General features: G+C 58.3%; 202 protein-coding genes, 3 tRNA genes, 7 pseudogenes and 1 riboswitch (2 of these 213 running past the window's edge). Of the genes and pseudogenes, 90 read left to right on the top strand and 122 right to left on the bottom strand.

All coding sequences use genetic code 11. The features are described 5' to 3' along the window. Together WBR25_RS08825 and WBR25_RS08820 are read right to left on the bottom strand one after the other, a co-directional pair. On the bottom strand, positions 1-990 hold the beginning of the coding sequence (locus tag WBR25_RS08825; RefSeq protein ID WP_479749693.1) for a glycogen/starch/alpha-glucan phosphorylase. It extends 1,485 nt beyond the left edge of the window; only the first 990 of its 2,475 coding nucleotides appear in the window; it begins with the start codon at positions 988-990; its stop codon lies beyond the left edge, outside the window. A 375-nt stretch (positions 991-1,365) separates the two neighbouring features. Continuing rightward, on the bottom strand, positions 1,366-1,563 hold the full coding sequence (locus WBR25_RS08820) for a DUF4250 domain-containing protein (protein ID WP_005333612.1): 198 nt from the start codon (positions 1,561-1,563) through the stop codon (positions 1,366-1,368). 230 nt (positions 1,564-1,793) lie between these two features. Between WBR25_RS08820 and WBR25_RS08815 the strand changes: the two genes are divergently transcribed. Both WBR25_RS08815 and WBR25_RS08810 read left to right on the top strand, forming a co-directional pair. Further along, positions 1,794-2,279 carry a hypothetical protein gene (locus WBR25_RS08815; RefSeq protein ID WP_064335890.1) on the top strand — a complete coding sequence of 162 codons (486 nt, stop codon included), beginning with the start codon at positions 1,794-1,796 and terminating at the stop codon, positions 2,277-2,279. 412 nt (positions 2,280-2,691) lie between these two features. Next, positions 2,692-3,126 (top strand): YcgN family cysteine cluster protein, encoded by a 435-nt coding sequence (locus WBR25_RS08810; RefSeq protein WP_005352569.1) that lies wholly within the window; start codon positions 2,692-2,694, stop codon positions 3,124-3,126. Between the two features lie 599 nt (positions 3,127-3,725). On the opposite strand, the gene pflB is transcribed toward WBR25_RS08810, so the two are convergent. The 4 genes from pflB to WBR25_RS08790 form a co-directional block, all read right to left on the bottom strand. After that, positions 3,726-6,008 carry a formate C-acetyltransferase gene (gene pflB, locus WBR25_RS08805; RefSeq protein ID WP_005352571.1) on the bottom strand — a complete coding sequence of 761 codons (2,283 nt, stop codon included), beginning with the start codon at positions 6,006-6,008 and terminating at the stop codon, positions 3,726-3,728. Between the two features lie 46 nt (positions 6,009-6,054). Further along, complete coding sequence (gene focA / locus WBR25_RS08800) at positions 6,055-6,903, bottom strand: formate transporter FocA (RefSeq protein ID WP_005333620.1); 849 nt, start codon at positions 6,901-6,903, stop codon at positions 6,055-6,057. A gap of 381 nt (positions 6,904-7,284) precedes the next feature. After that, entirely contained in the window at positions 7,285-9,045 is a 1,761-nt protein-coding gene (gene ycaO / locus WBR25_RS08795) for a 30S ribosomal protein S12 methylthiotransferase accessory factor YcaO (RefSeq protein ID WP_479749692.1), read from the bottom strand. A gap of 193 nt (positions 9,046-9,238) precedes the next feature. Beyond that, a complete protein-coding gene (locus WBR25_RS08790; protein WP_021231363.1) occupies positions 9,239-10,672 on the bottom strand; it encodes a glycoside hydrolase family 1 protein in 1,434 nt (477 codons plus the stop codon). A gap of 166 nt (positions 10,673-10,838) precedes the next feature. On the opposite strand from WBR25_RS08790, the gene WBR25_RS08785 reads away from it, so the two are divergent. Further along, positions 10,839-11,702 carry a LysR family transcriptional regulator gene (locus WBR25_RS08785; protein ID WP_479749691.1) on the top strand — a complete coding sequence of 288 codons (864 nt, stop codon included), beginning with the start codon at positions 10,839-10,841 and terminating at the stop codon, positions 11,700-11,702. 36 nt (positions 11,703-11,738) lie between these two features. Here WBR25_RS08785 and WBR25_RS08780 read toward each other — a convergent pair whose 3' ends face one another. Both WBR25_RS08780 and metE read right to left on the bottom strand, forming a co-directional pair. Then, positions 11,739-12,488: a substrate-binding periplasmic protein gene (locus WBR25_RS08780; protein ID WP_479749690.1), complete on the bottom strand. Its 750-nt coding sequence runs from the start codon at positions 12,486-12,488 to the stop codon at positions 11,739-11,741. 173 nt (positions 12,489-12,661) lie between these two features. Then, on the bottom strand, positions 12,662-14,926 hold the full coding sequence (gene metE, locus WBR25_RS08775) for a 5-methyltetrahydropteroyltriglutamate--homocysteine S-methyltransferase (RefSeq protein WP_479749689.1): 2,265 nt from the start codon (positions 14,924-14,926) through the stop codon (positions 12,662-12,664). A gap of 277 nt (positions 14,927-15,203) precedes the next feature. Between metE and WBR25_RS08770 the strand changes: the two genes are divergently transcribed. Then, the gene (locus WBR25_RS08770) at positions 15,204-16,112 is read left to right on the top strand and encodes a LysR substrate-binding domain-containing protein (RefSeq protein ID WP_429056467.1); all 909 of its coding nucleotides are present in this window, start codon (positions 15,204-15,206) and stop codon (positions 16,110-16,112) included. Positions 16,113-16,118: 6 nt separating this feature from the next. Here WBR25_RS08770 and WBR25_RS08765 read toward each other — a convergent pair whose 3' ends face one another. Next, the gene (locus WBR25_RS08765) at positions 16,119-17,054 is read right to left on the bottom strand and encodes a LysR substrate-binding domain-containing protein (protein ID WP_429056469.1); all 936 of its coding nucleotides are present in this window, start codon (positions 17,052-17,054) and stop codon (positions 16,119-16,121) included. Positions 17,055-17,246: 192 nt separating this feature from the next. On the opposite strand from WBR25_RS08765, the gene WBR25_RS08760 reads away from it, so the two are divergent. The 4 genes from WBR25_RS08760 to WBR25_RS08745 all read left to right on the top strand — a co-directional run bounded on the left by WBR25_RS08760 (position 17,247) and on the right by WBR25_RS08745 (position 21,202). Then, on the top strand, positions 17,247-17,984 hold the full coding sequence (locus tag WBR25_RS08760; protein WP_005333630.1) for an isochorismatase family protein: 738 nt from the start codon (positions 17,247-17,249) through the stop codon (positions 17,982-17,984). Positions 17,985-18,043: 59 nt separating this feature from the next. Beyond that, entirely contained in the window at positions 18,044-18,943 is a 900-nt protein-coding gene (locus WBR25_RS08755; RefSeq protein ID WP_040069371.1) for a pirin family protein, read from the top strand. Beyond that, entirely contained in the window at positions 18,940-20,199 is a 1,260-nt protein-coding gene (locus WBR25_RS08750) for an MFS transporter (protein WP_338454933.1), read from the top strand. Before WBR25_RS08755 ends, WBR25_RS08750 begins: the two co-directional genes overlap by 4 nt. Before the next feature lie 100 nt (positions 20,200-20,299). Then, a complete protein-coding gene (locus WBR25_RS08745) occupies positions 20,300-21,202 on the top strand; it encodes a LysR family transcriptional regulator (protein ID WP_429056471.1) in 903 nt (300 codons plus the stop codon). A gap of 124 nt (positions 21,203-21,326) precedes the next feature. Here the strand turns inward: WBR25_RS08745 and WBR25_RS08740 are convergent, their stop codons facing one another. Next, positions 21,327-22,217 (bottom strand): LysR family transcriptional regulator, encoded by an 891-nt coding sequence (locus WBR25_RS08740; protein WP_043824627.1) that lies wholly within the window; start codon positions 22,215-22,217, stop codon positions 21,327-21,329. 101 nt (positions 22,218-22,318) lie between these two features. On the opposite strand from WBR25_RS08740, the gene WBR25_RS08735 reads away from it, so the two are divergent. The 3 genes from WBR25_RS08735 (at position 22,319) to WBR25_RS08725 (ending at position 25,717) form a co-directional block, all read left to right on the top strand. Further along, a complete protein-coding gene (locus WBR25_RS08735; protein WP_236283016.1) occupies positions 22,319-22,957 on the top strand; it encodes an NAD(P)-dependent oxidoreductase in 639 nt (212 codons plus the stop codon). Positions 22,958-23,370: 413 nt separating this feature from the next. Further along, positions 23,371-24,414: an isopenicillin N synthase family dioxygenase gene (locus WBR25_RS08730; protein ID WP_429056474.1), complete on the top strand. Its 1,044-nt coding sequence runs from the start codon at positions 23,371-23,373 to the stop codon at positions 24,412-24,414. 139 nt (positions 24,415-24,553) lie between these two features. Then, positions 24,554-25,717 (top strand): trans-sulfuration enzyme family protein, encoded by a 1,164-nt coding sequence (locus WBR25_RS08725; RefSeq protein ID WP_429056476.1) that lies wholly within the window; start codon positions 24,554-24,556, stop codon positions 25,715-25,717. A gap of 111 nt (positions 25,718-25,828) precedes the next feature. Here the strand turns inward: WBR25_RS08725 and WBR25_RS08720 are convergent, their stop codons facing one another. The 3 genes from WBR25_RS08720 to WBR25_RS08710 all read right to left on the bottom strand — a co-directional run bounded on the left by WBR25_RS08720 (position 25,829) and on the right by WBR25_RS08710 (position 29,085). After that, positions 25,829-27,493, bottom strand: a complete 1,665-nt coding sequence (locus WBR25_RS08720) for an AMP-binding protein (RefSeq protein WP_164536977.1) — start codon at positions 27,491-27,493, stop codon at positions 25,829-25,831. A gap of 98 nt (positions 27,494-27,591) precedes the next feature. Then, complete coding sequence (locus tag WBR25_RS08715; RefSeq protein ID WP_139740389.1) at positions 27,592-27,870, bottom strand: YfcL family protein; 279 nt, start codon at positions 27,868-27,870, stop codon at positions 27,592-27,594. 99 nt (positions 27,871-27,969) lie between these two features. Beyond that, a complete protein-coding gene (locus WBR25_RS08710) occupies positions 27,970-29,085 on the bottom strand; it encodes an ATP-NAD kinase family protein (protein WP_421289951.1) in 1,116 nt (371 codons plus the stop codon). A 120-nt stretch (positions 29,086-29,205) separates the two neighbouring features. Between WBR25_RS08710 and WBR25_RS08705 the strand changes: the two genes are divergently transcribed. Then, positions 29,206-29,943 carry a TerC family protein gene (locus WBR25_RS08705; protein ID WP_058056946.1) on the top strand — a complete coding sequence of 246 codons (738 nt, stop codon included), beginning with the start codon at positions 29,206-29,208 and terminating at the stop codon, positions 29,941-29,943. Between the two features lie 96 nt (positions 29,944-30,039). Here WBR25_RS08705 and yfiB read toward each other — a convergent pair whose 3' ends face one another. From yfiB to pspA, 18 genes are all read right to left on the bottom strand, one after another. Next, positions 30,040-30,528, bottom strand: coding sequence for an outer membrane lipoprotein YfiB (gene yfiB / locus WBR25_RS08700; protein WP_005333642.1), 489 nt, complete (start codon positions 30,526-30,528; stop codon positions 30,040-30,042). A gap of 35 nt (positions 30,529-30,563) precedes the next feature. Continuing rightward, on the bottom strand, positions 30,564-31,793 hold the full coding sequence (gene dgcN / locus WBR25_RS08695) for a diguanylate cyclase DgcN/YfiN (RefSeq protein ID WP_429056479.1): 1,230 nt from the start codon (positions 31,791-31,793) through the stop codon (positions 30,564-30,566). Then, positions 31,790-32,347 carry a regulatory sequestration protein YfiR gene (gene yfiR, locus WBR25_RS08690; protein ID WP_005333646.1) on the bottom strand — a complete coding sequence of 186 codons (558 nt, stop codon included), beginning with the start codon at positions 32,345-32,347 and terminating at the stop codon, positions 31,790-31,792. Before yfiR ends, dgcN begins: the two co-directional genes overlap by 4 nt. 189 nt (positions 32,348-32,536) lie before the next feature. Continuing rightward, positions 32,537-34,084, bottom strand: a complete 1,548-nt coding sequence (tyrR, locus tag WBR25_RS08685; protein WP_005333656.1) for a transcriptional regulator TyrR — start codon at positions 34,082-34,084, stop codon at positions 32,537-32,539. A gap of 148 nt (positions 34,085-34,232) precedes the next feature. After that, positions 34,233-34,355 (bottom strand): 4a-hydroxytetrahydrobiopterin dehydratase, encoded by a 123-nt coding sequence (locus WBR25_RS08680; protein ID WP_257496256.1) that lies wholly within the window; start codon positions 34,353-34,355, stop codon positions 34,233-34,235. After that, a complete protein-coding gene (locus tag WBR25_RS08675; protein ID WP_019444917.1) occupies positions 34,352-34,690 on the bottom strand; it encodes a 4a-hydroxytetrahydrobiopterin dehydratase in 339 nt (112 codons plus the stop codon). The genes WBR25_RS08680 and WBR25_RS08675 overlap by 4 nt, the downstream gene beginning before the upstream one ends. A 63-nt stretch (positions 34,691-34,753) precedes the next feature. Further along, complete coding sequence (gene phhA / locus WBR25_RS08670) at positions 34,754-35,548, bottom strand: phenylalanine 4-monooxygenase (protein WP_115521826.1); 795 nt, start codon at positions 35,546-35,548, stop codon at positions 34,754-34,756. Positions 35,549-35,701: 153 nt separating this feature from the next. Further along, positions 35,702-37,132: a gamma-aminobutyraldehyde dehydrogenase gene (locus WBR25_RS08665; RefSeq protein ID WP_005361166.1), complete on the bottom strand. Its 1,431-nt coding sequence runs from the start codon at positions 37,130-37,132 to the stop codon at positions 35,702-35,704. Positions 37,133-37,161: 29 nt separating this feature from the next. After that, positions 37,162-37,989: an ABC transporter permease gene (locus tag WBR25_RS08660; protein WP_429056482.1), complete on the bottom strand. Its 828-nt coding sequence runs from the start codon at positions 37,987-37,989 to the stop codon at positions 37,162-37,164. 35 nt (positions 37,990-38,024) lie between these two features. Further along, entirely contained in the window at positions 38,025-38,993 is a 969-nt protein-coding gene (locus WBR25_RS08655; protein WP_005346227.1) for an ABC transporter permease, read from the bottom strand. Beyond that, positions 38,990-40,003 (bottom strand): ABC transporter ATP-binding protein, encoded by a 1,014-nt coding sequence (locus tag WBR25_RS08650; protein ID WP_429056483.1) that lies wholly within the window; start codon positions 40,001-40,003, stop codon positions 38,990-38,992. Before WBR25_RS08650 ends, WBR25_RS08655 begins: the two co-directional genes overlap by 4 nt. A gap of 143 nt (positions 40,004-40,146) precedes the next feature. Continuing rightward, the gene (locus WBR25_RS08645; protein ID WP_019444922.1) at positions 40,147-41,292 is read right to left on the bottom strand and encodes an ABC transporter substrate-binding protein; all 1,146 of its coding nucleotides are present in this window, start codon (positions 41,290-41,292) and stop codon (positions 40,147-40,149) included. Positions 41,293-41,489: 197 nt separating this feature from the next. Beyond that, positions 41,490-42,413, bottom strand: coding sequence for a LysR family transcriptional regulator (locus WBR25_RS08640; RefSeq protein WP_005346246.1), 924 nt, complete (start codon positions 42,411-42,413; stop codon positions 41,490-41,492). 190 nt (positions 42,414-42,603) lie between these two features. Next, complete coding sequence (locus WBR25_RS08635) at positions 42,604-43,635, bottom strand: YcjF family protein (protein WP_429056486.1); 1,032 nt, start codon at positions 43,633-43,635, stop codon at positions 42,604-42,606. A 53-nt stretch (positions 43,636-43,688) separates the two neighbouring features. Continuing rightward, positions 43,689-45,095, bottom strand: a complete 1,407-nt coding sequence (locus tag WBR25_RS08630) for a YcjX family GTP-binding protein (protein ID WP_429056488.1) — start codon at positions 45,093-45,095, stop codon at positions 43,689-43,691. Positions 45,096-45,197: 102 nt separating this feature from the next. After that, the gene (gene pspC / locus WBR25_RS08625) at positions 45,198-45,602 is read right to left on the bottom strand and encodes an envelope stress response membrane protein PspC (RefSeq protein ID WP_005333670.1); all 405 of its coding nucleotides are present in this window, start codon (positions 45,600-45,602) and stop codon (positions 45,198-45,200) included. Beyond that, positions 45,599-45,835 carry an envelope stress response membrane protein PspB gene (gene pspB, locus WBR25_RS08620; protein ID WP_005333672.1) on the bottom strand — a complete coding sequence of 79 codons (237 nt, stop codon included), beginning with the start codon at positions 45,833-45,835 and terminating at the stop codon, positions 45,599-45,601. Before pspB ends, pspC begins: the two co-directional genes overlap by 4 nt. A 3-nt stretch (positions 45,836-45,838) precedes the next feature. Continuing rightward, positions 45,839-46,525 carry a phage shock protein PspA gene (pspA, locus tag WBR25_RS08615; RefSeq protein WP_005361184.1) on the bottom strand — a complete coding sequence of 229 codons (687 nt, stop codon included), beginning with the start codon at positions 46,523-46,525 and terminating at the stop codon, positions 45,839-45,841. Between the two features lie 196 nt (positions 46,526-46,721). Here pspA and pspF point away from each other — a divergent pair, with 196 nt between their 5' ends. The 6 genes from pspF (at position 46,722) to WBR25_RS08585 (ending at position 53,163) form a co-directional block, all read left to right on the top strand. Further along, positions 46,722-47,750 (top strand): phage shock protein operon transcriptional activator, encoded by a 1,029-nt coding sequence (gene pspF, locus WBR25_RS08610; protein WP_005333674.1) that lies wholly within the window; start codon positions 46,722-46,724, stop codon positions 47,748-47,750. A gap of 108 nt (positions 47,751-47,858) precedes the next feature. Beyond that, entirely contained in the window at positions 47,859-49,454 is a 1,596-nt protein-coding gene (gene sapA, locus WBR25_RS08605; protein WP_236380562.1) for an ABC transporter substrate-binding protein SapA, read from the top strand. Positions 49,455-49,456: 2 nt separating this feature from the next. Next, complete coding sequence (locus WBR25_RS08600) at positions 49,457-50,416, top strand: ABC transporter permease (RefSeq protein ID WP_005333676.1); 960 nt, start codon at positions 49,457-49,459, stop codon at positions 50,414-50,416. 35 nt (positions 50,417-50,451) lie between these two features. Continuing rightward, complete coding sequence (locus WBR25_RS08595; RefSeq protein ID WP_005333677.1) at positions 50,452-51,345, top strand: ABC transporter permease subunit; 894 nt, start codon at positions 50,452-50,454, stop codon at positions 51,343-51,345. Beyond that, on the top strand, positions 51,345-52,343 hold the full coding sequence (locus WBR25_RS08590) for a peptide ABC transporter ATP-binding protein (RefSeq protein WP_005333679.1): 999 nt from the start codon (positions 51,345-51,347) through the stop codon (positions 52,341-52,343). Before WBR25_RS08595 ends, WBR25_RS08590 begins: the two co-directional genes overlap by 1 nt. Positions 52,344-52,377: 34 nt before the next feature. Then, the gene (locus tag WBR25_RS08585) at positions 52,378-53,163 is read left to right on the top strand and encodes a peptide ABC transporter ATP-binding protein (RefSeq protein WP_005333681.1); all 786 of its coding nucleotides are present in this window, start codon (positions 52,378-52,380) and stop codon (positions 53,161-53,163) included. A 105-nt stretch (positions 53,164-53,268) separates the two neighbouring features. Here WBR25_RS08585 and htpG read toward each other — a convergent pair whose 3' ends face one another. The 9 genes from htpG to WBR25_RS08540 form a co-directional block, all read right to left on the bottom strand. Further along, positions 53,269-55,182, bottom strand: coding sequence for a molecular chaperone HtpG (gene htpG, locus WBR25_RS08580; protein ID WP_479749688.1), 1,914 nt, complete (start codon positions 55,180-55,182; stop codon positions 53,269-53,271). Positions 55,183-55,358: 176 nt separating this feature from the next. Next, on the bottom strand, positions 55,359-55,961 hold the full coding sequence (gene recR / locus WBR25_RS08575; RefSeq protein ID WP_005352677.1) for a recombination mediator RecR: 603 nt from the start codon (positions 55,959-55,961) through the stop codon (positions 55,359-55,361). Between the two features lie 185 nt (positions 55,962-56,146). Beyond that, positions 56,147-56,212: transfer RNA gene (locus WBR25_RS08570), tRNA-OTHER, on the bottom strand. A gap of 304 nt (positions 56,213-56,516) precedes the next feature. Continuing rightward, entirely contained in the window at positions 56,517-57,491 is a 975-nt protein-coding gene (locus WBR25_RS08565; RefSeq protein WP_323915642.1) for a hypothetical protein, read from the bottom strand. A 146-nt stretch (positions 57,492-57,637) separates the two neighbouring features. After that, complete coding sequence (locus tag WBR25_RS08560) at positions 57,638-58,789, bottom strand: SIR2 family protein (protein WP_323915640.1); 1,152 nt, start codon at positions 58,787-58,789, stop codon at positions 57,638-57,640. Between the two features lie 33 nt (positions 58,790-58,822). Continuing rightward, entirely contained in the window at positions 58,823-59,947 is a 1,125-nt protein-coding gene (locus WBR25_RS08555) for a hypothetical protein (protein WP_323915638.1), read from the bottom strand. Positions 59,948-60,087: 140 nt separating this feature from the next. Further along, entirely contained in the window at positions 60,088-60,486 is a 399-nt protein-coding gene (locus WBR25_RS08550) for a hypothetical protein (RefSeq protein ID WP_479749687.1), read from the bottom strand. 133 nt (positions 60,487-60,619) lie between these two features. Next, entirely contained in the window at positions 60,620-61,405 is a 786-nt protein-coding gene (locus WBR25_RS08545) for a hypothetical protein (protein ID WP_323915768.1), read from the bottom strand. Positions 61,406-61,562: 157 nt separating this feature from the next. Beyond that, positions 61,563-61,724 carry a hypothetical protein gene (locus tag WBR25_RS08540; RefSeq protein WP_323915766.1) on the bottom strand — a complete coding sequence of 54 codons (162 nt, stop codon included), beginning with the start codon at positions 61,722-61,724 and terminating at the stop codon, positions 61,563-61,565. 419 nt (positions 61,725-62,143) lie between these two features. Between WBR25_RS08540 and WBR25_RS08535 the strand changes: the two genes are divergently transcribed. Continuing rightward, on the top strand, positions 62,144-62,308 hold the full coding sequence (locus WBR25_RS08535) for a phage integrase N-terminal SAM-like domain-containing protein (RefSeq protein WP_372587218.1): 165 nt from the start codon (positions 62,144-62,146) through the stop codon (positions 62,306-62,308). A gap of 876 nt (positions 62,309-63,184) precedes the next feature. Here WBR25_RS08535 and WBR25_RS08530 read toward each other — a convergent pair. The 6 genes from WBR25_RS08530 to WBR25_RS08505 form a co-directional block, all read right to left on the bottom strand. Further along, positions 63,185-64,537, bottom strand: a complete 1,353-nt coding sequence (locus WBR25_RS08530; RefSeq protein WP_479749686.1) for a VapE domain-containing protein — start codon at positions 64,535-64,537, stop codon at positions 63,185-63,187. A 569-nt stretch (positions 64,538-65,106) separates the two neighbouring features. After that, the gene (locus tag WBR25_RS08525) at positions 65,107-66,075 is read right to left on the bottom strand and encodes a site-specific integrase (RefSeq protein WP_181497388.1); all 969 of its coding nucleotides are present in this window, start codon (positions 66,073-66,075) and stop codon (positions 65,107-65,109) included. Between the two features lie 83 nt (positions 66,076-66,158). Beyond that, the gene (locus WBR25_RS08520; protein WP_181497387.1) at positions 66,159-67,310 is read right to left on the bottom strand and encodes a tyrosine-type recombinase/integrase; all 1,152 of its coding nucleotides are present in this window, start codon (positions 67,308-67,310) and stop codon (positions 66,159-66,161) included. A 260-nt stretch (positions 67,311-67,570) separates the two neighbouring features. Then, positions 67,571-68,854 (bottom strand): tyrosine-type recombinase/integrase, encoded by a 1,284-nt coding sequence (locus tag WBR25_RS08515; protein WP_224969890.1) that lies wholly within the window; start codon positions 68,852-68,854, stop codon positions 67,571-67,573. An 83-nt stretch (positions 68,855-68,937) separates the two neighbouring features. After that, positions 68,938-69,025: transfer RNA gene (locus tag WBR25_RS08510), tRNA-Ser, on the bottom strand. Between the two features lie 134 nt (positions 69,026-69,159). Continuing rightward, positions 69,160-69,615 (bottom strand): type III secretion system chaperone family protein, encoded by a 456-nt coding sequence (locus WBR25_RS08505; RefSeq protein WP_005337119.1) that lies wholly within the window; start codon positions 69,613-69,615, stop codon positions 69,160-69,162. A gap of 158 nt (positions 69,616-69,773) precedes the next feature. Between WBR25_RS08505 and WBR25_RS08500 the strand changes: the two genes are divergently transcribed. Beyond that, complete coding sequence (locus tag WBR25_RS08500) at positions 69,774-71,111, top strand: flavohemoglobin expression-modulating QEGLA motif protein (RefSeq protein ID WP_257697446.1); 1,338 nt, start codon at positions 69,774-69,776, stop codon at positions 71,109-71,111. Between the two features lie 80 nt (positions 71,112-71,191). On the opposite strand, the gene WBR25_RS08495 is transcribed toward WBR25_RS08500, so the two are convergent. Together WBR25_RS08495 and WBR25_RS08490 are read right to left on the bottom strand one after the other, a co-directional pair. Continuing rightward, a complete protein-coding gene (locus tag WBR25_RS08495; RefSeq protein ID WP_005351181.1) occupies positions 71,192-71,773 on the bottom strand; it encodes a thymidine kinase in 582 nt (193 codons plus the stop codon). A 91-nt stretch (positions 71,774-71,864) separates the two neighbouring features. Then, the gene (locus WBR25_RS08490; RefSeq protein WP_167556645.1) at positions 71,865-73,445 is read right to left on the bottom strand and encodes a Na+/H+ antiporter NhaC family protein; all 1,581 of its coding nucleotides are present in this window, start codon (positions 73,443-73,445) and stop codon (positions 71,865-71,867) included. An 88-nt stretch (positions 73,446-73,533) separates the two neighbouring features. Next, positions 73,534-73,705, bottom strand: a riboswitch (Lysine riboswitch). A gap of 302 nt (positions 73,706-74,007) precedes the next feature. On the opposite strand from WBR25_RS08490, the gene WBR25_RS08485 reads away from it, so the two are divergent. Next, positions 74,008-74,412: an H-NS family histone-like protein gene (locus WBR25_RS08485; protein ID WP_005337123.1), complete on the top strand. Its 405-nt coding sequence runs from the start codon at positions 74,008-74,010 to the stop codon at positions 74,410-74,412. A gap of 69 nt (positions 74,413-74,481) precedes the next feature. Here the strand turns inward: WBR25_RS08485 and WBR25_RS08480 are convergent, their stop codons facing one another. From WBR25_RS08480 to WBR25_RS08460, 5 genes are all read right to left on the bottom strand, one after another. Further along, on the bottom strand, positions 74,482-75,057 hold the full coding sequence (locus tag WBR25_RS08480; protein ID WP_026034843.1) for a cob(I)yrinic acid a,c-diamide adenosyltransferase: 576 nt from the start codon (positions 75,055-75,057) through the stop codon (positions 74,482-74,484). Further along, entirely contained in the window at positions 75,054-75,284 is a 231-nt protein-coding gene (locus WBR25_RS08475) for a DUF3820 family protein (protein WP_005337126.1), read from the bottom strand. Before WBR25_RS08475 ends, WBR25_RS08480 begins: the two co-directional genes overlap by 4 nt. Position 75,285: 1 nt before the next feature. Next, positions 75,286-75,957, bottom strand: a complete 672-nt coding sequence (queE, locus tag WBR25_RS08470; RefSeq protein WP_201298737.1) for a 7-carboxy-7-deazaguanine synthase QueE — start codon at positions 75,955-75,957, stop codon at positions 75,286-75,288. A 61-nt stretch (positions 75,958-76,018) separates the two neighbouring features. Further along, positions 76,019-76,726: a 7-cyano-7-deazaguanine synthase QueC gene (gene queC / locus WBR25_RS08465; RefSeq protein WP_005337128.1), complete on the bottom strand. Its 708-nt coding sequence runs from the start codon at positions 76,724-76,726 to the stop codon at positions 76,019-76,021. Positions 76,727-76,746: 20 nt separating this feature from the next. Further along, positions 76,747-77,370 carry a tRNA-uridine aminocarboxypropyltransferase gene (locus WBR25_RS08460; protein ID WP_279486987.1) on the bottom strand — a complete coding sequence of 208 codons (624 nt, stop codon included), beginning with the start codon at positions 77,368-77,370 and terminating at the stop codon, positions 76,747-76,749. Between WBR25_RS08460 and rrtA the strand changes: the two genes are divergently transcribed. Further along, positions 77,369-77,962 carry a rhombosortase gene (rrtA, locus tag WBR25_RS08455; RefSeq protein ID WP_164537041.1) on the top strand — a complete coding sequence of 198 codons (594 nt, stop codon included), beginning with the start codon at positions 77,369-77,371 and terminating at the stop codon, positions 77,960-77,962. The genes WBR25_RS08460 and rrtA overlap by 2 nt on opposite strands. Here rrtA and pyrF read toward each other — a convergent pair. The 6 genes from pyrF to cmk form a co-directional block, all read right to left on the bottom strand. Further along, positions 77,937-78,638: an orotidine-5'-phosphate decarboxylase gene (pyrF, locus tag WBR25_RS08450; protein WP_042083286.1), complete on the bottom strand. Its 702-nt coding sequence runs from the start codon at positions 78,636-78,638 to the stop codon at positions 77,937-77,939. The two genes, rrtA and pyrF, sit on opposite strands and share 26 nt — an antisense overlap. Before the next feature lie 18 nt (positions 78,639-78,656). Beyond that, a complete protein-coding gene (lapB, locus tag WBR25_RS08445; RefSeq protein ID WP_204379920.1) occupies positions 78,657-79,823 on the bottom strand; it encodes a lipopolysaccharide assembly protein LapB in 1,167 nt (388 codons plus the stop codon). A gap of 9 nt (positions 79,824-79,832) precedes the next feature. Then, positions 79,833-80,117, bottom strand: a complete 285-nt coding sequence (locus tag WBR25_RS08440; protein ID WP_005337143.1) for a LapA family protein — start codon at positions 80,115-80,117, stop codon at positions 79,833-79,835. A gap of 158 nt (positions 80,118-80,275) precedes the next feature. Beyond that, complete coding sequence (gene ihfB / locus WBR25_RS08435; RefSeq protein WP_005299934.1) at positions 80,276-80,560, bottom strand: integration host factor subunit beta; 285 nt, start codon at positions 80,558-80,560, stop codon at positions 80,276-80,278. A gap of 92 nt (positions 80,561-80,652) precedes the next feature. Beyond that, on the bottom strand, positions 80,653-82,323 hold the full coding sequence (gene rpsA / locus WBR25_RS08430) for a 30S ribosomal protein S1 (protein ID WP_005337148.1): 1,671 nt from the start codon (positions 82,321-82,323) through the stop codon (positions 80,653-80,655). A 94-nt stretch (positions 82,324-82,417) separates the two neighbouring features. Further along, entirely contained in the window at positions 82,418-83,110 is a 693-nt protein-coding gene (gene cmk / locus WBR25_RS08425; protein WP_120414083.1) for a (d)CMP kinase, read from the bottom strand. A 248-nt stretch (positions 83,111-83,358) separates the two neighbouring features. On the opposite strand from cmk, the gene ribA reads away from it, so the two are divergent. Beyond that, positions 83,359-83,952: a GTP cyclohydrolase II gene (gene ribA, locus WBR25_RS08420; protein WP_005337152.1), complete on the top strand. Its 594-nt coding sequence runs from the start codon at positions 83,359-83,361 to the stop codon at positions 83,950-83,952. A gap of 81 nt (positions 83,953-84,033) precedes the next feature. Here the strand turns inward: ribA and WBR25_RS08415 are convergent, their stop codons facing one another. Together WBR25_RS08415 and WBR25_RS08410 are read right to left on the bottom strand one after the other, a co-directional pair. After that, complete coding sequence (locus tag WBR25_RS08415; RefSeq protein ID WP_279486986.1) at positions 84,034-84,990, bottom strand: LysR substrate-binding domain-containing protein; 957 nt, start codon at positions 84,988-84,990, stop codon at positions 84,034-84,036. Positions 84,991-85,053: 63 nt separating this feature from the next. Further along, positions 85,054-85,926 (bottom strand): annotated as a pseudogene (locus WBR25_RS08410) (LysR family transcriptional regulator). A 95-nt stretch (positions 85,927-86,021) separates the two neighbouring features. Here WBR25_RS08410 and WBR25_RS08405 point away from each other — a divergent pair. Beyond that, the gene (locus WBR25_RS08405; RefSeq protein WP_479749685.1) at positions 86,022-87,245 is read left to right on the top strand and encodes an MFS transporter; all 1,224 of its coding nucleotides are present in this window, start codon (positions 86,022-86,024) and stop codon (positions 87,243-87,245) included. Between the two features lie 145 nt (positions 87,246-87,390). Here WBR25_RS08405 and WBR25_RS08400 read toward each other — a convergent pair whose 3' ends face one another. From WBR25_RS08400 to WBR25_RS08380, 5 genes are all read right to left on the bottom strand, one after another. Then, positions 87,391-87,945 carry a VOC family protein gene (locus WBR25_RS08400; protein WP_479749684.1) on the bottom strand — a complete coding sequence of 185 codons (555 nt, stop codon included), beginning with the start codon at positions 87,943-87,945 and terminating at the stop codon, positions 87,391-87,393. Continuing rightward, positions 87,939-88,703, bottom strand: a complete 765-nt coding sequence (locus WBR25_RS08395; protein WP_005337161.1) for a hypothetical protein — start codon at positions 88,701-88,703, stop codon at positions 87,939-87,941. The genes WBR25_RS08400 and WBR25_RS08395 overlap by 7 nt, the downstream gene beginning before the upstream one ends. Positions 88,704-88,894: 191 nt before the next feature. Then, positions 88,895-89,620 (bottom strand): oxygen-insensitive NADPH nitroreductase, encoded by a 726-nt coding sequence (nfsA, locus tag WBR25_RS08390; protein WP_236290000.1) that lies wholly within the window; start codon positions 89,618-89,620, stop codon positions 88,895-88,897. Positions 89,621-89,691: 71 nt separating this feature from the next. Continuing rightward, a complete protein-coding gene (locus WBR25_RS08385; protein ID WP_042055621.1) occupies positions 89,692-91,257 on the bottom strand; it encodes an AbgT family transporter in 1,566 nt (521 codons plus the stop codon). Positions 91,258-91,400: 143 nt separating this feature from the next. Continuing rightward, positions 91,401-93,353 (bottom strand): putative bifunctional diguanylate cyclase/phosphodiesterase, encoded by a 1,953-nt coding sequence (locus tag WBR25_RS08380; protein ID WP_013723827.1) that lies wholly within the window; start codon positions 93,351-93,353, stop codon positions 91,401-91,403. 861 nt (positions 93,354-94,214) lie between these two features. On the opposite strand from WBR25_RS08380, the gene WBR25_RS08375 reads away from it, so the two are divergent. From WBR25_RS08375 to WBR25_RS08365, 3 genes are read left to right on the top strand one after another with little or no spacing between them, the layout of a single operon-like run. Then, positions 94,215-95,153: a LysR family transcriptional regulator gene (locus WBR25_RS08375; RefSeq protein ID WP_005337171.1), complete on the top strand. Its 939-nt coding sequence runs from the start codon at positions 94,215-94,217 to the stop codon at positions 95,151-95,153. Between the two features lie 54 nt (positions 95,154-95,207). Continuing rightward, entirely contained in the window at positions 95,208-96,230 is a 1,023-nt protein-coding gene (locus tag WBR25_RS08370) for a response regulator (RefSeq protein WP_157160969.1), read from the top strand. Between the two features lie 8 nt (positions 96,231-96,238). Continuing rightward, entirely contained in the window at positions 96,239-96,670 is a 432-nt protein-coding gene (locus tag WBR25_RS08365) for a PAS domain-containing protein (RefSeq protein WP_005337175.1), read from the top strand. 89 nt (positions 96,671-96,759) lie between these two features. Here the strand turns inward: WBR25_RS08365 and ltaE are convergent, their stop codons facing one another. The 3 genes and pseudogenes from ltaE to WBR25_RS08350 all read right to left on the bottom strand — a co-directional run bounded on the left by ltaE (position 96,760) and on the right by WBR25_RS08350 (position 99,087). Next, on the bottom strand, positions 96,760-97,779 hold the full coding sequence (gene ltaE, locus WBR25_RS08360) for a low-specificity L-threonine aldolase (RefSeq protein ID WP_005351141.1): 1,020 nt from the start codon (positions 97,777-97,779) through the stop codon (positions 96,760-96,762). A 112-nt stretch (positions 97,780-97,891) separates the two neighbouring features. Next, positions 97,892-98,592: pseudogene (locus WBR25_RS08355) on the bottom strand (SDR family oxidoreductase). 87 nt (positions 98,593-98,679) lie between these two features. Beyond that, a complete protein-coding gene (locus WBR25_RS08350) occupies positions 98,680-99,087 on the bottom strand; it encodes a helix-turn-helix domain-containing protein (RefSeq protein ID WP_005351138.1) in 408 nt (135 codons plus the stop codon). Between the two features lie 147 nt (positions 99,088-99,234). Between WBR25_RS08350 and WBR25_RS08345 the strand changes: the two genes are divergently transcribed. Further along, positions 99,235-100,134 (top strand): aldo/keto reductase, encoded by a 900-nt coding sequence (locus WBR25_RS08345; RefSeq protein WP_279486983.1) that lies wholly within the window; start codon positions 99,235-99,237, stop codon positions 100,132-100,134. Between the two features lie 79 nt (positions 100,135-100,213). On the opposite strand, the gene WBR25_RS08340 is transcribed toward WBR25_RS08345, so the two are convergent. Beyond that, positions 100,214-100,495 carry an RNA recognition motif domain-containing protein gene (locus WBR25_RS08340; protein ID WP_005337180.1) on the bottom strand — a complete coding sequence of 94 codons (282 nt, stop codon included), beginning with the start codon at positions 100,493-100,495 and terminating at the stop codon, positions 100,214-100,216. A 216-nt stretch (positions 100,496-100,711) separates the two neighbouring features. Beyond that, complete coding sequence (locus WBR25_RS08335; protein ID WP_058057416.1) at positions 100,712-101,254, bottom strand: hypothetical protein; 543 nt, start codon at positions 101,252-101,254, stop codon at positions 100,712-100,714. Positions 101,255-101,360: 106 nt separating this feature from the next. On the opposite strand from WBR25_RS08335, the gene WBR25_RS08330 reads away from it, so the two are divergent. The 33 genes and pseudogenes from WBR25_RS08330 to WBR25_RS08170 all read left to right on the top strand — a co-directional run bounded on the left by WBR25_RS08330 (position 101,361) and on the right by WBR25_RS08170 (position 138,285). Further along, on the top strand, positions 101,361-102,131 hold the full coding sequence (locus WBR25_RS08330) for an amino acid ABC transporter ATP-binding protein (RefSeq protein ID WP_075115892.1): 771 nt from the start codon (positions 101,361-101,363) through the stop codon (positions 102,129-102,131). Beyond that, complete coding sequence (locus WBR25_RS08325) at positions 102,124-102,921, top strand: amino acid ABC transporter permease (protein ID WP_279486982.1); 798 nt, start codon at positions 102,124-102,126, stop codon at positions 102,919-102,921. The genes WBR25_RS08330 and WBR25_RS08325 overlap by 8 nt, the downstream gene beginning before the upstream one ends. A 2-nt stretch (positions 102,922-102,923) precedes the next feature. Next, positions 102,924-103,745 (top strand): transporter substrate-binding domain-containing protein, encoded by an 822-nt coding sequence (locus WBR25_RS08320; RefSeq protein ID WP_279486981.1) that lies wholly within the window; start codon positions 102,924-102,926, stop codon positions 103,743-103,745. Further along, entirely contained in the window at positions 103,745-104,650 is a 906-nt protein-coding gene (locus tag WBR25_RS08315) for an amino acid ABC transporter permease (RefSeq protein WP_279486980.1), read from the top strand. Before WBR25_RS08320 ends, WBR25_RS08315 begins: the two co-directional genes overlap by 1 nt. Beyond that, positions 104,644-105,381: a penicillin-insensitive murein endopeptidase gene (gene mepA / locus WBR25_RS08310; protein ID WP_323875675.1), complete on the top strand. Its 738-nt coding sequence runs from the start codon at positions 104,644-104,646 to the stop codon at positions 105,379-105,381. The genes WBR25_RS08315 and mepA overlap by 7 nt, the downstream gene beginning before the upstream one ends. Positions 105,382-105,466: 85 nt before the next feature. Next, positions 105,467-106,057 (top strand): LemA family protein, encoded by a 591-nt coding sequence (locus tag WBR25_RS08305; RefSeq protein WP_167572572.1) that lies wholly within the window; start codon positions 105,467-105,469, stop codon positions 106,055-106,057. Then, positions 106,054-106,779, top strand: a complete 726-nt coding sequence (locus tag WBR25_RS08300) for a TPM domain-containing protein (RefSeq protein WP_479749683.1) — start codon at positions 106,054-106,056, stop codon at positions 106,777-106,779. The genes WBR25_RS08305 and WBR25_RS08300 overlap by 4 nt, the downstream gene beginning before the upstream one ends. Before the next feature lie 20 nt (positions 106,780-106,799). Beyond that, a complete protein-coding gene (locus WBR25_RS08295) occupies positions 106,800-107,417 on the top strand; it encodes a TPM domain-containing protein (protein WP_005337196.1) in 618 nt (205 codons plus the stop codon). 145 nt (positions 107,418-107,562) lie between these two features. Further along, positions 107,563-107,650 (top strand) — tRNA-Ser (locus WBR25_RS08290). A gap of 388 nt (positions 107,651-108,038) precedes the next feature. Next, a complete protein-coding gene (locus tag WBR25_RS08285) occupies positions 108,039-108,797 on the top strand; it encodes a flagellar motor protein (protein WP_005351127.1) in 759 nt (252 codons plus the stop codon). After that, entirely contained in the window at positions 108,775-109,650 is an 876-nt protein-coding gene (locus WBR25_RS08280) for a flagellar motor protein MotB (protein ID WP_120414068.1), read from the top strand. The genes WBR25_RS08285 and WBR25_RS08280 overlap by 23 nt, the downstream gene beginning before the upstream one ends. Before the next feature lie 162 nt (positions 109,651-109,812). Further along, complete coding sequence (locus WBR25_RS08275) at positions 109,813-111,951, top strand: TonB-dependent hemoglobin/transferrin/lactoferrin family receptor (RefSeq protein WP_479749682.1); 2,139 nt, start codon at positions 109,813-109,815, stop codon at positions 111,949-111,951. Beyond that, positions 111,951-113,957, top strand: a complete 2,007-nt coding sequence (locus WBR25_RS08270) for a prolyl oligopeptidase family serine peptidase (protein ID WP_479749897.1) — start codon at positions 111,951-111,953, stop codon at positions 113,955-113,957. The genes WBR25_RS08275 and WBR25_RS08270 overlap by 1 nt, the downstream gene beginning before the upstream one ends. Positions 113,958-116,067: 2,110 nt before the next feature. After that, complete coding sequence (locus WBR25_RS08265; protein ID WP_479749895.1) at positions 116,068-116,430, top strand: proprotein convertase P-domain-containing protein; 363 nt, start codon at positions 116,068-116,070, stop codon at positions 116,428-116,430. Positions 116,431-116,457: 27 nt separating this feature from the next. Beyond that, positions 116,458-117,903, top strand: coding sequence for an Lcl C-terminal domain-containing protein (locus tag WBR25_RS08260; protein WP_479749681.1), 1,446 nt, complete (start codon positions 116,458-116,460; stop codon positions 117,901-117,903). A gap of 13 nt (positions 117,904-117,916) precedes the next feature. Then, positions 117,917-118,486, top strand: a complete 570-nt coding sequence (locus WBR25_RS08255; RefSeq protein WP_005351118.1) for an Lcl C-terminal domain-containing protein — start codon at positions 117,917-117,919, stop codon at positions 118,484-118,486. Between the two features lie 41 nt (positions 118,487-118,527). Continuing rightward, on the top strand, positions 118,528-118,764 hold the full coding sequence (locus WBR25_RS08250) for a hypothetical protein (protein WP_139739936.1): 237 nt from the start codon (positions 118,528-118,530) through the stop codon (positions 118,762-118,764). Between the two features lie 100 nt (positions 118,765-118,864). Then, positions 118,865-119,269 carry an NADH-quinone oxidoreductase subunit A gene (locus WBR25_RS08245; protein WP_005344919.1) on the top strand — a complete coding sequence of 135 codons (405 nt, stop codon included), beginning with the start codon at positions 118,865-118,867 and terminating at the stop codon, positions 119,267-119,269. A 29-nt stretch (positions 119,270-119,298) separates the two neighbouring features. Then, entirely contained in the window at positions 119,299-119,973 is a 675-nt protein-coding gene (locus WBR25_RS08240; RefSeq protein WP_005344917.1) for a NuoB/complex I 20 kDa subunit family protein, read from the top strand. 2 nt (positions 119,974-119,975) lie between these two features. Next, entirely contained in the window at positions 119,976-121,781 is a 1,806-nt protein-coding gene (nuoC, locus tag WBR25_RS08235; protein ID WP_479749680.1) for an NADH-quinone oxidoreductase subunit C/D, read from the top strand. Between the two features lie 80 nt (positions 121,782-121,861). Further along, complete coding sequence (nuoE, locus tag WBR25_RS08230) at positions 121,862-122,404, top strand: NADH-quinone oxidoreductase subunit NuoE (RefSeq protein WP_005337236.1); 543 nt, start codon at positions 121,862-121,864, stop codon at positions 122,402-122,404. Continuing rightward, positions 122,401-123,786, top strand: a complete 1,386-nt coding sequence (gene nuoF / locus WBR25_RS08225) for an NADH-quinone oxidoreductase subunit NuoF (RefSeq protein ID WP_479749679.1) — start codon at positions 122,401-122,403, stop codon at positions 123,784-123,786. The genes nuoE and nuoF overlap by 4 nt, the downstream gene beginning before the upstream one ends. A gap of 41 nt (positions 123,787-123,827) precedes the next feature. Further along, entirely contained in the window at positions 123,828-126,584 is a 2,757-nt protein-coding gene (gene nuoG / locus WBR25_RS08220) for an NADH-quinone oxidoreductase subunit NuoG (protein WP_479749678.1), read from the top strand. Then, positions 126,581-127,549 (top strand): NADH-quinone oxidoreductase subunit NuoH, encoded by a 969-nt coding sequence (nuoH, locus tag WBR25_RS08215; protein ID WP_005337244.1) that lies wholly within the window; start codon positions 126,581-126,583, stop codon positions 127,547-127,549. The genes nuoG and nuoH overlap by 4 nt, the downstream gene beginning before the upstream one ends. Before the next feature lie 10 nt (positions 127,550-127,559). Next, on the top strand, positions 127,560-128,102 hold the full coding sequence (gene nuoI / locus WBR25_RS08210; protein ID WP_005351100.1) for an NADH-quinone oxidoreductase subunit NuoI: 543 nt from the start codon (positions 127,560-127,562) through the stop codon (positions 128,100-128,102). 10 nt (positions 128,103-128,112) lie between these two features. Next, positions 128,113-128,664 carry an NADH-quinone oxidoreductase subunit J gene (gene nuoJ, locus WBR25_RS08205; protein ID WP_005337246.1) on the top strand — a complete coding sequence of 184 codons (552 nt, stop codon included), beginning with the start codon at positions 128,113-128,115 and terminating at the stop codon, positions 128,662-128,664. Next, on the top strand, positions 128,661-128,969 hold the full coding sequence (nuoK, locus tag WBR25_RS08200; protein ID WP_005337247.1) for an NADH-quinone oxidoreductase subunit NuoK: 309 nt from the start codon (positions 128,661-128,663) through the stop codon (positions 128,967-128,969). The genes nuoJ and nuoK overlap by 4 nt, the downstream gene beginning before the upstream one ends. Next, positions 128,966-130,813 carry an NADH-quinone oxidoreductase subunit L gene (gene nuoL, locus WBR25_RS08195; protein WP_100646129.1) on the top strand — a complete coding sequence of 616 codons (1,848 nt, stop codon included), beginning with the start codon at positions 128,966-128,968 and terminating at the stop codon, positions 130,811-130,813. Before nuoK ends, nuoL begins: the two co-directional genes overlap by 4 nt. Positions 130,814-130,911: 98 nt before the next feature. Continuing rightward, positions 130,912-132,456 carry an NADH-quinone oxidoreductase subunit M gene (gene nuoM, locus WBR25_RS08190; protein WP_157160980.1) on the top strand — a complete coding sequence of 515 codons (1,545 nt, stop codon included), beginning with the start codon at positions 130,912-130,914 and terminating at the stop codon, positions 132,454-132,456. Then, on the top strand, positions 132,453-133,916 hold the full coding sequence (gene nuoN / locus WBR25_RS08185) for an NADH-quinone oxidoreductase subunit NuoN (RefSeq protein ID WP_005351071.1): 1,464 nt from the start codon (positions 132,453-132,455) through the stop codon (positions 133,914-133,916). Before nuoM ends, nuoN begins: the two co-directional genes overlap by 4 nt. 232 nt (positions 133,917-134,148) lie before the next feature. After that, the gene (locus tag WBR25_RS08180) at positions 134,149-135,285 is read left to right on the top strand and encodes an FIST signal transduction protein (protein ID WP_479749677.1); all 1,137 of its coding nucleotides are present in this window, start codon (positions 134,149-134,151) and stop codon (positions 135,283-135,285) included. Beyond that, on the top strand, positions 135,282-136,739 hold the full coding sequence (locus WBR25_RS08175) for an HD-GYP domain-containing protein (RefSeq protein WP_111899609.1): 1,458 nt from the start codon (positions 135,282-135,284) through the stop codon (positions 136,737-136,739). The genes WBR25_RS08180 and WBR25_RS08175 overlap by 4 nt, the downstream gene beginning before the upstream one ends. Before the next feature lies 1 nt (position 136,740). After that, a pseudogene (locus WBR25_RS08170) lies at positions 136,741-138,285 on the top strand (HD domain-containing phosphohydrolase). A 64-nt stretch (positions 138,286-138,349) separates the two neighbouring features. Here the strand turns inward: WBR25_RS08170 and purL are convergent. After that, positions 138,350-142,030, bottom strand: a pseudogene (gene purL, locus WBR25_RS08165) (phosphoribosylformylglycinamidine synthase); the annotation flags it as partial. A gap of 390 nt (positions 142,031-142,420) precedes the next feature. On the opposite strand from purL, the gene mltF reads away from it, so the two are divergent. Beyond that, on the top strand, positions 142,421-143,905 hold the full coding sequence (mltF, locus tag WBR25_RS08160) for a membrane-bound lytic murein transglycosylase MltF (RefSeq protein ID WP_005344877.1): 1,485 nt from the start codon (positions 142,421-142,423) through the stop codon (positions 143,903-143,905). A gap of 373 nt (positions 143,906-144,278) precedes the next feature. Here mltF and WBR25_RS08155 read toward each other — a convergent pair whose 3' ends face one another. The 20 genes from WBR25_RS08155 to trmJ form a co-directional block, all read right to left on the bottom strand. Beyond that, positions 144,279-144,503: a zinc ribbon domain-containing protein gene (locus tag WBR25_RS08155; RefSeq protein ID WP_043824004.1), complete on the bottom strand. Its 225-nt coding sequence runs from the start codon at positions 144,501-144,503 to the stop codon at positions 144,279-144,281. A gap of 124 nt (positions 144,504-144,627) precedes the next feature. Beyond that, positions 144,628-146,124 carry a ribosome biogenesis GTPase Der gene (gene der, locus WBR25_RS08150; protein ID WP_005333794.1) on the bottom strand — a complete coding sequence of 499 codons (1,497 nt, stop codon included), beginning with the start codon at positions 146,122-146,124 and terminating at the stop codon, positions 144,628-144,630. Between the two features lie 74 nt (positions 146,125-146,198). Next, entirely contained in the window at positions 146,199-147,383 is a 1,185-nt protein-coding gene (gene bamB, locus WBR25_RS08145) for an outer membrane protein assembly factor BamB (RefSeq protein ID WP_005333796.1), read from the bottom strand. Further along, the gene (locus WBR25_RS08140; protein WP_236341807.1) at positions 147,376-148,026 is read right to left on the bottom strand and encodes a YfgM family protein; all 651 of its coding nucleotides are present in this window, start codon (positions 148,024-148,026) and stop codon (positions 147,376-147,378) included. Before WBR25_RS08140 ends, bamB begins: the two co-directional genes overlap by 8 nt. A gap of 3 nt (positions 148,027-148,029) precedes the next feature. Continuing rightward, a complete protein-coding gene (gene hisS / locus WBR25_RS08135) occupies positions 148,030-149,307 on the bottom strand; it encodes a histidine--tRNA ligase (RefSeq protein WP_005351051.1) in 1,278 nt (425 codons plus the stop codon). 138 nt (positions 149,308-149,445) lie between these two features. Next, positions 149,446-150,561 carry a flavodoxin-dependent (E)-4-hydroxy-3-methylbut-2-enyl-diphosphate synthase gene (gene ispG, locus WBR25_RS08130; RefSeq protein ID WP_005333801.1) on the bottom strand — a complete coding sequence of 372 codons (1,116 nt, stop codon included), beginning with the start codon at positions 150,559-150,561 and terminating at the stop codon, positions 149,446-149,448. Between the two features lie 10 nt (positions 150,562-150,571). Continuing rightward, on the bottom strand, positions 150,572-151,540 hold the full coding sequence (rodZ, locus tag WBR25_RS08125) for a cytoskeleton protein RodZ (protein WP_128815429.1): 969 nt from the start codon (positions 151,538-151,540) through the stop codon (positions 150,572-150,574). After that, entirely contained in the window at positions 151,530-152,321 is a 792-nt protein-coding gene (tapF, locus tag WBR25_RS08120) for a PilW family type IVa pilus biogenesis/stability lipoprotein TapF (RefSeq protein WP_085943024.1), read from the bottom strand. The genes rodZ and tapF overlap by 11 nt, the downstream gene beginning before the upstream one ends. An 11-nt stretch (positions 152,322-152,332) precedes the next feature. Beyond that, a complete protein-coding gene (rlmN, locus tag WBR25_RS08115) occupies positions 152,333-153,436 on the bottom strand; it encodes a dual-specificity RNA methyltransferase RlmN (RefSeq protein ID WP_005344856.1) in 1,104 nt (367 codons plus the stop codon). Positions 153,437-153,603: 167 nt separating this feature from the next. Next, positions 153,604-154,032: a nucleoside-diphosphate kinase gene (gene ndk, locus WBR25_RS08110; RefSeq protein ID WP_005333805.1), complete on the bottom strand. Its 429-nt coding sequence runs from the start codon at positions 154,030-154,032 to the stop codon at positions 153,604-153,606. Between the two features lie 267 nt (positions 154,033-154,299). After that, positions 154,300-155,583, bottom strand: a complete 1,284-nt coding sequence (pepB, locus tag WBR25_RS08105) for an aminopeptidase PepB (protein WP_005359802.1) — start codon at positions 155,581-155,583, stop codon at positions 154,300-154,302. Then, complete coding sequence (gene pepB / locus WBR25_RS08100; RefSeq protein ID WP_330124517.1) at positions 155,580-156,884, bottom strand: aminopeptidase PepB; 1,305 nt, start codon at positions 156,882-156,884, stop codon at positions 155,580-155,582. Before pepB (WBR25_RS08100) ends, pepB (WBR25_RS08105) begins: the two co-directional genes overlap by 4 nt. 173 nt (positions 156,885-157,057) lie before the next feature. After that, on the bottom strand, positions 157,058-157,396 hold the full coding sequence (gene fdx, locus WBR25_RS08095) for an ISC system 2Fe-2S type ferredoxin (RefSeq protein ID WP_005333808.1): 339 nt from the start codon (positions 157,394-157,396) through the stop codon (positions 157,058-157,060). A 1-nt stretch (position 157,397) separates the two neighbouring features. Continuing rightward, positions 157,398-159,245 carry a Fe-S protein assembly chaperone HscA gene (gene hscA / locus WBR25_RS08090; protein WP_159163813.1) on the bottom strand — a complete coding sequence of 616 codons (1,848 nt, stop codon included), beginning with the start codon at positions 159,243-159,245 and terminating at the stop codon, positions 157,398-157,400. Between the two features lie 28 nt (positions 159,246-159,273). After that, positions 159,274-159,792 (bottom strand): co-chaperone HscB, encoded by a 519-nt coding sequence (hscB, locus tag WBR25_RS08085; RefSeq protein ID WP_113740608.1) that lies wholly within the window; start codon positions 159,790-159,792, stop codon positions 159,274-159,276. Between the two features lie 118 nt (positions 159,793-159,910). Then, on the bottom strand, positions 159,911-160,234 hold the full coding sequence (iscA, locus tag WBR25_RS08080) for an iron-sulfur cluster assembly protein IscA (RefSeq protein WP_005333812.1): 324 nt from the start codon (positions 160,232-160,234) through the stop codon (positions 159,911-159,913). Between the two features lie 15 nt (positions 160,235-160,249). Beyond that, positions 160,250-160,633 carry a Fe-S cluster assembly scaffold IscU gene (gene iscU / locus WBR25_RS08075; RefSeq protein ID WP_005333813.1) on the bottom strand — a complete coding sequence of 128 codons (384 nt, stop codon included), beginning with the start codon at positions 160,631-160,633 and terminating at the stop codon, positions 160,250-160,252. A 41-nt stretch (positions 160,634-160,674) separates the two neighbouring features. Continuing rightward, positions 160,675-161,889 (bottom strand): IscS subfamily cysteine desulfurase, encoded by a 1,215-nt coding sequence (locus tag WBR25_RS08070; RefSeq protein ID WP_021229687.1) that lies wholly within the window; start codon positions 161,887-161,889, stop codon positions 160,675-160,677. Between the two features lie 53 nt (positions 161,890-161,942). After that, positions 161,943-162,446 (bottom strand): Fe-S cluster assembly transcriptional regulator IscR, encoded by a 504-nt coding sequence (gene iscR, locus WBR25_RS08065; RefSeq protein WP_026035025.1) that lies wholly within the window; start codon positions 162,444-162,446, stop codon positions 161,943-161,945. Positions 162,447-162,538: 92 nt separating this feature from the next. Further along, positions 162,539-163,261 carry a tRNA (cytosine(32)/uridine(32)-2'-O)-methyltransferase TrmJ gene (gene trmJ, locus WBR25_RS08060; RefSeq protein WP_005359790.1) on the bottom strand — a complete coding sequence of 241 codons (723 nt, stop codon included), beginning with the start codon at positions 163,259-163,261 and terminating at the stop codon, positions 162,539-162,541. Between the two features lie 187 nt (positions 163,262-163,448). Between trmJ and WBR25_RS08055 the strand changes: the two genes are divergently transcribed. Further along, a complete protein-coding gene (locus tag WBR25_RS08055) occupies positions 163,449-163,865 on the top strand; it encodes a hypothetical protein (protein WP_279486962.1) in 417 nt (138 codons plus the stop codon). Here the strand turns inward: WBR25_RS08055 and ubiT are convergent. After that, positions 163,818-164,351, bottom strand: coding sequence for a ubiquinone anaerobic biosynthesis accessory factor UbiT (gene ubiT / locus WBR25_RS08050; RefSeq protein ID WP_042080117.1), 534 nt, complete (start codon positions 164,349-164,351; stop codon positions 163,818-163,820). The two genes, WBR25_RS08055 and ubiT, sit on opposite strands and share 48 nt — an antisense overlap. A gap of 189 nt (positions 164,352-164,540) precedes the next feature. Between ubiT and ubiU the strand changes: the two genes are divergently transcribed. Together ubiU and WBR25_RS08040 are read left to right on the top strand one after the other, a co-directional pair. After that, positions 164,541-165,536, top strand: a complete 996-nt coding sequence (gene ubiU, locus WBR25_RS08045) for a ubiquinone anaerobic biosynthesis protein UbiU (protein WP_042080116.1) — start codon at positions 164,541-164,543, stop codon at positions 165,534-165,536. A gap of 11 nt (positions 165,537-165,547) precedes the next feature. Then, positions 165,548-166,418: pseudogene (locus tag WBR25_RS08040) on the top strand (U32 family peptidase). Between the two features lie 65 nt (positions 166,419-166,483). On the opposite strand, the gene nlpI reads toward WBR25_RS08040, so the two are convergent. The 7 genes from nlpI to queA all read right to left on the bottom strand — a co-directional run bounded on the left by nlpI (position 166,484) and on the right by queA (position 173,453). Beyond that, positions 166,484-167,428, bottom strand: a complete 945-nt coding sequence (gene nlpI, locus WBR25_RS08035; RefSeq protein WP_005351017.1) for a lipoprotein NlpI — start codon at positions 167,426-167,428, stop codon at positions 166,484-166,486. A gap of 90 nt (positions 167,429-167,518) precedes the next feature. Further along, a complete protein-coding gene (locus WBR25_RS08030) occupies positions 167,519-167,887 on the bottom strand; it encodes a rhodanese-like domain-containing protein (RefSeq protein WP_019446086.1) in 369 nt (122 codons plus the stop codon). Positions 167,888-167,971: 84 nt separating this feature from the next. Next, positions 167,972-168,919 carry a protein translocase subunit SecF gene (gene secF, locus WBR25_RS08025; RefSeq protein ID WP_005337322.1) on the bottom strand — a complete coding sequence of 316 codons (948 nt, stop codon included), beginning with the start codon at positions 168,917-168,919 and terminating at the stop codon, positions 167,972-167,974. 10 nt (positions 168,920-168,929) lie between these two features. After that, on the bottom strand, positions 168,930-170,783 hold the full coding sequence (secD, locus tag WBR25_RS08020) for a protein translocase subunit SecD (protein ID WP_005337324.1): 1,854 nt from the start codon (positions 170,781-170,783) through the stop codon (positions 168,930-168,932). An 18-nt stretch (positions 170,784-170,801) separates the two neighbouring features. Beyond that, positions 170,802-171,137, bottom strand: a complete 336-nt coding sequence (gene yajC / locus WBR25_RS08015) for a preprotein translocase subunit YajC (RefSeq protein WP_005337327.1) — start codon at positions 171,135-171,137, stop codon at positions 170,802-170,804. 52 nt (positions 171,138-171,189) lie between these two features. Then, positions 171,190-172,326, bottom strand: coding sequence for a tRNA guanosine(34) transglycosylase Tgt (gene tgt, locus WBR25_RS08010; RefSeq protein ID WP_106843941.1), 1,137 nt, complete (start codon positions 172,324-172,326; stop codon positions 171,190-171,192). Between the two features lie 74 nt (positions 172,327-172,400). Beyond that, a complete protein-coding gene (gene queA, locus WBR25_RS08005) occupies positions 172,401-173,453 on the bottom strand; it encodes a tRNA preQ1(34) S-adenosylmethionine ribosyltransferase-isomerase QueA (protein WP_021229691.1) in 1,053 nt (350 codons plus the stop codon). A gap of 212 nt (positions 173,454-173,665) precedes the next feature. Between queA and WBR25_RS08000 the strand changes: the two genes are divergently transcribed. The 4 genes and pseudogenes from WBR25_RS08000 (at position 173,666) to WBR25_RS07985 (ending at position 178,415) form a co-directional block, all read left to right on the top strand. Continuing rightward, the gene (locus WBR25_RS08000; protein ID WP_005337333.1) at positions 173,666-174,112 is read left to right on the top strand and encodes a CBS domain-containing protein; all 447 of its coding nucleotides are present in this window, start codon (positions 173,666-173,668) and stop codon (positions 174,110-174,112) included. Between the two features lie 691 nt (positions 174,113-174,803). Continuing rightward, positions 174,804-175,370: an alkyl hydroperoxide reductase subunit C gene (ahpC, locus tag WBR25_RS07995; protein WP_005337335.1), complete on the top strand. Its 567-nt coding sequence runs from the start codon at positions 174,804-174,806 to the stop codon at positions 175,368-175,370. A 124-nt stretch (positions 175,371-175,494) separates the two neighbouring features. Then, positions 175,495-177,075, top strand: a complete 1,581-nt coding sequence (gene ahpF, locus WBR25_RS07990) for an alkyl hydroperoxide reductase subunit F (protein WP_103251715.1) — start codon at positions 175,495-175,497, stop codon at positions 177,073-177,075. A 121-nt stretch (positions 177,076-177,196) separates the two neighbouring features. After that, positions 177,197-178,415: pseudogene (locus tag WBR25_RS07985) on the top strand (IS3 family transposase). Between the two features lie 119 nt (positions 178,416-178,534). On the opposite strand, the gene WBR25_RS07980 reads toward WBR25_RS07985, so the two are convergent. The 14 genes from WBR25_RS07980 to mnmL form a co-directional block, all read right to left on the bottom strand. Further along, positions 178,535-179,251: an SIMPL domain-containing protein gene (locus tag WBR25_RS07980; RefSeq protein WP_181281650.1), complete on the bottom strand. Its 717-nt coding sequence runs from the start codon at positions 179,249-179,251 to the stop codon at positions 178,535-178,537. 55 nt (positions 179,252-179,306) lie between these two features. After that, positions 179,307-179,867, bottom strand: coding sequence for a hypothetical protein (locus WBR25_RS07975; protein WP_103251717.1), 561 nt, complete (start codon positions 179,865-179,867; stop codon positions 179,307-179,309). 86 nt (positions 179,868-179,953) lie between these two features. Further along, the gene (locus WBR25_RS07970) at positions 179,954-183,346 is read right to left on the bottom strand and encodes a VWA domain-containing protein (RefSeq protein ID WP_479749676.1); all 3,393 of its coding nucleotides are present in this window, start codon (positions 183,344-183,346) and stop codon (positions 179,954-179,956) included. Positions 183,347-183,356: 10 nt separating this feature from the next. Further along, the gene (locus WBR25_RS07965) at positions 183,357-184,106 is read right to left on the bottom strand and encodes a hypothetical protein (protein ID WP_479749675.1); all 750 of its coding nucleotides are present in this window, start codon (positions 184,104-184,106) and stop codon (positions 183,357-183,359) included. Then, a complete protein-coding gene (locus WBR25_RS07960) occupies positions 184,084-184,836 on the bottom strand; it encodes a hypothetical protein (protein ID WP_479749674.1) in 753 nt (250 codons plus the stop codon). Before WBR25_RS07960 ends, WBR25_RS07965 begins: the two co-directional genes overlap by 23 nt. Then, positions 184,814-185,566, bottom strand: a complete 753-nt coding sequence (locus WBR25_RS07955; protein WP_479749674.1) for a hypothetical protein — start codon at positions 185,564-185,566, stop codon at positions 184,814-184,816. The genes WBR25_RS07960 and WBR25_RS07955 overlap by 23 nt, the downstream gene beginning before the upstream one ends. Beyond that, entirely contained in the window at positions 185,544-186,296 is a 753-nt protein-coding gene (locus WBR25_RS07950) for a hypothetical protein (RefSeq protein ID WP_479749673.1), read from the bottom strand. The genes WBR25_RS07955 and WBR25_RS07950 overlap by 23 nt, the downstream gene beginning before the upstream one ends. Further along, on the bottom strand, positions 186,274-187,860 hold the full coding sequence (locus WBR25_RS07945; RefSeq protein ID WP_479749672.1) for a retention module-containing protein: 1,587 nt from the start codon (positions 187,858-187,860) through the stop codon (positions 186,274-186,276). The genes WBR25_RS07950 and WBR25_RS07945 overlap by 23 nt, the downstream gene beginning before the upstream one ends. Before the next feature lie 263 nt (positions 187,861-188,123). Continuing rightward, entirely contained in the window at positions 188,124-190,049 is a 1,926-nt protein-coding gene (locus WBR25_RS07940; RefSeq protein WP_479749671.1) for an EAL domain-containing protein, read from the bottom strand. 3 nt (positions 190,050-190,052) lie between these two features. Continuing rightward, complete coding sequence (locus WBR25_RS07935) at positions 190,053-190,805, bottom strand: transglutaminase-like cysteine peptidase (protein WP_235671900.1); 753 nt, start codon at positions 190,803-190,805, stop codon at positions 190,053-190,055. Between the two features lie 135 nt (positions 190,806-190,940). Then, positions 190,941-192,266, bottom strand: coding sequence for a TolC family outer membrane protein (locus WBR25_RS07930; protein ID WP_005359768.1), 1,326 nt, complete (start codon positions 192,264-192,266; stop codon positions 190,941-190,943). A gap of 37 nt (positions 192,267-192,303) precedes the next feature. Continuing rightward, on the bottom strand, positions 192,304-193,737 hold the full coding sequence (locus WBR25_RS07925) for an HlyD family type I secretion periplasmic adaptor subunit (RefSeq protein ID WP_005350982.1): 1,434 nt from the start codon (positions 193,735-193,737) through the stop codon (positions 192,304-192,306). Then, positions 193,730-195,874, bottom strand: a complete 2,145-nt coding sequence (locus WBR25_RS07920) for a type I secretion system permease/ATPase (RefSeq protein WP_005350980.1) — start codon at positions 195,872-195,874, stop codon at positions 193,730-193,732. Before WBR25_RS07920 ends, WBR25_RS07925 begins: the two co-directional genes overlap by 8 nt. 377 nt (positions 195,875-196,251) lie before the next feature. Further along, complete coding sequence (gene mnmL / locus WBR25_RS07915; protein WP_479749670.1) at positions 196,252-197,181, bottom strand: tRNA modification radical SAM protein MnmL/YtqA; 930 nt, start codon at positions 197,179-197,181, stop codon at positions 196,252-196,254. A gap of 611 nt (positions 197,182-197,792) precedes the next feature. Between mnmL and gltB the strand changes: the two genes are divergently transcribed. Next, positions 197,793-202,250, top strand: coding sequence for a glutamate synthase large subunit (gltB, locus tag WBR25_RS07910; RefSeq protein WP_479749669.1), 4,458 nt, complete (start codon positions 197,793-197,795; stop codon positions 202,248-202,250). Between the two features lie 12 nt (positions 202,251-202,262). Continuing rightward, entirely contained in the window at positions 202,263-203,678 is a 1,416-nt protein-coding gene (locus WBR25_RS07905) for an FAD-dependent oxidoreductase (protein ID WP_201946056.1), read from the top strand. Positions 203,679-203,753: 75 nt separating this feature from the next. On the opposite strand, the gene WBR25_RS07900 is transcribed toward WBR25_RS07905, so the two are convergent. After that, complete coding sequence (locus WBR25_RS07900; RefSeq protein ID WP_158110686.1) at positions 203,754-204,332, bottom strand: O-methyltransferase; 579 nt, start codon at positions 204,330-204,332, stop codon at positions 203,754-203,756. 287 nt (positions 204,333-204,619) lie between these two features. On the opposite strand from WBR25_RS07900, the gene WBR25_RS07895 reads away from it, so the two are divergent. Continuing rightward, positions 204,620-205,915 (top strand): DEAD/DEAH box helicase, encoded by a 1,296-nt coding sequence (locus WBR25_RS07895; protein ID WP_005337380.1) that lies wholly within the window; start codon positions 204,620-204,622, stop codon positions 205,913-205,915. Positions 205,916-206,013: 98 nt separating this feature from the next. Next, the gene (locus tag WBR25_RS07890; protein WP_127006442.1) at positions 206,014-206,664 is read left to right on the top strand and encodes a DUF2913 family protein; all 651 of its coding nucleotides are present in this window, start codon (positions 206,014-206,016) and stop codon (positions 206,662-206,664) included. 94 nt (positions 206,665-206,758) lie between these two features. On the opposite strand, the gene WBR25_RS07885 is transcribed toward WBR25_RS07890, so the two are convergent. The 3 genes from WBR25_RS07885 to WBR25_RS07875 all read right to left on the bottom strand — a co-directional run bounded on the left by WBR25_RS07885 (position 206,759) and on the right by WBR25_RS07875 (position 209,620). Further along, on the bottom strand, positions 206,759-206,998 hold the full coding sequence (locus tag WBR25_RS07885; protein WP_005350974.1) for a FeoC-like transcriptional regulator: 240 nt from the start codon (positions 206,996-206,998) through the stop codon (positions 206,759-206,761). Beyond that, complete coding sequence (gene feoB / locus WBR25_RS07880; RefSeq protein ID WP_479749668.1) at positions 206,995-209,265, bottom strand: Fe(2+) transporter permease subunit FeoB; 2,271 nt, start codon at positions 209,263-209,265, stop codon at positions 206,995-206,997. Before feoB ends, WBR25_RS07885 begins: the two co-directional genes overlap by 4 nt. 127 nt (positions 209,266-209,392) lie before the next feature. Next, the gene (locus WBR25_RS07875) at positions 209,393-209,620 is read right to left on the bottom strand and encodes a FeoA family protein (protein ID WP_005337384.1); all 228 of its coding nucleotides are present in this window, start codon (positions 209,618-209,620) and stop codon (positions 209,393-209,395) included. A gap of 119 nt (positions 209,621-209,739) precedes the next feature. Here WBR25_RS07875 and WBR25_RS07870 point away from each other — a divergent pair, with 119 nt between their 5' ends. From WBR25_RS07870 to WBR25_RS07820, 11 genes and pseudogenes are all read left to right on the top strand, one after another. Next, on the top strand, positions 209,740-210,069 hold the full coding sequence (locus WBR25_RS07870; protein ID WP_447734677.1) for a translation initiation factor: 330 nt from the start codon (positions 209,740-209,742) through the stop codon (positions 210,067-210,069). Positions 210,070-210,328: 259 nt separating this feature from the next. After that, positions 210,329-210,886, top strand: a complete 558-nt coding sequence (locus WBR25_RS07865; RefSeq protein WP_005337386.1) for a TMEM165/GDT1 family protein — start codon at positions 210,329-210,331, stop codon at positions 210,884-210,886. A 164-nt stretch (positions 210,887-211,050) separates the two neighbouring features. Further along, positions 211,051-211,988, top strand: a pseudogene (locus WBR25_RS07860) (DUF2157 domain-containing protein). Then, on the top strand, positions 211,981-212,985 hold the full coding sequence (locus tag WBR25_RS07855; protein ID WP_479749667.1) for a DUF4401 domain-containing protein: 1,005 nt from the start codon (positions 211,981-211,983) through the stop codon (positions 212,983-212,985). Before WBR25_RS07860 ends, WBR25_RS07855 begins: the two are co-directional and overlap by 8 nt. Next, positions 212,982-213,500 (top strand): GDYXXLXY domain-containing protein, encoded by a 519-nt coding sequence (locus WBR25_RS07850; protein WP_346197230.1) that lies wholly within the window; start codon positions 212,982-212,984, stop codon positions 213,498-213,500. Before WBR25_RS07855 ends, WBR25_RS07850 begins: the two co-directional genes overlap by 4 nt. A 71-nt stretch (positions 213,501-213,571) precedes the next feature. Beyond that, complete coding sequence (locus WBR25_RS07845; protein ID WP_064336340.1) at positions 213,572-214,318, top strand: substrate-binding periplasmic protein; 747 nt, start codon at positions 213,572-213,574, stop codon at positions 214,316-214,318. A gap of 130 nt (positions 214,319-214,448) precedes the next feature. Continuing rightward, positions 214,449-215,195 (top strand): substrate-binding periplasmic protein, encoded by a 747-nt coding sequence (locus tag WBR25_RS07840; protein WP_279464879.1) that lies wholly within the window; start codon positions 214,449-214,451, stop codon positions 215,193-215,195. Between the two features lie 139 nt (positions 215,196-215,334). Next, on the top strand, positions 215,335-216,090 hold the full coding sequence (locus tag WBR25_RS07835; protein ID WP_042083703.1) for a substrate-binding periplasmic protein: 756 nt from the start codon (positions 215,335-215,337) through the stop codon (positions 216,088-216,090). A gap of 1,006 nt (positions 216,091-217,096) precedes the next feature. Next, positions 217,097-217,753 carry a hypothetical protein gene (locus WBR25_RS07830; RefSeq protein WP_479749666.1) on the top strand — a complete coding sequence of 219 codons (657 nt, stop codon included), beginning with the start codon at positions 217,097-217,099 and terminating at the stop codon, positions 217,751-217,753. Positions 217,754-218,077: 324 nt separating this feature from the next. Continuing rightward, positions 218,078-218,809 (top strand): AAA family ATPase, encoded by a 732-nt coding sequence (locus WBR25_RS07825; RefSeq protein WP_479749665.1) that lies wholly within the window; start codon positions 218,078-218,080, stop codon positions 218,807-218,809. After that, positions 218,793-220,088: an ATP-dependent nuclease gene (locus tag WBR25_RS07820; RefSeq protein ID WP_479749664.1), complete on the top strand. Its 1,296-nt coding sequence runs from the start codon at positions 218,793-218,795 to the stop codon at positions 220,086-220,088. Before WBR25_RS07825 ends, WBR25_RS07820 begins: the two co-directional genes overlap by 17 nt. A 657-nt stretch (positions 220,089-220,745) precedes the next feature. On the opposite strand, the gene cysS is transcribed toward WBR25_RS07820, so the two are convergent. After that, positions 220,746-222,122 carry a cysteine--tRNA ligase gene (gene cysS / locus WBR25_RS07815; RefSeq protein ID WP_139494042.1) on the bottom strand — a complete coding sequence of 459 codons (1,377 nt, stop codon included), beginning with the start codon at positions 222,120-222,122 and terminating at the stop codon, positions 220,746-220,748. Positions 222,123-222,334: 212 nt separating this feature from the next. Between cysS and WBR25_RS07810 the strand changes: the two genes are divergently transcribed. From WBR25_RS07810 to WBR25_RS07785, 6 genes are all read left to right on the top strand, one after another. After that, on the top strand, positions 222,335-222,832 hold the full coding sequence (locus WBR25_RS07810; protein WP_005337417.1) for a peptidylprolyl isomerase: 498 nt from the start codon (positions 222,335-222,337) through the stop codon (positions 222,830-222,832). Further along, positions 222,822-223,619 carry a DUF4269 domain-containing protein gene (locus WBR25_RS07805; RefSeq protein WP_342400900.1) on the top strand — a complete coding sequence of 266 codons (798 nt, stop codon included), beginning with the start codon at positions 222,822-222,824 and terminating at the stop codon, positions 223,617-223,619. The genes WBR25_RS07810 and WBR25_RS07805 overlap by 11 nt, the downstream gene beginning before the upstream one ends. Further along, on the top strand, positions 223,616-224,371 hold the full coding sequence (lpxH, locus tag WBR25_RS07800; protein ID WP_479749663.1) for a UDP-2,3-diacylglucosamine diphosphatase: 756 nt from the start codon (positions 223,616-223,618) through the stop codon (positions 224,369-224,371). The genes WBR25_RS07805 and lpxH overlap by 4 nt, the downstream gene beginning before the upstream one ends. Positions 224,372-224,669: 298 nt before the next feature. Further along, positions 224,670-228,104: an ImpA family metalloprotease gene (locus WBR25_RS07795; protein WP_479749662.1), complete on the top strand. Its 3,435-nt coding sequence runs from the start codon at positions 224,670-224,672 to the stop codon at positions 228,102-228,104. Positions 228,105-228,362: 258 nt separating this feature from the next. Beyond that, positions 228,363-228,539, top strand: a complete 177-nt coding sequence (locus WBR25_RS07790; RefSeq protein WP_021229425.1) for a DUF3606 domain-containing protein — start codon at positions 228,363-228,365, stop codon at positions 228,537-228,539. Positions 228,540-228,786: 247 nt separating this feature from the next. Beyond that, positions 228,787-229,035 (top strand): GlsB/YeaQ/YmgE family stress response membrane protein, encoded by a 249-nt coding sequence (locus WBR25_RS07785; RefSeq protein WP_005359720.1) that lies wholly within the window; start codon positions 228,787-228,789, stop codon positions 229,033-229,035. A gap of 65 nt (positions 229,036-229,100) precedes the next feature. On the opposite strand, the gene WBR25_RS07780 is transcribed toward WBR25_RS07785, so the two are convergent. The 3 genes in view from WBR25_RS07780 to tctD are tightly spaced (at most 43 nt apart) and all read right to left on the bottom strand, a layout consistent with a single transcriptional unit that may run on beyond the window. Then, complete coding sequence (locus WBR25_RS07780; RefSeq protein ID WP_479749661.1) at positions 229,101-230,069, bottom strand: sensor histidine kinase; 969 nt, start codon at positions 230,067-230,069, stop codon at positions 229,101-229,103. Beyond that, positions 229,991-230,455: a sensor histidine kinase N-terminal domain-containing protein gene (locus WBR25_RS07775; RefSeq protein WP_479749660.1), complete on the bottom strand. Its 465-nt coding sequence runs from the start codon at positions 230,453-230,455 to the stop codon at positions 229,991-229,993. The genes WBR25_RS07780 and WBR25_RS07775 overlap by 79 nt, the downstream gene beginning before the upstream one ends. A 43-nt stretch (positions 230,456-230,498) precedes the next feature. After that, a protein-coding gene (gene tctD / locus WBR25_RS07770; RefSeq protein ID WP_234898302.1) for a transcriptional regulator TctD crosses the window boundary here: on the bottom strand, positions 230,499-230,686 show its 3' portion. 544 nt of this gene lie beyond the right edge of the window; the window shows 188 of its 732 coding nt (coding positions 545-732); the start codon falls outside the window, past its right edge; its stop codon occupies positions 230,499-230,501.

Raw genomic sequence — 230,686 nt, 5'->3', positions numbered from 1 at the left:
GTGAGTATCGTTGAGCTGAATGGCAATTTGCGCGGCAAAGTTGCTGAAGTCACTGCCATGGACCCTCTTGTAGCGGCGCATGATGTCCTTGATGGAGCAAGCACAGAAGAAGTACTGCTGGATCAGACGCAGCTCTTTACCTGCATCGGTCTCATCGTTCGGATACAGCACCTTGGAGATGGTCTCGGCCTGGGCTTTCTCAGCCTGGGAGTCGATGTAACCACCGGCGTTGAACACGTCCCAGTCGAAAAACTCGGAGGCGCGGGATTCCCACAAACGCAGGATGTTGACGGTGTGACCGCCAAAACCGACCACCGGAATATCCCAAGGCACCCCTTTAATCTTGCGACCGGCGTGCCATACCTTCTTCAGGCCACCATTGTCACCAAACACGGTCTCGACGTAGCCATAGAGCGGCACTTCTTGCACCGACTCGGGGCGGCAGATCTCCCAGGGGTTGCCATATTCACGCCAGGAGTCCGGACGCTCGATCTGGCGGCCATCCTGGATTTCCTGACGGAACAGACCGTGTTCGTAGTGGATACCGTAACCAACCGCCGGATAGTTCAGAGTGGCCAGCGAGTCGATAAAGCAGGCAGCCAGACGACCCAGGCCGCCGTTGCCAAGTGCCATGTCCGGCTCTTGTTCGCACAGGTCGGTCAGTTCCAGACCGAGTTCGCCCAGCGCCTCTTCGCAAGTCTTGTAGAGGGAGAGGTTGTGCAGGTTGTTGGAAGTCAATCGTCCCATCAGGAATTCAGCAGAGAGATAGTGAATCGCACGAGTATCTTTCTTGAAATGAGTCTGCTGAGTGCGGGTCAGGCGCTCGTACACCTGTTCATTGACAGCCGCAGCAGTGGCTTTCCACCACGCTTCGGGAGAGGCTTTCTGTTCGCTTGTTCCCAAGGTAGAACGCAGGTGACGCACGATACTCGCCTTGAGCTGATCTTTATCCAGTTGGAGATCCTGGTCTGTCTTCTTCTTGGTAGCCATAAACCATATTCCTTCGTTACAAATAAAATTGTTATCCCGCTTGCGGGACCGGCGCTGTTGTTATCTCAAAATATGTACCGGCGTGAGAATACTAACTAAAGCGGCAGAATTAAAAGTTAACGCAAGTCACACTTTAACCGATAAAAACAGCCTGAAAAGCTTGAAAACCCTTTCCTTTAATTGATCGCATAAAAACAAACATTCCCTTTATTATCATAAACTTAATGAAACAATAAAAATATTCTGGCATGAATAGGTTTTCAGAGATTGCCAAGCCTTGAAAATCCCTGAAAATAGGCAGCAAGACGGCACATTGAAACCGGTTTCAATGTGCCTGAAAAATTACCGTATAAATATGAAGCAATCATTGCTCCCTTAAAGATGTGCTTTGAACTGATTGCTCAATGGATCGTAATGGTACCCAATCTGATCCAGACGTCCTGCCAACTGCTCTTCACTCATATCGTAATAGGCCAGCAGCTCCTCCAACCCGTCACACTCAAGCCTTAGCTTCTCATTGATGATGCCCAGCAAGATGTTGGCATCAAGACGTTGCAAGGTACTGATATCCATGGCGGCACCTCCTGTAAATGACCTGTATAACCATGGGCGGTTACGCAAGGTTTGTCCATAGTACGAAAAACACCCAACCAGCTTTATATTAAATAGTGTTTAAAAACATAACCTTACTAACGACACATGCCAACACCATCACATTTTTCAGCAAAAACACCTTGTCACTGCCACAGGATAGAACTACTGTATGCGCATACAGCTTGGATATTCATACAGGAACCCCATATATGAACCAGCCCCTGCACTCACTGCCCTTTGCGATGAATCGTGTCATGAGCAAGCCCTGGCCAACCAGAACCGCCTGCAAAGCGGAGTTGGCTCATTATGGTGTGACTATCCAGTCTGATGATCAGTTTCTGAGCGAGCTGACAAAGCTTGGGGAGGCTCATACCGGCTGGATCTTGTTGATCGCCCCGCCGGGACGCCCCACAGTCAGCCGTCTGGAAGAGCGAGGTATCGATCCCAAGAGAGTGCTGGTGGTACATAGCCCCAAAATCAAGAACTGGCAGCAAACCCTGGAGCGCAGTCTGGGCAATGGTCACTGCGCCGCCGTATTTACCTGGCTACCCGAGCAGATCGAGCTGGATCACGTCAAGCTGCAGCGACTGGGACAGCAATCTGGCGTACTCACCCGCTTCTTTGGCGCGAAACGGACTAACCTCGGCACACCTCTGCTGGCCTATTCAGAGCAAGATATCTATCTCAATCATTAAGACAAAAAACGAACGCCTACGCAGGCTCTCCCGCGGGTCGCAGTGACAGAAGGGCGCAAACAATATGTGACCAGCGGCTTTATTTGAAAGACAAGCTTGCAACAGCCTGACGGTAGGCATCGGAGATCATTTGACCCTGCTTGCTGCAAGCAGACAAACATCAAAAGATGTAACGGATAAAGAAGCAGAAAATAAAACCTGAACTGGACAATCATGCAGCCCAAGTATTCAAACCTGCGGAACTTCCTGCCCACCAGCGAACCCGTTTGAGCAATATGATGAGGCTGAAAGTCATTGCATTCATTTGAGCTGATCACGACAATTTGCCCACCGGAGTGACCCTCTCCTTGAAATACCGGGTAACAAGGGGTATAACCACGCGTTTTATCAGGTGTAATAAGTGAGCGGTATGATGCAAGCCCCCTTTTGGCAGACCAAGAGTCTGCAGCAGATGACTGAATCCGAATGGGAATCCCTCTGCGATGGTTGCGGAAAATGCTGCCTCAACAAGCTGATCGATGAAGATACCGACGAACTGGTTTTCACCAATGTCGCCTGCAATTTGCTTAACACCAAGACCTGTCAGTGCTCTGATTACGCCAATCGTTTCAAAAAAGAGCCTGACTGTCTGCAGATCACCCATGACAAGATCGCCGAATATGACTGGCTCCCCTCAACCTGCGCATATCGCCTGCTGTCTGAAGGTGACGCTCTTCCAGAGTGGCATCCTCTGCTGACCGGCAGTCGTTCCGCGATGCATCAGGCTGGTCAATCCGTCCGTGGCAAAGTCATTCACGAGGATCAGGCGGGTGAATGGATCGATCACATCATCACCTGGGCCAGCTGACACGCTCAACCCGCTACTCTCCAGAGGCAAGGGCTGCACAATGTGCAGCCCTTGTTGTTTCTGCAAGCAGGGTTTGTAGCTTCACACATATCTGGCTGGCTAAACCAGACCCCCTCCCAACTGCACATTGAGAGAGGCAGAGGCAGAGGCAGAGGCAGAGGCAGAGGCAGAGGCAGAGGCAGAGGCAGAGGCAGAGGCAGAGGCAGAGGCAGAGGCAGAGGCAGAGGCAGAGGCAGAGGCAGAGGCAGAGAATGATTCCATAGTCACAGGCTTATGGGTATTGCTTGATACCCGCGATAGCGCCTCTGTTCACCCCTTAAACCTGATCAGCTGTTCCACGAGCCATAGCAACACTGATGCAATGGCAGGCAAATCAACCGCCTATCCCCTTAGAGCGCGAATAAAGCATAATCGCATTACAAACGGGGCCTAGGTCAATCCTGGTGAGCCCCTCCCCTTAATCCTCTTCAAATACCCAGTAACAACTGTTGTGGTTGCGATGGAACTGGGGGCGATTCACAGGGGATGATTACTCCCCCTGAATCGCACGCATAAAAAAACCGGCGCCTTGGCGCCGGTTTTTGCTCACTATGTCTCGATTACAGAGAAGCAGTGAAGGTACGGGTGATGACGTCTTGCTGTTGCTCTTTGGTCAAAGAGTTGAAGCGAACGGCATAACCGGATACGCGGATGGTCAACTGCGGATATTTCTCCGGGTTTTCCATGGCGTCCAGCAGCATTTCACGGTTCATCACGTTAACGTTCAGGTGCTGACCACCCTCTACGTTGGATTCGTGGTGGAAGTAACCGTCCATCAGGCCAGCCAAGTTGGCTTTCTGGGCTTCCATATCTTTACCCAGTGCGTTCGGAACGATGGAGAAGGTATAGGAGATACCATCTTTAGCGTAAGCGAACGGCAGCTTGGCTACGGAAGTCAGGGAAGCAACAGCACCTTTCTGGTCACGACCGTGCATCGGGTTTGCACCCGGGCCGAACGGAGCACCAGCACGACGGCCATCCGGGGTGTTACCGGTCTTCTTGCCATATACCACGTTGGAAGTGATGGTCAGAACAGACTGGGTAGCAACAGCACCACGGTAGGTGTTCAGCTTCTGAATCTTCTTCATGAAGCGCTCAACCAGGTCACAGGCGATATCATCGACGCGAGCGTCGTTGTTACCGAACTGCGGGTATTCGCCTTCGATTTCGAAGTCGATGGCAACGCCATCTTCGTCACGAATCGGCTTGACCTTGGCGTACTTGATGGCAGACAGAGAGTCAGCGGCTACGGACAGACCAGCGATACCACACGCCATGGTGCGATATACGTCACGGTCGTGCAGCGCCATCAGAGAGGCTTCGTAGCTGTACTTGTCGTGCATGTAGTGGATGATGTTCAGCGCAGCAACGTATTGCTTGGCCAGCCAATCCATGAAGTGGTCCAGACGATCCATTACGTCGTTGTAGTCGAGGTACTCGGACTTGACCATCTCGGTTTTCGGACCGACCTGGATCTTGAGCTTCTCGTCCATACCACCGTTGATTGCATACAGCATGGTTTTGGCCAGGTTGGCACGAGCACCGAAGAACTGCATCTGCTTACCAACGATCATCGGGGATACACAGCAAGCGATGGCGTAGTCATCGTTGTTGAAATCCGGACGCATCAGATCGTCGTTCTCGTACTGAACGGAAGAGGTCTCGATGGATACCTTGGCACAGTACTTCTTGAAACCGACCGGCAGCTTCTCGGACCACAGGATGGTCAGGTTCGGCTCAGGGGACGGGCCCATGGTGTACAGGGTGTTCAGCATACGGAAGCTGTTCTTGGTGACCAGAGTACGGCCGTCAACGCCCATACCAGCCAGGGTCTCGGTCGCCCACATCGGGTCGCCGGAGAACAGTGAATCGTATTCCGGAGTACGCAGGAAGCGAACCATACGCAGCTTCATGACCATGTGGTCCATCAGCTCCTGTGCTTCTTGCTCGGTGATCAGGCCTTTCTGCAGGTCACGCTCGATGTAGATATCCAGGAAGCTGGAGGTACGACCGAAGGACATGGCTGCACCGTTCTGGGACTTGACTGCCGCCAGGTAGGCGAAGTAGGTCCACTGTACGGCTTCTTTAGCGTTCTTGGCCGGTACGGAGATATCGCAACCGTACTTAGCAGCCATCACCTTCATCTGTGCCAGGGCACGGTGCTGCTCGGAGATCTCTTCGCGCAGACGGATGGTGGCTTCCAGGTTGACGCCGTTTTCCAGGTCAGCTTGCAGGGACTTGAACTGGGCCAGTTTGTCGGCCATCAGGAAGTCAACACCGTACAGGGCAACACGACGGTAGTCACCGATGATACGGCCACGGCCGTAGGCATCCGGCAGACCGGTGATAACACCAGACTTGCGGCAGTTCAGGATGTCTTTGGTGTAAACGTCAAACACGCCCTGGTTGTGAGTCTTGCGGTATTCGGTGAAGATCTTCTCGACCATCGGGTCCAGTTGACGACCGTACACTTCGCAAGAAGTTTTAACCATCTTGATACCGCCGTTGGCGATGATGGCGCGCTTCAGCGGCTTGTCAGTCTGCAGACCAACGATCTGCTCCAGGCTCTGATCGATATAACCGGCATCGTGTGCGGTAATGGTGGAGGGCAGGTCAGTATCAAAATCAACCGGCGCATGAGTGCGGTTCTCGATTTTGATCCCTTCCATGACCTTGTCCCACAGCTTGGTGGTCGCTTCGGTCGCGCCAGCCAGGAAGGACTCGTCACCTTCATACGGGGTGTAGTTCTTCTGGATGAAGTCACGGGTGTTGACAGAGGTCTGCCATTCACCGGCCGCGAAGCCTTCCCATGCTTTTTGGAACTGTTCGTTAAGTTCTGCCATTTTTCATTACCTCACACGGTATTGATGTAGTATCCCGCAATCATCCTTAATGATGACGACGGAAGATAAACCAGTAAGTCAGACCAACCATCACGCCACCACCGATGATATTGCCGATGGTCACGGGGATGAGGTTGTGTAGGACGAAGTTGGATACGGTCAGGTCAGCAAAGGTTGCCGGATCCTGGCCGATGGCCTGCCAAAATTCCGGACTAGCCACGCTGTGGATAGCGATACCAACCGGAATCATAAACATGTTTGCGATGCTGTGCTCGAAACCTGAGGCAACGAACATAGCAACCGGCAGCAGCATAACCACTACCTTGTCAGTCGCGCTGCGGGCTCCAAAAGCCATCCAGGCAGCAAGACATACCATCAGGTTACAGAGGATACCCAGCGCCACCGCTTCAAAGAAGGTGTGGTGAATTTTGTGTTGGGCCACTTTGAGGGCATTGAGACCCCACTGACCGTCTGCGGCCGTGTACTCGGCAGAAACGATGATCAGCGCCACCATCAGCAGACCGCCAATCAGGTTGCCGAAGTAGACCAGACCCCAGTTCTTGAGCAGCTGAGCCCAGCTGATGCGATTGGCAGCCTTGGCCACCAGCGTCAGGGTGGTGGAGGTGAACAACTCGGCACCGAGCAGCACACAGAGAATAAGTCCGAGAGAGAAGCAGAGACCGCCAACCAACTTGGCCATACCCCAAGGCATGGAGCCGGTTCCGGTCGTCACTGTGATGTAGAAGATAAATGCGATGGCGATGAAAGCGCCTGCGGTAATGGCCAGTGGAATGACCTTGTATGCCGGCTTGGTAGCCTTGGCATAGGTGATGTCTTCAGCCAGTGCAGCGATGGCTTCGGGCTTGAGACAATCGAATGGAGATTCAGCTTTCAATTATTTTCTACCTGAATGTTTTGCCTGTTGAAATCATAACAAAGGGCCAAATAGCCAAAATTGACATTGATCAAGTTTATCAGAGTGCGAATGTAATTTTACTACAAATATTTTAGTGCGATGGCTACGCCACTTTACACCAGGTATCAGCTGAAACAGAAATATCACATTTTTAATGCAATGATTTTAAAGAATTTATTCCAGAGCATGGAAATGTGGCATTGGCAAGATATCTTTGCAGATCGACAGCACATCCCCTGCCCTGCCATTAACCCCCTTAGGGGTATTTTTTGTTTTTTATTTCATCTTTGAATAACTATCCCGTGCCTTGCCGCACGATAAACAGAAGGGGCCACTCGGCCCCTTCCTTTACAGCAACGATCACGCCCAGTGATGGGCTCGCTTGGCCTTCTGCAGCTTCTCGTAGGCCGCCAGCAGCTTCTGGTGCAGCGGGAACTGGGAGAGGGACAGGTCGGCCGCTTCCAGACCGTGGAAGCGTGCTTCGCCAGTGGCGTTGGCCCATGCCTGTGCCAGCGTCTCTTCACCATACATGCGGGTGAAGACGGCGCGATACTGCTGCGGATCCCGCTCCTCGTCGAGGAACAACTCGACGCAGGCACGCAGGGCGCGGTAGTAGCTGGCACGCTCGGCAGTAAACACCGACTGGTTGAACTCCATGGTCCAGTCGATGAGATCCAGTGCGGTCTCCAGCTCACCGGCGGCCAGCGCCAGCATGGCTTTCAGCTCGCCAACGCGCAGAGTGTGCAGCGCGGTCCCCTTGGCAGCGGCGATGCCCAGCAGCTCGCGTACACGGGTACGCTCGTCGTGCCCCTCTTCATCCAGTTGATCAAACAACGCCATGTACTGCTCGGCATCCCAATCAAGTGATGGCAGTGCCAGGATCACTTCGCGCAGGTTGGCGCCCATATTGTTGTTGGCCAGCAGCAGATCTTCGGCCGGATAGATGTCGGACATGCCGGGCACCAGAATGCGGCAGGCGTAGACACCCAGATGCTCGTAGTCGGCGATATAGACCGGCTGCTCCAGCTCGTGGAAGATGCCGATCAGGTGATCAAACTCCTCCTGCGAGGTGCCGCGAAAATCCCAGTCGGCAAACTCGAAGTCCGCATCCTGCTTGAACAGATCCCAGCTGATAAGGCCCGAGGAGTCGATGAAGTGGGTCTCGAGGTTGTGGTGATCCGCCACCTGCTCGTTGTCGAATGACGGTGGCACAAACACGTCGAGATCTTTGAGACCGCGGCCCTGCAGCAGCTCGGTGACGGTCCGCTCGAAGGCCACTTCGAAGCGCGGGTGGGCGCCGAAGGAGGCAAAGCAGGTACCGTTGCTCGGGTTGAGCAGCACCACACAGATGACCGGATAGCGGCCACCCAGGGAAGCATCGAAGCTGTAAATGGGGAAGCCTTCCGCTTCGAGGGCGGCGATGGAGGCGGCAATCCCCGGATAACGGGCAATCACCTCGTCCGGGATCAGCGGCAAGCTGATGGCCTCGGCGATGATCTTGTTCTTCACGTGGCGCTCGAACACTTCGGAGAGCGCCTGGGTGCGCGCTTCGGTCTTGGTGTTGCCAGCGCTCATGCCGTTGGAGACATAGAGGTTGCCGATGATGTTCATCGGGATGTAGACGGTCTCGTGATCGGACTGACGCTCGAACGGCAGGGCGACGATACCGCGCTCTTCGTTGTTTGACTGCAGATCCACCAGCATGTCGGCGGTCACTTCACCGTCCGGGTTGTAAAACTTGCGAGTGAAGCTGTCGAGCAGACCGGCCGGGAACTGGTCACCCTCGATGGGGAACCACTTTTCGTTCGGGTAGTGAACGAAATCGCCGTTGGCGACCTGCTCGCCCAGATAGAAGTCGGCGAAGAAGTAGTTGGTGGAGAGACGCTCGAAATATTCGCCAAGGGCAGACGCGAGGGCCGCCTTCTTGCTGGCACCCTTGCCGTTGGTGAAGCAGAGGGCGCACTCTTTGTCGCGAATATGCACCGACCAGACGTTCGGCACGGGGTTGAGCCAGGAGGCCTCTTCAATATCAAAGCCCAAGGCTTGCAGCTTGGTCTGGAAGCGTTCGATGGAGTCTTCCAGCGCCGCGTCCTTGCCGGGAATAAAAGTGTGGTCAGTCATCACGATATCCTGATTTTTATTGGCTCATGTTCGGCCGCAGATAATAGCAGGGGTCGGCGGCTTTGGCAGGACAAAAATCAGCAAACAGGGATGAGTCGCACGTTGAGAAACCGGCTTATCCCCGCTCCCCCGCCACAAACAGCACGGGCCCGGGGATTGCCCGGGCCCGCTGGTTACGCGACGCGATACATCGTCAGAGCTGCTTGCCCTGGCTCGCAATCACCTGGCTGTACCAGTGGAAGCTCGCTTTCTTGATCCGGCGAAGGGAGCCCCCCTGCTCGTCACGCTCCACATAGACGAAGCCGTAGCGCTTCTGATAGCCGTTGAGCCAGCTCAGGATGTCGGTGAACGACCAGGCGCAGTAGCCGAGCAATTCCACCCCATCCTGCATAGCCTCCTGGCACGCCTTGACGTGGCTGCGCAGGTAATCGATGCGGTACTCATCGTTCACCTTGTCGCCCGCCTCCAGCTTGTCGAACTCGCCAAGACCGTTCTCGGTGATCATCAGCGGCAGGCCATAACGGGAAGAGAGGCGACGCAGGGCGATACGCATCCCGGTCGGATCGATGGCCCAGTCCCAGTTACTGGTCTCAAGGTGCGGATTGGGCGCTGTCTTGTAGAGGCCGGGGATGCCGCTCGATGGCGTAGTACCCTTCTTGCCGGTGGTGTTGATCCGCTGCAGGGTCTGACCGCCCAAGGGGTTATCTGTGTAGGTCAGGGTGTAGTAGTAGTTGACGCCGATGTAGTCGGGCGTCCCCTCGCGCAGCAGCTCCATATCGCCCGGCAGGATCTCCGGCGCCTCGCCGTTTTCCCGCAAGTAAGCGAGCGCCGCCTGGGGATAGCGGCCAAAGCAGTAGGCATCCAGCCACCAGAGGTTGTTGAACTCCTCGGCGTTCTCGTAGGCCAGCATATCTTTCGGGTCGCACGACGCCGGATAGGCAGGGGAGTAGGCAAAGCTCGGGCCGATGAGGCCATTTGGCACATGCTGGCGAAAGGCCTTGATCACCCGGGCGTTGGCCAGAAACGCGATATGGTTGGCGGCAAAGAAGCGCTTGCGATCCTGCACAGCGGGCGGATGGGTGCCGAGCTGATAGGCGTTAGTCAGGTTGTAGTTCTGCTCGTTGAGAGAGACCCAGTACTTCACCTTGCCGGCAAAGCGCTGATAGAGGGTCACGCAGTAGCGCTCGAAATCCTCGATAATGCGTCGGTCTTCCCAACCGCCGTACTCATCCTGCAGCGCCTGCGGCAGATCCCAGTGATAAAGGGTCAGTACCGGCTCGATCTGGTGGGCCAAGAGGGTATCGATCAGCTTCTCGTAGAAGGCCAGACCCGCCTCGTTCACCTCCCCCCGACCGGTGGGATAGATGCGCGGCCAGCTCACCGAGAAGCGGTAAGCCTTGAGCCCCATCTCGGCCATCAGCGCCACGTCCTCTTCCATGCGGTGGTAGTGATCCACCGCCACATCGCCGTTGCTCCCCTCAAAGGTCTTGCCCGGCAGCTTGGTGAAGAGATCCCACACCGAGGGCCCCTTGCCATCGGCATTCCAGCCCCCCTCCACCTGATAGGCGGCGGATGCGGCGCCCCACAGAAAATCGCTCGGGAAGTCGTTGAACTTGTGGTGATGCATCTGGTGTTGCTCCTTCTGCGCTGATGGTGTCAGCCATCTCTGATAACTCGGCGCCCCCTGTCTGGGCACCCGAAATGAATTGGCATAAGCATCCATCACTTCTAAAATTCCGTCCAATGACAAATTTGACCACTCAACATTCCCAACAGGAATGAAAGGAGCCCTGATGGAGCTACGGGATCTGAAAGCCTTCGTCACTCTGGGGGAGGTGCTGCACTTCGGCCAGGCGGCGGTGCGCCAGCATGTTACCCAGTCGGCCCTGAGCAAACAGATCAGACGGCTGGAAGAGGAGCTGGGCGGCGAGCTGTTCGAGCGCAACGCCAGTACCACTCGCCTCACCGGACTGGGCAGGGCGCTGTATGAGGATGCCCGCAACCTGGTCATCCAGAGCGAGCAGCTCTCGCGCTCCGCCCGCGACGTGCTGGCGGGCAATGTCGGCACCCTGCGCATCGGCTTTGGCGTGGCCACCAAAATCCTGGTGCCCGCCGCCATCGCCCGTTTTCGCGCCGAGCGGCCGCAGGTGACCATCGAGCTCAACGATCTCTCCACCCACCACCAGCTACTGGCGCTCAGTGAAGGCAAGCTGGATCTCGGTTTTTGCCGCCTGCCCGCCCCCAAGGGGTGGCACGCCCTGCCGGTGTTCGAAGCCCACTTTGTCGCCGTGCTGCCCGCCAGCTACCGCGATGTGAGGGGGTTGGCGGATCTGGTGGACAAGCCGCTGGCGATCCTGCGTAGGGACAAGGCTCCATCGTTTTACGATCACCTGATGAACTATCTGGCCCAGAGCGGGCTGCGTTTTCGCGATATCCAGTACGTCAACGACTTCGCCGCCGGTGTTGCCACCGCGGCGGCAGAGATCGCCTGGACCCTGGTTCCCTCCTCCACCACCATAGAGCACCCGGATGTGCTCACCCTGCCCCTGAGAGACGGGGAAGCCTGCTGGACCATTGGCCTTATCCGTCCGCCCCACAGTAAGGGGCCCTTGATCGATGCCTTCTGGGCAACCATCGCCGATATGACGCCAAGATAGACACGCCGTTGGCAAACCGCAGATGGCGGCCGCGCATCAACGATAGCGTTCGACGATACGCGCCAACTCGCCGCTTTGTCGCAGCTGTTGCAGGGCACGGTTGAACTCGGTTATCCGGGTATTGAAGCGGGAGTGCTTGCCGATGCAGAGATTGAACGGGGTAGAGACAAGCTGCAGCGGCACCTCGACCACCTGCCCGGATAATCCCAGCTGGTTGAGTTTGAAACGAGCCACCAGTGGGTCGGTCACCATCAGATCCCCCCGCCCCGCCGCCAGCATTTTGAAGACATTATCGACATTGATGGTGTGATGAACGGTGAAGCCCGCCAGGTTCTCCTTGCCCCAGCCGTTACCGAAATAGTCGAGAAAGGTAAGCGATTTGAAGTCGCTCAAGCGGCTGGCACGCTGAAACTCCGCCATGCGGGGATGGGCTCGCTGGGTAAAAATGGTTAGCACAGTGGTGGTGACCGGCTCTTCCACAATCAGGGTATAGCTGCGCCGCTCCCGGGTGGCGATGGTGACAAAACCATCGGCCTGCGCCATCCGCACCAGTTTTTGCGCCCGTTGCCACGGATAGCCTTCGTGGTGCACCCGCAGCCCCATCTGCGCAGCCACCCGATCCATCACGTCGATCATCAGCCCGCGCATCTTGCCCTGTTCGTCACGCCACGAATATGGGGCAAAGTCGTCAAAGTAGACCAGCTTCAACTCGGCCGCTGGCGCCGCCCATGCATTCTGCCACATCAGCAATCCCCACAGGATTGCGCTCCCCAGACTGACTCTCATGGCCGCGACTCCATCCACTTCTGCCAACTCTGAGCCTAGTGCAAAGCGGCTGCGGCAAGGATCAGAAGCCAGTGAAACAAGTGGCCAGCAAAAAGAGAGGGGAAGCAGTGGCTTCCCCTCTCTTGTTCGTTTGTCAGCACGCCACCTTATCGATGGCGGTCACGGCTTGCCGGTTACGCCAGCTCGGCGCGCAGCGCCCTGGTGGCATCAACCATCACCTTGAGGGCGGCTTCTGTCTCTTCCCAGCCGCGGGTCTTGAGGCCGCAATCCGGGTTGACCCAGAGCCGCTCGGCCGGGATCTGTTTGGCGGCCTTGCGCAGCAACCCCTCAATCCAGCTCTGGCTCGGCACGTTCGGCGAGTGGATGTCGTAGACGCCCGGGCCAATCTCGTTGGGGTAGTTGAAGCGTTCGAACGCTTCGAGCAGCTGCATCTGGCTGCGGCTGGTCTCGATGGTGATCACATCCGCATCCAGCGCTGCCACCGCCTCAATGATGAGGTTGAAGTCGCTGTAACACATGTGGGTGTGGATCTGGGTGCTGTCCGCCACCGGGCTGGCACTCAGACGGAAGGCCCGCACTGCCCAGTCGAGATAGGCCTGATGATCCTGTTTGCGCAGGGGCAAGCCTTCGCGGATCGCCGGTTCGTCGATCTGGATGATCTTGATGCCGGCGGATTCCAGATCTGCCACCTCGTCGCGAATGGCCAGCCCGATTTGCAGAGCGGACTGTTCGCGGCTCACGTCTTCCCGCGGAAAGGACCAGCAGAGGATGGTCACGGGGCCAGTCAGCATCCCCTTCACCGGCTTGTCGGTCAGGCTCTGGGCAAATCGGGTCCATTCGAGCGTCATGGGGGTCGGGCGGTCGATGTCACGGGTGATCACCGGCGGCTTGACGCAGCGGGAGCCATAGCTCTGTACCCAGCCGAAACGGGTGATGGCAAAGCCATCCAGCAGCTCACCGAAATACTCCACCATGTCATTGCGCTCGGCCTCGCCGTGCACCAGCACGTCCAGCCCGATGGCCTCCTGACGCGCGATGGCATCGCGGATCTCTGCCTTAATACCCGCCTCGTAGGCGCTGTCATCGATGCGACCGGCGCGCCAATCCTGCCGCAATACCCGGATCTGCGAGGTCTGCGGGAAGGAGCCGATGGTGGTGGTGGGGAGCAGCGGCAGCTTGAGATCCGAGCGCTGCAGCTCGGCCCTAACCGGATAGGGGCTGTGGCGATCAAAATCGCCGTTGGTGAGGCTGGCGAGCCGTGACTGCACCGCTTTTTTGTGCACCCGGCTGTCGGACTCCCGATCGACAATGGGCTGGCTGTAGGCGGTGATTTTGTCGAGCTCGCCCCCATCCAGATACTCTCTGAGCAGTCCCAGCTCGAAACATTTTTGCAAGGCGAAGGCGAACCAGCTGCGGGTCTGGGGATCCAGCTCCTGCTCCAGGGTCAAATCCACCGGGCTATGCAGCAATGAGCAGGATGAGGCCACCCAGAGCCGCTCGCCGAGTTTGGCTTTCAGTGCCTTCAGAGTCGGCGCCAGCTTGGCCAGATTGGCACGCCAGACGTTGCGGCCGTTGATCACCCCGGCGGAGATGACCCACTGGGCGGGCAGATGCGGCACCAGGGTCTCCAGCTGTTCGGGGGCGGCCACCAGATCCAGATGCAGGCCATCCACTTTCAGGCTGGTGATGATGTCGCGCTGATGGGCCACCGAACCGAAATAGGTGGTGAGCAGCAGCTTGCAGGGGCCGCTCAGGCGCTCGTAGGCGTTGAGGTAGGCCAGCCGCCACTCGTCCGGCAAGTCCAGCGTTAGCGCCGGTTCGTCGATCTGCACCCACTCCACTCCCTGGGCGGCCAGTTTGGCCAGGATCTCCTGATAGACGATGAGCAGGCGATCGAGCAGTTCAAGGCGGGAGAAGCCGCTCTCTTTCTCCTTGCCGAGCCACAGATAAGAGACCGGTCCCAGCAGCACCGCCTTGACCGGCAGCCCCAGAGCCTTGGCCTCTTCCACCTCGTCAAACAGCTGGCTCCAGCCCAGCTTGAAGCGCTGGTCACGGCTGAATTCCGGCACCAGATAGTGATAGTTGGTGTTGAACCATTTGGTCATCTCGGCGGCGGCCGCCGCCGGGCCGGTCGGCGCACGGCCACGGGCGACCCGGAACAGGGTGTCGAGATCGGTCTCGCCATGACGGTGGCGGGCAGGCACCGCATCCACCAGCAGGCTGGTACCGAGCACCTGATCGTACCAGGCAAAGTCGCCCACCGGCAGTAGATTGACCCCGGCGCCGTGCTGGGCCTGCCAGTGGCGCTCACGCAGCGTCTTGCCCACGGCAACAAGTTCGGCCTGAGTGGTCTCGCCACGCCAGTAGGATTCGAGGGCAAATTTCAGCTCGCGCTTGGCGCCGATACGGGGGAAGCCCAGGGTGTGTGCTCGTGTCATAGGTTCATTTCCTTATGCTCATTCATCTGATGGGAAATTGGATGGTTTAGCCATCCAGATGTTTACACATCCAAAATGACAAGATAAGGTGACGCTGGCTATTGAATCCTCTTCAAGTGGCTCTCAAATAATCCTCAACTGACCGCCGGTAGGGTTCACCGCGAGGATACCGAGGCCGATTTTTACAGGTGCAAGAGGTGCCGGAGTCAAGAAGCGCAGCAGGGTAATCGCCGGCCGCAACCTCAGCGCCATACGCAATCTCACAAGGAGCCATCTTATGGCAGTGCCAAACAATTCAGGGATAGAGATCAAACACTTGAAAACATTGACCGCGCTGGCCGAGCAGGGCTCGCTGGCCGGTGCGGCGCTGACCCTCAACCTCACCCAGTCCGCCCTCTCCCACCAGCTCAAAGAGCTGGAGACCCGCCTCAATCTGGAGCTCTACCTGCGCAAAAGCCGCCCGCTGGTGCTGACCGCGGCAGGCGGCCAGCTGCTCGCCCTCGCCCGTCAGGTACTGCCCGCTCTGGCCCAGACTGAGAAACAGTTGCAGGCCCTGCAGAGCGGCGATGCGGGCAGGCTGCATCTGGCGCTCGATTGCCACAGTTGCATCCAGTGGCTGTTGCCGCTGTTGCCCGATTTTCGCCGCCAGTGGCCCGGGGTGGATCTGGAGGTGGAGTCGGTGCCGGGCTTTGATGCCATCAATGCCCTGCTCGGCGGCCAGCTCGACCTGCTGCTCACCTCGGACGTGCAGGCCCGCGGCGATCTCCACTTCGAGCCGCTGTTTGCCTTCGATCTGACTCTGGTGATGGCGCCGGATCATCCCCTCTGCCACCAGAGCCGCATCGAGCCGGGCGATCTGGGGCCGGAGGTGCTGCTGGTCTACCCGGTGGAGCGCAGCCGCATGGATATCTTCAGCCGCTTTTTGCAACCCGCCGGGGTGGAGCCCGCCCGCTGCAAGCCGGTGGACAACACCTCGGTGATGCTGCAGATGGCCGCCGCCGGCCTCGGCGTCGCCGCCTTGCCACGCTGGGCCAGCGACGAGTTTGTCAGACAGGGGATGCTCTGCGCCCGCCCCCTCGGCAGCGGTATCCGTCGCCATATGTACGGCGCGGTGCGGGCCGCCGATCGGGATCAAGCCTGCCTGCAGAGCCTGTTCGAGCGCATTCGCCGCAAGATGGAGGGATAGCCCTCCTCAGCGTGGCCGACCGACCTCTGCCAGCAGTGCAGGCAACTGCACCTTGATAAAGTCGATGAGGGCCCTGACCGCCGGTGACAGACCGCGCCGCGCGGGATAGAGCATCACCAGCTTGCCATCTTTGGGACGCCACTCGGGCAGCAGTTGTTGCAGCCGCCCATCCGCCAACTCACTCACGCAGGCGTAAAGTGGCAAGCCCACCATCCCGAGCCCCGCCAGCGCCGCCTGTTTGAGGGTTTGCACATTGTCGCTGCGCAGCAGCACATTGACCGCCACCTCCTCACTCTCCCCGCTATCGTGCCGCAGCCGCAACAGATCGGCCTGACGCTCCAGCGAGCTGAAGAGCAGGGCATCCTCTCCCTCCAGCTGGCTAGGGTGCGCCAGCGCATTGTGGCGCGAGAGCCACGCCGGGGTCGCCAGCACACCCCACTGCACCGTGCAGAGCGGCACCTGCACCAGGCTGGAGGGGGGCAGCTCGAAGGCCACCCCGCGGATCACCACATCCAGTCCCTCCTCCAGCAGATCCACCTGCCGATTGCTGGCTTGCACGGCGAGCCTCACCTTGGGGTATTGCGCCATAAAAGCGGGCAGCAAACGGGCAAGCAGCGCATCTGCAATGGTAATGGGCACGCTGATGCGCACCAGACCGCTCGGCTCTTGCTGCCGTTGCCGCACTGCCGCCTCTCCGGCCTGCGCTTCGGCCAGCATCGCCTGACAGTGGCGATAGAGCACCTCACCGGCATCGGTCAGGCTGAGCTGGCGCGAGGTACGTTGCAGCAGCCGGGTATCCAGCCGCTCCTCCAGCAGCCGGATCCGGCGCGAGATCCGCGACTTGGGCACGCCAAGCGCCCGCGCGGCGGCAGTGAATCCCTGTCGCTGCACCACATGGGTGAAGAGATAGAGATCATTCAAATCAAGTTCCAGTGGTGTCATCGGGCTGCCTTGGTCAGGGTGAGGTGCATTCACATCGTTCCACCAATAGAACGATAAGAACCTATTTCACCAGATTGTCGCCATTTTTGCAGCCATCATAATGGCCCTGTCCCCATCAGACGGTTGCTGCACGGGCAATCCGCCCCACCAGCAAGGGCCGTTTGACTGTTCCGATATCACAAGGAGTTCACCATGAAACTGCGACAAATCTGCTCTGCCACCCTGCTCGGTCTGGCGACCCTGACCACCACGCTGGCCACCACAGCGACACCGGCCATGGCCGCCGAGGCTGCCAGCCATCCGACCGTATCACCCAACCGCTATCTGGAGATGCTCTCCCGAGACAATGCGGTACTGCTGCTGGTCGACCATCAGGTCGGCTTGCTGAGCGGCGTGCGCGACACCACGGTGGGCGAACTCAAGCACAACGTGGTGGCGCTGGCCAACGCCGCCCGCGCCCTCGGCGTGCCGGTGATCGTGACCGCGACCATGCCCGATGGCATGTGGGGCCCCACCATGCCCGAACTGACCAGCGCCCTGCCGGATGTGAAGGTGATCAACCGCACTGTCATCAACGCCTGGGACGATCCTGCCGTGCGCGCCGCCATTGAGAAGACCGGCCGCAAACAGCTGATCATCGCCGGGGTATCCCTCGAGATCTGCGCCAGCTTCCCGGCCCTCTCAGCCAAGGCTGCCGGCTATGATGCCCGGGTGGTGCTCGATGCCTCCGGCACCTTCAACGAAGCCAAGCGCACCACTGGGCTGCAACGCTTGCTGGGGGCCGGTATCCCGGTCACCGACTACGCCTCTGCCGCGGTCGAGATGCTGCGCAGCAACGTCGACCCCAAGGCGCACGATGTCTACAGCGCCCTCGACATGCCTTTCGCCACCCTGGTGTGGCAGATGCAAGAAGGTGCCAAGAAGTCGTAACTCGCTTCGCCTTCGGTCAGATGACCGAAGGCTTCTTTTGTCTTCAAGAGGTTATATCGATGACCAGACGCCTGACTCTCTCCGCCCCCGTCAAGGGCCAACCGCTGCGCATTGGCAGCGGCTTTGAAGCCAGCCATTTTGGCGAACACTTTTTCAACGGTCTGATAGACCCCGTGGTGATGGTGGATCACTTCCAGATGACCGCTCCCACCTTCGAGCCCCATCCCCATGCCGGGATCTCTGCCGTCACCTATCTGTTCGAGGATTCGACGAGCCCCCACGTCAACTACGACTCCCTCGGCAATCAGGGCCCCATCGAACCGGGGGCGCTCCACTGGCTGGCGGCCGGGCGCGGGGCCGTACATACCGAGCAGCCGGAGGGGGCATCGCCCTATGTCCACGCCCTGCAGATCTTCGTCAACCTGCCTGCCCGTCAAAAGATGATGTCGCCTTTTGCCGTCCACGCAGCCGCTGCCACCATCCCCGAATTTCATGGCGAAGGGGTGCGAGTACGGGTGGTCGCAGGCCACAGCAACGGGATAACGGCACCACACTCGGCAGAGCTGCCCCAACCCTTTACCCTGCTCGATGGCCATTGCGCGCCCGGCAGCCGCTTCACCCATCTGCTGGCGGCAGGCTGGAATGCGATGATCTATCCCCTGACCGGATCGCTGACCCTGCAGGCGGAGGGAGAGCGGCACCTCATCCCGGCAGGTCACGGGATGGGTGTCAGCCTCTCTGCCGATGGCGGCGAGGCGGTGGCTCTGCAGCTTGAGGCCACCGAGCCCTGCCACTTCGTGCTGCTCTCAGGCCAGGCGCTTAATGAACCCTTGGTCAAACATGGCCCCTTTGTCATGAACAGCCACGACGCCATTGCGGATCGGCTGCATGCCTATCAGCGCGGCGAATTTGGTCAGCTCAACGATGAGTGGCTGCACAACGGCCAATATCGGCCATGAGCACGCTCGCTGGCCACCAGCCACAAAGCACGCGCTGGCCTCTGGTCTTCCTCGCCATTTTTGCCGGTGCCAGCGGCGCCCTCTGCCTTGGCAAAGTGCCCGCCGTACTCGGCATACTGCGCAGCGAGCTGGGGCTGACACTGGTCGAAGCCAGCTATCTCGCCTCGGCTTTCAATACGCTGGCTATCCTCTTCAGCCTCTTTCTCGGCCTGTTGCTGATCCGCTGGAGTGGGCGGCAAACCGGGGTTGTCGGGCTTTTGGTTATCGTCACAGGCGGTTCGTTGGCGCTGCCCGCCACCGGGCTGGCCATGATGCTGCTGTCGCGCATTGTCGAGGGGATTGGCTTTTTGCTGGTCTCGGTGGCCATGCCCGCCTTTATCGTGGCGGTGACCCGGGAGGAGGATAAACGGCTGGCCATAAGCCTGTGGGCAGTCAACCTGCCCCTCGGGGCGGCGGCGGGTATGCTGCTCACCCCCTGGCTCACGGCGCAAGGTGGCTGGCGACTGGCCTGGCTGATCCTGATGATCCCGCAACTCTCTGCCCTGCTGCTTCTGCTCGCCAGTCGTTCGGCAGATAAACTGCGGGTCTGGGCACCCCAAAACTCGATCAACTCGGGCCACCCGCTGCGCCAACTCACGGTGCTCCGGCAGAAGGCACTCTGGCGCTACGGGTTGGCGTTCACGCTCTACAGCCTGATGCTCTGGGCGCTCTTTGTCTGGCTGCCAACCATGTTGCAAGGCAGCCCCGGGATTGGCCAAAGCCAGATCGCCCTGCTTTCGGCGCTGGCGGTGGTCGCCAATATTCCCGGCAACCTGATGGGGGCATGGCTGCTGCGCAGGGGCGTAGCGCGAGATCGGCTCATCAGCTGGGCACTGGGCCTGATGGCACTGTGCGGCATGCTCGCCTTCTGGCCCGGCCTGTCGCCGTGGTGGGCCTATGGATTGTGCCTCGTCCTCTCCCTTTCGGGTGGCATGGCGCCGCCGGCGATCCTCTCGTCTGCGCAGGTAGTGAGTCAGGGGCCGGTGCAACTGGCCATCGTGCAGGGCTTTTTTGTCCAGCTCGCCAACTTCGGTCAGCTGCTTGGCCCCCTGTTGCTGGCGGCCCTGATGACGGACAGCGGCCATTGGGGAAGCGCTCGCTGGCTCTTTCTGGGCGGCTTGCTGCTGGTCGCGCTACTCTATGCCGCGGGCCACCTGCCGGGCTCAAGCATGGCTGCAAAACAGGCTCGATCGCATTCGCTGCAAGATGGAAGATGACGAATAGAGAGGGAAACATCACAGTTATCGCAGGGAATGCTGGCCGGACAAGAGGCTGTTCAGTATGTTAACTGTTTAATATTGCTTAACGGTATCCACCATGTCTCAAGTCGATCTCAATCTCTTTCGCGTCCTCGATGCGGTGATCCGCTATGGTGGTGTCACCACGGCCGCCGAGATGATGGAGATGACCCCCTCGGCCATCAGCCAGGCCATCAGCCGCCTGACCAGCCTGGTGGGCGAGCCGCTGTTTGTCCGCCAGGGACGCGGCATCACCCCCACGGCGCGAGCGCTCAGTCTGCACCACGAGATCATGATGCCGCTGCACGACATGGAGCGCAGCCTGCAGCGCACCGATCTCTTTGATCCCCAGACCAGTCGGCGCACCTTTCGCATAGCGGGGGTGCCCGATATCGATATCTTCTTCCTGCCGGAGCTCAACAACCTGCTGCAGACCCAAGCCCCCAACTGTCAGCTGGAGTGGAACACCCAGGTGCAGGACGAAGCCCTGCGCCAGAACAGCCTCTATCTGCACAGCGTTGATCTGGTGCTGGCCACCAAGCCGATGGCGGAGCAGGGGATCGAAAACGAGCAGATCATGTCCCAGGCCCTGCGCATCGCCTGCCGCAAGGATCACCCCAGGATCCGCCAGGCCCCCGACATGGCCACCTTCTTCAACGAAAAGCACGTGGTATTGCAAACCAGGCGGCTCGACAGCTTGCTGCTCAACACCCTGACCAAGGCGCCGCTGCCGCCGCGCCAGATTGCCTACGAGAGCGACTCCCTGCTCACCGCCCTTCATCTGGTGAGTCGTACCGACTGGCTTTGCGTCGCCAGCCAGTGGCACATGGAGAAGCTGGGGCAGGCACTGGATCTGGCCAGCTATCCCCTCCCCTGGCTCTCGGAGGATTGCCCCGTCTACATGAGTTGGCACAAGAGCTCCGGTCAGGATACCGGGCTTAATTGGCTCAAAGATCAGGTGCGGGCCGTCAGTTCGTTTTAAGTATGCTTAACAGTCAAGCATGCCCATCTCCTCATCCGGGCTATCGCTCTTCTCGACAAACCGCCTTATGGATAATCCCCCTTCAGGATAATCGGGCGCCTTTTCTCAACCATTAAGGCGCAGCTCATGACGACATCGTCGTGCCGAAATAGCTGCGCAGCGCCTCCACCACCCGCCGCACTTTCTCCGGGATCTCCCGCTGCGGCGTGATGGCGTGGATCTCCATCGGTGCCACCCGAAAACCGGGCAACAGTTCGAGCAGACGCCCCTGCGCCAGATCCTCGCCAATTTCTCCCTCCGGTTGTAGCGAGATCCCCTGCCCCGCCAGCGCAAACTGGCGCAGGGGCAACACGTTATTGCAGAGCACCTTGGCCTTGAACCTCACCCTGTGCTCGCCCCCCTTCTCATCGAGCAGCAGCAAACCGTTGCCCAGCATGTCGCCACAGAGCCAGTCGTGAGTGGCCAGATCGGCGGGCGTGCGCGGCGTCCCCTTGCGCGCCAGATAGGCGGGGGCGGCGCAGAGCAGCATCCGGGTCTGCCCCAGTTTGCGGGCCACCAGAGTCGAATCGGGCAAGGTGCCGACCCGCAGTGCCACATCGATCCGCTCGGCAATCAGATCCCGTTTCTCGTCGTCGGCGATGATCTGGATGGTGAGGCCGGGGTGGGCCTGCAGCAGCGGTGAGAGGGCCAGAGCCAGCGGCTGGCCCGCCATCCCCACCGGGGCAGTGATCCGCACTTCCCCGAGCAGGGCGTCGCGCACCTCCGAGAGGCGCAGCTCGGTCTCGCTCAGAGTCTGCTGCAACGCCCGACACCCTTGCCACACCACCTCTCCCGCCTCGGTCAGACTGAGACGACGGGTGGAGCGATGGAGCAGGGGCAGTCCGAGCAGGCTCTCCAGCTGACTGATATGCTGACTGACGGCGGAGGGGGTCATGCCAAGGGATTTGGCCGCCCCTGTCATGCTGCCCGCTTCCACCACGGCGGCGAAGATGGCGTAACGTCTGAGCTGTTCCATTATTAAATCCAGCTTATAAGTGAATGCATTTTTTAGGTGATTATTAAATCATAAATGGCGGCGTAGGATAGCCCCATTCCAACAGTGAAGGAGAGTTCCCCATGAAGATTGCCCTGATCGGTGCCAGCGGTTTTGTCGGTTCAGCCATCCTGAACGAGGCCATCAGCCGCGGCCATCACGTCACCGCCATCGTCCGCGATGTCAGCAAGGTGGCCGCCCATCCGCAGGTCACCGCCGTGGCGGTGGATGCCCAAAACCCGCAGGCATTGGCCGAGGTGCTCAAGGGGCACGATCGGGTGATCAGCGCCTACAACCCGGGCTGGACCACACCGGATATCTACGACCAGTACCTCAAGGGCGCCAACGCGATCGTCGCATCAGCCAAAGCGGCCAACAGCTGGCTGCTGGTAGTAGGTGGCGCCGGCAGTCTGGAGGTTGCCCCCGGCGTGCAACTGGTGGATACCCCTGAGTTCCCGGCTGAGTGGAAACAGGGGGCACTGGCGGCCCGCGACGGTCTCACCGCCCTGCGTCGTGAAACCACCCTCGACTGGCGCTTTGTCTCTCCCCCGGTGTTCCTCGAACCGGGCGAGAAGCGCGGCGGCTATCGGATTGGTGGCGATCAGGTGCTGTTTAGCGGCGAACAACCTGCCGGGATCACCGCTGGTGATCTGGCCGATGGCGTGCTGAACGAGGTGGAAAAACCGGCTCACCAGCGCCAGCGCTTTACCCTGGGTTACTGAGAGCCAGCAATCGGTTAAGGCCAGAATGCACGGTCACTCACCTACGCACCCGGTCAGGTGAACACCCGCTCAACCAGAAGGGAGGCATCCGCCTCCCTTCTGTTTTGGCCATTTTCTGTTTTGGTCATTTTTGCCACTGGCAGCTTGCCTCTGGTTATCACTCTCCCCCTCATCATTGCCCCTTTACCTCACAATAGCTGCGCAAAAAACCTTCAGCCCATCAGGCGCCGAATTCCATTTCGAATTTTGTATATAACTAAGAATAATTTGTTGTTTCCGTCTTATAAGACCGAACAGTAGCATCCCCTTTATCCCAGATGGCGCCACACTGTCGCGCCATCCCGTTTGCCGCTTATCAGGTCTGCCAACAGCGGAGGCAGCGCCAGAGATAACGAAAGAGTGAGGAGGTGCACATGGAACATTCACCACTGCCGATCATCGATCTGGCTGCCCTCAACGGGGCGCCCGAGGTGCGTCGCCCTATGCTGGCCAGGCTGGCCGCGGCCGCCCGCGATGTGGGCTTTTTCTATCTGGTCGGCCACGGCTTGAGCAAGGTTGAGATGCTAGAGACTCTGGCGCTGGCAGAGCGCTTCTTTGCTCTGCCGGAGCAGGAGAAACTGGCGGTGCAGATGGTCAACAGCCCCCACTTTCGCGGCTACAACCGGGTCGGTGCCGAGCTGACCCGCCAGCGGCCGGATCTGCGGGAGCAGTTCGATATCATGAATGAGGCGCAAGCCCTGCCTGCAGCCCTGATCCGTGAACCCTGGCAGCGGCTGATCGGCCCCAACCAGTGGCCGACTACTCTGCCAGAGATGAAAGCCCATCTGCTGGCGTGGCAAGATCGGCTGAGCGATATCACCCTCACCCTGCTGGCCGCTTTTGCCGAGGTGCTGGAGCAACCGGCCAACGTGTTTGACGACAGCATCCGCGGCGCCCCCTACCAGCACATGAAGCTGATTCACTACCCGGGGCAAGAGGCGGGCGGCAGCAGTCAGGGGGTCGGCGCCCACAAGGATCCCGGCTACCTGACGCTGGTGATGCAGGACAATCATTCGGGGCTTGAGGTCGAGACGGCCAACGGCTGGATCTCCGCGCCCCCCCTGCCGGGTGCGCTGGTGGTCAATATCGGCGAGCTGCTTGAGCTGGCCTCCAACGGCTATCTCAAGGCGACCCTGCATCGGGTGGTGAGCCCGCCGCCCGGCGTATCGCGCCTCTCCTGCGCCTTCTTTATGGCGGCGCGGCTCGATGCCACCGTGCCACTGCTCAGCCTCTCCCCCGAGCTGGCAGCACAGGCGCAAGGGCCGGAGAGTGACCCGACCAATCCGCTCTTCTATCAGGTGGGGGAGAACGTGCTGAAAGGGCGGCTGCGCTCCCACCCGGATGTGGCGGCGCGGCACTATGGGCCGGTGGAACCCGCTCGCCTCCCGTGCACAGAGAGCGAAGCGATACCGGCCTAAGCAGCGCAGAGATCCACAGGTGGGTATATGCATAAGCCACAAGCAGCATGGATATACCCGCCCAGACAAAACACAACATGTAACGAACAACAAAACACAACCAGTCATGGCCAGAGCCTGGCCATCACGGAGCAACACGATGAAATTCAAGACCATGAGCGTACACAGCGGCCAGCGGATCGACCCACAGACCGGCGCCCTCACCACCCCGCTCTACCAGAGCAGCACCTTCAGCTACTTCAACGCCCAGGCAGGCAAGGAGCGCTTTGCAGGTCAGGCCCCCGGCTTTATCTACAGCCGCTTTGGCAACCCCACCACCGCCGAGCTGGAGCAGAAACTGGCGGCGCTTGAAGGTGCCGATGAAGCGCTGGTGGTGTCGAGCGGCATGGCGGCGGTGAGCGCCATCATGTATGCCCTGGCCGACAGCGGCGATGAGGTGGCCTATATCGGCCCGCTCTACGGCGGCACCGATGCCTTCCTCAAGCAGACCTTCAGCCGCGCCGGTATCAAGGTCACCGCCTACGAGAGCGATCGCGATCTGCTGGCCAACATCCGCCCTGCTACCAAGGTGGTACTGTTCGAAACCCTGACCAACCCCACCCTCAAGGTGGTGGATCCGCGGCTGGTGGTGGAAGCGGCCCGCAAGGTGGGCGCCATTACGGTATGTGACAACACCTTCCTCACCCCCTACCTGCTGCGTCCGCTGGAACTCGGGGTCGATGTAGTGATGCACAGCGGCACCAAATATCTGGGCGGCCACGGCGACATCATCGCCGGGGTGGTGGCGGGCTCCCACGCCCTGATGAAGTCCATCCGCACCGTGGCCCTCAAGCATATCGGCTCCCCCATCGGCCCGCAGGAGGCCTACCTGCTGCAGCGCGGGGTCAAGACCCTGCCGCTGCGGATGGATGCCCACCTGCACAATGCCCAGAAAGTGGCCGAGTTTCTGGCGGCACATCCGGCGGTGAAGAAGGTGATCTACCCGGGGCTTGCCAACCATCCAGGCCACGATGCTCTCAGCGCCTTCGCCAGCGGCTTTGGCGGCATGGTGAGTATTGAACTTGAAGGCGGGTTTGAGCGCTGCGCCACCCTGCTCGATAACCTGCAGCTATTCGTGCAGGCGGTGAGTCTGGGGGATCTCGAGAGTCTGGCCTGCCATCCGGCCAGTACCACCCACGCCGCCATGGACGAGGCGAGCCGCCTCGCCGCCGGGGTCAACGACGACCTCATCCGCTTCAGCATCGGGGTGGAAGATGCGGACGACCTGATCGCCGATCTGGATGCCGCGCTGGCGCAGATCTAACCGGGCGCGCTTTTACTCGCCGACAAAACAGCGGCGAGTGATATGCCCCAAACACAACAACGGCCCATCAAGGGCCGTTGTTGTTTGGTGCGCGATGGAAAAACGGGGGATTTACTCCTCCCACACCACCACTTGGGATGAGGGCCAGCGATCCCCGACCTGGGCGTACTTTTGTTCCAGCAGGTGACGCTTGATCTTCATGGTGGGGGTCAGCACGCCGTTTTCGATATTCCAGGGGGTCTTCACCACCAGAATGCCGCGAATTTTGGCATGAGATTCCAGCTGATCGTTGACCCGTACCCGCGCCGCTTCCAGTCTGGCGTTGACCTCCTCCCGATTGCCCTTCATGGCGCTCTCGGCCAGCTGCACCAGTGCAATGGGCTGGGGCATGCCGTAACCAATCACGCAGAGCTGTTCGATGATGGGCTCCTGCCCCAGCAGCCCCTCGATGGGCACCGGCGCCACATACTTGCCCTTGGCGGTCTTGAACACATCCTTCATCCGGCCGGTGATGGTGAGATAACCCTCCTTGTCCAGCTTGCCCATGTCGCCGGTGTGGAGCCACCCCTCGGCATCGATGGCCTCTGCGCTGTGCTCGGGATCCTTGTAGTAACCCAGCATCATCCCTTCGCAGCGGCAAAGGATCTCCCCCTCATCGGAGATCTTGATGGTCACTCCGATCCCCGCCTTGCCGACGGTGCCGATCTTGTCGGCGCGGAACGGGTAGTTGATGGTGGAGTAGGCGTGGTTCTCGGTCATGCCCCAGGCTTCCGTCACCTTGAGGCCAATGCTCAGATACCACTCAAGCAGCGCAGGGGAGACAGGCGCGGAGCCGCAGCCGAGTACCCGGGCCTGATCCAGTCCCAACCCCTTTTGCAGCTTGCGTTTGATAAGGCCGGAGATAAGCGGGATCTTGAGCAGCAACGCCAGTTTGTTCTGGGGCAGCTTCTCGTGGATCTTGATGCGGAACATGGCCCACAGCCGTGGCACCGAGATAAAGACGGTGGGACGGCAGCGTTTGACATCTTCGATAAAGGTGTCGAGGGATTCAGGGAACGCGATGGTAGCGCCGCCATAGAGACTTCCGCCGTAGATGTAGACCCGCTCGGTAATGTGGGCCAGCGGAAGATAGGAGAAACCCCGATCGGCCTGGCTCAGGCTCACCGTCTCCACCAGCTTCTCGCACGACCAGGCGTAACGCTCGACGCTCAACATGGCCCCTTTCGGCTTGCCGGTACTGCCGGAGGTGTAGACCAGACTCAGCAGGGAGTCAGGGGCCTGCACCGGGCTGTCAGGGATCGGCTCGTGCGCCTCCAGCAGATCGTCCCACTGGTGGCTGGCCGGCATGGTGTCATAGGGGAAGGCGATACGCAGCAGATCGGCGGGTACGCCAGCCTCCTGACTCTTCCAGTCATCCAGCTTGCCGACGAAGATCGCCTTGGCTTCGCTGTGGCGCAGCACATATTCGATGGTGTCGACGTTGGCTGTCGGGTAGATGGGCACGCTCACATACTGCCCCATCTGCATCGCCAGATCGGCGATAAACCACTGGGCGCAGTTCTTGGAGAGCAGCGCCACCTTGTCACCGGCCATCAGACCGAGGTGACGCAAGGCCGTCACCATCCGCCGCGCTTCATCGGCCACTTCACCCCAGGTGAAATCGACATATTCGCGGTTGATCGTTTGACGCAGGTAGGTTCGATCAGGACACTGCCGCTCCCAGTGATAGAGCATCTCGAGCGGCAGTTTATTGGCAATGCGTGAGGAGGAGGCCATAGTTTAATCCCTGAAACAAAAGGCGAAACTTATTATTAACCTTTCACTAACTTCAGGGGAAGGATAAACTCAAACTTCAGTTTGAATTGTGTATCCGATCAAGCTTCTGCGTCTTGTTGCAAACGAATCCACATCGCCTGCACCAGTTTTTCATCCTCTTCAGATAGCTCACCTTGCAAGATCGCCTCGTTGAGGCTGCGCAGCACATAGCTCTTGACGTCCCGCACCAGGGTCTTGCCTTCCAGCTCGGCCCGGGCAACGGCCAATGAGATATGACCTCGCAGGTAACCCCCCGCAAACAGCTCATCGTCGGTCGCGGTAGCAACCATGCTGTCGATCAGTCCCAACAACTTGTGCTCAAAATCGTGAATCGTCATGTAACGCAGCCTCATTTGCGGCAAAAAATTCGGGGGTATGGAACCGCAATCCGGTTGATTGCAGCTCTCTGGCGCCAGGCCAGCAGCGTCCTTGGCGTCCTATTCCGGGTTGGCCACCGGGTAGATGACCTGATCCTTGTATCCCGTGGTTATTCGCAGATAACCACGCAACGCCCGGTTTAATTCGGGATCATCGGTGTCCACCAGCAGCGGCCTGCCCGCAAGGGCGGCAAGCTTGGCTTTGGTTGCCAGCACCTGGATATTGTCCAGCCCGACACACCGAATCACCTCAGGACTCAATTGCTGATTTCCGCGCCCGAACAGATGTCCCTGTCCGCCTATCAGGGTAATGATCAGTCGGCAGCGACGGCCGCGGATCCGGGTCAGGATCTCGGCGGCGCTGAGATCCTGCCCGATAAGTCGGCCATTTTCCACCAGATCCACACCGAGCAAAGTATTTTCCAGACCGAGCTCTGCCATACAGGCTGCCACCGTGCTGCCGGAGCCCATCAGATAGAGGGTATCGGGCTCCATCTGCTCCACCACACCGGCGGCGAGATCCGCCAGCACCAGCTCTTCGGACTCCTTGCCCCCCTGTTTTACCGCCTGTACGTAACGCAGATCGCCGGGCACCTTCAGCTGGCCGTAGTGGCGGGCCCGCACCTTGCCCGCGCGAAACGCCTCCTCGTCGATGTCGCGCACCTCGGCATCGATCAGGCTGAGCAGTTCCCCTGCGATCATCCGCGCCACCACCCGCCCGCTGGCGGCGGGGGTCACCCCGTAGACGCCGGAGTGGATCTTGCACCCCGCCGGAATGCCGAGCACATGGCAGGACTCCCCCACCGCGGCGCAGATATCCCGCGCCGTGCCATCGCCACCGGCAAACAGCAGCAGATCGACCCCGGCTTCGCGCATCAGCCCGGCGGCGTGGCGGGTATCATCGGCCGAGGAGCTCTCCCCAGCCGGTTGATAGATGACCCGACAGGGCAACCCCAGCTCGCGGGCCACCGCCTCCCCCATCTCTCCCGCTACCGTCAGCAGTTCAAACGGGACGCTCAGCTCGCACAGTGGCAACAAGGCTTGCCGCGCCCGCTCCTGCGCCTTGGGCACAGCGCCACGGGCCAGCGCCTCGGCAACCACACCGTCACTGCCCTTGAGCCCCACTGCGCCGCCAATCCCGGCGACCGGATTAATGATGAACCCTAATCGAAACATGCCTGCCTCCCTTGCGATGGCCACCATTTTTATCTTTTCCCCCCTCTGGGACAAGCAGTGGCGCCCCTGCTAGAATGCGCTGCTTCAATTTTCCAACCAATTTTCAACCAAGGTTCAATCATGCTGGAATGGGTTCTTGATCCCTCTGCCTGGGTCGCACTCGCCACCCTTACCCTGCTCGAGATCGTGCTGGGCATCGACAACATCATCTTTATCTCCATCCTGGTCGGTCGCCTGCCGGAGGCGCAGCGTCAAAAAGCGCGCATTCTGGGTCTGGGGCTCGCCATGGGTACCCGGATCCTGCTGCTGCTCTCGCTGGCCTGGGTGATGCGCCTCACCGATCCGCTCTTCACCGTGCTGGGTGAAGCCATCTCCGGCCGCGATCTGATCCTGCTGCTGGGGGGCCTGTTCCTCATCGGCAAGAGTGCCCACGAGATCCACGTCACCCTAGAAGGGGCGGCCGAGCCGGAAAGCGTCAGCAAAGCGGCCTCGGGCTTCATCAGCACCCTGATCCAGATCGCCATCCTCGATATCGTGTTCAGCCTCGACTCGGTGATCACCGCGGTCGGCATGGCCGATCACGTGCCGGTGATGGTGCTGGCCATCATGATTGCCGTCTTGATCATGATGTTTGCCGCCAAATCCATCGGTGATTTCGTCGATGCCCACCCCACCATCAAGATGCTGGCCCTCTCCTTCCTCACCCTGGTGGGGTTTGCCCTGATGGCCGAGGGGATGGACCTGCATATTCCGAAGGGCTACATCTACTTCGCCATGGCCTTCTCGCTGGTGGTGGAGATGATCAACATCCGCCTGCGCAGCCATCACGACAATAACGGGCAAAATAGCGCGCAGTAACCCTGCCCGCGCATGCCCTCGCGACCCCAGCTGTCACGATCAAAAAGAGCGCCGATCGGGCGCTCTTTTTTTATGGGTAACGAAACGATGAAAGGGTTATTGATCGCTGATGACGATGGCGACCCGGCGGTTGGCGGCCCGGCCCTCTCTGGTCTTGTTATCTGCCAGCGGCATGGTCTCGCCACGGCCATGGATCTCCAGATTGGCTGGCTTCATGCCGACCGAGACCAGCACATCGGCCACCGACTGGGCCCGCTTCAGGGAGAGCTGCTGGTTGTAGCTGCTCTCGCCGGTATTATCGGTGTGGCCATCCACCCGCGCCTTGTCCAACCCTACGCCAAGCAGTGTTTTACCCAGTTTTTCAACGGATTGGCGAGTCTGGGGATTGAGCGCCCCCACGTTGTTGGCAAACAGCACCCGGTTGGCCAGATCCAGCGTCCACCCCTCATCGGTCAGATAAAAGCCCTGCTCCTTGAGCACGGCGATCTGCTCCGGGGTCAACCCTTTGGGCGCGCTCTGGCAACCGGCCAGCAGCGACAACATCAACCCCAGCAGGGTCACTTTCAACAGGTGGGTGATCTTCATGGTTTGCTCCTTGTTTATGTTGTTATTCTTGCCAGTCAGGCGATGGTTTGCTGTTCGCTGCGGCGCGCCCGTTTCGCCAGATACATGGCTGCATCTGCCTGATCACACAGCACGCTGGCACTCATGCCCGCCTGATAGACGGCAAAGCCGACACTCACCCCGGCTACCAGCTGACGACCGTCACGCAGTGCCACAGGTTCGCTCATCGCCTGCTGGATGCGGCCAATCACCTCTTCCACCTCATGCTGTCGCAGGAGTGGACCAACCAGCACCGCAAACTCGTCACCACCGAGGCGAAACACCAGATCATCCGGACGCAGCTGATGCTGCACCCGTCTTGAGAGCGCGATCAGCACATCGTCACCGGCGTTGTGCCCCAGCGTGTCATTAATTTGCTTGAAACGATCGCAGTCGAGATAGAGCAGCGCAAACCCCTCTTGCTCGCCGAGGGAGATGGCCTGCGCGAGCCGCGCTTCAAACAGGGCGCGATTGGGCAGTCCGGTGAGGGCATCGTGAGTCGCCTGATGGAGCAGGCTGGCATTTTCGCGGGCCTGCTGGGCCTGCCAGGCTTGCAGCTCGTCCAGCAGGGAGTTGAAGTCATCCCCCAGCTCGTTAATCTCGACGATATCGGCCGGTGGCGCCCGCATCCCCAGGGTGCGCTGTCGGCGTACCGAGTGGGCGACAAGTGCCAGTTTGCGCAGCGGTGCGGTGATGGAGACCTGCATCCGGTCAGCCACATAGAGAGCCACCATGGCGCTCAGCATCAGGCAAACAACCATCACCAGCAGCGCCGAGAGCAAAAACAGCAACAGATATTCACCATGGCCGCGCAGCTCGATGGTGGCGATCTGCTCGCCACCCCGCAGCATGGGGAGTTTGACAGGCCCCGGCATCAGCAGTTGGGCCAGATAGTCTTCGAGCGTCACCAGCGGGTTGCTTCTGGGGCGCTCCCAACTGGCGAGCAGCTGGCCATTGGTCAGCACGATAGTGGCTTCGGCCACCTCTTCCTTGGCAACGATGCCGCTAAGTGCCTCGCTCGCCGCCTCCTCATCGTGGAACACCACCGCCGCCTCGGCGCTGTAGCTGATGGCGCGGGCTACTAGCTCCAGATTGTGGTCGGCGTAAAAACGCACTACCAGCAGGGCCACCAGAGTAAAAAAGAGTCCTGCCACGCTGACGGCTGTGATGGCGGCCACCAGATGGGTTCGCCCCAGGCTCTGACGCAGGGTCAGACGGCGGGGAGCCGCGCTCACCTGTCGTCTCATGGAACCCCCTTGTCGGCATGGGCCAGCTTGAGCACGGCGGGATGCACCCGCACGCCGCTCAGGGCCAGGGCATCGAGGTTCACTTTAAACCGCACTCGCACGCTGTCCGGCGAGGTCTGCAGGCAGAACACCGAGCTGGTGGAACAGTCGTGGTTGTATTCGCTGATGCTGAGCACTGGGTGTCCCTGCAGGCGGGCAAACAGCGCAATCCGGGTCGGCTCGTCGAGCACTCCCAGATAGAGCACATCGCAGTGATCGCTGATGGCCGGATCGCTCGCCTCGTAACGATGGACCTGCACGGTGCGCCCATTGGCCTGACGATCGATGGTAAAGAGAGCGCCGGCATATTCGGTCGGCGCCGCCACGCACATGCGCAGCACCGCAGGCTCGGTGGGCCAGCGGGTGTAACTCATGATATCGAGCACCAGCTCCCTGACCGCCGTCGCCCGGCTCTCTGCGGCCGTTTCCGCCAGCGCGCGGGGCAACAGCAGGCCAAACGCAACCAACAGGAGAGCCAGACGGGCAGTTAAACGGGGGGAAAAGAGTAACAGCATGATCGGGAGGTAGTCGCCTTGACAATACCGCTGCTATGGCATTGCGGTTCGGGTACATGAACCCAGATAGTAAGTTGGCTGACACTGGCCTGACAAGTCTCACCCCGCCATCAACTACGGAGTTCGTGTAAAGAAAACGGAGAGCCCGTCTGGTAACGGGCTCTCTGGTGGCAGGCAACAAGACGGAAATCACTTCTTGCTGATGCCGTATTCCCGCAGCTTGTTGGCGATGGCGGTATGCGACACGCCCAGGCGTTTGGCCAGCTGGCGCGTTGACGGGAAGGCGGGATAGAGCCGGGCCAGCAGCTGGCTCTCGAAGCGCTTCACCGCATCGTCGAGATTCCCCTCAAACCACTCGTCGATCAGCGGCATGGTATCGGCCGCCACCGGCAGGTCGATCTGCTCGGGCCCCAGCTCATCCCCTTCCAGCAGGGTCATGGCACGGTAGAGACAGTTGCGCAGCTGACGCACGTTGCCCGGCCAGCGATAGGCGGTCAGGTAGTCGGCCATGTTGCGGGTAAAGCGCGGACGGGGTCGCTGCAACTCGCTGGCAAAGCGGGAGACAAACTGCTGGGCCAGCACCATGATGTCTGCCTTGCGCTCGCGCAGGGGGGGCAGCGCCAGACTGAGCACGTTGAGGCGATAATAGAGATCCTCGCGGAAGGTTCCTTCGTGCACCAGATCCAGCAACTGTTTTTGGGTGGTGCAGATGAAACGCACGTTGACCTTCACCTCCTGCTCGTCACCAACCCGGCGGAACACCCCATCCTGCAGCACCCGCAAAAACTTGGTCTGCAGATGGGGAGACATGTCGCCAATCTCGTCCAGCATCAGGGTGCCGCCGCTTGCCAGCTCCAGTACGCCGCGCTTGCCCTCGGTGTTGTTGCCAAAGGCGCCGGGGGCATAACCAAACAGCTCGCTCTCGGCCACGTTATCGGGCATGGCGGCGCAGTTGAGGGCCATAAAGGGGTGGCTGGAGCGCAGGCTGGCCCCGTGACAGGCGCGGGCCAGCAGCTCCTTGCCGGTGCCGGTCTCGCCGACGATCAGCAGCGGCGCGTCCTGCATCGCCAGTTTGCGCGCTTGCGACAGCACCTCTTTCATCTTGGGACTCTCGGCCTGCAGATGCTCGAAGCCCCCCACTTCCACCGCATGAAGCGCGCTGAAATGCAGGCCGACCCGACGGGCAGATTTGAGCACCACCACGGCACCGGCCAGCGCCTGCTTGCCGCGGGCTTCTGCCACGAACAGCGGCATCAGATCCGCCAGATACTCTTCGCCATTGAAACTGAGCTTGCAGGTCTGCGGCTTGATCTCGCTCGCCTCCAGCCAGCGGGTGAAGGAGAAACCCTTGACCAGCGAACCGAGCGCCACGCCGCGCACCTCCTCCACTGGCAAGCCGAGGGTGGTGAGGGCCGACTGGTTGGCCTGGGTCACCTTACCCTTGCTGTCGAGGGAGAAGACCAGATCCGGCAGCGCCTTGAGCAGCGCCTCGATCTCGTGGTGCTCTCGCTCGGAAGGCATGTAGGGGATGGTCTTGACGTCGTAGACGCCGGGAATACGGCGGATCTCCGGCATCAGGTGCTGAAAATCACTGAACTCCAGCTCGGGAAAGTTGAGATAGATGATGCCTGAGGTATCGATTTCGATGCCGCGCAGATCGATATTGTGCTCCACCAAGCGGTCGAGCAGTTCCCGGGTCAGGCCCAGGCGGTCTTCACAGCTGACTTCAAGACGCATTCGGGACACACTTCCTAGCTAACTCTATGAATGAGCGGATAATACAGTCTCGATCCCCCCAGTGCGAGCGCCAGCCCATAAAAATGCGGGCCCGCCCCGCTTTCGCAGGCAGGCCCGGGTCAACCGATGACGCTGGTGTGGGGTGCGATTACCGGAGCAACTGATCGGTGCGCGCCGCCATGATGAAGTCGTTGCGATGCAAACCGCCGATCTTATGCATCCACCAGCTGACGATCACCATATCGCTCACTCGATGAGTGGTGGCGTTCACTTCAGCAGCTCATCCGTGCGTGCAGCCATGATGAAGTCGTTGCGGTGTAATCCGCCGATCTTGTGGGTCCACCAGCTGACGGTCACCTTGCCCCACTCGGTCAGGATCGCGGGATGGTGGAACTCCGCCTCCGCCAGCTCCCCCAGGCGGTTGGTAAAAGCCAGCGCCTCCTTGAAGTTACGAAACGTAAATTCCCGCCGCAGTTGCAGCGCCCCCTCCTCCACCAGCGGCTGCCAGTCGGGAATAAGCTGCATCAGCTCGCGCAGCTCCTCATCGCTCACCTTGGGGGCATCGGCGCGGCACGCTTCACACTGCTGGCTGGCCAGTTCGGACATGGGTTACTCCTGCTTGAATTAATGAAAAATTAATGAAAATGAAATAGGGTTGTTTGCTTTTGGTCAGCTCGCCTGTTTGCCAGCGGGAACCTCAAAGCGCGGCGGATAGAGGCCAAGCCGACTGGCCTCGGCCAGAGCAGCCATGATCTCCTCCCCGGTCAGCTGGTAGAGATGATCGAGACTCGGCAGCACAAAATAGGTGGGCTGCATGATGTCGATGCGATAGGGGGTGCGCAGCACAGTCAGTAGATCGAAGGGTTGCAGCAGCGGCTTGCCGGAAAGGGCATAGGCGGTCTCGCCGATGGAGGAGAGAATGCCGCCACCGTAGATACGCAGCCCGTCAGGTGTCGCCAAGAGGCCAAACTCCACGGTGAACCAGTAGAGCCGCGCCAGAAAGACCCGCTGCTCCTTGCTCGCCTGCTGCCCCAACTGACCGTATAGGTGGGTGAAGTGGGCAAAGGCCGGATTGGTCAGCATGGCGCAGTGGCCGAAGATCTCGTGAAAGATATCCGGCTCTTGCAGGTAGTCGAGCTCGTCCCGGCGCCGGATAAAGGTCGCTACCGGAAACTGGCGGTTGGCCAGCAGGGCAAAGAAGCGATCGAACGAAATCAGCGCTGGCACCGCCGCCACCGACCAGCCGGTAGCGGGCTGCAAGACAGCGTTGATCTCGGCCAGCTGGGGGATGCGATCACGGGGCAGCCCAAGCCTGTCGAGACCGGCCAGATACTCATCACACCCCTTGCCATCGAGAGCGGCGAACTGACGTTCGATCAGGATCTGCCAGGTGCCGTGCTCTTCGTTGCTGTAGTGGATCACCCCGTCAGCATCCGGCTGGTGGGCGGTGTAGAAGGTTGCCATAGCGGTTCCATCCTCTGGCGCCACATCAAGGCGCCTTGCCGTTTCATCACGATTTCACTGTAACGAAATGGCAACAAAAAAAGCAGCCGACCCATGAGCCGGCTGCCTGAAACAGTTGTAAATAAATTGTGACAGCCCGTTCACCAATCCCCACTACAGCTTGACCATGATATGGCGCGGCACCGTGTAATCCTCCAGCGCATAGAGGGAGAGATCCTTGCCGTAGCCCGACATCTTCATGCCGCCGTGGGGCATCTCGGAGGTAAGCATGAAGTGGGTGTTGATCCAGGTGCAGCCATATTGCAGGTGGCTGGCCACCTTGCTGGCGAGGCTCAGATCCTTGGTCCAGACCGACGAGGCGAGGCCATAGTCCGAGTCGTTGGCCCACTGCACCACCTGCTCGGCGTCGTTGAAACGGGTCACCGACACCACGGGGCCAAACACCTCGCGGCGTACGATCTCATCCTCCTGGCGGGCCCCGACAATCAGGGTCGGCTCGAAGAAGAAGCCGTTGCCGGGGCGGATCTTGCCCCCCGCCGTCACCTCCACATGGCCGCTGCTCTGGGCCCGCTCGACAAAGCTGGCGACCCGGTTGCGCTGTCTGTCCGAAATAAGCGGCCCCATCTCGACCCCCTCCTCGTACTGGCTTCCCACCTTGATGGAGGCCACCGCCTCGGTCATGGCGGCGACAAACTTGTCGTAGATCTTGCCCTGGGCATAGATACGGCAGGCGGCGGTGCAATCTTGCCCTGCATTGTAAAAACCGAAGGTGCGAATGCCCGCCACTACGGCCTCCAGATCCGCATCGTCGAAGATGATGACCGGCGCCTTGCCTCCTAGCTCAAGGTGGGTGCGCTTCATGGTGCGGGCGGCGCTCTGCAGGATCTTCTGGCCGGTGGCGATATCGCCGGTGAGCGACACCATCCGCACCAGCGGGTGCTCCACCAGCGGCGCCCCTACACTCTCGCCCCGCCCGCAGATGACGTTGATAACGCCGCGGGGGAAGATCTCGCTGGCCAGTTCGGCAAGGCGTAAAGCAGTGAGCGGGGTCTGCTCGGAGGGTTTGAGCACCACCGTATTGCCCGCCGCCAGCACCGGCGCCATCTTCCAGGCCGCCATCATCAGCGGATAATTCCAGGGGGCGATACTGCCCACGACACCTATGGGGTCGCGGCGGATCATGCTGGTGTGCCCCTCGAGATACTCCCCCGCCAGCGGCCCTTGCAGGCAGCGGGCCGCCCCGGCAAAGAAGCGGAAGCAGTCCACTACCGCGGGCAGCTCGTCGTTGAGCACTGCCAGATAGGGTTTGCCGCAGTTGAGGGATTCGAGCGCCGCAAACTCCTCGGCGTGGCGCTCGACGAGATCCGCCAGACGCAGCAGCAGGTTGCTGCGGCTTGCCGGGGTGGTGCGGCTCCACTGGGCGAAGGCGCGCTGGGCACCGTTCACCGCCCGGTTCACCTGTTCGAACGAGGCTTCGGGTACGGCGGCGATCTGCTCGCCATTGGCCGGGTTGAGAATGGGTTCGGCCTGCCCCTCGCCGGTCACAAACTGGCCATCAATCAAGAGTTGGGTAGAGAGTTTCATGGTTGCATCCTTGCGCACGCGTTGAGTCATCATTTGCCACTGCCAGCGACATCGTGGGTGTCGCGAGTGAGGTAGTAGGCAAGCAAAATAGGGATAGTGGTGAAGGCCACTATGATGAGGGCCACCACGTTGGTGACCGGCCTGTCACGGGGACGGATCAGCTCCTGATACATCCAGATGGGCAGCGTGGTCTGCTGACCCGCCGTGAAGGTAGTGACGATCACTTCGTCAAAGCTCAGGGCAAAGGCCAGCATGCCCCCCGCCAGCAGCGCCGTGGCCAGATTGGGCAGGATCACGTAGCGCAGGGTCTGGAAGCCGTCGGCCCCGAGATCCATCGACGCCTCGATGAGGCTCTGGTTGGTGCGGCGAAAACGGGCCAGCGCATTGTTGTAGACCACCACCACACAGAAGGTGGCGTGGCCGATAACGATGGTCCAGAAGCTGAACGGGATCTCCATCAAGCCGTAGGCCGAGCGCAGCGCGATACCGGTGACGATACCGGGCAGCGCGATGGGCAGCACCAGCAACAGCGACACCACCTCCTGACCGAAGAAGCGGCTGCGGGCAATGGCCGCGGCCGCCAAGGTGCCGAGGATCATGGCCGCCAGCGTCGCCAGCCCAGCTACCTCCAGCGACAGCTGGATGGCACGCCACACATCGGGGCGATTGAGGGTCACCTCGAACCACTTGAGGGTGAGCCCGGGGGGCGGAAACTGGTAACTCTTGCTCTCGCTGGTGAAGGCGTAGAGGAAGATAAACAGAATGGGAAAGTGCAGGAACAAGAGCCCGCCGATGGCGGCGTACCTGAGCAGGCCAGAAGGGCGCTCTCCCTGACGGATCACTGAGCTAGCTGACATGACGGCCTCCTTGCTGCCGGTTCAAAGCGATAGGGTCAAAGCGCATCAAAGGCTCCTAACCGTTTCGCAATCGCCAGATAGATGGCGATGATAAGGATCGGCACCAGCGAGAAGGCGGCGGCAAAGGGCAAGTTGCCCGCCGTTCCCTGCTGCATGTAGACCACCTGACCGATATACATGGTCGAGTTGCCGATAATGCCGGGGATGATGTAATCACCGAGGGTCAACGAGAAGGTGAAAATGGAGCCCGCCACCACACCGGGCAATGCCAGCGGCAGGATCAGGTTGCGAAAGGTCTGGGCGGGTGTCGCCCCCAGATCGCTGCTCGCCTCCAGCAGGGATCGCGGTATACGCTCCACCGCCGCCTGAATGGGCAGGATCATGAAGGGCAGCCAGACATAGACGAACACGATAAAGGTGCCGAGCCGCGAGAAGGAGAGCGACGGGCCACCTATCACCGGCAGGGAGAGGATGGCATCGAGCAGCCACTCCAGCCCCATGCTGTCCGCCAGCCAGCTTACTACCCCCTCCTTGGCCAAAATCAGCTTCCAGGCGTAGACCCGCACCAGATAGCTGGACCAGAGCGGCAGCATGATCCCCACATAGAACAGCGCCCGGGTCTTGCCACTGGTGTAGCGTGCCATGTAGTAGGCAACCGGAAAACCGAGCAGGGCGCAGGCCAGGGTCACCAGCAGCGACATGCCGACGGTGCGGCCGATCACATCCAGATTCTCCGGTCGCAGCAGGGCGACGAAGTTTTGCAGCCCCAGCTCGTGGCGCACCTGACCGCTGAACTCGTCCAGCCCGAACAGGGAGTTGGAAAGCAGCATCAGCAAAGAGCCGACATAGATGATGCCGAGCCACAGCAGCGGCGGCCCCAGCAGGATCGCCAGCAGCAGGCCGGGCCGACCATAGAGCAGGGTCGAGAGGCGCCGCAGCGGCCTGAAACGGGCAGGTTCGGGCTGATGGTTCATGGCAAGACTCGCACTGTGAGGGGCACTCATGGCTGCGCCCCCTGATGGGCGCCGCTCAGGCGATGGATGGCCTGCTCCGGCCAGCTGAGGCTGACCCTGCTGCCACGGGCCAGACGGGCCTGCCCCTCATTGGGGTGGTTGACGATGATCTCGAGCTGCTCCCCGAGATCAACCCGATAACGGACGAAGGGACCCAGATACTCCACCTCGCGGATCTCCCCCGACCAGCCCGGCGTGCCCGCCTCAGCGAGCCGGATCCGCTCCGGGCGCACCATCATCTGGCTGCCGTCGCCGCACAGCCGTCTGGCCTGCTCCCCTTCGAACAGATTGACGGTGCCAACGAAGCGGGCCACAAACGGCGTCGCCGGAGCGTCGTAGATGGTATCGGGGGCGGCAATCTGCTCGATCTTGCCCTGACTGAAGATGCAGATCCGGTCGCTCATTGAGAGCGCCTCCTGCTGATCGTGGGTGACGAAGATAAAGGTGATGCCCAACTGGCGTTGCAACGCCTTGAGCTCAAGCTGCATCTGCTCGCGCAACTTGAGATCGAGGGCCCCCAGCGGCTCGTCCAGCAGCAGGATGCGTGGCTGGTTGATAAGCGCCCGGGCGATGGCGATGCGCTGGCGCTGGCCGCCGGAGAGCTGGCTTGGGCGGCGCTTGCCGACCCCAGGCAGTCGCACCAGCTCCAGCATCTCGTCCACCTTGCGGTAACGCTGTGCCTTGGCGACCCCCTTGAGCATCAGGCCATAGCCGATGTTGTCGCGCACATCCATGTTGGGAAACAGGGCATAGTCCTGAAACACGGTATTGAGGTTGCGATCGTAGGGCGGCACGGTGGAGCAGGGTTCGCCAAACAGGCGGATCTCCCCGTCGCTCGGGTACTCAAAGCCCGCGATCATCCGCAGGCAGGTGGTCTTGCCGGAACCGCTCGGCCCCAGCAGGGTAAAGAATTCCCCGGAGGGGATCTGGAAAGAGATGTCGTCGACCGCCTTCACCTCGCCATAGTGGCGACTGACCCGGTCAAATTGTACGGCGTGCATGGGGCGTCCTTGTCTGTACTGGGATGGGCCGGACTCCTGTCCGGCCCGCTTGATTATCCGCTCTCGGCAGTCGTGCAGAGGAGGCGCAGCTCCCCTGCCGTTGGCAAGGTGGCAGCGGTTCCGACCACCTTGCTCACCCCACCTTAGCGGCCGCCCAGAATGGCGATATAGTCGGAAACCCAGCGGTAATAGGGCACGCAAGTTCCCTGGCTCTTGCACTGGGAGACCGGAGTGCGCCAGAAGCGAACCCGATCGAAGTTGTCGATACCGTTGGTTTTGCACCCGGTCGGGCCCAGCAGGGCATTGCCCTCACAGGCGGCAGGCACCACAGGCACCGAGCCAAACCAGGCGGCGAGATCCCCCTGCAGCTTGTTGCTCAGGGAGTGTTCCAGCCACTTGTAAGCGCAGGTGAGGTTCTTGGCATCGCTGTGCACCATGCTGGTATCGGCCCAACCGGTCACTCCCTCTTTCGGCACAGTGGTGGCGATGGGCTGCTTGTCGGCGATCAGGGCATTGGCCTGGAACGGCCAGGAGCCTGACGCAACCACCCCTTCGTTCTTGAAGTCATCGATCTGGACGAAGGCATCATGCCAGTAGCGTCCCACCAGCTGGCGCTGCTTGCGCAGCAGATCGAGGGAGGCCTTGTACTGATCCTCGTTCAGCTCGTAAGGATCCTTGATGCCCAGGGCGGGCTGATGGGTCATCAGATAGAGGGCGGCATCGGCGATGTGGATCGGGCCGTCAAAGGCCTGCACCCGCCCCTTGTTGGACTTGCCATCCGCCAAGGTCTGCTCCTCGAACACCACGTTCCAGGAGTCCGGTGCCTTGGGGAACACCTTGGTGTTGTACATCAGGATATTGCCGCCCCACTGGTAGGGCACGCCGTAGTGCTTGCCATCCACAGTGTGCCAAGGGGCATTTTGCAGCCGGGGATCAATCTTGCTGTAGCTCGGGATGAGCGCCAGATTGAGCGCCTGCACCTTGCCACCGGCAATCAGACGCAGACTGGCATCGCCGGAGGCGGTCACCAGATCGAAGCCCCCCTCGTTCATCAACGCCACCATCTCGTCCGAGGTGGCCGCCGTCTTGACGCTCACCTTGCAACCGGTCTCTTTCTCGAATCCGGTCACCCAGTCGTAGTTCTTGTCGGTCTCGCCACGCTCAACGTAGCCAGCCCAGGCCACGATATTGAGCTGGCCTTCACCCTTGCCGAGCTCGGTCGGGGCAGCCTGGGTCTGGCCTGCCAGCAGCGCCGGCACAAGAGCCAGCATCAGAGGGGTCAATTTCATCATGCACTCCTTGCATTGTGTTGACTTGCATCAGGTGAAGGAACGCCACCATGGACGTTAACATCCCGTTAACCAGCAATGAGCTTAGGGGAGTGGCAATACGATGAATATTTCAATTTTTGGTGGCTCAGGTATCAGCTAAATCGATATCGAGTGCAGATGAATCTGATTTTTGGTGGCTACCCCGCAAGAGATGGCTAACGAGGGAGCGCCTGACGAGCTCTCAATCGGCTCTGATCCCGTGCGATATCGATAAATTCCCGCGCCGTCCAATCCAGCCGAGAACCACGGCGCCACACCAGCCCGATATCGATGGCGGGAATGGGCTCCTTGATGGGGCGCGCCTCGACCCGCTCCTGCTCCAGCGACCAGGGGCGATAGGCAAAGTCGGGCAACAGGGCGACCCCGAGCTGGCTGGCGACCAGACTGCGCACCGCCTCCACCGATGCGGTGCGCAGTACGATACGGGGGGAGATGCCGTAGCGGCGCAGGCCGCCACCGATGATCTGATCGAGCTGATCGGCGGTCAGCGAGATCATCGGCTCCTCCCCCAGCGCGGTGAGCGAGAGGGTCGACTCGGCGCAGAGCGGGTGGTTGGCGGCCAGCCAGAGCCGCAGCGGCGAACGGGTCAGCAATTCGGTATCAAACGCCTCTTGCCGGATGGTGCGGTTGGTCATCAGGATCCCCACATCCACCTCGCCGTTGACGATCTGGTGCTCCAGAAAAGGCTGTTCATCCTCCTTCACCTCGATCTGTACCGCCGGAAAGGCGCGGCGAAAGCGGCCAAGCGCCTCTGAGAGGTAGTAACCCGCCACCAGGGTGGTCACGCCGATGGTGAGTCGCCCCTGATCCTGTTGGGCCACCGCTTTGAGGGAGTGGCTCGCCTCGGTCATGGCGCCGAGAATACGGCGGGCGTGGAGCAAAAACTGGTGGCCCTGAGTGGTGAGGGTGACGCCACGCGGGTTGCGCTCGAATAGCGGGGCGCCGAGCTCGGTCTCCAGCTCGCGAATGGCGCTGGTGACCGCCGACTGGGAGATATGCAGCTCGGCGGCGGCGCGGCTCACTGAAAAACTGTCGGCTACGGCCACGAAATAGCGGATCTGGCGAAAGGTAAAGTTCATCGGGCATCCTTGCCGATTGGTTCGATGAGTGTGATTGGTAAGATTGACTGCCAGCTTAACCGTAAACGGGCGTCTCGCCAAAACCGGGCACTGCTGCCAACTCAATGATCTGCCGATTAAAACCATGCCCCTGCGGCTTGGCGAGCACGACAGGGGCATGGGTCATCGCAGCAAGGTGCAGACAGGGCTATCAGGATTTGTTGAGATACCCCGCCAGCTGGCCGATCAGCCGCTTGCGCAGCTCGCCGAGTTTGGGTTTCTCGTCCGCACACCAGGGCAGCGGGCGGCACGCCTCTATAGTACGCAGGCCAAGGCGAGCGGTGAGCAGCCCGGCCCCCACCCCTTGCGCCGCGCGGGCAGAGAGCTTGGCGGCAAACTCGGCGCCCAGCAAGTCCATCCCCACCTCGGTCACCAGCTCGGTGGCACCGGCGTAGAGCATGTTGCGAAACACCTGACGGATGAGGCGTATGCGGCTCCAGTAGCCAAGTTCGATGGCGTAGACATCGGCGATATCTTCGATCATCCGCAGGTTGCGCCACAACATCAGCATCATGTCGACGGTGGCGAGCGGGCTGAGCGCCACCAAAACAGCGGCCTCCCCCGACCATTTGGCCACCCGCGCCTGTGCCAGCTTGTCGCGCTCGGCGAGCACCAGCTGGCTATAGAGGGTCAGCACTTCACGATCGCTGTGGCTCTCGTCGAGCTGAGCCAGCCAGGTTTGATACCCTTCGCGCCCCTTGTCGCCATTTTTGACCGCCAACCCTTCGCAAAAGGCCTGCCCCTGCCCGACTCCCTGATGAGCAAGCAGATCTTCTGCGCGCGAGCGCACATCCTGACGCCGCTTGAGGGTGCGCAACCGCAGCCACTCGCGCCCCACCACGCTGGCAGTTCCCGCCGCCACCAGCGCCGAGGCTGCCAGCCAGGCGCTCCCCCAGAGCGGGGTGGTGAGGAATTGATCGTAAAGGAAGGCGCCATATTGGCCCAACGAGAGCAGACCGACCGCCCCCAGCCCCCAGGCCAAGAGCCGATGACGGCGGCGCGGCTTGATGACGAGGGCGCTCTCCACCTCGGTGAACTCGTCCAGCTCGTCGAGGCGCTCGAAACTCGCCTCCTCCAGCCGCTGGGCCGGTGCGGGCGGTCGCTCGTCACTGGCCACCGTCAAGGCTGGCTCAAGGATCACCTTGCCCTGCAGCGGTGGCCGCTCTTTTATCTGATCGTTCATCGCATTGTTCTCCTGTGCGCAGCCTTCGGCTCAGGTGCCAAGACCGCACACCGTTATTCGAGGTGATCCCCGAGCAGAAACTCCAGCGCCGCATCGAGCCGGATATGGGGCAGCGCCTGATGGGGGCTCATGGGCATGGGGCGAAACGCCTGAAAATCAAAGCCTTGACTGTTCCACCACTGCGCAGGCGGAATATGGGGCGGCACCTCCCCGGGGAAGAGCAGCAGCGGCTCACCGCTCAGACTGGTGCCACGGATGGCGGGGAACTCGCGACCATTGGCCACTCCCTTGCCCACCTCGGTCGCCTTGATGGCGGCGAGCGCCAGACACTCGGTGGAGATCCCCTCAAAACGGGCCTGCCCGCGGCCACTGCGCACCAGATGCTGGAGCAGGGAGACCATGGGCGCATGCTGTTCGGGGGTGACGTGATCGGCCTTACTCGCCACAAACAGCAGCTTGTCGATACGGGGCGAGAAGAGTCGCCGCCACCAGTTGCTCTTGCCGTAGGCAAAGCTCTCCATGATGCGGGCAATGGCCTGCTGCATATCGCCAAAGCTGGCTGCCCCGGCGTTGAGGGGCTGCAGGCAATCCACCAGCACGATCTGGCGATCAAAGCCGGCAAAGTGCTGCTCATAAAAACCCTGCACCAGATGCTGTTTGTACTGCTCGAAGCGCTGCTTGAAAGTGGCGTAAAGAGTGCCATCGGCGGGCTCGCTGGCAGGCATCTCCCACACCCAGGGGACAAATTGCAGCATGGGGGCACCGGCATACTCTCCCGGCAAGACGAAGCGGCCAGGCTGGATCAGGTGCAGCCCCAGCTCCTGTTTGCAAGCATGCAAGTAGGCGGTGTAACGCTCGGCCAGCTCAGCTACCGGCCGCTCGGCAAAAGGCTGCGCCGCTTGCCACTCGGGAGTCAGCCAGCTGGTGGCGAGAGCTTGCAGCTCGGGACGATGCAGCTGCTCACGTACCTGTTCGCTCCACTGCTCGTAGCTCATCTCAAGGAGCGGCAAGTCGAGCAGCCACTCCCCGGGGTAGTCCACCAGATCCACGTAGAGGGTGGAGATCTCCCCCAGATGTTTGCGCAGGGGGTGACGGGTGCGATAACGGATTTCGAGGCGCACTTCCGCCACGCCGCGGGTGGGCTCGGGCCAGGCCGGCGGATCACCAAACAGGGAGTCGAGGCCACGCTCGTAGGCAAAGGTGGGGATGTGGGCATTGAGCTGCGGCACCCGGCGGGCACCGAGGATGCGCCCCTGACGCAGGGCATCCCACAACGGCAAACGGCCATCGATGGCCGCGTGTTCCAGCTGGTTGACCAGCGCCGTGATAAAGGCGGTTTTGCCGCTGCGAGAGAGGCCGGTCACCGCCAGCCGAATATGGCGATCCCGCACCCGGTTCACCACGTCGTTCGCCTTGTGTTGCAGGCGAGTCAACTTCTGTTCCAGTTTATTGAGTATCAAGGCTTGACCCGTTCTCCCTTGGTGGTTGCATCTGGATAGCTGGTGTCGATGGTGGCGCATCACGGGAGGCGCCGCCATCGACATTGAGTGCTTGAGCAAGAACTACAGCTTCCGAAATTCCCGCTGCAGGGTGAACTCCCTGGAGGTCACCAGCTTCTCGATCCGCTGAACTCTGGGCTCCAGCGCGTCAAGTTCCTGCGCGATGCGGCCCAGCGCCTGATGAGGGGTGATCCCCGCCTGCCAGCTGCGCGCTTTCATCCGCACCTCGGCAAAGTCGGCATCCTCTTGCGAATAGAGGGTGACCGGCTTTTTGTCGAGCAAGAACCAGGCAGCGATATAGGCGGTGAAAGTAATGAAACCGGCGAAGATAAGGCCACTGATGGCGAGCAGCCGCACGATCCAGGTCTCCACCCCGAAATACTCAGCCAAACCGGCACAGATCCCGGCTATCTTGCCACGCTGGGGATCGCGATAGAGGTTACGCCCTTCACGACTGACACTGCTCATACCTTGTTCCTCCAACCGGGTACTTCCGCATCCAGAATCGATTCCAGCGCGCCCACTCGCTCCTGCATCTTCTCGGTGCGAGCCAGCAGCCCTTGCAGCTGTTCCCGCTCGCTATCGGCAAGACCGGCGCCAATCCGCCCCTTGGCACGATAGTGCAGCACCAGCCAGATGGGGGCTACCACCACCATGAAGACCACCATGGGAACCATCAATACGCCCAGCAGATCTTCCATCTGTTACTCCCCCTGTTTGCCTTCGCTTTTGCTGTCGCCCTGGCCCAGCTTCTGACGCATGGCTTCCAGCTCACGGCTTATCTGATCGTCCACTTCCAGCTCGGCAAACTGCTGCGCCAGCGCCTTGTCGGACTGACCCAGATCGGCGCGCGCTTCCATTTCGTCGATGCGACGCTCCATCCGCTCGAACTTGCTCACCACCGCCTGGCTCTCGCCACGGGCTACCTGGCTCTGCACATTGAGACGGCTGCTGGCCGCTTCGGTGCGAATGGCCATCGCCTTTTGACGGGCGCGGGCATCTTCCAGCTTGGCTTCGAGCTGACGGATCTCTTCACCCAGCTTCTCGATGCCGCTGTCGACCGCCTGCTGCTCGCGGTAGAGGGTCTCTGACAACTCGGTCTGTTTCTTCTTCTCGATAAGGGCGGCGCGGGCCAGATCTTCACGTCCCTTGGTCAGGGCCAGCTCGGCCTTGGCTTGCCACTCGTCGACCCGCTCCTGATGACGGGCGACCTGACGACCAATCTCTTTCTGGCTGGCGAGGAAGCGAGCCAGATTGGAACGTTCCTTGACCAGCTCGTCCTCCATCTCCTGGATGATCAGGCGCACCATCTTCTGGGGATCTTCTGCCTTGTCGAGCAGGGCCGTCAGGTTGGAATTGATGATGTCGGCCAGACGGGAAAAAATACTCATGATTGCACTCCTGTTATTGGCATGGCGTTGTTTCTCCATTGACAATGGCAACTTGTGTGCCAATCTGGAACAAAATTTAACTTGTTGATTTATATGGGGCAGAATAGCCGGATTACAAGATGCCTCGCGCAAGTGATGATTAAAATCACCAACTTTTGGTAAGATTGACCAGCTTTTACAACTGACAGGGATCACTATGACCACGGCCACGGAAAGCCTGCTGGGGGAATCCAACGCATTTCTCGAGATCATTGAGCAGGCCTCACGGCTCGCCCCGCTGCGCAAACCCGTGCTGATCATCGGTGAGCGGGGGACGGGCAAGGAGCTGATCGCCCACCGCCTACATTATCTCTCGGCGCGCTGGGATCAAAGCTTTGTCACCATCAACTGCGCCACCCTGAGCGAGAGCCTGCTGGAGACCGAGCTGTTCGGTCACGAAGCGGGATCGTTTACCGGCGCAGCCAAGCGCCACCAAGGCCGCTTCGAGCGGGCCGATGGCGGCACCCTCTTCCTCGACGAGCTGGCCACCACCAGCGCCCGGGTGCAGGAGAAGTTGCTGCGGGTCATCGAGTATGGCGAGTTCGAGCGGGTGGGCGGGGCCAAGCCCCTCAAGGTGGATGTGCGGCTGGTCTGCGCCACCAACGAAGATCTCCCTGCGCTGGCCGACAAGGGGCAGTTTCGCCACGATCTGCTCGACCGGCTCGCGTTTGATGTTATCACCCTCCCCCCTTTGCGGGAGCGGCGGGAAGATATCCTGATGCTGGCGGAGCACTTCGCCCACAGCATGACCCGGGAGCTGGGCTATCCGCTGTTTGCCGGTTTCTCGCGCAAGGCGACCCAGTTGCTGCTGGATTACCACTGGCCGGGCAATGTGAGAGAGCTGAAGAACGTGGTGGAGCGCAGTATCTATCGTCAGGGCAATCCCCAGCTGCCGCTCTCGACCCTGGTGCTCAACCCGTTTGATTCCCCCTGGCGACCACAGGTCACGCAACCTGCGCAAGAGGCCCGAAGCGAGGTACAATCTGCATCCCCCCTCGCCTTGCCGCTCGATCTCAAGCAGGCTGTGGCGGAGTACGAGATTAATTTACTCAAGCAAGCGATGCAGCAATCCCAGTATAATCAGCGCAAAGCCGCTCAACTGCTGGCCTTAAGCTATCACCAGTTCCGTGGCATGCTACGCAAATATCAGCTGCTGGATGGCGATAACGATGCAGAACAAGAGTGAAGGAGTGCGGTTGATGCCGACTCCAGCAACACGCCAGCCTTCGCGCTGGCACATTTGTATCAAAACGTGCGTACAAAACCCCTATAAGAACATGGTTCAACAATGAGAATGCTCACACCCTTGCTGCTGGGTCTGCTGGTGCTGGTCACCGGCTGCCAGAAGCAACCCGAGGCCTCCAAAACCGGACTCATCTATTGTGCTGAGGGATCCCCCCTCTCCTTCAATCCCCATGTTTCCAACTCCGGGGTGACACTGGATGCCAGTGCCCGTCCGCTCTACGACCGCCTGCTGGAGGTGAACCCCAACACCCTGGCGCTGGAGCCGGCGCTCGCCACCAACTGGCATGTCAGCGAGGATGGCCTCACCTATACCCTGACCCTGCGCAAGGGGGTGACGTTTCACCATACCCCCTGGTTCAAGCCCACCCGCACCTTCAATGCCGATGATGTGGTCTTTACCTATGCCCGTCAGCTTGACGAGCAGCACCCCTATCACAATGTGTCCGGCGGCGATTACCCCTACTTCTACAGCCTGGGGCAAGATCTGCTGATCAAACGGGTGAGCAAGAAGGGGCCGCAGACGGTGGTATTCGAGCTGAATCAGCCGAACGCCTCCTTCCTCGCCACTCTGGCCAGCGACTATGCGGTGATCCTCTCCGCCGAATACGCCGAGCAGATGTTGCAGGCGGGCACCCCAGCCCTGCTGGATAGCCGCCCCATCGGCACCGGACCGTTCAGCTTCAAGGAGTATCGCCACAACGAGTTCATTCGCTATCTGCGCCATCCCGGCTACTGGGGCGGTGATGCCAAGATTGAACAGCTGGTCTACGACATCACCCCCAAATCCGCCAAACGGCTGGCCAAGCTGCTGACCGGCGAGTGCGACGTGATGAGCACCCCTTCCGCCAGCCAGCTCTCGGTGATCAAGCAAAATCCGGCGCTGAGCCTCTCGGTCCAGTCGGGGATGAACGTCGCCTTTTTGGCCCTCAATACCCGCAAGCCGCCGTTCAACAACGTCAAGGTGCGGCAGGCCATTGCCAGCGCCATCAATATCGACAACCTGCTTCAGGCGGTCTATTTCGATACCGGCCTGCCCGCCAACAGCCTGCTGCCGACCCTCTCATGGGGTTACAACCCGAGCCTGCCCGAGCGCAAACCCGATCTGAAACGGGCGCGCCAGCTGCTCAAGGAGGCGGGTATGGAGAAAGGGTTCGAGATGCAGGTGCTGGTGCAACCGGACGCCCGCCCCTACAACCCGGATGCGGTCAAGACCGCCCAGCTGATCCGCAGCGATCTGGCCAAGGTCGGGATCAAGCTCAAGATCGTGCAACGGGAGTGGCCGGTGATCGAAGGCCGCCTCACCAAGGGGCAGTACGACAGTCTGCTCTCCGGCTGGATTGCCGACAACGCCGATCCGGACAACTTCTTCCGCCAGTTGCTGAGCTGCTCGGCAGTGGAGCGGGGCAACAACTACAGCCGCTGGTGTAGCCCGGCCTTCGATCAGTTGCTGGATGATGCGGTCACCACGCCCCAGCTCTCGTTCCGGCTGCGCAACTACTACTATGCCCAGACCCTGCTTAACGAACAGCTGCCGCTGATCCCGCTGGCACACGCCTTGCGTACCCAGGTCAGCCGCAGCGACATCGAGGGGCTGACGCTGATGCCCTTTGGCGGCACCTCCTTCAACCAGGCTCACAGGGAGTAAGCATGCTTCTATACACCTTGCGCCGCATCAACCTGCTGCTTATCACTCTGCTGGCGCTGACCTTTGTCGCCTACCTGCTGGACTATCGGCTGATCGGCCATCAGCTCAGCTTCTGGAGCGGCTATCCCGACTTCCTGCGTCGCATTTTCGCAGGTGACCTGGGGCTCTCCAGCGTCTCCGGGCTGCCGGTGCTGGACGAGATCCGCCACTACTTCCCGGCGACCCTGATCCTCTGTCTGGCGGCGTTCGCCATCTCGCTGCTGGTGGGGATTCCTCTCGGAACCCTGGCGGCCCTGTCCCAGGGAAAGACGCTGGATCTCTCCATCATGACTGCCGGTCTTATCGGCTATGCGGTGCCGGTGTTCTGGCTGGCGCTGCTGGTGGTAATGCTCTTTTCGCTGGATCTCGGCTGGTTGCCAGCCTCCGGGCAGATCAGCCTGCTCTACGACGTCCCCCCCATTACCGGCATCGCGGTGATCGATGTGCTGCTCAGCAACGAGCCCTGGCGGCAAGCGGCGCTGCACGATGCCCTGCGCCACCTGATCCTTCCGTCACTGGTGCTGGCGGTAGTGCCTACCACCGAGGTGATCCGCCATGTGCGCAGCTCCCTCATCGACGTGATGAAGCAGAACTACATCAAGGCGGCGGCGAGCAGGGGCCTTTCCAAGGCGCAGATCGTCTGGCGCCATGGTCTGAAGAACGCCCTGCCGCCGGTACTGCCGCTGCTGGGTCTGCAGCTAGGCAGCGTACTCACCTCCGCCATGATCACCGAGGTGGTGTTCGAGTGGCACGGGATCGGCCGCTGGCTCATCAGCAGCATCGCCCTGCAGGATTATGCCGCTATTCGCGGCGCGACCCTGGTGGTCGCCAGTTTCGTGATCCTGACCAGCGTCAGTACCGAGTTGCTGACCACCCTTATCTATCCGGCACGGCGCAAAGAGTTGTATGCCAAACAAGATTGAACGCGCTCATGGCGTGACCAGGAGCCAGGTATCCTATGCAAGATAAATCGAACATCTATCCCGAGCTCAAGATCCTCTCGCCCCTTGAGCAGACGTGGGCCTCCTACAGCCGCAATCCGCTGGCGATGGCAGGGCTTTGGTGCTTTTTGCTGTTGCTGCTCATCACGCTGGTGGGGCCGCTGGTCGTCCCCTACGGCATCGATGAACAGCACACCGACAAGCTGCTGCTCGCCCCCTCCTGGGCGGCAACCGGCAACATCGACTACTTCCTCGGCACCGACGATCTGGGGCGCGACATGCTCTCCCGGCTGGTGGTGGGGGCGCGCCTCACCTTCGGCTATGCGCTGGTCGTGGTGGTGATCGCCATGGTGGTGGGCTCCGCCATCGGTATCCTCGGCGGGATGAGCAAGGGGCTTAAATCGAGCGTGCTGCACCACCTGCTCGATACCCTGCTCTCCATCCCCTCCCTACTGATGGCCATCATCATGGTCGCCATCATGGGGCCGGGTTTTGGCAATACCCTGATTGCCATTACGCTCGCCTTGATCCCGCCCTTTATCCGGGCCACCTACAACGCAGTGCATGCCGAGATGCAGAAGGAGTACATCACCGCCAGCCGCCTCGATGGCTCGCCCCCCTTCCGGATCATGCGTCTAGCTATTTTGCCCAACATTGTCGAGACCCTGGTGGCCCAGACCACCCGCACCTTGTCGGCAGCCATTCTCGATATCTCGGCGGTCGGTTTTCTCGGCCTCGGCGCCCAATCTCCCCAACCTGAGTGGGGCACCATGCTGGCCGATTCGAGCGACCTTATCTATCTCGCCCCCTGGACCGTCACCCTGCCCGGCATCGCCATCCTGTTCAGCGTGCTGGTCACCAATTTAGTGGGTGAAGGCATTCGTGAAGCACTCAAAGAGGGGAATGACTGATGCCGCTGCTCGACATTCGCAATCTCACCATCGAGATCGACACCCCGCAAGGCAAGGTCAAGGCGGTGGACAAGGTGAGCCTGACCCTGACCGAGGGGGAGATCCGCGGTCTGGTGGGTGAATCCGGCTCCGGCAAGAGTCTGATCGCCAAAGTGATCGTCGGCATCGAGAAGGACAACTGGACGGTACGTGCCGACCGGATGCGCTTCAACGACATGGATCTGCTGACCATGGCCCCCAAGGAGCGCCGGCGCATCATGGGCCGCGAGATCGCCATGATCTTCCAGGACCCCATCAGCTGTCTCGACCCCTCCGAGGAGATCGGCACCCAGCTGGAAGAGGCGATCCCGACCGATTCGTTCGAGGGACAATTCTGGCAGCGCTTCCAGTGGCGCAAGAAGAAGGCCATCGCCCTGCTGCACCGGGTAGGCGTCAAGGATCACCGCAAGGTGATGCGCGCCTATCCCCATGAGCTGTCGGATGGCATGTGCCAGAAGGTGATGATCGCTATGGCCATTGCCAACCAGCCGCGTCTGCTGGTAGCCGACGAGCCCACCAGCGCCATGGAGTCCACTACCCACTCCCAGATCCTGCGACTGCTGGACAAGATGAACAAGCTGGGCAATACCACCATCCTGATCATCAGTAACGACATCGCCGCCATCGCCAACCTGACCGATACCATCAACGTGATGTACTGCGGCCAGATGGTGGAAGTGGGCACCCGGGAGCAGATCCTCGAGACCCCGCATCACCCCTATACCGATGCCCTGCTCAAATCGATCCCCGACTTTGACAAGCTGGTGCGCCACAAGTCGCGCCTCGAGACCCTGCCCGGCGTCATCCCGCCACTACAACACCTGCCCATCGGCTGCCGTCTGGGGCCGCGCTGCCCCTACGCCCAGAAGCAGTGCGTGCAGACCCCCCTGATGAACAAGATCAAGGGCCATCAGTTCAGCTGTCACTTCCCGCTGAACATGGAGGAGCCAAAAAAATGATGACCGTTAATGCCCCCATGAAGGAGCCCCGCTTGTGATCGAGCCATCCCTGTTGCAGGTCAGAGGCCTTAGCAAAACCTACCAGAACCGCACCGGTCTGTTCCGTCGTCAGGCGGTGGAGGCGATCAAGCCCCTCTCCTTCGATCTCGAAGTGGGTCAGACCCTCGCCATCGTGGGTGAAGCGGGCTCCGGCAAGAGTACCCTCGCCCGCATTCTGGCCGGGATGATCGAACCCACCAGCGGCGACATCGCCATCGACGGCCAGCTGATGGTGCATGGCGATTACCAGACTCGCTGCAAACTGCTGCGGATGATTTTTCAGGATCCCAACACCTCGCTGAACCGCAAGATCCGGGTCGGCCAGATCCTGGAAACCCCGCTGCGCCTCAATACCGAGATGACCGAGGAGGAGCGCCGCGAGAAGGTGGTGCAGACCCTGCGTATGGTGGGGATGCTGCCGGATCACGCCCTCTTCTATCCGCAGATGCTCTCCTCCGGTCAGCAGCAGCGGGTTGCGCTCGCTCGGGCGCTGATCCTCAACCCCAAGATAGTGGTGGCCGATGAGGCGCTCTCCACGCTGGATATCTCGGTACGCTCCCAGATCATCAATCTGCTGCTGGAGATGCAGGAGACCATGGGACTGAGTTATGTGCTGGTAGCCAACGATTTGGGTATCGTCAGCCATATCAGCGACGAGGTGCTGGTAATGCACGAAGGTCGGGTGGTGGAGCGCGGCAAGACTCTCAAGGTGTTTGCCGATCCCCAGCATGAGGTGACTCGCCGTCTCATCCAGAACTACAACAACGAATACCGCAAATAGAGAGGCGCTGGCCACCTCCCTCACCGCTGTGTTTCGCCGAGCTCACACGGCGGGATCAAAAAAGCCCACTGCATGCAGTGGGCTTTCTGTTACCGGCGTTGCTGCTTAGGCTTGCAGCAGCAGACGGTTGATACGGGAGACGAAGCTCGCCGGATCGTTCAGCCCGCCCTGCTCGGCCAGCTGGGCCTGTTCGTGCAGCAGGGTGACCCACTCACCGAACAGTGCCTCGTCTTCAATGGTGTCGAGTTTCTTCACCAGCGCATGGTCAGGGTTGAGCTCCAGAATGTACTTCTGCTCCGGTACCGGCTGGCCGGCCGCGCGCATCAGCTTGATCATCTGGGTGCTCATGCCATAAGCGTCAGTGACGATGCAGGAGGGGGAGTCGGTCAGACGGTGAGTGACACGCACCTCTTTCACTGCATCACCCAGGCTCTTCTTGACCCGCTCAACCAGACCGGCGTTGGCCTTCTCGGCCTCTTCCTGGGCCTGCTTGGAGGCTTCGTCTTCCAGATCGCCGAGATCCAGTTCGCCACGGGTGACGGAGATAAGCTGCTTGCCGTCGAACTCGGTCAGGTGGCTCATCAGCCACTCGTCCACGCGCTCCCACATCAGCAGCACTTCGACGCCCTTCTTGCGGAAGATCTCGAGGTGCGGGCTGTTCTTGGCAGCGGCATAGGAGTCAGCAGTGATGTAGTAGATCTTCTGCTGGCCTTCCTTCATGCGACCAACGTAATCCTCGAGAGAGACAGTCTGGGCTTCGCCCTCGCCAGCGGTGCTGGCAAAGCGCAGCAGCTTGGCGATCTCTTCGCGGTTGGCGTAATCTTCGGCCGGGCCCTCTTTGAGCACGTTACCGAACTCTTTCCAGAACTTGGCGTACTGCTCGGCATCGTCTTTCGCCAGCTTGGAGAGCATGGTCAGCACGCGCTTGGAGCAAGCCTTGCGCAGGGAGGCGGTCACCTTGTTGTCCTGCAGGATTTCACGGCTAACGTTGAGCGGCAGATCGTTGGAGTCCAGCACCCCTTTGACGAAGCGCAGGTAGGTCGGCATAAACTGCTCGGCGTCATCCATGATGAAGACGCGCTGCACGTAGAGCTTCAGGCCGTGCTTCTGCTCGCGGTTGTAGAGGTCGAACGGAGCGCGGGCCGGCACGTAGAGCAGGCTGGTGTACTCCTGCGCGCCTTCCACCCGGTTGTGACCCCACAGCAACGGATCTTCAAAGTCGTGGGCGACGTGCTTGTAGAACTCCTGATACTCCTCGTCCTTGATATCTTTCGGGTTGCGGGTCCACAGTGCCGTGGCGCGGTTGACCTGCTCCCACTCGCCCGGGGTGCCGACGATGGTCTCACCATCCTCTTCGCGATCCGGGGTGCCTTCTTTGTACATCTCTACTGGCACGCTGATGTGATCGGAATATTTGCCCACCACGGAGCGCAGACGCCAGTCGTCGAGGAACTCGTCCTCTTCGGCACGCAGGTGCAGGATAACGTCGGTACCGCGACCGGCTTTGGTCACATCAGCGACGGTGAAGGAGCCTTCCCCTTCCGATTCCCACTGTACGCCCTGCTCCGGAGCAGTACCGGCGGCACGGGAGACCACGGTCACCTTGTCGGCCACGATAAAGGCGGAGTAGAAACCGACCCCGAACTGACCGATCAGTTGGGAATCCTTACCCTGATCGCCGGAGAGGTTTTTGAAGAATTCTGCGGTGCCGGACTTGGCGATGGTACCCAAGTGCTCAATCACCTGATCGCGGGTCATACCGATCCCGTTATCGGAGATGGTCAGGGTACGCTTCTCTTTGTCCACCACCAGACGCACACGCAACTGGCCGTCGTTTTCGAACAAAGAGGCATCGGAAAGCGCCTTGAAGCGCAGCTTGTCCGCCGCATCGGATGCGTTGGAGATCAGCTCGCGCAGGAATACTTCTTTGTTGGAGTAGAGGCTGTGAGCCATCAGGCTCAGCAGTTGTTTGACTTCAGTCTGAAAGCCGTGGGTTTCGGCATGAACACTTTGGGTCATGGACCAATCCTCAGAAACATCGGGTTGAACATATGCCCAACCTAGATGGGGACGGCCAATCAAATATCAAGGGGCGAGTGTGCAATCCCGCTCACTCGCCCCTTTAAATCAGCTCAAACGGCTATTTCTTACCCAGCTCGACCGCTATTAATGCGGGGAAACTGGCTGGCACCTTGCTATTTCAAGCGTTGGCGCCCCATCAGGGAGTGGGAGAGCGTGGTGCCATCCACCAGCTCCAGCTCGCCCCCTACCGGCACCCCGTGGGCGATGCGGCTCACCTCTACCCCGGCGGTGCGGGCCATATCGGCGATATACCAGGCGGTGGCATCCCCTTCAATGGTAGGGTTGGTGGCGAGGATCAGTTCGCTGATGTGCTCTTCCTTTAGACGGCGCTCCAGAATATCGAGTCCCAGCTCCTCCGGGCCGATACCGTCCAGCGGCGACAAATGGCCCATCAGCACAAAGTAGCGGCCGGAAAACTGACCGGTCTGTTCGATGGCGGCCACGTCCGCCGGGCTCTCCACCACGCAGAGCAGGCCATTCTCTTCCCGCTTGGGATTGGCGCAGATATCGCAGCGATCGTTCTCGGTAAAGGTGCGGCAGTGGCTGCAATGACCGATCTCGGTCAGGGCGCGAGAGAGCAACTGGGCCAACCGCAAACCGCCGCTGCGCTCGCGCTCGAGCAGGGTAAAGGCCATCCGCTGGGCAGACTTGGGCCCCACCCCCGGCAACACCTGCAGGGCTTTCATCATCTCATCGAGCAGGGGACTGAACTTCATAACACTCCTTACACGGGCCTGCCCCTCGCCACCACCAGGGCCACGACGGGTCAGCAAAACAGGATAACGCCATTGGCGCAGGACTATACCCGAGCCCGCTGCCCATCGCCATCGGCTTGCCCACAGAGCCCGCTAAAAACGCGGATAGCAAAAAGCCCCGATGTTTCCATCAGGGCTTTGCAAGTTGGCGGTGAGGGAGGGATTCGAACCCTCACTTTTGTATATCACAGCACAAATATAACCTTTGCATTCAATGACTTACGAAGTTATCGTCGACCATAAAAACAGTCAAATTGACTCAAGATATTGTCATGAGTTTTCTACATCTTTTATAAAGAGAAATTCTAAAATGTCAAGAACATGAACATGAACATGAACATGAACATGAACATGCTTTCTGACTATCGGAATCATGTTGTCGTTTCTTCTGAATGACAAATCGATTCACGTCCGAGAACTCCTGCTTTGCGGTAACGCTCGGCTAACGCGCCGGTTTGGAGCCGCGAAGCGGCGGAAAATCGGTCTCTGTGCAGCCGATTGTTAACACCAGTCCGATCAGATGCGTGGTGGTAAAATTTCGCTATAGCCCCGCATATCCTCTTGGAGAGGAAACACCATTCTCTTGGTATACCGCTTGGTTGCATGCTCAATTGATAGCCCAAGAATAGTCATTCTCGATGTGCCTACACCGAGAGAGAGTCCCGTTCCTTCAAGGGTTAAACCTTCCCCACCAACCATGCGGACAGCTTTTAAGATTGGCTCCTGTACTCCAATGGAGTCCACTTTCACACCGACATCTGCACCGTCACATTCAAATTGTTCCAGCCCGACTGAATATTCAGCATCAGCTTCCAACCTTCCAACTTCAAGCGACCCTTTTCTTAACCTTAAAAAAGCGCTCCTCATCCTCATATCGAGGCGTTCAACCACTATTCTATTTGGTGGCTCAATAATTAATTTAAGAGCAACTTTTCCTGGCGCAGACCGGATAACTATTTCCTTTCCTTCAACTGTCATATCCCAAACATCTGGGCGCCCCGACCAGACGTTCCGTTCGATACGGAAAAGCTCTGCGCCATTTTCGTCTGAGAATTCGCCCGAGACTGTTGGAAACGACATTCCATCTTCTGGCGGCTCAATGGCGAGAACCGCATTGCCATCTATTTCGATTAAAGTTCTTGCACCGTGAAAAATGCTAGAACCAAGAACTACTGTCAGGCTTTGGCTGTCCAGAATAAGGTCATCAAACGGCCGTTTGATATTCGCATCGGTCTGAACATTCTCGTACTGTCGTCGGACACTATCTTTGGATATTTGACCTTTTGTAACCTTATCGTGGCAACGTCCACACAAAAGGCACATGTGATCACTGTTATGCTCTGTAGCATCGTTGAACTCGGGGATGATGTGTTCATATTGGTAGACCGCAGATCGGCAAAAAACACAACCGAACTTTGAGCGCACTCGAACATCCCTTTCTATATCGGCGGGGATATAGCGGGAAAGTCCATGCTTGTTGATATTGCTCAAATTTGACTCCCTAGTGTTAACGTCCGGCTAAGTGGTTGACAACGCACCGCAGAACTCAAAAAACACACCTTAAACACTGAACTTCAATTCAGCATTAAAGCCACCAAGTGTTGGCAATGCCTCTTGAGCCGTTTGTTATACCATTTTTACTCGAACAAGAACCTTACTGCATCACAGGAAAATCCATCAAGGTAGTAAGATAATTTACTTTCATCTACAAAGTTATAAGTTTGCTTTAGCTGAGAGGTACTCTCTTCGGTAGCTCGAAAATCAACTATTTTCACATTATCTTTCGTAACCCCATCAAGTGTAAAATCCCATTGAAAGCACTGGTAATTTTTAATAATTTTATATAGACAAACTCGGAGATAATCGTCATGCTCAGGTAATGAAAAACCTATGATATTGATTCCAAAATTGAAACCGCCAGATTTTCCTAGCCCATGCCAAAAGCTTATAAATGGGTTTGCATATACGATTTTCATATGTGACGGCGACAAAATCATCGGCACACCCGGCGGATTAGAATTTGAATAAAATAAATTCAAATTAGTAACGCGATGAACAAACGCAAGTGGATCACTGCCAACTCTAGGACCATCCACTAGAGGAACTGGTGCATACTTATTATTGTTATTAAAGATAGGGTCTGTCGGTAATTGATGGAAATTTTGTTTTTTGAATGAGGTTATAGTTTTTAGGTAGTCCTCATTAGTAAACCAATCTAGGGAGCCGTGAAGTTTCAATATAATAACTTCGTCATTGTCATTATCGATCGTTCCTCTGTACTCGCTCGTCGAGCTGAAACGATGCGGGAAGAGCCTATATGACTTTCCAACATATTCAAGTGCTCGCTCCAATATGACATCATAGTTTAGTGTAATGACTACATCGGTAGATTTTAGATTTTGAGCAAATTCAATGTATTCTGAAGGTAGGTCTTGCCCATCAGGAGTTCGCTCATGAATAATTTGCCCAATAAACTTCTTGATTAGCAACTGAGCTCCATTCCCTTGCGAACTGAATGTGTCACTCCCTTCTAGCCATAAGTAATGCTCTATATCCAAGAATGACATGAATTCTTCTAAATCCACCTCATCGTGAGTTACATTAACATTACAAGTTGATTGTTTATAATCAATGAACTCATCAAGTGAACGGTGAAATTTAGTGTCAGTGCCATGCACAGACTCAATACGAGATTTTACTAAACCATATAACTCTGCTGCCGTAGGCAAACCCGCAGGTACAGAAAAGCCTGCACCAATTACAAAAATTCTATACCCAATATTATTCATACCTGACCAACTTTCTTTAAATGGTATAACGCTTCAAGCAGGGGAGCAGCTTTGCAGCATCCCTTGGCTTGACTTGTTATAGCTTTCCAAGTCATCCTCGATAATATCAGTTTGTATGAGAAACTTTATCAATGAATACCTTATTATCCGTTCCATCCCGATGAATGTAGGTGAACGTTTGATTGACTTCTGCATGTCTTTATCTTCGATTACAGGGTTACCGTGTATGACTTCCTCGTTATCATGCAAATAGTTAACCGCCATCCAAGAAGACGGTAATTTCCCTGCATGAACATACTTACTGCGCAAATTATAAGCGGCCTTTAATCTCTGCTTAATATCTGACTCTGAAAGCTTTTGGTATTCATGTTTTGCTTCAGTTCTATTGAAAAAATCACTATCTAGGCAATCAATAATAAATTTACAGAACGCTTCTGAAACCCCCATTAATTTAGAGCTTACTTTTTTATGCAGTGTCTCTCCATCTTCACCAAGACTCTTAAGTCGCTCTAGTAACTGCTTTGTATTATCGTCAAGTAGCTCTTCTATTGGGTATTTGAAGTGAGATGCCAATATTTCACCAGCAGTTATAAGACTAAGGAATGCTAGCTCTGGGCTTTCTTCAGCTATTCGAATCGCCTGTATATAGAACCTACCAGCATACCAAAATGTTGATTGTGCATTAGCTGCATCGCCATCATGCTCATACAAAACATGTTCGATGTATTTAATGTTTTCTAGGCTTAATTCTATCTGATAATCGGCTCTTTTATTAACACTATTGAAGCACAGGTTCTTGTTATATATTTGGTGATTGGATTCAACTGATGGAACATAAGGCCATCCGTGTTGTTGTATTAAGCCGTGAGAATCGAACCGTTTTCCAAACAGCACTGAGAGAGCTATACAAAAATTCTCACCAATTTGGCTATAGTCAGGTATTATTATGGTGTCATTTTTGTATTCAGGCGTTACGACGGTAATTTCAATGTATTCCCGATAAATTCTTTCATCTGTTTTTGGTGTGTATGCGTTTACTCGAGCATTCTCGTTTGCATTGACGATTCGAAACACGTCACTTTCATATTGACCTACGAAGTGAGATGGCGTCGATATTAGCAATTTTGTGATATCCGTTCTTGGCTTAGGTAATGCCATGGTTCTCCCTTTTGCTATAACGCCGTGCTCAACGGCAGTTTGTAAGTCGTGGTTTTGTGGGTTACTTTTGCGCAGCAAAACCACAAAACTGCGACTTACAAACTGTCCAGCTCACGCAGTGCGCGGGTTGCAGCACCTTGTTATGCAAAGGATTCATCAAGAAGTTTTTCTGCTTGTTTTGAGGCCATTGATTTTGCAATGTCAATGACAACAGATAGACCTTCTGTTTTAAATTTTTCTTTTATAGTAGTGAGCACTCCAGGTTTAGTTAGTGAAGATGCGAAGTCATGTCCGTTGGCCGTAAGGCGCCACGGAATAATGCAAACGCCATATGCATCATGTTCTCGCTCTATACCCATAGAACCGTTTTTCGAGCAACTTTCAATAAGCTTCCTGTCTACCATTATTTCCAGATGGAAAACGAACTTATGCTCATTTTTAGAGGTAAGAGCAGAGAAACTATCCCAATCTACCGTGGGTAATTCACTATCTAAACAAATATCCAATATTTGCTTTAAATAATCGTAGTCAACTCTCATGTTGTATTTCCATTTTGTGCATAACGCCCACAACAGGGGCAAAACGGAGTGGAACCAATTTTTGGTATAATGAGCGTAGCGAACCAAAAATTGGTAGGGCGTAGTTTTGTCCCTTGCTTGTGATTGTTATGAATCATATGCTCGGCAAATGACTTTTTGGCCCCTTCCACGCAAAGGCATTTAATAAAGACTGAAATATTGACGTAAGCGATTCCATTGAATTTGGTGATACATCAACTTCACCGTAGTGCCCATCAGCCATAGTATTTCCATATCTTGAACCATTCAAACAGTTCAGGACTAAAGCCCCGCCCGGCGCACTGATCATGCCGTTTTCAATTGGCTTCAATTCGAGAGGCTTAGGGTTTTTCCCAGCGCCCAAACCTCTAGAACGGTCTTCCATATGCTGCGCACTATTTCTTACGCCTCTAAGCTGAGGAAAAGCGGAACCGAATTGATCATGTAACTCAGCAACGATCTGTGGGACTTGTGCCTGAAGCTTCAGAACATTAAGAAATTTATCAAAAGAATCTAGCGCATAAAGAAATGCTCTAGCATGCATAAATGCCTGATTATGCTGAAACTCACGAGGCAATCTTCCAGATTGCCATTGCTCCCTTTTAAATCGTATTTCTGTCTGGAGATGAAGCTCGTCCCAGTTTTGGTGATCATATGGATTCTCAAGCTGGGACTCTAGTTCTTTTCGTATAGCAGACCTGCGATTTGAATCAGCCTCCCAACGCTCTCTTGACATATCTTCTCTATCACGAGAAATCGCATGAAGGAACATATTTAAAGCTAAGTTTGCTTCGTAGAATTGACCCTCAAGGCTTCTTAATATTCCTTCAATTTCCCATGACCAGTCTCGGTCATCACTGACAAGCCAAGTACCGGGTTTTATTATCTCAAATATGTACATGGACTATCCTTGATTCATCACGCCCTGTTAAGGTGTGAGCAACGCAATAGCGAAGCCACCGCATGCCACCTCAAACACTAAACGCAACGCATAGCAAAAAATGCCACACGTTGCGAATCACTCTTAAACAGTTTGTTATGCAAGCTTTGACATGTGGCTATTTATACAATTCCTTCAATCTATCCTCAGCATCCTTATCTGTACAGTGATCTCCACTTACATGCCCCATAGGTTCTTTAACCGGTTGACCATTTACCTCACCTACTGCAAACCAATTATTACCTTCTTTTACACACTTTGCATTTTTAACTTCTGACATTTCATGCTCCTATCTTACATAGTTTCACTAGCCTTATTGCCTTGCCACTAATCACAATAATCCAGTTCACGTTGAATATAAAAGGTCGATCTCACAAATTGAAATAATTAAATATAGTAACGTTTACTTCGGTTGCATAACAGTGATTAGATGGAAGGCCGTGCTAATCCAATAACAGAGTCTTCCGTATAACTCCGCTCTGCCCTGACAGTTGCCACGAAAAAATAGAATTAAATCAATACATTACCAGTATTATTCTGATGCTTGAACGTATTCGCTTGACCTCCTCTTTTTGCTCTACCATTACCGCTGTATATAAAAACAGTATAGGAGTCAGCTATGGAAGGCGCCAGCAAGCCACGCCTGCGTGAACAGGTCAGGACAGTGTTGCGTACAGCATCCGTACTGAAAAGTCCTACTTGTACTGGATCCGCAATTTCATATGCTTTCATCAACTGCAATACTCGCAGGAATTCGGTTCTGCTGAGGTCAATGCCTTTCTCACCCAGCTTGCCGCCGAACGAAATGTGTTACCGATTGACAACCAAAAAATTAGTACAGCCACCATGTTGAGTAACGGGTAGCCACTCGCTTACCTATCTCATCAGGCAAGGCTACCGCCCCTGAGTTACAGCCCTCAGCTCGCTGCTGTTAACCAACCTGGTGTCACGAATCGCTCCCATGACGCTTCCCTGAGAGATGGATTTTCGTTTGGCTATCTTAAGGGAGTAGATCGAGACATGGAAAGAGGATATTGATAAAAACATGAGCAGGCTCAATCAATTAGTGAGCGACTGCCGTGTTAAACTGGCAGTTTGGTCAGCAGAGGATACGGATATTTCCCTCACCCAGCCCCTTTGCTACATGGAGAGGGAAATAGAGAATGTTCTCCGATCCAAAGATCGGATAGTTGCAAACACTCTGGGGTGGTCAAAATTGGGCGCTAAAAACCCCGGAAACCTGGTTATTTTTGTGCGCTGATCAACAGTGATGGGTTGATATGGCTAATCTGCCGTTGAGCGCTCAACGGCAATAAGAAAACCTGAGTCTCCCTGCGCTTTACAGCCTCATGCCCTAATTACCTGTCGAGTGGTGGTGATCGATAATCTTTATTGGATGTCATGGGTTACTTTGGTTAGATGCGGTTAAGCGAGTGAATCCCCTCTTAATCAGCCTCAAACCCTTACCATGACTACGTTTGAGGTAATGATGGTTAAGCTGAGTAAGGGAAGTTGCCATGAAGCGTGGTGAGTGCTGGATGGGCTCATATCAAGGTTTACTCAGTGTTTATATATAAATCACCTTAATCAATTAACCAAAAACCACTGTAGGTCAGTAATGGCGAGGGTTTGAGGCTGGTTAAGAAGCTAGAAAAACCACTTAACATGTACTTAACCAATTAATCATCTACCCAATAGATGAGCAGAAAAAAGCCCCGCCTTATCGACAGGGCTTAAGAGTCACTTGTCGGCTTTGCCCTTCTCTTTGGGGCTATCGACGGGCAGCAGGTACTCGGTCCTATTAGAACGCGCCCTGCGGCTCTGGAGCTTGCCCTCGCTCGCGAGCAACCGGAGTGCCTTACCCCAACTACTCGCCATGCTCAGCCTCTCACCGTGGCGGGCGCACAGCCCGCTCGCCGTGAGCCATTCAGATGAGGCCAGTGGACGCGATAGATGGTGGTGGTAAATAACCTCATAATATGGACCCTTGTCTGTGTGAGCATCGTTTTCCGATGCAGCTAGTGCAGCTGTTGCATCATCCAGAAACCACGTTGCTCCTGACTCATAGCGCTCCCTTACCTCCAGCCAAAACTGGCGCAGTTGCTCAGGGTCTGTCTGGGACAAACGGCCTGCACTCCAGCTCCAGCCCAGGACCGTATTGAGGCGCTCAACATCAGCTGCCGCAGCCAACTCGATAACCGCAAATCTCGTGTTACCGGTTGTATCCTTGAGAAAATCCGTCCCGTTGACCGTGGCAATAAATGAAGTCTGGCGCTTTTTGGTGGTCATGCTGCGGGCATAGGGTAGGCGATAGCTGTCGTTCTCTCGGGTCAAAAAAGCCTTGAGGCTACCCGCCTCATGTCGGGTCGTACTCTCAAGCTCAGCCAGCTCCACAACCCATGCAGACACTGCGCGACGAACATCATCAGGCTTGTCTGGATTGATGGCACAATCAAGGGTCGAACCTTGCACCACAGTAGCCAGACGGCTCACCCAGGCGCTTTTTCGATAGGACTGTGCCCCCACCAACACAGGCACCAATTTCGAGTACCAGCGCGGTTGATAGAGTGCAGCGACACACCCAACCAGCCATGCATGTAACACCGCACTCGCATAGACGGGATTAGCAGGATTGAGGGTAGCAATCACCGCATCGATGCGCGGTTTCCCATCCCACGGTGCCCCACGTTCGAGCCACTGACGCACAGGGTGATAACTGTGGCGCTCACAAATTGCGATCAGGTGCTCCTCAATCACGGCATCCGGCACACCTGCCAACTGGCAGGCATCAACCAGCGCGGATCGCTGACCCGCCTCAGAGCCTCCCAGACGCTCACCATCCGCATCAGCCAGTTCTGCCTCACCCGTCATCAGGTTGTAGCGTGGCTCCCAACCGTTGAATGTGATAAGAGCAAACAAATTCGAGCTGGTTTTGATGGGGCGGCCAGTAGGGCTCATATCCGGCAGAGTCAGCAGTTTACCCTGCATCACCGACCTGACAGCCTGCTGCACCTGTTGTGTGGCAGCACCGTCCTTCTGACCGTCATATGACGGAATATCATACCCCGCTGTTTTGTTTTTATTATTTTTCATTTTTATTATCCTCGGTGTTATCACCTGATTGTTGTTATATATAACCTCTGCCATTTTCTACTTTTTAATTGAGTGGGGTAGTTAAAACATACATGGCTCCACTCAATTAAATTCAAACCGTTTTTATGAATGGTATTGCGCCATCAATATGGGATGACCGTCACCGAGATATAGGCGTCAAGGTTGTTCCTCCTCGTCCCGAGTCAGACTCCACCTTGACCCCTATACCCGCCTCCTTCGTCATCCCATATTGACCGCTTCATACCATCCATAAAAAAGGGTTCTCCACCCCACTCCGGTCGCTGCGCAACCTACGGGGGTTCCGGTCTCGTAACCTCGACACACCCCCATACTTACGTGCGTAAGTATGGTTTTCAACAGCCGTGCTTACGGTGTGTTTTAAATCATACTTACGGTTGTATTCTTTGCGTACTTTCGACTCTTTTCATGGCGCACTTACGTGCGCATCCGTAAGCGCTACATGTTATATTTTTCACGCCAATGAAGACCATCATTAGGTGTTTATATGTCCGGGCATGACTATTTTTGATGAGTGAAGATTGAGAATATTACCGCGAGAAACCATCATCTTTTGATTTGTCTCTATTTATAAATGCAGCCATTCCTTTCCGCTTAACATTTGATTCCTCACTTGGCTCGACCACCATTATTGGTGTATTTGGCTGGATATAGCTTTTATTATCCGCAGACGGCACGCTGTGAGTCACTCTAATGTGGCTCAGGTCAGCATCAGCAGGACAACTCGGTAAACGTCCTCCTCTTGCTGATTTTCGATTTCCGTAACGATTAACTGAGGCTGTGGCCTGATGTCCCATCAAATAGGCAATTTGTACACGGTCCATTCCGGAGGCTTTGAGCTCTGAACCCAATTGATGACGCCAACTATAAAATGTAGGGAGATGATTGCGCTTCGGCCATAAATTTTTTCCTGCAATGCGAAGTTTATCTTGCAACGATTTAATATTGGCGAACTGTGCTTCTCTGACTATTGAGCTTAACCAGCGAGGGTCAACGCCTTCAAATTGCAGAGTCCTGTCTGCACCACGAATACCATCATGGCTCTTTTTTGCCCCAACAATACGTACTTTATCGCCATTTACTGTAATGTCAGCAAGTTCAGCGGGCCTGATGCCCATGTAGGAAAATAGTATTATCGCAGCAACCATTCTTATATCATCCCGCGCTTTGAAATAATCGATCAGCGCGGTTTGGTCAGCAGGATTGATGCTCTTAACCCTGTTCTGCTTTTTCTTAACTGGAGTATTGCTACCTTGAGCCGTGACTGGATTACGTAATCCCATAATGCGCTCAGCGGCCTCGACATAACCCAGATTTTTTTGATGATAGACAAGTGCTCCACGCAGGCGACGCCAGTAGTCAGGACGATATTCAGGCGCGCAGGCCAACAGCTCATCTGAAATGTTTTTAGCTGTAACCTTGATGTTTTTTCTTTCAAGGCGAAGATAGAAATGTTTTGCCAACCTTTCGTATTCTAGTTTTGTTTTTTCTGTAGCCATTTTTATTCCTTAGGCTCTTAACGGCCCTTATTTAACGTATTATCGAATCAATAATATATCGATATGAATCACAGTAGTTATCGCTAATCTGATTGAGAATGCGGTTCACCAACATGTATGTTTTTCATTGATTGAGCAACCAGTCCTAATAAATATTGCTGAATTTGTGGGTCGGCAATTAATTTAGTCATGTCCAGTTCTGAGTTGTTGGCCGGAACCAAAGCCTGCATCTCATTAAGGCGGAAACAACGAGCAAGAGCGTTTTCGGCTAATGTTTTGAAATCCGCAGCATCCTCAACTAACCATTTTCCATAATGACGCCTGATCATTGCGGTACTTGTATGCCCCATCTGTTTGGCAATCCATTCGATATTAACACCTGCGGACAACAGTTGACTGGCATAGGTATGTCTAAATTGTGATGGCCCTCGGTAGGCAACCCCCGCTGTGGCACAAAACGGCTCAAAAAAATCCTCTCTGAATTCATCGACGCTGGTGTATTGACGTCGCTTATCCGGATAATAGGCTAATAAAGTCCGGCGCAGTTTGATCCGTGTACGATTGTCAGCACACATGACCGAAATCGCTTTCTCTTTGCGATGCCTAGCATGCTCCAGAAGAGTGCGTAGTGCCTGCACTGCGGGGACAGTCAACTCGACTGTTCGGCAGGAGCTTTTGGTTTTAGGCGTTTTATAGCAACCATCTACCAAGGCCAGATCAACACGCAGTGTGCGTTTATCCAGGTCGATAGCCTCACGGCTAATTGCCAACAATTCGCTGATCCGCAGTCCAGTGGAAATACCAACCTGGATTATTGCTGCACCAATAGGGTTGATATGTTGATGTGCAATAAATAACTGGATCTCTGATTGCAAGAATGGCTGAGGCTCGACCACCTCAAATCGACAATTTTTAACATGACACATCGGATTGATTTTTATAATGCCATCTCGATAGGCCCTGTTAAATACCTGTCGCATAATGTCAATATACTGATTGACCGTGTTGCCTTTGAGGCGTTTTAGCAGTTTGGCAATATACATTTCGATGTCAGTTGCATTAATGTCAATCAGCTTCTTTTTTCCCCATTTACGGATAAGCTGCATGGACTTTCTACACAAAATATCATGGGTTGCGTCTGATACCTGTCGGTATTTTATGTTCAGGTGTTCCTCTACTGCGGTTTTGAACGTTTTTTCACGAGGATCTGATTTTAGATTTTTGTTGTTTTTCATGTGCGCCCTGTTTTTATTATTATAATTTCGCGCAGGATTACACTCAGTAAAAACCAAGTCAAATAAAAAGTGAAACCTAACAAAAACTAATTTAATGTCAACCTTCAATATATTTGAAATAAATAAATTGTCAAATTAATGACCAGTAACATCAGAAGCCAGTCACGCTATTTTAATGATGAAAATCAACATGTTACCTTGCCAGGCAAGCACGTGAGTGGGTATACCTCACCCACTCAAATGCCTATTTCGCCTGATATTCAAAAATCGACTAAATCGCTGGGGATTGACTCGATTTTTTCTCGCAGCAACGCGATACCTAGTCGCTTGCCGTAGCGCCCAAACGTGAGCCCCTTTTTGCTATGACCCACCAATTCCGCCACGATGTGCTCAGCCACATCGGCCTGTTGCAACTCATCGATAAAGGTATGCCGCAGCCCGTAAATGGTGGGGCGGCCTTTGCCGATGATACCTGCATCATTGAGATGACGCTGAAAGCGACACACAAGGTTATGTGACCAATCGTCATCCTTGCCTGACGGTTTGTCATCGAACAGGAACGTCTGCCCTTGGTGGCGACGATGGGACACATAGTCCAGGAATTGGTGCGCAATCAGCGCATGGTGCAGTGGAATTGTGCGATAGGCGTTGCTGGTCTTGAGGGCTTGACCGACTTCACCGGCCTCCACCACCAGACACCAGATGCCGTCTACCTGTTTGATGTTTTGGGTTTTTAGCTGACAAGCCTCGGAGGGCCGCAGTCCGCCATACAGACACAGCAGCGGCACCCACCAATCCTGGATTTTCAGTCTTTTGCCCTTTTGAGCTTGTTTGCTGCGCAGGCTCGCAAACAGTTGGGCCAGTTGAGGGCGCTGCCAGCGGATGCGCTCCTCATCGGTTCGTCGCGTGACGGGTTTCTTACCGGCGGTGAGTCCGTCGAACGGGTTGCGCGCGCAATATTCCAAGGCCACACACCAGCGGAAGAACTGTTTGAGTGCGGCTAAGTAATCCCCTTTGGTTTTGAAACTGAGCTCAGATTTGCGCAATAGGGCATTACGGTACGTCTGTGCCAATGCGGGCGTCACCTCATCGATTTTGACGCCTTTGGCCCAGGTGACGAAGGCGTTGATCCGAAGTTGGAGCTGGCCCATCGTCTTGTGCTGGATCCCCTCACTGGCTTTAGTCTCGATGAATCTCGCCAGTGCATGGCTGAGCGTGATCCCACTGCTAGGGCAAGCTGAGGCATTAACAGAAGGTTCACGAGGTGTGGAAGGTGTTTGAGGAGGGATGAACCCCGCTGCCTTGAACGCGTCTAGATCGGCGCGGATCCAGCGATAGAAACTGCGGGGAGCCGTATCGGCAGGGGTAGCCGCGATAAGTGCGCGAGTACGAGCTGCCACAGCCAGGTTTCGGTCTACTGCGAGCTGACGATCTTTGGTACACAGGGAGGTGCGAATGGCAAATGGAAGGCCTCTGTCACGCAAAACCTTGGGGAGTGGGAGGCGAGTGTAGTAGGTGCCGGAGGCATTTTTACTCAGATACATGATTGTTCCACCTAGTTGATCCAGGAAAAAAATCACGTAAGTCTAGAAATGAAAAAACCCGTTGAAATTCAACGGGTTATATTTGGCGGTGAGGGAGGGATTCGAACCCTCGATACGTTGCCGTATACACACTTTCCAGGCGTGCTCCTTCAGCCACTCGGACACCTCACCAAATTTTGGTCTGTGGTTTAACGTGTTCAGCCAACACGGTGTTCGCTACGCTGTTGCGCTGGAACGGGGCGTAATTTAGGGGAAAGCCCCGCCCGCGTCAACGGCTTTTTTCACCTGGCGAACCGTTCGAACACTTAATGCACAGATTCCGGTGCGACCTGGATTTCCGGCAGATTGAGGAAGCCAGAACGTTCGCATTCGGCAACCAGTTCGTGGGTGGCAGCGATGGTGCTTTGCACGAACAGCAGGAACTGCTCGACGCTGAGTCCGGCCTTGGTAAAGACGGTGTGGCCGACCACCAGCCGCGGCAGGTTGTCATCGATGATATCGAGGAACACCTTGAGGGAGGGGTACTGCATATTGAGCCGGCCCAGTTCGGCAACCAGCGGCAGCATTGCGGAGGGGCGCACTTCCAGCTCGGAGGAGAACAGCAGGCCTTCCTCTTCCACGAAGATCCGGCTCTCCTGAATACCATCGACCGACTGCAAAGAGACAATGTGGATACCGTGACACTGGTCGCAGACATAGTGCTCGATACGAGCCTGTTGCAACCAACGCATTATCATTTCGGAGCTGGGGATATTCATCATTTCCACGACAAGATTGGGATCAAGGGGCGCAGTCTAAACCAATTTGCTATCAACAAAAAGCACGCCAACCCGATAACCCTGCGGCTCGCTTCTTTTTGGCAAGCGCTATGCATATACTCAGCCAAATCCACGATGACGCTTGCCCCACAGGGGGCCCCATGACTATCCAAGAAAAGTATCGCCTTCATCTGAAATCACTCTCGGATGAGCTGCTCACCCTGCAAAAACCCATCCGCATTCTGGATGCCATCAAATGGCCACGCCATCTGCAGGATCGCTTTCTGGCAAGCGGTGGCAGGGAGCTGCCCGCTATCGACAGGCACTTCTATGATGCCCTCCCCCTCGGCTTCGATCCGCGCAACAAGTATCTGGAGCTCAAGGAGCTGCGGGACAGGATCCGCAGAAAGTTGGGGCCACAGGACGATCTTGGCCGGATCCTGCAAGAGACGGTCGATCAGTACATGGTGGTGATCGAGATGCTGCGCCAGCGCGGCCAACCCGATTTTCAGCGTTACAGCCAGTTGCTTTATGGCTCTGCCAGCGATCACCTGCGCGGGGATCGCAAGACTCTCAAGGAGCTGGGCGCCCGCCTGTGCGATATCTTCTCCCTGCCCGGCGCCCGCCATCTGGTGCGCCCCTACCCCAAGGAGTTCGAAGGAGAAGCCGCGGTCGCCAAACTGCAGGGCAAGCTGTCGAGCTACTTCAGTGACGGCACTGTGCAGGTGAAGCTGAGCGATGGAATTGTCTCCGATGCCGCGGCCGGTGGCGACTACATCAAGCTCAACTCCCACGCCCGTTTCTCCGAGCTGGACTTGCAGGTGCTGGAGGTACACGAGGGGTGGGTCCATGTCGGCACCACCCTCAACGGTCGCCAGCAGCCCTATGCCACTTGGCTGAGCGCCGGTTCACCGCGGATCACCGCGTGTCAGGAGGGGCTGGCTGTCCTGATAGAGACCCTCACCTTCAGCTCCTTTCCGGATCGGGCCAAGCGTATCTCCGATCGGGTGATGGCCATCGACATGGCCGAGCGCGGCGCCGATTTTATCGAGGTGTTTCAGCACTTCGTGCGGCAGGGCACCAGCGAGCACGACGCCTACAAGATCACCCAGCGGGTCTTTCGTGGCGGCATGGTGGAAGGTGGTGCCTGCTTTACCAAGGATCTCTCCTACGTGCGTGGCTATGTGGAGACGGTCAACTTTATCCGCAGCGCCGTGCTGGAAGGCGTGCCCGAGATCCTGCCGATGCTGTTTGTCGGCAAGGTGACGCTGGATGACATTCCGGTCCTCTATCAGCACTATCTGGAGGGGCTGATTGCCGCTCCCCGCTATTTGCCACCGATGTTTCGCGATCTCACCGGCCTCTATGTCTGGTTCGGTTTTGCCTCCGGCATGTCACTGGTCGATATCGGCCGGGTACAGCACCATTTCCGCCAGCTATTTCAACGCCTGCCGGTGGCCGACCCCATCATTGCGCCGGTGGATATCGAGATCGACTGAACCACAGCGATACAAGTTGGGGAAAATAAAAAGGGCGCCAGATTGGCGCCCTGCTCGACGATTCAAATATCGCAGCCGAATTACTTGTAGGCCCGACCTTCGAGATAGTGTTTGCGACAGAGCGATACATAGCGATCGTTGCCGCCGATCTCCACCTGTTCGCCATCACGCATCACCTGCCCCGCTTCGTTGACCCGGGAGTTCATGTGAGCCTTGTTGCCACACCAGCAGATGCTCTTCAGCTCTTCAAACTTGTCGGCCAGACAGAGCAGATGGTAGGAACCGGGGAACAGCTCACCGCGAAAATCGGTCTTGAGGCCATAGGCCATCACCGGAATATCCTGCTCATCGACGATGCGGGCTAACTGGTAGACCTGCTCACGGGTCAGGAACTGGGCCTCGTCCACGATGAAAACATCGATATGTTTCTTCGCATGGCGCGCTTTCACCATTTCAAACAGATCGCAGCTGTCGCTGAACACGTCCACCTTCAGTTCAAGGCCAACCCGGGCACTGATCACCCCGACCCCGAAACGGTCATCGATGGCTGGCGTCATCGCCAGAGGATGCATGCCCCGCTCCAGATAGTTGAAGTGCGCCTGAATGAGCTGGGTGGATTTGCCTGAATTCATGGTGGCAAATTTGTAGTGCAGTGAAGCCATGATACTGTTCCGAAACTGAATTTATGGGGCGCATGCTAACCAAAGCCCCTGACAAAACCAAGGGGCCCGCGGGCCCCTTGCTCTATAAATGTTACGCGGTGGCCAACACTGGCCGCGCTTTGGCCTTTTTCAGGTGATAGCAGGTAAAGAGCACAAACCAGAGGGCGCTGACGCTGAAACCGGCCAGGCTGGAGTGCATCAAGCCCATTGCCAGGTAACCGATGGCCGCACCGAAGGCGATGGCCAGTGCATAGGGCAGCTGGGTCATCACGTGATCGATGTGATGGCAACCGGCACCGGTGGCAGAGAGGATGCTGGTGCTGGAGATGGGTGAGCTGTGATCCCCGAACACCGAGCCAGCCAGTACTGCAGCCAGCATCGGCAGCATCAGGCTGATGTCGCTGGCGGCGGCCATGTCACCGGCCAGCGGCAGCATGATGCCGAAGGTACCCCAGCTGGTACCAGTAGCAAACGCCATGGCACAGGAGAGGATAAAGACCACGGCAGGTAGCACTTCGATCGGCAGGTTGCCGTTAGCCAGCGAAGCCAGGTACTTGCCGGTCTCCACGTCGCGTACCACGGCACCTATGGTCCAGGCAAACAGCAGGATGTTGATGGCTGGCAGCATGGCCATGACGCCTTGCGGCGCGGCCTTGATCCAGTTCTTGGCACCCAGCTTCAGGCGCATAGCCAGACCGATGGAGACCACCAGACTGCACAGGGCACCGTAAACCAGCGAAGAGCCGACGTTGGTGTTTTCGAACGAGCCAAGCACGCTGAAGGGCAGCCCTTTCTCGCTCAGCACCGCAGCACCGGAATCAATCATGAAATAGATGGTGGCGGCGGTCAGGGTCAGGATCGGCAGTACCATGTCGATCATGCCGCCGTTGCTCTCTTCCGGGCTCTCCATATCCAGACCGATGGGGCGGCCCTTGGACTCATCCCACAGCTTGCCTTCCAGCGCCCACGCTTCGTGTTGACGCATCGGGCCGATGTCGAGTTGGAATGCAATCACCACCAGCACCATGATCAGGGTGAAGACGGCGTAGAGGTTCATCGGGATCATCTCGACAAACGCAGCGATGGGGCTCTGTTCAGTCAGACCGTGTGCCGCCATGATGCCGCCAACCAGAGCGATGATATAGGCGCCCCAAGAGGAGATGGGCATCAGCACGCAGACCGGCGCCGCGGTGGAGTCCAGCAGATAGGCCAATTTGGCACGGGAGATCTGGAAGCGGTCGGTGACCGGACGGCAGATGGCACCCACCGACAGGCTGTGGAAGAAATCATCGATAAAGAAGGCAAACACCATCATGCCGGTCAGCGCTTTGGCGCCCTTGCGGGTCTTGGCACGACGCTCGGCCCACTCGGCAAAGGCACGGGTCGCCCCGGAGACGCTCATCAGGCTGATGAGGCCACCCAGCAGCAGCATAAACAGGATCATGTTGACGTTGTCACGATTGAGCGCGCCATCGACCCAGAAGATCTTGAGCACGGTATTCAACATGTAATGCAGGGATTCGAGGGGTGAAAACTGATTGAGCAGCAAACTGCCGGTGACGATGCCCACACCAAGGGACAGCAGCACGCGGCGGGTCATGATCGCCAGCGCGACAGCCAACAGGGGGGGAAGAACGGACCAACCGGAGTCGGCGAAATGACTAATGTCCATGATCTCTTTGCACCTAAAGATTACAGGTGGAGATCTACCGAGAGGATCTAAAGAAACAAAACCTATGGGGAGGTCATACTCCTCAGCCCCTTCAGGTAGCGCTCCATAGTGGATGACTATGGCAGTCCTGCACCTATTAGATGCAGAACCAGCAGCCCGGTATGATGGCCTGGCCACTTCGGCGCTGACTCCTTTCCTTGTGCATCACAGGCATCACCCTCCGCACAAATACTCATAGGCAGCGCGCCTCTACTTAAAGGTATTCGCCGCACATTTTATCGAGATGGCAGCTTATAGCAAGTTTTTTGATTAAATAATCATAATAAACATATCAAGGTCGAAAAATGGTAGTCAAATGATGCAACAACGCCTGTTTTGACGCTATTTTCACCTACTGCGGTTTCATTGGCATCCAATCACCAAGCCTATTGCTGGCCATATTAAATATCTGTATTGATGTTCCCCACGGATATTATATTTAACCCAGCTTGACTTATTTAAATCGCCAAGCAAGAATCAGCTGGAACATAATATTTTTCTCTGACTCGACGTGGTAACTCCTATGAATGAATTTTTAAAGGTACTGCTTAATATCCGCAGTCTGCGTGCGACCTGCCGCGAGCTTTCTCTGGAACAACTGGAAGAGGCACTGGAAAAGCTCTCTGCGATCGTTGCTGAGCGTCAGCAGGATGAAGCTGCCGAGCGTCAGGCCCGTGAAGAGCATCTGCGGAAAATTAACGAATATAGCGAAATGCTGAAAGCCGCCGGTATTGACCCGGCAGAATTGGTAAGCGCTGTCGCTACCAACCCCGGCAAATCAGAAAAAGCCAAGCGGGCGCCACGTCCTGCCAAATATCGCTATCAGGATAATGGCGTAGAGAAAACCTGGACCGGCCAGGGCCGTATGCCTTCGGCTATTGCCAGCGCAGTGGCAGCAGGCAAATCACTGGAAGACTTTGCTATCTGATCTCAATCTCGTTGCTAATAAAAAACCTCGCCTTGGCGAGGTTTTTTATTGCCGCTTAAATGTGACATATCAGATAGCCGATTGCGGGCGATCTGCTGCCTTGACCCACAGCACTTCACGATCCCCTGCCACGCAGATGAGATAGCGGGCAACGGTAAAGAACCAGTCACTCATCCGGTTCAGATAGGGCAGCACCTCGGGATTGACCCGCTCTTCCCGGCTCAATGTCAGCAGCAAGCGCTCGCAATGACGCACCAGAGTACGCACCACATGCGCTTGCGCCGCGGCACGGGAACCACCGGGCAATATAAATTGGCGCAGCGGCGGCAATGGCTCACTATAACGATCTATCTGCTGTTCAAGGCGAGTTGTCCAAGCGGCATTAACCTGCCAAATCGATTCATTCTGGGCGTCACTGGAGAATGCCAACTCCCCCCCCAGATCAAACAACTCCTGTTGCAACAGCTGTAAATCAGCCAATAAGCAGAGCTCTTGCGACGGCACATCACAAATCAGCAAGCCAATATGGGAGTTGAGCTCATCGATATAACCGTAGGTCTCGACCCGCAAATGATCCTTTGGCAACTGGATACCATCGGCCAGCCGGGTCATGCCCTTGTCACCCTGCCTCGTATATATTCTCATACCGACATCCTGTTAATAATGGGAATAATCATGGATTCGAGTCCATTGAGTTTGATTTCATAAGCCAACGCCAGCGTCTGGCCCAATTTACCCGCCGGAAAACCGCTGCGCGCCATCCACACCAGATAGGGCTCTGGAATATCGATGATACGCCGCCCCTGATATTTACCGTAAGGCATCTTGTTGGTCAGGGTCAGCAGTACCTGTTCGTCGGATAGCCAATCCATATTAATCGATATCCAGATATTTATGAGTCTGGATTGAGAGTCGCCAGTTACGCGCGATACAGGTATCCATCGCCAATTGGGTGGCCCTTGGCTTCTGGCTGATCGGCTGCAAGGCAATGACCACATCAGGGCGCAGGGTAGCAGTAGCGAGCAGCATATCCAGCTCTTCAATATGGTGCTCGGTGGCCACCGGATGCTTGATCTCGTTGGCCCGCTCCAGCGCCGAGACCAGCACAGGCAGCCCCCCTTTCATACCGATCTTGGGGGAGACTGTTACCCAGGTCTGCTCATGAGTCTTGATCTCGCTGGTGCCACTGGTTTCAATCTGCACCTGATAACCCGCCGCCAGCAGGGCTGACGAGAGTTCGTGCAGATCGTAGAGGCAGGGCTCGCCACCGGTGATCACCACATGGCGCGCCTGATAACCCAGGTCGGTAAAGCTCTTGATAATCTGCGCGGTGCTAAGTTGGCTCCAACAATCGGATTCGTTGGAGCGATCCAGCACCGCCGCCTTGCCCACTTCACGAGCCGGATCAACAACCCAGGTATGACGGGTATCGCACCAGGGGCAGCCCACCGGGCAACCCTGCAGGCGAACAAAGATGGCGGGCAGGCCGGTAAAGATGCCCTCCCCCTGGATGGTCTGGAAAATCTCGTTGATTGGGTAGTGCATCTCGATCACGGCTTGTTGCAAAAGTCGCGGATTATACCCCAAGCCACGGCAAGACGCAGGCTCACTCTGCGCTTTTCTCGCCCAGCCCGGTTTTCTCAAACAGTCTGGCCATGATGCCCGCCTTGTCGGCCAGATAGTTGTTCAAGCCGCGACGGCGCAGTTCACACGCAGGACACGTGCCGCAACCGTCACCGGCAATGCCGTTGTAGCAGGTCAGGGTCTGCTGGCGCACCGTGTCGAGGTGACCATAGTGATCCGCCAGTGCCCAAGTCTCGGCCTTGTCGAGCCACATCAAGGGAGTTTCAAAACGGATGCCGCGATCCAACCCCAGCGACACCGCCTGATTGAGGGCCTTGACGAACTCGTCACGGCAATCGGGATAGCCGGAGAAGTCAGTCTCGCAGACACCGGTGATCACCGCTTCGGCGCCCACCTGATAGGCATAGATGGAAGCTAGGGTCAGGAACAGGATATTGCGGCCTGGCACGAAGGTGTTGGGCAGCCCGTTATCCTGCAGCTCGCAGCTGACAGGAATGTCGTCACGGGTCAGGGCAGAGACCGCCAGCTCATTGAGCAGCGTCACATCCATCACCTTGTGGGCAGCAATCCCCAGTGCACTGCCCAGACGGCGCGCGGTGTCGATCTCTTCCCGATGGCGCTGGCCATAGTCGAAGGTGATGGCGTGCACTTCATCATACCGGGCCAATGCCTGCACCAGACAAGTAGTGCTGTCCTGACCGCCGCTGAAAACCACGACTGCTTTTTTCATCTTGATAACTCCTTGAATTGTCACGCGCGGCGGCCTTCGGCAAAGTCCTGCCACTGGGTATTCAACCGATTGAACAGGGTCAGCAAGGGCGCATAGTGCTCCGGCCTCCCCTCCCACCGGGACAAGAGGTGATAGCCCGCTTCTATGGTAGAGAGGGCATCGGGAAAGGGCTTCTTGCGAATGGCATATTGACCGGCAATGGCACCAATACCGATGCGGGGCAAGCAGGCCAGTGCCGGGTTGCTCTGCAACATGCGATAGGCTTTGCGCCAGGTGCCGTCAAGCAAGATAAAGGCGACTGATGCGGAGCCAGAGGATTCACTCTCCCACTGTTGGCGAAGATCGGTCAGCGAAATGGCATCCTCATCCGGCCAGAGCAAATAATAACGACGGGATTGGTCAGCCAGCAGCACATTGAGCCACTCATCGCGGAAAAAGTCCTCCCCCACATGGATCTCGCACTGTTGCAAAGAGGCCGTCAGCAGTGCCGCGGTCCCCTTGGGATGTGCCACCTCGTTGGGGTGCTGCAAGATGTAGAGGGGCGTGTGATTGTCAACCGGCACAATATAATCGCACAGGCAGGCTTTGAGGGCTCGGGTGCAACGTGTACAGTATCGACTGTTCTTGTCGTTGGACTGTTTCATGTTGTCAGACAAATCTGGATTGCTCTGGGTTATCACGCTCTCTCTCACCAGCTTGCTACTCTTCTTTACCGTTCCCAATCTTCAGCTCTCCTTCGATCGGCCCTTGATCGCCGGGGGCGAAGGGTGGCGGATCATAACAGGCAATCTGGCTCATACCAATCTGTGGCACCTGCTGCTCAATCTGGGCGGCCTCGCCATCCTCTATAGCCTGTTTCGCGACTATCTGGGTGGGGCTCGCCTGCCGCTGCTGATGTTGCTGCTCTGGTTGGCAGTGGGCTTGGGGATCTGGTGGTGGTGCCCGCAGACCCAGTGGTACATGGGGCTATCCGGCTCGCTGCATGGTCTGTTTGTCTGGGGGGCAATGCAGGATATCCGCCACGGACGCCGCACGTCGGGCTGGCTACTGTTGGCAGGGATGGGGCTCAAGCTGGCGATGGACTTCTACAACGCAGGAGAGAGCCCGATATCCACCCTGATCAATGCCAAGGTACACATCGGCTCTCATCTTATCGGGGCCGGTGCAGGCCTGTTGCTCGGCCTGCACCGCGTATCACTGAGTGAGCCTGTTACGCACCAGCCAGCTCGGCATTGATGCTGGCCAGCATGGCGGCCGGATCGGCAGCCTGCGTAATGGGGCGACCGATAACCAGATAATCGGACCCCGCCTCGACCGCCGCTTTCGGTGTCATCACCCGGCGCTGATCCCCGGCCGCTGAACCGGTCGGGCGAATACCCGGGGTCACCAGCTTGAAATCTTCGCCCAGCAAGGCTTTCAACTCATGGGCCTCGTTGGCAGAGCAGACCACCCCATCCAGACCGGATGTTTTGGTCAAGGTAGCCAGCCGGATCACCTGCTCGGCGGGGCTTACATCCAGACCAAGAGGGATCATGTCGGACTGCTCCATGCTGGTCAGCACGGTCACGCCGATAAGCAGGGGGGCCTTGTCGCCATAAGGCAGCAGCGCCTCTTTGGCGGCACGCATCATCCGCTCACCACCACTGGCATGCACGTTGACCATCCAGACACCGAGCTCGGCACTGGCTGCCACGGCTTTGGCAACGGTATTGGGAATATCGTGAAACTTCAGATCCAGAAAGACATCGAATCCCTTGGCCACCAGCTGGCGTACAAACTGCGGGCCAAACAGGGTAAACATCTCCTTGCCTACCTTGAGACGGCACTGGGCCGGAGAGATACGTTCAACGAACGCTAAGGCATCTGCCTCGTGCTGATAATCCAGCGCTACCAGTACTTTGGGATCTTGCATCTCACATCCTATTGCTTGTTATTCACCGTCCAGACCGCGGATCGGCTTGATGGAACCCCACTGGCGACAAGACGGGCACTGCCAGAACAACGAGTGAGTGGCAAAGCCGCACTGCCGACACTTGTGGGTTGACTTGATTTTTATCTGCTCGCCGACCAGCTGTTGCAGAAGCTCGAGGCTCTCCTTGGCAGGCCCCTCCTCCGCACTGGCCAGTTGAAAACCCACCAACTGGTAAAAACCTTTCATCGAGGGATGACGACGCAGCTGACGCAGCACCAGCGAACGGGCCTGACTCAGGCCATCACGCTCTTCAACCAGCTTGGCAAGGGCCAGGGTCACGCTGACACCGGCGTGATCTTCCACTGCCTTCTCAAGCAGCGGGATCAACGCAGGCGTGCGCCCCAACTGCTGATAGCACTCGAGCAATTTGGGCATCGCCTCGGAGGCAAAGTCGATATCCTGCTCGAACACCCGCAGCAGCTCCTTGCTGGCCTGCTCATACTCTCCATCTGTCATGGCGAGCTCAGCGAGGCGCAAACTGGCCCGGGCACATGCCGGATTGATACTGAGCGCCCGTTTGAGCTTGGCCAGCCCCTCCCCTTTATTGCCCTCACGCAGCGCGATCTCGGCTTGCTCGCAATAGAAATGGGAGATGGGGTCGGCCAGCTTCTTGCCCTGGAATTTTTGCAGACGAACCGCCACATCGATGGCCTTATCCCAGTCCCGCAACTGCTGATGGATGATCAACAGCTGTGCCAGCGCCGTCTCTTCATAGTCGCTGTCATCACACAGCTCATTCCAGAGCGCTTCCGCTCGGTCCAGCAGACCAGCAGCCAAAAAGTCGCGCGCAAGCTCCTGCAGGGCAAGCTGTCGCTGCTCCCGGGTCAGTTGGCGGGTTACTAGGTTCTGGTGGATCTTGATGGCACGATCGACCTCCCCACGCTGGCGAAACAGGTTGCCGAGGGAGAGGTGTGTTTCGATGGTTTCACTGTCCACCTCAAGCAGCTGGATAAAGAGATCCACCGCCTTGTCGGATTCATCGGACAGCAAATAGTTGAGGCCCGCCACATACTGGCGGGAAAACTGGTTACTCTGTTTTTGGGTGTCCTGGCGAACACTCCTGCGACCCATGTACCAACCATAACCGGCGGCGATGGGCAACAGCAGGAAAAGCAGTTCAAGCATTGAGGAACATTATTCCTTACCCGGTGACCGGGCCAGCTCCAACTCGCGGGATTGACGACGCATGGTGCGGTTGAGGGTGCGGTTTTGCATTTTCAGGCGCAGGAACAGCAGGCCGAATACCAGCCAGCCCAGCAAAAAACCGCCAGCGAAGAAGAAGCCCAACAGCATGGCAAGCGAAAACTCACCCTGAGCGATCAGGTAATTGAACTGAACCAGCTGGCCATTTTGTGAGCCCAGCGCCAGGGTCAGAACAAACACCAGCACCAGCGGAATGAGGGCCAAAATACGCTTCATAAGAGCTCCCTGTCAGTATCTAATGAGAGGCTGATTATCCTTAAAATCGCAGGCAGACTCTAGAGTGAATGGGAAAAGAGTTTAAGAAACAAGACGATTGGCACAGGAATCGGTGCCAAAAAGAAAAAAGGCATACCCGAGGTATGCCCATTTCTGCATTATTCAATGATGTTGACGCGCTCGCGCAACTCTTTGCCAGGTTTGAAGTGCGGGACATATTTCCCGGTCAGTTCAACCTTGTCCCCAGTCTTGGGGTTGCGGCCCACACGGGGCGCACGATAGTGCAGTGAAAAACTGCCAAATCCGCGGATTTCAATCCGGTCGCCGTTTTGCAAGGTCGACGCCATCTGCTCAAGGATCTCCTTGATGGCGGCTTCGACATCCTTGGCCGGCATATGCATGCGGCTGGCTGCCAGTTGTTCGATGAGATCTGATTTGGTCATAACGTTAAATCTCCTTCCCCGATCACATGCAATATTCATTTTGCCAGGATAAAAAAGGGCGGCGCAATGCCGCCCTTTTCTTGCATCAAGGATTACTCACCCTTGGCGGCTTTGAACGCTTCCATCATAGCATTGCTGAACACAACTTCTTCTTGTTGGTTCAGGTTATCGATAGCAACACGCTCATCAGCCTCGTCCTTAGCACGGACAGACAGGCTTACGGTGCGGTTCTTACGATCAACGCCCATGAATTTAGCTTCAACTTCGTCACCAACAGACAGCACCAGAGTGGCGTCTTCTACACGGTCACGAGCAGCGTCGGAGGCACGCAGGTAGCCTTCTACGCCATCAGCCAGTTCGATAACGGCACCTTTGGCATCAACCTCGGTAACCTTACCCTTCACGATAGCACCTTTCTTGTTGTCAGCCAGGTACTTGTTGAACGGGTCTTCTTCGATCTGCTTGACACCCAGGGAGATGCGCTCACGCTCCGGATCCACTTGCAGAACAACGGCTTCGATCTCGTCGCCTTTCTTGAATTCACGCACGGCTTCTTCGCCCTGGTTGTTCCAGGAGATGTCAGACAGGTGAACCAGGCCGTCGATGCCGCCATCCAGACCGATGAAGATACCGAAGTCAGTGATGGACTTGATCTTGCCGGAAACACGGTCGCCTTTGGCGTGAGTTTCGGCAAACAGCTGCCACGGGTTGGATTTGCACTGCTTCAGACCCAGGGAGATACGACGACGCTCTTCGTCGATGTCCAGAACCATCACGTCAACCACGTCGCCAACGTTAACAACTTTGGACGGGTGGATGTTCTTGTTGGTCCAATCCATCTCGGATACGTGTACCAGGCCTTCAACGCCTTCTTCGATTTCAACGAAGCAGCCGTAGTCGGTCAGGTTGGTCACGCGGCCAGACAGACGGGTGGTCTCCGGGTAACGCTTGGCGATAGCAACCCAGGGATCTTCGCCCAGCTGCTTCAGACCCAGGGATACACGGGTACGCTCGCGGTCGAACTTCAGAACCTTGACAGCGATCTCGTCGCCAACGTTGACGATTTCGGAAGGATGCTTAACGCGCTTCCACGCCATGTCGGTGATGTGCAGCAGGCCGTCAACACCGCCCAGATCTACGAATGCACCGTAGTCGGTCAGGTTCTTGACGATACCCTTAACTTCTTGACCTTCTTGCAGGTTAGCCAGCAGGCTTTCGCGCTCGGAGGTGTTCTCGGTCTCGATCACGGCACGACGGGAAACAACAACGTTGTTGCGCTTCTGGTCCAGCTTGATGACTTTGAACTCGAGTTCTTTGTTTTCCAGGTGAGCGGTGTCACGGATCGGACGCACGTCAACCAGAGAACCCGGCAGGAAGGCACGGATGCCGTTCAGTTCAACGGTGAAACCACCCTTGACCTTGCCGTTGATGATACCGATAACGGTAGCTTGCTCTTCGTAAGCCTTCTCAAGCTGCAGCCAGGCTTCGTGGCGCTTGGCTTTTTCGCGGGACAGCTTGGTTTCGCCGAAACCATCTTCGATAGAGTCCAGAGCCACGTCAACGGTGTCGCCAACGTTGATTTCCAGCTCGCCCATGGCGTTCTTGAATTCTTCAGCCGGGATAGCGGACTCGGATTTCAGACCGGCGTCAACCAGTACGAAACCGTTCTCGATAGCAACGACAGTACCCTTGACGATGGAACCTTGACGGGTTTCAACGGCGTTCAGGGACTCTTCAAAGAGTTGAGCAAAAGATTCGATCATTGTTTATGTCACAAATGAAACATCCACTTGCAATCCGGCACAAGCGGGGCTGTTTTAAATAATCTGCGCCATCCTTGGTGCAGACGACCGGATGTCAGCTTGCGCTGGCATCACCAAGTTGTTGCTCTGCATAGGCGAGTACTGTTGCCAGCACTTCATCTATGGTCATAGCGGTAGAGTCTACCACCAGAGCATCTTCTGCCGGTTTCAGGGGTGCAGTAGCGCGATTTCTGTCGCGATCGTCACGTTCCCGAATCTCGGTTAAAAGACGCTCAAAGTTAACATCAAAGCCCTTATCTTGCAACTGCTTATAGCGACGCTGGGCCCGTTCTTCGGCACTGGCGTCGAGGAAAATCTTCACCTCGGCCTCGGGGAAAACCACTGTGCCCATGTCACGACCATCGGCAATCAGACCCGGGGCCTGACGAAATGCACGCTGACGGCGCAGCAAGGCTTCGCGCACCCGGGGGAAGGCAGCGATTTTACTGGCAGCATTACCCACTTCTTCGGTGCGGATGGTGCGGGAGACATCTTCCCCTTCCAAGATCACCTTGACCAAATCGCCTTCTACCTGAAATTGCACATCCAGATTGGCAGCCAGAGGCACCAGTGAGGCTTCATTGTCCAGCTCTACATCGTGATGCAGGGCGGCCAGGGACAACACCCGATAGATGGCGCCCGAGTCCAGCAAGTGCCAACCCAGCTTCTCAGCAAGCAGTTGACACAAGGTGCCTTTACCTGCACCACTGGGGCCATCAATTGTCATTACGGGGGCCATCTGAGGCATAACTTCTCTCCTGCACTGTGTTGCTCCCATCCCGAAGGGGTGGGTTAATGGGCGCCGATTATACCCGAATGTGGTGAGCCTGGCAGTCATCAATCCGCACAAAGAGCCAAAACCTCGACGGGCAGCAGTGCTTGTATCTCATTTGGAGATTTCATTAAGCAATGCAGGGACTTGTTCTTATGGTCGTTCCTGACAAGGCGCGCTAAACTGGCCCCCTTTTTTGAGCCGTTAGTAGTAAGGAGCAACCTATGAGCAGCGTTACCCTCGTGGCCAAATCCAAATTGCCAACCCCCTGGGGCACCTTCACGCTGGTAGGTTTTCAGGAAACCGGCACAGGCAAAGATCACGCCGCACTGGTGATGGGCGACATTACCGGTGAAGAGCCCGTGCTGGGCCGGATCCACTCAGAGTGCCTGACCGGCGACGCCCTGTTCAGCCTGCGTTGTGACTGCGGTTTCCAGTTGCAGGCGGCCATGGAGAATATCGCCAAAGCCGGTCGTGGCGTGTTGCTGTATGTGCGTCAAGAGGGCCGTGGCATCGGCTTGCTCAACAAGATCCGCGCCTATCACCTGCAGGATCAGGGGGCCGATACCGTGGAGGCCAACGTAGCCCTTGGTTTCGCCGCCGATATGCGCGACTACACCATCTGCGCCGATATGCTCAAGCAGCTTGAGGTCAAGTCTCTCAAACTGATGACCAACAACCCGCGCAAGATGAAAGCGATGGAATCCTTCGGTATTCCGGTGGCCGAACGGGTTCCGTTGCAGGAAGGACGCAATCCCCACAACGAGTTCTATCTGTCGACCAAGGCCAACAAGCTGGATCATATGCTCAAAAAATGATCCTGCATTGACGAATGCCAGATAGTCAAACGCCTCCCATTGGGAGGCGTTTTTCTTGGGATGACCACACATCAACCCAAGCTATCTAAGTGGCACGGTCAGATTGGCCAACAGTTCTTCAAGCTCTTCGCCAGTGCGGGCAGCACAGTATTGTTCGACCCGCTCGCGGGTCAATTGCGGCGCGAGACGTTCAATCAGATCGTAGAGATAGCCGCATAAAAATGCCCCTCTGCGCAACCCGATAGTGGCCACACCGCCTGGTAGCCAGGGCGCCGTTTTGAGCACCAGATCCCCATCGCGCTGGGGCTCCCAAGCAAAAGTTGCCATCACCCCGATGCCCATCCCTTGTCTGACATAGGTCTTGAGCACATCGCTGTCGCTCGCACAGCAGGCGATCCGGCTCTCGGCATGAGCGCAATCAGTGCCATGAGCTGTGGAGAGAGCCCTTCCGTCAGTCACCAGCGCAAACTCCACCAGCTCAGCCGAGGTCAGCGAGGTTGCTTTGGCCAACGGATGATCCTTGGGCAGCACCAAGCCCCGTTGCCACAGAAAAGAGGGGAGCATGAGCAGATCGCTCCCCTCCTCCGGTTCATCCGCCAGCAGCAGATCGGCAGCGCCATCATGCACGGCTACGCGGCACTGCGCCGCACTCCCCTGCATCACAGTTACGGCAACTTTGGGGAAGCGGGCCATAAAACCCTTGAGGATGGTGGGCAGAATATAGCGAGCTTGCAGATGAGTGGCGGCAATGGTGAGGGTTCCCTGCTCCGGATGCACATGCTGCCTGGCCATTACCTTGATGGTGGCGACCTTGTCCAGCACCTCCGCGGCCACTTTGATCACATCCCGACCTATGGGGGTGATTTGGGTCAAGTGTTTGCCGCTGCGCTCGAAGATCTGGATCCCCAGCTCATCCTCCAGCATCCGCACCTGTTTGCTGATCCCGGGCTGGGAGGTAAAGAGGCTCTCGGCGGTGGCCGACAGATTCAGCCTGTGGTTGGCCACCTCGACGATATAGCGCAATTGCTGCAATTTCATGGTGTAGCCCTCAAGCGAACCCACCGTTAATAGTAACAAACTTTCAGCAATGGCCCGCCACCATCAGGCCGGGCGATCCTTAAGTAGAAAATCGCGCAAGGCACGGTTGGCCATGGAGAGCGGATCGCCACGCCGCCACGCCACGCAGAGATCGAGATAGATGGGCGGGTCGAAGGGCACGCCACTCAGATCTGGCTCCTCTTCCAGCACCATCCGCAAGAAGGTGGTCACCGCAAAGCCTTGCCGCACCACCGCCTTGAGCAGAGGGATAAGATTGCTCTCGAAGGCGATATCGGGTTCAACGCCCAGGCTCTGGGCCAGCGCCTCCATATGCTCCCGGTGATAAAAGCCACGGCGAAACAGCGCCAGCTCCTGAGCGAAAAACTGCGAGAGGGTGACGGCCGATGCGCCACGCAAGGGGTGATCGTCCCCCACCACCATCAACATCTCTTCGCTCAGCAGATGTGCCCCCTCAATGGCGGGGGAGATCACTGGTGATGAGAATGGCCAGATCGAGGGAGCCATCCACCATCCGGCTGAGCAGCTCACGGGTGCCGGCCTCTTCGACCCGGATCTTGAGGCCGGGATAGCGATGCTTGAAGGCCATCAGACGAGGGGGGAAATAGTAGGAGCCCATCATGTAGGGGATCCCGATCCGCACTTCCCCCGCTCCAGCCCCTTGAGCTCGGCCATCTCGGCCTCGGCCTGATGCATCTGCAACAACAAGCGCTCGGCATGGCGACAGAGCACCTCTCCCTCCGGGGTGAGCCGTACCGCCCGATCCTGTCGATCAAACAGGCGCAATTCGAGCTGCTGCTCCAGCTTGGCGATGGCCATGCTGATGGCCGGTTGTGCCACATGCAGACTGTTGGCTGCCTTGGTAAATGAGCCGGCATCCCTGACCGCCAGCAGATAGGTGAGCTGTTTCAGATCCATGTATCAATTCATCTTATGAGATAGATAACTTAAATATATTATATTTATAACCGCAAGGGCTCTACCCTGACCAAAAGTAGTCAGGACAATACGCAATGATTGAAGTTGGAAGTCGCGAGTGGATACGTGCAACCCTGGCCCTCAGCCTGGGCTCTTTTCTGGTGTTTCTGAATCTCTACCAGACCCATCCCCTGTTACCCCTGATCGCCGAGGTCTTCTCGGTCAACTCCCTCTCGGCCAGCTGGACCCTGGCAGGATGCACTGCTGGCCTCGCCGCCTCCCTGCTGATCTGCGCCAGACTGGCGGATCGCCATGGCCGTCGGCAAGTCATGCTGGGTACCCTCACCCTGGCGATCCTGCTCTCACTGTTAATCCCGCTGGTTGAGCAGTTTGGCACCCTGCTGTTGCTGCGCATCCTGCAGGGCGCGCTGCTGGCAGGACTGCCCGCGACCGCGATTGCCTATATGGGGGAAGAGTTCAGCAAACGGGCGCTCCTCTCGGCGGTGGGGGTCTATATTGCCGCCAACTCCCTCGGTGGCATTGCCGGTCGGGTGGTCGGCGGTCTGTTGGCGGGCTGGTTTGGCGACTGGCAGCATACCTTTCTGGGGATCGGTGTAATCAGCCTGTTACTGCTGCCGCTGGTCTTCTGGCTGCTGCCCCATCAGACCCGCTTTGTGGCGAGCGCCCCCGTTCGCGGCCAATTTGCTCGCGCCTTGCAACAACACCTGACCAATCCCTTGCTGGTAGGGGCCTATCTGATTGGCGGCCTCAACTTTATGGTGTTTCTGAACCAGTTCAGCTACCTCACCTTCTTGCTGGCCAAGCCCCCCTTCTCCTTGCCCACCCAATGGCTCGGCATGCTGTTTCTCACCTATCTCTCGGGGACTGTAGCCTCCTCACTGAGCGGCCGCTTTGCCAACCGCTGGGGGGCACAACGCATGCTGCTAGTGGGGATCGCGCTGATGGCTATCGGCAGTCTGTGGCTGCTGCAAGCTAGCCTGCTCGGTATCCTGAGTGGCTTGCTGATCTCCAGCTTCGGCTTTTTCCTGGCACACGCCTGCGCCAGCGCCTGGGTCGGTCATCATGTCGAACACAACCGCGCCCTCGCCTCCTCCCTCTATCTGGTGGCCTACTATCTGGGGGCGAGTCTGGGTGGGCTTTACCTGCACCCCTTCTGGGAGCAAGGCGAGCTGGGCGGTCTGGTCATGGGAATTGAACTGGTCCTCATCCTGACGGCAGGCTTGAGCCTCTGGCTCGGCCGTCTCAAGCAGCGAAGCCAATCGCCACTGCCCGCCCAGCAACCCCACCGACACGGGTAACAGGCTCAGCGCAAACAGGGTCACCCACGAGCAGATAGCGCTCTCGCAACCAAGCACCGCCAGATAACAAAAGGGGTCACACCGGTGACCCCTTTTGCTGCGTTATTCAAGAGCCTGTCAGGCTCGCACCGCATTTAGAGCAGGATCACTCCTGATCGAAATAATCCGCAGGCACCGCGACCACAGCACCAGTCGCCACCTCTTCGGCGATCACCTCAGCCAGCGAGCGCAGATGAAACTTGATCTGGCCGGAAGGCAACATCAGGCCAATATCGGGGTTGCGGGTATCCTGCATGTTGCCGGTTTTGAATGGCAGCTCGGGATAGCGCGCTACCAGATCTTGCAGTGAAGTGACCACCAGCTCGATATGTTCCAGCCCAGCCTGATGGACGCGACCCGGTTTCGGTGCAGCCAGCTCGATACAGGGTACCTGTACCTCATCAGCCAACAGCGGCTGATGCAACTGATAGGTGGCGATGGGACGTCCGCCAATCATACCCTCCACAAGCAAGGTACCTGCCTCAGTCAGCACAGCACATAGCGCGCAGTACTCCTGCAGGGTAGCCGCCCGATAACAGAGGTGATCGACCGTTGGCCGGGAAATGGTGACGCCACTGGCGGCCAGCTCGGCCAACAGCTGAGAAACAAATGGGGCCATTGGCCCCAGTGTGTAATCGAGTGGGTGGGACATGCTTACCATTTCTTCTTGGGTTGAAACAGGACATCGAGCTCGTCAGCTTCCTTGTCCTTGATGTTTTGCAGATCCTGCGCGCTATTTTGCTGCTGCAGCTCTTCAAGCTCCTTGAGCCCCTGACGCATATCTTCTTCACGGGCCAGCAGATAGGGATCCTTGTCGCCCACGCTCGCCATGGCCGACAGACCCTTGGTATAGAGCTGGCGGCATGTACCATATTGGCCCTGAATGCGGGCATCCATCGCCCGCTTGACCAGATTGGAGATGTTGATCTTGAGCTGCATCAGCTCGAGGCGGCGCTCTTCCTGGGCAAACCCCTGAGGGTCAATCTTGCCCTTGTTGTGCTCTACCCGCAGCACGGCCCGCATCTTCTTGACCAACTGCAGCATCTGGATCGCCTGACGATCGGACTCCGGGGTCTTGAACTGACCCTCATCCTGCACGCTGTAGTTCTCCTGCACATTCTTGATCTGGGTCTGCACATCAACGATACGCTGCTTGATCTGATTGTTCGGCATCACCTGGGCGATAGCGCGATAGGCATCGAGGATCCGGTGCTGCAACAGCAACACCATGTTCTTGGAGAAAGGCACCAGATTGACGTTCAGCAACACCTCTTCGGTCTCGTCAGCCACCGTCTTGTGTCTGGCAACGGCGTGACGCTTGTCCGCCTCTGCCTTCTGCTTATATTGCTGCACCACGTTATAGGCGATAACCAAAAACAGGAGTGCGCCAATAGACAGCAATACCAAAGTTAAAATCATAGGATGTCCAAACCCCTGTTCCTATCCAATTGCGTGATCCTACAACAGCTTACCCACTTAAGGTAGCCTGCAGATCCCCCCTTGCCCACGATTTGTCACCAAGCTGTGCCCCCGGTCTCAAGGAGAGATTGCAGGATCAGGGGATGATGACCATGACGGTCACCTCCCCATAGTATCGCCCATCAGCGCCATTACTTGAGGTTAAAGCCCCGCGATTGCAGGAATCCCAGCATGAAAGGTCGGGACTCCTTGCCCAGAATGGCGCGGATCTGGCCGCTCCAGGTCTGCTGCTTGTTGTTGCTGCTACGGGCCTGATAGTAGTCCGCGATTTGCTGATCGTACCGGGCCAGCAGGTCGCGATCCAGCTCGTGCTGGTAGCGCTCCTGATGCACCACCAATCCCCTGGGCAGACGGGGTTTCTGTTCCGGCTGCTGGACAGGATGACCAAGGCAGAGGCCAAACAGCGGGATCACCTGATGGGGCAAGCCGAGCAGTTCGCTCACCTCGGCCGGATGGTTGCGAATGCCGCCGATATAGACCCCGCCCAGCCCCAGCGACTGCGCCGCCAGCAAGGCGTTTTGCGCCATCAGGGCGCCGTCGATGGCTCCGATCAGCAACTGCTCCGCATAGCCGGTCTGGGCCTCGGGCACGATCTGGGTGTGGCGGTGATAATCGGCGCAGAACACCAGAAACTCGGCCGCCTGCACCACATAGGGTTGATTGCCCGCCAGCATGGCCAACTGCTGACGCGCCTCGGGCTCGCAGACTCGCACAATACTGGTCACCTGCAAAAAGCTCGAGGTTGAGGCGGACTGGGCGGCGGCGAGAATGGCATCCAGCTGTTGCGGGGCGATCGGCTCGGCAGTGAACTGACGAATGGAGCGATGGGAAAGGATAAGATCGATGGTCTGATTCATGGCACCTCCAAAATGAGGTAACACCATAGCGAAAAAAACGAGGGAGCCCAAGGCTCCCTCGCACACCCAGCTTAAGGGGCCGGATAGACGTAAGGGGCTTGCAACCCGAGCGGGAAGCCGAGCGCCCAGTAGAGCAGCAGGAAAATCGTCCAGCTCACCAGGAAGGCAAGCGAGTACGGCAGCATCATGGAGACCAGAGTACCGATCCCGGTGCTCTTAACATACTGCTGGCAATAGACCACCACCAGCGGGAAGAAGACCATCAGCGGGGTGATGATGTTGGAGGCGGAATCCCCTACCCGATAGGCCGCCTGGGTCAGCTCGGGGGAGATCCCCACCGCCATCAACATGGGTACCAGGATCGGGCTGATCAGCGCCCACTTGGCGGAGGCCGAGCCGACTACCAGATTGACGCTGGCGGTGAGCAGGATCATCCCGACGATGGTCACTTCACCGGGCAGCGCCAGCGCATGAAGCACTTCGGCACCGGAGAGGGCCAGCAGGGTGCCCAGATTGGAGTCGCCAAACGCCTTGATAAAGAGCGCGCAGAAGAAGGCCATCACCATGTAGGAGCCCATCTTGTTCATGGTGGCCGACATGGCATCGATCACATCCTTGCCACTCTTGAAGCTGCCTGCGACAAAGCCGTAGACAATCCCGGGCAGGATAAAGAGCAGGAAGATGAGCGGCACTATGGACTTCATCACCGGTGCGGCGAAGGTGGTCAGGGAGCCATCGGCAGCACGCAGCGGTGAATCGCTCGGGGAGAGCGCCAGCGCCAGCAGCACGATAGCCGCCAGCATGGCAAACCCGGCCCAGTTGAAGGCCCGGCTCTCTTGCGCGCTGTAGCGCCCCATCTCGTCGGCACTCTCCAGATCCTCGTTGAGCGCCACGTGCTTGAGGCGCGGCTCCACCACCTTTTCGGTGACAAACCAGCCGACGCAGATGATCAGCAACGAAGAGGCACCGGTAAAGATGATGTTGCACAGGGTGTTGACCATGTAGTCAGGATCGAGCAACTGAGCGGCGGACTGGGTAAAACCCTGCAGCAGCGCATCCCCGCCGGAGGGCAGGAAGTTGGCGGCAAAACCGCCGGAAACGCCGGCAAAGGCAGCGGCGATCCCCGCCAGCGGATGGCGTCCGGCAGCGTGGAAGATGATGCCACCGATGGGGATCACCAGCACATAGCCCGCATCTGCGGCGGTGTGGCTGACGATCGCCACCAGGATCAGCATGGGAGTGAGAAAACGGGCAGGCGTCACTTTCAGCAACTTTTTCAGACCGGTATTGATAAAACCGGACTGCTCGGCCACCCCGACCCCGAGCATGGCTACCAGCACGATCCCCAGCGGGGCAAAGCCGGTAAAGGTGGTCACCATGGTGGAGAGAAACTCGGCCAGACCGGCACCGGTCAGCAGGTTGTTGACCACTACCGCCTCCCCGGTACGGGGGTTGACCAGATCAAACTGGAATTGTGACAACACCCAGGAGCCGACCCAGACGATCAGCAAGGCGTAGAGGAACAGCATGGCGGGGTCGGGTAATTTGTTCCCGGCTTTCTCGACGCCATTGAGGAAACGGTTCAGCCAACCTTTGGGAGGGCTGGCCGGACGGTCATTGACAGCAGCATGACTCATTATTGCGATACTCCTTTCCCTAGAAACGAGGTCGCATGCTAGCAACTCCAGCCAATCCGTCTCATGACCGATCGCAAAAGAATGATTAATTTTGATTAATTATTGCGGAATAAAATTCCAAGTTGTGGCCTAACGCACACTTGTTACTCTGCCATTACGGCATCTAGCAGTGGATAACGCCCGACCTGGCACTCCACCACGAAACCGCTCGCCTCGACTTGCGCCACAGTCAGCGGCTTGCTGAACAGATATCCCTGGAACACATGGCACCCCTGGGTCTGCAGTGCGGCCAGCTCGTGAGGCTCCTCCACCCCTTCCGCCATGATCCCCAACCCCAGATTGGTGGCCATGGCCGCAGTCGCCCGGATCACCGGCAAGTTGAGACCGACCACGAAGGAGCGATCCAGCTTGATGTTGTTGATCGGCAACCGGTTGAGATAGGCCAGCGAGGAGTAGCCGGTACCGAAATCATCGATGGCAATCTTGATCCCCTGTTCGCTCAAATCGTCGAGAATGCCGAGGCACCCCTTCATATCGAGCATCAGCACGGTTTCGGTCAGCTCCAGCGTCAACAGGGAGGCATCCACCCCGTGCAGCTCCAGCTGCTGGCGAACTTGCCCGGGCAGCGCCGACGAGAGCTGGAAACCGGAGAGGTTGACGGAGACCGGCACCCGCTGATGGAAGCGCTTCTGCCAGCTGGCGACCTGTGCCAGCGCGGTGGAGAGCACCCAGCTACCGATCTCGCGGATCAGCCCCATCTCTTCGGCCAGCGGGATAAATTCCACCGGCGACACATGGCCGAGCACCGGGTTGTACCAGCGCAGCAGTGCCTCGTAACCGATCAGACGCCGTTTGGCGGCATCGACCTGCGGCTGGTAACAGAGGCTCAGCTCCTGACGGCCGATGGCCTTGGCCAGAAACTGTTTGAGATTGAGCTTGCGCTGCAGGGTCTGTTGCATGCTGGGGGTGAAACGCTGCCAGCGCAGCCGCCCCATCTGCTTGGCCTGATACATGGCCATGTCGGCACGGGTGATAAGGTTGTCCCCGTCATCCGCATCATCGGGATAGATGGCAATACCGATGCTGCCGCCGATGGTCACCTCCGGCAGCCCGCTCAGTTGCAGCGGCTTGGTCATCTGGGAGAGCATCTGATCGGCCACCTCTTGCGCCCGATCCCCCTGATTGCCCAGCGGCACCAGTGCTGTGAATTCATCGCCACCGAGGCGAGCCAGCTCCACATCCCGCGGGCAAATCTGTTTGAGGCGACCGGCGACCCGCTCCAGTAGGCGATCTCCCGCCTTGTGGCCGTAGTTGTCGTTGACCAGCTTGAAGTTGTCCAGATCCATGAACACCAGCGCAAAACGCTCCCCCAGCCCGCAATAGGCCTCAAGGGATTTCATCAAGCCATACCGATTGAGCAGGCCGGTCAGGGAGTCGTGCCAGGCGAGGTGGCGATGCTCCAGCTCTTCGAGTTTGCGATCGGTAATATCCCGCATGGTGAGCAGAATACGGGCCCCCTGCTGGATATAGCGGAACTGATACTGGAACCAGCGCATCCCCTTGAGGGTACGGCACTCGCCCTCGGTCACCACTTCATCGAGACGGGAGAGCTTCTGGTAGAAGCTATCATCATTGCCGGAGAAAACTTGGGAGAGCTTGGCGATCTGGTGGCCGAAACACATTTCGAAGTGATAGTTGCCACTCTCGAACACACCATGGCTATCGAACAGGCAGGCAAGGGTATCGCCGGTTGCCAGCGAGGACTCCTGATAGAGGGTATCGGAGTCGAGCACCGCTTCGGTCATCATCATCAGCCGGCCAGCCAGTTGAATACCGGAGAGGCGCAGATAGATCTGCTTCTTGACCCCCTTTGGGGAGAGGGTCCACCACTCGTTGTAACTGCGCCCCTGCTGAAAATCACCCAGATAGCGCTGCAGCAGCAGATCGATGGCGGTTGCCATATCGGCAGAGAAGTCGCGGGAGCAGAGTTCGTCGAGAGACGTCGCCTCCCACACGGAGAGCGCGGCGCTGTTTGCCCAGAAAATATGGTGATGCTCGATGTCATAAACCCAGATCGGGGTATGCAGAACATCCATCGTCTTCAGTAACCGTTCGTCAAGCGTATTCATCTGGTCAAGGTCATTCATGCTGGATGGTCACTGGTTAACCGGAAAACAGATCTGGCAAACCGCTAGCTGCAGAATGCAAGGTGCAAATACCTCTCGGCCATTATCCCTTTTCACATAGCCAAGAGCGGACAAAACTATTTCAGATATCAACAACAGGGCAGCCTGTACGGCAATACTACAAAGGACTCAGCCAAGGACCCTGTTAATCCAGGCAAATCATATAGTCGATTTTTAACTTTTTTCCCCAGTAAAAACAAGCACTAAGAGCTATCCACTCGAGACCTTGAAAGAGCAATTGCATATTTGCTGCGATAAATTTGTTATTAACATTTAAATCAATGGTGGAAATAGTCATCACTCTCTGTCACAAAGCTTCCATTAATTAACCAAGCGGATGGATAAACAGCCAAAAAAACGCCAAAACGGACAAAAATAGTTCACTAAGGCGGAATTGATATACCCCAAATTCATTTTTCAACAGGCAATGAGCAAAACCCGAATATATGATCTGCATCACATTGGCAGTGGATGGCAAACCACCCCGGCTGAGTACGCAGAGCAACCCTGCGCCCTTCCATCAGGTTGCAATATCGGCCTTCGCCTGCGGTTATAGCGGAACAAATCAGGGAATATGGCAAACATCACTGCCGCAGTACCATTTGGCATCGTGCCGGAATAATCACCAGCTCGGGGAAACTGAGATGACGGGCGGGTGGAGAACTGGTATCAACAGAAATCGAATCCAGATCAATTAAACGCTGAATTAACCTTGCCAACCCGGAACGCTCTTTTTATGGTTGCCCCCTTGTTACACCCAGAACAGCGTTTATGAAGCACATCGAAGAGTTCTACCTGTTCGTCAAGGTGGTGCAAGAGGGAGGATTCTCCCACGCTGCAGCCGCACTGGGCATGCCAACAGGCACCATCAGTCGACGCATTTCCCAGCTGGAAGAGCAACTGGGTTGCTCCCTGCTACATCGCTCTACCCGCAAGCTCCGCCTTACCGATGATGGCCTCAGATACTACGAACGTCTCTGCACGCCACTCGCGCAAATCGAGCAGGCCACCAGCGAGATCCAGGGTCAAGAGGCCGATATCACCGGGCTTATCCGGATAGCGGCGCCGATCGCACTCTCCAACACCATCCTCATCGATATGCTGGCCGAATTCGGGCTGCACTATCCCGAGGTACAGTTCGATATCACCCAGACTAATGATCACCAGCACCTGTTCGACAATGATCGGGATCTGGTGTTCTTCAACGGTGAGCTGCCCCAGTCGCTGCCCAATGCGATCTGTCTCGGTCATATCGAGTACGGCCTGTTTGCCTCACCACTCTATTTGACCAAGAAGGGCACCCCCTCCCACCCCAACCAGCTGGAAGAGCACGATCTCATCTACTGCTGGCCTCACCAGCACTGGCAGCTGACCGACAAGGATGGCCAGAGCGTCTGCATCAAACGCAGCGCCAAACTGACCGTCAACCAGACCCAGGCCGCGGTACGCGCAGCCCGGCGTCATCTGGGGATCGTCAACGCCCCGCTGCACTATCTGAGCAGCTTCCTCCATGACGAGCAGCTGGTGCCGGTACTGACCGACTGGCAAACCGGCAATCGCCCCTTCTACATGTTGTGTTGCCAGCACCAGTTCGCTCCGTTGCGTGTTAAGATGTTCGTTGAATTTGTTGAAAAATACTCAGCACGCTATCGCAATCGGCAGTGGGACAACCAATTTTCACAAGGTGATAGCCTCACCCATTGCATCTGACCGTTAGCGGGCCACACTTATAGCATCCCTTGCCAACAGAGCCTGCCTAACGCCATGAATGTATTGATATGTGATGACTCCGGGTTCGCCCGCAAACAGCTGGCGCGGGCGCTCCCGGCCGACTGGAAAGTCGATTTGCACTACGCAGCCAATGGTCTCGAAGGGATCGAACAGGTGCTGATGGGTCATGGCGATCTCATCTTCCTCGATCTGACCATGCCGGAAATGGACGGTTACGGCGTGCTGGAGACCCTCCAACGGGAGGGTCTACGCAGTAAGGTGATCGTGGTCTCCGGGGATATCCAACCAGAGGCCTATCAACGGGTCATGGGGCTGGGGGCGCTCGATTTCATCAAGAAACCCGCCGCCCCAGAAACCCTGCTCGCCCTGCTCAAAAAGCATGATTTCTGGAGTGCCGCCCCGAGCGGTCAAGCAAGCGTCCCCGAACTGCAGCCAAACGGCGTTGTAGCCGATGCAGGCGTCAAGATCACCCCCGAAATCCGCGATGTCTATCAGGAGCTGGCCAACGTCTCCATGGGTCAGGCCGCCGACTTGCTGGCTCGTCTACTCAACGCCTTCGTGGTACTGCCTATCCCCAACGTCAACGTGCTGGAGGTCTCCGAGCTGCACATGGCCCTTTCGGCCGCTGCGGATTCAGATACCCTCTCCGCCGTCTGTCAGGGGTTTATCGGAGCGGGGATCGCCGGTGAAGCGCTGATCCTGTTCCATGACTCCAGCTTCAAAGATTTGGCCAAGCTGATGAACCATCAGGGGACGCTGGATCGCACCGCCGAACTGGAGCTGTTGATGGATACCGCCAACGTGCTGATCGGCGCCTTCCTGCGCGGCTACGCCAACCAGCTCGACACCCCCTTCAGTCAGGGGCACCCTGTGGTGCTCGGCCAGCACAGACCCATCAACGAGCTGATCAACACCAACAAGAGTCGCTGGCGCCGCACGCTCGCCATCGAGATCAACTACCGGATCCAGGATTACGCGGTGCAGTGTGATCTGCTGCTGCTGTTTACCGAAGATTCCATCGCCACCATGAACAACAAAATCATGCACATGCTCTAGGAGTGACTATGGAAATCCGTGAATTTCATTGGCTGATGAACATAGTCCAGAACCTGGACGTAGGCTTGGTTGTGCTCGACAAGGAGTACAAGGTACAGGTGTGGAACGGCTTTATGGAGAGCCACAGCGGCCGACTGGCCAGTGACGTGCGCGATGGCGTACTGTTCGAGCTCTTCCCCGATGTGGACAGAGCCTGGTTCGAACGCAAGGCCAACATGGTCTTCAAACTCAACAACCGCGCCTTCAGCACCTGGGAGCAGAAGCCCTATCTGCTGCGTTTCTCCAACTACCGCCCCATTACCGGCTCGGCCCCCCATATGTTCCAGAACCTGACCCTGGTGCCACTGGCCGATTTCGGCGGTCAAGTAACCCATATCGCGGTGATGATCTACGACGCCACCGATGAGGCCATGCTGATGAGCGGCCAGCGGCAGGCTTGAGCTTGCAGCAAATAACAGAGGGCGCCGCGGCGCCCTCTGTTATTTCGGTATGAACAGGTCTTGGTATAACCTCTACCTCACCAGCCGTCTCAACGCGCTCCGAGATACTCGGTGAAGGCGTCGATCACCTCTTCAATATCGTCATCGTTGATTTGCAGATGGGTCACCAGCCGCAGCTCGCCGTAACCGGAGAAGAGGATCCCCCTCTCCTTCATAAAGGCCAGCAAAGGGGCAGACTCCCCCTCACGCAGCCGCAGGAACACCATGTTGCTCTGCACCAGCGAGAGGTCGAGCTCGATGCCCGGCAGTGCAGCTAACCCTTCGGCCAGCCGTTTGGCACGGCGGTGATCATCGGCCAGGCGGGTCACATGCTGCTCGAGGGCAAACAGACCGGCTTGCGCCAGAATCCCCGCCTGACGCATGCCACCTCCCAGCATCTTGCGTAGGCGGCGCGCACGGGCGATGAAATCGTGGCTGCCCACCAGCAGCGAGCCCACCGGTGCGCCCAACCCCTTGGAGAGACAAATCGAGATGCTATCAAATGGAGCGGCGATCACCTCGACCGGGGTCTCGCTGGCCACGGCGGCGTTAAAAAGCCGTGCGCCATCGAGATGGAGCTTCAAGCCACGTTCAGCAACAAATGCCCCCATCTCCTGCAGATAGGAGAGCGGCAGCACTTTGCCGTTGTGGGTGTTCTCAAGGCAGATCAGGCGAGTCTGGACGAAGTGGGCATCATCAGGGGCCAGCGCAGCCTTGATATCATCGAATGCCAGCGTGCCATCGCGCTGCATCGGCAAGGGTTGCAGGGCTACGGAGCCCAGCACGGCACTCCCCTGCGCTTCATAGCGATAGATGTGAGCGGCGTTGCCGAGGATGGCCCCCTCACCGCGCTGACAGTGGCTCATCACCGCCAACAGATTGGACATGGTGCCGGACGGCACAAACAGCGCCGCCTGTTTGCCCAGCAATCTGGCCCCAAAGGCCTCCAGCGCGTTGACGCCCGGATCTTCACCATAGACATCGTCACCGACTTCGGCGTGGAGCATGGCTTGACGCATGGCGTCAGTAGGCTGGGTGACGGTGTCACTTCGTAAATCGATATAGCGCATGAGATCCCTCCTGAAACAGGAGAGTGACGTTAGCCATGCGCCCCTCGCTTGGCAAGGGGCGCATGAGCAGAATGTGAAGCCAATAGACGTCCATAGAACCCGCAGGCGGGATTTACCAAGGCAGCGGCTGACCGTTGAGATCCAGTAGCTGACCCGATTGGGTCAACGATAACCCCTTGATGAGATTGAGCAGTTTCACCGCCACCTCGGCAGGCTCCTGCAATTGCTCCGCAGGCAACTCGCTCAGAAAGGGGGTGTTCATCGGGGAGTCCATCAAGCCAGGCGCCACCGCCACCACCCCCGCTTGCGAGAAACGTTGCGCCCACTCGAGGGCCAGAGTTTTCACCCCCATGTCGAGGGCCGCCTTGCTCATCCGGTAGCTGTAACGTCCCCCTCCAGATTGGAGGTGATGGAGCCCGCCAGATCGGAGATGGCACAGAGCCACAGCGGATGGTCATTGCCCATCAACCGACTGAAACGGGCAGCCAGCGCCAGTGTTGGCCAGGCATTGGCCAGCAGGCTGTCGCACAGCCACTTGGGGTGCACCTCTTCGACCCGCCGCTCTGGCATAAAGCTGACATCGTGCAACAGGCCGATGGTGTTGATTACCACAGTGGGAAGCGGATCGGTGTCGTAGAGGGTAAACAGGGCGTCGAACGAGATGGCGTCCACCTCTTGCAGCGGGAAGAAAGCCCCCATCTCGATCCCTTTTGGATAGGTGCGCCCGGCCAGCAGGAAGGACTCCCCCCTTGCCATCAGCTCTCTTGCCAGCGCCGAGCCCAGCGCACCGCTTCCGAGGATCAAGTAGCTCATCGCCCATTCCATGGAGAGTTATCTTGCTTAGAGCGTATCAGAATAATCAACCAGCCGTGACACGACCAAAGGGTAATATACCCCTCATCACGCTTCCCCCAGATGGCGACCAAACTCCCGCGCCAGCGCCAAGTCGAGAAAACCGTCCGCTTTCTTGTGGGTGCGCAAAAACTGGTAATAGGCGAGCAGGGTGACCAGTGCCTCCTCATCGGGCAGCCCCACCCCGGGTTGCTGCTCGCCGAGCAGTAGCTGCGCCGCTGCCAGCGCCTCCCTGTCTACCACTTCCGCCTGACGGTAGAGATAACCGCAGCCGGTTGCCAGCCACTCCAGCGAGCAGTTGGCCCCCATGGCGATCTGGTTGGCCCGCGCCAGGCCAGGCTCGGCTCCCTTCAAATATTTGCGGATCAGCGCTTCACTGAGCCCAACCTTGCGGGCAAACGCGCTCACGCTCATCTCCCCGATCAGGCTCTGCAAGCGCTCGGCAAATCCTTCCATCCAACTCTCTCTCCTACTCTGCGATCAGAACCAAAGTTCGAATCATGCCATTGCCCATTATTGCTTTGCCAGCCACATGAGGCCAAGATGCCCGCAGTCATCTATGTTGCACATCGTTTTGGCATCGTGTTTTTCAAGGAGTCAACCATGTCTGTATCCCGTGTCGCCCTGCATCCGCAAGGCCCCACCTTCTCTCGCCTCATCATGGGTTACTGGCGCCTGATGGAGTGGCAGCTCTCTCCGGCCGCTCTGCTCGATCTGATGAAATATCATCTGGATCTGGGGGTCACCACCATCGATCACGCCGATATCTATGGTGGCTACCAGTGCGAAGAGGCCTTTGGTCACGCCCTGCGCCTCGAGCCTTCCCTGCGCAGCCGGATGGAGATTGTCACCAAGTGCGGTATCGCCCTCACCGCCAAGCCAGAACATGCTCTCAACCACTACAACACCGGCAAGGACCATATCATCGCCAGCGCCGAGGCCTCGCTGGGCAAGCTCGGCACCGACCATCTGGACCTGCTGCTGATCCACCGCCCGGATCCTCTGATGAACGCAGATGAAGTGGCCGACGCCTTTATCACTCTGAAACAGGCGGGCAAGATCAAGCACGCCGGGGTATCCAACTTCACCGCCCGTCAGTTCGAGCTACTGCAATCGCGCCTCCCCTTCCCGCTGGTCACCAACCAGCTGGAGATCTCGCCGCTTCATCAGGAAGGGACCCTCGATGGTACCCTGGATCAGTGCCAGCAGCTTGGCATCAAGCCGATGGCCTGGTCATGTCTCGGCGGCGGCCGACTGTTCAGCGATGACGCCTATGCCCCGCTGCGTGCCGAACTGGAGCAGATCCGTCAGGAAGTGAGCGCCCAGACTATCGAGCAGGTGGTCTACGCCTGGGTAATGATGCTGCCAAGCCAGCCGCTGCCATTGATTGGCTCCGGCAAGCGGGAGCGGATTGCTGCCGCCGTGGCCGCCGAATCTGTCGAGCTTAACCGCCAGCAGTGGTTCCGCATCCGCAAGGCGGCGCTCGGTTACGACGTCCCCTGATAACAGCAAAACATTCAGAAACAAAAACGGCATGGGGGAAACCCATGCCGTTTTTCATTGCCGAGATTGCCGAGGTACCTTAGCGGTGGCGCTGTTGCGGGCGACCACGGGGAGCATCTGTCTTCGGTTTGGCCTGGTTGACGGTGATGGTACGGCCACCGACTTCAGTGCCATGCAGACCAGCGATGGCCTTCTCGGCATCACCATTGACCGGCATTTCAATAAAACCAAACCCCTTTGACTGGCCGGTATCGCGGTCGATGATGATATCAACCTTGTCGACCTGTCCAAACTGGCTGAACAGGGTTTTCAGTTCGTCGGCCGTCATCCGGTACGACAGATTTCCTACGTAAATCTTCATGCCATCCACTCTCGATTCAAGGTGCCTTCTCTATGCAATTCCCAGCATAACGGTAAGGGCACAACCCCTATGCCGGACCTGCCATGGCTTCATGCCGTGGCCTTCTCCACACTGTCGTCAAGTGATTGATCTCTTGGGTTAACAGTGCAGACAAGATCAATTCGAGTCACTGGCAGTATCTGAGCTTTGCCGGGAATTGTCGAGAAAATAGTCGACTCAGGCCGATTGCAGATCTGACAACCGTTGCGCCAGCATCCGGCGACCGTGCCAGGCCCGTTTAAAGCCGAAGCGATAGACAGACGGGCTCACCAGATGGAGCTCCCCCGCCTTGAGATCCAGCAAGGCCATGGCCGCCGCCAGCTCCTCTTCACTCAGTTGCAGATCGAGGCTGAAGTCGAGCCACTGGCCGTCGTGGCCCACTCGCCGCTCCCGCTCGAGCGCCACCAGCTGGTTGCGGGGCAGCGCCAGCGCCTCATCCTTGTTGCCATTGAGCAGATAGATATGCTGTTCGTCCCACCCCAGCTCCGCCAGGCGCCAAGGCTGCCAGCTGCGGGGCAGCGACACCATGATCCCGGTGATGCCACCAAAGACCACGCCCACCCAGTTGAGCAGCGCCATGGCGCCCCAGCCATCCCACAAGGAGGCCGCCACCACGCCCCAACTCACCAGCAACAGCAGAAAAATGACGCAGCGATAGCGAACCGCTGGCGGCATCAACAGCTGCACCTGCGAACCGGCAAGCAAGGATGTAATACGCATGAAAAGCTCCTGTCATCACGAAATGGCGCCATTGTGAATAGCCATCAGGATGCTGACAAGGGGGTTTTCTTTGTCATCCCCCTATAAAATCAATACCATGGCGTAAATGATTCTCAGTGGAACCCGCTTCTTGACCAGCTCGCAACCCTGTGTGCGCTTTTGTGGCGTCGACAAATTCTATGGCGACTTTCAGGCTCTTCATCACATCGATCTCACCATTGAACGGGGAGAGAAGTGGGTCATCTGTGGCCCGTCAGGCTCGGGAAAATCGACCCTGATCCGCACCATCAACGGGCTGGAGGGGATCGACGACGGCCAGCTGTTCCTGTTTGGCGAGCCGGTGACCCCTTCCTACCTGCGCCGCCTGCAAGGCCGGGTTGGCATGGTGTTTCAGCAGTTCAACCTCTTCCCCCATATGACGGTGCTGGAAAACCTGATGGTGGCGCCGGTGCATACCCTGGGGTTGCGCCCCCAGGAGGCCAAAGCCCGGGCGCTCGGTCTGCTCGAGCGGGTGCGCATTCAGGCTCAGGCCGACAAGTACCCTCACCAGCTCTCCGGCGGCCAGCAGCAGCGGGTCGCCATCGCCCGCTCCCTCTGCATGCAACCGGAGCTGATGCTGTTTGACGAGCCCACCTCCGCCCTCGACCCCGAGATGATCCGCGAAGTGCTCGATGTGATCCGCGAGCTGGCTGACGAGGGGATGACCCTGATCTGCGTCACCCACGAGATGGGCTTTGCCCGTCAGGTGGCGGATCGGGTGCTCTTTATGGACGAGGGCAAGATCATCGAGTCGGCCCCGCCCGCCCAATTGTTCAACGCCCCTCGGCACCCGCGCACCCGGGCCTTCCTCGAACAGGTGCTCAGCTATCATGGCTAGGCTCAATCGCCCCCGCCTGCTCGGCTGGCTGTCAGGCACTGTGATGCTCTCTGCGCTACTCGGCTGGGCGCTCTATAGCGGCGCTCGCCAGATGGGCTATGAGTGGCAGTGGCCGCGGGTGTTGCCCTTTCTCGGCGAGTGGGATGAGGGAACCTTTTATGCCGGCCCCTTGCTAAACGGCCTGCTGGTCACTTTGCAGGTGGCGCTGCTCAGCCTGTTGGGCACGATGGCAGTCGGGGTGTGCGTGGTCAGCCTGCGGCTGCTCTCCTCCCGGCTCGGCCCCTGGCTAGCCATCGCCTATCTGGCGCTGGTGCGCACCACGCCCCAGCTGGTGCAGCTCTATATTCTCTATTTCTTGCTGGGCCCCATGCTGGGATTGGCCCCCCTTGCCTGCGCCGTGTTGAGCCTCTCCCTCTATCAGGGGGCCTTCACCGCCGAGGTGTTGCGTGCAGGTGTACAGGCCATTCCCAAAGGACAGTGGGAGGCGGCCCACTCTCTTGGCTTGTCGCGAACCATCACCCTGCGCAAGGTGATCCTGCCCCAGCTGGTGCGCATCACCTTGCCGCCGCTGACCAACGAGCTGGTCTCCCTTATCAAACATTCGGCGCTGGTGAGTGTGATCGCCATCTTCGATCTGACCAACGAAGGGCGTACTCTGGTTGCCGATACGTTTCTGACCTTTGAGGTGTGGTTTACCGTGGCTGCCCTCTATTTGCTGTTAACCCTGACGCTGTCAGCCTGTTCGCGGGCGCTGGCCCGTCACCTGAATCCGGATCAACAAGGACGCTAACCATGAATCTGTCATTCAAGACCACCCTGTCGGGCGCTGCCCTGCTACTGACAAGCCTGCTCACTCCGGCACAGGCACAAACTGCCCCCTCCGACACCCAGGCACAGATCGAGCAGAGCGGTACCCTGCGGGTCGGCATGTCCACCTTCGCCCCCTGGGCGATGCGCGACAAGCAGGGGGCCCTGATCGGTTTCGAGATTGACGTGGCCCGTCGCCTCGCCACAGATAACGGCTGGCAGGTAGAGTTCGTGCCTACCGCCTGGGATGGCATCATCCCCTCCCTGCTGGCGAAAAAATATGACGTCATCATCGGCGGCCTCACCATCACCCCCGAGCGTGAGAAGAGCGTGCGCTTCACCCAGGCCTACTCCCATTCGGGGGTGCAGCTGGCCGCCTCCAGCACCCTGGCCAAAGAGAAGAAAACCGTGGCGGACTTCAACCAGCGCGGGGTGATCCTGGCGGTACGTCGTGGCGCCTCACCGGTACAGGTGGCAAAAGAACACTTCCCCAAGGCCACCCTGCGCCAGTTTGATGACGAGTCACAGGTATTTCAGGAGGTGCTGAACGGCCGCGCCCACGGCGCCCTCTCCTCTTCCCCGAAACCCGAGCAAGAGGCGCTGCGCCACCCGGATGCCCTCTTTATGCCGTTTGCCGAGCCGTTGGCACAAGGCGATGAAGGCTTTGCCCTGCGCAAGGGGGATGATGCCCTGGCTGAACAGTTCAACGAGTGGATCGCCGCCCGTCAGGCCGATGGCTGGCTCAAGGCGCGCCATGACTACTGGTTCAAGTCGCTGGCGTGGGAAGCGCAGGTCGCCAATCCCTGATGCTGATTGCTCTAAAAGAGACCATCCGACGCATCATCCGTGGGGCATGTCGGAACATCAACTGGCTGGATGGGGCGATCGCCCTGATCCTGCTGCTGGCTGGCCTCTGGCTGGCCAGCCGCCTGCACATTGGAGTGGCCTATCAGTGGCGCTGGCATGAGGCCTTCGATCTGCTGTTCACCCCTGGCCCTCACGGCGAGTCGCCCTACTTTTTCAGCGGTCTGCTCACCACCTTGCGCATCGCCCTGCTCGGCATGGTGCTGGCGCTGCTGCTCGGCACTGCGCTGGGGGTAGCCGCCTTCAGCCGCAGCCCCTGGCTGGTGATGCCCGCGACCCTGTTTATCCAGCTGATCCGCAATCTGCCGCCGCTGGTCTTTATCTTCATCTTCTACTTCTTTATCGCCAACCAGCTGCTGCCTTCGAGCGGCCTCTCCCGCTGGCTCGGCACCGTATCACTCTCCCCGTGGCAAGAGGCGCTGTTTGGCCCACCCGCCCGCTGGGAGAACCTCATCTCAGGCACCCTCTGCGTTGGCATGATCAGCGCAGCCTTCGTCGCCGAGATTGTCCGCGCCGGGCTGGCCGCCATCCCCCGTGGCCAGTGGGAGGCGGCGCAGAGCCTCGGGCTCTCTCCCTGGGTGCGGCTGCGCCATGTGATCCTGCCGCAGGCCATGCTGCTGATGCTCCCCCCCCTCACCGGCCAGCTCATTGCGTTGGTGAAGGATACCGCCATCGTTTCCCTTATCTCGGTGCAGGAGCTCACCTTCGTCGGCACCGAGATGGCCAACTCCAGCGGACTGGTCTACGAGATCTGGCTGCTGGTGGCCGCGGCCTATTTATTTATATGTTTGAGTCTGTTCGTATTGCTGAGCCGACTCGAAGCAAAACAAGGAGCACGCACATGCTGACGTCCCTGTTGCTGGCGACCGTATTGCAAGCGGAAGCCATCGGCGGTTATGCCGCCGGTTGCCTGAAAAACGGCGTATCCCTGCCCCTCGAAGGGCCGGGTTATCAGGTGATCCGCACCAAGCGGCTGCGCTACTACGGCCACCCCGACCTCATCCACTACCTGCAAGCGCTGGCCAACCAGACCCGCATGGCCGGGCTGCCGGATCTCTACATCGCTGATCTGGCGATGGCCCGGGGCGGCCCCTTTACCTCCGGCCATCGCAGCCACCAGACCGGACTTGATGCCGATATCTGGTTTCGCATGGCCAACCGTCCCATCAGCAAGTGGGAGCAGGATGCCCCCAAGGAGTGGGCGCTGATCGACGAACCCAGCTACAAGATGTTGCCAGGCCGCTTTGGCCCCCAGCAGCTCACCCTGCTGCGGCTTGCGGCCAGCAAACCCGAGGTGGCCCGCATCTTCGTCAATCCGGTGATCAAATCCGCGGTCTGCCAACAGGCTGGTAACGAACCCTGGGTCGCCAAGCTACGCCCCTGGGTGGGCCACTTCAGCCACTTCCACGTGCGGCTGCGCTGCCCGGTGGGCAGCCCCGATTGTGAACCCCAGGCTCCCATTCCGCCCGGCAATGGCTGTGGGGAAGAGCTGGCATCCTGGCTAAAAGACAAGCCCCAGCTGCCCAAGGTCTCCGGTATCAACAAGCGACCTGAGCTACCTGTGCGTTGTGGCAACTGACCCCAAGCTGGTATGGTGGTGCACTCTTGGTCGTACACCATCCATGGCGCACTATCGACTCGAAATACCAAAGGAGAACAACGAGATGGCCACATCACTCTGGCGCAGAACCACGCAGAGCCTGTTGACCCTGACCCTGCTGCTCGGCATGACCGGCTGCGGCATGAACAACATTCCGACCCTGGATGAGCAGGTCAAGGCGAGCTGGGGGCAGGTGGAGAACCAGTATCAGCGCCGCGCCGACCTCATTCCCAATCTGGTCGCCACCGTCAAGGGCTACGCCAGCCATGAGCAGGAGACCCTCAAGGCGGTCACCGATGCCCGCGCCCGGGTCGGCAGCGTGCAGGTGAGCGATCCTGCCCAGCTCAAGGAGTTTGAAGCGGCGCAGAACCAGCTCTCCAGCGCCCTCTCCCGCCTGATGGTAGTGGTAGAACGCTACCCCGAGCTGAAAGCGGATCAGCAGTTCCTTGCCCTGCAGGCCCAGCTGGAAGGAACCGAGAATCGCATCTCGGTGGCACGCCGCGACTATATCGAGGCGGTGCGCCAGTTCAATACCGAGATCCGCACTTTCCCCGGCGTTATCTGGTCCAAGCTGCTCTACTCGGATCTGGAAGCCAAACCCAGTTTCAGTGCCAAACCCGGTGCCGATGAGGCGCCCAAGGTCAGCTTCCAATGAAGATGATGCTGCGCTGGTTTCTTCCCTGTCTGCTGCTCTGGGCCACTGCCCTGCAAGCGGCGCCGGACTTCCCGACGCTGAGCGGACGGGTGGTGGATGAAGCCAGTCTGATGTCCCGCAAACAGGCCCATCAACTGACCCAGCAACTGGCGGCCTTTGAAAAACGCAGCGGCATCCAGCTGGTGGTGGTCTCTGTCGACAGCCTCGATGGGGAGACTATCGAGGAGTACGGCTACCAGCTCGGTCGCCACTGGGGGATCGGCCAGAAAGGCAAAAACAATGGCGTGCTGTTGCTGATCGCCCAGGATGAGCGCAAGGTGCGGATCGAGGTAGGCTATGGATTGGAAGGCGCCCTGCCCGACGCCATCGCAGCCAACATCATCCATGGCCGCATCCTGCCCGCCTTCAAGCGCGGCGATATGGTGGCCGGGATCATGGCGGGCAGCCAGAGCATCATGAAGGCACTCGCCGGAGAATATCAGCCGGTCGAGCAGCCAAAGAGCGACAACGGTGGCGGCCCCTGGCTGTTTATTCTGGTGGTGATTGCGATGATCGTACTCCACAACCTGCGCGGGGGGGGTGGCGGTGGGCCGGGAGGACGACGTCGGTCGTCCTACATGGCCGGTGGATTGGGTGCCGGCTCCTTTGGTGGTCGCTCCGGCGGCGGATTCAGCGGTGGCGGCGGCAGTTTTGGCGGCGGCGGAGCCTCCGGTGGCTGGTAACAGGAGTAAAGAGACAAATCATGATTTCTAAACAGTTCTTCCACACGCTTCAGGCAAAGGTGCGCGAAGCGGAGCTAGAGACTGATGCTGAACTGGTCACCGTGCTGGCCCCGGCCAGCGATGGCTATCGCTACATTCCCACCCTCTGGGCGGCGCTGCTGGCGATGCTCACCCCGCTGCTGGTGTTCCAGCTCGGCTTCTGGCTAGGCTGGTACGAAATCCTGCTGGTGCAGTGGTCGGTCTGGCTGCTGCTGAGCCTGCTGTTCCACTGGACCCCCATCAAGATGCGGCTCATCCCGAAGAAGGTTCGCCAGCACCGGGCGGCCCTGATGGCTCGCCTGCAATTTGTCGAGCAGGGGCTGCACCGCACCCGCGACCGGCTCGGGGTGCTGATCTTCGTCTCGGCCGCCGAGCACTATGTAGAAATACTGGTGGATGACGGCATCGCCCAGCATATCGACAACGGCCAGTGGCAGGAGATCATCGACGACTTCGTGGCGCGAGTGCGCAACAAGGAGATCGAACAGGGTTTTCTGGAGTGCGTGGAGCGCGTTAGCGCCATTCTGACCGATGCCTTCCCGGCCACCCGAGATCAAAACGAGCTGCCGGACAGTCTGATCATCCTCGACAAGCCCTGATCCGGTTTAAAAAACCGGCATTCTGCGCAAGGGTTAGGCATTCGGAAAAGATTATGAAAAATAAGGGGAAAAGAGGTTGACCCACACAGCCCTTTCCCCTAAATTACGCCCCGTTCCAGCGCAACAGCGCAGCGAACGAAAATTTGGTGAGGTGTCCGAGTGGCTGAAGGAGCACGCCTGGAAAGTGTGTATACGGCAACGTATCGAGGGTTCGAATCCCTCCCTCACCGCCAAATTTAAAAAAACCGACCTCAGGGTCGGTTTTTTGCTTTCCGGCAAACGCAAACACCTATGCCGACAAGTGAGCCAGAGCCACGCAGTGGCAGATCATCCACGCACTCATCCCCCAGTTTGCAAAGCTCTGATGGAACATCACCGCTTTTCGTATTGCCAGCTCCCGCCCCCTACCTTGCTTTTGTGATTGCCCCACCCGACAAGCGTTCCTTCCTGTCACAACAGGAACAACAAGATGATTGCAATGCCATCTTATGGCCGCAACACGCCTTCTTTTATGGACGTTACCCAGCGCCCATTAATTGCTCAGCGATTGGATTTCATTTTGAAAAACTGATACTTAAGTAGCTACACTAGCCATTATCAACATGCAGGGACGTGTAAAAAATGAGCTTGATTGGCTTGGTACTGGCGTTGATCGCCATCCTTGGCGGCAACATGATCGAGGGTGGTCATCCCAGTGCACTGCTCGATCTGCCCGCATTTCTTATCGTGATCGGCGGTACCATAGGTGCTGCGCTGACCCAGTTCCCGTTCTCCGTTGTCGGCAGCACCATGAGGCGTTTCAAATGGCTGCTCTCCCCCCTCAAACTCGACCTGCTGGAACAGGCACAGTTGCTGGAGACCCTGGCAGGCAACGCCCGCCGCAGCGGTATGCTGGCGCTGGAAGGGATGATCGAGGAGATCAAGGATCCCTTCCTGAAGAAAGGGGTGCAGATGATGGTCGATGGCTACGAGAAGGCCAAAATCCACGAGGTGCTGGAGAACGAGATCGAATTTGAACAGGAAGATCTCGAACAGACGGTCAAATTCTATGAAGCCATGGGCGGCTACTGCCCGACCATGGGGATCGTCGGGGCGGTATTTGGCCTGATCCACGCCATGGGTCTGCTGGATGCCCCCGACAAGCTGGGCGGCGCCATCGCGGTGGCCTTTATCGCCACCATCTACGGGGTATCCGCCGCCAACCTGATCTTCTTGCCGTTCGGCAACCGCTACAAAGGGTTTGCCCACCAGATCCGCCACTACAAGGAGATGACCCTGACCGGCATTCTCTGCATCGTGGATGGCGAATCCCAAGCGCGCCTGCAAGTTACCCTCGAACCTTATCTGGGAGGTCACGGTGGCCAAAAAGAAAAAGGCTGAAGCACCGGAGAACCACGAACGCTGGCTGGTCTCCTATGCCGACTTCATGACCCTGCTGTTCGCCCTGTTTGTGGTGCTCTACTCCTTTGCCATGGCAAAGCAGTCCGAAACCCGGGTGCTTATCCAGGGCTTTATCGAGTCGCTGGGTAAAATCGGCCTCATCTCCCCGCCTGCCGGCTCACCTTTGATGCAGGGAGGCACAGGGATTCTCGAGCCAGAATCAAAAACTACGCCGAGCAGCCCGAAAGAGGAGACTGTGCTGGAGAAAGATGCCCCCATGGCGGCATCGGACCCCTTCAACGAGACCATAGGTGCCTCGGAAAAACCGAGCGCCACCGAAGCCTGGCCCCACAAGACCCAGGAGCAGGAGTGGGTGCAGGTGACCAAGCAGAAGCTGGAGCAGCAGCTAAAGGCCCAGATTGAATCGAAGGATCTGGAGGTCGAGCAGCTTGGCAGTCAGCTGGTGATCCGCATCGGCGAGAAGGCGCTGTTTCCCGCCGATTCGGCGTTCCTGCAGCCCCAGTTCATCCCGCTGGTCAACAAGATCGCCGGAATTTTGGCCAACATCCCGGGGCAGGTAGTGGTCACCGGTCATACCGACAACTCCCAAGCGCCGGTGGAGCTCTATCGCAACAACTGGGAGCTCTCTGTGCTGCGGGCCTCCTCCATCGTGCAGACCATGCTGACCAATCCCCAGCTGGATGCCAGACGAATCATCGCTCAGGGTGTTGCCGACACTCAACCCCGCTTTGCCAATGACACCCCCGAACATCGCCAGGCGAACCGCCGGGTCGATATCACCCTCTCCCAGGGCAAGGCCGCAGAAGAGTCGCTGCAACTGCTCAAGCCCTGATCCCCCCGCTCCCGCTTCACGCGGGAGCCTCTTTTTAAAAACAAATAACTCAATAATATCAATACCATAAGATCTTAATGATAATGATTGCCATTTATTGTCAAGTGGTCAGGCCTCTGCAATAATGCCGCCCCTCAGGCTTAAATAAAAACAATTATCATTATGAACAAACTGCTTCAGGCATGGCCGGCACTCCTGTGTGCCTCCGCTGGCGCGGCCGATCTTCCCCCTGTGGAGAAGGCTCGCAGCGACGACACCATCATTGTCACCGGGCAACGGGTACAACAGAAACTCTCCGATGTTTCCGGCTCCATCACCGTCATCACCCAGGAAGAGCTGGACCGTCAGGTCGCCAGCGAGCTGACTCATGTGTTTCGCAAGATCCCCGGTGTCTCGGTCACCGGCTCTGCCGGGCGACCGCAAAACATCAGCGTGCGCGGCATCGGGGGCAACCGTATCCTGCTGATCAAGGATGGGGTGCGCGTCAGCGACGGCTTTGGCGCCGACAACATCAATGACAAGGTGGGTCGCTTCAACTTCGATCTCGATGACATCAAGCAGATTGAGGTGGCCAAGGGGGCCGGCTCCTCTCTGCATGGCTCCGATGCCATCGGCGGCACCGTGGTGATGAATACCAAGCAGCCGGAAGATTATCTGCAACAGCAAGATAGCTATCTGGCGGCCAAAACCCTCTACGGTGGCGACAGCAACAAGAAGAAGCTCAGCATGACCGGCGCGGTGCGGGCACTGGAGAGCGAACATCTGTTGCGCCTCTCCGGCTGGCGTGGCAACGAAACCGCCAACTTTGAAGAGAACCGCATTCCGGCGGATCTGGATGGCATGAGCGCCTCCACCAGCAGCCGCCTCCCCCTCAATGCCCATCACGCTCTGCGGCTGGAGCTGGACTACTACGAGGATCACGCCAAACGCCAGATGGGGCCCAAAGCGGTACCCCAACCCGATGGCAGCTGGGACGTGGTCGGTTTTCAGGAAGATGGCGATCAGCGCACCCAGGGCGGCAAGTTCAGCTGGGAAGCCAGCGATCTGGGCATGGTCGATACCTTCAACTGGAGCCTGTTTGGCAATCAGTCCCGCAACGAGGCCAACCAGCGCCAGTTGCTGCGCAACGATGCCCTGAGCGGCTATCCCAGATATCGCAGCCAGCGCACCCTCTCCACGTTCGAGGAGCTGCGCCTTGGCAGCGAGCTGGAGTTGCAGAGCAAGCTGAGCAACGGCTCGCTGGATCACACCTTCAGCTACGGTGTGGAGCTGGAGCAGGCCAACCACGAGCGGCCGGTCAGCAATCTGACCCTGGAAGATGGCATCACCACCCAGGGACAGAAAGCCCCCTTCAGCAAGGCCGAGACCCGCCGCGATGGCATCTGGCTGAGCGATGTGATCGATCTGGGCAACTGGCAGTTTACCCCGACCCTGCGCTTTGACCGCCAGCGCCTGCGCGCACCGGACAGCAATCTGGCCGAGAACCACAGCGACCACATCTCCCCCAGTGTGGCGGCCAGTTACCGCTTCAACGAGACATGGCGCAGCTGGCTCAGCTATGCCAACGGCTTCCGCGCCCCCGCTTACGATCAGGTTTACGGCAACATTCCTCACTACTTTGCCATGCCGCCGTTCGAGATCATTGCCAACCCCAACCTCAAGGAGGAGACCAGCCACAGTCTGGAGTGGGGAGTGAATGGCCAAAGCGACAACTGGAGCGTCAAACCGGCCGTTTTCTACAACCGCTACTACAACTTCATCGACTGGCGCCAGACCGGTTTTCGCCTCGATGACGGTGTCTTCCTGCGCCAATATCGCAACGTTGCCAAAGCAGAAACCTGGGGCGCCGAGCTGGCCGCCAGCCTCTGGCTGAGCGACGAGTGGGAGCTTTCGACCAATCTGGCCTGGATGGATGGCAAGGATCACCGCGGTGAGCCGCTGCGCACCCAGACACCGCTGGAAGGCAACACCACCCTGCGCTGGCAACAGCTCGACTGGGGGGTTGAGCTCAGTGGCAACTATGCCGCCGCCATGACCAAGGTGCCCCAGTGCGCCAATGCGCAGACTGGCTACAACGGTGCCTGCCAGAGCAGCGCAGGCTGGTTCAGCCTGGATCTCACCGGCGACTGGCAGATCACCGAGGCGCTCAAGGTCAATGCCACCATCGGCAACCTGCTCGATACCCGCTACGTCCGCTATCAGGATGTGGCCGGACTCCCGGCTGGCAGCGACACCTCCCTCTACAGCCAGAGCGGCCGCTACCTGTCAGCCAGCCTCAGCTACCGTTTCGTGGGGATATGATGAAACATCATGCAATCATGGCTGCCCTGTTGGCCGCCCCGTTGGCGTGGGCGCAAGAGGCCCTGCCACCGCCGATCCCGTCCCAGCCACACCTGATTTCAGGCAATCCCGTACGCCAGGATCCCTACTTCTGGTTGCGGGACGAGAGCCGCAGCAACCCGGCCATACTCGCCCTGTTCAAGCAGCAAAATCGCTGGAGCGAGCAGCAACTCGCCGCGCAGCAGCCGCTGGAAGCAACCTTGCGCGCCGAGTTTGCCAGCCATCCGGCGGGGGAACCCGTGCCAGACAACTGGCTTGTGCGCGGCGATCAGGCATGGCAGCTGCGCCCGGATGGCTCACTCTGGCAACGCCACGGGGGCAAGGTGCAGCAGCGGCTTCCCGCCAGAGCGGGTGAGGGCTATTACGAAGCGGGCGGCTGGGCACTGAGCCCGGATAACCTCACACTGGCCATCGCCGAAGACAGGCGCGGCGATCTCGACTATCAGGTCACCCTGCTCGATCTCCAAAGCGGCAAGGTGCTGGCCAGTTTGGCACAGCGCAGCGCTGATCTCGCCTGGTCACAAGATGGTCGCACCCTCTACACCATCGCCAACGAGCGCTACACCCTGCGCCCCTGGCAGCTGCGCGGCTGGCAGGATGGCCAAGAGCAGACTCTCTATGAGGAGCAGGATCCCGCCTGGCTGCTCAGCCTCTATCGCACCACGGATGGCCAACATCTGGTGTTGCAGGGCAACAACCACGACAGCTCGGAGCAGTACCTGCTCGACTCGGGCAAGCCGCAGCAGGTCAAACCCCGCCAGCGCGGGGTGGAATACTATCTGGACAGTCAATCCGGCTGGGTGATCAAGAGCAACCGGGAGGGGGCGTTTGCCCTCTACTCAGCCAGCACGCCGCTCGGTGAGTGGCAGCGCCTGTGGCCCGCCAAAGGGGAGGATCTCGGCGATCCCGAGAAGTGGCGACTGTTTGATCGCCATCTGGTGGTGCAGTTTCGCCAGCAGGGGGAGGATTGGCTCGCCCTGCTCGATCGCAACGGCCATGAACGCCAGCGCCTGCCGCTGGCCAGTGGCGCCGGTACCGGCTGGCTGCAAGGAGAACATGACCCGGCCAGCGACCGCATTCTGGTGCGCAATCAGGGCTTGAGCCAGCCCCCCGGCCAGCGCTGGCTGGATTTGAACAGCGGCCAGTGGATCAACGACCAGCACACCGCTGACGACAAAGCATTGCCCTATCAGAGCGAGCGGCGCTGGATCACCTCTGCCGATGGCACCCGGGTGCCTGTCTCGCTGGTGTGGCGCAAGGATCTGGCCCCTCGCGCCGTACTGCTCTACGGCTATGGCGCCTATGGCACGCCGATGCGCCCCTACTACCAGAAAGAGCTGTTAAGCCTGCTGGATCGGGGCTTTGTCTACGCCATCGCCCATGTGCGCGGCGGCGGCATGCTGGGGGAGCAGTGGACCCGCGACGGACGGGGCATCCACAAGCAGAACGGCATCAGCGACTTTATCGCAGCCGGTCACGCCCTGCGCCACTGGTCGCCCGACGCCGCCCCTCTGCCCCTGTTTGCCATGGGGGGCAGCGCGGGGGGCGCGCTGGTTGCTGCGGCCCTCAACCAGCAACCGACACTCTTTAGCGGCGCCGTGTTGCAGGTTCCCTTCGTCGATATGCTCGGCACCATGAGTGATCCCGCCCTCCCCTTGACCCGTCAGGAGTACCAGGAGTGGGGCAACCCGGCCAAGCCCGCAGAGTATCAGGCGATGCGCCGCATCAGCCCCTACGACAACCTGCACCGCGCACCCTACCCGCCCCTGCTGGTCACTACCGCCCTGCACGACAGCCAGGTGCCCTACTGGGAGCCGGTCAAGTGGCTGGCCCGCCTGCGGGAGCACAGCACGGGTTCCGGCCCCTACCTGCTGCTGACCGAACTGGAGGGAGGCCACCGCGCCGGTAGTGGCGATCGGGCTCGTGAATTTGCCTTCTTGTTGCATCTGGCGGGGATCAATCAATGACCCTGCCGCTGATTGGGAGTACCACTATGAAACCCCTGTTGCCCGCCCTCTTGCTGGGGCTGGCTGGCTTTTCCACTCAGGCCGCCGAACTGCGTTTTGTCGAACAGGACGCCCCGGCCGATACCCGCCTCTGGCTCGAACAGCAGCTCGGCGTCACCCTGAGTGATGCCCCGGCCTATCAGCGCCAAGGCAAGCTGGGCCACTATCTGCATTATCGCCAGCAGCTCAATGGCGCACCGATCGCCGGCCTGATGGCTGCCGTCAGTCTCGATGAGCAGGGTCGCCCGTGGCGCCTTTATCACAATACCCGGCTGATGCAGGCACAGGCGACGCCATGTGATGAAGCAAGCCGCGCCGGGGTGGATGCCTATACCGCCACGCTGGATGGTACGGTGTGGAAATTCGCTGGCAGTGACGAAGCCCAGCCGTGGTACTGGCAGGATGGCGACACACTGACTGCGGCCTGGCGTCTGCTGGCGGTGGAAAGCCAGCCGGGCAACAGCAAGAGCAGCCACTGGCAACTGTTTGTCACCTGCGATGGCAGCGCCCTGCTGGGGCGCACGCTGCAAGAGGCCAGCACCCGTGCCGAAGCGGCCCCGCTGGCAGGGGAAGCGGCCACGGTGCAGGCCCGCATCTTTGCCCTCGACCCACGCACTCAGCTGCAAGATGGCAATTTGCTGTGGCGCCACGATCTGGTGCTGGACAACGGGGCCTATCGCACCGTGCCGCTCACGGTACAAAAGGTGGATGACACCTACCAGCTAAGCGGCCCTCGCGCTCGGGTTGTGGATGGCACGGCGCCAGAAACTGCACCCTTTAGCAGCCCTGATGCCGATGGCTTCCAGCTGGATCACCAGCAGCCCGCCTTCCTCGATATCAATGGCTACTACCATCTGGATCTGGCCCAGCGCCATGTGGAATCCCTGGGCTACCCGACGCTGATGGGCGGCCCCCTGGCCATCGATACCGATGCCGGGGAGCAGGACAACTCCCTCTATGACCCCTTCCTGCGCCGGTTGGAAATTGGCCGGATAGGGGTGCCCGATGCGGAAGATCCCATGGTGATCTGGCACGAGTTTGGCCATGCGGTGCAGCACCATATCCTGCCCGACATGGGAGAAGAGGGGGACTGGGGCGCCATCGGCGAGGGCTTTAGCGACTATCTGGCCGCCAGCTGGCGCCAGCGCAGTCCAGAGGCTCGCCAGTTCGAGCCTTTCATGGTCTTCAACTGGGATGCCAGGATCAGCGGCCGGACACCCCGTCAGCTCGATGATCTGCGGGCGCGCTATCATCCGGGCTTCCTCTATCCGGCTCACCTCACCATCAACGGCAGCAACGGCGACCAGCTGTGGGGCACCCCGCTCTTCACCGCGCTGCGCCAGGCCGTTGAACAGTATGGCGAGGTAGCCCGTGACGAGTTCGATACCCTGCTGATTGAATCCCACTTCGGCCTCGGCCCGCAGGTGCGGATGCCCCAGCTGGCGCGAGTCACCGTGGATACCGCCAACCGCCTCTATCCGGATCGCAGTTATGGCAAGCTGCTGGAGCAGGCCTTCCGCCACCACGCCCTGCTGCCCACCCCTATCGCGGCCCGCCTTGCCGATGACAGCTACCTGCTGCCCGGGGAGAAAAAGAGCATCGCCATCGAATTGACCAACCAGAGCGGCCGCCCCCTGACCGTGGCTGACGCCAGCCTGCTCCCGATCAAGGGACTCATGGGTGACGGTCACTGGCAGGGAGAGCTCAACGCCGATGGCACCGCCCACTGGACCCTGCCGCTGGAAGCGGCGAGCAACCTGACCTGTGGCGAGGCAGTCACCTTGCCGCTGCAGTTCCAGCTCACCCTGCCCAGCCCCACCGAGCGCCAGACCCGCCTTGACCTGCAACTGCCGATCGGTGAACCGCTCTGGCAGCGGGCCATAGGCCAGGGTGGCCAGATAAAGGATGCGGTGAGCGATGAACGGCACGGCCTGTCCCGCTTCACTCTCACCCTGCCCGAGAGCAAGGCCCGCATCGACAGCGGATTCGTGGTCGCCCTCGATCTGGAGCACAGCAAACTGGAGCAGCTGGAGATCTGGCTCACCTCCCCTTACGGCACCCGGATCAGCCTGTGGAACAAGGGTTACGCCAGCCATACCCGGCTCAAGGGGAGTTTCCCCGTGAACTGGTACCGTTCGAATCGCTGGACAAGCTGCACGGCGAACCGCTCGCTGGCCGCTGGCTGCTGGAGATCAACGACACCAGCGCCGGTGACACCGGTCAGTTGCGCAACTGGCGGGTCGCCCAGCAAGTCGGCGCCCGCTGCGACAAGGATGAAGCCCTGCCCAACACCGGCATCATTCCCCTTGAGCAGGATGAAGGGGTGGCGGCACGACTTCCCCCTGCTGCTGTTGCTGGCCCTCTGGCCCCGCCTCTGGCGCCGGAACACCCCGCGCCGTTGAATCCTGTACCACGGGGGTTACCGCCCCCGTGAACCTGTGACCGAATCAAGGAATGTGAAGTGAAACCATCCGTACTGGTTATTGCAACCCTCTCAGCCCTGCTCAGCGCCTGCGGCGGCGGGGAAGATAACGCACCACTGGCGATCCCGGACTACCGGGTCGATGTCGCCCTGCCGACTGCCGGTACCCTGTGCGCCGATCTGGATCAGAACTGGCAATGTGATCCTGCCGATCCTGCCGTCAGCGGCGAAGGAGCGGTGGCCCTGGTCAGCCGTTCGGCCAACATCGTCAACTCGCCCCTGCTGTTCGTACCGAGGAGCGGAGGCCTGCTGCTGGCACATCCGCATCCGGCCGCCAAAGGGGATCCACAACGGCTGGAACCGACCCTGCTCAGTACCCTGTGGCAGAGCCGCATTGCCGAAGGGGTGGCCACCGATCGCGCACTGTCACTGCTGCTGGCCGATCTCGCCCCGCTGCAACCGGGCAGCGACCGCGCGGCCCTCGCAGGTCTCGGCCAGTTTGATCAGGCCCTGCAGCAGGTGGCGATCAGCTTGCAGCAACAGGCCCGCACACGCCTTGCCACCGCCAAGGAGACCCAGTTGCTCACCACCAGCTATCGCGCCATCAGCCTGATGCTGGAGCAATTGGCTCAGGAGTGGCAGCGCAACGGCCAGTTTGCCGAAGAGACCCAAAGCGAGCTGCTGACCCTGCTGGTGCAGCAGCAGCCACGCAACCTGCTGACCGTCACCGGCGTCACCACCTTCAGCGATGGCAACGATCCGCTGCTGGAACAGGAGCCCGACGACTATCCGGGACAAGATGCCAGCTGGAATCGCACTCGTCCCCAGCTTGCCTATCGCAAACTCGATGATCGCGGTCAGGTGCTCCCCGACAACGCGCCGAGCTGGCAGTGCGTCAAGGATCTCAATACCGGTCTGGTGTGGGAGGTCAAATCGGATGATCCCTTGAGTCCTGACTGGAAAAGCAGACCCTTTGCCTATGAGGATGAGCAGTTCAAGGCGACCGTAGGCGAGCAGCAAGCGGCCTACCAGCATATTCATAAGAGGATCGAACAGCTCACCGCCGAAGGAGATCTGGCGGCCCTCACCCGGGCACAGGCGCTGACCACCATGCTGACCACCCGCGCGTATCAGCAGTGGCTCAATGGCGAGCAGCGCTGCGGCATCAGCCAGTGGCGGCTGCCCACCATGGGTGAGCTGATGTCACTGATGCACTACGGCAGCCTGGCCAAGGACCCGCTGGGTCAACGCATCATCGTGGATACCCGTTACTTCCCGGATATCGCCCCATCGGAAGATGACACCTACCATGGCTACTACTGGAGCGCCACCAGCAACACCGCCCAGCGCTTCTCCGGTGGCCCCATCAGCAAACGCACAGTCCTGCTCCTGGGAGAAGATGCGGGCACCACCTATCCCGCGCTGGTGCAGCAAGATACCTATATCGAGCTGATGCAGGTACGACTGGTCGCCACTCCCCAATAATCCGAGGAATATCATGAGCCTTTATCGCTTTTCGTTCGCCATGCTGGCACTGCTGGCCCCCCTGGCCCACGGTGCTGCCATTTGTGATGACACCATGGATCGCACCGCCCCCTCTGCCCGTTTTCTTGACCATGGCAACGGCACCGTCACGGATCAACACACCGGCCTCACCTGGATGCGCTGCAAACTGGGGCAGACATGGAGTGGCAGCAGTTGCCTGGGGGAACCGACCGTTTACTACTGGCAGCAGGGGCTGCAAGTGGCGGAGCGGATCCGCAGTGACAGCAGCCATGCTCTCTATCACTTCGGCGGTATCAGCCAGTGGCGCCTGCCCGACATCAAGGAGCTGGCAACCCTGGTCGAGCATGCCTGCTACAAGCCCTCTCTCAATGAAGCCATTTTCCCGCGCGCCATGGCGGGGGGCGGTAAAGAGGTCAATGAGGGCTATGTCTATCTGATGAGCAGCACGGTAACCTCCGCCAATGGTCAGCGGGCGTATCTGGATATCACCTCGGGAGATATCGGTCTTCGCTCCATTGGCGCCTACCCGGATCAGGTCTTGTTGGTCGCCAATAAACCCTGACCGCCCCACGCTCGAAACCGGAACGCGATGACAGGAGAGGCTTGAAAGCCTCTCTTTTTATTGCTCTTGCCGCCCCCTATCTCACCCGTCATCACGCTCTTCTCCCACCTGTGCCCCCTACCCGCGATACCGACCTGATCCGGCTTCGCCCGCGGCATTTACCCCTTTCAGGTGATGACGAGGAGCAGCTCTCTGCGCTTTCCAGGCCTTTCTCGCCCGCCATAACCAACAAAAAAGTGCGCTTCTTAACAAAATTTAATTACCGGTTAACCGATTAATAATTAACCCGTAAAAATGACATGTAAATCAGTGCGAAAGTGTCATAATGCGTAACATTATTGTTAAGTCGCTTGATTAATTTGGTTAGGAAAAACCTCTATGTTTGCTGATATTTCTGCTCAACATTGGGCTTTTGCCATTTATGTCATCGGTGCCATCACCATCTGTCTGGTGATGATAGGCCTCGCCGCCCTGCTGGGAGGTCGTGCCTACGGCCGCACCAAGAACAAGCCATTTGAATCTGGTGTCGACTCGGTCGGCAGTGCCCGCCTGCGTTTTTCCGCCAAGTTCTATCTGGTCGCCATGTTCTTCGTCATCTTCGACGTCGAGGCGCTCTACCTGTTTGCCTGGTCTGTCTCCGTGCGGGAGAGCGGCTGGGTCGGCTTTATTGAAGCCACCATTTTCATCGGACTGCTGCTTATCGGCCTGATCTACCTCTGGCGCATCGGCGCACTGGACTGGTCACCGCGCAAACCGCAGCTGAACAACAAAAACAGTGATTGAACCACAGACCCTTTCCTTGAGGTTGCACCATGAAGTACACCCTGACCCGGATTGACCCGGATGCACCCGTTGAGCGCTACCCCCAGGAGCAGCGCCAGACCGTCGATGACCCACTGGCGCAAGAAGCGACGCGCGGCATCATGATGGGCCGTCTCGAGGAGGTGCTGCAAGACACAGTCAACTGGGGCCGCAAAAACTCCCTCTGGCCTTACAACTTCGGCATCTCCTGCTGCTATGTGGAGATGTGTACCGCCTTCACCTCCCCCCACGATGTGGCCCGCTTCGGCGCCGAAGTTATCCGTGCCTCGCCCCGTCAGGCCGATTTCATGGTGATTGCAGGGACCCCCTTCATCAAGATGGCGCCAGTCATCCAGCGCCTGTATGAGCAGCTGCTCGAACCCAAGTGGGTGATCTCCATGGGGGCCTGTGCCAACTCAGGGGGCATGTATGACATCTATTCCGTGGTGCAGGGGGTGGACAAGTTCCTGCCGGTCGACGTCTACATTCCGGGTTGCCCGCCCCGTCCCGAAGCCTTTTTACAAGCCCTGATGCTGCTGCAGGACTCCATCGGCAAAGAGCGCCGCCCCCTCTCCTGGGTAGTGGGCGATCAGGGGATCTACCGTCCCCAGATGCAGGCCGAAAAAGAGCGCAAGCGCGGCGAACGGATCAATGTGACCAACCTGCGCACGCCGGATGAGATCTGACCATGAAACTGACTCGTGATTTTCCCAGCAATTACGCCATGGCCCAGTGGCAGCCCAGCGACCACAAGGATGCCAAAGTCATTGGCGAACTGTTTGCCCACTTCGGGGCCGAGCACTTCACCATACAGACCACTCGCACCGGCGTGCCGGTGGTCTGGCTCCCCCGCGAACTGCTGCAGGATGTGATGGGCTTTTTGCGCAAGGTGCCCTCCCCGTTCGTGATGCTCTTCGATCTGAGTGCGACTGACGAGCGGCTGCGCAGCCATCGCGACGGTCTGCCCCAGAGCGATTTCACCGTCTTCTATCACCTCATCTCCATCGACCGTAACGCCGATGTGATGTTGAAAGTGGCGTTGGCCGAAAGTGACCTGCATCTGCCCACCATCACCAACCACTTCCCCAATGCCAACTGGTACGAGCGGGAAGTGTGGGATCTGATGGGCATCACCTTCGATGGCCACCCCCATCTGACCCGCATCATGATGCCCAAGAGCTGGCAGGGTCACCCGCTGCGCAAGGATTACCCGGCGCGCGCTACCGAATTCGATCCCTTCATGCTCGATGCCGCCAAACAGGACATGGAGCAGGAGAACCTGCTGTTCAAACCGGAAGAGTGGGGGCTGGCCCGCGGCAACGAGAATGAGGACTACATGTTCCTCAACCTCGGCCCCAACCACCCCTCTGCTCACGGCGCCTTCCGGTTGGTGTTGCAGCTCGATGGCGAGGAGATCCGCAACTGCGTGCCCGATATCGGCTATCACCATCGTGGTGCCGAGAAGATGGGCGAGCGCCAGTCCTGGCACAGCTACATCCCCTATACCGACCGGGTCGAGTATCTGGGCGGGGTGATGAACAACCTCCCCTATGTGCTGGCGGTCGAGAAGCTGGCCGGCATCAAGGTGCCGCAGCGAGTCGACATGATCCGGGTGATGATGGCGGAGCTGTTCCGCATCCAGAGCCACCTCTTGTTCCTCGGGACCTATATTCAGGACGTGGGGGCCATGACCCCGGTCTTCTTCACCTTCACCGATCGGCAGAAGATCTACACCATCATCGAAGCGATCACCGGTGCCCGCATGCATCCGGCCTGGTTCCGTATCGGCGGTGTGGCCCACGACCTGCCGAAGGGATGGCAACGGCTGGTGCAGGACAACCTGCTGAGCTGGCTGCCCAAACGTCTGATGGATTACGAAAAAGCGGCGATGCGCAACAGCATTCTGCGCGGTCGAACCATAGGCGTCTCTGCCTACACCACCGAGCAGGCGTTGTCCTGGGGCACCACGGGGGCCGGATTGCGCGCCACCGGCCTCAACTTCGACATACGCAAGTGGCGCCCCTACTCCGGTTACGATCAGTTCGACTTTGAAGTGCCGGTCGGCAGCAATGGCGATGCCTACGACAGAGCCACCGTGCGGATCGAGGAGATCCGCCAGAGCATGTCGATCATCGAGCAGTGCATGAAGAACATGCCGGAGGGCCCCTTCAAGGCGGATCACCCCCTCACCACCCCGCCGCCCAAAGAGCGCACCCTGCAGCACATCGAGACCCTGATCAACCACTTCTTGCAAGTGTCTTGGGGCCCGGTGATGCCCGCTGCCGAGTCGTTCCAGATGATTGAGGCGACCAAGGGGGTCAACAGTTACTACCTGACCAGTGACGGCTCCACCATGAGCTACCGGACCCGGATCCGCACCCCGAGCTTTGCTCACCTGCAACAGATCCCCTCGGTGATCAAGGGCAGCATGGTGTCGGACCTCATCGTCTATCTGGGCAGTATCGATTTTGTTATGTCGGATGTGGACCGTTAAGTGATCCGCCCTCCCGGCCATGGCCGGGAATTGGGATCGCCGGACGAGCAGTAAAAGGACAAGCCACCAAAGGTCAAGTCATGAGCCAGCAATGTCAGTGTCACAATAATCAGACCCCACAGGGGCAAGGGGCATGCAGCAGCAAACAGGACGACTTCGTTCTGAGCCAGGCTGAACGCGATGCCATCGAACACGAGAAACACCACTACGAAGATCCCCGCGCCGCCAGCATCGAAGCGCTCAAGATCGTGCAGCAGGCCAGAGGCTGGGTCCCCGACGGCGCCATTCACGCCATCGCGGCCGAGCTCGGCATTCCCGCCAGCGACGTGGAGGGGGTTGCCACCTTCTATAGCCAGATCTTCCGCCAGCCGGTGGGGCGCCACATCATTCGCGTCTGCGACAGCATGGTCTGCTACATCAATGGCCATGAAGATCTGCTGGCCGGTCTCAAGGAGGTGATGAACCTCGGCCCCGGTCAAACCACCCCGGATGGCCGCTTCACCCTGCTGCCGGTCTGCTGCCTTGGCAACTGCGACAAGGGGCCAGCGATCATGATCGATGACGACACCTATGGCGGCCTCGATCCGGTGACCTTGCTGAAAACGCTGGAGGCTTACCCATGAGCCTGCCGCAGAACAAGATCCTCGCCTCTCTTGGCACCGCCAACCGCACGGCCCGCACCGCCGAGACCCACCCGCTCACCTGGCGGCTGCGGGATGACGGCCAGCCGGTGTGGCTGGAGGAGTATCAGGCCAAACAGGGCTATGAAGCGGTGCGCAAGGCGCTCGGCCAGATGAGCCCGGACGAGATTGTCAGCACCGTCAAGGATGCCGGTCTCAAGGGGCGCGGCGGTGCGGGCTTCCCCACTGGCGTGAAGTGGGGGCTGATGCCCAAAGATGAGAGCATGAACATCCGCTACCTGCTCTGCAACGCCGACGAGATGGAGCCCAACACCTGGAAAGATCGCCTGCTGATGGAGCAACTGCCCCATCTGCTGATCGAGGGGATGATCATCAGTGCTCGGGCGCTCAAGGCCTATCGCGGCTATATCTTCCTGCGCGGCGAATACGTTGATGCCGCCATCCACCTGCGCCGCGCGGTGGAAGAGGCCAATGCCGCCGGTCTGCTGGGCAAGAACATTCTGGGCTCCGGTTTTGACTTCGAGCTGTTCGTCCACACCGGCGCCGGCCGCTACATCTGTGGTGAAGAGACGGCGTTGATCAATTCGCTGGAAGGGCGCCGCGCCAACCCGCGTGCCAAACCCCCCTTCCCCGCTGTTTCCGGCGTCTGGGGCAAACCCACCTGTGTCAACAACGTCGAAACCCTCTGCAACGTCCCCGCCATTATCGGCAACGGAGTCGCCTGGTATCACGGGCTGGCGCTGCCGGACTCGGAAGATCACGGCACCAAGCTGATGGGCTTCTCCGGCAAGGTGAACAACCCCGGGGTCTGGGAGCTGCCGTTTGGCATCACCGCCCGCGAGCTGTTTGAAGATTACGCCGGCGGGATGAAGAGCGGCTATCGCCTGAAAGCCTGGCAACCGGGCGGCGCGGGCACCGGCTTCCTGCTGCCGGAGCACCTCGATGCCCAGATGTATACCGCCGGTATCGGCAAGGTCGGCACCCGGATGGGGACTGGCCTCGCCATGGCGGTGGATGACTCCATCAGCATGGTCTCCCTGCTGCGCAACATGGAGGAGTTCTTCGCCCGCGAGTCGTGTGGCTGGTGCACGCCCTGCCGCGACGGCCTGCCCTGGAGCGTCAAGCTGCTGCGAGCACTGGAGCGTGGCGAAGGGCAATCCGGCGATCTGGCAACCCTGGAGCAACTCTGCGGTTTCCTTGGCCCGGGCAAGACATTCTGCGCCCATGCACCGGGCGCCGTCGAGCCGCTCGCCAGCGCCATCAAATATTTCCGCTCCGAATTCGAGGCCGGGATCAAAGGCAGCGGTGATAACCGCAAGCCGGTCAAAGGGATCCAGCCCAATCTGCTGGGCGAGCGCTGGTAACGACACCACAGATTTCACAAAACAGGTTTCAGGGAAGTTGTATGGCAACCATTTATGTAGACGGCAAAGAGTACGAGGTAGACGGAGCAGATAACCTGCTGCAAGCCTGTCTGTCGCTGGGTCTGGACGTCCCCTATTTCTGCTGGCATCCGGCGCTGGGTAGCGTTGGCGCCTGCCGCCAGTGTGCGGTCAAACAGTATCAGAATGCCGATGACAAGCGCGGCCGTCTGGTCATGTCCTGCATGACCCCGGCCACCGATGGCAGCTACATCGCCATCGAGGATGAAGAGGCTAAAGAATTTCGCAAGAGCGTGGTGGAGTGGCTGATGACCAACCACCCCCACGACTGCCCGGTGTGTGAAGAGGGCGGCGCCTGCCACCTGCAGGATATGACGGTGATGACAGGCCACAACAGCCGTCGCTACCGCTTCACTAAACGCACCCACCAGAATCAGGAGTTGGGCCCCTTCATCGGTCACGAGATGAACCGCTGCATCGCCTGCTACCGCTGCGTCCGTTACTACAAGGATTATGCCGGTGGCGAGGATCTCGGGGTCTATGGTGCCCACGACAACGTCTATTTCGGGCGGGTCGAGGATGGCACCCTGGAGAGTGAATTTTCCGGCAACCTGGTGGAGGTCTGCCCCACCGGCGTCTTCACCGACAAGACCCACTCCGAACGTTACAACCGCAAGTGGGACATGCAGTTTGCCCCCAGCATCTGCCAGCAATGTTCCGTAGGTTGCAACATCAGCCCGGGTGAGCGTTATGGCGAGCTGCGCCGCATCGAAAACCGCTTCCACGGCAGCGTCAACCACTACTTCCTCTGTGACCGTGGCCGCTTTGGCTATGGCTACGTCAATCTGGCGGACCGCCCGCGCCAACCGCTGCTCAAAGATGGCAACGACCAGCTGACCATCACGGTCGATGGCGCCCTCAACCGCGCCGCCGATGCCCTGCGCAGCGCTAGCAGCCTCATCGGCATCGGCTCGCCCCGCGCCTCGCTGGAGAGCAACTTTGCCCTGCGCGAGCTGGTGGGTGAAGCCAACTTCTACGCAGGCGTCGAGCAGGCCGAGTGGGCCTGTCAGCTGAAGATGCTGCAGATCCTGCAACAGGGCGGCGTGCCAACCCCGAGCCTGCGGGACATGGAAGAGGCCGACGCCATTCTGCTGCTCGGCGAGGATGTCACCATGAGCGCAGCCCGTATCGCGTTGGCGCTGCGCCAAGCCGTCAAGGGCAAGGCTCGCGAGCTGGCTCGCAAGATGAAGGTCGATCTGTGGCAAGTCGCCGCCGTTCAAACCCTGGGTCAGAACGAGCGCTACCCGCTGCTCATCACCAGCCTCGACACCACCCGTCTGGACGATGTGGCAGCCGACAAGTTGCACGCCCCCTATGCCGATCAGGCGCGCCTTGGCTTTGCCATCGCCAATCTGCTCGACCCGAGTGCACCGGCCGTGACCGATCTCGGCCCCGAGCTGCAGGCACAAGCGGCTCGCTGGGCCGAGCTGCTCGGCAACGCCAAGAAGCCGCTCATCATTGCAGGCTCCACTGCCCGCGATGTGGCGCTGCTTGAGGCGGCCAGCAACATTGCCCGCGCCCTGAAAGGCCGTGGACAGGAAGCCAACATCGCGCTGGTTGGCCAGGAGGCCAATTCGCTGGGGCTGGCCATGCTAGGCGCTCAAACCTTGTCAGACAAGCCACTCGAAGCCGCCCTTGCACGTATCGAGGCCGAAGAGGGGTTGGCGCTGGTCACCCTGGAGAACGATCTCTACCGCCGCGCGCCGCGCAACCGGGTGGATGCTGCGCTGGCACGGCTGCAGCACCTGCTGGTCATCGACCATCAGGCGACCCCGACCGCCAACAAGGCTGATCTGGTGCTGCCAGCGGCCAGTTTTGCCGAAGCCGATGGCACGCTGGTGAACATGGAAGGGCGCGCCCAGCGCTTCTTCCAGGTCTATGCACCCGCCTTTTACAACGCCGATATTCAGGTGCGTGAAGGGTGGCGCTGGCTGGCGGCGCTGCAAGGGGCGATCGAACGCAAGCCGCTGCGCTGGCAGAACTTCGACCAGGTCAACCATGACTGTGCCACCAGCAATCCGCTGCTGGCTACCATGCTGGAAGCGGCGCCCAACGCAGGCTTGCGGATCCGTGGCATGCGGCTAGCCCGTGAGCCACACCGCTACAGTGGTCGCACCTCCATGCTGGCGGATCAGAACGTCAGCGAGCCACGGGTAGCGCAAGATCCCGACTCCCCCTTCAACTTCTCCATGGAAGGGTATGCCGGAGCCCGTCAGCCGCTGCCGCAAGTACCGTTCGCCTGGGCGCCGGGCTGGAACTCTCCCTCCGCCTGGAACAAGTTCCAGGATGAAGTGGGTGGCAAACTGCGTGCTGGCGATCCGGGTCGCCGTCTACTGGAAGCAACAGACCCGCAGGCAGAAGGCAAGGAGCTGCTCGGCTGGTTCACCACCATCCCCGCCCCCTTCAAGGCCGCAGAGGCGCTGCAAGTGGTCAATTATGCCCAGCTGTTTGGCGGCGAGGAGCTCTCCGCTCGCAGCCCGGTAATTCAGGCCCGGATGAACGAACCCGAGCTGGTATTGAATCCAGCAGATGCGCAGCGTCTGGCCCTCCATGCAGGCAATCAGGTCTCCTTCTCCTGGGGCGGTAGCCACTGGCAACTGCGCCTGCGGCTTAGCGAGCAGCTGAGCGCCGGTCTGGTGGGGCTCCCCCTTGGGGTGAACGGCCTGCCGACGGCCCTGCAACAAGCCTCAATCACTAACCTGCAGGAGGTGATCGCATGAGCGAGTCGCTGATCGATCTGTTGCTGGAGGTGGGCAAGGCACTGATCGTGCTGGTGGGGATCGTGGGGGCTGGCGCCTTCATGAGCTTCATCGAGCGCCGTCTGCTGGCCCTGTGGCAGGATCGCTACGGCCCCAACCGGGTGGGGCCGTTTGGTCTGCTCCAGCTGGCCGCCGACATGATCAAGATGTTCTTCAAGGAGGACTGGATCCCGCCGTTCGCTGATCGGCGGATCTTTATCCTGGCCCCCATCATCGCCTTCACCGCCTTTATTCTGGCGTTTGCGGTGGTGCCCATCACCCCCACCTGGGGCGTGGCGGATCTCAACGTGGGGCTGCTCTACATCCTGGCCATCGCGGGGCTGGCGGTCTATGCGGTGCTGTTCGCCGGCTGGTCGAGCAACAACAAATACTCATTGCTCGGCAGCTTGCGCGCCTCGGCCCAGACCCTCTCCTACGAGGTGTTTCTCGGGCTCTCCCTGATGGGGATTGTGATCCAGACCGGCAGTTTCAACCTGCGGGATATCGTCGAGGCACAGGCAGACTTGTGGAACGTGGTGCCCCAGATCCTGGGCTTTGTCACCTTCCTGTTTGCCGGTGTCGCCGTCACCCACCGTCACCCGTTCGATCAGCCAGAAGCCGAGCAGGAGCTCGCCGACGGCTATCACATCGAGTATGCGGGGATGAAGTGGGGTCTCTTCTTCGTGGGCGAATATATCGGCATCGTGCTGATCTCCTCGCTCATCGTGACCCTCTTCTTCGGTGGCTGGCACGGCCCCTGGCTGCCCCCCTTCATCTGGTTTGCCCTGAAGACCGCCTGTTTCATGGTGTTCTTCATCCTGCTGCGGGCCTCCCTGCCTCGCCCGCGCTTTGACCAGGTGATGTCGTTTGGCTGGAAAGTCTGCTTGCCGCTGACCCTGATCAATATGCTGGTCACCGCGGCAGTTGTACTGATAAGTACGCAGTGAGGCACTCAATATGAAAATTGTGAGCATTATTCAGGGTGTCGGCACCCAGTTACGCAGTCTGGCCATGGTCTTCTCCCATGCCTGGCGGCCCCGTGAAACCCTCAACTATCCGGAGCAGGCAGTCTATGCGGCCCCCCGCTACCGCGGTCGCATCGTGCTGACCCGTGACCCCGACGGGGACGAGCGTTGCGTGGCCTGCAACCTCTGCGCAGTTGCCTGCCCGGTCGGCTGCATCTCGCTGCAAAAATCTGAGCGGGATGATGGCCGCTGGTATCCGGAGTTCTTTCGCATCAACTTCTCTCGCTGCATCTTCTGCGGCCTGTGTGAAGAGGCCTGCCCCACCACCGCCATCCAGCTGACACCGGATTTCGAGATGGGTGAGTATCGCCGCCAGGATCTGGTGTACGAGAAGGAAGATCTGCTGATCAGCGGGCCCGGCAAATACCCGGACTACAACTTCTATCGCATGAGCGGGATGGCCATCGACGGCAAGCCGAAAGGGGATGCCGAAAACGAAGCCAAGCCCATCGATGTCAAGAGCCTGCTGCCCTGAGGAGTCAATCATGGAACTGGCATTTTATGCCTCGGCCCTGGTGGCCATTTACAGCACGCTGCGGGTGATCAGCACCAGCAATCCCATGCATGCGCTGCTCAATCTCATCATCTCCCTCATCGCCGTGGCCATGATCTTCTTCTGCCTGGGTGCCGCCTTTGCGGGCGCCCTGCAGGTGATCGTCTACGCCGGCGCCATCATGGTGCTGTTCGTGTTCGTGGTGATGATGCTGAACCTGGGGAGTGCCCAGGCACAGGAGAAAAAGTGGCTCACCCCCATGACCTGGGGGGGCCCAGCCCTGCTCTCGCTGATCCTGCTGGGCTTTCTGGCCCACGGCATTCTCGGGGTGACCGGGGGCCTGATCGGAGTGACCGAGGTGACCGCCAAGCAGGTGGGTGTCGAGCTCTTTGGCCCCTATGTGCTGGCGGTGGAGCTTGCCTCCATCCTGCTGCTGGCGGGTCTGGTAACCGCCTATCACCTGGGTCGGGAAGAGAAGAGCGGTGAAGTGCTCTCCGTCCCGCGCTCTGCTTCCCGCTCTGCACAAGAAGGAGGTCAGCAATGAATGGAATCCCTATGGAGCACGGCCTCCTGCTGGCCGCGGTGCTCTTCTGCATCGGCTTGTGCGGTCTGCTGATCCGCCGCAATCTGCTCTATATCCTGATGAGTATCGAAATCATGATGAATGCCTCGGCACTGGCGTTTGTGGTGGCGGGTAGCCGCTGGGCCCAGGCCGATGGCCAGATCATGTATATCTTGGTGATTTCTCTGGCGGCAGCGGAGGCCAGTATCGGCCTTGCCCTGTTACTGCTGCTCTATCGTCGTTACCACACCCTGAACGTGGACACTGTGAGCGAGATGCGCGGATGAGCCTCTTATATCTGACTTTTCTATTTCCGCTGCTGGGATGGCTGGTGCTGGCCTTCTCCCTCGGCCGGTTTGGCGAGCGTACCTCGGCGCTGATCGGGGTGGGCTCCATTGGCCTGTCGGCCCTCACTACCCTGTGGGTGGGCATCGACTTTCTGGGCAACCCGCCCGAGGGGGGCGTCTATGTCCAGCGCCTGTGGCAATGGATGGCGGTAGGCAACTTTACCCCGAGCTTCTCGCTGGCATTGGATGGCCTGTCGCTGACCATGCTGGGGGTGGTGACCGGGGTGGGTTTCTTTATCCACCTGTTCGCCTCCTGGTATATGCGCGGTGAAGAGGGCTACTCCCGCTTCTTTACCTACACCAACCTCTTTATCGCCAGCATGCTGTTTCTGGTGCTGGCCGATGACCTGCTGTTTGTCTACCTCGGCTGGGAAGGGGTGGGGCTGTGCAGCTACCTGCTAATCGGCTTCTACTACAAGGATCGCAACAACGGTGCGGCGGCCCTCAAGGCCTTTATCGTGACCCGGGTGGGTGATGTCTTCCTCGCCATCGGCCTGTTTATCCTCTATCGGGAACTGGGCACCCTGAATATCCACGAGCTGCTGGTGCGCGCACCGACCCTGTTTGCCGAGGGCTCCCCTGCCCTGTCGCTGGCCTGCCTGATGCTCCTGGGCGGCGCGGTCGGCAAATCGGCACAGCTGCCGCTGCAAACCTGGCTGGCGGATGCGATGGCAGGCCCGACCCCTGTCTCAGCGCTGATCCACGCTGCCACCATGGTGACCGCCGGTGTCTACCTGATTGCCCGTACCCACGGCCTGTTCCTGCTGGCGCCAGAGATCCTCCATCTGGTCGGGCTGGTTGGCGCCATCACGCTAGTGCTGGCAGGCTTTGCCGCGCTGGTTCAGACCGATATCAAGCGGATCCTCGCCTACTCCACCATGAGCCAGATTGGCTACATGTTTCTGGCACTGGGTGTCGGCGCATGGGAAGGGGCCATCTTCCACCTGATGACCCACGCCTTCTTCAAGGCGCTGCTGTTCCTCTCCGCCGGTGCCGTGATCAACGCCTGCCACCATGAGCAGAACATCTTCAAGATGGGTGGCCTGCGCAAGAGTTTGCCGCTGGTCTATGCCTGCTTCCTGGTGGGGGGCTCGGCGCTGGCGGCGTTGCCGCTGGTCACTTCCGGTTTCTACAGTAAGGACGCCATCCTGTGGCAAGTAGAAGCCTCTGGCCAAAGCGCGCTGCTGTGGGCAGGTCTGGTAGGGGCATTCCTCACCTCGCTCTATACCTTCCGGCTGATATTTATCGCCTTCCATGGCAAAGAGCAGACCAAAGCCCATGCGGGCCACGGTCTGGCTCACCATCTGCCGCTGCTGGTGCTGCTGGTGCTTTCTACCGGCATCGGCGCGCTGATCACCCCGCCACTGGCAGGTGTACTACCCGCAGGCCCTGGTGATCATATCGAAGAGGGGCGCCATGCACTGGAGGTAGCCTCCGGCATCATTGCCATTGCTGGCATCGCGCTGGCCGCATTTCTGTTCCTTGGTGAGCGCCGTCTGACCACCTCCATTGCCAACAGCGCGCCGGGCCGCCTGCTCAGCACCCTCTGGTTCAACGCCTGGGGCTTTGACTGGCTCTACGACCAGCTGTGGGTCAAACCCTATCTGCTGGCGACCCGGCTGCTGGCCCGAGACCCGCTGGACTGGATGATGGGCCTGCCCGCCTGGTTTGCCCTGCGTGGCAACCAGCTGCTGGCCTGGACCGTGACCGGCAAGTTGCGCTGGTATGCCGCCTCCATGGGGATCGGCGCCGTGCTGGTGCTGGCGCTGTTGCTGCTGGGATAACGCGATGAACAACACGAAGATCGTACAGCCGGGCTGTTTGCCCTCCCTGATGGAACAGGGAGCGCAATCTCATATGAACTTGAACGAGAGCTGATACCGTGACCTTACTCTGGATCTTGCTAATTCCTTTTATCGGCGGCTTGCTCTGCTGGCAGATGGAGCGTCTCGGCGGGCAGTTTGTCCGCTGGGTAGCCCTCATCTCCATGAGCGCCAGCCTGCTGCTCTCCTGTGCCATCTGGCTAAGTGGTGACTTCTCCCTTGCCACCACTGGCCTCGACAGCGCGGGCGTCTCCGGTGCTGCCTCCGCCTGGGCCGCCGAGTGGCGCCTGCCGTGGATCCCTCGCTTCGGCATCTCTTTGCATCTGGCGGTGGATGGCCTGTCGCTCTTGATGGTTATCCTCACCTGCTTTATCGGGGTACTGGCCATTCTCTGTTCGTGGAAAGAGATCGTGCAGCGCATCGGCTTCTTCCACCTCAACCTGCTCTGGATCCTGGGCGGCGTGCTCGGGGTCTTTATGGCGCTGGACCTGTTCCTCTTCTTCTTCTTCTGGGAGATGATGCTGGTCCCCATGTACTTCCTGATTGCGCTCTGGGGCCACTCGGTCACTGACGGCAAATCACGGATCAACGCCGCGACCAAGTTCTTCATCTACACCCAGGTGAGCGGCCTTATCATGCTAGTGGCCATCATCGGGCTGGTGCTGACCCACCAGCATGCCACCGGAGTCTTCACCTTCAACTATCTGGAGCTGCTCAATACCCCGATGAGCAAGGGCGTTCAGTGGCTGCTGATGCTGGGCTTCTTTATCGCCTTCGCGGTCAAGATGCCGCTGGTGCCGCTGCACGGCTGGCTGCCGGATGCCCACAGTCAGGCGCCGACTGCAGGTTCGGTGGATCTCGCCGGTATTTTGCTCAAAACCGCCGCCTACGGTCTGCTGCGTTTTGCCTTGCCGCTCTTCCCCGAGGCGTCCGCCGAATTTGCTCCCTACGCCATGGTGCTGGGTCTTGTCGGCATCGTGTATGGCGCCATCGTGGCCTTTGCCCAGACCGACATCAAACGGCTGGTGGCCTACACCAGCATCTCCCACATGGGTTTTGTGATGATCGCCATCTACTCGGGTAGCGAAGTGGCCCTGCAGGGTGCGGTGGTGCAGATGATCGCCCACGGTCTCTCCGCCGCCGGCCTCTTCATCCTCTGCGGTCAGCTCTACGAGCGGCTGCATACCCGCGATCTGCGCCAGATGGGCGGTCTGTGGGGACGCTTGCGCTATCTGCCGGGCGTGATGCTCTTCTTCTCGGTCGCCTCTCTGGGCATGCCCGGCACCGGCAACTTCGTCGGCGAGTTCCTGATCCTGATCGGTAGCTTCCAGGTCGCCCCGGTGATCACTGCGGTCGCTACCTTCGGCCTGGTGCTGGCCTCGGTCTACTCCCTCATCATGCTGCAGCGCGCCTGCTTTGGCCCGGCCAAGGACGAGAGCATCCTGAAAGGACTGGATCGCCGCGAGCTGACCATGATGATGGTAATTGCGGGCCTGCTGGTTCTGCTGGGCCTCTATCCCCAACCCGTGATTGATACCGCCAGCAGCAGCCTTATCAACGTGCTGCACTGGTATCTGCTGCCAACTGCTGGAGCTCTGCAATGACTTTCTCCGCTTCCCAACTGCTGGCACTGCTTCCCCTGCTGCTGACCACCGGGGCCATGGCGGCCCTGATGCTGGCCATCGCGTGGCGCCGCTGTGTCACTACCGCCTTTACCGTGACCATTGTTGGCCTCAACCTTGCTCTGTTCTCGCTGCCCATCGTGATGGCGCAAGGGGATCAGGGGGTCACCCCGCTGCTGCAAGTGGACAGTTACGCCGTCTTCTACATGGGTCTCGTACTGATCGGCGCCCTGGCCACCTGCACCTTCGGTCAATCGTGGCTGAAAGCCTACCCGGACAACCGGGAGGAGTTCTTCCTGCTGCTGCTGATCGCCACCGCTGGTGGTCTGGTGCTGGCATGCTCCCGTCACCTCGCCTCTCTCTTTATCGGGATCGAGATGCTGACCCTGCCAATGTTTGGTCTGGTGGGTTACGCCTACCGCGAGCGCCACTCGCTGGAAGCCGCGGTGAAATACATGGTGCTCTCTGCCGCCGCCACCGCCTTCCTGCTGTTTGGCATGGCGCTGCTCTATGCACAGGCTGGCAGCCTGAGCTTTGCAGCCCTGGGGCAGACCCTGGCCGAGAGCCCGGCTCACCATCCGCTGCTGATGGGCGGTTTGGGGTTAATGCTGGTCGGCTTTGCCTTTAAACTCTCCTTGGCCCCCTTCCACCTCTGGACCCCGGATGTCTACGAAGGTGCCCCGGCACCGGTCGCCACCTTCCTCGCCACCGTCAGCAAGGTGGCGGTCTTTGCCGTGCTGCTGCGCTTCTATCTGGCGGTACCGGCGGCGAGCGACCCCATGATCCACTGGCTGCTGGCAGCCATGGCGGTCATATCCATTCTGGTCGGCAACCTGCTGGCCCTGGTGCAGACCAACGTCAAACGGATGCTGGGTTACTCCTCCATCTCCCACTTCGGTTACCTGCTGGCGGTGATCGTGGCGAGCCGATTCGGCCAGATGCCGGTGGAAGCAGCCGGGGTCTACCTGCTGATGTATCTCTTCACCAGCCTGGGTGCCTTTGGGGTGGTGAGCATGATGTCGAGCCCCTATCGCGGCAAGGATGCCGACTCCCTGCACAGCTATCGTGGTCTGTTCTGGAAGCGCCCCTATCTGACTGCCGTACTGACGGTGATGATGTTGTCACTCGCGGGCATCCCGATGACCCTCGGCTTTATCGGCAAGTTCTACCTCATCGGCGTCACCGTCGAGGCGCAGCTCTGGTGGCTCTCCGGTGCCATCGTGCTCGGCAGCGCACTGGGTCTCTACTACTACCTCAAGGTGATGGTGACCCTCTATCTGCGCGAACCGGGCATGCAGCAGCGCGATGCCAGCGCCGACTGGGCGCTCTCCTCCGGTGGTGTGGTGGTACTGCTCTCTGCCGCTCTGGTGGTGTTGCTGGGGCTCTATCCCCAGCCGGTCATCAGCCTGGTACAAGGGTTCCAGCACGTGGTATTGCAGTAACCGTTACCGTCGCTACCCCTCATTACCCGCAAAACCGGCAGCCTTGGCTGCCGGTTTTCTATTTCCGGCCCGACAGCATCGCGCACTCCACAGGCCAGCAAATGACAGATCAGTCAGCGAGGGTGATACCCATCATGGTTTTTGCCATACAACCAGAACCGGGCGAGATCCTCATACCCTCTTGAATTCCTTATTGATATATTGGTTATATTCTGGAATGGAGTTCAGATTGATGAAGCAACACTACGTTTGCCAATTTAACCCGACAGAACTGGCCGCCACGCTGGAACCCTTGCAAGGAGGCAAGCTGACCATACTGCTGGCCGAACAGGATTGCGCGCAGGTTCCCCTGTTGCAGCAGTTGTGCCGCGACTTCAACATCACCCTGAATGGCGCCATCTTCCCCCAGCTGATCGGTGCGCAAGGATTGTTGCCACAGGGTGCCTGGCTACTGCCCAGAGCCAACCCCTATCACGCCACACTGCTGCCCCTGACACCGCAGGCCAGCGCAGTATCCCTTGCCCACCGGATTGCGGAACAGGTGGAGAACATGCTGGCCACCTGGCCAACCCCTTCGCCGCCACCAACCCTGTTTCTGACCTTCGACAACCTCATTCCCAATATCGCCTCCATTCTGGATGCGCTTTATCTGCAACTGGCCAATCGCGTCAACTATGCCGGCGCCAACGCAGGCAGCGGCAGCTTCACCCCCCTTGCCTGCCTGTTCGACAATCAACGGCAACTTGCCTACGGGGTCACCTGCACGCTGCTGCCCAGCAACAGCTTTCCCTTTCTGGAACATGGTTACCAACTCTCGGCCCAACCAATGCTGGCCACCAGCAGTGAAGCGAACAAGATTGCCTACATCGACTGGCAACCGGCCTTTCAAAAATATCAGGGGCTGATCAGCCAGCAATTCCAGCACACTATGGTGCGCGAGGAGCTCTACCGTTTCGTGGTGCACATGCCACTGGGCCTGCTGCGGGCCAACGGGGATGTAATTGTCAGGATCCCCGTCGAGGCAAACGATGACGGCGCCCTGCTCTGCGCCGGCGAGGTCGCAGAGCACAGCATCCTCACCCTGCTGAAGGCGCCAGAGAGTGCCACCGAACATGCCTGCTCACTGGCCAGGCGCCTCAACCAGCAACAAACCCTCACCCGGGCACACTTGTTGGAGGTCTACTACTGCGCAGGACGCCAGCTGCACTTCGACCAGCAGACGGTGACCGAACTGCACACCCTGCTGACCCACTCGGGGGCCGGCGATCTGGCAGGAGCCCTCTCCCTTGGCGAAATTGGCAGCGTGCGCCACGGGGATTACCCCCAATTTCATAACGGCGCCATTCTCTGTAACGGGGCATTGATATGAACAACGACCACGCCATGGCCATCGTCTGCGATCTGGCGCTCTGCATCGGGCGTGAAGTCACGCTGGATGCGCTGCTCACCAAGGTACTACAACGTTTTATGCATCACTGCGCCACGCCGGTTGGCGCGGTATTGCAGCAGCAACAGGAGGGATACAAGCTGCTCAAGGTGATCGGCGACGAGCAGCTGCGCCAGCACACCGGCACCACCCTGCCACTGCCTGGGTGGGTCAGCGAGGAGGAGCACTGCCTGCTGCAACAGACGCTCCCCCTGCCGGGCAGCCGCCCCTACCACTTTGCCTATCGGCTCAAGGTTGAAGGGGGTTATCTCATCTTGCTGCTCACCCCCCAGCCACATCAGCAGATCGTACCGGTCTGCCATCTGTTCAGCCCGGTGCTCGGCAACCTGGCCCGCGCCATTTCCCTCTGCAAGGACAGCGAGCTGCTCGCCCTGCGTCAGCAGGCCGAACTGAAGGATCTGAAACACTTCAACGAATCCCTGCTCAAGGCTATCCCGATCCCGGTGTTCTACAAAGATATCGAAGGGCGGTTTCTGGGCTGCAACCAGGCCTTCAATCAGGTGATCGGCATCGGCAAGGAGGCGCTGCTGGGTCGACGGGTCGAGGAGCTGCTGCCAGTCGGGCTTGCCGAGGCCTACAGCATGCGGGAAGCCGAGTTGCTGCGAAGTCGCCAGCCCCAGTGCATCGAACAGCAGTTGCATGACCGCAATGGCATGCGCTATCAGGTCATCTGTTTCAAGGATCTCTTCTATGACCATCAGGGGATGGTTGCCGGCATCATCGGCACCCTGGTCGACATCACCCGCCTCAAGGAGAGCGAGCGCCACCAGCGTGACCTGCTGTTCCAGACCATCAGAGCCCTCGCCAGCGCCATCAGCCACAAGGATCGCAACAGTGCGGGCCATGAGCTGAGGGTGCGCGATTTGGCACTGGCCATCGGGCAGGCCATGCAACTGCGGCAAGAGCGGCTGGATGCGCTGGGACTGGCGGCCATGGTGCACAATATCGGCCTGCTGCAGATCCCCACCGAGATCATCACCCGCCCACGTGAATTGCGCCCGGTGGAGTTCGAACTGATCAAGCAGCACCCCCAGGCCGGCCACGATATTCTCAAACAGATCGACTTCCCCTGGCCCATCGCCACCATAGTGCTGCAGCACCACGAAAACCTCGATGGCAGCGGCTATCCACAGGGGCTGGCGGGCAACGCCATTACCCTGGAGGCGCGCATTATCCGGGTGGCCGACTCGCTGATCGCCATGACCTCCCATCGCCCGTTCCGCCGGGCCATGCCCCTGAGTGACGCCTTTGCCGAACTGACCCGCTATGCCGGGATCCATTACGATGAAAAAGTGGTCAACAGCTGTATCGTGCTCTGGCAGACCGGCTACCACTTCGGTCCTCCCATCAGTCAACTTGCAGACAAGGCGGGATAAGATGTCCGAACTCCTCACCTCCTGTGCACTCCCCCACCCACTGACCGATGCACTCCCCTCCTCGGCGCTGTTGCTGATCCAGGTGATGGATCAGCTTCCCTATCGGGTGCTGCTCAAAGACACCCGATTCAGCTACATCGCGGGCAACCGCCTGCTGGCGGCGGATCTCGCCCTCTCACCAGAGGCACTGGTGGGCAAGAATGACTGCGACTTCTTTCCCCCCGAACTGGTACAACGCTATCGGGAGGATGACGCCAGAGTCATGCGCGAGGGAATACACCAGCACATCGAAGAGCCCTATCTGAAGGGGGGAGAAGCCCGCTGGCTCAGCACCACCAAGTTTCCCCTGCGTGATGAGGCGGGGAGTATCGTGGGGGTCGGCGTCTTCTTCGAAGACATTACCGAGCAGAAGTGGCAGCAGGAGAAACTGCAACAGTACAGCTGGACCCAGCAGGCGATCAGCCGCGCCCACCACGCCCTGCTCAAACCGGGCGATGAGCCGCAACTGCTGCAGGATATCTGCGATGCCATCGCCGTCGATGACCGTTTTCCGCTGGTGGCAGTGCTGCAAGGCCAGCCCGAACTCGCCCAACCGCCGAGGATCGTGGCGCAGGCAGGCAGTGCCGATGCCTCGGAACAAACGCTGTGGTTGAACGATGAGGCCCTCACCCAGGCCATCCTCCACCAGCGGCGCCTCAATCAGGTGATCTTCCACGAGCGGCCCCATACCGGCCGCCACCCGTTGCGCTCCCGCCTACTGATCCCCTTGCCACTGCAGGAGGATCAGGCCGGTACGCTGATCATTCACAGCGACCAGCCACGGTTGTTCAGCCAGGAGGAGGAGCAGCTCTTCATCCAGCTGACCGACTACCTCACCTATGGCCTGCAGGCACGCCATACCCAGCAGGCTTATCTGCGCTCGCAACAGGAGAAGATCTTCCATGCCCGCCAGCTGGAGCTGGCACTGGAAGATGCGCTGGGTGCCATCGCCGCCGTGCTGGAGCAGCGCGATCCCTATACCGCTGGCCATCAGAAACATGTGGCCAAGCTGGCCCAAGCCATCGGCCGGGAGCTCAGGCTGGAAGAGAAGCGGCTGCGGGGGATCTATCTGGGCGCCATGGTGCACGATATCGGCAAGATCCAGGTACCGGCCGAAATTCTCACCAAACCGGAACGCCTCACGCCACTGGAGTTTGAGCTGGTCAAGGAGCACCCCGCCATCGGCTATCTGGTGCTCAAGGATATCGACTTCCCCTGGCCCATCGCCCGGATGATCCACCAGCACCACGAGTATCTCGATGGCTCCGGCTATCCGCAGGGGCTCAAGGGAGATGAGATCCTGCTGGAGGCCCGCATCCTCACCGTCGCCGATATCGTCGAATCCATGTCCTCGGATCGCCCCTATCGCGCCGCCCTCGGCATTCCCTAGGCCCGTGAGCAGATCATCCAGATGCGCGGCCATCAGCTCGATGCGGATGTGGTGGATGCCTGTCTGCGGATCCTCGACCGGGGAGACTTTATCCCCCAACCGCTCGGCAAGCCGTAACGACACGGATAAAAAAACCGGCCAATTGGCCGGTTTCTGTTTTTATGCGCTGGCGCTGTCTCTATTAACCCAGACGAACCCGGGCGTTGCGGAACATCCGCATCCAGGCGCCGTCCTCGCCCCAGTTGTCGGGGTGCCAGGAGTTGGCCACGGTGCGGAACACCCGCTCCGGGTGCGGCATCATGATGGTGGCGCGACCGTCGGTGGTGGTCACGGCGGTGATACCATCCGGCGAGCCATTCGGGTTGGCCGGGTACTGTTCGGTCACGCTGCCGCGGTTGTCGACAAAACGCAGCCCTACCAGACCGCTCTGCTGCAGTGCGTTCAGGTGAGCGGCATCGCGCACTTCCACCCGCCCTTCCCCGTGGGAAACGGCAATGGGCATCACCGAGCCTGCCATGCCGGCGAAGAAGGCCGACGGGGACTCCTGTACCTGCACCAGACTGAAGCGAGCTTCGAAGCGCTCGGAGCGGTTGCGTACAAAGCGCGGCCAGAGATCGGCACCTGGGATGAGTTCTCGCAGGTTGGACATCATCTGGCAACCGTTGCAGACACCCAGAGAGAGGGTATCGCCACGCTCGAAGAAGCGCTGGAACTGCTCGCGGGCGTTGTCATTGAACAGGATGGACTTGGCCCAGCCTTCCCCCGCCCCCAGCACGTCACCGTAGGAGAAACCGCCACAGGCCACCAGGGTCTGGAACTCCTCCAGCTTGATGCGACCGGAGAGAATGTCGCTCATGTGCACGTCCACCGCCGCGAAACCGGCACGATCGAACGCCGCCGCCATCTCCACATGGGAGTTGACCCCCTGCTCGCGCAACACGGCCAGACGGGGAGAGACACCACGGGCGATATAGGGCGCGGCCACATCCTCGGACGGGTTGTAAGTCAGCTTGGCATGCAGACCCGGATCGGTGGCGTCCTGACGAGCGGCATGCTCACTGTCGGCGCACTCAGGGTTGTCACGCAGACGCTGCATCTGCCAGCTGGTTTCGCCCCAAATGGTGCGCAGCGCAGTGCGGCTGGCACGATAGACCTCCTGACCAGCGCGCTGCAGGGTGATGAGATCCCCTTCGCGCACAGTGCCGAGCACATGAGAGCAGGCAGCCAGACCGTGACCGGCCAGCAGGGTCATCACCGCCTCTTTATCTTCACGGCGCACCTGAATGACGGCGCCCAGCTCTTCGTTGAACAGCGCAGGCAGCAGCTCGCCGCCGATGCGATCGAGCTGGATGTCGAGGCCGCAGTGACCGGCAAACGCCATCTCGGTCAGGGTGACGAACAGGCCGCCGTCGGAGCGGTCGTGGTAGGCGATCAGTTTGCGATCGGCCACCAGCGCCTGAATGGCGTTGAAGAAGCCCTTGAGCTGGACCGGATTGTCGAGATCCGGCGCCTTGTCACCCAGCTGGCGATAGACCTGCGCCAACGCCGAGGCGCCGAGGCGCTGCTTGCCATTGCCAAGGTCGATGAGGATAAGGTCGGTTTCACCGAGATCGGTACGCAGTTGCGGAGTAACCGTGTTGCGCACATCCTCGACCCGGGCAAAAGCGGAGATGAGCAGGGAGAGCGGCGAGGTGACGCTGTGCTCCTTGCCATCCTGCTGCCAGCGGGTCTTCATGGACATGGAGTCCTTGCCCACCGGAATGGTGATGCCAAGGGCCGGGCAGAGCTCCTCGCCCACCGCTTTGACCGCCTCATAGAGACCGGCATCTTCACCCGGATGACCGGCAGCGGCCATCCAGTTGGCGGAGAGCTTGACCCGCTTGAGGGAACCGATGTGGGCCGGTGCCAGGTTGGTAAGCGCTTCCGCCACCGCCATGCGAGCGGAGGCGGCGTGGGAGAGCAGCGCCACCGGGGTACGCTCGCCCATGGACATGGCTTCGCCGTGATAGCTGTCATAGGTGGCAGCGGTGACGGCGCAATCGGCCACCGGGATCTGCCAGGGGCCAACCATCTGGTCGCGGTTGACGAGGCCCGTCACGCTGCGATCGCCGATGGTGATAAGGAAGGACTTCTCCGCCACGGTCGGCAGACGCAGAACCCGCTCGGCCGCGTCACTCAAAGTGATGCCATCGAGCTGGAGCGCTTTGCCCTGTGCTGGCAGGGTCACCACGTCACGGTGCATCTTGGGCGCCTTGCCCAGCAGCACGTCCAGCGGCAGATCGATGGGCTGATTTTCAAAGTGGCTGTCAGAGAGGGTCAGATGCTTCTCTTCGGTCGCGGTACCGATGACGGCATAGGGGGCGCGCTCACGCTCGCACAGGGCCTTGAACAGCGGCAGCTTGTCCTGTGCTACCGCCAGCACGTAACGCTCCTGGGATTCGTTGCACCAGATCTCCAGCGGGCTCATGCCCGGCTCATCGCTCTGGATGGCGCGCAGATCGAAACGACCACCGCGCTCACCGTCGTTGACCAGCTCCGGCATGGCGTTGGAGAGACCGCCCGCCCCCACATCGTGAATAAAGACGATAGGGTTGTCGTCACCCAGCTGCCAGCAGCGATCGATCACCTCCTGGCAACGGCGCTCCATCTCGGGGTTGTCACGCTGCACCGAGGCAAAGTCGAGATCTTCGGCTGACTGGCCGGAGGCCATGGAGGATGCGGCACCACCACCCAGACCGATGTTCATCGCCGGGCCGCCCAGCACGATCAGCGCCGCACCGACCGGAATATCCCCTTTCTGGACATGTTCGGTACGGATGTTGCCGATGCCGCCTGCCAACATGATGGGTTTGTGGTAGCCACGCACCTCGACGCCGTTGTGGCTCGGCACCTCCTCTTCGAAGGTACGGAAGTAGCCGAGAATGGCCGGACGGCCGAACTCGTTGTTAAACGCGGCGCCGCCGAGCGGCCCCTCTTGCATGATGTCAAAGGCGCTGACAATGCGGCTCGGCTTGCCGAAATCCTGCTCCCAGGGCTGCTCGAAGCCGGGAATGCGCAGGTTGGAGACGGAGAAACCGACCAGACCCGCCTTGGGCTTGGCACCGCGACCGGTGGCTCCCTCGTCGCGGATTTCGCCGCCGGAGCCGGTGGCTGCCCCCGGGAACGGGGAGATGGCGGTCGGGTGGTTGTGGGTCTCCACCTTCATCAGGATGTCGACCTGTTCCTGATGATACTGGTATTCGCCGTTGGCCGGGCTCGGGAAGAAGCGGCCACCCTGGCTCCCTTCCATCACGGCGGCGTTGTCTTTATAGGCAGAGAGGACATGATCCGGCGTCTGCTCGAAGGTGTTCTTGATCATCTTGAACAGCGACTTGGGCTGCTGCTCACCATCGATGGTCCAGTCGGCATTGAAGATCTTGTGACGGCAGTGTTCGGAGTTCGCCTGGGCGAACATGTAGAGCTCGATGTCGTTGGGGTTGCGACCCAACTTGGTGAAGTTCTCCACCAGATAGTCGATTTCGTCGTCGGCCAGCGCCAGACCCAGCGCCACGTTGGCTTCGGCCAGGGCTGCGCGACCACCGCCCAGCACATCCACCTGGGTGAAGGGGCGCGGCTCGTGGTGAGCAAACAGGGCGGCAGCTTCGCTCATCTCGGCAAACACCACTTCCATCATCCGATCATGGAGCACGGCGGCAATGGCGCTGCGCTGGGCGGCACTCAGCTCACCCTGCCCCTTGATGGTCAGGTAATAGGCAATACCACGCTCCAGCCGCTTGACCTGTTTCAGGCCGCAGTTGTGGGCGATGTCGGTTGCTTTGGAAGACCAGGGGGAGATAGTGCCGGGGCGGGGGTAACAAGAAACAGCTGACCGCTGGGGGTGTGTTCGGGGATGGTCGGGCCGTAGCGCAAGAGCTGGCCCAAGGTCGCTCGCTCGGGGGGAGAGAGGGGCTTGTCAGCTCGGCAAAGTGCACATACTCGGCATAGACATCCTCTATCTCTACTCCGCTCTCTACTCCACTCTCGTTTCTCATCTGTGCGAAGCGTTGCAGCAGTTTTTGGACACGAAAATCAGACAGTGCTGGGGCACCACGCAAGATATCCATATGACCTTTCTCACCAAGTTTTAAAGTGGGGGGGAATTGAGACGCGCGTATTATAGGGATCTGGCTCACAGCGGACAAACGTTTTTCTCACTTCGTGCAGTGTGACTCTGCGCACACTCTCTGGTATAAAGGTGCCTCTTTTTTGACAAATGCCGATTTTTTCAACAAAGGTACTCACCTACTTGCGCTGCATTTTTCGACTGTTTATCGGGCTGTTGTTGACGCTGACACTGGTTGGCTGCGACTTCTATAGCCCCTCCAGCCAGCTGGAGCAGATCCGCCAGCGAGGCGAGATCCGGGTTGGCACCATCTATGGTCCCACCTCCTATTACCAGCGTGACGACCTCGCCCAGGGGTTCGATTACGAGCTGGCGCAAAATTATGCCGACTGGTTGGGGGTGAAACTCACCATCATCCCGGTCGACACCACTGACCAACTGGTCACCCTGCTGAAAAAGGGCAAACTCGATCTGGCGGCTGCCGCCATCATGGTCACCCCCGAGCGACGCGAGCTGTTTCGCTTCGGCCCGGGCTTCTACCAGGTCTCCCCCAAACTGGTCTACCGCAACGGCAAACCCAAGCCGGCCTCATTGAACGATATCAAAGGCAAGCTGGTGGTGGCCGCCGGCTCCACCGGTGAAGATCTGCTCAAAGAGATGAGCAAAGAGAATCCGAAACTAGCTTGGAGCACCAGCGACAACGCCGATGTGGAGGAGCTGCTCAAACAGGTGGTGGATGGCAAGATTGACTACACGGTGGTGCAGGATACCGTGCTGGCCCGTACCCAGCGCTACTACCCGGAGCTCACCGAGGGGCTGACCCTGGCCCAGAAGCAGACCGTTGCCTGGGCCATGAGCAAGCTGCCCGATGACAGCCTCTATGCCAGCGTGATCGACTTCTTCGGTCAGCGCTTTATGGATGGTGCCATCGCCAAGCTGGACGAGAAGTACTTCGGCCACGTGCAGAACTTCGACTTTGTCGATACCCGCACCTTCCTCAAGCGCGCCAAGAGCCTGCTGCCCAAGTACCAGCCGCTGTTCCAGACTCACGCCAAGAATATCGACTGGCGTCTGCTCGCCGCCATCAGCTATCAGGAGTCCCACTGGGACCCGCAGGCCCGCTCCTACACTGGCGTGCGCGGCATGATGATGCTGACCGAGCCCACAGCCAAGGCGATGGGAGTCAACGACCGGCTTCATCCGGAAGAGAGCATCAAGGGTGGCTCCCTCTATCTGCAACAGATGATGGAGAAGGTGCCGGATTCGGTGCCCGATGACGAGAAGGTGTGGTTTGCCCTCACCGCCTACAACATCGGTTACGGCCATATGATGGACGCCCGCCGCCTGACCAAAGAGCTCGGCAAGAATCCTGACGCCTGGAGCGATGTGAAAGAGGTGCTGCCGCTGCTGCAGCAAGCGCGCTGGCACCGCAAGGTGCGTTATGGCTATGCCCGTGGCAGCGAGGCGCGTAACTATGTCAACAACGTGCGCCAGTATTACCAGAGTCTGCTCTGGCTCGACAACGAGCAGCAGAAGGCACATCAGCGGGAGAGTCTCGACAACGACAGCGAGCCCGAGCTGGCCGAGCGCCCCACCGCCATCGCCGAAGTGGTCAATCAGATCACCATGCGCTAACCAGCCATTATTCGGCTGTTTTCACGCAAACTTCTCTGTTACCATCGATTCACATCGGAGCCTATCCGAAATCGCATTGTTTTCATTATGTTGAGAGATTAAATAACAGCAATTTCGGATGGGCTCCATCAATGACCCAAGGCCGGGATGGCCAACTTAGTTGGGAGGAGACCAAGATGCAAAAACGTAGAAAAATCAGTCTGGTCAGAAAAGCGAAGTGCAGCTGGAGCCCCAGACGCAAACTCAAGCTTAATGACATCAAGCGCAACCTGTGGCGCAGAAATCGATCCTATACCCTGCTTATTGCAGAGCACACAGCATAAACCCGGCATTCGCCGGTTTTTTTTATCTTCTTTCTCACCTGATTATCGTCTTACACCAGCGCCGCCTTGAACTGTACCGTCCGCTTGGAGATCAGCGAGTTGCAGTGGTTGCAGAAGTAATCCACCGCGCCGCACGCCTTGAGACGCTCCAGCTCCTGCTGGCAGGTGGGGCAGATGGCCGTGACGCGAACAGGGGCCTGGCACTGGCCACAGGTTTGCTCCTTGCTGCGGGTATCCAGTTCAGCCTGGCATGATGGACAAAGCAGGACTTCCATAATCAACTCCTCGAAAAGTAGATCTGCCATGGTCTTGTTCCATGGCAGATCCCCCTCCCCTTATTCCTCACCTTAACATGGCGAGGATAACAAAGCGGCTGCCGGTGAGGGCAGCCGCAAGGACTTATTTCTTCTTCATTTTCAGCAGGCGTTTGCGCTGACGTTCCTGACTCAGGGTCATGGTGTTCTTCTTCCCTTCAAACGGGTTGACCGACTCCTGGAACTCGACCCGGATCGGCGAGCCCATGATCTTGAGGGACTTGCGGAAATAGTTGATCAGATACCGCTTGTAGGAGTCCGGCAAGTCGTTCAGCTGGTTGCCGTGGATCACGATGCGCGGCGGGTTGTAGCCACCGGCGTGGGCATACTTGAGCTTGACGCGGCGACCATTGACCATCGGCGGCTGGTGATCTTCCTGCGCCATCTGCATGATGCGGGTCAGCATGGCCGTGCTGGTACGACGGGTGGCGGACTGGTAAGCCTCCTGAATGGATTCAAACAGATGGCCGACACCGCTGCCGTGCAGGGCGGAGATGAAGTGGACGCGAGCGAAGTCGATGAAGCCCAAGCGACGATCCAGCTCGTTCTTCACATCCTCTTTCACCTTCTGATCCAGACCATCCCACTTGTTCACCACCAGCACCACGGAGCGACCGGCGTGGAGCACATAGCCAAGGATGCTCAAGTCCTGATCGGTGATGGTCTCCTGGGCGTCGATCACCAGCAGGCAAACGTTGGCATCTTCGATAGCTTTCAGGGTCTTGATAACGGAGAACTTCTCCACCGTCTCGTGCACCTTGCCACGACGACGCACACCGGCTGTGTCGATAACCACATACTTCTGCTCATCACGCTCCATCGGAATGTAAACGGAGTCACGGGTGGTGCCGGGCATGTCATAGACGATGACCCGATCTTCACCCAGCATGCGGTTGGTCAGGGTAGATTTACCGACGTTGGGACGGCCAACGATGGCGAACTTGATGGGCAGGTCGGCGAACGGGGTCTCCTTGGTGTCCTCTTTGGTATCGAGTTCACCGGCAGCCACCATGCGCAGCAGGGCTTCTTCGTCGAAGTCCTCCTCTTCCTCATCCTGCGCATCTTCATCGGTAGCGGAGTCGACCAGGGTCTCCAGATGGGGAGCCAGGGCCAGTTCCAGCAGGCTCAGCACGCCACGACCGTGTGCGGCCGCGATCTGGTAGACCTCACCCAGCGCCAGACCGTAGAACTCGGAGACCGCGGAATCACCGTCGATACCGTCGGTCTTGTTGGCCACCAGAAATACCTTTTTGTGGGCCTTGCGCAAGTGCTCGGCGATGGCTTGATCCGCCGCGGTCAGACCGGCACGGGCATCCACCATGAACAGCACGACGTCCGCTTCTTCGATGGCCAGCAGGGATTGCTCGGCCATCTTCAGCTCGATCCCCTCTTCGGTGCCATCGATACCACCGGTATCGACCACGATAAATTCCAGCTCGCCCAACTTCGCCTGACCGTATTTACGGTCCCGGGTCAGACCGGGAAAATCGGCAACCAGGGCATCCCGAGTACGGGTCAAGCGGTTAAACAGGGTGGATTTCCCCACGTTGGGGCGGCCCACCAGGGCTACTACAGGAGTCATAAAAGCCTCATTCTCAAGACGACAAAGGCTCCGGGTCCGAAGACCAGGAGCCGGATATTCACATTATCGGACGATCAAGGACGCTTGAGGGCGTACAACTTGCCGTCACGGCTCTGCACATACAGGGTCTCGCCATCCACCAGCGGGGCGGCATAGAGACCACTGCTATCGAGCTGCTGCATCGCCTTGATGGTACCGTCGGTACGATCAAGCCAATACAGGTATCCTTCCACATCACCCACCACCACATAGTCACCGAAGATGACAGGTGCAGTGACGGTACGATTTTCCAGCTGGGTGTTGGACCACAGCTCCAGACCGTTGCGACGGTCGATGGCAAACAGGTGGCTGCGACTATCGGTCAGCACGATGGCATTGCCGGTCATCGCCAGATCGCGATAGCCGGAATACTTGCGCTTCCACACTTCATCGCCGGTCATCAGCTTGCGCGCCATCAGCTGACCGTTGTAGGCGATGGCGTAGAGCTCATCACCGGCAATCAGCGGGCTGGCATCGACGTCAACCATGCGGTCCAGCTCGGTGGCACCGCGCGGATCAGCCACCTTGGACTGACGCACAGGCTGGCCGTTGCTCAGCAGGGCGATGCCCACCTTGCCATCGGCACGACCGTAAATCACGGCGCCGTTGGTGATCACCGGTGCACCGGCACTGCGCAGGGTCAGCGGCGGCTGCTCTTCGGAGAGCGACCACTGCATCTTGCCTTCATCAGTGTCGAGGGCGATCAGGCGACCGGAGGTGGTCAACACCACCACGCGGCCATCTTCCACCGCGGGGCTTGCCACCACTTCGCCGGGCACATTGGTCTGCCACAGCACTTCACCGTTCTCTTCGTTCAGGGCATAGACCACCCCGTTCTCGGAGCCGAGGAACAGCTTGCCGTAACGGGAAACCAGGCCGCCGGAGAGACGAGCGCTACGCTTGTCGGCGTTGACCGGCAGGTCGGCCAGATCGACGGTCCAGAGGCGATCGCCACTGGCACGGTCAAAGGCGCTGACATCGCCGTCGCGGGCCGCCGCGTAGATACGATCCTCTTCCACCACCGGCTTGAGCTGGGAGTAGAAGTCACCGATGCCATCACCCACAGTAGATGACCATGCGGTGTCGGCAGTGAAGGCAGATTCAACCTTGGGCAGCGGCGCCATCGGGTTGAGATCCTCTTCGGAACTGAACAGGGAGCACCCCTGCAGAGCGAAGGAGACCGCAGCCCCCAGCGCCACCATCTTGAATAGATTACGCATCCGGTGCCTCACCAGTCGCAACGGCCGGCAGGGCCAGATCGTCCATTTTCAGCTTGAGCTCGGCGCTACCCTGCAGGCCGCCAGCATCGGCCGCTGCCTGATAGGCATCACGAGCCTCTTCGGTCTTGCCCTGCTTTTGCAGCACATCACCACGGGCTTCGGCTACCTGCGCCTTGAAGGCATCATTCTGGATGGTTGCCAGCTTGGCCAGCGCTTCATCTGCCTTGCCCTGATCATTCAGCACACGAGCCAGACGCAGCGCCGCGATGGGACGAATGCTCTCGTCACCCGTGGTCGCCACCAGCTCCAGCTGCTCGGCAGCCAGATCCAGCTTGCCCGCCTTGACGGCAGCGGCAGCCAGTTGCAAAGCGGCCAGTTCACCGTAGGAGTCACCCTTGTTGGCGGTAACAAACTGCTGTGCCTGCTCGAAACCGGCGGCATCGCCCTTGGCCAGCTGCTCAATCACCTGGTTGTAAGAGTGAGAGGAGGCCTCCATGGTCTCTTGCTGGTGCTGGTTGTAATAGCGCCAGCCGAACAGACCGACCAGACCGATCACGGTCCCGGCAATCACCGAGGTTCCGTTCTCTTTCCACCACTCCTTGATAACCTCAACCTGTTGTTCTTCGGTGGTATAGACTTCCACAGCTTACTCTCCTTTGGCTGCCAGCAGGGCAATGGCGGCGTCAACCTTGACGGTCTGTTGCTCGGCCTGACCACGCAGATATTTGATAGTGATCTCCCCGTTTTGCACCTCGGTCTCACCAAGGATCAGGGCGATTGCCGCGCCGCTCTTGTCGGCACGTTTGAGTTGTTTCTTGAAGTTGCCACCACCGCAGTGGCTCATCAGGCGCAGGTCCGGCAGGGCATCGCGCAGACGCTCGGCCAGCTGGAAGCCAGCCTGTTCGGTCCCCTCGCCCACCATCGCCAGATAGACATCCACCGCCGGGCGGATATCGGCGTTGAGCTCGAGAGTCTCCAGCATCAGCACCAAACGCTCCATGCCCATGGCAAAGCCCACAGCCGGAGTCGGTTGACCGCCCAACTGCTCTACCAGACCATCGTAGCGGCCACCGGCACAGACGGTGCCCTGGGCACCCAGACTGCTGGTGACCCACTCGAACACGGTCAGGTTGTAGTAGTCAAGACCACGCACCAGACGCTCGTTCACTTCGTATTTGATACCGGCAGACTCGAGCAGGCGCTTGAGCCCCTCGAAGTGGGCCAGGCTCTCTTCGCCCAGATGGTCGAACAGACGCGGGGCACCCGCCAAAATGGCCTGCACCTTTTCATCCTTGGAGTCGAGCACCCGCAGCGGGTTACTGTACATGCGGCGCTGGCTCTCTTCGTCCAGCTGCTCCTTGTACTGCTCCAGATAGGCCACCAGCGCATCGCGGTAAGCGGCACGCTCGGCGCTCTGACCCAGGGTGTTGAGCTGCAGGGTGACATGCTCGCTGATGCCAAACAGACGCCACAGACGGTGGGTCAGCATGATCAGCTCAGCGTCAATGTCCGGCCCGTTGATGCCAAACAGCTCGACACCGAACTGGTGGAACTGGCGATAACGGCCCTTCTGGGGACGCTCGTGACGGAACATGGGGCCCATGTACCACATCCGGCGTTCCTGGTTGTAGAGCAGACCGTGTTCGATACCGGCACGGACGCAGCTGGCGGTCCCTTCCGGACGCAGGCTCAGGCTGTCGCCGTTGCGATCTTCAAAGGTGTACATCTCTTTTTCGACCACGTCGGTCACTTCACCGATGGCGCGCTTGAACAGATGAGTCTGCTCGACAATCGGCATGCGCACTTCGCTGTAGCCATAGCTGGCAACGACCTGGCGCAGGATCTGTTCAACCTTCTGCCATACCGGGCTCTGCTCCGGCAGGCAATCATTCATACCGCGAATAGCTTGGATCTGTTTTGCCACGTTGATACTCGAGAAAAAGAGGTAAAATTTGGCCGCATTATAGGGATTTTCCCCCCCAAGGTAAAATCAGGGAATCCGGATGCGGGATTTAAAATCAGTCACCTGGAAAAAGGGCCACCCAATGTGGCCCTGTTTCGCTCACTCCTTGTCCATCGGGATCCGGTTAGCGGGATCCAGCATGGCGGCGCGGGCGCGAATGCGGCGCTCCAGAGTTGGAATGAGATCCTTGTTGTCGAGCCGATCGACCCGCTGGCCCCCTTCATAGAAGGCACTCTTGTTGGCTGCACCCGCCAGACCAAGATCGGAGACCAGTGCTTCGCCAGGGCCATTCACCACACAGCCGATGATGGAAACATCCATCGGGGTGATGATGTCTTCGAGCCGCTCTTCCAGAGCATTGACGGTGGCGATCACATCGAACTCCTGCCGTGAGCAGGATGGGCAAGCGATAAAGTTGATGCCACGGGAGCGAATGCGCAGAGATTTGAGGATATCGAAACCGACCTTCACCTCCTCCACCGGATCCGCCGCCAGCGAGATACGCAGGGTATCGCCGATGCCGTCGGTAAGCAGCATGCCCAGACCAATGGCAGACTTCACCGCGCCGGCACGGAAACCGCCCGCTTCGGTGATGCCAAGGTGCAGCGGCTGCTCGATCTGCTTGGCCAGCAGGCGATAGGCACCTACAGCCAGGAACACATCGGAGGCCTTGACGCTCACCTTGAAATCCTGGAAATCGAGACGATCGAGATAGTCCACGTGACGCATGGCGGACTCTACCAGCGCCTCTGGGGTCGGCTCGCCGTACTTCTCCTGGATATCTTTCTCCAGCGACCCGCCATTGACCCCGATACGGATCGGGATATTGAGGTCGCGCGCGCAATCGACCACAGATCGCACCCGCTGCTCATTGCCGATGTTGCCCGGGTTGATACGCAGGCAATCGGCACCGTACTCGGCCACTTTCAGGGCGATGCGATAGTCGAAGTGGATATCAGCAACGATGGGGATGCGGGTCTGCTGTTTGATCAGCCGGAAAGCTTCCGCCGCTTCCATGGTAGGCACGGAGACACGGACGATATCGGCACCGACCCGCTCGATCCGCTGGATCTGCTCGATGGTGGCGGCGACATCTGTGGTCTTGGTGTTGGTCATGGTCTGCACGGTAATGGGGGCATCGCCCCCAACCGGTACATTACCAACCATGATCTGTCTGGATTTACGACGAATGATGGGGGATTCGTGAGAAGACATGGGAAACAGATTACTCCTGCGGCAGTGAGAAGCGGGCTGTACGACCGTTGTTGTAACGGCTCATATCAAACGACTGACCCTTGTAGTCAAGCTTGACGGCCATGGGCGCGCCAATGATGAACTTCAGGGGCTCGGCGCCTTCCAGCACCAGCTCGTCGTTGGCCTTCTTCAGACCACTGAACAGGGTCTTGCCGTTGGCATCCTTCACATCCAGCCAGCAATCGGCGGTGAAGCTCATCTTCAGTTGCGGCGCAGTCGCCGGATCAACGACAGCCTCTTCAGATTCAGTGCCATTGGCACCGGATACTGCAGCATCGGTCGCAGTGCCAACAGCCGCACTGACATCGGTCGGGGCAACAGCCGCAGAAGCAGGCGCCAAGGTAGCCGTCGCATCGGAGACCACCGCAGGGGCAGCCACGTCCGTGGCGGCCGGTGCGATGGCAGCACCTTCGGCCGGAGCTGTGTTGATCGCATCGGGCGGCGTGATAGCAGGTTCAGCCGGAGTCGAACCGGTTGCACTCATCTCGGTGGCTGCCAGCGCTTCATCACCGGCGGAGCGGCGTGAAGTACTCTGCCACCACCAGGCGACCGAGAGCGCAATCAACACCAGGATCACCAGCCAGGTCACCACCTTGAGCCGACTGTCGTTGGCTTGCTGGCGGGAGCGACGGGAGAAGCTCTGCATGTCGATATTGTCGGGAGGAGTCAGACCCAGCTTGTCGTAAGCAGCCAGAATGGTCTCGTCGGGGATCCCGACCAGCTTGGCATAGGTACGCAAATAGCCCCGAATAAAGGTATGGGAGGTGTGCTTGTCGTAGGTATCCGATTCGATAGCGGCGATCAGGGTCAGACGAAGGTGAATGCGGGACGCAACCTGTTCTCGTGTCCAGCCAAGCTGTTCACGGGCGTTGCGCAGCAATTGGCCTGGGCCTACTGCCTGGGAGTCGTCTTGGAAATCGTGTTGCTGTTCAATAGTCATTGGCTAAATAACGCTTGGCTTGTTGCGAAGTGGGATATTGCCTTACCAGCTCAGTCCCGAATTGGTGAAGTAATGCCGGCTTGTCCATCGCCTGTGCCAGCCGAAGTCTCAACCAGAGACTCTCCTCGTTCTCGTCTGACACATCGGCAAAACGGGCGAGGTAGGACTGCACATCAGGCAGCTTGCCATCTTTCATGGAAAGCTCGGCCAAGTCCAGCAATAACCCTGGATTGCGGGGATTATACCCCAAGGCCAGGCGATAGTACTCGCCTGCTTTATCATTTCTGCGATTTTGCAGCGCACAAAGTGCCGCATTTTCATAGGTATCGGCAATTTTTACATAGCCTGGCTGAATAACAGCCTGGTTGAACGCCTGATCTGCCTCGGCATACCTGCCGCGATCACAGAGGAAGGCACCATAGTTGTTCATTGCGTCAGCATTGGACGGATCCATGGCAAGGGCGTTCTTGTAATGGGTCTCGGCTGCCTTGAAATCTCCTACCTTCTGGTAAAAGTAGGCAAAACCGATCTGGATCTGGGGGTTGGAGGGGTCATACTGGAGGGCGCGGTCAAGATTGAACTTGGCCTGCTCGGCATTGCCTTGACGCAGGTACTGGATACCAAGGTCGAGGCGGGTTTGGGCAGCCGCCTTGAGGTCAGGACCCACTTCACGCTGGGTCGAGTTCTGGCCAGCGTAAGTGGTCTCGGTCACACAGCCTGGCAGCGCGCAGAGCGCTGCCACTACGATCAATGTACGTGTATCCATTCCCTGTCTATACAATGGCTTAGCATTTAAACCATTTTGACGGAAATCCCATCCTGTTGCATCCGATTTTTGATAGTTCGCTTGGTACGGTCAATCACGTCACCCACCAGCTGACCACAGGCGGCATCGATGTCATCACCACGGGTCTTGCGGACAATCACGGTGAAACCGTACTCCATCAGCACCTTGGAGAAGCGATCGATACGGCTGTTGCTCGGCTTGCCGTAAGGGTTGCCCGGGAAGGGGTTGAACGGGATCAGGTTGATCTTGCTCGGCGTGTCCTTGAGCACCTTGGCCAGCTCGTGGGCATGCTGCATATCGTCATTGATATGATCGAGCAGCACATACTCGACGGTCACCCGACCACCGTTGGCATTGGATTTGGCCAGGTAACGACGGACACCGGCGAGGAACTCCTCGATGTTGTACTTGTCGTTGATCGGCATGATCTCTGAACGCAGCTTGTCGTTCGGGGCGTGCAGGGAGATAGCCAGCGCCACGTCGATCTGGTCGCCCAGCTTGTCCAGCGCAGGTACCACGCCAGAGGTGGAGATGGTCACCCGGCGCTTGGAGATACCAAAGCCGTAGTCATCCATCATCAGACGCATGGCGGGCACCACGTTGGCGAGATTGAGCAGCGGCTCGCCCATCCCCATCATCACCACGTTGGTGATGGGACGCTTGCCACCGACCACGCGGGCCGCACGCCACACCTGACCGATGATCTCGGAGACTTTCAGATTGCGGTTGAAGCCTTGTTGAGCCGTGGAGCAGAACTTGCACTCCAGCGCACAGCCAACTTGAGAGGAGACGCAGAGGGTCGCGCGGTCATCTTCCGGGATGTAGACGGTCTCTACCTCCTGATCGCCCACCTGCAGCGCCCACTTGATGGTGCCATCGGCAGAGCGCTGCTCGCGGCTGATCTCGGGCGCCTTGATCTCGGCGATCGCCTTGAGGCGCTCTTTGAGCACCTTGTTGACGTTGGTCATCTGATCGAAATCATCACACCCAAAGTGATAGATCCACTTCATGACCTGATCTGCCCGGAATGGCTTCTCGCCCAGTTCGACGAAAAAGGCACGCATGGCATCCCGATCAAGATCCAGCAGGTTGATTTTTGTTTCGCTCATCAATGGCCTCAGTTCAAACACTTCATCAATTATTGGCTGACGACGTCAGGGGGCGGCATTGTACAAATAATGGGTCTGGCTTTCCACCTGGAGAATAGAGGGATATTGCGTAAACGGCGAAAACAACAAAGGGAGCCGAGGCTCCCTTGGGTCATCATCAACAAAAATCAGCCGCGCGGGCAAATCTCGTTGTCAGAGAAGAAGTAGGCAATTTCGCGGGCAGCGGATGCCGGTGCATCGGAGCCATGTACTGCGTTGCGATCGATGCTCTCGGCATAACAGGCACGCAAGGTACCAGCCAGCGCCTCTTTCGGGTTGGTAGCACCCATGATCTCACGATTGCGACGGATGGCGTCTTCCCCTTCCAGCACCTGCACCATGACAGGGCCAGAGGTCATGAAGCTGACCAGATTGTCATAAAAAGGCTTGCCCTGATGCTCGGCATAGAAACCGGCAGCCTGTTCACTGCTCATGTGCAGCATTTTGGATGCCACCACTTTCAAGCCTGCGCTTTCGAAACGGCTATAGATGGCACCGATCAGGTTCTTGCTGACAGCATCCGGTTTGACGATAGAGAAGGTACGTTCGATGGCCATTGATATCTTTCCTTAACTACAGAGTTTTATTGTTAGAATCCATGTTCGCTGGCGATTATACGTAAACAAAAACCGGAAAAACACACAAACAAGCAACTTTTTATTAAACATCACTCCCTTGCAATCAACATCCACACTCATCTTGACCGAGCAGAGCCGGAAAATATGTGCGCTTGCGCACGATAGTTACCTTAAGCCGCCAAAACCCCATCTTTTGTTCACAATTCGAACAGCATGAAAAAGGCACCCGAAGGTGCCTTGTCTCGCCTATTTGGCTTCCGCCAGCAAGGCCCGCGCTATGGTGCGCATCCCCAGAGTATTAGCTCCCGGCGCCCAGAGGGCATCGCCGTTGTCACTGAAGCAGGCGGCCAGATCGATATGCAACCAGCCCATCCCTTCGTTGGCAACGAAACGGGAGAGGAAACCCGCAGCGTTGGAGGCGCCACCCGGCCCACCCCCCTTCACCGGACGGCTGTTGGCCGTGTCGGCGTAATGGGAAGGGCACTGCTGGCGGTGCCAGGGCTCCAGCGGCAGCGGCCAGGCAGGCTCATGCTCAGCATCGGCATAGGTCATTGCGCGGCTTACCAACCCTTTGTCGAGGCCGAACAGAGCATTGTAGCGCCCACCCAGCGCCATCACGGCTGCGCCGGTCAGGGTCGCGGCATCGATGATCAGCGGTGCGCCGGACTCGCTCGCCAGTTGCAAGCCATCGGCCAGTACCAGCCGCCCCTCGGCATCGGTATTCACAATCTCGACCGTGGTGCCGTTCTTGTAGGTGAGGATGTCGCCCAGCTTGTAGGCGTGGCCGGAGACCAGGTTCTCGGCGCAGCAGAGGATCAGCTTCACCCGCTTGTCGAGCCCGCGCAGCATAGCCAGCGCCAGCGCACCGGTGACAATCGCCGCGCCCCCCATGTCGCACTTCATGGTGAGCATCCCCTCGGAGCTCTTCATGGAGTAGCCGCCGGAGTCAAAGGTGATCCCCTTGCCCACCAGCGCTGCCGCCACCGGCGCCTTGGGGTCACGCCCCGGGTTGAAGTCGAGCTCCAGCAATACCGGTTCGCGCGCACTGCCGCGGCCCACCTGATAGAGGCCGACCCAGCCCGCCTGTTGCAGCGCTTCGCCTTTCAAAATGCGATGACTCACCTTGTCCGGCGCCAGCTCGGTAATAAAAGAGGCCGCTTCCACCGCCAGCTCCAGCGGGCCCAACTGCTCCGGGGTGGCATTGGTCATCTCGCGCACCCAGCGGCCGCAGAGCCAACGCGCTTCCAGCTCCTCTCTGTCCTCTTCCGAGGACATGGCCCACTGCAGTTGCACCTCCGCCTTGGGGGTTTGCAGCCCTTGGGCAAAAGCCCACTGCTGTTCACGCTCCCAGTGACCAGCCAGGGTCACTTTCTGGATCCCCTGCTGGCAGAGGCGACGGGCCGCCTGCTGGATATCGAGCAGCGGATTGGCCGTCACCAGATGGATCACCATGCCGTCGGCACGGTGAGAGAGCAGCGCCCCCTCCCCCCACTCGGCCGGTGCAAATTCACGACTTAACCAGACATTCATGCGGTCACCTCCTGCAGCCAGCGTGCGATGGTGCGCAGACCGTGGCCCTTGGCGCCGGTTGCCCAGAGATCGTTGCCCGATTTCTGATAAGAGGCCGCCAGATCCAGGTGCACCCAACCCTTGCCCTCATCACGCACGAAGCGGGAAAGGAACGCAGCAGCCGTGGTGGCACCGGCCGTGCCTTCTGCCGAGGCTACGTTGCCCAGATCGGCAAAGGCCGAGGTGAGCTGGCTGGCATGCCAGGGTTCCAGCGGAAGCGCCCACGCCTGTTCGTTTTCCACCTTGGCGGCGGCCAGCGCACGCAGCTGTTCGGTCTCATCGAGGGCAAACACCGCATTATAATCGCGCCCCAGCGCCATCTTGGCGGCGCCGGTCAGGGTGGCTGCGTCAAGGATATAAGCCGCACCGCTGTCAGAGGCCGCCATCAGGCCATCGGCCAGCACCAGACGACCTTCCGCATCGGTGTTCTGGATCTCGACCGAGATGCCGTTCTTGTAGGTAAGGATGTCGCCCAGCTTGAAGGCGTGGCCGGAGACCAGGTTCTCGGCGCAGCAGAGAATGAGCTTCACCCGCTGGTTCAGGCCTCGGCTGATAGCCAGCGCCAGCGCGCCAGTCACCATGGCTGCGCCCCCCATGTCGGACTTCATCGGCAGCATGTTGTCAGAGGACTTCATGGAGTAGCCGCCAGAATCAAAAGTGATCCCCTTGCCCACCAGCGCCGCCACCACGGGCGCATTGCGATCACCGGTCGGGTTGTAGTCGAGCTCCAGCAGCACAGGCTCGCGCTCGCTGCCACGGCCAACCGACCAGATCCCGATATGGCCGGACTCGCGCAGCGCTTCACCGGCGGTGATGCGGGCAGTAACCTGATCCCCGGCCAGACCACGAATGAGCAACAGGGCCGATTCCGCCAGACTCATGGGGTAGATCTCTTCCGGACAGCCATTGGTGATGTCACGTACCCAGCGAGCCGCCTTGAGCAGTGCATCCAGTTCACGGGCGTCCGCATCGCTCTGCTGGCCAAAATCCAGTTCACGCGATCCCTTGGCGGCGTAGAACCCCTGGGCGAACGCGTAGCGACGCTCCAGATCCCAGCCTTCACCGACCAGCGTCACCCGCTTGATCCCGCTCGATTCGAGGCGACGGGCAGCGCGCTGAACGGTGCGCAGAACATCCTTCTCCTGACCGGCGGCACCAAGATGGATCAGTGCCTCGTCGCCATTGAAACTGAGCTGGGCGCCCTCGCCCCAATAGGCGGCCGCAGCCTGGGTGGATAACGCTACCTTCATCATGTCAGCCATCGTGTTTGCTTCCTTTTTACTGGCACTATGTATAAGCACTCTTTATGGGAAAGAGCTTATTGGCAAAGAGAGAATAACGAATACAAAAAAGGCCGTGCCCCCGAGGGTCACGGCCTTCCACCATATCACTGAAGCACCACAGGATGCTGCACGTGCAATTCACTCATGTGTAATTAATGGCGTTCAGAGGCAAGGTTCAGGGTGTACTTGGGCAGTTCCACCACCAGATCCTCGTCCGCCAGTTTTGCCTGGCAGCTGAGACGGGATTCCGGCTCCAACCCCCACGCCTTGTCCAGCATGTCGTCTTCCAGCTCGTCGCTTGGCTCGAGCGAGTCAAAGCCCTCGCGCACCACGCAGTGGCAGGTAGTGCAGGCACAGGATTTCTCGCAGGCATGCTCGATTTCGATACCGTTGCGCAGCGCCACATCCAGAATGGTCTCGCCGCTTTGCCCCTCGAGGGCGGCGCCATCCGGACAGAGTACAGGATGAGGAAGAATGATCAGTTTTGGCATATTACACCTTGTTGACGTTTTGTCCGGTCAGCACCTTGCGGATGGAGGCGTCCATCCGGCGGGCTGCAAACTCGCCACTGACAGCATCGGCTGCCTCAATGGCTTCTTTGATTTGATGGGTTGTGCCGCTGTTGCGCATGGTCAGCAGATGGGCGATGGCGGCATCAATCTCGGCACGCTCGGCAGCATTGAGCAGGGCATCGCCATCGGCGGCCAGCGCGGCATTCAAACTCTCGACCACACGGTCAGCTTCAACCTGCTGCTCGGCCAGCATGCGGGCATCCATATCCTGCTGGGCGTTCTCGATGGAGGCACTCAGCATGTTGAGGATATCCTGCTCCGCCAGCCCGTAAGAGGGCTTGACCTGGATCTCGGCCTGGACGCCGGAGGATTTCTCCATGGCGCTGACCGAGAGCAGACCATCCGCATCCACCTGGAAGGTGACGCGAATATGGGCGGCGCCAGCTGCCATCGGCGGAATGCCGGTCAGGGTAAAGCGGGCCAGGGAGCGGCAATCGGCCACCAACTCGCGTTCACCCTGTACCACGTGAATGGCCATGGCGGTCTGACCATCCTTGAAGGTGGTGAACTCCTGGGCGCGGGCAACCGGGATGGTGGTGTTGCGCGGGATCACCTTCTCGGCGAGGCCACCCATGGTCTCCAGACCCAGCGACAAGGGGATAACGTCCAGCAGCAGCATCTCGGCATCGGGCTTGTTGCCCACCAGAATATCGGCCTGGATGGCGGCGCCGATGGCGACAACCTTGTCCGGATCGATGCTGGTCAGCGGCGTACGCTGGAAGAACTCGCCCACCAGTTCACGCACCAGCGGCACCCGGGTGGAGCCACCTACCATCACCACTTCCAGCACTTCCACCTGCTCGAGACCGGCATCGCGCAGGGCGCGGCGACAAGCCAGCAAGGTCCGTTTCACCAGCGGGGTGATGAGTTCATCAAACTGGCTACGGCTCACTGAACCCTGCCAGCCAGCAAAGGTGCACGCCACCTGCTCGGCATCGGTCAGGCCGTGTTTGACGGCAGCGGCCACATCCAGCAGCTCGCGCTGCAGATGGGCATCCAGCTCGCCGGAGAGGCCCGCTTGCTCCTTGATCCAGTCCGCCAGCAGGTGATCAAAATCATCACCGCCGAGGGCCGAATCGCCGCCGGTCGCCATTACTTCAAACACACCGCGATGCAGACGCAGGATGGAGATATCGAAGGTGCCGCCCCCCAGATCGTAAACCGCGATCACCCCTTCCTGACCGGAGTCAAGGCCATAGGCAATCGCGGCCGCGGTCGGCTCGTTGAGCAGACGCAGTACGTGCAGACCGGCCAGACGGGCCGCATCCTTGGTTCCCTGACGCTGGGCATCATCGAAATAGGCGGGCACGGTAATGACCACGCCATCGAGATCGCCACCCAGGGTCTGGGCGCCACGCTCGGCCAGCTTTTTGAGAATTTCGGCCGATACCTGCACCGGATTGACCAGCCCCTGACGGGTTTGCAGTTGCGGCATGCCATTGTCGGCGGCAACAAACTGGTAAGGCTGCTGGCGGGTATCGATATCGGCCAGCGCCTTGCCCATCATCCGTTTGACCGAGACGATGGTGTTGTGAGGATCGAGCGCCGCTTCGCGCTTGGCATCAATCCCCACTCGAATGGCGTCGCTTTGATAGTGCACCACTGACGGGAGCAGGTCGCGCCCTTGCTCATCGCAAAGGGTATCGGCGTGACCGCTGCGAACCGCAGCGACGAGAGAGTTGGTGGTGCCGAGATCGATGCCGACGGCACGTTTGTGCTGATGAGGAACAGCGCTCTGGCCGGGTTCGGCGATTTGCAGTAATGCCATGGGTAATGAAACTTCCAGCGTTAAAGGATCAAGACTCGAGAAGCGAGTCTTCGAATCGTTCCAGCTCTTCGAGGAGCTTGTCGACAAACTTGAGTTTGCGAACGCAATCAGCGGCAACGAGATCTCTGCCGGCGGCAAGAGACTCGGTCAGCTGCTGCATCAACATCTGGTGATCATGCCTGATCTCGCTGCGAAAATCCTTGATGGCGCGCTCAGGGTCGGTGTCATCTTTCAGATCGGCCAGACGCTCGCGCCACTCCAGCTGCTGCATCAAAAACGCGGTATCTTGCAGAGTCTGCTGTTCACCACGGATATCGGTGCCACGCAGAGAGAGCAGATATTCGGCACGGCGCAGCGGCGCCTTTAGGGTGGTGAATGCTTCGTTGATCTGGGCGGCACGTTGCACCGCAGCCAGCTGCTCCCGTTCGGGGGCGGTGGCAAAACGATCAGGATGGAATTGGGTTTGCAGCTGGCGGTAGGTATCAGCCAACTGACGGGTATCGAGCTCGAAGCCTTCAACCAGCCCAAACAGCTCGAAATGATTCATGCAAACCTCTTGGAAACGTTCGCCACAACCTCACTCGCCCCTGGCAAATGAGATGTGGTTGAACGGGTCATGGGCAACCCACTCAACCACAGACGAAGGATCATTGACGTCAAACAGCTCAGACACTGAAGCTTTCGCCGCAACCACACTCGCCTTTGGCGTTGGGATTGTTGAACTGGAAGCCCTCGTTGAGGCCCTCCTTGACGAAATCCAGCTCGGTGCCATCCAGATGGATCAGGCTCTTGGCATCGACAATAATCTTGACGCCCTGCTGCTCGAACACCTGATCCTCATCGGTCAGTTCATCAACGAACTCAAGCACGTAGGCCAGACCGGAGCAGCCGGTGGTTTTGACGCCGAGGCGCAGGCCAATGCCCTTGCCCCGGTTAGCCAGAAAAGAGGAAACCCGTGCCGCGGCGGCATCTGTCATGGTAATAGCCATACTGCTCTCCGGCGCTTAGAGACCTTTCTTCTGCTTGTAATCGGCGATGGCGGCCTTGATGGCGTCCTCGGCCAGAATGGAGCAGTGGATCTTCACCGGTGGCAGGGCCAGCTCTTCAGCGATATCGGTGTTCTTGATGCCAGCCGCCTCATCCAGTGTCTTGCCCTTGACCCATTCGGTCACCAGGGAGCTGGAGGCGATGGCAGAACCGCAACCGTAGGTCTTGAACTTGGCATCTTCGATGATGCCTTCGTCGCTGATCTTCAATTGCAGCTTCATCACATCGCCACAAGCGGGCGCACCGACCATGCCGGTTGCAACGCTGGGATCATTCTTGTCGAAACCACCGACGTTGCGAGGATTCTCGTAGTGGTCGATTACTTTTTCACTGTAAGCCATATCTCACTCCTGCTAATTCTGTTGCTCACTGACCCAGTGGATCAGTGATGAGCCCATTCGACCGTGTTCAGATCGACGCCGTCTTTGTACATCTCCCACAGGGGGGACATCTCGCGCAGACGACCGATGGAGTCACGAATAAGCTTGACCGCGTAGTCAATCTCTTCCTCGGTGGTGAAGCGACCCATGCTGAAACGGATGGAGCTGTGCGCCAGCTCGTCGTTCAGACCCAGTGCGCGCAGCACATAGGAGGGTTCCAGGCTGGCGGAGGTACAGGCCGAACCGGAAGAGACCGCCAAATCTTTCAGCGCCATGATGAGGGATTCCCCCTCCACATAGGCAAAGCTGACGTTGAGGTTGCCCGGAACACGCTGATCCAGATCGCCATTGATGTAGACGGCTTCAATATCCTTGATGCCATTCCACAGACGCTGGCGCAGTGCCAAGATACGCTCGCCTTCACTCACCATCTCTTCTTTGGCGATGCGGAAAGCTTCGCCCATCCCGACGATCTGGTGGGTCGGCAGAGTACCGGAACGCATGCCGCGCTCGTGGCCGCCACCGTGCATCTGGGCTTCCAGACGAACGCGGGGTTTGCGGCGAACAAACAGTGCACCGATCCCTTTCGGACCATACACCTTGTGCGCTGAGACGGAGAGCAGGTCCACTTTCAGTGCTTCCACATCTACCGGGATCTTGCCCACACTCTGAACGGCATCCACGTGCAGCAGGATCTTGCGGGAACGGCACAACTCGCCGATGGCGGCAATGTTCTGAACCACGCCGATTTCGTTGTTCACATGCATGATGCTGACCAGGATGGTGTCATCACGCATGGCATTCTCGATCATCTCGATAGTGAACAGGCCGTTGGGCATCGGCTCAAGATAGGTCACCTCGAACCCTTCACGCTCCAGCTGGCGACAGGTATCGAGCACCGCCTTGTGTTCGGTCTTGGAGGTGATGATGTGCTTGCCCTTGCTGGCATAGAAGTGGGCAACACCCTTGATGGCCAGGTTATTGGATTCGGTCGCACCGGAAGTGAAGACGATCTCGCGGGGATCGGCACCGATCAGATCTGCCACTTGATTACGGGCCAGATCCACCGCCTCTTCGGCTTGCCAGCCAAAGCGGTGAGAACGGGAAGCCGGATTGCCGAACAGGCCATCCATGGTGAGACACTGCATCATTTTTTCTGCGACACGCGGGTCCACCGGACAGGTTGCCGAATAATCAAGGTAAATAGGCAGTTTCATGTTTTTCTCCGTCACAGTCCGGGTCATACAGAGTCCCGCTGTGGAAAGCACGTTTATAGTTGGACTTTCAAGCTCACATCGCCGTGTTCTGCCCGATCAACCAGGGACAACACGGTCTTCATTTGTTCATCTTGCTTGCCAGCAATCCGGCGCACATCGGCCTGGCGTACCAGCTCGGCCAGCGTGATATCCCCGAGGAAGCTGGAGATCCGCTCACTCAGGTCGCGCCACAGGGAGTGAGTCAGGCACTGGGTACCGCCGTGGCAACCGCCCTTGCCGAGGCACTTGGTTGCATCGACCGACTCATCGACCGCGGTGATCACCTGACCAACCGAAATCTCGCCTGGGGCCAACCCGAGGCGATAACCACCACCCGGGCCACGCACGCTGCTCACCAGACCATGTTTACGCAGGCGGGCAAAGAGCTGCTCGAGATAGGACAACGAGATGCCCTGGCGCTCGGAAATATCGGCAAGGGGGACGGGCCCCTGCTCTGCATGCAGCGCCACGTCGAGCATGGCGGTTACAGCGTAACGTCCTTTTGAAGTCAGTCTCATGTGCCTTACCGTCTTGCGAAGCAATTTAATGGGGCACATGATCACATACCCGACCAAATCAGTCAAGTATATGGTTGAGTAAATCAGTCGGATTAATCCGGTACGCGCGCTTTCTGCACCGAGGTCAGAATACCACGCAGAATGTTGAGCTCAGCAGCTTCCGGCCGAGCCCGATTGAACAAGCGACGCAGCTTGCTCATCACATGACCCGGATGATCATCAGCAATAAAACCGGTCTTCATCAGGGTTTGTTCCAGGTGCTGATAAAACCCTTCCAGCTGGGCGGCACTCGGATAGGCCATCTCATCTTCAGGCTCGGCGGCCTGCCCCTGCAGCCAGCGCATCCGCACTTCGTAACAGAGGGTCTGCACCGCCATGGCCAGATTGAGGGAGCTGTAATCAGGATTGGCCGGAATGGCCACGTGGTAGTGGCACTTTTGCAATTCGTCGTTGGTGAGACCGGTGCGTTCACGGCCAAACACCAGCGCGACCGGGTGCTGCATCCCCTCAACCACCGACTTTTCGCCGGCCTCACGGGGATCGAGCATGGGCCAGCTCAGGGTTCGCGAGCGGGCGCTGGTGCCAATCACCAGACCACAATCGGCGATCGCGTCGTCCAGTGTCGGGACGATACGGGCATTGGCAAGCACATCGCTGGCACCAGCCGCCAGGGCGAAGGCATTGTCATCCGGCAAGGCTTGCGGATCAACCAATACCAGCTGGGTCAACCCCATGGTCTTCATGGCGCGTGCCGCAGACCCCATGTTGCCGGTATGAGAGGTGTTTACCAAAACGATACGAATCTGATCCAACATGCCCAGTCAATCTTCAGTCAAAAATGGCGCGCAATTGTAACATAAGAGAACACGATGTTGGCACCGTAAAAGCCGAGCCATTTCAGAACAAAACCACCCGTTTGTATAACAAACCAGCATGAGGGAAGTGAGAGGGGGGGACTAAACTTGATGGATATCCGATAAACGGCACAGGAGACACCGCGCCATGCTTCCTCCCTTTATCTATGAGAGATTGCCCAGCCTCTACCTGCTGGCAGCCATTGCCATTATTACGTTGAGTGAACAGCCCCTGCTCTGGTTTGCAGGCGCCTTGCTGTTTATCGCCGGAGCGGTGACCTGGATGATGCGCTCCAGCTACCGGCGTACCGATCTGATTATCTTTCCGAGCAAACGCTGGCTGCAGCCGGAGTGGCTGTATGAAGCGCTGCCCTTCATCTGGCTGGCTGCGGGGCTGGCCATGTCACAGCTGCCCGCCCCTGCGGCACTCATCGCCTTGGTGCCCTGTCTGTGGGCCTGTCGTTGCCTCTGGGCACGGCACCATTATCGTCGCCATGCCCATGGGGTGATTGTCCACTTAAGACGGGATCCCGCCCGGCGCCGTCTGCACCGGAACCTGCGCTGACTCGGTACGGGCGCGTTCGATAAACGTCGCCAGATCCATCAGGGGATACTTCATCAGGCTTGGCAAACCATCGAGATCCAGACTGTCCATCAAGTTTTTCACCTCAAGGCCCAGTTCGGTATCCCCTTCTATCTTCAGCTTGCGCTGGAAAAAAAGCGAATCCGGATCCTCTTTGCGACCGGCAATCAGGATCAGGTCGTTGGCGGTACCGCTGAAGCAGACATCGGCCTTGTCACACTCGCGAGCCACCACCAGCTGGCCATTCTGCTCACTGATAAACCAGCACAGCTCCAGATCAGAGACTTCGACTTTCAGCCACTTGTCTGCCAGAAACTCGAAATCACCATCTTCGATAGCCTCTTTGAAAACCCGGGCCAGCAAACTCTCCATCAGCTGCTTTTGCAGATTGAACGGAACCAGCTTGAGGGGATGGCGCAAGAAGCGCGGAGCCTGTTCGACCAGGCGGCGTTGCAGTTGTTGAAACACGATAGACTCCCTTTTTTGCGCATTCAAACACAGGGAGAGTGGCAAGATCCTGTTGGAAATCAAACTTGTGCAGGGTTACCTCAAGAAGGGTAAAGCCACACAAAGCTGCCTCAGGTCAAAAAGCGGGAGTGCATGGCTGCATACAATCAGGGCTCGTTTGCCCTTCATATGCACTCTCGGAGCGTACCAATGGAATTACTCTGTCCGGCAGGCAGTTTGCCGGCACTGAAAACCGCCGTGGATAACGGGGCCGATGCCGTTTATATCGGTTTCAAGGATGACACCAATGCCCGCCACTTTGCCGGTCTCAACTTTACCGACAGCAAACTGGAGAAGGCGGTGGATTATGTGCATCAACATGGTCGCAAGCTGCATATTGCCATCAATACCTTTGCCCATCCCGGGGCCGATACTCGATGGAAACAGGCGGTTGATCGCGGGGTGGCCCTCGGCGCCGATGCGTTAATCATCGCCGATCTCGCAGTGCTGGAATATGCCAGCCGCCACTACCCCGAGATGGAACTCCATGTCTCGGTGCAGGCCAGCGCCACCAATGCCGCCGCCATTCGCTTCTATCAGCAGCAATTCAATGTCACACGGGTGGTGCTGCCCCGGGTGCTCTCCATGCATCAGGTCAAGCAGCTGGCCCGCGAGACCGATGTTGGCCTTGAGGTATTCGCCTTTGGCAGCCTCTGCATTATGGCCGAGGGGCGCTGCTATCTCTCCTCCTACATGACTGGCGAGAGTCCCAACACCGTCGGCGCCTGCTCACCGGCCAAGTTCGTCCGTTGGGAAGAGACCCCGAACGGCCTTGAGTCGCGGCTCAACGAGGTGCTGATCGACCGCTATGGCCCGGGCGAAAATGCTGGCTATCCGACCCTGTGCAAGGGGCGTTTCGACGTGGATGGGCAGACCTACCACGCGCTGGAAGAGCCGACCAGTCTCAACACTCTGGGTCTCCTGCCCGAGCTGTTCAAGACCGGGATCCAGTCGGTCAAGATTGAAGGGCGCCAGCGCAGCCCCGCCTATGTGGAGCAGGTGACCCGGGTCTGGCGTGCAGCCATCGATGCCTATCAGGCCAATCCCGAAGCTTATCAGGTCAAAGCTGAGTGGGATGCCCAGCTCGCCCGCGTCTCCGAAGGTAGCCAGACTACCCTCGGCGCCTACCATCGTCAGTGGCAATAAGGAGTCCACCCATGCAATTTTCTCTCGGCTCTGCTCTTCTACTGGCCCAAAGCCGATACCGAAGCCTTTTACCATGCCGCCGCCGACAGTCAGGCCGACATCATCTATCTGGGGGAGACCGTCTGCAGCAAGCGGCGCGAACTCAAAGTCGATGACTGGATTGCGCTGGCCCGTCAGGTGGCCAGCTCCGGCAGGCAGGTGGTGCTCTCGACCCTCGCCCTTATCTCCGCCCCTTCCGAGCTCAAGGAGGTGAAGCGGCTGGTCGACAATGGCGATCTTATGGTCGAAGCCAACGATCTCGGTACGGTGCAACTCGCCTGGGAGGCTGGGATCCCCTTCGTCTGTGGTCCCGCCATCAACGCCTATAACGCCGATGTGCTGCGCATGTTGCTCAAACAGGGGATGAAACGCTGGGTCATGCCGGTGGAGCTCTCCCGTGACTGGCTGATCCAGCTCAATCAGGATCTGGGCTCCCTGCGCGACCAATTTGAGGTGGAGGTGTTTGCCTACGGCCATCTGCCGCTCGCCTACTCGGCGCGCTGCTTCACCGCCCGCTCCCTCGACAAACCGAAAGACAACTGCGAGCTCGCCTGCATCAACTACCCCACCGGACGACTGGCCAACAGCCGCGAGGGGCAGCGGGTGTTCAATCTCAACGGGATCCAGACCCAGTCCGGCTACTGCTACAACTTGGGTAACGAGCTGGCTGGTATGGAAGGTCTGGTAGATGTGGTCAGGCTTTCGCCGCAAGGGATGGAGACGCTGGAGATGCTGGCCCGCTTCAAAGCCAACCGGCAGGGCCAGGCTCCCCTCCCCTTGCAGCAAGGAAGCGACTGCAACGGCTACTGGCGCCAGATCCCCGGTATGAGCCTGGTGGAGTAAACCCGCCATTCGCCCAACAAAAAGGCCTCATCGCGAGGCCTTTTTTACCACTATCTGGCAGTGGATCAGGAGGGCTGATCCCCCTTGTTACGAGCGCTCTGGGCACCTGGCGGCAAGGGTTTGCGCGCCATCAACTCCAGCTCCAGCAGCGCATAGCGGTGCTCGATAAAGTCATAGACGTTGTTGGATAAGGCCAACTTGAAGTAGCTGATGGCTTCCTTGCGGTTGCCTTTGCCCAACTCGAACTTGCCCAGATAGAAGTAGGTTTCACACAGGCGCTCGGCAAGCTCCCGGTTATCCTTCACCCCTTTCACCACGTTGCCCATCAGCTGGGAAGCGTTGATCTCGCCGGTATAGAGGCGAACCAGATCCCAGTTCCAGGCGTCGTCATCGTACTTGTTGAGACGCTCGCGCATCCGGCTCATGGCGGCCGACGGGTCGAGTTTCTGCTCAGCCAGATAGAGCCAGATCACCCGATAGGGGTCTTCCGGCTGCGCCTCGTAGAAACGCTTCATATCGGCCGCGGCCAGTTCGGGACGGTTGCCGTAATAGAGGGCGATGCCACGGTTGAGATAGGCATAGTCATAGTCCGGCGCCAGTTCGAGGGCGGAATCGAAGGCATCATAGGCTTCGTCGTAATTCTGCTGCTGTACCAGATAGACGCCGATGAAGTTGTAGGCTTCGGCGAAATCCGGTTTCTCCCGCAGGGCACGGTTGAAATCGAGCCGCGCGAGGGAACGCAGACCAACCCGATCAAACACCACGGCACGCTCATAGAACAACTCTGCCCGTTGCTCGGTGGTCAGTTCCATTTCACTGAGCATCTGCCCGAGTCGGGCGAGCGCCAGCTCACTCTGGTAGGAGACCTGCAGGGGGGTCGCCAACACCAGTGAAGCAGGCTGCGGCTTGGGAACCTTGGGGGTGTTAACCTGACTGCTACTGCTGCAACCCCACATGGGAAGCAACAACAGGATACCGAGGAGGTATCCAATCCCTTTCCTGACGTTCAATGAACACTCCGACGCTTACGCTTGACCCCGCATATGGTAAAGGTCAACTGCCGCTTTGTCATGTAGCTGTGCCCCTCTACCTCAAATAAATCAGGATTCGACAGGGTATCCGGCATCACACCAACCGCGAAACCCGCCGTCGACGCTGATCACCTTGCGATAACCCATCTGTTGCAGGTTGTCCGCCGCCAGAATTGAGCGAAAACCACCACCACAATAGAGGTAGAGCTCGGTCTCGAGATCCGGGAACTGGGTCTCGATATCCCGCTCAATCACGCCACGACCCAGATATCGGGCACCGGGCAGATGGCCTTTGGCCCACTCGCTCTCTTCCCGCACGTCGATCAGGTGAAACGTGCGCCCTTCGTCCTGCCAGCGCTTGATCTGGTGAACATCGGTTTCGGTGATGCGGGAGCGGATCCCGTCAACCAGCGCCAAAAAACGGGGATTGTGATGCATGACAAACTCCTGTTGTTTAAATCATGTGCGTCAGCAAACGACACGCAGAGATAAGAAAAGAGCGCCATGAGGCGCTCTTCACTGTTACGGCAGGATTTCCTGTTGGTCCGCACCCTCTTTCTCTACCTGGGTGGGCAGCATGTGCTCGCGCTTGACGCCGAGGAACATGGCAAACGCACTCGCCACATAGATGGAGGAGTAGGTACCGAACGCCACACCGATCACCATGGCCACGGCAAAACCGTGGATCAGCGCACCGCCCTTGAGCAGCAGCGCCAGCACCACGATAAAGGTAAGGCCGGAGGTGATGATGGTACGACTCAGGGTCTCGGTCATGGAGAGATCCAGAATGTACTCGGTATCCCCTTTACGCACCTTGCGGAAGTTCTCCCGCAAGCGGTCGAACACCACGATAGTATCGTTAAGGGAGTAACCCACCAGGGTCATTAGCGCCGCCAGTACTGTCAGGTCGAACTCGTACTGGAAGTAGGCAAAGACACCCAGCGTGATCACCACGTCGTGCACCAGGGAGAGAATGCCCCCCAGCGCCAGACGCCATTCGAAACGCACTGCCACGTAGGCCAGGATACAGAGGATAGAGGCCAGCATCGCCAGCGCACCGTCTGTCGCCAGTTCATCACCCACGGAAGGGCCGACGAACTCGACGCGTTTGAGCACTGCGCCCTCGTCGAGCTGCTTGGCCGCCGCCAGCACTTCGTTACCCTGTTGTTCTACCTTGACCCCCTCTTTCGGGGTCAGGCGGAACAGCACATCACGGCTGGAGCCAAAGTGTTGCAGGGTTGCCCCTTCAATCTTCTGCTCTTCCAGAGCGTCGTGGATCTTGTCCAGGCTCACCGACTGCTGGAACCCCACCTCGATAGTGGTACCACCGGTAAAGTCCAGACCCCAGTTCAGGCCCCGATCAAACAGGAAGAACAGGGCTACCACCATCAGCACGGAAGAGAAAACCACACCCGGCTTGGCATAGCGCATAAACGGGATCGGTTTTTCAAAATGTAGAATCTGAAACATCTCTCTATCCTCAGATGGGCAGCTTGTCGATACGCCGTCCACCCCAAGCCAGGTTGATAATGGCACGGGAAACTGTGATGGCAGTAAACATGGAGGCGGTCAGACCAATGCCCAGCGTCAGGGCAAAGCCCTTGATGGCGCCGGTGCCGATACCGAACAGGATCACGCAGGTGATCAGCGAGGTCACGTTGGAGTCGGCGATGGTGGAGAATGCCCGATCAAAGCCCAGATGGATGGCTTGCTGAACACCCCGACCGTTGCGGATCTCTTCACGAATACGCTCGTAGATCAGCACGTTGGCATCCACCGCCATACCCAGCGTCAAGACGATACCGGCGATACCCGGCAATGTCATGGTGGCCCCCGGAATCATCGACATGATGCCGACAATCAACACCAGGTTCATACAGAGCGCCAAGTTGGCAACCCAGCCGAACGCGCGGTAGTAGATCCCCATGAACAGCACGATCACCAGCATGGCCCAGCCGATGGCTTCCATACCGCTGTCGATGTTCTGTTGACCCAGGCTCGGGCCAATGGTGCGCTCTTCCACGATCTGGATCGGGGCGATCAGGGCACCGGCACGCAGCAGCAGCGCCAGGTTGTGGGCTTCGTTGGCGTTGTCGATACCTGTGATACGGAACTGGCTGCCAAGACGCGACTGGATGGTGGCGACGTTGATCACCTCCTCCTGCTTGCGGAACTTGCGCTTGCCATCCGGACCAGGTTGACCGACCGGCTTGTACTCGATGAAGACGGTCGCCATCCCTTTACCGACGTTGTCCTTGGTAAAGTTGGCCATCTTGTTGCCACCCTGGCCATCCAGCTTGATGTTGACCTGGGGACGGCTGTACTCGTCGAAACCGGACTGGGCACCCACGATGTGGTCACCGGTCAGGATCACCCGCTTTTGCAGCACCACGGGACGACCGTTGCGATCGTTATAGACCTTGGAGCTGGGCGGGACACGGCCGTCGGCCGCAGCCTGGATGTCGGCAGTCTCATCGACCATGTGGAACTCCAGGGTCGCGGTCGCACCGAGGATCTCCTTGGCACGGGCGGTATCCTGAATACCGGGCAGTTCAACGACAATGCGCTCGGCGCCTTGCTGTTGTACCAGCGGCTCGGCCACGCCCAGTTCGTTGACCCGGTTACGGATGATGGTGATGTTCTGCTCGAGGGCGTACTTCTTCACTTCCTTGATCTTGGCTTCGCTCAGACCAGCCAGCAGGATGAACTCATCCCCTTTCTGCTCGGTAGTGAAGGTCAAATCAGGGTTCTGACGACGCAGATGAGAAACGGCGCGTTCCTGATCGGCTTCGTCACGGAAGATCACCTGCACCTGATCTCCGACCCGGCGTACGCCGGAGTAACGGATCTTCTGGGTGCGCAGCTCGGAGCGGAAATCCTGCACCATCTGCTCTTGCTGCTTGGTCAGTGCTTCGGCCATGTCCACTTCCATCAGGAAGTGCACACCACCGCGCAGATCAAGACCCAGCTTCAGAGGCGCCGCACCGATGGCTTCGAGCCAGGCGGGAGTGGAAGGTGCCAGGTTGAGTGCGGTAATGAAGTTGTCGCCCAGCTTGTTGGCAACGATATCGCGCGCCTTCAGCTGGTCTTCGGTGTTCTTGAAACGGATCAGGATAAAACCGTGCTCGAATGCAGCATGTTTGACCGGGATCTTGGCCGCTTCAAGGGTCTCTTTAACCAGATCAAGAGTATCTAGCTTGACTTCGGCACCACGGCTGGCAGAAACCTGCAAAGCCGGATCTTCGCCGTAAAGATTGGGGGCTGCATATAGAAAACCGATGGCGATCACCAGGATCACCATCAGGTATTTCCACAGCGGATAGCGATTCAACACGCTGTGCTCCTTGGGAGATTAAAGGGACTGGATAGAACCCTTGGGCAGAACGGCAGAGACGAAGTCCTTTTTGATGGTGACTTGAGTCTGGTCGTTCAGGGCGATCACCAGGTAATCGCTGTCTGCAGCCACTTTGGCAATTTTGCCAACCAGGCCACCGGAAGTGAGCACTTCATCACCCTTGGACAAGGAGCTCATCAGATTGCGATGATCCTTGGCACGCTTGGCCTGGGGACGATAGATCATGAAGTAGAAGATCAGGCCGAATACGGCCAGCATGATGATCATTTCCATACCACCACCCTGTGCACCCGGTGCTGCGCCTTCTGCATACGCCTTGGAGATAATGCTCATTTAACAACCTCTTATTGATGTAGATTTAAAAAAACAAAATTATATGTTGTTGTTATTTAACGTCATTTTCAGCTAACGGAGGCACAGGCTTCCCTTGCCGACGGTAAAACTCTGTTACAAAGTCGTCTAATTTACCCTGCTCGATCGCGTCCCGCAAACCCTGCATCACACGCTGGTAGTAACGCAGGTTATGAATCGTATTCAGACGGGCACCGAGGATCTCGTTGCACTTGTCCAGATGGTGCAGGTAGCTACGGCTGTAGTTCTTGCAGGTGTAGCAATCGCACTCGGCATCCAGGGTGCTGGTGTCGTTGCGGTGCTGGGCATTGCGGATCTTCACCACGCCATCGGTGGTGAACAGGTGGCCGTTGCGGGCGTTGCGGGTCGGCATGACGCAGTCGAACATGTCGATACCACGGCGCACCCCTTCCACCAGATCTTCCGGCTTGCCGACACCCATCAGGTAGCGCGGCTTGTCAGCCGGAATTTTCGGGCAGACGTGCTCGAGGATGCGGTGCATGTCCTCTTTGGGTTCGCCCACGGCCAGACCACCGACCGCATAACCGTCGAAACCGATCTCCAGCAGCCCCTTGAGGGAGACATCCCGCAGATCTTCGTAGACCGAGCCCTGAATGATGCCGAACAGGGCATTCTTGTTGCCCAGCGCATCAAACTTGTCGCGGGAACGCTTGCCCCAGCGCAGGGACATCTCCATGGACTTGCGCGCTTCTTCATAAGTGGCCGGGTACGGGGTGCACTCGTCGAAGATCATCACGATGTCGGAGCCCAGATCGTACTGGATCTCCATGGACTTCTCGGGGTCGAGGAAGATCTTCTCGCCATTGATGGGGTGACGGAAGTGGACGCCCGCTTCGGTGATCTTGCGAATATGTCCCAGGCTGAACACCTGGAAACCACCGGAGTCGGTCAGGATCGGGCCCTGCCAGTTCATGAAGTCATGCAGATCGCCGTGGGCACGCATCACTTCCTGACCCGGACGTAGCCAGAGGTGGAAGGTGTTACCCAGCAGGATCTCGGCGCCGGTTTCACGCACTTCTTCCGGGGTCATCCCCTTGACGGTGCCGTAAGTCCCGACCGGCATAAAGGCCGGTGTTTGTACCACACCACGTTCGAAGACCAGTTGACCGCGACGGGCACGGCCGTCGGTGGTTTTCAGTTCAAATTTCATTGCTACCTCGGCTGCGTCAGATAAACAGTCTGACAATAGGAGGGCCGCGCACGGCCCGGTAAATAAGCTGAAGCTTATGCTTCAACCTGGCGACGGGTGACGAACATGGCGTCCCCGTAGCTGAAGAAACGGTACTGCCCGGCCACGGCTGCCTGATAGGCCGCCATCACGTTGTCATAACCGGCAAAGGCGCTGACCAGCATGATCAGGGTCGACTCCGGCAGATGGAAGTTGGTGACCATGGCATCGACAATCTGGAACTTGTAACCAGGGAAGATGAAGATATCGGTGTCACTAAAGAAGGGCGCCAGCGGTTTGCCCTGCGCCAGGGTGACCTTGGCCGCGCTCTCCAGCGAACGGACCGAGGTGGTGCCAACGGCAATCACCCGACCACCACGGGCACGGGTGGCCGCGATGGCATCTACCACCTCTTGCGGCACTTCCGCATACTCGGAGTGCATGTGGTGATCTTCAATCTTCTCAACCCGCACCGGCTGGAAGGTCCCCGCCCCTACATGCAGGGTGACGAAGGCCGTTTCAACCCCTTTGGCCCGAATTTTCTCAAGCAGCGGCTCATCAAAGTGCAGGCCGGCGGTCGGCGCGGCGACGGCGCCCGGCTTTTGATTGTAAACGGTCTGGTAGCGCTCCTTGTCGGCATCCTCGTCGGGACGGTCGATATAGGGGGGCAGCGGCATGTGGCCGATGGCCTCCAAAATTTCCAGCACCGGACGCGGGTCGAGGAAGTGGATCTCGAACAGAGCGTCGTGGCGGGCGCGCATCTCGGCTTCAACGCCACCATCCATGATCATCCGGGTGCCGGGCTTGGGCGCCTTGGAGGCACGGACATGGGCCAGCACGCTGTGCTCGTCCAGAATGCGCTCGACCAGTACCTCCAGCTTGCCGCCGCTGGCCTTCTGGCCAAACATGCGCGCCGGAATGACACGGGTGTTATTGAATACCAGCAGGTCACCCGGATTGAGCTGATCCAGCACATCCACAAATTGACCGTGGCGCAGGGCGCCAGTCTGACCATCGAGCTGCAACAGGCGGCTGGCGGTACGCTCTGCCATCGGATAGCGGGCAATCAGCTCGTCTGGCAGATCAAAATGAAAATCGGATACTTGCATCTTTCACCTCGGGGGGAATCGGCGGCTAGTCTAGTTATCCCCATCTTCCAAGGCAACCCAAAAGACCAAAAACCCAAGAGAGACAAGGGGTAGCGAGCAATATTGAGACACACCTCCGGTTAATGATTCTTTAATGTTCTGTATTGACCCTGATCATGTTTTGCCAGTTGGGGCTGGGCTAGGGTGAAAGCAGATACACAAGGAGGCCCACCATGATGACCCTATCCGAAATCATGACCGAACATCCCTTCACTCTGGGTCCGTCAAACAGTGTCAAACAGGCGATGGACCTGATGCAGCAGGAGCGGATCCGCCACATTCCCATCGTCGACGAGCAGCATCACCTGCTGGGGTTGGTAACCCTCACCGATATCCTTGCCACCCGGGAATCCAAGCTGCTGCTCATCAGCCCGGAGCGGGAAGCAGAATTTACCGACAGCGTGCAACTCGACGAGATCATGACACGGCAAGTGGCGAGCGTAGATCCTCACGCCGGCATCAAGGAGGCAGCACTCTACCTGCAGCGCCACAGATATGGCTGCCTGCCGGTACTCAAAGGACGCAAGCTGATCGGCATTGTCACCGAGTCGGACTTTATTTCCGTGGCCATCAACCTGCTGGAATTGATGGAAGAGCAGGAACCACCTACCGACTTTTGACAGATTTAGCTGTAATTAAATTACAATAAAAGCGTTTTCAGCCGTCAAAACAAGCTGAAATGATGAAACACTTTCATTTTGATTGAAAAATTACACCAAATGCTTGCCTTGTGATCTGCGTCACACTATCATCCCTCTCATGCAATAGTTGCCGAGGGGGAGACGAGGGATTGTGCACCCATTATCTTCCTCTCATATGTCTGCAAGTTTGCACACCCCGTAGTTAGTCTTTGCTGTAAAGCATTTGTTTATATAGCCATTCCTTGTTTGATGACCCGGCCCTGTCGTTGCGATAGCGCCGGGATTTTTTTATCCGCGTTTTCTGCTCTCCCCCTTGTCAGCACATCCCCCATCGCTGCGAGGAACGGTCTCAACCTCCTCGCCACCTGTTTGCACCACCGTTTATCTCATCGCGTCATCGTGGCTCTGCACACCCCTTCTTATGCCTTGAAAAGGCGATGTAGCGCACAGATATTGAACCACGACAAGGAGTTATCTCAGTAGGCCAGAGATATTCATGTTAGGTACAGCCATAGTGAGCTATCTAATAAGTAGATTTAAGCGATTCAAAATTGCGGCTTTTATCGATTAGCGGAAGCCCCTATGATGAATCCATCGAAAGTTAAGCGCCTCGTCTGGCAAGACTCTTCAACACCAGACCGGCATATGTACATCACCAAGGAGCAATTACATGTCTACCTACATCAACACTGAAATCAAGCCGTTCAATGCTACCGCCTACCACAATGGCAAATTCGTTCAGGTGTCTGACGCTGACCTGAAAGGCAAGTGGTCCGTGGTCTTCTTCTACCCGGCTGACTTCACCTTCGTTTGCCCGACCGAGCTGGGCGACCTGGCTGACAACTACGCTGAATTCCAGAAGCTGGGCGTCGAGATCTACTCTGTCTCTACCGATACCCACTTCACTCACAAAGCATGGCACGACACTTCTGACACCATTCAGAAGATCCAGTACCCGATGATTGGTGACCCGACTGGTACCATCACCCGCAACTTCGGCGTGATGATCGAAGAAGCTGGTCTGGCTGACCGCGGTACCTTCGTAATTGACCCGCAGGGCATCATCCAGATCGTCGAGATCAATGCTGGCGGCATCGGCCGTGACGCACTGGAACTGCTGCGCAAAGTCAAAGCGGCCCAGTATGTTGCTTCCCACCCGGGTGAAGTGTGCCCGGCTAAATGGAAAGAAGGCGAAGCCACTCTGGCCCCGTCCCTGGACCTGGTAGGCAAGATCTAAGCCTCCCGCTTCCAAGACCGGCCCGTATAAGGGCCGGTTTTGTTTCCGGCCCCAAGCAAAGGCGCCGGTCTGCTTTACGGCTTACATCTCACGCCGACCCGCAATCACAAGAAGGAATTCGAAGATGTTGGATACCAACCTCAAACAACAGCTGAACACCTATCTGCAGTACATCGTCAATCCCATCGAGATCAGCGTGTCCGGCAACGACAGCGACAAATCTGCAGAGCTGCTGGCACTGGCCAGCGAGATCGCCGAGATGTCCCCCAAGATCACCCAGACCTCTGGCACTGCCGCTCGCAAGCCTTCCATGAGTGTCGCGCCGCAGGGCCAAGCCCCGCGCGTTCACTTTGCCGGCATCCCCATGGGTCATGAATTTACCTCTCTGGTGCTCGCCCTGCTGCAAAGCGGCGGCCACCCCTCCAAGGCCGATGCGGCCGTGCAGGAGCAGATCCGCAATCTCAAGGGTGAGTTCCACTTCGAGACCTATATCTCCCTCTCCTGCCACAACTGCCCGGACGTAGTACAGGCCCTCAACCTGATGGCGACCCTGAACCCCGGCATCACTCACACCATGATCGACGGCGCCCTGTTCCAGGAAGAAGTTGCCGAGCGTCAAATCATGGCGGTACCGAATGTTTACCTGAACGGTCAACCGTTCAGCCAGGGCCGGATCTCGCTGGAAGAGATCGTCGCCAAACTCGACACCGGTGCCGCCGAGCGCAAGGCCGCCGAGCTGAATGAGAAAGCGCCCTACGACGTACTGGTGGTAGGCGGTGGCCCGGCTGGCGCCGCAGCGGCCATCTATGCCGCTCGTAAAGGCATTCGCACTGCCATCGTTGCCGAGCGTTTCGGTGGTCAGGTGATGGACACCGTCGGCATCGAGAACTTTATCTCAGTGCCCTATACCGAAGGCCCCAAACTGGCCGCCAGCCTGGAGCAGCACGTCAAAGAATACGGCGTGGAAGTGATCACCGAACAGCGTGCCGCCGCCATCAGCAAAGATGGGTATGTGAACGTGGATCTCGCCTCTGGCGCCACCTTGAAGAGCCGTGCCGTGATCCTGGCGACCGGTGCCCGCTGGCGTGATCTGAACGTACCGGGCGAGCTTGAGTACCGCACCAAGGGCGTGGCCTACTGCCCGCACTGCGATGGTCCCTTTTTCAAGGGCAAGCGAGTAGCGGTGATCGGAGGCGGTAACTCCGGCATCGAGGCTGCGATCGACTTGGCTGGCATCGTCGAGCATGTGACTGTGGTGGAGTTCGCCGACACCCTGCGTGCCGATGAAGTGCTGCAGAAGAAGGCTCGCTCCATGGGCAATATCGACATCATCATGAGCGCTCGCACTACCGAAGTGATCGGTGATGGCAGCAAGGTGGTCGGTATGGATTACGAAGATCGCACCACCGGCGAGATCAAGCACCTGGCGGTGGCGGGTATCTTCGTCCAGATCGGCCTGGTACCGAACACCGAGTTCCTGAAAGGGAGCGAGATTGCCCTGACCCGCTTTGGCGAGATCGAGATCGATACCAAAGGGGCGACCTCCCTGCCCGGCGTCTACGCCGCAGGGGATGCCACCACGGTACCGTTCAAGCAGATCATCATCTCCATGGGTGCTGGCGCCACCGCCGCACTGGGTGCGTTTGATTACCTCATCCGCAACCCGGCGCCGGAAGCGACCAAAGCTGATGCTGTGACCGCCTGATAAACCCAGCTCAACAAAAAGCCGACACTCGATTAAGTAAACACGAGCGTCGGCTTTTTTATATCTGCTGTCCCGTCCTGAATATGGTTTACACCTTTCCCCCCAATAAATGGAGAACCCGATGGGACAAGGTGTGAAACGGACACTGCGCGATTACTCGCTGACTTTTAAACTGGCACTGGTCGAGCAGATTGAAAAAGGCGAGCTCACCTACAAACAGGCTCAGGTGCGTTATGGCATTCAGGGCCGCTCCACCGTTCTGGTATGGTTGCGTAAACATGGTCGACAAGATTGGAGCCAGGGGCTTCTGTGCGTGCCGGCAGGAGCATCACCATGCCTGACCCCGACAACCAGACACCCGAACAGCGCATCAAGGAACTCGCGCAACAGCTGGCGCTGATGAGTCAGAAGGCCCAGTTTTTTGAGGCCGTCGTCGATGTACTGAAGAATGACTACGGCGTCTCCATCATAAAAAAGCGACCCGGCAAGTCCTCTCGCAGCGGCAAGTCGAGAGGCTGACCATTGTCAGGGCTTGCCTGTTTCTGGGGATAAGCCGGCAGGCTTACTACAAGCGCAATCGGGTCGCCGACGAGCGCCATGCACAAGGATTGCAGGTGGTGCGCTTCGTGCGTCAGGTTCGACTGCGACAACCTCGGGTGGGCACGCGCAAGCTGCATTATCTGCTGCAGGGTCAGGATGATGGCGGGCTCAAGGTCGGGCGGGACAGGCTGTTTCGGATATTGACCGAGCACCGCCTGCTGGTGCCACCCAGACGGGCGTATCACAAGACCACCCACAGTTTTCACCGTTTCTACCGTCATCCCAACTTGCTCAAGGCGGGGCCAGAGCAGGTTACGCCGGTGGCCCCGGAGCAGGTCTGGGTCGCAGATATCACCTATCTGCCCGCCAGGAGCGGGCCGCTGTACCTGAGCCTGGTGACGGATACCTACTCACGCAAGATAGTGGGCCATCACGTGCACGAAGGGATGCACGCCGAGTCGGTTGCGATGGCGTTCAAGAAAGCCCTGAAGCAACGGCGTGGCAGCGGGGAGCTAATCCATCACTCGGACCGCGGCGTGCAGTATTGCTCGGGGCTGTATCAGTCATTACATGAACGGTACGGGGTGAAGTGCTCGATGACGGATGGGTATGACTGTTATCAGAATGCGTTGGCGGAGCGGGTGAACGGGATTTTGAAAGGAGAGTTATTGTTGCAAAGCCCGCAGGATTTGACGCAAGCGCGGGAAATGGTGCGTGAAGCAGTGGATATTTACAACGCGGAGCGGCCGCATCATGCGTTGAAATACAGAACCCCCGATGCGGTACATAGGGGATTCTGAGTAGAAAAATGCTAGTTGAAAATGTGTAAACCTATTTCAGGACTAGACATGCTCGATGCGCAATAAAAACCCCGCAGCAAATGGCGGGGTTGTTCATGACTGGACTTAAACGACGGGCATCACTCCAGCAAGAAAACAGCCTCGATATTATCACTTACCGTGATCTGTTGTTGTTGATAGCTGTTGTCCGCCATATCCGGCGCGGGAGCAGCCATCGCCATGGCCTGCACCACCTTCAGGTTGCGGCTGTAGGCGGTAATGGGCGAAGCATTGCGGTACTCCACACTGTAGACCTTGCCAAGCTTCATACCGAACGCCTTGGCCAGAGATTCAGCCTTGGTTTTGGCATCCTCAACTGCTTTCAAACGGGCCTGCTCCTTGATGACCTGCGGCGACTTCAACCCGTACTCAATCTGGGATACAGACTCCAGCCCGGCTTTGAGGGCGGTATCCATCAGGGGGCTCAATTTATCCAGTTGATAGAGTTTGACCGCCAATTGCCGCTGGGCACGGTATCCCAGCAATACCGGCTTCTTGTTCTCGCCATACTGATATTCCGGAGAGACCATCAGGTTGCCAGCCTCAACATCGCTGCGCTTTATTCCCAGCCCTTCCAGTTGGCTGAAAAAGGCTGCGACCTTGGTATCGACCTGCTGCTTGGCCTTGAGGCCCTGCTTATCCAGTGCACTCACCGCCACATTGAGGGTGAGCATATCGGGTTCGGTCTTCTGCTCGGCATAACCGCTCACCACCAGATGGGGCGCTTGCGGCACTTCAATCGCCAGCAGCGGAGCACTGACAACCAGAGCGGAAAGAGTAAGAAGGGGACGCCACATAGAAAAAACCTCAATCGGAAAGATTGAGGCCATTATGCCCGTGCAGCTACGGGATTTATATATCGTGCAAGGGGGGGATCTGATCCAGTATCTGATTGGTCAGATCGAGACTAATGGTGACCATGCTGCCGGGATCCTGGCTCTGGTTTGCCATATCCAGCGCAGGAGCCGCGCCACAGACCAACACCTCATCATCGAAATGGAAAGAGTCCCACGACAGAACGTGTCCTTGCACCGCCTGTCCGATATTGGTGCCACCACTATCCTCCTCCATCGCAGACCAAGGGATGGTATCAGATGGCCCTAGCAAATCTTGCAACAACGGAGAGTGAAAACTGGCCAGCGGATACTCCTGCTGCCCCTGATGATGGCCAACCAGAATCATGTTATGGGCAGACTCGGTATCCATGACCGGCACATAAGTGATAGAGGCCGTAGCGAAGTCAACATAGAGCGAGCCCGCTACATCACCGGCCTCATTCTCAATCTCCATCCCATCCAGCCGATCCCCCGCGATCGAGGCCTGATAGCCAAACTGGCCTGCGCAGGTAATGTTCCCCTGCCCATCCCAGCTATAACGGATGCCATCAATGTCGACCCAGTTGAATGACTGCATGATTACCCCTCTCCTCTACTGCCGCTATCTTATCCATCCCCTTGAGGAAAAAACAGGGGCCAGGCAAGCCCGGCCCCAAGACAGGGTTACGGATCAACCTTCAAGTTACCGTCATCCAGCAAGTGCTTGATGATCTCCTGATTGGAGCCCAGTGAGGCGAGGTCGAGTGAATTCTGGAACTGGATGGTCAGTTCCGGGCTCCCACCGGCCCCGGCAGGATCTATCGTCAACGTCTTGGTCGTCGTGTTGAACTGCAGATAGTTGTCCAGCACGGCTGCCAGATCCTCGTTGTTCCCCACTGCAGGTACGCCGACCAGCAGATCCGAGAGATCCAGTACATCTCCACCATTGTTGGTATCACCTAAAGTGAAATCAGTAATGGTATCGATACTGCCGTCCGCATCCCCCGCCAGCCACTTGAAGCTGTCACTCTCCCCACCACCGGTCATGGTATCGCTGCCAAGGCCGCCGATCAGAATGTCCTTACCAAGGTCGCCCGTGAGTATATCGCTACCAGAACCACCATCCAGATAATCATCACCGACACCTCCAACAAGGGTGTCGTTCCCTTCCTGGCCAAAAAGGATATCGTTGCCACTGCCACCATATAGGGTGTCATTACCACCACTGCGGCTACTCTCCCCACTCAGCTCAGTAATATGGGTCCGGATGTAATCCACCGTCTGTTCACGTGTCCACCCATGACTGGACTCCAGCGTTTCAAATACCAGCCAACCAGAACCTTGGGGCAGATCCAGTCCCAACTCGCTGGCCAGCGTATCGGTATTGAGTACATCGCCAAACAGGATGTCATTGCCAACACCACCATCGGCCACGTCATTGCCGGCCCCCAGCAACACGGTAATCTGATCCCCCTCGGTCAGGGCTGCCGTCAACTGCTCGGCACTGGTCACAATCTGGGCATCGCCGATCGGAGCATTGAAACCCTGCTCGATCCGGATATTGTCTATCCGTACCTCAGCATTCCGGTCATTGGAGCTGTCGAGCAGTTCGAACACAAACCCGTATTGCCCGACAGGCAGTCCATCGGTTGTGATAGTGCTGTAAGCCGTCAAAACAGACGAACTAACGCCAGTAATGGTGCCCGTTTGCACTGGATTGAGCATATCCCAGAAACCACCCTCGAGTTTCACCAACTTCCAGGTGAAGCTGTCGCTGCTATTAACACCATTCAAGGCATACTGGAACTGCAGACTTGCTCCGGCTTGTGCCGCAGAAACCTGGATGGCATTGGCCACGGCGAGCGCCAATATTGTCCTGTCAGAATCAGAACCGGTTCGATCATCCCGGATCCGCAAGCTTCCATTCGTAACAGTATGCGATCCCTGAGCATCACCACTGAGCACCCATCCCGAGGCGGCATTTATGCCGCTACCACTACCAAAGGTGGCCAAGTCAAGGAAGCTGCCTGCCGAGTAAAACTGATCTGCCGTTTCTGTCGTGTTATCAAAGAACTTCAACAAATCCTTGTTAACATCATTGGTCACCCCGATTGCATTGACCTGACTGATGGCACTGAGTGAAACAAAAGCATCCACCGACTCCTTGATCACCTCAAATGTGGTGCTGTTGCCTGGTCCGGCGACCTGATTGCTGTCATTGAGGTAGTAAGTCGGGTTACCATCCGTGACAAAGAATGTCAGGTTCTGGTAACCGGGAGCAGCCTTGCTACCATCATTGAACCACTGCACGGCCTGATTGAACGCGGCTTCATAGTTGGTGCCACCATTGGCAACCAGTGCATCAATGGCATTGGTCAGGTTGCTCACATTACTGGCACCAAGCCCTACTATTGTCACACTCTCGCTGGCATTCGCCGCAAAACCAATCAAGGTGACATTGATCTCACCATCATGATCTTTCAACTGGTTGACCAAATGGGTCAGGGAGGCCTTGAGCATATTCAGTCGTGATCCAGCCATACTGCCAGACACATCGACCACCAGGGCAATATTGTAATTCTTACCCGGGATGAAATTGGTACTGGTGCCTCCGATGTCCCCCACCACAATATCGTGACCAGCACCGCCTGCAACCAGACCATCCAGACTACCGTTGGAGTTGGGCACCTTGTGATCATCATCCGTGCCGGGGGTCCCGGTAGTGTCGGGGGTATCCGAGGTGTTGCTGCCCACAACCAGAATATTGGACGCGACGGGAGGCTCATTGCTCTTGACCGATACAGTAAAGTTGGCGCTGGCTTTATCTCCATCGGCATCAGTCAAGGTAGCACTGAAATCAAGGTCAATATCAGGAGGCGTGATCTTGTCGATCACTCCGAAATTCTCGATCCTCACTGAGTCATTGCCATTCAGCACAAAGCGGACATAAAGCTGGCTGAACTCCCCATCGGGTTCTATGCTGGCCAACTGCATCGACCCTTTGAGTCCTGACAGAACAAGCTCTCCGGAATCGACGACGGTCACGCCATCGGCAGCATAAGCCACCCACTGTATGGTGCTGGTGTTGGTGTTGCCAACCCCGTAGACGTTGAAAGAGAGCCCATCAACGGCTGTCGTCGTGGATACCTTAAACCCTTCGTTATTGTCCAGGTTGCCGTTCTTAATCCCGAAACCATTGTTGTTCGGGTTGAGATTATCTGCATCACTCCCCGGCAGATCCTGAGGATTATTGACGCTGCCATTGAACAGCAGACCATCGAACAGGACACCAATACTGCCAGCAGTAACTCCGATCGTCTCAACAGGCCCGCCAGCACCGAACTGTGCTCCGATCGAGAAAGTCTGGGTTGGCTGGGGAGTAACCAGTTCAAAGCTGTAAGTATTGTCGTCACTGAGTGTCAATGTATAGAACACTTTAGGTGGCTGCCCACTACCATCAATGGTTGCTACCAGAGTCTTGCCATCAGTCGACAATGTTTCGGTGATCCCTGCCAAATCAGGCCATCCAGTCAGTTTCAGTCCACCAGTACCCAGAGGGCCATCAGCACCAAAAGAGACGCCAAACAATCCACCGGTGGTAATGTCGGCAACATTCATCACTTCCAGACTTTCGATGCCTGTGATCACGGGCATATCGTCTTCAATAACAACACTGACCTGCTTGGTATCACTCAAGTCACCATCACTGGCTGACATGTTGAAGGTAAATGTCTTCAGTCCTTCCTTATTGTCTCCAAATTCATGATCGATGGGCCCCAGCAAGGTGACGGTATATTTTCCAACCGGATCTACAGATACTTGTATGACAGGGAGCCCTCCCGCTGACCCCACCAGTGTCGCAGACCCCATACCACTCCACACAACTGGTAAACCTCCAGAGCTCAGGCCAGATGGAGCAGAAAGAGTGAACGTAAAGGTATTGCTGTCTATATCTGTCACATTTGCCGTCGCATTGGTCGAGGTGCTGTCGGTAATATCGCCGGGATTGGGTGAATTGTCTGGATTGGATCTCGGCAATCCCTCCTCGGATATGCGCAGATCCGAGACAGTCAGCATGGGAGCATCGTTAGTTGCAGTGACGGTCACGGTGAAGGGCTTGTTGTCTGCCCCCCTCGTCCGTGGTCCCCGCCACATTGCCATTCACGACCCCGCTCCAGTCCGCCGGCAAGGTGAAACTCGGCACACCAGCCACGCTCGCACCACTCCAGCTCCAGTCCCCTGCTACCTCTTCATCTTGCTCCCACCCTTCGCCCATCACTGCATCTTCCGGCACCCCGCTCAGGGTCACCGTTACGCTCGTCACCTCTTCCGACTTGTCCGCGTCGCTCGCACTCACGCTCAGCTGCGCCGCCAGCGATACCGCCACCGGTGCATCCGTTTCTGCTAGCACCAAGTTGGTGGCGCTGACACTGATATCCCCTTCCACTCCGATAGTGACCGTGCCACTGCTGTTGGCCGTGCCTTCATTGGTGGTCGCCACAACTGTGTAGCTGATGGGAGCGCCACTGTTACTGGTACTGCCCGCCACGCCTGCAGTCGAATAATCCGCCGGGAATACCAGCCCGAACGCCGGCAATACCCCGTTGACAGCCGTTACTGTCAGCTCGTTACCCACCAGATTGCCACCCACCGCCTCGGTCCCCGCCGGCAGGTTGTCGAAGGTGTATACCAGGCTGGTCCAGGTCTCTGAACCATCGCCATCACTGATACTCACGGTGTTGCTCAGCAGCACCTCCAACTGTGCATCGGTCTCGCTGGTCACCACGCTCAGTGCCTTAGCGTTGAAGTCAATGTCATGGCCGGCAGTGACGGTCACGGTGAACGGCTTGCTGTCTGCCCCCCTCGTCCGTGGTCCCCGCCACATTGCCATTCACGACCCCGCTCCAGTCCGCCGGCAAGGTGAAACTCGGCACACCAGCCACGCTCGCACCACTCCAGCTCCAGTCCCCTGCTACCTCTTCATCTTGCTCCCACCCTTCGCCCATCACTGCATCTTCCGGCACCCCGCTCAGGGTCACCGTTACGCTCGTCACCTCTTCCGACTTGTCCGCGTCGCTCGCACTCACGCTCAGCTGCGCCGCCAGCGATACCGCCACCGGTGCATCCGTTTCTGCTAGCACCAAGTTGGTGGCGCTGACACTGATATCCCCTTCCACTCCGATAGTGACCGTGCCACTGCTGTTGGCCGTGCCTTCATTGGTGGTCGCCACAACTGTGTAGCTGATGGGAGCGCCACTGTTGCTGGTACTGCCCGCCACGCCTGCAGTCGAATAATCCGCCGGGAATACCAGCCCGAACGCCGGCAATACCCCGTTGACAGCCGTTACTGTCAGCTCGTTACCCACCAGATTGCCACCCACCGCCTCGGTCCCCGCCGGCAGGTTGTCGAAGGTGTATACCAGGCTGGTCCAGGTCTCTGAACCATCGCCATCACTGATACTCACGGTGTTGCTCAGCAGCACCTCCAACTGTGCATCGGTCTCGCTGGTCACCACGCTCAGTGCCTTAGCGTTGAAGTCAATGTCATGGCCGGCAGTGACGGTCACGGTGAACGGCTTGCTGTCTGCCCCCCTCGTCCGTGGTCCCCGCCACATTGCCATTCACGACCCCGCTCCAGTCCGCCGGCAAGGTGAAACTCGGCACACCAGCCACGCTCGCACCACTCCAGCTCCAGTCCCCTGCTACCTCTTCATCTTGCTCCCACCCTTCGCCCATCACTGCATCTTCCGGCACCCCGCTCAGGGTCACCGTTACGCTCGTCACCTCTTCCGACTTGTCCGCGTCGCTCGCACTCACGCTCAGCTGCGCCGCCAGCGATACCGCCACCGGTGCATCCGTTTCTGCTAGCACCAAGTTGGTGGCGCTGACACTGATATCCCCTTCCACTCCGATAGTGACCGTGCCACTGCTGTTGGCCGTGCCTTCATTGGTGGTCGCCACAACTGTGTAGCTGATGGGAGCGCCACTGTTGCTGGTACTGCCCGCCACGCCTGCAGTCGAATAATCCGCCGGGAATACCAGCCCGAACGCCGGCAATACCCCGTTGACAGCCGTTACTGTCAGCTCGTTACCCACCAGATTGCCACCCACCGCCTCGGTCCCCGCCGGCAGGTTGTCGAAGGTGTATACCAGGCTGGTCCAGGTCTCTGAACCATCGCCATCACTGATACTCACGGTGTTGCTCAGCAGCACCTCCAACTGTGCATCGGTCTCGCTGGTCACCACGCTCAGTGCCTTAGCGTTGAAGTCAATGTCATGGCCGGCAGTGACGGTCACGGTGAACGGCTTGCTGTCTGCCCCCCTCGTCCGTGGTCCCCGCCACATTGCCATTCACGACCCCGCTCCAGTCCGCCGGCAAGGTGAAACTCGGCACACCAGCCACGCTCGCACCACTCCAGCTCCAGTCCCCTGCTACCTCTTCATCTTGCTCCCACCCTTCGCCCATCACTGCATCTTCCGGCACCCCGCTCAGGGTCACCGTTACGCTCGTCACCTCTTCCGACTTGTCCGCGTCGCTCGCACTCACGCTCAGCTGCGCCGCCAGCGATACCGCCACCGGTGCATCCGTTTCTGCTAGCACCAAGTTGGTGGCGCTGACACTGATATCCCCTTCCACTCCGATAGTGACCGTGCCACTGCTGTTGACCGTGCCTTCATTGGTGGTCGCCACAACTGTGTAGCTGATGGGAGCGCCACTGTTGCTGGTACTGCCCGCCACGCCTGCAGTCGAATAATCCGCCGGGAATACCAGCCCGAACGCCGGCAATACCCCGTTGACAGCCGTTACTGTCAGCTCGTTACCCACCAGATTGCCACCCACCGCCTCGGTCCCCGCCGGCAGGTTGTCGAAGGTGTATACCAGGCTGGTCCAGGTCTCTGAACCATCGCCATCACTGATACTCACGGTGTTGCTCAGCAGCACCTCCAACTGTGCATCGGTCTCGCTGGTCACCACGCTCAGTGCCTTAGCGTTGAAGTCAATGTCATGGCCGGCAGTGACGGTCACGGTGAACGGCTTGCTGTCTGCCCCCCTCGTCCGTGGTCCCCGCCACATTGCCATTCACGACCCCGCTCCAGTCCGCCGGCAAGGTGAAACTCGGCACACCAGCCACGCTCGCACCACTCCAGCTCCAGTCCCCTGCTACCTCTTCATCTTGCTCCCACCCTTCGCCCATCACTGCATCTTCCGGCACCCCGCTCAGGGTCACCGTTACGCTCGTCACCTCTTCCGACTTGTCCGCGTCGCTCGCACTCACGCTCAGCTGCGCCGCCAGCGATACCGCCACCGGTGCATCCGTTTCTGCTAGCACCAAGTTGGTGGCGCTGACACTGATATCCCCTTCCACTCCGATAGTGACCGTGCCACTGCTGTTGGCCGTGCCTTCATTGGTGGTCGCCACAACTGTGTAGCTGATGGGAGCGCCACTGTTGCTGGTACTGCCCGCCACGCCTGCAGTCGAATAATCCGCCGGGAATACCAGCCCGAACGCCGGCAATACCCCGTTGACAGCCGTTACTGTCAGCTCGTTACCCACCAGATTGCCACCCACCGCCTCGGTCCCCGCCGGCAGGTTGTCGAAGGTGTATACCAGGCTGGTCCAGGTCTCTGAACCATCGCCATCACTGATACTCACGGTGTTGCTCAGCAGCACCTGTACCGTGCCATCCGTTTCGGTCGCACCCGCATTCAGGGCCTCAGCGTTGAAATCGATGTCACCTTGTGGAGTCACTATCAGCGTCAAGGTTGACGTGACGATATCAGTGCCATCGGTAACCACATAACTCACGGTAGGTACGGCTCCGGAATAATCAGGAGCCGGGGTAAAGGTGAAAGAACCATCACTATTGATGATCAGCGTGCCAATTCCTGTCAGAGTCGACGACACGCCAGCAGGTACGTCTATGTTGCTCCCCCAGCTGTAACTGATGATAGAGGCAGCCTGCGGACCATCGGGGTTGGAACTGTTTGCCAGTAGATTACCGCTTGTAGAGCTATCTTCATCAAGCGAAATGACCTCGCTTTCATCTAGCAGGATATTCTCCAGCGGCTCTGGCTCAAGCAGCGGTTCAGCTGCTTGTTCAGTGTTGATAAACGGCTCGGACTGATAGGTGGTATCAAACCCTGCAGCCGCTATCGTGGCATCGCCTGTTCGATCAATTGTGACGAAACCACCATTACCACTGGCCCCCGCAACCCCACCAATACCGCCACCACCACCGGCCGCTGGTGCCCCACCAGCAGCAGAAGCCTCAAAGTTTTGAGTCGGGTCAACACCCTGCAGAATCGATTCTTGCAATGCGGCAATATCTGAAGGTGCGCCTTCCTGGCTGGCCGCCACTTGCGGTTGAGCAGGTTCAGCGGACTCGGAACCTGCCGGTACATCCGATGCTGGAGTATCGTCATAAGGGGAAAGAGCCAGCTTGGCGTCATCAGCTATGGCCAATTTTGCTCCGGGTTGGAGAATTTCCCCTTTTTGCAGAGGGCGGCTGCTTCCATCAGCCAGCACAATCTCCACATTGCCTTCAATAGCTGAGACAACCACGGACTTGTCGATGATTTGGGTACGCATATCCATTGCTCCAAGGTGACAGATCTTGATGTCTACACCGTAGAAGGAGATAGCGCGCTGTTCCGTTGCAAAAAAGCGTACATTCGAGAGGAATTCAACAAATGGACGGAAAAAAATCGAAGAGTTGGAATTTCTTAATACAAATCAGAACCCTAGACACAGCCCCATTCAAGGCTGACCTTGAGTTGGTTATAGAAAAATGGCGAAAAGAGAAGTGACTGGTATAAAAAAGGCCCCTATCGGGGCCATTTCCAGCATTTAATTCAAGACAATGGGAAGGCAGGATGAACAAATCCCTGGTAACCATCGATATGCAACTTGGAAAGCAGTTCCACTTGATGTTGATCCTCGACACGGGTCGCAATGGTGGTCACACCGGCATTGTGTGCGGCGCGACACACTGCGGCCAGGAATGAGGTGTCAGCCCCCGGCTCCATGACCTGACTGGTATAACCGTGATCAACCTTGACATAAGCCGGCGACAACTCCTCCAGATAGCCCAGAGACTGGAAGTGACGACCATAGTGGTCAACCCCCCACTGGAAACCATGAGCTTGCAAGGTGCCAACCAACGCAGCCACGTTGTCTTTATGTTTCATGATGGCAGCTTCAGGTATTTCAAATAACAACCGCTCTTTGAGCTCTGCATGCTCGGTCAGATAGCTCGTCAGCCAGGTTAAAAACTCATCCGAGCAGAGCGAGCCAGCAGTGATGTTGATCGCCAGTACCAGATCAGACTGTTTTTGCAGTAATGGAACGCAAGCATCAAGCACCGCTTGGTCAAACTCGCCACCCAATTTGAACTGTTCAATCGCGGGCAAGAACTGACCTGCAAAATAATCAGTGCCATCCCGAGAGATAGAAGCAAACAGCTCGGCATGCAACCTTGCTCCATTATCAAACCGGCAAGCTGGTTGGGCTTTGAAGCGCCAAAGTTGTCGTGAAATGGCATCTTGTACCAGATCTCGCCAGGCCAAACGCCCCATCAAACCTTGCTCGGCCCCCCCTTCCATCACCACAGCACCACGGCGTTCATTGCGCGCCTTGCCAAGCGCATTATCGGCTTTGGTCAACAAGGCAGAGAGATCATCATTACCATCACGACCGGCAATACCGATGACGGAGAGCGCATCCCCTTCGCCCATTGGATTCACCACCAGATCGGCAATGCGGCTATTAATCACTTCAGCCAGCTCTTTTAGCTGCGTCAGATCGTCAGTTGGACAGAGCAGCGCATATTCCGTCGCGGAGATCCGTGCCAAGGCTGCGCCATCCCACCCTTTTAATTGCTCTTTCAAAGCCTGAGCTATCGATTTGACCATGTTGTCACGGGCAGCAAAGCCTTCATCGCGATAGATATCATCCAGCATGTCGACCGCAACCAGCATGACGCCACCTTGGCCAGCCTCCGCTATCCATGCGTTTACCTGACCCACAAAATAGGCTCGGTTGCCAAGCCCCGACACGGCATCGACATAAACCCGCTCACGCAATTTCTCGGCCTCATCGGCTTGCTCTTTGAACTGCAACGCCAACTTGCTTGAAAGGGTGTTGATCGCCTGAACGACCTGCTTCAATTCATGGGTTTTAGGCTCCGGGATCGTATGGCCGAAATGGTGCAGCTCAATCTCGACGGCTTGATCACAGATCTGTTTGAGTGGCTTGAGCAAGTAATTAAGTGCTCTCATCAACAAAATGGTGGTAATCAAGAAACCGACCAGAAACCAGCTCGCCAGTTCGCTCATTCCGCGCCACAACTCGTAATAAGCCTGGCCCGGATGGCCAACCACTTTTAATTTTCCAAGCTGCAGCCAGCCAGACGTCAGAATTGACTCGTTGGATACCTCTGGAAACAGCCCCAAATTGATAAACCACTGCGGCACACCCTGAATGGTGTTGGTATTTTCCTGCTCGATAACATCCTTTGATGCCAGCAGATCCAGGCGAACCAGTCGATAATAGCCACCATCAAAAATGGCCTGGATCACCGACTCGGCACCGACCTTGTCACCGTTTTCCAGATAGGGGGTGAGCGCAAGCCCCAGCGAGGTTGCCGTATTGATGACCGTTGTTTCCTGTTGCTGCGCCAGATAAGTGCGGGTTGAATTGAATTGCACCCAGTATGTGGCCGCAAATAACAATCCAAACAGCAGCAGCATGGTGGCTAATAACTGTCGATAGAGCGTCATAGGTTAATCATCCAAATTCACCACTGGCCGAGCCAATCGCCCCGAGGTCATGCGATTGCGTAAATCATTCCATAATCCCAAGCGGGATGATTGACCAGCCAGTTCCCCTTGGCCCCGTGCCTTCATCAACCACAAGTGACTACCGTTAAAACTGTAAATAGGCACCAGATCACGCCGCTGTGTGGCTGGGCGAATCGAGCCTATCAAATTATCCAAAATAACCGGAACGGAAGAGGGTGTCTCATAATATGCCACCACCATGTGAAACTGGTTGTAATCAAGAGCCTTAACGTACACCATCCGCATTTTATCATCCGGGATCCCAAGCTCGAGCAGCGTAGAGTATTTGGCGATACTGAAATCTTCACAGTCTCCCCCGGCGGCTCCCAAAAATTCTAGCGGGGTTGCCCAATAATCCTTTTTGCGCCACAACTTGATATCGTCAATAAAACGCATCCGATTGAAAAAATTATTTACCCGCTCAAGCTTTTTTTCTTCGCTTAGGGCCCTGCCCTTCGTCTCCATGACCAGCATACGCCAACTGGTTACACGCTTGCCGGCTCTGGCGCCATAGGTCTGCTCCGCTCGCTTGATCAAGTTGAGATCTTCCTGTGGCAGAGGCTGACTGGCACAGAGCAGAAGTGAGAAGGGTAACAGCAGGATCCATAAGGAGTGGCGCAGAGCGCGTAAGGATCGGTATCTCCATTCATTAAGAAGATAACCCCATCTGCCGCCGGTTCCGCGCTGGAGTGTCACGTCATATTCCTGCTGCATTATTGCTGCTGCACTCCTCAAAGCCCTTGCAACCATCTGCTTTAGCCAAACATGGTGACTGCCAGCAGCTGTCACCATGTTGGCGTTCATGATCCCTGCGGGATCATGAACAAACGGTTATTGCCTGGCCTGCCATTCAGCGGGTTGTTTGACGCTAAATGCATTGAGCAGACTGCCTGTCGCGTTGAGAATGCGATAGTCCGCCAGCAGTGCATCATACTCGGCAGTGATATAGCTGCGACGCGCCTCGAACAGTTCGTTCTCGGTGTTCAATACGTCCAGCAATGTCCGTTGACCCAACCCAAACTGCTTCTTGTACGCCTGTACGGTGTCATAGCTGGCGTCAACATGCTCTTTCAGGAAGGTCTTTTGCTTGGCCAGCGACTCTTTCGCGTTCCAGGCCAGACGAGTGCCTTCCTCTACTTGGCGGAACGCATTCAAATGAATGTCTTTCGCCTGAGAGTAGAGCGCCGATGTTGCATTGCTCTCTGCCACATCAGAACCGCCACGGAACAGGTTGTAACGCATCCGCACCATGGCGGTCAGATCATCGTTGCGCCCTTTGACCGCATCGATATCCTCATTCCAGTTCTGATCGACCTCGAATGTCACATTGGGGTAGAAACCGGATTTGGCACCTTCATGTTGATACTTGGCCGCTTCGATATCCTGCAGGGAAGAGAGCAGGGTCGGGTGGACTTCGGTCGCTGTTTTCAGCGCACTATCGAGGCTGGTCGGGATAAGCTCGGTATTGGGAACCGGCTGTACCAGATCTTTGGGCACCTCGTTCACGACACGAATAAATTCACTCTCTGCGTCGCGATAGTTGTTTTCAGCAGCGGCCTGATTTGAATAGGCCCGGGCAACACGACCTTCAATCTGGGTCTGATCCGCAGTAGAACCAAGCCCTGAATCAGTCCGCTTGCTGATGTCGCTGCGGATTTGTTCGTGGGTTTCCAGGTTCTGTTTGGAGAGTTCCAAAATCTCCTGCTGACGCAGCATATTGAGGTAGACCTCAGCTACTCGCAGCGCGGTATTTTCAGCTTCGGAGATCATCGCCAGACGCTGGGCATTGGCTTCAGCTTCGGTTCTGGAGACGTTGTTGCTGACATCAAAGCCATCAAACAACATTTGCCGCAGACTGAGTCCAGCCTCTTTGCGAGTCATGGAATCATCAATATTGCTGTTGGCGCTGGCAGCGCGGGTAGAAGGGCTGTCAGTTTTTTCATAGCCTACGCCGCCACGCAGATCGATCGTAGGATAATAGCCACCCTTGGCTCCATCATGCTGATAGAGTCGTGCCTGATACAGATCAAACGCTTCCTTTATCTTGGGATGCGTAGCAAGTGTCTGTGCCACCGACTCTTCCAGAGTCTGGGCCTGACCCAAACTCGGGATCAGGATGCAGCCACTGACCAGCATGGCAACAATCGTTTTTTTCATGTTATCTCCAGTCATGTTTTGTTTTTAGATTGTTGGCTTATCGTTCTCTCAGTGCCGACTGCTTTGCCCGTAAAATCGGCTTAAGCAAATAGTCTAGGACACTTTTTTTACCAGTAATGATATCAGCACTGGCTAACATACCGGGGATGATGGGAAGTGCGTTAAGCTCATCGCCCAAGTAACTCTTCTCTGTTCGAACCCGAACCAGATAAAAGGAGTTCCCCTCCTCATCCTGGATCGAATCAGCACTTATCTGTTCAACCTTGCCATGCAATCCTCCATAGATTGTAAAGTCGTAGGCAGTGATTTTGACGATGGCATCCAGCCCCGGTCGCAGGAAGGCGATATCTTTCGGTGACACCTTGGCTTCTACCAGCAAGGTATCCTCCAACGGCACAATCTCCATCAAATCCATGCCGGGCTGAACCACGCCGCCCAGGGTGTTGATCTTGAGTTTCTTGATGGTGCCCTTGAGCGGAGCAATCACGCTGGTCCGGTCAACTCTGTCTCGCAAGCCAACCTGCCCTTCTGACAACTGGCCAAGCCGCCCCTGCTTCTCATTCAGTTCAGTCTGGGAGTCTGCTCTGAACTTCAGCGCAATATCATTACGCTTGGAGATGGTCTCACGCAGTACCGAATTGAGTTTTGGAATCAGCAGACGGTTGCTCTCCAGCTCCCCCTGCATCTCGTTGACCTGCCGCTCAAGCTTGATTAGCTCCACTTGAGGCACTATACCCTCTTTCGCCAGCGGACGGCTAATATTCAGTTCCTGTCTGGCCAGATCCACACTGCGATTCACGGTGCGAATTTTGGCATTAAGTTCAATTAGCTCCTGCTCTTTCTGTTCGATTTGCTGACCAAGAATATAAAGCTGGTTCTTCAGGTTATTGAGGCGATCCCGCTGTACAGAGCGCTCACGGTGTGCGTATTCGGCAAAGACAGTTTCATAACCATCGGGAAACTGGATTGGCGCTTCACCTACCACGACCTGTTCACGCCACCCCAGTGCCGGGTCGTTTTTCACCTCGACGCTGGCCATCTCGGCGCGCAGACGGGCCACATCCCCCTTGAGGGTGACCACCTCTTGCTCCCTTTCTCTAAAGTCGGAGCGGAAACGGGTGTCATCAATGCGCAGCAGCGGCTGCCCCTTTTCGACGATATCCCCCTCTTTAACGAAGATCTCTTTGACGATCCCCCCTTCCAGGTTCTGGATCACCTGCAGCTGACGGGACGGAATAACCTTGCCCTGACCCACGGTGACTTCATCCAGTTCGGCCCAGGCCGCCCAGACGATGGCACTCATGAAAAAGAGGAAACAGCACCATAGCAGGATGCGAGCTCCGGTCGGCGTGGTCAGCAGTACAGCTGCCGCGCCGTCATCGACAAACTCCAGATGCTCGGGTGCTGGCAATACCTCGCCGGAAGGCGTCTTTTTGCTGCGCTTGAACCAGTCCATGAGCCCCTTAACCATGGGACACCTCCTGCACGCGTACCTTGCCTTCCTTCAACTGCTGCAACACCACCTCTTTGGGGCCATCAGCAACGATCTGCCCCTGCTCGATAACGATCACTCGCGATGCCACATCCAGCATCGAGGTTTTGTGAGTGATGAGGATCAATGTGGTTTCCGGGCCCAGTCTGGCGAGCTCCTGTTTGACCTGCATCTCGGACTGGTTGTCCATGTTGGAGGTCGGCTCATCCATCACCAGAATGGGGGGATCATTGAGCAGGGCGCGAGCCAGCAGGATCGACTGACGCTGGCCACCGGAGAGCTGACGCCCCCCCTCGCCTATCTGCCGATCCAGCCCGTTAGGATCCCGGTTGGTAAAGTTGGTGACACCCGCCCGCTTGGCTGCGCGCAAGACTCTCACATCATCCACCAGCGGATTACCCAGCATGATGTTGTCCCGCACCGATCCGAAAAAGAGAATGACATCTTGCGGAACACAGCCGATATTGCGACGGATCACCGCAGGTGGCAGTTGATCGAGTTCAAAACCGTCGATACGTACCGAGCCATCGGTCGGTCGATACAACCCCATCAACAGCTTCTCGAGGGTCGTTTTACCCGCCCCAATCCGGCCGATAATCGCCACCTTTTCGCCCGGCTGAATGCGCAAATTGATATTGTGCAGGGTGCTGGTTTCCATTCCCGGATATTTGAAGGAGACATTCTCGAATTCAATTCGACCGGCAATCACCGGATGATGGATATATTGCTTGCCCTCCTCCTGCTCTCCCGGGGTTTGCATGATTTTTTCCAGAATATCCAGTGCTGACTTGGCCTGGTTATAACGGGTCGACAACACGGAGAGTTGCACCATGGGCGCAATGGCGCGGCTGGAGAGCATCACGGCGGCAATCATGCCCCCCATGGTGACCAAACCTTCGGAGATCTGGTAAACACCGACGATCACCAGACCGACCGTCACCACCTGCTGGATATAGCTGGCCAGCGAGGACATGGAGTTGGTAATGCGGCGGGTCTGTACGCCCCAGGTGGAAATATGGGAGACGGCCTGCTCCCAGCGATGCTGGAACATGCTCTCGGCGCCGAAAATCTTGACGGTTTCCAGCCCGGAAATACTTTCAATCAGGTTGGCGTTCTTCTGGGACGCAAGGCGTGAACCCTCTTCGATGGACTGCTTGAGGGGCTCTTGAATATAGAAGCTGTAGGCGATGAGGATCAGCATGGCGACGATGGGAACCACCACCATTACGCCTGCAAACATCCAGATAATAAAAAGGAAGAAGACGGCAAAAGGCAGATCGATAAGAGTAGAAACCGTTGCAGAGGTGAAAAACTCACGCACCGATTCAAATTCCTGCAGATGTTTGGCGAACGCGCCAGTGGAAGCGGGACGAGACTCCATCCGCATGCCCATCACCTTGGCGAAAATCTTGGCGGACAGCAGCACATCAGACTTTTTACCGGCAATGTCGATAAAGTAACTACGCAACTGCCGCATCACAAAATCGAAGGTAAAGACCACCATGGCCCCGACCGCCAGCACCCAGAGTGAATCAAACGCCAGATTGGGCACAATCTTGTCATAGACGTTCATGGTGAAAAGAGGGCTGGCAATGGCAAACAGGTTGATAAGAATGGAGGCGATCAGCACATCGCGATAGATACCGCGGGATTCGAACAAGGTGCTCCAGAACCAGTGTCCATCACGGGTTTCCAGCACCTTGGGAGAGCGCTCGTCAAACTTGAACTGCTTCTTTACATAGAAGAGGCGTCCCAGATACTCATCACCCAACTGGGCTGCGGTCAGCCATTGCGCGGCATCACCGGCCTGCGGGAAAATCACTTTCCCCTGGCTGCGATCTTCGTTCCACTCCAGCAAAATGCAGGCGCCACCACTGCGCATCTGCAATACGCAAGGCAGCAGCAAGGGAGAAATATCGGCCAGTGGCTGGATCACTTCACGGGCGGATAACCCGCCCCGCTCGGCAGCACGGCAAAAGAGTGCGGTTGTCAGGCGTCCGGAGACCAGTGGCAACCCGGTCGTCAGGGCATCCTGACTGTTGGGCACACCATAAAAACGGGTCAAGAAGACCAGACACTCCAATAACTCATCAATACGACTTGTTTCTGCTTGCATAGCATCCTGTCACTGCATAAATGAGGTAGATAAGAGCGTTCATCGCTCATATTTCCCTGCTATAGCCACGCTAAAACCGAGTGGCCTTCCCGCTGATGAGACTGATCAGGGGATAAACCTGTCCAGATAGATCGCGACACTCATCCCCAATTTCCCGGAACAGCAGCAATGGCGGCATGATTCGTTATTGGTAAAAATAATCAGCTCATCACCACCATGCTAACACTGCAATCAGGGTGAATGTCGGAGTTAATTGATAATGACATTTATTATGGCGCACCACTATATCAACCGGCACGTACCAAAACTATAGTTTAGGGTATGAAGTTTTTTATATAACCCTATGTTTTACGTGAAAATAATAATCTGGTGCTCAATTATAGGTCAGGAAGTATGAAGGGTCTGCCCAACGCGTGACCTTGCGGGCCATTCAATGAGAGTGCTTTGGCAATGTCCGCCATGGCCGTCCAGCGATTTTCACACCAGGCTGGCGCCAACAGGGTTGGACGGCGCGCGGAGGCCGAAATCCGGTGATACACCACCTCGGGCGGCGTGTGCTGGATCATGGCAACGGCCGCTTCCACATACTGCTCCAGCGTCAATACCTCAAGCCGACCCGCCTGCCACGCTTTGCCAAGAGTACTACCCTCAACAACATGAAGCGGATGCAGCTTGATCCCCTCAACACCGGTCTCAACGATACGATGCAGGGTATCGAGGCTGTCCATCGGCACCTCCCCCGGCAGGCCGACGATCAGATGAGCACATACCTTGATGCCGCGCTGATGGGCACGTCTTACCGCATCCTCATAGGCGGCATAACCATGGCCGCGGTTGATCCGTTGCAGGGTCTTGTCATTGGCACTTTGCAGCCCGAGCTCCAGCCACACCTCGTAACCCCGGGCCTGATAGCCCGCCAACAGATCCAGCACCGCATCCGGCACGCAATCGGGGCGAGTGCCCACACAGAGCCCCACCATATCGCTCACTGACAGCGCCTCTTCATACATCCGCTGCAGATATTCGACCTCGGCATAGGTGCTGGTATAGGCCTGAAAATAGGCAAGATAGCGCTTGGCACGGGTGACTTCGTCCCGGCGAGCCAGCAGTTGTTGCACCACTGAGAGTTGCTGAGCCGACTCGTCGGCAAAAGAGGATACATTGCAGAAGGTGCAGCCACCGCGGCCCAGGGTACCGTCACGGTTCGGGCAGGTGAAGGCCCCGTGGATGGAGAGTTTGTGGATCATCTGACCATGACGCTGCTTGAGATCCTGACCGAATGTATTGACGAGTTCGTGTAACTGCATGACACCTCCGCTAAAGGAGCGCCATTGTACGAGCTTGCGCAAAACAGGGGCTGAGCTGGATCAAGCTAGCGGAGAGGGTAAAACATATAAATACCCGACCAATTTTGAATAAATATAGAGAAAAAGCGCAAAAAAAGGATTTTTACAGTTCTTTGACGATTCAAACAGTAAACATCCATATGAAAATGAGACCTGATAACCCACTGTTGAACAATGAGAAATTCAAAGAGACCCGACAGCACACAATTGCAAGCATGGGATATTGAAAATGTGATCCCTTCCGCTGTCGGCCACATCGGGTTGGTAAAATTACTACATTCACCCATCGTCGCCGAGCACACCATTGAGCCTGTCAATGGCGATATATTTAACCAACAAAATCAAACAACACAGAATAAATACTTCATAACTGCGAGCGAATCCCCCTAACCCGACATTTTGTTATGCGAATGTAACCATGAAGACAAACCTGACCTGCGATTGACCTCGCCAGAAAATCCCATTAGTTTGGAGATTCGCCACGTCAGGCAGACGGAACCACAAGAGCCAATCGCAATTTATGCAGTCAGGTGATGACTGTGCGATACAAGGCCGAGCAAGGGAGAAATGCAATGTCACTATATGATCCAAAGCTGGAGAGGGATAACTGTGGCTTCGGCCTGTTGGCCCACATGGAAGGGGAAGCCAGCCACAAGCTTGTCCGTCTCGCGATGTCAGCATTGGCTCGCATGCAGCACCGCGGCGGGATCTCCGCCGATGGAAAGACCGGCGATGGTTGCGGTCTGCTGCTGCAAAAACCGGACAGCTTCTTCAGAGCTGTCGCCGAGGAGAAGGGATGGCACCTTGGCCGCAACTATGCGGTCGGCATGCTGTTTCTCAACCCGGACCCCGTATTGGCCCAGGCAACTCGCGACATAATCGACGAGGAGCTGGAAAAAGAGACCCTGAGTCTGGTCGGCTGGCGCAAGGTGCCGGTCGATACCAACGTACTGGGTACTATCGCCAAAGCCTCCCTGCCCAGCATTGAACAGGTCTTTGTCAACGCCCCGCCCGGCTGGGTCGACAAGGATCTCGAGCGCCGCCTCTATATCGTGCGTCGCCGCATCGAAAAGCGCGTCAACGACGACTACTTCTACGTGGTCAGCCTCTCCAACCTGGTCACCGTCTATAAAGGGCTGTGCATGCCGGTGGACTTGCCGCGCTTCTATCTGGATCTCGCCGACATCCGTATGCAGGCAGCCATCTGCGTCTTCCACCAGCGTTTCTCCACCAACACCAGCCCGCGCTGGCCGCTGGCCCAGCCGTTCCGCTATCTGGCCCACAACGGCGAGATCAACACCATCGCCGGCAACCGCCAGTGGGCCAAAGCACGCAGCTACAAATTTGCGACGCCGCTGATCCCCGATTTGCAGGAAGCGGCCCCCTTCGTCAACACCACCGGCTCTGACTCCTCCAGCCTCGACAACATGCTGGATCTCTTCCTCGCCGGTGGTATGGACCTGTTCCGCGCCATGCGCTTGTTGATCCCGCCTGCATGGCAAAAACACCCGAACATGGATGACGACCTGCGCGCCTTCTACGACTTCAACTCCATGCACATGGAGCCGTGGGATGGCCCCGCCGGTATCGTCATGACCGACGGCCGCTACGCCACCTGCGCGCTGGACAGAAACGGCCTGCGTCCGGCCCGCTATGTCATCACCAAGGACAAGTTCATCACGCTCGCGTCCGAGGTCGGCACCTGGGACTACACCCCAGACGAAGTGCTGGAGAAGGGCCGAGTCGGCCCGGGCGAGCTGTTCGTGGTGGATACCAGCAACGGCAAGGTGTGGACCAGCTTCGAGATCGATGACGATCTCAAGACCCGCCACACCTACAAACAGTGGATGGACAAACATTGCCGCCGACTGGTCCCCTTCGAGCAGATGGACGACAGCCAGACCGGTAGCCGCGAGTTCTCCGACGACCAGCTGAAAACCTATCAGAAGTTGTTTGGTTACTCCTTCGAGGAGCTGGATCAGATCATCCGGGTGCTCGGTGAAAATGGTCAGGAGGCGGTGGGCTCCATGGGGGATGATACCCCGATGGCGGTGCTCTCCTCCGGCCCGCGCACCCTCTATGACTACTTCCGCCAGATGTTTGCCCAGGTGACCAACCCGCCCATCGATCCGCTGCGGGAAAACCACGTGATGTCGCTCGCCACCTGTATCGGTCGCGAGCAGAACGTCTTCAACGAGACCTTCGGCCACGCCCACCGGGTGCTGTTCCAGTCACCGATCCTGCTCTACTCCGACTTCCACCAGCTGCTGGCACTGGAAGGTGAGTACTACCGTCATCAGGTGATCAGCCTCAACTTCAAGCCCGAAGAGGGGCTGGAAGCGGCCATCGTGCGCATCTGCGAGGAGGCCAAAACCGCTGCAAAGAGTGGCACCGTGCTGCTGGTGCTGTCGGATCGCGATATCAGCGCCGATACCCTGCCGATCCCGGCCGCCATGGCGGTGGGCGCGGTACAGCGCACCCTGGTGGACAACAACCTGCGCTGCGACGCCAACATTCTGGTCGAGACCGCAAGCTGCCGCGATCCGCACCACTTCTCGGTGCTGCTGGGCTTTGGCGCGACCGCCATCTACCCCTATCTCGCCTACGAAACCCTGGCCAAACAGGTTGAAGAGGGCGTGCTCACCATGTCCCTGCGCCAGGCGATGGTCAACTACCGCAACGGCATCAACAAGGGGCTCTACAAGGTGATGTCCAAGATGGGCATCAGCACGGTCGCCAGCTACCGCTGTTCCCAGCTGTTTGAGGCAGTGGGTCTGGCCAAAGCCGTGGTCGAGACCTGTTTTCGGGGCGTATCGAGCCGTATTCAGGGAGCCGACTTTGCCGACATCCAGCAGGATCAGCTCAAGCTCGCCCGTCAGGCCTGGCTGGCCCGCAAGCCCCTCGCCCACGGCGGCCTGCTCAAGTTTGTTCACGGCGGCGAGTACCACACCTACAACCCGGATGTGGTGCAGACCCTGCAAACCGCGGTGCGCTCCGGCAACTATGCCGATTACAAGGAGTACGCCCGTCTGGTCAACGAGCGCCCGGTCTCTACCTTGCGTGACCTGTTGGCCCTGAAGAAGGTCGACAATCCGGTCGCGCTGGATCAGGTTGAGCCGGCCGACAAGTTGTTCCCCCGCTTCGACTCCGCCGCCATGTCCATCGGCGCCCTCGGCCCTGAGGCCCACGAGGCGCTGGCTGTTGCCATGAACCGCCTCGGCGGTCAAAGCAACTCCGGCGAAGGGGGCGAAGATCCCAAGCGTTTCGGTACCGAAAAGAACTCCCGCATCAAGCAGGTGGCTTCCGGCCGATTCGGTGTCACCCCCCACTACCTGATGAACGCCGATGTTGTGCAGATCAAGGTGGCGCAGGGTGCCAAGCCCGGCGAGGGTGGCCAACTGCCCGGTGACAAGGTCACCGCGCAGATCGCCCAGCTGCGTTATTCCGTGCCCGGCGTGACCCTGATTTCACCGCCGCCGCACCACGACATCTATTCCATCGAGGATCTGGCCCAGCTAATCTTCGACATCAAGCAGATCAACCCGAGCTGTCTGGTGTCGGTGAAACTGGTCTCCGAGCCCGGCGTCGGCACCATCGCCTGCGGCGTGGCCAAGGCCTATGCCGACTTCATCACCATCTCAGGTTATGACGGCGGCACTGGCGCGAGCCCCCTCACCTCGGTCAAATATGCCGGCTCCCCGTGGGAACTGGGTCTGGCTGAAACCCAGCAGGCGCTGGTCGCCAACGGTCTGCGCCACAAGGTGCGGCTGCAGGTGGATGGCGGTCTCAAAACCGGCCTCGACATCATCAAGGCGGCCATCCTCGGCGCCGAGAGCTTCGGCTTTGGCACCGGCCCCATGGTGGCGCTCGGTTGCAAATACCTGCGTATTTGCCACCTGAACAACTGCGCCACCGGCGTTGCCACTCAGGATGAGAAGCTGCGTCGCGAGCACTTCACCGGCCTGCCGGAGATGGTGATGAACTACTTCAAGTTCATCGCCGAAGAGACCCGCGAGCTGATGGCCCAGCTCGGCGTCACCCAGCTGACCGACCTGATTGGCCGCACCGATCTGCTGGAAGCCCTGCCCGGCCTCACCGCTCGTCAGGCCAAGCTGGATCTCTCTGGCATTCTGGCCCGTCCGGTAGCACCTGCAGGCTCCAGCCTGTTCAGCCAGCAGCACAACCCCACCTTCGACAAGGGGCCGCTCAACCTGAAAATGGTGGAAGATCTGCTGGATGCGGTGGAAACCTCAAGCGGTGGCGAGTTCCGCTACGACATTCGCAACACCGACCGCTCGGTGGGTGCGCGCCTCTCGGGCGAGATCGTCAAACGTCACGGCAATCAGGGGATGGCGGCGGATCCGGTCAAGGTGCACTTCAACGGTACCGCGGGCCAGAGCTTCGGCGTCTGGAACGCGGGTGGCCTTGAGATGATCCTCACCGGTGACGCCAACGACTACGTGGGCAAGGGGATGACCGGCGGCAAGCTGGTGATCAAGCCCCATGTCGGTGTGGCGTTCAAATCCCATGAAGCGGCCATCATCGGCAACACCTGCCTCTACGGCGCCACCGGCGGCAAACTCTACGCCGCGGGCACTGCCGGCGAGCGTTTCGCGGTGCGCAACTCAGGCGCCCTGGCGGTGGTCGAGGGAATTGGCGACAACGGTTGTGAATACATGACCGGCGGCATCGTCACCGTGCTCGGTCAGACTGGCGTCAACTTCGCGGCAGGCATGACCGGCGGCTTTGCCTACGTGCTCGACGAGTGCGGCAACTTCGCCAAGCGCACCAACCCCGAGCTGGTAGAACTGCTGGACGTGGCGGATCTCGCCATCCATCAGGAGCACCTGCGCGGCATCATCACGGCGCACCTCAATGAGACCGGCAGCTCGCGCGCCGAGGAGATCCTGGCCAACTTCGACTCCTATGTGCCCAAGTTCAGGCTGATCAAACCCAAGTCCAGCGACGTGAAATCGCTGCTGGGTCACACCAGCCGTTCCAGTGCAGAACTCAGAATCCAGGCGCAATAAGGAGGGAACCCTATGAGCCAGAACGTATTTCAGTTTATCGATGTCCAGCGGGTCGACCCGCCCAAGAAGCCGCTCAAGATCCGCAAAATCCAGTTTGTGGAGATCTACGAGTCCTTCAATCAGCCGCAGGTACAGATGCAGGCGGATCGCTGCCTCGAGTGCGGCAACCCCTACTGCGAGTGGAAGTGCCCGGTCCACAACTACATCCCCAACTGGCTGAAGCTGGCCAAAGAGGGGCGCATTCTGGAGGCGGTGGAGCTCTCCCACCAGACCAACAGCCTGCCGGAGGTGTGTGGCCGGGTCTGCCCGCAGGATCGCCTCTGCGAGGGCTCCTGCACCCTCAACGATCGCTTCGGCGCGGTGACCATCGGAAACATCGAAAAATACATCACCGACAAGGCGTTCGAGATGGGCTGGAAGCCGGATCTCTCGAACGTGGTCAAGACCGGCAAGCGGGTCGCCGTCATCGGCGCCGGCCCTGCGGGTCTTGCCTGTGCCGATGTGCTGGCACGCAATGGCGTTACCCCTGTGGTGTTTGACAAATATCCGGAGATCGGTGGCCTGCTCACCTTCGGCATCCCCTCCTTCAAGCTGGAAAAAGAGGTGATGCAGCGTCGCCGCGAGATCTTCCAGGGGATGGGCGTGGAGTTTCGTCTCGAAACCGAGGTGGGCAAGGACATCACCTTCGCCGATCTGCTCGGCGAGTTCGATGCGGTCTTCCTCGGGGTAGGCACCTACAAGTACATGAAGGGCGGCTTTGCCAACGAAGAGGCGCCGGGCGTCTATGATGCCCTGCCCTACCTCATCGCCAACGCCAACCGGTTGCTGGGCTTTGAGAAGGCGCAAGCCGACTATATCGACTTCGCCGGCAAGCAGGTGGTGGTGCTGGGCGGTGGCGATACCGCCATGGACTGTGTACGTACCGCCATCCGTCAGGGGGCCGCCAAGGTGATCTGTGCCTATCGCCGCGACGAGGAGAACATGCCGGGTTCCAAGCGGGAGGTGAAAAACGCCCGCGAGGAGGGGGTTGAATTCATGTTCAACCTGCAACCGGTAGCTGTCGAGCTGGATGCCCATGGTCGCACCGTCGGCATCAAGGTGGTGAGCACCGAGCTGGGTGAACCCGACGCCAATGGCCGCCGCAATCCGGTGATCATCGAGGGCTCCGAGCAGGTGCTGGCTGCCGATGCGGTGGTGATGGCGTTTGGCTTCCAGCCCAACCCCCAGCCCTGGATGGCGGAGTTCGGCATCGAGCTCGACAACCGGGATCGCATCAAGGCCCGCGAGCAGGCGGAGTATGCCTTCCAGACCAGCAACCCCAAGGTGTTCGCCGGTGGCGACGCGGTACGTGGCTCCGATCTGGTGGTGACCGCCATCTACGAAGGGCGCAAGGCGGCCGAAGGGATCATGGACTATCTGGCGGTCTGATCCGACCGACCAAGACCCTGATGCGCTTTCACAATCAGCCTCGCCAATGCGAGGCTGATTTTTTGTAGCTACCCCCTACAAACGCACCACCAGCCACTCCCCCTTGCCGACCGGCACCAGCGAGGTGGCAAAGGCCGGATCCTGCCCGACCTCGTTCATCCACTCCACCATCTCGCTGCGATGGGAGATAGCGTTATCGACCACCAGCAGGCCACGGGGTGCCAGCAGGCGGCGGATCTGCGGCCACCATGCCCGGTAGTGCTGACGATCCGAATCGAGGAAGATGAGCTGATAGCCGCCTTGCGGCAAGGTCGGTAACAGCTCACTCGCATCCCCTGCCAGCAAGGTTACCCAGGGGGCCAGCCCTGCCCGCTGAAAATTGTCATGGGCCAGCACGCGCTTATCCTCATCCAGCTCAATGGTGGTCACGTGCCCCTCCAACCGACGCACCGCTTCTGCCAGCCAGAGTGTGGAGTAACCATTGGAGGTGCCAATCTCCAGCACCGCCTGCGCCCCACGGGTCTGCACCAGCACTGACAGCAACTCCCCCGTGTCGCGGGTGATATTGAGCAGCTTGCGGTGTCGAGCCTGCTGCATGCTGTCATTGCGCTCGCCAAGCTGCTCCAGCTGGCGTTTTAACTGTTCCAGTTCCATCAATATCCCTTTCGTCCTTGCCCAAAACCGTTAGCCCACACCTCCAAGCTTGGCATTTGGGAGTCAAATGATTGCTTTCAACCACCATTCACACCACAAAGGATGAGAAAAGGACAACCATTTGAGGCAGAATTTGTGACGTCTATCTGTTACACTTCGCGCCCGCCATTTTCCGGCTCACTCTCTGACTTGATGTCAGGCGCAGCCGTCGGTGGTTACAACCTCCGTCTCGCTCATGCCGAGCTAACCAAGCCAAACACAGCCCAGCTGGAACACAGGAACCCATTATGAGATTTGAATCGTTCGATTTTGCCCCCGAGATTTTGCGTGCTGTCTCAGATTGCGGTTATCAGGAGATGACCCCTGTGCAGCAACAGGCGATCCCGGCCATTCGCCGTGGCCGCGATGTGCTGGCCAGCGCCCAGACCGGTACCGGCAAGACCGCCGCCTTCGCCCTGCCCATCTTGCAGCGTCTGGTAGACAATCCGGCTCCGGTCCAGCCTTCCAACGCCCGTGTGCTGATCCTGACCCCGACCCGCGAGCTGGCGGCTCAGGTGGCGAGCAACATCAATGACTTCGCCAAGTATCTCGATATCACCACCATCACCATCGTCGGCGGTGGCAAGCAGGACGTACAGGCCAAGAAGCTCAAAGCGGGCGCTCACATCATTGTGGCCACCCCGGGCCGTCTGCTGGAGCACCTCACCGCCTGCAACCTCAGCCTCTCCGGCGTCGAGTGTCTGGTGATGGATGAAGCGGATCGCATCCTCGACATGGGCTTCAGTGCCGATGTGCAAAAGATCCTGCAAGCGGTCAACAAGACCCGTCAAAACCTGCTCTTCTCCGCCACCTTCTCCGACGCGGTGAAGAAGCTGGCCAACCTGATGCTGGACAGACCGCAGATCGTCAGCGTCAACAAGCAGAACTCCACCGCCGACACCGTCAGCCACACCGTCTATCCGGTCGAGCAGAAGCGCAAGCGCGAGCTGCTCTCAGAGCTGATTGGCAAGCAGAACTGGCAGCAGGTGCTGGTGTTCGCCAGTACCCGCGAGAGCTGTGATGTGCTGGTCGAGGAGCTGAATCTCGACGGCATCAAGTCCGCCGTTGTCCATGGCGAGAAGGCCCAGGGCAACCGTCGCCGCGCCCTGCGCGAATTCATGGAAGGCAAGGTACGGGTACTGGTCGCCACCGAAGTGGCCGCCCGTGGTCTGGACATTCCGGATCTGGAATACGTGGTCAACTATGATCTGCCGTTCCTGGCGGAAGATTACGTGCACCGCATCGGCCGTACCGGTCGTGCCGGCAAGCGCGGCATGGCCATCTCCTTCGTCAGCCGTGAAGAGGAGCGTACCCTGCTGGAGATCGAGGCCCTGATCGGCCAGAAGATCCGTCGCATCATGGTACCGGGCTATGAGGTGAGCAGCCGTGACGAGCTGATCAAGCAGTTGCAGGAGCGTCGCCGCTTCGGCAAGCGCCCGCAGCGTGAAGATAACGCCGTGGCTCAGGTGATGGCCGAAGCCAAGCTGCAGGGTCAGCGCCTCAAGCGTCTGGCCGCCGCCAAGAAGCCCCGTCAGCCGAAATAAGGCGGGCAGTTGCTCTATTGAACCGCAAAGGCGCCACTGGCGCCTTTGCCATCTCTGTCATCGGTGTTGACCCCTGGTGGTCAACTCAAGGATTGCTTATGACCTCTCCTACCTACAATCAGGCCCTGCTCGAGATGGCCACCCAGAGCCTGGCCGAACTGGCCCGCACCGCCGAGCAAAAGGCGGGCAAGCGCACTCCGGCGCAAGAGAGCCACTTTCTCTGCACCTGGATGGCCGACTCCCTCAAGGAGAAGCGCTTCTCCCGTCTGGTGATGGAAGATTTGAAAGCTTGGGTGCAGCTTGGCCGCACTCTGGGTGCGGGCGCCGATCTCAAGGGATTGCTGGAGCGCATCGCCTTCCAATACCAGTGCGCCATGACCAATCCGCAGCAATTGGGAGCCAAGCTGGCTGCCCTGCTGGAGGAGCTCTCAGCGGCAGGCTGGCTGGTGCTGACCGAGAGCGAGGTGAACGCCAAGCTGCGCCTGCAATCGGGCGGTCAGGCGAGTCTGGTGGTAAGCCATAGCGAATATGCAGGCCATATCGAGGACGGTGAGCTTGTCAAACCCCTCACCCTCTATGTGCGCGGTGACGAGAAGGTGCTGGCCGAGGCGGCCTTCAAGCACGGCCTGCTGCTGAGCCAGGGCAACAAGAAGACCACCCTGGTCAAACATCACAAGGCCTACCGGCTGATGCCAGACAACGCCCAACCGGCGCTGGCACTGCTGAGCGAGGCTCGCCAGAGCGCCTGATCCCGCCTGTTTTCAGCAATAAAAACGGCAGACCCTTGAGCAGGATCTGCCGTTTTTTATTGTTCGATCTTTGGTGATGAGGTTGGGTAGTCGTTTAGCGGATCTTGATGCCAATCTGGCCCGCGTCACACCACTCGAACATCACCTCCTCGCTCTTGCCGCAGCAACTGCCACCACAGACCCGACTCTCGCGCTTGATGACCCGCCCCTTGCGCATCCAGACGCCGAGCATGGCCTCCACCGCATCTTCCGAGGTGTGGAAATGGCGAGCCAGATCGCGCCGGCTCACCTTCTGCTGCGCGGCGAGGTAATCCCCCAGCTCGCGCAGGATCATAAGGTCACCACCTTGCGGGCGACGATGTCACCGTGACGGCGACCGGCCCACCAGAGCAGTACCAGAGAGAGGCCGTAGCTGGCGATCCAGAACAGGCTCTTCTCCGGATGAGCGGCAAAGGTCGCGACCTGATAGAAGAGGGTCGCGCACATAAAGGCCATATAGTTGCACCAAGCGGCGGTAAAGAGCGCCCACTGACGACCGGTTTCCCGCACCAGCGCGCCCATGGCGGCGGCGCAAGGCATGTAGAGCAACACGAACAATAGGTAGGCAAAGGCACCGGCCGCCCCGTCGAAGTGGGTCTGCATGTTGCCGTAGGTGGAGACATCCACCTCCTGCGCCTCGGCGGCAGCTTTCTGGTCGTCGAGGTTGCCAACATCAAGCCCCATGGGGTCGCTCGGGTTGATCTCCGCCAGATTGGCCGCCACGGCATCGATCGCCTCGTGGAAACTGGCCACCAGCGAGAACTCGCTCTCCTCCTCTTCACCACCACCACCGGCGTAGAGGCTGTTGAGGGTACCGACCACTGCCTCTTTGGCGAAGATACCGGTGACGATACCGACCGTGGCCTGCCAGTTGTCATCGCGTACACCTATGGGGTGCAGCACCGGGGTCACCGCCTGGCTGATTTTGCTCAGCACCGAACTCTCCTGCTCCTGATGGCCAAAGCTGCCATCGGTACCCAGGGAGTTAAGCACGCTCAGCACGGCGACCACCAGTACGATGGTTTTACCGGCGCCAAAGACGAAGGATTTGAGCTTCTGCCAGGTCTTGATGGCAACGTTGACCGGACGCGGCCACTCGTAATCCGGCATCTCCATCAGCATGGAGTCGCTCTTGCCCGGCAGCAGGGTGCTGCGCAGCAACAGGCCGGTGAGCACCGCCACCAGAATGCCGATGAGGTAGAGACCGAACACCAGGTTCTGACCTGACTCGGGGAAGAAAGCCACCGCAAACAGGGCGTAAACCGGCAGACGGGCACCGCACGACATGAAGGGGGCCATGGCGGAGGTCATCAGCCGCTCCCGCTCGGAGTTGAGTGTGCGGGTCGCCATCACCGAGGGGACGGTACAGCCAAAGCCCATCAGCATCGGCACGAACGCCTTGCCCGGCAGGCCGAGGCGGCGCATCAGGGCATCCACCACGAAGGCGGCGCGGGCCAGATAGCCTGAACTCTCCAGCACCGCGAGGAAGAGATAGAGGCAGCCAATCACCGGAATAAAGGTGGCCACGGTCTGCAAGCCGACACCAAAGCCGTCTGCCAGAATGGCGCCCAGCCACTCGGGGGCATTGACCAGCCCCAGCAGGTGGTGCACCCCATCGACAAACAGGGCGCCGCCCATGATGTCGAAGAAGTCGATAAAGGCGCTGCCGACGTTGATGGCAAACAGGAACATCAGGTACATGACAAACAGAAAGAAGGGGATGCCAATCCAGCGATTGAGCAGCACCCGATCCAGCCACTCGCTCTGGGCCTCGGTGAGCTTGCCCTTCTGCTGACGAGCCTGTTGTACCCACTGGTGGATATGGCCGTAGCGAATATCCGCCAGTTGCAGGTCGATATCCTGTCCCTGATGGGCGCGAGCTACCACATTGGCTGCGGCCGCCTGCTGACCGGGCAGCAGGGTCTCCTGCATCACCGCATCCTCTTCCAGCAGGCGCAGGGCGCGGCCACGGGTAGTGAGGTGATGCGGGGCGAGCAGGGTCTCCAGCTCCGCCAGATCGGTTTCAAGCGCGTGGCCGTAATCGAGCTGCAAGGCGGCTTGCGGCTGACCGATAAACTGCCGGATCTGCTGCTTGAAGGCGGCAACCTGCTTGCTGTTGTGGGCAGAGAGGGCCACCACCGGGCAACCGAGGGATTTGCCGAGCTTGCTCTCGTCGATGACGATGCGGCGCTTTTGCAGGATATCCAGCTTGTTGAGCACCACAACCATGGGCAGGCCCAGTTCGCGCAGTTGCAGCGTGAGGTAGAGGGAGCGCTCCAGATTGGCGGCGTCGATGACGTTGAGCAGCAGGTCGGGCTGTTGGCCCTGGGTAAAGCGGCTGGCGATCTGCTCGTCCAGACTGCCATCCTGACTGGCCAGGCTATAGATGCCGGGCAGATCCATCAGCTTGAAGTGATGCTCACCCGCGCTGAACTCACCCATCTTCTTGTCGACGGTGACGCCACTCCAGTTGCCTACCTGCTGGCGGGCGCCGGTCAGGGCGTTGAACAAGGAGGTCTTGCCGCTATTGGGGTTACCTACCGTTACCAGGGAATAATTCATACCAGCTCTACCTCTATTTTCTTCTGAACCCGCCGCGCGTGTGGCAAGCCGCTTTGCAGGTTCGACTTCTTGTCTCTGAACCGCTCCCGGTGACGTTTCTTGGCCGGAGCGGCAGCCGAGCAGGGGGTTATACCGGCTCGACTTCTATTTGCTGGGCCAGACTCTTTTGCATGGAGAGACAGATCCCCTGGCACTGGATCTGGAGCGGGTCCCCCAGGGGGGCGGAGCGCAGATAGATGACTTCAGTCTGGGGCAACAGGCCCATCACCATCAGTTTGCGGCGCAGCGGCCGGGCGAGCTGATTCATATTCTTGATGCGAGCACTCTGTCCCGGTGACAACTGCGTGAGTACCATGACTGACTCCTGAAGTTAAACAATAATAATTCGCTTTTACTTGGGGCATTATAAGCTGTGTCTTCAACTTTTATTTGAGTAAAATCAAACTCCGCTTAGCTAACCCATAAAGTAATGCCATGAGTCACGACAACAACAGCCGCCTCGTTTACAGCACAGATGGCGGCATGATCAAGGAGCAGATCGCTCCCCAATCCGCCTCCCCCTTCCCCACCGACGGCACCGTGCGCATTCGCCGCGAGACCAAGGGGCGCAAGGGCGCCGGGGTGATCACCATTCATGGCGTACCCGCCGATCAGCAAAAATCCCTGGCCACCCTGCTCAAGAAAAAGTGCGGCACCGGTGGTGGTATCAAGGAGGGAGTGATCGAGATCCAGGGGGATAAACGGGACCTGATCAAAACCGAGCTGGAGAAAGCCGGTTTCAGCGTCAAGCTGGTGGGTGGCTGATCCCCTTGTCACTCATGCGGTTTTTCCCTAGAATGCCCGCTCCCATCGAGGGGGAGTAGTCTCGCACGCCGGTGCCATCCATTGCATGAATACCGGTTTGCGACCCTGATCAACATACTTGGTGCCAAATCACCATGGTCAGGGTGATCCATGCCAGCCATGGATTTGACAAGACCTTTGACGGGCCAGTGCCAATACCGGGGACGGATGGCGCAGGCTTGTCTTTGGTTTATAACAATTCCGTCCCCCGGTCATTTTTATGGAAGCCTTGTTAACCTCAACCCTCAGCGTCGCTATTGCCGAAATCGGCGATAAAACCCAGCTGTTGGCGTTGCTGCTCATCTGCCGTTTTCGCAAGCCCTGGCCCATCATCGCCGGCATGCTGGCGGCTACCCTGCTCAACCATGCGGGCGCGGCCTGGATTGGCGAGTTCATCAGCCGCTGGCTCGATCCCAAGATAATGACTTGGCTGGTCGCCATCGCCTTTATCGCCATGGCTATCTGGATTTTGGTGCCGGACAAGATGGATGACGAGGAGAGCTCGCTGGATAAATACGGCCCCTTTATGGCCACCTTCGTGCTCTTCTTTATTGCCGAGATCGGCGACAAGACCCAGATCGCCACCGTGCTGCTGGCCGCCAAGTATGACTCGCTGGTGCAGGTCATTACCGGTACCACCCTCGGCATGATGCTGGCCAACGTGCCTGTGGTGCTGATCGGCAAGCTGGGGGCAGACAAGCTGCCGCTCAAGGGGATCCGCATCGCCTGCGCCATCCTCTTCGTCGGCCTCGGGGTGAGCACCCTGATCTTTGCCTGATCGCCTTTTCCGCTGACCAAGCCCTCCCCTGTGGAGGGCTTTTTTGTTTACTGCTGTGTCTATTGCGTAACCCGCTGTCGCAACCACCTGCCGCAGAGCCAAGGGGCAGTGCACGGTTGCGGGGACCTCATGCCATAATGGGGCAAACCTCGTGGAGTCCCCCCATGCACAACGTATCAAGAGAGACACTTCTCGAATGGGTCAAACAGGGACGGCTGGCGCCAGAGAAGCTGGCGGACGCCCTGACCCTCGCCGATCTTCCCCCCCATCCGGCGCGCTGGCAGTGGCTGTTTGACCGGCTGCTGCTCTGGCTCGGTGCCCTCTGCATCGGGGCTGGCCTCATCTTCTTCGTCGCCTTCAACTGGCAAGAGCTGGGCCGGGTCTCCCGCCTCGCCCTGCTGGAGGCACCGCTGCTCGCCATGCTGCTTCTGCTGTGGCGAAAACCGCTGGGGGATACCCCCGTCAGGCACTGCTGCTCGCTATCGCCCTCAATATCGGCGCCCTACTGGCGCTGGTGGGTCAAACCTACCAGACCGGCGCCGATCCTTGGCAGCTGTTCGCCACCTGGGCGCTGATGCTGGTTCCACTGGCGCTATTTGGCCAAAGTCCCCTGCTCTGGACCTTGAGCTGGCTGCTCGGCCAGCTGGCGCTGGTGCTCTACTGGCGGCTCGGTTTGTTCACGTTCTTCTTTACCTTCGATGAAGAGGGATTGGGCTGGTGCCTTACCCTGCTCAACGCCGCCCTCTGGGGTCTGCTTCTGCTGGCGCCAAACCGCTGGCGCCTGATGCCAAGCTGGCTGGCGGGCCTTGCCGCCGGTCTGGGAGCCACCCTGCTCACCCTGCTGGCGCTGTTTGATGCCGCTTCCCCGCTGGTGTGGCCGCTCTGGCTTGGCTGGCTCGCTGCGGCCTATGCCCTTTGGCATCATAGATTTATCGCCGGACTCGCCATGGGGTGCCTCAGTCTGATTGCCGTCATCCTCGCGGCGCTGGGCAAGTGGATGGAGCCCGACATCAACGGCTTCTTGCTGCTGAGCCTGATTGCCATCGGCCTTTCGGTCACCGCCGCCCGCTGGCTGCAACAACAACGGAGGTCTCATGAGTGATCTGACCCTTTGGCAAGCACTGCAACAGGCCAATCTGGTGGAAGGGGATCAGCCCCGTGATACCCACCCCCACTGGTCGAGCCGCTTTCTGCTGGGGCTGGTGGGCTGGATTGCCGCCCTGTTCCTGCTCTTTTTCCTGTTTCTCACCTTCGAGCAGCTGACCCGCGAGGCCAACAGTGCCATGCTGCTCGGGGCCGTTCTGCTGGCGGGGGCCTACGCCCTCAATCGCAGCCAAAGCGGCGATCTCTGGGATCAGTTCGTGCTGGCCCTCACCCTGGCGGCCGATGCCTGGCTGCTCTATGGCCTGCTCGATCAGCTGGACCTTCATCACGCCCTGCTCTGGTTTGGGTTGTGCCTGCTGTCGCTCGCCATCGCAGTGCTGTTCGATCACTGGCTGGTGCGGCTGTTTCACAGCGTGGCGGCGGCCCTGCTGCTCACCCTTGGCCTTGCCTGCCTCGGGCTGCAACTGCTGGCCCTGCCGCTGGTGATGGCGGCCATCACCTTCTGCTGGCTGCGGGCAGATAGGGATCCAGAGCGCCACCAGCTCTACCACTCCATCACGCTGGGGCTCGCCCTCTCCCTGCTGGTGCTGGGACGTCTGCACCATCCGCTCTGGGATGGCGGCAGCAGCGTGCTGGACGAGCTGGGGCTGTCCCGCCTGCCGAGCTGGCTCAATCCCCTGATCTGCGCCGCCCTGCTGCTGGCGGTGATGGTGAAGCTGAGGCTCCCGCTGCTGTTTGGCCTGCCACTGGTGCTGATCAGCGCCATCATCCCCGGCATGGGGGCAGGCGCACTGGTGCTGATCCTCGGCTTCTATGCCGGTAGTCTGGGGCTGATGACCCTCTCGGCCCTGCTGCTGCTCGGTTATGGCTCGCTCTATTACTACGATCTCGGGCTCACCCTGATGACCAAATCCTGGCTGCTGCTGGGCTCCGGCATCCTGCTGCTGGGGGCCCGCCAACTGCTCACCACCTTTGCGGCAAGGAGCGACTCATGAAACCAGTCACCCGACAACTCGCCCTGTTGCTGAGCGGCCTCGCCATCCTGGCAGGCATCAATGCCACCGTCTGGCGCTATGAGCACGCCATGAGCAGCGGCGAAGTGGTGCTGCTGCGGCTCGCTCCGGTCGATCCCCGCTCTCTGATGCAGGGGGATTACATGCGGCTCAACTATGAAATTGCCCGCGAGCTGACCAGCCGCGACGCCCAAACTACTCAAAACAAGGGCAGCGACACCCTGGTGATCCGCCTCGATGCCCATCAGGTGGCCACTCTGGTGGCCGATGGCAAACCGGATCGGCTCGCCAGCGATGAGCGGCTATTGCAGGTGCACCAGAGCGAGCGGCAGTGGCAGATCGGCCCCGATGCCTACTTCTTTGAAGAGGGCACGGGGGAGCAGTACGAAGCGGCCCGCTACGGCGAGTTCCGGCTGCAAGCCGATGGCAAGACCCTGCTGGTGGGGCTGCGGGATGAGGCCTACCAGCCCATCGGGCAGACCCGCGCCCGCTGGTAACGGCAGTGAGTGGCTATTTACTCTGTTCATGGTCACACTCAAGGGAAGGTTGATCGCTAAGGATGTTCCCAATGAGGATATGGCTGATCTGTCATCTGTTGCTGCTCTGCTGGGCCTCGACGGCCCGGGCTGATCTGGGCAAGCTCGAGTACCTCACCGAAGAGTACCCCCCCTACAACTTCAGCGATCCGCAAGGCCAGCCCACCGGCCTTGCGGTCGATCTGCTGCAGATGATCTGGCAACACAGCGGCGTGACGCCCCAGCCGGTGCGCATCCTGCCCTGGGCGCGAGGTTATTACTTGCTAACCCAGAAGCCCAACGTGGTGCTCTTCTCCACCGCCCGCACCCAGGCACGGGAAGATCTCTTCAAGTGGGTCTGCCCCATCGGCTACTCGGAGTACATACTGCTGGGCCGCAAAGCGCAGAACATCACCCTGACCGCCTTCGATCAGATGAGCCAATACAAGATCAGCGCGGTGCGCTCGGACGCCGCCGAGCAGCTGCTGCTCAACAACGGCATGGATGACAACAACATCATCCCGGCCAACCGCCTGTCGCAGGGGTTGAAGATGTTGCTCTCCGGCCGCGCCGACCTGCTCGCCACCAGCAAGCTGGCGGGATATGACGCCATTCGCGAACTGAAGCTCAATAGCGATGACTTCAACGTGGCCATGGTGCTGAGCGCCGAGCAGCTCTGCTACGCCTTCAGCCGTCAAGTACCCGACAGCGAGATCACCCTCTTTCAGCAGGGCCTGACCCGCGCCCTCGCTTCGGAGGAGTTTCGCAAATTGCAGGCCAAATACCTGCCGGTGCGCTGAGTACTCACTCACCCGATGGGCAGCGGTTCGCTGCCCATTTTATTGATGAAAGATGCAATAGAGGTGGCTAGCTATTCCCGCCACAAGCAGTCAAACTGGGCTACATAGTTGATTGCGAAGGATCTTTCCCGTGCGGACATGGCACCTACCTCATCTGCTACTGCTCTTGTGGGCCACCTTCGCGCAGGCCGATCCGGGCAAGCTCGAGTATCTGAGCGAAATCTCTCCCCCGTTTAATTTCAGCGACCAGCAAGGGATGCCGACCGGATTGTCGGTAGAGCTGATGCAGCTTATCTGGAAAGCGCGCGGCGTGTCGCCCCAGCCCATCCGCATTATGCCCTGGGCCCGGGGCTACAACCTGCTGCAACAAAAACCCAATGTGGTGCTGTTTGCCACCGCCCGCACCCCGCAGCGGGAAGCGCTCTTCAAGTGGGCCTGCCCCATCGATCACTCGGAGTTTGTGCTGCTGGGGCGCAAGGCGGACAACATCACCCTCGACTCGGAGGCCGAGATCAGCCGCTACAAGGTCGGCGTGGTGCGCTCTACCGTCTCCAAACAGCTGCTGCTCGAGCGCGGTATCGATGAGCGCCAGCTGATGCTGGCCAACCGCCTCACCCAGGCGGCCAAAATGCTCACCTCCGGTCGCGCCGATCTCTTTGCGACCAACAAGCTGGCGGGCTATCAAACCCTGCAGCAGCTCGGCTTCAAGCCGGATGACTTTCATGTCGCCTTCGTGCTGGATGCCAGACCGCTCTGCTACGCCTTCAGCCGTCAGGTGCCCGACAGCGAGGTCGCCCTCTTTCAGCAGGCGCTGACCCAGGTCGTCGCCTCGGCGGATTTCTCGGCCCTGCAAGCCAAATACCTGCCGCTGCGCTAACGCCCTGATCGCCGCCGACATTGGGCGCGGGACGGGACTGTGCACCCGAGCTTTTTTGCCAAACATGCTCCGTCGCCTTGGCGAAATCGGCCAGCTTGGTCACACTTGAGCAGATATTCCCTTGATCAGGATGGCAAAAATGAAACCATGGATTGGATTGGCCGGGGCGCTGCTGGCCACCCTCGCACAGGCGAGTCCTGAGCTCGGCAAACTGCACTACATCACCGAAGAGTACAAACCCTACAACTACGCCGATGCCAGCGGCGCCCCCACCGGCCTCGCAGTCGAGCTGCTGCAACTGGTGTGGAAAAAGACCAATACACCGGCGCAGCCCATCACCATCATGCCGTGGGCCCGCGGCTACTACCTGCTGACCCAAAAGCCCAATGCGGTGCTCTTCTCCACCGCCCGCACCCAGGCGCGGGATCCCCTGTTCAAGTGGGCCTGTCCCGTCGGCTATATCGAAGTCGTGCTGGTAGGGTTGGCCGAGCGCAATATCACCATCACCAAGCTCGACGATGCCAAGGCGTTCAATATCGGCGCGGTGCGGGCCGATGTGGGGGAGCAACTGCTGCTCAACAACGGCTTTGACGAGACCAGGCTGATGACTGCCAATCGGCTATCACAAGCGCTCAAGATGCTCACCTCCGGCCGGGTTGATCTGCTGTCAACTCACAAGACCACCATGGAGATGCTGGTCGCAGAGCAAAAGATCGACCCAGCCAGCTTCAAGGAGCAGTGGGTGCTGAGCTCGGAGCAGCTCTGCTTCGCCTTCAGCCATCCGGTGAGCGACGAGCTGGTCAAGGAGTTCCAGACCGGCTTGACCCAGGTGCTGGCAAGCAGCGAATACCCGCTGCTGCACAGCAAATACTTCCCTACCCCCGCCGCCAAATAGCGGCGTCGAGCGCCAATAACAAGGGGCCCACTGCGGGCCCCTTCGCTTTTTTCCGTTTGCGCTCCACTCTATTTACCGGTTGCGCTCCCCTCGCAGCGTCAACCCACCGCCCCGCCACGACCAAACCCCGGCAACCAACAACTAATCACTAATTAATAAAAGTTTGTGCCAGCGCAAAAAATCACTCTTTTCTGATAGTTAGCTCATCAAAACCATAGATAAGACCACTCTGGCTCCGTAATATGGCGACGGGCGTCTGTTGACCCCTTTTCCGAGATCAATGGTCAACGGCGCAATCTGGTAGCGACAGTCAGGGGCGGTAGCGATTTTAGCGGAGACCAGCCGGTCTCCCGCGCCTGCGCCAAGATGCGAGGGTTGCACCCTCGACGGGCGTTCCCGTCAGCCCCCGGGGCTTGTACCCATACCCCATGTGGGTGCGACGCTTGGGGCAATTTGTAAGGTCGAATGGGTCGAGTAGCGAAGCGTAATCGTCCGCGGTCGCTATTCCCTTGCGGGAGAGGGTTAGGGTGAGGGGTCGGTAACGTCATTGCTTGGCGAAATATCGCCGTCTAATTGGCATGGCTTCGCCATGCAGGACGCGAGGACTCCGTCCTCGACGGGGTTTCGCCGCCGCTGCGCGGCTTGGCGAGTGACTTTTCTTTGCGTGGCCAAAGAAAAGTCACCAAAAGAAAGGCCCCCCCACTTGTTCGCCCTCCTGCGTCGGGTTCCCTCGGTTCACCCGTTTGTCCCACGGCACGCGCCGATGGGCCATCCCTGGCCCAGCGGCGCTCGCTCGGCGTCCTGCCTCGCGGCCTGGACAAACGGTCTCACCTCGGCGAACAACAGGGGGCCACACCCAACCCGTAGCCCCGAGGAAAACATCAAACACAGGATTCATTCCGATCTGAGATAGAGGTGTAATTCACTTCGTTCATTACACCCTACGATATACACCTATTTCCATTGCATTATTTCCTATCAGACAAGATACATTTTCGAGATTTGTATGAGCGATAACCTAATTGATAATTTGAAATCGTTTAACCGCAAAGAGCGGTTTTACCTAATTGGCCAAATGCTGGGAAACCCAGAATTTCGCATGGATGACAACCAGCTTGATAGGATATCAAACCTAATCGGTCTCACCATCCCCAGAAAATACTTTGCTGCAATGGATTACCACCTTGACTGGATCTATGCCAGCTTGTACCTCACTAAAAACAACTATAAGAGCTGCGTAGAACGCAATTTCATAAAGGAAAATGGAATTGAAACTGACTATCAAATATCAGGCACTCAAGAAGATGTCGACTTTCTTCTTGCCTTTGTAGACGAAAATAAAATAACCCACCTTGTGATGATTGAAGCTAAAGGCGATAGCTACTTTAGCAATGGTCAGCTAGATAGCAAAAACAAACGATTTAAGGCTATTTTTGGTAACGAAAACACATGGCCAAATGTAAGGCCTCACTTCATAATTTGCAGTCCTAAAGAGCCACAAAAGATAAACATAGAAGAACCCGCCTACTTTATGTTTAAAGACTTAAAATTACCCTGGATTGAGCTCGATATGGGTGATGAAAAAAACAAAGTTACTCGATGTGACCAAAACGGAAAATCATCTAACAATGGTAAGAATTGGAAGATCGAATATCGCCCTTAGAGATATCTTCTCAACTCAAATCACTCATTATTCCTGTCCTAGCGAGGACAATTTTAGGAAGGGTTGTTATCTCCCCCACCTACCAATGGCGGACCAAACTTTCTCACCAATCCAACAGGTATCATTGATATGTATGCATTGGTGAAAAAATCATTGTGAGTACAACAGCAAGCGCCACATATCCTTATCTGGGACTGGTTTTACATAGATTTTCAGATAGTGAAATTATTCGGCCGCAATAATTCTTTATGACTCAAACATCCGATTACGCTTCGCAAGCCTACTCTAAGCTCCTTATTAATTTTCAGTTAAGAGATGTAATAAATGATTATTGGTGTTTTTCTAAAACATATTAAGGCTTACAAAGGAATTTCATTTATTCCGGTAGGCTCCAAATATGGATTTGTTTCATATGTAGGTGAGAATGGTGTTGGTAAAAGCTCCATATTAGAAGCGCTAAATTCATTTTTCAATGACAAACCATATCCTATAAATAAAGATGGGAAACGAGATGGATTAACCACAATAGGAAACGAACCATTCATATCACCTATTTTTTTAATTAGAAAATCTAAAGTTCCTAGGCAAAAAAAGGAATTTGAAAAAATAAGTAAGTATTTTTGGGAGGTACAAAAAAATACATTACATAGCGGTGTTAGAGGATCAATGAATGACTTCTTTGAAATTAGGAACCAGTTATCAAGCCAGAAAGGAATATCGATTGACTCTCATTATCTAATAGTAGCCGGAGAATCAGAGATACAGTCAAACGTACCACGACTGTACTTTGCTAGCTTTCATGGTGAGGAAAGTTTTCTTTCATATATGTTGGATGATGAAAAAGATAATGGCGATCCTCAAGATAAACGTGAAACAACAAGCAACAGAAAAGAAAGACTATCTAAGTTACTTTCTAGCCCTGATTGGAAAAGATTCCATTCTGAACTAAAAGGACTTTATTCATTTATATATTTCCCTGTAGAAATAGAGGTTGAAAGTTTTACAAAAATCGAAACCGCAGAAATGCAGAAATGCAGAAATGCAGAAAGTTTTTGACAAACAGTTAAAGACTGAAATAGAAAAGTCCCTTAATACAGTTAACTTCAATAATCAAGGAGGAATTAACAAGACGTTAGGTAATTTTGTATCTGAAATTGAAGTGATTCTGGAGAAAGAATATTGTTATCATACAGGACAAGATAGAAATAATTCAGTAACCAAAGCGGACCTAGTAAATAAGATTTTAGAAGTCTATTTTCAGAAAAGAGTTCTGCATAGAAGAAATGGAGACTCATTGACAAAAGTTAATGAGCTAAGTGCTGGTGAAAAAAGACAAGCACTGATCAATTTAGTTTATGCTTTTCTCAAAAGAAATTCTGAAAGAGATAAAATGGTAATAATCGGTATAGATGAGCCAGAAAATTCACTGCATACATCATTATGCTATGAGCAGTTCGAAAAACTAAAAGAAATATCTTCCAGCAATCAAATTTTAGTTACGACTCATTGGTACGGTTTCCTACCAATTATAAGTAAAGGGCATAGTCATTTCCTTACTCAGGTTGAAAGAAAGATTGTTTTTGAAAGCTTTGATTTATATGACTACAGATCTCAATTAAAAAAGGAAATTGAAAATTCTAAAAATGCGCTTCCCAAACATTGCACGCTTAAAAGTACATATGATTTAGTTCAATCCATATTTTATTCACTGAAAATGCCGTCACCATACAACTGGATTGTCTGTGAAGGTGTAAGTGAAAAGATTTACTTTGAATATTTTTTCAAAGAAGAAATTAAAAATAAAAACCTTCGAATATTACCAATGGGTGGGCAGTCAAAAGTAATTCGCCTGTATAAATACTTAGAAACCCCAATGGGGGAGGAAAGTACAAATGGAAAAGTTTATTGTTTGATTGATACAGATCATACTAGATGTGAAGAGATCAATGCTGGGATTAAGAGTTTGCAAATTAGACGTCTTAGCAACAAGGGAGAAGCAAATAAAACTCATTTGTTAACCTTAACACATTCAGATACGCATAAGACGGATATAGAACAGGCACTTAATCCTACGATATTCACGATTACTTTAAAAACAATGCAAAGTTCAGAGCATTTAAAAGATATAACGGCATCTAACATCAATGGCAACACAGACTTTATAAAGAACTTTAAAAATCTTCAACTTGAAGATTTTTTCAATGAAAATGATGGAGAGAATAAAATTCTCTTTGCAGAAAAATATATTGAGGCCTCTACAAACTATGAAGAAGATCACGATGATGTTGATGTGATTCCAGAATGGGTTAAAGAAATAAAAAAATTCTTCCAATAAAAACCCCGCAGCCTTGAGCTGCGGTTTTTATTTCTATTGCCCAAACACGCTTTTATCAAACCCAAACCTATTTCCCCAACCCCTTGCACTGCTCTCCCCTTCGGCGGGATCGGCGCCCGACATGAAAACTAAAGCCACGGGCGGGCACGGTATTTTTTCCCCCTGCAAACCGCCGAGTCGAGTTCAACAGGTCAGGAGCGCCATCAGGGATGATGGCGCAGCCGCAGTCGGCACAGGGATGTGCCGTCTGCGGCGCTCCGTCCGACCCGTTGGACGAGACGAGGGAACCCGCGAAGCGGGCGGGTTGCCGGGGGAGAAGACCTTTGGTGACTTTGGGTCTTTCCAAAGTCACTCGCCCCAGCCCGAAGGGCGGGCGAAACCCCTTCGAGGGGAAGGCCCTCGTGTCCTGCATGGCGAAGCCATGCCATTAAGGCGTAGGACGATATTCAGCCGAGAAATGACGTTAGCCCCCCTCACCCTAACCCTCTCCCGCAAGGGGAGAGGGGATCAGAGCGCAGGTCACCGAGGCTTAAGCAGATCGCAGAGGCTTAAGAGGTGTCGAGGGAAGAGACACAAACAAAAACCGCAGCCCTAGAGCTGCGGTTTTTTTTATTGGGTTAACCTGTTGGCACCAGACGCCAACAAGGCCAACCGCCCTTAGGCACGGCGCCAGCTGGTCTTGCCGGCGCTGTCTTCCAGCACGATCCCCATCTCGGTGAGACGGTTGCGGGCGGCATCCGCCGCAGCCCAGTTCTTGTCGGCACGGGCCTGATTGCGCTCGGCGATCAGGCGCTCGATTTCGGCAACCTCTTCGTCCGCTTCGTCACCCTTCAAGAAAGCCTCGGGGTCTTGCTGCAGGATACCGAGCACGGCGCCCAGCTCGCGCAGACGGGCTCCCAGCGCGGCGGCAACGGCCATGTCTTCACCCTTCTGGCGGTTGATCTCGCGCACCAGATCGAACAGGGCGGAGTAGGCTTCCGGGGTGTTGAAGTCGTCATCCATCGCCTCCTTGAAGCGAGCCACCTGCTCGTCGCCACCGGCAGCAGCGGCTACCGGCAGATCGCGCAGGGCTGTGTACATCCGCTCCAGCGCGGCGCGGGCTTGCTTGAGGTTATCTTCCGAGTAGTTGAGCTGGCTGCGGTAGTGGCCAGACATCAGGAAGTAACGGACGGTTTCGGCATCAAAATGGGCCAAAACGTCGCGGATGGTGAAGAAGTTGCCAAGGGATTTGGACATCTTCTCTTTATCCACCATCACCATGCCGCTGTGCATCCAGGTGTTGACGTAGTCGCCACCGTGGGCGCAGCAGGACTGGGCGATCTCGTTCTCATGGTGCGGGAACTGCAGATCGGAGCCGCCGCCGTGGATATCGAAGTGGTTGCCAAGGTGCTTGGAGTTCATGGCGGAGCATTCGATGTGCCAGCCAGGACGGCCCGGGCCCCAGGGGCTTTCCCAGGTCGGCTCGCCGGGCTTGGACATCTTCCACAGCACGAAGTCGAGCGGGTTGCGCTTGGCATCGACCACGTCAACGCGGGCACCGGCTTGCAGTTGTTCCAGATCCTGGCCGGAGAGCTTGCCGTAGTCGGCGTAGGATTCGACGATAAACATCACATCGCCGTTATCCGCCACATAGGCGTGCTCTTTTTCCAGCAGGGATTGCACCAGCTCGATGATCTCTTCGATGTGCTGGGTGGCGCGCGGTTCGATATCCGGGCGCACCATGCCGAGGGCGTCGAAGTCGGCGTGCATGTCGCCAATCAGACGCTCGGTCAGCTCGTCGCAGGTGACGCGGGTTTCAGCGGCGCGCTTGATGATCTTGTCATCCACGTCGGTGATGTTGCGCACGTAAGTCAGGTCGTAACCGGCGTAACGCAGGTAGCGAGCGACCACATCAAAGGCGACGAAGGTGCGGCCGTGGCCGATATGACAGTGATCGTAGATGGTGACACCACACACATACATGCCCACCTTGCCCGGGTGGATAGGTTTGAATTCTTCTTTTTGACGAGTGAGTGTGTTGTATATCTTCAGCATCTTCTAACCACTGCCTGTGAGTAAAATGGTTGGTCATAATACCCCGTTCAGGGGCAGAAAACGAGGCAGAAAAGCGGGCCAATCCCGCCTGCCAGCACGGTTACGGCGCCAGAGAGACTATGCCGCCAGCCCCTGATGGGCTAGAATTGCCACCACTTTATGCCATACACCTGCGGGCACTTCGTCGTCCGCATCAAATGAAAGGACATATCATGGTCACTCTGCACACCAATCACGGCGACATCACCCTCACCCTGAATGCTGAAAAAGCCCCGGAAACCGTGGCCAACTTCCTGCAATACTGCCGTGACGGTCACTACGACAACACCATTTTCCACCGCGTCATCGACGGCTTCATGATCCAGGGCGGCGGCTATGCCCCGGGCTTTGAAGAGAAAGACACCCGCGCTCCCATCAAGAACGAAGCGGCCAATGGTCTCTCCAACAAGATCGGCACCATCGCCATGGCTCGCACCATGGAGCCGCACTCTGCCAGCGCCCAGTTCTTCATCAACGTGAACAACAACGACTTCCTCGACTTCAAATCCGCCACCACTCAGGGCTTTGGCTACTGCGTATTCGGTGAAGTGACCGCCGGCATGGACGTGGTCAACAAGATCAAGGGCGTCAAGACCGGTAACTACGGCCGCATCCACCAGGACGTGCCGGTAGAAGACGTAGTGATCACCAAGGTGACCCTTGCTGACTGATCTCTGCCGACTCGGCACTGACAAAACTGCGGCCCCGGCCGCAGTTTTTCCATCTGCCTCCCCCACTGCCAGCCCAAACTGGCGCCGCCTTGACTATCTGGCCCACGGCAACCCGCGCCAGCGCTCGGCCCATGCCCTGCTCACCGCCGGTGTGTGGGATGAGCTGGCCACGCAGTGCAGCGATATGGCGCTGGTGAGCACGCTCGCCATCGGCCTCGATCGGCCGGGCAGCGATCTCGATATTCTCTGCCAGCATCCCGATCCTGCGGCGTTTGCCGCTACTTTTGCAGAGCAAGGGTGGCAGGCGAGCGCCAAGGGCGACAATGTCTGGCTGCTGGAGCGCACCTTTGCCAGCCTCGACCAGAGCTGTGCTGTTAGCGGTTGCGATCAAAGCGATGCCAGCTGGCCGCTGGAGCTCTATGTCACCCCAGCCCCCATCGAGACGCTGAACGGCTGGCGCCACCTCACCCTGATGGCAGCTTTGCTCGAGCGGTTTGGCGATGCTTTCTACCGTGAAGTGCTGCGTCTGCGCCTTGAGGAGGGATTGAAAGGGGAAGCGGCCATGTGCCGGTTGCTGGGTCTGGCGGGCGATCCTTACGCCGCCCTGCTGACGCTGGAGGGGCGCCATCTGGCCGAGCTGTCATGGCAGCCGCCATCCCGTGACGATATCCATACCTCAACTGGCGCGATGGTGCCCGCCGCGCACGATTCGTCCCCTGTTGTGTCTACTATCTCTGCCACCCCCGTTTGCCCTGTTTCGACCGAGAGCCCGACCCCCACATCATGAGCACCCTCTTTATCAGTGACATTCACCTCTCTGCCCAGCGGCCCGATATGACCGCGGCACTGGTGCGCTTTCTCGAGCACGACGCCCCCGGCGCCGATGCCCTCTATGTGCTGGGGGATCTCTTCGAATTCTGGATTGGCGACGATGACCCCAATCCGCTCCATCAACAGATGGCCGACGCCTTCTTGGCCCTGAGCCAGCAGAACGTGCCCATCTACTTTATCCACGGCAACCGCGACTTTCTGCTGGGCCAGCAGTTTGCCAAGCGCGCTGGGATGACATTGCTGGGGGACCCTTGCGTGATCGAGCTCTATGGGGAGCGGGTAGTGCTGAGCCACGGCGATCTGCTCTGCACCCTGGATGAGGGGTATCAGAAGTTTCGCCGCATCACCCAGCTCAAGTGGCTGCGCTGGCTCTTTTTGCGGCTGCCGCTCGCCCGCCGTCAGGCCATCGCCTGCAAGATGCGCGGCCAAAGCCAGATGGAGAATGCCCACAAGAGCCAGATCATCATGGATGTGACGCCCGCGGCGGTTGACGACACCCTGCGCGCCCACGACTGCCGGATGATGATCCACGGCCACACCCACAGACCCGCCATCCACGACTTCACCCTTGATGGCCAGCCCGCCCGCCGCATCGTGCTGGGAGACTGGTTCGAGCAAGGCTCGGTGCTGATCTGCCGCCCTGGCGAGCAGCGGCTGGAAATGCGGCCGCTGGCAACGATCGACCCCGCCGCTTACCCATCCGTCTGACATCCCCCCTGTGCGGGTTGCAGGTAAAACCTGCGGCCCGGCGCCCCCCTGTAAACCCGGTGAACCGACGTATCACGATGAGCTCAGGCTGGTATGGCCTGTGCCGATGGGGTGCTCGCCCCATCCCTATCGGTTCTGCTGCGCCAGAAACACTAAATACGGCAAAAGCCGGTCAAAAAAACATCCAAGATGCTGAAAATAAAGCAAAATGACCATTCAATCAGCGTTGAAATAAGCAAGGCGGCTCATTAGACTACCGACTCCCCTACCCGTCCTAACACAAGGAACGTATCAAACAATGAAAAAGACGGTTCTCACCCCCTTACTGGCGCTGTTGATCACAGGCTGTGGCGGCGGTGATGGCGAACAGGAAGAGACCCCTATCCGCCCCCCTGTCACCCCCAACTATTTCGAGGCATCCAGCCAGAGCAGCGCGGGCGGACAGTTGAACCCCACCAGCCTGCGGTTGGCGGCGGGTGAACAGGGGCGTTTCTCGGTACAGGCTGACAGCGGTTACCTCCTGACCGAGATAAGCGGATGTGATGGCACCCTGGACGGCCTCACCTATACCACTGGCCCCATGCGCAGCGATTGCCAGATCTCGGCCAGCTTCACGCAGGAGAGTGCCGCCGTCTATTTCAACGCCACCACCCACGCTTCTCAGGGGGGCGCACTCAGCCCCGACGCACTGCGTCTGAACGCCGGTGAACAGGGCCGTTTCACCGTGCAGCCCGAAAGTGGCTTCGTACTGACACAGATCGCAGGATGTGAGGGCACCCTGACGGGTAATACCTACACCACAGCACCCATGCGCGCCGATTGTCAGGTCTCGGCCCGCTTTATCAGCGATGCCGCCAATGCGATTGCCCGGGAAGATCATACCCTTGCCAGCGAGCAATCCCTGATCGCCCATGTCCGTGCGACGATTGCCGACAGTGAGGCGCACCGCACCGAACTGGTTCGCAGCCTCTATCAGGGAATGGCACAGATCAGCTGGAACCCGAGCCACGACTCCATCACCTTTTCCAGCTTCCAGCCGGAGAGCACGGTGACCCTGCTCCCCTCCAACATCAATGGCAAGGGGGAGAGCGAGATCCGGGGTCTGGTGATGGTCTCCGAGCAAGCCGATTACCGTCAGGCCGCCATGGGGGCGAACCTGTTTTCCGTTGACCGCACCGCGCAGAGCGAGGCGCTGCTCAAGGGCCTGATTGGCTGGCTGACCCGAGGCAAGGATAGCGATGGCCTGCGCATCCTCACCGCCCAGATGCCTAGTCGCGCCGATAGCGTCTATTTTCCCCACAACGAAGGCGTGCGGGACTGGCTCAAGGCGATCTATCCCGACAAGCACAGTATCAACCCGGCCAATACCTGCGATTATCAGGCACTGAGCGACTGTATCGACACCATGGCGCCGGAGCTTATCGTGATCAGCGATATCGACCGCCAGGGGCTGGGGTATCAGGGGATCGCAGAGGCGATCGCCAAGGCCAAAGCGGCCGGGATCCCGCTGCTGCTCTCCAACTATCGGCGCGATGCCAGCCCGCTGCTAAGCCCCCTCTATCTCGATATGGGGCTGGTCACCTGGGGCAACTACTGGTCAAAACTCAGAGCCAGCGATCTGGCAGTAAACACCATCATGGCACCCGACGCCCAGCTGATGGCGGTCGATACCCTGCTTGGCAACCTTCTGAATCGCAACTTCACTACCCAGTGGCTCGATAGCTGCGGCGGCAACTTTATCAATTGCGGTGGCTCGGAGAGCTTCAACCAGCAGTTCAAGCTGGGTGCCGACTGGCTGAGAAATGCGGCCATCACCCTCGACAAGGCCGGGATCAGTCCCTTTGCCCGTGACGGCGTGACACTGTTGCCCGCCACCCTGCTGCTGGCCGACAAATACCGTGCCGCCATCGACTACCCGATTGCCTGGGATGAACATCAATCCTGGCAGCAGGCGATGTTTGCCGACTGGCTGGTGAGCTATACCCGCACCCGTACCCCGGCCCAGCCCGATCTGGGGGAGTACGTCACCGATCGCAACAAGGTGGTGAAGGGACAAGCAGCTCACTACGCCTATCCCGCGACGCTCACCGACAGTCGGCGCATTGCGGTTCCCTACAGCGGGCAGTGGACCACCACCGGCTGGTATGCCCTGCCGGGACAAACCATCACCCTGAGACGCACCGATAACGCCGATGTGTCCGCTACCGTCCGACTCAACTACCACAGGCCCAACACCAATCGCGCCTATGAGCAGAAGATCTATCGAGCCCCGCTGGAGCTGACCACCGGGCGACTGCTCTTGGCCAAGGGGGGCAGCATCACCTTCACCTCTCCTTATGGCGGCCCTATCTACCTCTATCTGGAAGGGGGGGCAGCATCGCTGGCCGTCCAGGTAAGCGCCACGGGCGTCACCCGTCATCCGGCCATCATGGATTTCAGTGATGAGCAGCAGATACGCGAGTTCAACGAGCGGCTGGAACAAACCGAGCTGCCCCATATCGATCTGCGGGCCGATGGCGCCGAACAGCATCTACGCCGGGATCGCTTCACCAAGGCGGTGGGTGGCGTCATCCCCGACACCAATGCCCTGCTCGACAGCATCGCCCGGGATCACATCAATGGCGTCTACACCCTGGCGGGCCTGAAAATTCAGGGCAAGGGGCTCGATGAGTCGCTGCCTGCGGATGTTAAAAACGCCTGCGTGGCACTGCTGGGGGAGGGTTGTCTCGATGAGTCGATTCATACCCGCACCATCATCCAGCATGCCAACTATGACCAGAATGCCCATTGCGGCAGCGGTTGCAGTGGCAACCCGTGGGACTCTTCCGGCAGCATCAGTCCGACCGGCTGGCTCGACAATCACGAACTGGGCCACAACCTGCAGACCAACCGGTTGAACGTGCAGTACGCTGCGGCAGGCGATGCCGACAACTGGAGTGGCTATGGCAGCCGCGCGGGGGAAAACTCCAACAACATCTTCCCTTATGTGGTGAAGTGGCGCGCCCATTATCTGAGGGATGGCAACACGGCTCCCATCAAGGATGGGCACATGAATCACAAGGATCTCTTCTATGTGTTCATGTCTGATGCGGCGCAGGTACGGGACAGGAGTGGCAACCGCGTCGTGCTCGGGGCCAACTGCCAGGTGCTCGATACCGGCGAGAGTCGCTACGAAGCCCCCTGGAAGAGCAATGCCTACGCCGTCCACAACGGCTATCGCATGGCGTTTTATATCCAGATGGCATTACGCGCTCACGGTATGATCCTGACTGATGGCACCCGTCTGAACGATGGCTTCACTATCTTCACCCTGCTCTATCAGCATTCACGGATCTTCGGCGCGGCAGCCGACAGTGAAGCGCAGTGGAATGCCAACAAGGATAGGCTCGGCTTTAGCCTGTTCCCCTACTCGGGGCATGCGGTCTATGGCGGCAAACGGGTGCGCGACATACCGGGCAATGACTTTATGCTGGTTGCACTCAGTCGGCTCACCGGTTGGGACTGGCGCAATCACTTCGATCTGCTTGGCCTGCGTTACTCCAGCCTCGCGGTCGCTCAGGTGCAGGCCAACCAGCGTTATGGCAGCCTGCCGATGGGGATGTATGTGCTGGAGGATGACCTGCCCCCTGCCAACATGAGCGAAGGCGTCACATTCCTGCCGCTCTCCGAAAGCGACGGATCCACCCTCTGGCCCCGCAACAGCGGCTCGCCAAGCACCTGCCCAACACCCTGAATAGGATCATCGCGATAACCACAACAAGCGCCCGGCAGGGCGCTTGTTGTTTATCCGGCCTCTGGCCCCGTTGTTGATGCTGTGAAGAGGGTGGAATAAGTGGTGATCGCTCACAGATCAGCAAAGCAAACCTGCACTCCTCCTTCAGGACACAAGGTTGTGTGAACCCCGTCACCTTGCCCCTTGCCAATTGAGAGGATGATGGCGCTCAGGCAGAAACGTCTTTCTCGCCAGCTATTTCAACAAGTTGAGGTTTATATGCCTGACAGCAATGCGGTCGCTCACCCGTTCGATGCCAAGAAGATCAATGTCAACGATCCCTATGAGATGAAGCAGTGGGTCAAAATGTTCGAGTGCACCGAAGTCCAGCTCAAACGGGCGGTCAAGGCAGTCGGCACCTCAGGCAAGGCGATCCGAAAACACCTCAAAAAGTGAGGGCACAACCCCGTCACAGACCAAGCCTAGCTCGCGGGGCTTTTCTCATCTTGACCTTTACGTGAGCCATCCCCGCCTCTGGTTGGCGGCGCACATACCGCCATTCAACCGCTCATAACCGGACTGTGCAGCCCGACCAGCGCCGGCCGCCGTCCGACAGCTTGTGACCAGCCAGCGCCGTCTGGCCCTTCGCATCCCGGCATCCCTGCCTATAATGCGGGCTCAAACACACAGAGAGGATTAATCCATGGGCTTTATCACCTGGATCGTATTGGGACTGTTGGTGGGTATTCTGGCGAAGTGGATCATGCCGGGCCGCGACGGCGGTGGCTTCTTTATGACTGCCCTGCTGGGGATTGTCGGCGCCATGGTTGGCGGCTATGTGGGTACCCTGCTGGGGCTGGGCTCGGTGACCGGTTTCAATATCCCGAGCATCGCGCTGGCGACCGTGGGCGCCCTTATCGTCCTGTTTGTCTTCAACAAGATCCGCAGCTGACCCCCACCGCCATCTATGTGTAGATAAACAGGGCACCGCGAGGTGCCCTCTCTTTTTTATCGCCCTCACGATGTTGCCAGCGGCAAGATCAGCCTCACCAGCAAGCCCCCCAGCTGGGTGGCCGGCAGCAACACCACTTCGCCGTGGTGGTAGTGGGCGATATCGCGTACCAGCGCCAGACCCAGCCCCGCTCCCGGCTGTTCACTCCCCTGCTCGAGGCGCTGGAACGGCTGCCAGACTCGCTCCGCCAGCTCGGGGGCTATGCCGGGGCCGCTATCCTCTACCTCCAGCCAGATCTGCCCGTTGCTTCGCACCACCCGCGCCGTCACCGTGCCGTGGGGTGGGGTGTATTTGATGGCGTTGTCGAGCAGGTTGGCACAGAGTTCCCCGAGCAGCAGCGGCTCCCCCGCCACCATGATGGCGGACTCCTCCCCCTCGTAACCGAGATCGATCCCCTTGCTGCGGGCCTGCGGCAACCGCGACAGACAGGCCTGCTGCACCAGCGCCGTCAACTCCATGGGCTCCCGCTGGCGCAGCCCGGAGCACTCGTCCGATTTGAGTCGCGCCAGCAGCAGGAGCCGCTCGGTCAGGGCGATGGTGTGATCGAGCCGCACGGCCATGGCATCGAGGCTTTCGCTCATCAGGGCAGGATCGCCACTGCCGCGCGCCACCTCAACTTGGGTTTTCAAAATGGTGAGCGGGGTGCGCAACTGATGGGCGGCATCGGCACTGAAACGCTCCTGCCGGGCCACCAGCTGGCGCAATCGGGCCAGCTGGCGGTTGAACGCCTGCACCAGCGGCCGGGTCTCCTGCCAGGGGAGCAAATCCGGCAAGGGTGCAAGATTGGCGGCATCGCGGCGCAAGATCTCCCGCGACAAACGGCGCATCGGGGTGAGCAGCCGTTTGAGCAACAGATAAGCGAGCAGCAGGGTAAGCACCACCAGCGCCCCCTGGGTCAGCAGGGCCGACCAGAGCAACTGCTCCGCCAACTGCTGGCGGCCGAGCAGGGTTTCCGCCACCGTGATGCGGGCCATGCCGTTGACGCCCCCTCGCCTACTGGTTGCAGCAGCATCACGGCGCGGATCGGCGCCTCCTGATAGAGCCCGTCGTAGAAGTAGGCGAGCGCCGGATAGCGGTCGGTCAGCGGCGTGCCGTCCGGCATGGGGGGCAGGTCATCAAAGCCGGAGATGACCCTATCGTCGATACCGCGCACCTGATAGAAGAGGCGATCGCGCATGTTGCGCTCGAAGCTGTCGAGCACCACGTAGGGCACATCCACCCTGAGGCTGCCCTCGGCTGCCGTCAGCCGCTCGGCAACGGTGCGGGCCGAAGCGAGCAGGGTACGATCATAGGCCGAGGTGGCCGCCGCCAGTGCGCCGTAGTAGCTGTACCAGGCCGAGGCGGCCCAGAGGATCAGCAAGGGGCCCCCCAGAAACAGCAGCAGTTGATGGAGCAGGGAGCGGCTAATGGGAGGCCTCCGGCGCCGCTTCCAGCAGATAGCCGAGACCGCGCAGGGTGGTGATCACCACCCCGCTGCCCACCAGCTTTTTGCGCAAACGGTGGATATAGAGATCGATGCTGTCGAGCCCCACCTCGTCATCGAGGTTGAACACCTGCTCGAACAGCTGCCCCTTGGCGACCGGCCGCCCGT

This window comes from Aeromonas sp. MTB (assembly GCF_056632455.1).
Note: the sequence above shows the minus strand (reverse complement) of the source record. Positions and strands in the feature narration are given on the sequence as shown.

Coding starts and splice junctions, on each gene's coding strand:
- WBR25_RS08820 (WP_005333612.1), bottom strand. CDS start 1,563: ATGGATATCAGTACCTTGCAACGTCTTGATGCCAACATCTTGCTGGGC.
- WBR25_RS08815 (WP_064335890.1), top strand. CDS start 1,794: ATGAACCAGCCCCTGCACTCACTGCCCTTTGCGATGAATCGTGTCATG.
- WBR25_RS08810 (WP_005352569.1), top strand. CDS start 2,692: ATGCAAGCCCCCTTTTGGCAGACCAAGAGTCTGCAGCAGATGACTGAA.
- pflB (WP_005352571.1), bottom strand. CDS start 6,008: ATGGCAGAACTTAACGAACAGTTCCAAAAAGCATGGGAAGGCTTCGCG.
- ycaO (WP_479749692.1), bottom strand. CDS start 9,045: ATGACTGACCACACTTTTATTCCCGGCAAGGACGCGGCGCTGGAAGAC.
- WBR25_RS08790 (WP_021231363.1), bottom strand. CDS start 10,672: ATGCATCACCACAAGTTCAACGACTTCCCGAGCGATTTTCTGTGGGGC.
- WBR25_RS08785 (WP_479749691.1), top strand. CDS start 10,839: ATGGAGCTACGGGATCTGAAAGCCTTCGTCACTCTGGGGGAGGTGCTG.
- WBR25_RS08780 (WP_479749690.1), bottom strand. CDS start 12,488: ATGAGAGTCAGTCTGGGGAGCGCAATCCTGTGGGGATTGCTGATGTGG.
- metE (WP_479749689.1), bottom strand. CDS start 14,926: ATGACACGAGCACACACCCTGGGCTTCCCCCGTATCGGCGCCAAGCGC.
- WBR25_RS08770 (WP_429056467.1), top strand. CDS start 15,204: ATGGCAGTGCCAAACAATTCAGGGATAGAGATCAAACACTTGAAAACA.
- WBR25_RS08765 (WP_429056469.1), bottom strand. CDS start 17,054: ATGACACCACTGGAACTTGATTTGAATGATCTCTATCTCTTCACCCAT.
- WBR25_RS08760 (WP_005333630.1), top strand. CDS start 17,247: ATGAAACTGCGACAAATCTGCTCTGCCACCCTGCTCGGTCTGGCGACC.
- WBR25_RS08755 (WP_040069371.1), top strand. CDS start 18,044: ATGACCAGACGCCTGACTCTCTCCGCCCCCGTCAAGGGCCAACCGCTG.
- WBR25_RS08750 (WP_338454933.1), top strand. CDS start 18,940: ATGAGCACGCTCGCTGGCCACCAGCCACAAAGCACGCGCTGGCCTCTG.
- WBR25_RS08745 (WP_429056471.1), top strand. CDS start 20,300: ATGTCTCAAGTCGATCTCAATCTCTTTCGCGTCCTCGATGCGGTGATC.
- WBR25_RS08740 (WP_043824627.1), bottom strand. CDS start 22,217: ATGGAACAGCTCAGACGTTACGCCATCTTCGCCGCCGTGGTGGAAGCG.
- WBR25_RS08735 (WP_236283016.1), top strand. CDS start 22,319: ATGAAGATTGCCCTGATCGGTGCCAGCGGTTTTGTCGGTTCAGCCATC.
- WBR25_RS08730 (WP_429056474.1), top strand. CDS start 23,371: ATGGAACATTCACCACTGCCGATCATCGATCTGGCTGCCCTCAACGGG.
- WBR25_RS08725 (WP_429056476.1), top strand. CDS start 24,554: ATGAAATTCAAGACCATGAGCGTACACAGCGGCCAGCGGATCGACCCA.
- WBR25_RS08720 (WP_164536977.1), bottom strand. CDS start 27,493: ATGGCCTCCTCCTCACGCATTGCCAATAAACTGCCGCTCGAGATGCTC.
- WBR25_RS08715 (WP_139740389.1), bottom strand. CDS start 27,870: ATGACGATTCACGATTTTGAGCACAAGTTGTTGGGACTGATCGACAGC.
- WBR25_RS08710 (WP_421289951.1), bottom strand. CDS start 29,085: ATGTTTCGATTAGGGTTCATCATTAATCCGGTCGCCGGGATTGGCGGC.
- WBR25_RS08705 (WP_058056946.1), top strand. CDS start 29,206: ATGCTGGAATGGGTTCTTGATCCCTCTGCCTGGGTCGCACTCGCCACC.
- yfiB (WP_005333642.1), bottom strand. CDS start 30,528: ATGAAGATCACCCACCTGTTGAAAGTGACCCTGCTGGGGTTGATGTTG.
- dgcN (WP_429056479.1), bottom strand. CDS start 31,793: ATGAGACGACAGGTGAGCGCGGCTCCCCGCCGTCTGACCCTGCGTCAG.
- yfiR (WP_005333646.1), bottom strand. CDS start 32,347: ATGCTGTTACTCTTTTCCCCCCGTTTAACTGCCCGTCTGGCTCTCCTG.
- tyrR (WP_005333656.1), bottom strand. CDS start 34,084: ATGCGTCTTGAAGTCAGCTGTGAAGACCGCCTGGGCCTGACCCGGGAA.
- WBR25_RS08675 (WP_019444917.1), bottom strand. CDS start 34,690: ATGTCCGAACTGGCCAGCCAGCAGTGTGAAGCGTGCCGCGCCGATGCC.
- phhA (WP_115521826.1), bottom strand. CDS start 35,548: ATGGCAACCTTCTACACCGCCCACCAGCCGGATGCTGACGGGGTGATC.
- WBR25_RS08665 (WP_005361166.1), bottom strand. CDS start 37,132: ATGAAACTCTCTACCCAACTCTTGATTGATGGCCAGTTTGTGACCGGC.
- WBR25_RS08660 (WP_429056482.1), bottom strand. CDS start 37,989: ATGTCAGCTAGCTCAGTGATCCGTCAGGGAGAGCGCCCTTCTGGCCTG.
- WBR25_RS08655 (WP_005346227.1), bottom strand. CDS start 38,993: ATGAGTGCCCCTCACAGTGCGAGTCTTGCCATGAACCATCAGCCCGAA.
- WBR25_RS08650 (WP_429056483.1), bottom strand. CDS start 40,003: ATGCACGCCGTACAATTTGACCGGGTCAGTCGCCACTATGGCGAGGTG.
- WBR25_RS08645 (WP_019444922.1), bottom strand. CDS start 41,292: ATGAAATTGACCCCTCTGATGCTGGCTCTTGTGCCGGCGCTGCTGGCA.
- WBR25_RS08640 (WP_005346246.1), bottom strand. CDS start 42,413: ATGAACTTTACCTTTCGCCAGATCCGCTATTTCGTGGCCGTAGCCGAC.
- WBR25_RS08635 (WP_429056486.1), bottom strand. CDS start 43,635: ATGAACGATCAGATAAAAGAGCGGCCACCGCTGCAGGGCAAGGTGATC.
- pspC (WP_005333670.1), bottom strand. CDS start 45,602: ATGAGCAGTGTCAGTCGTGAAGGGCGTAACCTCTATCGCGATCCCCAG.
- pspB (WP_005333672.1), bottom strand. CDS start 45,835: ATGGAAGATCTGCTGGGCGTATTGATGGTTCCCATGGTGGTCTTCATG.
- pspA (WP_005361184.1), bottom strand. CDS start 46,525: ATGAGTATTTTTTCCCGTCTGGCCGACATCATCAATTCCAACCTGACG.
- pspF (WP_005333674.1), top strand. CDS start 46,722: ATGACCACGGCCACGGAAAGCCTGCTGGGGGAATCCAACGCATTTCTC.
- sapA (WP_236380562.1), top strand. CDS start 47,859: ATGCTCACACCCTTGCTGCTGGGTCTGCTGGTGCTGGTCACCGGCTGC.
- WBR25_RS08600 (WP_005333676.1), top strand. CDS start 49,457: ATGCTTCTATACACCTTGCGCCGCATCAACCTGCTGCTTATCACTCTG.
- WBR25_RS08595 (WP_005333677.1), top strand. CDS start 50,452: ATGCAAGATAAATCGAACATCTATCCCGAGCTCAAGATCCTCTCGCCC.
- WBR25_RS08590 (WP_005333679.1), top strand. CDS start 51,345: ATGCCGCTGCTCGACATTCGCAATCTCACCATCGAGATCGACACCCCG.
- htpG (WP_479749688.1), bottom strand. CDS start 55,182: ATGACCCAAAGTGTTCATGCCGAAACCCACGGCTTTCAGACTGAAGTC.
- recR (WP_005352677.1), bottom strand. CDS start 55,961: ATGAAGTTCAGTCCCCTGCTCGATGAGATGATGAAAGCCCTGCAGGTG.
- WBR25_RS08560 (WP_323915640.1), bottom strand. CDS start 58,789: ATGAATAATATTGGGTATAGAATTTTTGTAATTGGTGCAGGCTTTTCT.
- WBR25_RS08555 (WP_323915638.1), bottom strand. CDS start 59,947: ATGGCATTACCTAAGCCAAGAACGGATATCACAAAATTGCTAATATCG.
- WBR25_RS08550 (WP_479749687.1), bottom strand. CDS start 60,486: ATGAGAGTTGACTACGATTATTTAAAGCAAATATTGGATATTTGTTTA.
- WBR25_RS08545 (WP_323915768.1), bottom strand. CDS start 61,405: ATGTACATATTTGAGATAATAAAACCCGGTACTTGGCTTGTCAGTGAT.
- WBR25_RS08540 (WP_323915766.1), bottom strand. CDS start 61,724: ATGTCAGAAGTTAAAAATGCAAAGTGTGTAAAAGAAGGTAATAATTGG.
- WBR25_RS08530 (WP_479749686.1), bottom strand. CDS start 64,537: ATGAAAAATAATAAAAACAAAACAGCGGGGTATGATATTCCGTCATAT.
- WBR25_RS08525 (WP_181497388.1), bottom strand. CDS start 66,075: ATGGCTACAGAAAAAACAAAACTAGAATACGAAAGGTTGGCAAAACAT.
- WBR25_RS08520 (WP_181497387.1), bottom strand. CDS start 67,310: ATGAAAAACAACAAAAATCTAAAATCAGATCCTCGTGAAAAAACGTTC.
- WBR25_RS08515 (WP_224969890.1), bottom strand. CDS start 68,854: ATGTATCTGAGTAAAAATGCCTCCGGCACCTACTACACTCGCCTCCCA.
- WBR25_RS08505 (WP_005337119.1), bottom strand. CDS start 69,615: ATGATGAATATCCCCAGCTCCGAAATGATAATGCGTTGGTTGCAACAG.
- WBR25_RS08500 (WP_257697446.1), top strand. CDS start 69,774: ATGACTATCCAAGAAAAGTATCGCCTTCATCTGAAATCACTCTCGGAT.
- WBR25_RS08495 (WP_005351181.1), bottom strand. CDS start 71,773: ATGGCTTCACTGCACTACAAATTTGCCACCATGAATTCAGGCAAATCC.
- WBR25_RS08490 (WP_167556645.1), bottom strand. CDS start 73,445: ATGGACATTAGTCATTTCGCCGACTCCGGTTGGTCCGTTCTTCCCCCC.
- WBR25_RS08485 (WP_005337123.1), top strand. CDS start 74,008: ATGAATGAATTTTTAAAGGTACTGCTTAATATCCGCAGTCTGCGTGCG.
- WBR25_RS08480 (WP_026034843.1), bottom strand. CDS start 75,057: ATGAGAATATATACGAGGCAGGGTGACAAGGGCATGACCCGGCTGGCC.
- WBR25_RS08475 (WP_005337126.1), bottom strand. CDS start 75,284: ATGGATTGGCTATCCGACGAACAGGTACTGCTGACCCTGACCAACAAG.
- queE (WP_201298737.1), bottom strand. CDS start 75,957: ATGCACTACCCAATCAACGAGATTTTCCAGACCATCCAGGGGGAGGGC.
- queC (WP_005337128.1), bottom strand. CDS start 76,726: ATGAAAAAAGCAGTCGTGGTTTTCAGCGGCGGTCAGGACAGCACTACT.
- rrtA (WP_164537041.1), top strand. CDS start 77,369: ATGTTGTCAGACAAATCTGGATTGCTCTGGGTTATCACGCTCTCTCTC.
- WBR25_RS08460 (WP_279486987.1), bottom strand. CDS start 77,370: ATGAAACAGTCCAACGACAAGAACAGTCGATACTGTACACGTTGCACC.
- pyrF (WP_042083286.1), bottom strand. CDS start 78,638: ATGCAAGATCCCAAAGTACTGGTAGCGCTGGATTATCAGCACGAGGCA.
- lapB (WP_204379920.1), bottom strand. CDS start 79,823: ATGCTTGAACTGCTTTTCCTGCTGTTGCCCATCGCCGCCGGTTATGGT.
- WBR25_RS08440 (WP_005337143.1), bottom strand. CDS start 80,117: ATGAAGCGTATTTTGGCCCTCATTCCGCTGGTGCTGGTGTTTGTTCTG.
- ihfB (WP_005299934.1), bottom strand. CDS start 80,560: ATGACCAAATCAGATCTCATCGAACAACTGGCAGCCAGCCGCATGCAT.
- rpsA (WP_005337148.1), bottom strand. CDS start 82,323: ATGATCGAATCTTTTGCTCAACTCTTTGAAGAGTCCCTGAACGCCGTT.
- cmk (WP_120414083.1), bottom strand. CDS start 83,110: ATGCCTCAGATGGCCCCCGTAATGACAATTGATGGCCCCAGTGGTGCA.
- ribA (WP_005337152.1), top strand. CDS start 83,359: ATGAGCAGCGTTACCCTCGTGGCCAAATCCAAATTGCCAACCCCCTGG.
- WBR25_RS08415 (WP_279486986.1), bottom strand. CDS start 84,990: ATGAAATTGCAGCAATTGCGCTATATCGTCGAGGTGGCCAACCACAGG.
- WBR25_RS08405 (WP_479749685.1), top strand. CDS start 86,022: ATGATTGAAGTTGGAAGTCGCGAGTGGATACGTGCAACCCTGGCCCTC.
- WBR25_RS08400 (WP_479749684.1), bottom strand. CDS start 87,945: ATGGTAAGCATGTCCCACCCACTCGATTACACACTGGGGCCAATGGCC.
- WBR25_RS08395 (WP_005337161.1), bottom strand. CDS start 88,703: ATGATTTTAACTTTGGTATTGCTGTCTATTGGCGCACTCCTGTTTTTG.
- nfsA (WP_236290000.1), bottom strand. CDS start 89,620: ATGAATCAGACCATCGATCTTATCCTTTCCCATCGCTCCATTCGTCAG.
- WBR25_RS08385 (WP_042055621.1), bottom strand. CDS start 91,257: ATGAGTCATGCTGCTGTCAATGACCGTCCGGCCAGCCCTCCCAAAGGT.
- WBR25_RS08380 (WP_013723827.1), bottom strand. CDS start 93,353: ATGGATGTTCTGCATACCCCGATCTGGGTTTATGACATCGAGCATCAC.
- WBR25_RS08375 (WP_005337171.1), top strand. CDS start 94,215: ATGAAGCACATCGAAGAGTTCTACCTGTTCGTCAAGGTGGTGCAAGAG.
- WBR25_RS08370 (WP_157160969.1), top strand. CDS start 95,208: ATGAATGTATTGATATGTGATGACTCCGGGTTCGCCCGCAAACAGCTG.
- WBR25_RS08365 (WP_005337175.1), top strand. CDS start 96,239: ATGGAAATCCGTGAATTTCATTGGCTGATGAACATAGTCCAGAACCTG.
- ltaE (WP_005351141.1), bottom strand. CDS start 97,779: ATGCGCTATATCGATTTACGAAGTGACACCGTCACCCAGCCTACTGAC.
- WBR25_RS08350 (WP_005351138.1), bottom strand. CDS start 99,087: ATGGAAGGATTTGCCGAGCGCTTGCAGAGCCTGATCGGGGAGATGAGC.
- WBR25_RS08345 (WP_279486983.1), top strand. CDS start 99,235: ATGTCTGTATCCCGTGTCGCCCTGCATCCGCAAGGCCCCACCTTCTCT.
- WBR25_RS08340 (WP_005337180.1), bottom strand. CDS start 100,495: ATGAAGATTTACGTAGGAAATCTGTCGTACCGGATGACGGCCGACGAA.
- WBR25_RS08335 (WP_058057416.1), bottom strand. CDS start 101,254: ATGCGTATTACATCCTTGCTTGCCGGTTCGCAGGTGCAGCTGTTGATG.
- WBR25_RS08330 (WP_075115892.1), top strand. CDS start 101,361: ATGATTCTCAGTGGAACCCGCTTCTTGACCAGCTCGCAACCCTGTGTG.
- WBR25_RS08325 (WP_279486982.1), top strand. CDS start 102,124: ATGGCTAGGCTCAATCGCCCCCGCCTGCTCGGCTGGCTGTCAGGCACT.
- WBR25_RS08320 (WP_279486981.1), top strand. CDS start 102,924: ATGAATCTGTCATTCAAGACCACCCTGTCGGGCGCTGCCCTGCTACTG.
- WBR25_RS08315 (WP_279486980.1), top strand. CDS start 103,745: ATGCTGATTGCTCTAAAAGAGACCATCCGACGCATCATCCGTGGGGCA.
- mepA (WP_323875675.1), top strand. CDS start 104,644: ATGCTGACGTCCCTGTTGCTGGCGACCGTATTGCAAGCGGAAGCCATC.
- WBR25_RS08305 (WP_167572572.1), top strand. CDS start 105,467: ATGGCCACATCACTCTGGCGCAGAACCACGCAGAGCCTGTTGACCCTG.
- WBR25_RS08300 (WP_479749683.1), top strand. CDS start 106,054: ATGAAGATGATGCTGCGCTGGTTTCTTCCCTGTCTGCTGCTCTGGGCC.
- WBR25_RS08295 (WP_005337196.1), top strand. CDS start 106,800: ATGATTTCTAAACAGTTCTTCCACACGCTTCAGGCAAAGGTGCGCGAA.
- WBR25_RS08285 (WP_005351127.1), top strand. CDS start 108,039: ATGAGCTTGATTGGCTTGGTACTGGCGTTGATCGCCATCCTTGGCGGC.
- WBR25_RS08275 (WP_479749682.1), top strand. CDS start 109,813: ATGAACAAACTGCTTCAGGCATGGCCGGCACTCCTGTGTGCCTCCGCT.
- WBR25_RS08270 (WP_479749897.1), top strand. CDS start 111,951: ATGAAACATCATGCAATCATGGCTGCCCTGTTGGCCGCCCCGTTGGCG.
- WBR25_RS08255 (WP_005351118.1), top strand. CDS start 117,917: ATGAGCCTTTATCGCTTTTCGTTCGCCATGCTGGCACTGCTGGCCCCC.
- WBR25_RS08245 (WP_005344919.1), top strand. CDS start 118,865: ATGTTTGCTGATATTTCTGCTCAACATTGGGCTTTTGCCATTTATGTC.
- WBR25_RS08240 (WP_005344917.1), top strand. CDS start 119,299: ATGAAGTACACCCTGACCCGGATTGACCCGGATGCACCCGTTGAGCGC.
- nuoC (WP_479749680.1), top strand. CDS start 119,976: ATGAAACTGACTCGTGATTTTCCCAGCAATTACGCCATGGCCCAGTGG.
- nuoE (WP_005337236.1), top strand. CDS start 121,862: ATGAGCCAGCAATGTCAGTGTCACAATAATCAGACCCCACAGGGGCAA.
- nuoF (WP_479749679.1), top strand. CDS start 122,401: ATGAGCCTGCCGCAGAACAAGATCCTCGCCTCTCTTGGCACCGCCAAC.
- nuoG (WP_479749678.1), top strand. CDS start 123,828: ATGGCAACCATTTATGTAGACGGCAAAGAGTACGAGGTAGACGGAGCA.
- nuoH (WP_005337244.1), top strand. CDS start 126,581: ATGAGCGAGTCGCTGATCGATCTGTTGCTGGAGGTGGGCAAGGCACTG.
- nuoI (WP_005351100.1), top strand. CDS start 127,560: ATGAAAATTGTGAGCATTATTCAGGGTGTCGGCACCCAGTTACGCAGT.
- nuoJ (WP_005337246.1), top strand. CDS start 128,113: ATGGAACTGGCATTTTATGCCTCGGCCCTGGTGGCCATTTACAGCACG.
- nuoK (WP_005337247.1), top strand. CDS start 128,661: ATGAATGGAATCCCTATGGAGCACGGCCTCCTGCTGGCCGCGGTGCTC.
- nuoL (WP_100646129.1), top strand. CDS start 128,966: ATGAGCCTCTTATATCTGACTTTTCTATTTCCGCTGCTGGGATGGCTG.
- nuoN (WP_005351071.1), top strand. CDS start 132,453: ATGACTTTCTCCGCTTCCCAACTGCTGGCACTGCTTCCCCTGCTGCTG.
- WBR25_RS08180 (WP_479749677.1), top strand. CDS start 134,149: ATGAAGCAACACTACGTTTGCCAATTTAACCCGACAGAACTGGCCGCC.
- WBR25_RS08175 (WP_111899609.1), top strand. CDS start 135,282: ATGAACAACGACCACGCCATGGCCATCGTCTGCGATCTGGCGCTCTGC.
- mltF (WP_005344877.1), top strand. CDS start 142,421: ATGCCGATTTTTTCAACAAAGGTACTCACCTACTTGCGCTGCATTTTT.
- WBR25_RS08155 (WP_043824004.1), bottom strand. CDS start 144,503: ATGGAAGTCCTGCTTTGTCCATCATGCCAGGCTGAACTGGATACCCGC.
- der (WP_005333794.1), bottom strand. CDS start 146,124: ATGACTCCTGTAGTAGCCCTGGTGGGCCGCCCCAACGTGGGGAAATCC.
- bamB (WP_005333796.1), bottom strand. CDS start 147,383: ATGCGTAATCTATTCAAGATGGTGGCGCTGGGGGCTGCGGTCTCCTTC.
- ispG (WP_005333801.1), bottom strand. CDS start 150,561: ATGTCTTCTCACGAATCCCCCATCATTCGTCGTAAATCCAGACAGATC.
- rodZ (WP_128815429.1), bottom strand. CDS start 151,540: ATGACTATTGAACAGCAACACGATTTCCAAGACGACTCCCAGGCAGTA.
- rlmN (WP_005344856.1), bottom strand. CDS start 153,436: ATGAGCGAAACAAAAATCAACCTGCTGGATCTTGATCGGGATGCCATG.
- ndk (WP_005333805.1), bottom strand. CDS start 154,032: ATGGCCATCGAACGTACCTTCTCTATCGTCAAACCGGATGCTGTCAGC.
- pepB (WP_005359802.1), bottom strand. CDS start 155,583: ATGAATGTCTGGTTAAGTCGTGAATTTGCACCGGCCGAGTGGGGGGAG.
- pepB (WP_330124517.1), bottom strand. CDS start 156,884: ATGGCTGACATGATGAAGGTAGCGTTATCCACCCAGGCTGCGGCCGCC.
- fdx (WP_005333808.1), bottom strand. CDS start 157,396: ATGCCAAAACTGATCATTCTTCCTCATCCTGTACTCTGTCCGGATGGC.
- hscA (WP_159163813.1), bottom strand. CDS start 159,245: ATGGCATTACTGCAAATCGCCGAACCCGGCCAGAGCGCTGTTCCTCAT.
- hscB (WP_113740608.1), bottom strand. CDS start 159,792: ATGAATCATTTCGAGCTGTTTGGGCTGGTTGAAGGCTTCGAGCTCGAT.
- iscA (WP_005333812.1), bottom strand. CDS start 160,234: ATGGCTATTACCATGACAGATGCCGCCGCGGCACGGGTTTCCTCTTTT.
- iscU (WP_005333813.1), bottom strand. CDS start 160,633: ATGGCTTACAGTGAAAAAGTAATCGACCACTACGAGAATCCTCGCAAC.
- WBR25_RS08070 (WP_021229687.1), bottom strand. CDS start 161,889: ATGAAACTGCCTATTTACCTTGATTATTCGGCAACCTGTCCGGTGGAC.
- iscR (WP_026035025.1), bottom strand. CDS start 162,446: ATGAGACTGACTTCAAAAGGACGTTACGCTGTAACCGCCATGCTCGAC.
- trmJ (WP_005359790.1), bottom strand. CDS start 163,261: ATGTTGGATCAGATTCGTATCGTTTTGGTAAACACCTCTCATACCGGC.
- WBR25_RS08055 (WP_279486962.1), top strand. CDS start 163,449: ATGCTTCCTCCCTTTATCTATGAGAGATTGCCCAGCCTCTACCTGCTG.
- ubiU (WP_042080116.1), top strand. CDS start 164,541: ATGGAATTACTCTGTCCGGCAGGCAGTTTGCCGGCACTGAAAACCGCC.
- WBR25_RS08030 (WP_019446086.1), bottom strand. CDS start 167,887: ATGCATCACAATCCCCGTTTTTTGGCGCTGGTTGACGGGATCCGCTCC.
- secF (WP_005337322.1), bottom strand. CDS start 168,919: ATGTTTCAGATTCTACATTTTGAAAAACCGATCCCGTTTATGCGCTAT.
- yajC (WP_005337327.1), bottom strand. CDS start 171,137: ATGAGCATTATCTCCAAGGCGTATGCAGAAGGCGCAGCACCGGGTGCA.
- tgt (WP_106843941.1), bottom strand. CDS start 172,326: ATGAAATTTGAACTGAAAACCACCGACGGCCGTGCCCGTCGCGGTCAA.
- queA (WP_021229691.1), bottom strand. CDS start 173,453: ATGCAAGTATCCGATTTTCATTTTGATCTGCCAGACGAGCTGATTGCC.
- WBR25_RS08000 (WP_005337333.1), top strand. CDS start 173,666: ATGATGACCCTATCCGAAATCATGACCGAACATCCCTTCACTCTGGGT.
- ahpC (WP_005337335.1), top strand. CDS start 174,804: ATGTCTACCTACATCAACACTGAAATCAAGCCGTTCAATGCTACCGCC.
- ahpF (WP_103251715.1), top strand. CDS start 175,495: ATGTTGGATACCAACCTCAAACAACAGCTGAACACCTATCTGCAGTAC.
- WBR25_RS07980 (WP_181281650.1), bottom strand. CDS start 179,251: ATGTGGCGTCCCCTTCTTACTCTTTCCGCTCTGGTTGTCAGTGCTCCG.
- WBR25_RS07975 (WP_103251717.1), bottom strand. CDS start 179,867: ATGCAGTCATTCAACTGGGTCGACATTGATGGCATCCGTTATAGCTGG.
- WBR25_RS07970 (WP_479749676.1), bottom strand. CDS start 183,346: ATGCTGACTGTCTCGGATCTGCGCATATCCGAGGAGGGATTGCCGAGA.
- WBR25_RS07945 (WP_479749672.1), bottom strand. CDS start 187,860: ATGCGTACCCAAATCATCGACAAGTCCGTGGTTGTCTCAGCTATTGAA.
- WBR25_RS07940 (WP_479749671.1), bottom strand. CDS start 190,049: ATGACGCTCTATCGACAGTTATTAGCCACCATGCTGCTGCTGTTTGGA.
- WBR25_RS07930 (WP_005359768.1), bottom strand. CDS start 192,266: ATGAAAAAAACGATTGTTGCCATGCTGGTCAGTGGCTGCATCCTGATC.
- WBR25_RS07925 (WP_005350982.1), bottom strand. CDS start 193,737: ATGGTTAAGGGGCTCATGGACTGGTTCAAGCGCAGCAAAAAGACGCCT.
- WBR25_RS07920 (WP_005350980.1), bottom strand. CDS start 195,874: ATGCAAGCAGAAACAAGTCGTATTGATGAGTTATTGGAGTGTCTGGTC.
- mnmL (WP_479749670.1), bottom strand. CDS start 197,181: ATGCAGTTACACGAACTCGTCAATACATTCGGTCAGGATCTCAAGCAG.
- gltB (WP_479749669.1), top strand. CDS start 197,793: ATGTCACTATATGATCCAAAGCTGGAGAGGGATAACTGTGGCTTCGGC.
- WBR25_RS07905 (WP_201946056.1), top strand. CDS start 202,263: ATGAGCCAGAACGTATTTCAGTTTATCGATGTCCAGCGGGTCGACCCG.
- WBR25_RS07900 (WP_158110686.1), bottom strand. CDS start 204,332: ATGGAACTGGAACAGTTAAAACGCCAGCTGGAGCAGCTTGGCGAGCGC.
- WBR25_RS07895 (WP_005337380.1), top strand. CDS start 204,620: ATGAGATTTGAATCGTTCGATTTTGCCCCCGAGATTTTGCGTGCTGTC.
- WBR25_RS07890 (WP_127006442.1), top strand. CDS start 206,014: ATGACCTCTCCTACCTACAATCAGGCCCTGCTCGAGATGGCCACCCAG.
- WBR25_RS07885 (WP_005350974.1), bottom strand. CDS start 206,998: ATGATCCTGCGCGAGCTGGGGGATTACCTCGCCGCGCAGCAGAAGGTG.
- feoB (WP_479749668.1), bottom strand. CDS start 209,265: ATGAATTATTCCCTGGTAACGGTAGGTAACCCCAATAGCGGCAAGACC.
- WBR25_RS07875 (WP_005337384.1), bottom strand. CDS start 209,620: ATGGTACTCACGCAGTTGTCACCGGGACAGAGTGCTCGCATCAAGAAT.
- WBR25_RS07870 (WP_447734677.1), top strand. CDS start 209,740: ATGAGTCACGACAACAACAGCCGCCTCGTTTACAGCACAGATGGCGGC.
- WBR25_RS07865 (WP_005337386.1), top strand. CDS start 210,329: ATGGAAGCCTTGTTAACCTCAACCCTCAGCGTCGCTATTGCCGAAATC.
- WBR25_RS07855 (WP_479749667.1), top strand. CDS start 211,981: ATGAGTGATCTGACCCTTTGGCAAGCACTGCAACAGGCCAATCTGGTG.
- WBR25_RS07850 (WP_346197230.1), top strand. CDS start 212,982: ATGAAACCAGTCACCCGACAACTCGCCCTGTTGCTGAGCGGCCTCGCC.
- WBR25_RS07845 (WP_064336340.1), top strand. CDS start 213,572: ATGAGGATATGGCTGATCTGTCATCTGTTGCTGCTCTGCTGGGCCTCG.
- WBR25_RS07835 (WP_042083703.1), top strand. CDS start 215,335: ATGAAACCATGGATTGGATTGGCCGGGGCGCTGCTGGCCACCCTCGCA.
- WBR25_RS07830 (WP_479749666.1), top strand. CDS start 217,097: ATGAGCGATAACCTAATTGATAATTTGAAATCGTTTAACCGCAAAGAG.
- WBR25_RS07825 (WP_479749665.1), top strand. CDS start 218,078: ATGATTATTGGTGTTTTTCTAAAACATATTAAGGCTTACAAAGGAATT.
- WBR25_RS07820 (WP_479749664.1), top strand. CDS start 218,793: ATGCAGAAAGTTTTTGACAAACAGTTAAAGACTGAAATAGAAAAGTCC.
- cysS (WP_139494042.1), bottom strand. CDS start 222,122: ATGCTGAAGATATACAACACACTCACTCGTCAAAAAGAAGAATTCAAA.
- WBR25_RS07810 (WP_005337417.1), top strand. CDS start 222,335: ATGGTCACTCTGCACACCAATCACGGCGACATCACCCTCACCCTGAAT.
- lpxH (WP_479749663.1), top strand. CDS start 223,616: ATGAGCACCCTCTTTATCAGTGACATTCACCTCTCTGCCCAGCGGCCC.
- WBR25_RS07795 (WP_479749662.1), top strand. CDS start 224,670: ATGAAAAAGACGGTTCTCACCCCCTTACTGGCGCTGTTGATCACAGGC.
- WBR25_RS07790 (WP_021229425.1), top strand. CDS start 228,363: ATGCCTGACAGCAATGCGGTCGCTCACCCGTTCGATGCCAAGAAGATC.
- WBR25_RS07785 (WP_005359720.1), top strand. CDS start 228,787: ATGGGCTTTATCACCTGGATCGTATTGGGACTGTTGGTGGGTATTCTG.
- WBR25_RS07780 (WP_479749661.1), bottom strand. CDS start 230,069: ATGGCCCGCATCACGGTGGCGGAAACCCTGCTCGGCCGCCAGCAGTTG.